Origin of the sequence: Gordonia jinghuaiqii (assembly GCF_014041935.1) — a bacterium.
Classification (GTDB): domain Bacteria; phylum Actinomycetota; class Actinomycetes; order Mycobacteriales; family Mycobacteriaceae; genus Gordonia; species Gordonia jinghuaiqii.
This window is the reverse complement of the sequence record NZ_CP059491.1, coordinates 1,958,622-2,189,307: the sequence shown is the minus strand read 5'-3', so window position 1 is coordinate 2,189,307 and position 230,686 is coordinate 1,958,622. Positions and strand designations below refer to the sequence as shown.

The 230,686-nt window shown below is 67.7% G+C and carries 185 protein-coding genes, 5 tRNA genes, 3 rRNA genes and 5 pseudogenes (2 of these 198 only partly in view); 90 read left to right on the top strand and 108 right to left on the bottom strand.

Going from position 1 to position 230,686, the window contains the following annotated elements; translation table 11 throughout:
- Positions 1-361, bottom strand: partial view of an energy-dependent translational throttle protein EttA gene (ettA, locus tag H1R19_RS09710; protein ID WP_188328955.1) — the start only. Its footprint begins 1,316 nt before the window's first position; only the first 361 of its 1,677 coding nucleotides appear in the window; it begins with the start codon at positions 359-361; its stop codon lies beyond the left edge, outside the window.
- Between the two features lie 949 nt (positions 362-1,310).
- Between ettA and gadC the strand changes: the two genes are divergently transcribed.
- Both gadC and gad read left to right on the top strand, forming a co-directional pair.
- A complete protein-coding gene (gene gadC, locus H1R19_RS09705) occupies positions 1,311-2,981 on the top strand; it encodes a glutamate/gamma-aminobutyrate antiporter (RefSeq protein ID WP_219851298.1) in 1,671 nt (556 codons plus the stop codon).
- Positions 2,982-3,053: 72 nt separating this feature from the next.
- Positions 3,054-4,469 (top strand): glutamate decarboxylase, encoded by a 1,416-nt coding sequence (gene gad, locus H1R19_RS09700; RefSeq protein ID WP_219851297.1) that lies wholly within the window; start codon positions 3,054-3,056, stop codon positions 4,467-4,469.
- A 37-nt stretch (positions 4,470-4,506) separates the two neighbouring features.
- Here the strand turns inward: gad and H1R19_RS09695 are convergent, their stop codons facing one another.
- Positions 4,507-4,917 carry a single-stranded DNA-binding protein gene (locus H1R19_RS09695; protein WP_188328952.1) on the bottom strand — a complete coding sequence of 137 codons (411 nt, stop codon included), beginning with the start codon at positions 4,915-4,917 and terminating at the stop codon, positions 4,507-4,509.
- 117 nt (positions 4,918-5,034) lie between these two features.
- The gene (locus H1R19_RS09690; RefSeq protein WP_219851296.1) at positions 5,035-7,071 is read right to left on the bottom strand and encodes a bifunctional copper resistance protein CopD/cytochrome c oxidase assembly protein; all 2,037 of its coding nucleotides are present in this window, start codon (positions 7,069-7,071) and stop codon (positions 5,035-5,037) included.
- A 290-nt stretch (positions 7,072-7,361) separates the two neighbouring features.
- Here H1R19_RS09690 and H1R19_RS09685 point away from each other — a divergent pair.
- From H1R19_RS09685 to H1R19_RS09675, 3 genes are all read left to right on the top strand, one after another.
- Positions 7,362-7,435, top strand: a tRNA-Arg gene (locus H1R19_RS09685).
- A gap of 211 nt (positions 7,436-7,646) precedes the next feature.
- A complete protein-coding gene (locus H1R19_RS09680; RefSeq protein ID WP_244970931.1) occupies positions 7,647-7,928 on the top strand; it encodes a hypothetical protein in 282 nt (93 codons plus the stop codon).
- Positions 7,928-9,661, top strand: a complete 1,734-nt coding sequence (locus H1R19_RS09675; RefSeq protein WP_219851294.1) for an alpha/beta hydrolase — start codon at positions 7,928-7,930, stop codon at positions 9,659-9,661. Before H1R19_RS09680 ends, H1R19_RS09675 begins: the two co-directional genes overlap by 1 nt.
- A 15-nt stretch (positions 9,662-9,676) precedes the next feature.
- Here the strand turns inward: H1R19_RS09675 and H1R19_RS09670 are convergent, their stop codons facing one another.
- The gene (locus H1R19_RS09670; RefSeq protein WP_219851293.1) at positions 9,677-10,996 is read right to left on the bottom strand and encodes a uracil-xanthine permease family protein; all 1,320 of its coding nucleotides are present in this window, start codon (positions 10,994-10,996) and stop codon (positions 9,677-9,679) included.
- 126 nt (positions 10,997-11,122) lie between these two features.
- Between H1R19_RS09670 and H1R19_RS09665 the strand changes: the two genes are divergently transcribed.
- From H1R19_RS09665 to H1R19_RS09620, 10 genes are all read left to right on the top strand, one after another.
- A complete protein-coding gene (locus H1R19_RS09665) occupies positions 11,123-11,671 on the top strand; it encodes a PadR family transcriptional regulator (protein ID WP_188328947.1) in 549 nt (182 codons plus the stop codon).
- Between the two features lie 73 nt (positions 11,672-11,744).
- Complete coding sequence (locus H1R19_RS09660) at positions 11,745-13,808, top strand: NADPH-dependent 2,4-dienoyl-CoA reductase (protein ID WP_219851292.1); 2,064 nt, start codon at positions 11,745-11,747, stop codon at positions 13,806-13,808.
- A 42-nt stretch (positions 13,809-13,850) separates the two neighbouring features.
- Positions 13,851-14,657, top strand: coding sequence for a mycolate reductase (gene cmrA / locus H1R19_RS09655; RefSeq protein ID WP_188328945.1), 807 nt, complete (start codon positions 13,851-13,853; stop codon positions 14,655-14,657).
- A 104-nt stretch (positions 14,658-14,761) separates the two neighbouring features.
- Positions 14,762-15,361: an oligoribonuclease gene (orn, locus tag H1R19_RS09650; protein WP_188328944.1), complete on the top strand. Its 600-nt coding sequence runs from the start codon at positions 14,762-14,764 to the stop codon at positions 15,359-15,361.
- 102 nt (positions 15,362-15,463) lie between these two features.
- Positions 15,464-15,536, top strand: a tRNA-His gene (locus H1R19_RS09645).
- An 815-nt stretch (positions 15,537-16,351) separates the two neighbouring features.
- The gene (locus H1R19_RS09640) at positions 16,352-17,977 is read left to right on the top strand and encodes an HNH endonuclease signature motif containing protein (RefSeq protein WP_219851291.1); all 1,626 of its coding nucleotides are present in this window, start codon (positions 16,352-16,354) and stop codon (positions 17,975-17,977) included.
- A gap of 220 nt (positions 17,978-18,197) precedes the next feature.
- A complete protein-coding gene (locus tag H1R19_RS09635; RefSeq protein ID WP_219851290.1) occupies positions 18,198-19,496 on the top strand; it encodes a dicarboxylate/amino acid:cation symporter in 1,299 nt (432 codons plus the stop codon).
- A gap of 380 nt (positions 19,497-19,876) precedes the next feature.
- Positions 19,877-21,352 (top strand): flavin monoamine oxidase family protein, encoded by a 1,476-nt coding sequence (locus H1R19_RS09630; RefSeq protein WP_188331808.1) that lies wholly within the window; start codon positions 19,877-19,879, stop codon positions 21,350-21,352.
- 10 nt (positions 21,353-21,362) lie between these two features.
- A complete protein-coding gene (locus tag H1R19_RS09625) occupies positions 21,363-22,028 on the top strand; it encodes a TetR/AcrR family transcriptional regulator (protein ID WP_244970930.1) in 666 nt (221 codons plus the stop codon).
- On the top strand, positions 22,004-24,055 hold the full coding sequence (locus H1R19_RS09620) for a neutral/alkaline ceramidase (RefSeq protein WP_219851289.1): 2,052 nt from the start codon (positions 22,004-22,006) through the stop codon (positions 24,053-24,055). The genes H1R19_RS09625 and H1R19_RS09620 overlap by 25 nt, the downstream gene beginning before the upstream one ends.
- Positions 24,056-24,068: 13 nt before the next feature.
- On the opposite strand, the gene H1R19_RS09615 is transcribed toward H1R19_RS09620, so the two are convergent.
- From H1R19_RS09615 to H1R19_RS09600, 4 genes are all read right to left on the bottom strand, one after another.
- Positions 24,069-25,577 (bottom strand): DUF4185 domain-containing protein, encoded by a 1,509-nt coding sequence (locus H1R19_RS09615; RefSeq protein ID WP_219851288.1) that lies wholly within the window; start codon positions 25,575-25,577, stop codon positions 24,069-24,071.
- Positions 25,578-25,664: 87 nt separating this feature from the next.
- On the bottom strand, positions 25,665-26,855 hold the full coding sequence (locus H1R19_RS09610) for a L,D-transpeptidase (protein WP_188331805.1): 1,191 nt from the start codon (positions 26,853-26,855) through the stop codon (positions 25,665-25,667).
- Between the two features lie 295 nt (positions 26,856-27,150).
- Positions 27,151-27,223: transfer RNA gene (locus H1R19_RS09605), tRNA-Lys, on the bottom strand.
- A gap of 133 nt (positions 27,224-27,356) precedes the next feature.
- Positions 27,357-27,581 (bottom strand): DUF3618 domain-containing protein, encoded by a 225-nt coding sequence (locus H1R19_RS09600; protein WP_188331804.1) that lies wholly within the window; start codon positions 27,579-27,581, stop codon positions 27,357-27,359.
- Between the two features lie 158 nt (positions 27,582-27,739).
- On the opposite strand from H1R19_RS09600, the gene bcp reads away from it, so the two are divergent.
- Positions 27,740-28,276 carry a thioredoxin-dependent thiol peroxidase gene (bcp, locus tag H1R19_RS09595; RefSeq protein ID WP_223205742.1) on the top strand — a complete coding sequence of 179 codons (537 nt, stop codon included), beginning with the start codon at positions 27,740-27,742 and terminating at the stop codon, positions 28,274-28,276.
- 103 nt (positions 28,277-28,379) lie between these two features.
- On the top strand, positions 28,380-29,006 hold the full coding sequence (locus H1R19_RS09590) for a TetR/AcrR family transcriptional regulator (RefSeq protein ID WP_188331803.1): 627 nt from the start codon (positions 28,380-28,382) through the stop codon (positions 29,004-29,006).
- Positions 29,007-29,052: 46 nt separating this feature from the next.
- Here the strand turns inward: H1R19_RS09590 and acpS are convergent, their stop codons facing one another.
- Positions 29,053-29,445: a holo-ACP synthase AcpS gene (acpS, locus tag H1R19_RS09585; RefSeq protein ID WP_188331815.1), complete on the bottom strand. Its 393-nt coding sequence runs from the start codon at positions 29,443-29,445 to the stop codon at positions 29,053-29,055.
- Positions 29,446-29,486: 41 nt separating this feature from the next.
- Complete coding sequence (locus tag H1R19_RS09580; protein ID WP_219851287.1) at positions 29,487-38,771, bottom strand: type I polyketide synthase; 9,285 nt, start codon at positions 38,769-38,771, stop codon at positions 29,487-29,489.
- Between the two features lie 539 nt (positions 38,772-39,310).
- Between H1R19_RS09580 and H1R19_RS09575 the strand changes: the two genes are divergently transcribed.
- Both H1R19_RS09575 and H1R19_RS09570 read left to right on the top strand, forming a co-directional pair.
- Positions 39,311-39,736: an HIT family protein gene (locus H1R19_RS09575; RefSeq protein ID WP_188331801.1), complete on the top strand. Its 426-nt coding sequence runs from the start codon at positions 39,311-39,313 to the stop codon at positions 39,734-39,736.
- Entirely contained in the window at positions 39,733-40,560 is an 828-nt protein-coding gene (locus H1R19_RS09570; protein WP_219851286.1) for an SIR2 family NAD-dependent protein deacylase, read from the top strand. The genes H1R19_RS09575 and H1R19_RS09570 overlap by 4 nt, the downstream gene beginning before the upstream one ends.
- Positions 40,561-40,595: 35 nt before the next feature.
- Here the strand turns inward: H1R19_RS09570 and H1R19_RS09565 are convergent, their stop codons facing one another.
- The 3 genes from H1R19_RS09565 to H1R19_RS09555 form a co-directional block, all read right to left on the bottom strand.
- Positions 40,596-44,831 (bottom strand): AAA domain-containing protein, encoded by a 4,236-nt coding sequence (locus H1R19_RS09565; RefSeq protein WP_219851285.1) that lies wholly within the window; start codon positions 44,829-44,831, stop codon positions 40,596-40,598.
- 126 nt (positions 44,832-44,957) lie between these two features.
- Complete coding sequence (locus H1R19_RS09560) at positions 44,958-45,287, bottom strand: rhodanese-like domain-containing protein (protein WP_188331798.1); 330 nt, start codon at positions 45,285-45,287, stop codon at positions 44,958-44,960.
- A gap of 179 nt (positions 45,288-45,466) precedes the next feature.
- Entirely contained in the window at positions 45,467-47,248 is a 1,782-nt protein-coding gene (locus H1R19_RS09555; RefSeq protein ID WP_188331797.1) for a DEAD/DEAH box helicase, read from the bottom strand.
- 239 nt (positions 47,249-47,487) lie between these two features.
- Here H1R19_RS09555 and H1R19_RS09550 point away from each other — a divergent pair, with 239 nt between their 5' ends.
- The 3 genes from H1R19_RS09550 to H1R19_RS09540 all read left to right on the top strand — a co-directional run bounded on the left by H1R19_RS09550 (position 47,488) and on the right by H1R19_RS09540 (position 51,750).
- The gene (locus H1R19_RS09550) at positions 47,488-49,275 is read left to right on the top strand and encodes an AMP-dependent synthetase/ligase (RefSeq protein ID WP_188331796.1); all 1,788 of its coding nucleotides are present in this window, start codon (positions 47,488-47,490) and stop codon (positions 49,273-49,275) included.
- 91 nt (positions 49,276-49,366) lie between these two features.
- Positions 49,367-50,539 carry an OpgC domain-containing protein gene (gene opgC / locus H1R19_RS09545; protein WP_188331795.1) on the top strand — a complete coding sequence of 391 codons (1,173 nt, stop codon included), beginning with the start codon at positions 49,367-49,369 and terminating at the stop codon, positions 50,537-50,539.
- A gap of 50 nt (positions 50,540-50,589) precedes the next feature.
- Entirely contained in the window at positions 50,590-51,750 is a 1,161-nt protein-coding gene (locus tag H1R19_RS09540; RefSeq protein ID WP_219851573.1) for a trans-sulfuration enzyme family protein, read from the top strand.
- 11 nt (positions 51,751-51,761) lie between these two features.
- Here the strand turns inward: H1R19_RS09540 and H1R19_RS09535 are convergent, their stop codons facing one another.
- The gene (locus H1R19_RS09535) at positions 51,762-53,276 is read right to left on the bottom strand and encodes a DUF7782 domain-containing protein (RefSeq protein WP_219851284.1); all 1,515 of its coding nucleotides are present in this window, start codon (positions 53,274-53,276) and stop codon (positions 51,762-51,764) included.
- A 400-nt stretch (positions 53,277-53,676) separates the two neighbouring features.
- On the opposite strand from H1R19_RS09535, the gene H1R19_RS09530 reads away from it, so the two are divergent.
- The 3 genes from H1R19_RS09530 (at position 53,677) to H1R19_RS23200 (ending at position 56,963) form a co-directional block, all read left to right on the top strand.
- Complete coding sequence (locus H1R19_RS09530) at positions 53,677-55,335, top strand: hypothetical protein (RefSeq protein WP_244970929.1); 1,659 nt, start codon at positions 53,677-53,679, stop codon at positions 55,333-55,335.
- Between the two features lie 126 nt (positions 55,336-55,461).
- Entirely contained in the window at positions 55,462-55,821 is a 360-nt protein-coding gene (locus H1R19_RS09525; protein WP_188331792.1) for a histone-like nucleoid-structuring protein Lsr2, read from the top strand.
- A 569-nt stretch (positions 55,822-56,390) separates the two neighbouring features.
- Entirely contained in the window at positions 56,391-56,963 is a 573-nt protein-coding gene (locus tag H1R19_RS23200; RefSeq protein ID WP_244970928.1) for a hypothetical protein, read from the top strand.
- 9 nt (positions 56,964-56,972) lie between these two features.
- Here H1R19_RS23200 and H1R19_RS09515 read toward each other — a convergent pair.
- Positions 56,973-57,057, bottom strand: a tRNA-Leu gene (locus tag H1R19_RS09515).
- A 67-nt stretch (positions 57,058-57,124) separates the two neighbouring features.
- Between H1R19_RS09515 and H1R19_RS09510 the strand changes: the two genes are divergently transcribed.
- Complete coding sequence (locus H1R19_RS09510; RefSeq protein WP_219851283.1) at positions 57,125-57,589, top strand: transcriptional regulator; 465 nt, start codon at positions 57,125-57,127, stop codon at positions 57,587-57,589.
- The gene (locus H1R19_RS09505; RefSeq protein WP_188331791.1) at positions 57,586-57,936 is read left to right on the top strand and encodes a DUF3817 domain-containing protein; all 351 of its coding nucleotides are present in this window, start codon (positions 57,586-57,588) and stop codon (positions 57,934-57,936) included. Before H1R19_RS09510 ends, H1R19_RS09505 begins: the two co-directional genes overlap by 4 nt.
- Before the next feature lie 106 nt (positions 57,937-58,042).
- Here the strand turns inward: H1R19_RS09505 and rdgB are convergent, their stop codons facing one another.
- From rdgB to clpS, 11 genes are all read right to left on the bottom strand, one after another.
- Positions 58,043-58,657: an RdgB/HAM1 family non-canonical purine NTP pyrophosphatase gene (gene rdgB, locus H1R19_RS09500; RefSeq protein ID WP_219851282.1), complete on the bottom strand. Its 615-nt coding sequence runs from the start codon at positions 58,655-58,657 to the stop codon at positions 58,043-58,045.
- On the bottom strand, positions 58,657-59,412 hold the full coding sequence (gene rph, locus H1R19_RS09495; RefSeq protein ID WP_188331789.1) for a ribonuclease PH: 756 nt from the start codon (positions 59,410-59,412) through the stop codon (positions 58,657-58,659). The genes rdgB and rph overlap by 1 nt, the downstream gene beginning before the upstream one ends.
- A 72-nt stretch (positions 59,413-59,484) precedes the next feature.
- Entirely contained in the window at positions 59,485-60,249 is a 765-nt protein-coding gene (locus tag H1R19_RS09490; protein WP_188331788.1) for a cyclic nucleotide-degrading phosphodiesterase, read from the bottom strand.
- A gap of 79 nt (positions 60,250-60,328) precedes the next feature.
- Complete coding sequence (murI, locus tag H1R19_RS09485) at positions 60,329-61,141, bottom strand: glutamate racemase (protein ID WP_219851281.1); 813 nt, start codon at positions 61,139-61,141, stop codon at positions 60,329-60,331.
- Between the two features lie 17 nt (positions 61,142-61,158).
- Positions 61,159-61,791, bottom strand: coding sequence for a rhomboid family intramembrane serine protease (locus tag H1R19_RS09480; protein WP_188331786.1), 633 nt, complete (start codon positions 61,789-61,791; stop codon positions 61,159-61,161).
- A 73-nt stretch (positions 61,792-61,864) separates the two neighbouring features.
- Positions 61,865-62,836, bottom strand: a complete 972-nt coding sequence (locus H1R19_RS09475; RefSeq protein ID WP_188331785.1) for a PLP-dependent cysteine synthase family protein — start codon at positions 62,834-62,836, stop codon at positions 61,865-61,867.
- Between the two features lie 2 nt (positions 62,837-62,838).
- Complete coding sequence (locus H1R19_RS09470) at positions 62,839-63,126, bottom strand: MoaD/ThiS family protein (protein WP_188331784.1); 288 nt, start codon at positions 63,124-63,126, stop codon at positions 62,839-62,841.
- 2 nt (positions 63,127-63,128) lie between these two features.
- Positions 63,129-63,536, bottom strand: coding sequence for a M67 family metallopeptidase (locus tag H1R19_RS09465; RefSeq protein WP_188331813.1), 408 nt, complete (start codon positions 63,534-63,536; stop codon positions 63,129-63,131).
- A gap of 312 nt (positions 63,537-63,848) precedes the next feature.
- Positions 63,849-64,949 (bottom strand): P1 family peptidase, encoded by a 1,101-nt coding sequence (locus tag H1R19_RS09460; RefSeq protein ID WP_219851280.1) that lies wholly within the window; start codon positions 64,947-64,949, stop codon positions 63,849-63,851.
- Positions 64,950-65,026: 77 nt separating this feature from the next.
- Entirely contained in the window at positions 65,027-65,602 is a 576-nt protein-coding gene (gene aosR, locus H1R19_RS09455) for an oxidative stress transcriptional regulator AosR (RefSeq protein ID WP_219851279.1), read from the bottom strand.
- Between the two features lie 57 nt (positions 65,603-65,659).
- Entirely contained in the window at positions 65,660-65,983 is a 324-nt protein-coding gene (clpS, locus tag H1R19_RS09450) for an ATP-dependent Clp protease adapter ClpS (RefSeq protein WP_188331781.1), read from the bottom strand.
- 19 nt (positions 65,984-66,002) lie between these two features.
- Here clpS and H1R19_RS09445 point away from each other — a divergent pair, with 19 nt between their 5' ends.
- The 5 genes from H1R19_RS09445 to glgB all read left to right on the top strand — a co-directional run bounded on the left by H1R19_RS09445 (position 66,003) and on the right by glgB (position 74,536).
- Complete coding sequence (locus H1R19_RS09445) at positions 66,003-67,307, top strand: nicotinate phosphoribosyltransferase (protein ID WP_188331780.1); 1,305 nt, start codon at positions 66,003-66,005, stop codon at positions 67,305-67,307.
- 44 nt (positions 67,308-67,351) lie between these two features.
- Positions 67,352-67,960 (top strand): isochorismatase family protein, encoded by a 609-nt coding sequence (locus tag H1R19_RS09440; protein WP_188331779.1) that lies wholly within the window; start codon positions 67,352-67,354, stop codon positions 67,958-67,960.
- Between the two features lie 113 nt (positions 67,961-68,073).
- Positions 68,074-70,161 carry an ATP-dependent DNA helicase gene (locus tag H1R19_RS09435; protein ID WP_219851278.1) on the top strand — a complete coding sequence of 696 codons (2,088 nt, stop codon included), beginning with the start codon at positions 68,074-68,076 and terminating at the stop codon, positions 70,159-70,161.
- A 141-nt stretch (positions 70,162-70,302) separates the two neighbouring features.
- Complete coding sequence (locus tag H1R19_RS09430; protein WP_219851277.1) at positions 70,303-72,303, top strand: maltotransferase domain-containing protein; 2,001 nt, start codon at positions 70,303-70,305, stop codon at positions 72,301-72,303.
- Between the two features lie 7 nt (positions 72,304-72,310).
- Positions 72,311-74,536: a 1,4-alpha-glucan branching protein GlgB gene (glgB, locus tag H1R19_RS09425; RefSeq protein WP_219851276.1), complete on the top strand. Its 2,226-nt coding sequence runs from the start codon at positions 72,311-72,313 to the stop codon at positions 74,534-74,536.
- A 54-nt stretch (positions 74,537-74,590) separates the two neighbouring features.
- Here the strand turns inward: glgB and H1R19_RS09420 are convergent, their stop codons facing one another.
- The 4 genes and pseudogenes from H1R19_RS09420 to H1R19_RS09405 form a co-directional block, all read right to left on the bottom strand.
- Complete coding sequence (locus tag H1R19_RS09420; RefSeq protein WP_219851571.1) at positions 74,591-75,571, bottom strand: tetratricopeptide repeat protein; 981 nt, start codon at positions 75,569-75,571, stop codon at positions 74,591-74,593.
- Positions 75,572-75,630: 59 nt separating this feature from the next.
- Positions 75,631-76,870, bottom strand: a pseudogene (locus tag H1R19_RS09415) (MFS transporter).
- 92 nt (positions 76,871-76,962) lie between these two features.
- Positions 76,963-77,358, bottom strand: a complete 396-nt coding sequence (locus tag H1R19_RS09410) for a DUF3817 domain-containing protein (RefSeq protein ID WP_188331776.1) — start codon at positions 77,356-77,358, stop codon at positions 76,963-76,965.
- Positions 77,359-77,418: 60 nt separating this feature from the next.
- The gene (locus tag H1R19_RS09405) at positions 77,419-78,621 is read right to left on the bottom strand and encodes an acetyl-CoA C-acetyltransferase (RefSeq protein ID WP_188331775.1); all 1,203 of its coding nucleotides are present in this window, start codon (positions 78,619-78,621) and stop codon (positions 77,419-77,421) included.
- Between the two features lie 85 nt (positions 78,622-78,706).
- Between H1R19_RS09405 and mce the strand changes: the two genes are divergently transcribed.
- Positions 78,707-79,180 carry a methylmalonyl-CoA epimerase gene (mce, locus tag H1R19_RS09400; RefSeq protein ID WP_188331774.1) on the top strand — a complete coding sequence of 158 codons (474 nt, stop codon included), beginning with the start codon at positions 78,707-78,709 and terminating at the stop codon, positions 79,178-79,180.
- A 147-nt stretch (positions 79,181-79,327) separates the two neighbouring features.
- Positions 79,328-80,281, top strand: coding sequence for a coiled-coil domain-containing protein (locus H1R19_RS09395; RefSeq protein ID WP_188331773.1), 954 nt, complete (start codon positions 79,328-79,330; stop codon positions 80,279-80,281).
- Between the two features lie 55 nt (positions 80,282-80,336).
- On the opposite strand, the gene nucS is transcribed toward H1R19_RS09395, so the two are convergent.
- The gene (gene nucS / locus H1R19_RS09390) at positions 80,337-81,020 is read right to left on the bottom strand and encodes an endonuclease NucS (protein ID WP_188331772.1); all 684 of its coding nucleotides are present in this window, start codon (positions 81,018-81,020) and stop codon (positions 80,337-80,339) included.
- A 56-nt stretch (positions 81,021-81,076) separates the two neighbouring features.
- Positions 81,077-82,510 (bottom strand): glutaminase A, encoded by a 1,434-nt coding sequence (gene glsA, locus H1R19_RS09385; RefSeq protein ID WP_219851275.1) that lies wholly within the window; start codon positions 82,508-82,510, stop codon positions 81,077-81,079.
- 130 nt (positions 82,511-82,640) lie between these two features.
- On the opposite strand from glsA, the gene H1R19_RS09380 reads away from it, so the two are divergent.
- The gene (locus tag H1R19_RS09380; RefSeq protein WP_188331771.1) at positions 82,641-83,522 is read left to right on the top strand and encodes a universal stress protein; all 882 of its coding nucleotides are present in this window, start codon (positions 82,641-82,643) and stop codon (positions 83,520-83,522) included.
- Positions 83,523-83,615: 93 nt separating this feature from the next.
- Here the strand turns inward: H1R19_RS09380 and rrf are convergent.
- The 3 genes from rrf to H1R19_RS09365 all read right to left on the bottom strand — a co-directional run bounded on the left by rrf (position 83,616) and on the right by H1R19_RS09365 (position 88,942).
- Positions 83,616-83,732, bottom strand: a 5S ribosomal RNA gene (gene rrf / locus H1R19_RS09375).
- Between the two features lie 114 nt (positions 83,733-83,846).
- Positions 83,847-86,975, bottom strand: a 23S ribosomal RNA gene (locus tag H1R19_RS09370).
- Between the two features lie 452 nt (positions 86,976-87,427).
- Positions 87,428-88,942, bottom strand: a 16S ribosomal RNA gene (locus H1R19_RS09365).
- The 16S, 23S and 5S rRNA genes sit together here, the layout of an rRNA operon.
- Positions 88,943-89,670: 728 nt before the next feature.
- Here H1R19_RS09365 and mftM point away from each other — a divergent pair.
- Entirely contained in the window at positions 89,671-90,564 is an 894-nt protein-coding gene (gene mftM / locus H1R19_RS09360; RefSeq protein WP_219851274.1) for a mycofactocin oligosaccharide methyltransferase MftM, read from the top strand.
- Here mftM and H1R19_RS09355 read toward each other — a convergent pair.
- From H1R19_RS09355 to murA, 7 genes are all read right to left on the bottom strand, one after another.
- Entirely contained in the window at positions 90,557-91,210 is a 654-nt protein-coding gene (locus H1R19_RS09355; RefSeq protein ID WP_188331446.1) for a MadR family response regulator transcription factor, read from the bottom strand. The two genes, mftM and H1R19_RS09355, sit on opposite strands and share 8 nt — an antisense overlap.
- Positions 91,207-92,571 (bottom strand): MadS family sensor histidine kinase, encoded by a 1,365-nt coding sequence (locus H1R19_RS09350; RefSeq protein WP_280527232.1) that lies wholly within the window; start codon positions 92,569-92,571, stop codon positions 91,207-91,209. The genes H1R19_RS09355 and H1R19_RS09350 overlap by 4 nt, the downstream gene beginning before the upstream one ends.
- Positions 92,571-93,746, bottom strand: coding sequence for an iron-containing alcohol dehydrogenase (locus H1R19_RS09345; protein WP_188331447.1), 1,176 nt, complete (start codon positions 93,744-93,746; stop codon positions 92,571-92,573). Before H1R19_RS09345 ends, H1R19_RS09350 begins: the two co-directional genes overlap by 1 nt.
- Positions 93,747-93,810: 64 nt before the next feature.
- Positions 93,811-95,367: a MadC family VWA domain-containing protein gene (gene madC / locus H1R19_RS09340; RefSeq protein ID WP_219851273.1), complete on the bottom strand. Its 1,557-nt coding sequence runs from the start codon at positions 95,365-95,367 to the stop codon at positions 93,811-93,813.
- Positions 95,364-96,434 carry a MadB family AAA-type ATPase gene (locus tag H1R19_RS09335; protein WP_188331449.1) on the bottom strand — a complete coding sequence of 357 codons (1,071 nt, stop codon included), beginning with the start codon at positions 96,432-96,434 and terminating at the stop codon, positions 95,364-95,366. The genes madC and H1R19_RS09335 overlap by 4 nt, the downstream gene beginning before the upstream one ends.
- A 5-nt stretch (positions 96,435-96,439) precedes the next feature.
- On the bottom strand, positions 96,440-97,711 hold the full coding sequence (gene mdo / locus H1R19_RS09330) for an NDMA-dependent methanol dehydrogenase (RefSeq protein ID WP_188331450.1): 1,272 nt from the start codon (positions 97,709-97,711) through the stop codon (positions 96,440-96,442).
- Between the two features lie 148 nt (positions 97,712-97,859).
- Positions 97,860-99,116: a UDP-N-acetylglucosamine 1-carboxyvinyltransferase gene (gene murA / locus H1R19_RS09325; protein WP_188331451.1), complete on the bottom strand. Its 1,257-nt coding sequence runs from the start codon at positions 99,114-99,116 to the stop codon at positions 97,860-97,862.
- Between the two features lie 56 nt (positions 99,117-99,172).
- Between murA and H1R19_RS09320 the strand changes: the two genes are divergently transcribed.
- Entirely contained in the window at positions 99,173-99,778 is a 606-nt protein-coding gene (locus H1R19_RS09320; protein ID WP_219851272.1) for a cob(I)yrinic acid a,c-diamide adenosyltransferase, read from the top strand.
- Positions 99,779-99,796: 18 nt separating this feature from the next.
- Here H1R19_RS09320 and H1R19_RS09315 read toward each other — a convergent pair whose 3' ends face one another.
- From H1R19_RS09315 to rpmE, 16 genes are all read right to left on the bottom strand, one after another.
- Positions 99,797-100,237 (bottom strand): DUF2550 domain-containing protein, encoded by a 441-nt coding sequence (locus H1R19_RS09315; protein WP_188331453.1) that lies wholly within the window; start codon positions 100,235-100,237, stop codon positions 99,797-99,799.
- A 210-nt stretch (positions 100,238-100,447) separates the two neighbouring features.
- On the bottom strand, positions 100,448-100,828 hold the full coding sequence (locus H1R19_RS09310; protein ID WP_188331454.1) for a F0F1 ATP synthase subunit epsilon: 381 nt from the start codon (positions 100,826-100,828) through the stop codon (positions 100,448-100,450).
- 9 nt (positions 100,829-100,837) lie between these two features.
- Positions 100,838-102,286: a F0F1 ATP synthase subunit beta gene (gene atpD / locus H1R19_RS09305; protein WP_188331455.1), complete on the bottom strand. Its 1,449-nt coding sequence runs from the start codon at positions 102,284-102,286 to the stop codon at positions 100,838-100,840.
- 67 nt (positions 102,287-102,353) lie between these two features.
- Positions 102,354-103,274, bottom strand: a complete 921-nt coding sequence (locus H1R19_RS09300; RefSeq protein ID WP_188331456.1) for a F0F1 ATP synthase subunit gamma — start codon at positions 103,272-103,274, stop codon at positions 102,354-102,356.
- A gap of 45 nt (positions 103,275-103,319) precedes the next feature.
- Positions 103,320-104,948: a F0F1 ATP synthase subunit alpha gene (atpA, locus tag H1R19_RS09295; protein ID WP_188331457.1), complete on the bottom strand. Its 1,629-nt coding sequence runs from the start codon at positions 104,946-104,948 to the stop codon at positions 103,320-103,322.
- Positions 104,949-105,053: 105 nt separating this feature from the next.
- A complete protein-coding gene (locus H1R19_RS09290) occupies positions 105,054-106,478 on the bottom strand; it encodes a F0F1 ATP synthase subunit B/delta (protein WP_219851271.1) in 1,425 nt (474 codons plus the stop codon).
- A gap of 1 nt (position 106,479) precedes the next feature.
- On the bottom strand, positions 106,480-106,968 hold the full coding sequence (locus tag H1R19_RS09285) for a F0F1 ATP synthase subunit B (RefSeq protein ID WP_188331459.1): 489 nt from the start codon (positions 106,966-106,968) through the stop codon (positions 106,480-106,482).
- A 46-nt stretch (positions 106,969-107,014) separates the two neighbouring features.
- On the bottom strand, positions 107,015-107,266 hold the full coding sequence (locus tag H1R19_RS09280) for a F0F1 ATP synthase subunit C (protein WP_006360523.1): 252 nt from the start codon (positions 107,264-107,266) through the stop codon (positions 107,015-107,017).
- 141 nt (positions 107,267-107,407) lie between these two features.
- Entirely contained in the window at positions 107,408-108,157 is a 750-nt protein-coding gene (atpB, locus tag H1R19_RS09275) for a F0F1 ATP synthase subunit A (protein ID WP_219851270.1), read from the bottom strand.
- Complete coding sequence (locus H1R19_RS09270) at positions 108,154-108,567, bottom strand: hypothetical protein (protein WP_188331461.1); 414 nt, start codon at positions 108,565-108,567, stop codon at positions 108,154-108,156. The genes atpB and H1R19_RS09270 overlap by 4 nt, the downstream gene beginning before the upstream one ends.
- 245 nt (positions 108,568-108,812) lie before the next feature.
- Positions 108,813-110,012: a glycosyltransferase family 4 protein gene (locus H1R19_RS09265; protein WP_188331462.1), complete on the bottom strand. Its 1,200-nt coding sequence runs from the start codon at positions 110,010-110,012 to the stop codon at positions 108,813-108,815.
- A 51-nt stretch (positions 110,013-110,063) separates the two neighbouring features.
- A complete protein-coding gene (locus H1R19_RS09260) occupies positions 110,064-111,308 on the bottom strand; it encodes a serine hydroxymethyltransferase (RefSeq protein ID WP_219851269.1) in 1,245 nt (414 codons plus the stop codon).
- Positions 111,305-111,964, bottom strand: coding sequence for an L-threonylcarbamoyladenylate synthase (locus H1R19_RS09255; protein WP_188331464.1), 660 nt, complete (start codon positions 111,962-111,964; stop codon positions 111,305-111,307). Before H1R19_RS09255 ends, H1R19_RS09260 begins: the two co-directional genes overlap by 4 nt.
- A gap of 43 nt (positions 111,965-112,007) precedes the next feature.
- Complete coding sequence (locus H1R19_RS09250; RefSeq protein WP_219851268.1) at positions 112,008-112,913, bottom strand: N5-glutamine methyltransferase family protein; 906 nt, start codon at positions 112,911-112,913, stop codon at positions 112,008-112,010.
- 5 nt (positions 112,914-112,918) lie between these two features.
- A complete protein-coding gene (gene prfA, locus H1R19_RS09245) occupies positions 112,919-113,995 on the bottom strand; it encodes a peptide chain release factor 1 (protein ID WP_188331466.1) in 1,077 nt (358 codons plus the stop codon).
- A 101-nt stretch (positions 113,996-114,096) separates the two neighbouring features.
- Positions 114,097-114,309, bottom strand: coding sequence for a 50S ribosomal protein L31 (gene rpmE / locus H1R19_RS09240; protein ID WP_188331467.1), 213 nt, complete (start codon positions 114,307-114,309; stop codon positions 114,097-114,099).
- A 315-nt stretch (positions 114,310-114,624) separates the two neighbouring features.
- On the opposite strand from rpmE, the gene H1R19_RS09235 reads away from it, so the two are divergent.
- Positions 114,625-115,848, top strand: coding sequence for a sulfite reductase subunit alpha (locus tag H1R19_RS09235; RefSeq protein WP_219851267.1), 1,224 nt, complete (start codon positions 114,625-114,627; stop codon positions 115,846-115,848).
- 116 nt (positions 115,849-115,964) lie between these two features.
- Here H1R19_RS09235 and rho read toward each other — a convergent pair whose 3' ends face one another.
- The 6 genes from rho to argS form a co-directional block, all read right to left on the bottom strand.
- Positions 115,965-118,088: a transcription termination factor Rho gene (rho, locus tag H1R19_RS09230; RefSeq protein WP_219851266.1), complete on the bottom strand. Its 2,124-nt coding sequence runs from the start codon at positions 118,086-118,088 to the stop codon at positions 115,965-115,967.
- Positions 118,089-118,473: 385 nt separating this feature from the next.
- Entirely contained in the window at positions 118,474-119,568 is a 1,095-nt protein-coding gene (thrB, locus tag H1R19_RS09225; RefSeq protein WP_219851265.1) for a homoserine kinase, read from the bottom strand.
- Positions 119,549-120,634 (bottom strand): threonine synthase, encoded by a 1,086-nt coding sequence (gene thrC, locus H1R19_RS09220; RefSeq protein ID WP_188331471.1) that lies wholly within the window; start codon positions 120,632-120,634, stop codon positions 119,549-119,551. The genes thrB and thrC overlap by 20 nt, the downstream gene beginning before the upstream one ends.
- Positions 120,627-121,970 (bottom strand): homoserine dehydrogenase, encoded by a 1,344-nt coding sequence (locus H1R19_RS09215; protein WP_219851264.1) that lies wholly within the window; start codon positions 121,968-121,970, stop codon positions 120,627-120,629. Before H1R19_RS09215 ends, thrC begins: the two co-directional genes overlap by 8 nt.
- Entirely contained in the window at positions 121,967-123,388 is a 1,422-nt protein-coding gene (gene lysA / locus H1R19_RS09210; RefSeq protein ID WP_219851263.1) for a diaminopimelate decarboxylase, read from the bottom strand. The genes H1R19_RS09215 and lysA overlap by 4 nt, the downstream gene beginning before the upstream one ends.
- Complete coding sequence (argS, locus tag H1R19_RS09205) at positions 123,385-125,037, bottom strand: arginine--tRNA ligase (protein WP_219851262.1); 1,653 nt, start codon at positions 125,035-125,037, stop codon at positions 123,385-123,387. The genes lysA and argS overlap by 4 nt, the downstream gene beginning before the upstream one ends.
- A gap of 174 nt (positions 125,038-125,211) precedes the next feature.
- Between argS and H1R19_RS09200 the strand changes: the two genes are divergently transcribed.
- A complete protein-coding gene (locus tag H1R19_RS09200) occupies positions 125,212-126,036 on the top strand; it encodes a thioredoxin-like domain-containing protein (RefSeq protein ID WP_188331475.1) in 825 nt (274 codons plus the stop codon).
- 53 nt (positions 126,037-126,089) lie between these two features.
- Entirely contained in the window at positions 126,090-126,866 is a 777-nt protein-coding gene (locus H1R19_RS09195) for a DUF305 domain-containing protein (protein ID WP_219851261.1), read from the top strand.
- Positions 126,867-127,876: 1,010 nt separating this feature from the next.
- On the opposite strand, the gene H1R19_RS09190 is transcribed toward H1R19_RS09195, so the two are convergent.
- The 4 genes from H1R19_RS09190 to H1R19_RS09175 all read right to left on the bottom strand — a co-directional run bounded on the left by H1R19_RS09190 (position 127,877) and on the right by H1R19_RS09175 (position 133,797).
- Positions 127,877-127,952, bottom strand: a tRNA-Arg gene (locus tag H1R19_RS09190).
- Positions 127,953-128,008: 56 nt separating this feature from the next.
- Complete coding sequence (locus tag H1R19_RS09185; RefSeq protein ID WP_219851260.1) at positions 128,009-131,008, bottom strand: AAA family ATPase; 3,000 nt, start codon at positions 131,006-131,008, stop codon at positions 128,009-128,011.
- Positions 131,005-132,204, bottom strand: a complete 1,200-nt coding sequence (locus tag H1R19_RS09180) for an exonuclease SbcCD subunit D (protein ID WP_219851259.1) — start codon at positions 132,202-132,204, stop codon at positions 131,005-131,007. Before H1R19_RS09180 ends, H1R19_RS09185 begins: the two co-directional genes overlap by 4 nt.
- 45 nt (positions 132,205-132,249) lie before the next feature.
- Positions 132,250-133,797, bottom strand: a complete 1,548-nt coding sequence (locus H1R19_RS09175; RefSeq protein ID WP_188331479.1) for an MFS transporter — start codon at positions 133,795-133,797, stop codon at positions 132,250-132,252.
- A gap of 134 nt (positions 133,798-133,931) precedes the next feature.
- Between H1R19_RS09175 and H1R19_RS09170 the strand changes: the two genes are divergently transcribed.
- The 4 genes from H1R19_RS09170 to H1R19_RS09155 all read left to right on the top strand — a co-directional run bounded on the left by H1R19_RS09170 (position 133,932) and on the right by H1R19_RS09155 (position 143,649).
- The gene (locus H1R19_RS09170) at positions 133,932-135,008 is read left to right on the top strand and encodes a glutathione S-transferase family protein (RefSeq protein ID WP_219851258.1); all 1,077 of its coding nucleotides are present in this window, start codon (positions 133,932-133,934) and stop codon (positions 135,006-135,008) included.
- A complete protein-coding gene (locus H1R19_RS09165) occupies positions 135,005-135,730 on the top strand; it encodes a hypothetical protein (RefSeq protein ID WP_219851257.1) in 726 nt (241 codons plus the stop codon). The genes H1R19_RS09170 and H1R19_RS09165 overlap by 4 nt, the downstream gene beginning before the upstream one ends.
- On the top strand, positions 135,727-139,656 hold the full coding sequence (locus H1R19_RS09160; protein ID WP_219851256.1) for an ABC transporter ATP-binding protein: 3,930 nt from the start codon (positions 135,727-135,729) through the stop codon (positions 139,654-139,656). The genes H1R19_RS09165 and H1R19_RS09160 overlap by 4 nt, the downstream gene beginning before the upstream one ends.
- A 192-nt stretch (positions 139,657-139,848) precedes the next feature.
- Positions 139,849-143,649 carry a multifunctional oxoglutarate decarboxylase/oxoglutarate dehydrogenase thiamine pyrophosphate-binding subunit/dihydrolipoyllysine-residue succinyltransferase subunit gene (locus H1R19_RS09155; protein ID WP_244970970.1) on the top strand — a complete coding sequence of 1,267 codons (3,801 nt, stop codon included), beginning with the start codon at positions 139,849-139,851 and terminating at the stop codon, positions 143,647-143,649.
- Positions 143,650-143,856: 207 nt separating this feature from the next.
- Here the strand turns inward: H1R19_RS09155 and H1R19_RS09150 are convergent, their stop codons facing one another.
- Together H1R19_RS09150 and H1R19_RS09145 are read right to left on the bottom strand one after the other, a co-directional pair.
- Positions 143,857-145,296: a hypothetical protein gene (locus H1R19_RS09150; RefSeq protein ID WP_244970927.1), complete on the bottom strand. Its 1,440-nt coding sequence runs from the start codon at positions 145,294-145,296 to the stop codon at positions 143,857-143,859.
- Between the two features lie 272 nt (positions 145,297-145,568).
- Positions 145,569-146,162 (bottom strand): TetR/AcrR family transcriptional regulator, encoded by a 594-nt coding sequence (locus H1R19_RS09145; RefSeq protein ID WP_188331627.1) that lies wholly within the window; start codon positions 146,160-146,162, stop codon positions 145,569-145,571.
- Between the two features lie 151 nt (positions 146,163-146,313).
- On the opposite strand from H1R19_RS09145, the gene H1R19_RS09140 reads away from it, so the two are divergent.
- Positions 146,314-147,867 carry a flavin-containing monooxygenase gene (locus H1R19_RS09140; RefSeq protein ID WP_219851254.1) on the top strand — a complete coding sequence of 518 codons (1,554 nt, stop codon included), beginning with the start codon at positions 146,314-146,316 and terminating at the stop codon, positions 147,865-147,867.
- A 46-nt stretch (positions 147,868-147,913) separates the two neighbouring features.
- Positions 147,914-148,744, top strand: coding sequence for an SDR family NAD(P)-dependent oxidoreductase (locus H1R19_RS09135; RefSeq protein WP_219851253.1), 831 nt, complete (start codon positions 147,914-147,916; stop codon positions 148,742-148,744).
- A 61-nt stretch (positions 148,745-148,805) separates the two neighbouring features.
- On the opposite strand, the gene H1R19_RS09130 is transcribed toward H1R19_RS09135, so the two are convergent.
- Together H1R19_RS09130 and H1R19_RS09125 are read right to left on the bottom strand one after the other, a co-directional pair.
- Positions 148,806-149,774, bottom strand: a complete 969-nt coding sequence (locus tag H1R19_RS09130; RefSeq protein ID WP_219851252.1) for a type 2 periplasmic-binding domain-containing protein — start codon at positions 149,772-149,774, stop codon at positions 148,806-148,808.
- Between the two features lie 49 nt (positions 149,775-149,823).
- A complete protein-coding gene (locus tag H1R19_RS09125) occupies positions 149,824-150,444 on the bottom strand; it encodes a MarC family protein (RefSeq protein ID WP_188331487.1) in 621 nt (206 codons plus the stop codon).
- 39 nt (positions 150,445-150,483) lie between these two features.
- Between H1R19_RS09125 and H1R19_RS09120 the strand changes: the two genes are divergently transcribed.
- From H1R19_RS09120 to H1R19_RS09110, 3 genes are all read left to right on the top strand, one after another.
- Positions 150,484-151,569 (top strand): magnesium and cobalt transport protein CorA, encoded by a 1,086-nt coding sequence (locus H1R19_RS09120; RefSeq protein WP_219851251.1) that lies wholly within the window; start codon positions 150,484-150,486, stop codon positions 151,567-151,569.
- 73 nt (positions 151,570-151,642) lie between these two features.
- Positions 151,643-152,284: an endonuclease gene (locus H1R19_RS09115; RefSeq protein ID WP_188331489.1), complete on the top strand. Its 642-nt coding sequence runs from the start codon at positions 151,643-151,645 to the stop codon at positions 152,282-152,284.
- Positions 152,285-152,442: 158 nt separating this feature from the next.
- Positions 152,443-153,474, top strand: coding sequence for an iron-containing redox enzyme family protein (locus H1R19_RS09110; protein WP_188331628.1), 1,032 nt, complete (start codon positions 152,443-152,445; stop codon positions 153,472-153,474).
- A 12-nt stretch (positions 153,475-153,486) separates the two neighbouring features.
- Here the strand turns inward: H1R19_RS09110 and H1R19_RS09105 are convergent, their stop codons facing one another.
- The 3 genes from H1R19_RS09105 to H1R19_RS09095 all read right to left on the bottom strand — a co-directional run bounded on the left by H1R19_RS09105 (position 153,487) and on the right by H1R19_RS09095 (position 155,353).
- Positions 153,487-153,720, bottom strand: a complete 234-nt coding sequence (locus tag H1R19_RS09105) for a CDGSH iron-sulfur domain-containing protein (RefSeq protein ID WP_244970926.1) — start codon at positions 153,718-153,720, stop codon at positions 153,487-153,489.
- A gap of 16 nt (positions 153,721-153,736) precedes the next feature.
- On the bottom strand, positions 153,737-154,468 hold the full coding sequence (locus H1R19_RS09100; protein ID WP_188331490.1) for a HemK2/MTQ2 family protein methyltransferase: 732 nt from the start codon (positions 154,466-154,468) through the stop codon (positions 153,737-153,739).
- 201 nt (positions 154,469-154,669) lie between these two features.
- Positions 154,670-155,353 carry a suppressor of fused domain protein gene (locus tag H1R19_RS09095; RefSeq protein ID WP_188331491.1) on the bottom strand — a complete coding sequence of 228 codons (684 nt, stop codon included), beginning with the start codon at positions 155,351-155,353 and terminating at the stop codon, positions 154,670-154,672.
- 13 nt (positions 155,354-155,366) lie between these two features.
- On the opposite strand from H1R19_RS09095, the gene H1R19_RS09090 reads away from it, so the two are divergent.
- Positions 155,367-156,056, top strand: a complete 690-nt coding sequence (locus H1R19_RS09090; protein ID WP_219851250.1) for a metallophosphoesterase family protein — start codon at positions 155,367-155,369, stop codon at positions 156,054-156,056.
- Entirely contained in the window at positions 156,046-156,900 is an 855-nt protein-coding gene (locus H1R19_RS09085; protein WP_188331493.1) for a chromosome partitioning protein ParB, read from the top strand. The genes H1R19_RS09090 and H1R19_RS09085 overlap by 11 nt, the downstream gene beginning before the upstream one ends.
- Positions 156,901-156,910: 10 nt before the next feature.
- Here H1R19_RS09085 and H1R19_RS09080 read toward each other — a convergent pair whose 3' ends face one another.
- The 5 genes from H1R19_RS09080 to H1R19_RS09060 all read right to left on the bottom strand — a co-directional run bounded on the left by H1R19_RS09080 (position 156,911) and on the right by H1R19_RS09060 (position 162,338).
- Positions 156,911-158,086, bottom strand: coding sequence for an ABC transporter ATP-binding protein (locus tag H1R19_RS09080; protein ID WP_219851249.1), 1,176 nt, complete (start codon positions 158,084-158,086; stop codon positions 156,911-156,913).
- A 3-nt stretch (positions 158,087-158,089) separates the two neighbouring features.
- A complete protein-coding gene (locus tag H1R19_RS09075) occupies positions 158,090-158,920 on the bottom strand; it encodes a carbohydrate ABC transporter permease (RefSeq protein WP_188331495.1) in 831 nt (276 codons plus the stop codon).
- A 4-nt stretch (positions 158,921-158,924) separates the two neighbouring features.
- A complete protein-coding gene (locus tag H1R19_RS09070) occupies positions 158,925-160,172 on the bottom strand; it encodes a carbohydrate ABC transporter permease (protein ID WP_280527231.1) in 1,248 nt (415 codons plus the stop codon).
- Positions 160,169-161,527, bottom strand: a complete 1,359-nt coding sequence (locus tag H1R19_RS09065; protein ID WP_219851568.1) for an extracellular solute-binding protein — start codon at positions 161,525-161,527, stop codon at positions 160,169-160,171. The genes H1R19_RS09070 and H1R19_RS09065 overlap by 4 nt, the downstream gene beginning before the upstream one ends.
- A 322-nt stretch (positions 161,528-161,849) precedes the next feature.
- The gene (locus tag H1R19_RS09060; protein WP_188331496.1) at positions 161,850-162,338 is read right to left on the bottom strand and encodes a YflT domain-containing protein; all 489 of its coding nucleotides are present in this window, start codon (positions 162,336-162,338) and stop codon (positions 161,850-161,852) included.
- Positions 162,339-162,420: 82 nt separating this feature from the next.
- Between H1R19_RS09060 and H1R19_RS09055 the strand changes: the two genes are divergently transcribed.
- The 4 genes from H1R19_RS09055 (at position 162,421) to H1R19_RS09040 (ending at position 166,896) form a co-directional block, all read left to right on the top strand.
- Positions 162,421-163,713, top strand: a complete 1,293-nt coding sequence (locus tag H1R19_RS09055) for a magnesium transporter MgtE N-terminal domain-containing protein (protein WP_188331497.1) — start codon at positions 162,421-162,423, stop codon at positions 163,711-163,713.
- A complete protein-coding gene (locus H1R19_RS09050; protein ID WP_219851248.1) occupies positions 163,710-164,237 on the top strand; it encodes a DUF1003 domain-containing protein in 528 nt (175 codons plus the stop codon). Before H1R19_RS09055 ends, H1R19_RS09050 begins: the two co-directional genes overlap by 4 nt.
- 336 nt (positions 164,238-164,573) lie before the next feature.
- Entirely contained in the window at positions 164,574-165,692 is a 1,119-nt protein-coding gene (locus H1R19_RS09045; protein ID WP_219851247.1) for a lytic transglycosylase domain-containing protein, read from the top strand.
- Between the two features lie 58 nt (positions 165,693-165,750).
- Entirely contained in the window at positions 165,751-166,896 is a 1,146-nt protein-coding gene (locus H1R19_RS09040) for an Mrp/NBP35 family ATP-binding protein (protein ID WP_219851246.1), read from the top strand.
- A gap of 46 nt (positions 166,897-166,942) precedes the next feature.
- Here the strand turns inward: H1R19_RS09040 and tatB are convergent, their stop codons facing one another.
- The 4 genes from tatB to sigE all read right to left on the bottom strand — a co-directional run bounded on the left by tatB (position 166,943) and on the right by sigE (position 170,429).
- The gene (gene tatB, locus H1R19_RS09035) at positions 166,943-167,431 is read right to left on the bottom strand and encodes a Sec-independent protein translocase protein TatB (protein WP_188331501.1); all 489 of its coding nucleotides are present in this window, start codon (positions 167,429-167,431) and stop codon (positions 166,943-166,945) included.
- A gap of 32 nt (positions 167,432-167,463) precedes the next feature.
- The gene (locus H1R19_RS09030; RefSeq protein WP_219851245.1) at positions 167,464-169,008 is read right to left on the bottom strand and encodes a S1C family serine protease; all 1,545 of its coding nucleotides are present in this window, start codon (positions 169,006-169,008) and stop codon (positions 167,464-167,466) included.
- 2 nt (positions 169,009-169,010) lie between these two features.
- Positions 169,011-169,577, bottom strand: a complete 567-nt coding sequence (locus H1R19_RS09025) for a hypothetical protein (RefSeq protein WP_219851244.1) — start codon at positions 169,575-169,577, stop codon at positions 169,011-169,013.
- 231 nt (positions 169,578-169,808) lie between these two features.
- On the bottom strand, positions 169,809-170,429 hold the full coding sequence (gene sigE / locus H1R19_RS09020; protein WP_188331504.1) for an RNA polymerase sigma factor SigE: 621 nt from the start codon (positions 170,427-170,429) through the stop codon (positions 169,809-169,811).
- Between the two features lie 310 nt (positions 170,430-170,739).
- Between sigE and H1R19_RS09015 the strand changes: the two genes are divergently transcribed.
- Positions 170,740-171,387 (top strand): O-methyltransferase, encoded by a 648-nt coding sequence (locus tag H1R19_RS09015; RefSeq protein WP_188331505.1) that lies wholly within the window; start codon positions 170,740-170,742, stop codon positions 171,385-171,387.
- 67 nt (positions 171,388-171,454) lie between these two features.
- Here H1R19_RS09015 and manB read toward each other — a convergent pair whose 3' ends face one another.
- From manB to rfbD, 3 genes are read right to left on the bottom strand one after another with little or no spacing between them, the layout of a single operon-like run.
- Positions 171,455-172,588 (bottom strand): mannose-1-phosphate guanylyltransferase, encoded by a 1,134-nt coding sequence (gene manB, locus H1R19_RS09010; RefSeq protein ID WP_188331506.1) that lies wholly within the window; start codon positions 172,586-172,588, stop codon positions 171,455-171,457.
- Positions 172,589-172,635: 47 nt separating this feature from the next.
- A complete protein-coding gene (locus H1R19_RS09005) occupies positions 172,636-173,511 on the bottom strand; it encodes a glycosyltransferase family 2 protein (RefSeq protein WP_244970924.1) in 876 nt (291 codons plus the stop codon).
- Between the two features lie 5 nt (positions 173,512-173,516).
- Complete coding sequence (gene rfbD / locus H1R19_RS09000; protein WP_188331508.1) at positions 173,517-174,479, bottom strand: dTDP-4-dehydrorhamnose reductase; 963 nt, start codon at positions 174,477-174,479, stop codon at positions 173,517-173,519.
- Positions 174,480-175,261: 782 nt separating this feature from the next.
- On the opposite strand from rfbD, the gene H1R19_RS08995 reads away from it, so the two are divergent.
- The 4 genes from H1R19_RS08995 to H1R19_RS08980 all read left to right on the top strand — a co-directional run bounded on the left by H1R19_RS08995 (position 175,262) and on the right by H1R19_RS08980 (position 179,229).
- Positions 175,262-177,127, top strand: a complete 1,866-nt coding sequence (locus tag H1R19_RS08995; protein WP_219851243.1) for an LCP family protein — start codon at positions 175,262-175,264, stop codon at positions 177,125-177,127.
- Positions 177,115-177,840, top strand: coding sequence for a TIGR03089 family protein (locus H1R19_RS08990; protein ID WP_188331510.1), 726 nt, complete (start codon positions 177,115-177,117; stop codon positions 177,838-177,840). The genes H1R19_RS08995 and H1R19_RS08990 overlap by 13 nt, the downstream gene beginning before the upstream one ends.
- 137 nt (positions 177,841-177,977) lie before the next feature.
- Positions 177,978-178,352 (top strand): nitroreductase family deazaflavin-dependent oxidoreductase, encoded by a 375-nt coding sequence (locus H1R19_RS08985; protein WP_188331511.1) that lies wholly within the window; start codon positions 177,978-177,980, stop codon positions 178,350-178,352.
- A 46-nt stretch (positions 178,353-178,398) separates the two neighbouring features.
- Positions 178,399-179,229 (top strand): dienelactone hydrolase family protein, encoded by an 831-nt coding sequence (locus H1R19_RS08980; RefSeq protein ID WP_188331512.1) that lies wholly within the window; start codon positions 178,399-178,401, stop codon positions 179,227-179,229.
- Between the two features lie 18 nt (positions 179,230-179,247).
- Here H1R19_RS08980 and purE read toward each other — a convergent pair whose 3' ends face one another.
- Both purE and H1R19_RS08970 read right to left on the bottom strand, forming a co-directional pair.
- Positions 179,248-179,772 carry a 5-(carboxyamino)imidazole ribonucleotide mutase gene (purE, locus tag H1R19_RS08975; protein ID WP_188331513.1) on the bottom strand — a complete coding sequence of 175 codons (525 nt, stop codon included), beginning with the start codon at positions 179,770-179,772 and terminating at the stop codon, positions 179,248-179,250.
- Positions 179,769-180,965, bottom strand: coding sequence for a 5-(carboxyamino)imidazole ribonucleotide synthase (locus H1R19_RS08970; protein WP_188331514.1), 1,197 nt, complete (start codon positions 180,963-180,965; stop codon positions 179,769-179,771). The genes purE and H1R19_RS08970 overlap by 4 nt, the downstream gene beginning before the upstream one ends.
- A 191-nt stretch (positions 180,966-181,156) precedes the next feature.
- On the opposite strand from H1R19_RS08970, the gene H1R19_RS08965 reads away from it, so the two are divergent.
- Positions 181,157-181,717 (top strand): GtrA family protein, encoded by a 561-nt coding sequence (locus H1R19_RS08965; RefSeq protein WP_188331515.1) that lies wholly within the window; start codon positions 181,157-181,159, stop codon positions 181,715-181,717.
- On the opposite strand, the gene H1R19_RS08960 is transcribed toward H1R19_RS08965, so the two are convergent.
- Genes H1R19_RS08960 through H1R19_RS08950 form a run of 3 tightly spaced genes read right to left on the bottom strand, consistent with a single transcriptional unit; the run spans position 181,689 to position 184,375 of the window.
- The gene (locus H1R19_RS08960; RefSeq protein WP_188331516.1) at positions 181,689-183,077 is read right to left on the bottom strand and encodes an ATP-binding protein; all 1,389 of its coding nucleotides are present in this window, start codon (positions 183,075-183,077) and stop codon (positions 181,689-181,691) included. The genes H1R19_RS08965 and H1R19_RS08960 overlap by 29 nt on opposite strands.
- A 6-nt stretch (positions 183,078-183,083) precedes the next feature.
- Complete coding sequence (locus H1R19_RS08955; protein WP_188331517.1) at positions 183,084-183,758, bottom strand: response regulator transcription factor; 675 nt, start codon at positions 183,756-183,758, stop codon at positions 183,084-183,086.
- Positions 183,755-184,375: a PH domain-containing protein gene (locus H1R19_RS08950; protein WP_244970922.1), complete on the bottom strand. Its 621-nt coding sequence runs from the start codon at positions 184,373-184,375 to the stop codon at positions 183,755-183,757. The genes H1R19_RS08955 and H1R19_RS08950 overlap by 4 nt, the downstream gene beginning before the upstream one ends.
- 203 nt (positions 184,376-184,578) lie before the next feature.
- Between H1R19_RS08950 and H1R19_RS08945 the strand changes: the two genes are divergently transcribed.
- Complete coding sequence (locus tag H1R19_RS08945) at positions 184,579-185,193, top strand: hypothetical protein (RefSeq protein ID WP_219851241.1); 615 nt, start codon at positions 184,579-184,581, stop codon at positions 185,191-185,193.
- A 10-nt stretch (positions 185,194-185,203) separates the two neighbouring features.
- On the opposite strand, the gene H1R19_RS08940 is transcribed toward H1R19_RS08945, so the two are convergent.
- Complete coding sequence (locus H1R19_RS08940) at positions 185,204-185,995, bottom strand: biotin--[acetyl-CoA-carboxylase] ligase (protein WP_219851240.1); 792 nt, start codon at positions 185,993-185,995, stop codon at positions 185,204-185,206.
- A gap of 106 nt (positions 185,996-186,101) precedes the next feature.
- Here H1R19_RS08940 and H1R19_RS08935 point away from each other — a divergent pair, with 106 nt between their 5' ends.
- The 5 genes from H1R19_RS08935 (at position 186,102) to H1R19_RS08915 (ending at position 190,877) form a co-directional block, all read left to right on the top strand.
- A complete protein-coding gene (locus H1R19_RS08935; protein ID WP_188331521.1) occupies positions 186,102-186,893 on the top strand; it encodes a GntR family transcriptional regulator in 792 nt (263 codons plus the stop codon).
- A gap of 190 nt (positions 186,894-187,083) precedes the next feature.
- On the top strand, positions 187,084-188,184 hold the full coding sequence (locus H1R19_RS08930) for an LLM class flavin-dependent oxidoreductase (RefSeq protein WP_219851239.1): 1,101 nt from the start codon (positions 187,084-187,086) through the stop codon (positions 188,182-188,184).
- A gap of 161 nt (positions 188,185-188,345) precedes the next feature.
- On the top strand, positions 188,346-189,974 hold the full coding sequence (locus tag H1R19_RS08925; RefSeq protein ID WP_188331523.1) for an acyl-CoA carboxylase subunit beta: 1,629 nt from the start codon (positions 188,346-188,348) through the stop codon (positions 189,972-189,974).
- Positions 189,971-190,216: an acyl-CoA carboxylase subunit epsilon gene (locus H1R19_RS08920; protein WP_372632506.1), complete on the top strand. Its 246-nt coding sequence runs from the start codon at positions 189,971-189,973 to the stop codon at positions 190,214-190,216. Before H1R19_RS08925 ends, H1R19_RS08920 begins: the two co-directional genes overlap by 4 nt.
- Before the next feature lies 1 nt (position 190,217).
- Positions 190,218-190,877: a Maf family protein gene (locus tag H1R19_RS08915; protein WP_219851238.1), complete on the top strand. Its 660-nt coding sequence runs from the start codon at positions 190,218-190,220 to the stop codon at positions 190,875-190,877.
- Positions 190,878-190,932: 55 nt separating this feature from the next.
- On the opposite strand, the gene H1R19_RS08910 is transcribed toward H1R19_RS08915, so the two are convergent.
- Positions 190,933-191,925 carry a neutral zinc metallopeptidase gene (locus H1R19_RS08910; RefSeq protein WP_244970921.1) on the bottom strand — a complete coding sequence of 331 codons (993 nt, stop codon included), beginning with the start codon at positions 191,923-191,925 and terminating at the stop codon, positions 190,933-190,935.
- Between the two features lie 201 nt (positions 191,926-192,126).
- Here H1R19_RS08910 and H1R19_RS08905 point away from each other — a divergent pair, with 201 nt between their 5' ends.
- The 7 genes from H1R19_RS08905 to H1R19_RS08875 all read left to right on the top strand — a co-directional run bounded on the left by H1R19_RS08905 (position 192,127) and on the right by H1R19_RS08875 (position 198,483).
- Complete coding sequence (locus H1R19_RS08905) at positions 192,127-193,023, top strand: sulfurtransferase (protein ID WP_188331525.1); 897 nt, start codon at positions 192,127-192,129, stop codon at positions 193,021-193,023.
- A gap of 13 nt (positions 193,024-193,036) precedes the next feature.
- The gene (locus H1R19_RS08900) at positions 193,037-193,492 is read left to right on the top strand and encodes a SufE family protein (RefSeq protein ID WP_219851237.1); all 456 of its coding nucleotides are present in this window, start codon (positions 193,037-193,039) and stop codon (positions 193,490-193,492) included.
- Positions 193,489-195,066, top strand: a complete 1,578-nt coding sequence (locus H1R19_RS08895; protein ID WP_219851236.1) for a condensation domain-containing protein — start codon at positions 193,489-193,491, stop codon at positions 195,064-195,066. Before H1R19_RS08900 ends, H1R19_RS08895 begins: the two co-directional genes overlap by 4 nt.
- 210 nt (positions 195,067-195,276) lie before the next feature.
- Positions 195,277-197,076 (top strand): acetyl/propionyl/methylcrotonyl-CoA carboxylase subunit alpha, encoded by a 1,800-nt coding sequence (locus H1R19_RS08890; RefSeq protein WP_188331528.1) that lies wholly within the window; start codon positions 195,277-195,279, stop codon positions 197,074-197,076.
- 79 nt (positions 197,077-197,155) lie between these two features.
- The gene (locus tag H1R19_RS08885; protein WP_219851235.1) at positions 197,156-197,518 is read left to right on the top strand and encodes a hypothetical protein; all 363 of its coding nucleotides are present in this window, start codon (positions 197,156-197,158) and stop codon (positions 197,516-197,518) included.
- 147 nt (positions 197,519-197,665) lie between these two features.
- Positions 197,666-198,082: a MarR family winged helix-turn-helix transcriptional regulator gene (locus H1R19_RS08880; RefSeq protein WP_188331530.1), complete on the top strand. Its 417-nt coding sequence runs from the start codon at positions 197,666-197,668 to the stop codon at positions 198,080-198,082.
- 71 nt (positions 198,083-198,153) lie between these two features.
- Positions 198,154-198,483, top strand: coding sequence for a rhodanese-like domain-containing protein (locus tag H1R19_RS08875; protein ID WP_219851234.1), 330 nt, complete (start codon positions 198,154-198,156; stop codon positions 198,481-198,483).
- 25 nt (positions 198,484-198,508) lie between these two features.
- Here H1R19_RS08875 and H1R19_RS08870 read toward each other — a convergent pair whose 3' ends face one another.
- Complete coding sequence (locus tag H1R19_RS08870) at positions 198,509-199,636, bottom strand: nitronate monooxygenase (protein WP_188331532.1); 1,128 nt, start codon at positions 199,634-199,636, stop codon at positions 198,509-198,511.
- Between the two features lie 278 nt (positions 199,637-199,914).
- On the opposite strand from H1R19_RS08870, the gene H1R19_RS08865 reads away from it, so the two are divergent.
- Both H1R19_RS08865 and H1R19_RS08860 read left to right on the top strand, forming a co-directional pair.
- The gene (locus H1R19_RS08865; RefSeq protein ID WP_219851233.1) at positions 199,915-200,862 is read left to right on the top strand and encodes a TY-Chap domain-containing protein; all 948 of its coding nucleotides are present in this window, start codon (positions 199,915-199,917) and stop codon (positions 200,860-200,862) included.
- Between the two features lie 73 nt (positions 200,863-200,935).
- Positions 200,936-201,373, top strand: a complete 438-nt coding sequence (locus tag H1R19_RS08860) for a 5' nucleotidase, NT5C type (protein ID WP_219851565.1) — start codon at positions 200,936-200,938, stop codon at positions 201,371-201,373.
- Between the two features lie 30 nt (positions 201,374-201,403).
- On the opposite strand, the gene H1R19_RS08855 is transcribed toward H1R19_RS08860, so the two are convergent.
- The gene (locus H1R19_RS08855) at positions 201,404-202,717 is read right to left on the bottom strand and encodes an NAD(P)/FAD-dependent oxidoreductase (protein ID WP_219851232.1); all 1,314 of its coding nucleotides are present in this window, start codon (positions 202,715-202,717) and stop codon (positions 201,404-201,406) included.
- A gap of 63 nt (positions 202,718-202,780) precedes the next feature.
- On the opposite strand from H1R19_RS08855, the gene H1R19_RS08850 reads away from it, so the two are divergent.
- Genes H1R19_RS08850 through H1R19_RS08840 form a run of 3 tightly spaced genes read left to right on the top strand, consistent with a single transcriptional unit; the run spans position 202,781 to position 206,393 of the window.
- On the top strand, positions 202,781-203,326 hold the full coding sequence (locus H1R19_RS08850; RefSeq protein ID WP_188331535.1) for a (2Fe-2S)-binding protein: 546 nt from the start codon (positions 202,781-202,783) through the stop codon (positions 203,324-203,326).
- Positions 203,323-204,306, top strand: coding sequence for an FAD binding domain-containing protein (locus tag H1R19_RS08845; protein ID WP_219851231.1), 984 nt, complete (start codon positions 203,323-203,325; stop codon positions 204,304-204,306). Before H1R19_RS08850 ends, H1R19_RS08845 begins: the two co-directional genes overlap by 4 nt.
- Positions 204,303-206,393 carry a xanthine dehydrogenase family protein molybdopterin-binding subunit gene (locus H1R19_RS08840; protein ID WP_219851230.1) on the top strand — a complete coding sequence of 697 codons (2,091 nt, stop codon included), beginning with the start codon at positions 204,303-204,305 and terminating at the stop codon, positions 206,391-206,393. Before H1R19_RS08845 ends, H1R19_RS08840 begins: the two co-directional genes overlap by 4 nt.
- 83 nt (positions 206,394-206,476) lie before the next feature.
- Here the strand turns inward: H1R19_RS08840 and H1R19_RS08835 are convergent, their stop codons facing one another.
- The 5 genes from H1R19_RS08835 to H1R19_RS08815 form a co-directional block, all read right to left on the bottom strand.
- Positions 206,477-207,244, bottom strand: a complete 768-nt coding sequence (locus H1R19_RS08835) for a hypothetical protein (RefSeq protein WP_244970920.1) — start codon at positions 207,242-207,244, stop codon at positions 206,477-206,479.
- 157 nt (positions 207,245-207,401) lie between these two features.
- Positions 207,402-208,100: a hypothetical protein gene (locus H1R19_RS08830; protein ID WP_219851229.1), complete on the bottom strand. Its 699-nt coding sequence runs from the start codon at positions 208,098-208,100 to the stop codon at positions 207,402-207,404.
- Between the two features lie 29 nt (positions 208,101-208,129).
- Positions 208,130-209,125 carry a hypothetical protein gene (locus H1R19_RS08825; protein ID WP_219851228.1) on the bottom strand — a complete coding sequence of 332 codons (996 nt, stop codon included), beginning with the start codon at positions 209,123-209,125 and terminating at the stop codon, positions 208,130-208,132.
- 346 nt (positions 209,126-209,471) lie between these two features.
- The gene (locus H1R19_RS08820; protein ID WP_188331540.1) at positions 209,472-209,819 is read right to left on the bottom strand and encodes a WXG100 family type VII secretion target; all 348 of its coding nucleotides are present in this window, start codon (positions 209,817-209,819) and stop codon (positions 209,472-209,474) included.
- Between the two features lie 231 nt (positions 209,820-210,050).
- Complete coding sequence (locus H1R19_RS08815; RefSeq protein WP_188331541.1) at positions 210,051-210,629, bottom strand: nucleotidyltransferase family protein; 579 nt, start codon at positions 210,627-210,629, stop codon at positions 210,051-210,053.
- Positions 210,630-210,714: 85 nt separating this feature from the next.
- Here H1R19_RS08815 and uraD point away from each other — a divergent pair, with 85 nt between their 5' ends.
- From uraD to H1R19_RS08795, 4 genes and pseudogenes are all read left to right on the top strand, one after another.
- Positions 210,715-211,260 (top strand): 2-oxo-4-hydroxy-4-carboxy-5-ureidoimidazoline decarboxylase, encoded by a 546-nt coding sequence (gene uraD, locus H1R19_RS08810; protein WP_188331636.1) that lies wholly within the window; start codon positions 210,715-210,717, stop codon positions 211,258-211,260.
- Positions 211,257-211,583: a hydroxyisourate hydrolase gene (gene uraH / locus H1R19_RS08805; RefSeq protein WP_188331542.1), complete on the top strand. Its 327-nt coding sequence runs from the start codon at positions 211,257-211,259 to the stop codon at positions 211,581-211,583. The genes uraD and uraH overlap by 4 nt, the downstream gene beginning before the upstream one ends.
- A gap of 401 nt (positions 211,584-211,984) precedes the next feature.
- Positions 211,985-213,223: pseudogene (locus H1R19_RS08800) on the top strand (HNH endonuclease signature motif containing protein).
- Between the two features lie 355 nt (positions 213,224-213,578).
- Positions 213,579-214,217, top strand: coding sequence for a nucleoside/nucleotide kinase family protein (locus H1R19_RS08795; protein ID WP_219851227.1), 639 nt, complete (start codon positions 213,579-213,581; stop codon positions 214,215-214,217).
- Positions 214,218-214,295: 78 nt separating this feature from the next.
- Here the strand turns inward: H1R19_RS08795 and H1R19_RS08790 are convergent, their stop codons facing one another.
- Positions 214,296-217,685: a pyruvate carboxylase gene (locus tag H1R19_RS08790; RefSeq protein WP_219851226.1), complete on the bottom strand. Its 3,390-nt coding sequence runs from the start codon at positions 217,683-217,685 to the stop codon at positions 214,296-214,298.
- A gap of 552 nt (positions 217,686-218,237) precedes the next feature.
- Here H1R19_RS08790 and H1R19_RS08785 point away from each other — a divergent pair.
- From H1R19_RS08785 to H1R19_RS08760, 6 genes and pseudogenes are all read left to right on the top strand, one after another.
- Entirely contained in the window at positions 218,238-219,101 is an 864-nt protein-coding gene (locus H1R19_RS08785; RefSeq protein WP_188331545.1) for an SGNH/GDSL hydrolase family protein, read from the top strand.
- A 35-nt stretch (positions 219,102-219,136) separates the two neighbouring features.
- Entirely contained in the window at positions 219,137-220,648 is a 1,512-nt protein-coding gene (locus H1R19_RS08780; protein WP_244970919.1) for an MFS transporter, read from the top strand.
- Between the two features lie 270 nt (positions 220,649-220,918).
- A complete protein-coding gene (locus H1R19_RS08775) occupies positions 220,919-221,752 on the top strand; it encodes an FAD binding domain-containing protein (RefSeq protein WP_219851225.1) in 834 nt (277 codons plus the stop codon).
- A 25-nt stretch (positions 221,753-221,777) separates the two neighbouring features.
- Positions 221,778-224,564 carry a molybdopterin-dependent oxidoreductase gene (locus H1R19_RS08770; RefSeq protein ID WP_219851224.1) on the top strand — a complete coding sequence of 929 codons (2,787 nt, stop codon included), beginning with the start codon at positions 221,778-221,780 and terminating at the stop codon, positions 224,562-224,564.
- A 191-nt stretch (positions 224,565-224,755) separates the two neighbouring features.
- Complete coding sequence (locus H1R19_RS08765) at positions 224,756-225,184, top strand: DUF7144 family membrane protein (RefSeq protein WP_188331548.1); 429 nt, start codon at positions 224,756-224,758, stop codon at positions 225,182-225,184.
- Positions 225,185-225,312: 128 nt separating this feature from the next.
- Positions 225,313-225,684: pseudogene (locus tag H1R19_RS08760) on the top strand (diacylglycerol kinase); the annotation flags it as partial.
- Here H1R19_RS08760 and H1R19_RS08755 read toward each other — a convergent pair.
- The 4 genes and pseudogenes from H1R19_RS08755 to H1R19_RS08745 form a co-directional block, all read right to left on the bottom strand.
- Entirely contained in the window at positions 225,664-227,388 is a 1,725-nt protein-coding gene (locus H1R19_RS08755) for a SulP family inorganic anion transporter (RefSeq protein ID WP_219851223.1), read from the bottom strand. The pseudogene H1R19_RS08760 and the gene H1R19_RS08755 sit on opposite strands and share 21 nt — an antisense overlap.
- Positions 227,385-227,654, bottom strand: a pseudogene (locus H1R19_RS08750) (cation transporting ATPase C-terminal domain-containing protein); the annotation flags it as partial. The pseudogene H1R19_RS08750 and the gene H1R19_RS08755, both read right to left, overlap by 4 nt.
- A gap of 109 nt (positions 227,655-227,763) precedes the next feature.
- On the bottom strand, positions 227,764-227,907 hold the full coding sequence (locus H1R19_RS23195) for a hypothetical protein (RefSeq protein ID WP_244970918.1): 144 nt from the start codon (positions 227,905-227,907) through the stop codon (positions 227,764-227,766).
- Positions 227,904-228,480 (bottom strand): annotated as a pseudogene (locus tag H1R19_RS08745) (polyphosphate kinase 2 family protein). The gene H1R19_RS23195 and the pseudogene H1R19_RS08745 overlap by 4 nt, the downstream one beginning before the upstream one ends.
- A gap of 393 nt (positions 228,481-228,873) precedes the next feature.
- Between H1R19_RS08745 and H1R19_RS08740 the strand changes: the two are divergent.
- The gene (locus tag H1R19_RS08740; RefSeq protein WP_219851222.1) at positions 228,874-229,101 is read left to right on the top strand and encodes a three-helix bundle dimerization domain-containing protein; all 228 of its coding nucleotides are present in this window, start codon (positions 228,874-228,876) and stop codon (positions 229,099-229,101) included.
- Between the two features lie 57 nt (positions 229,102-229,158).
- Here H1R19_RS08740 and H1R19_RS08735 read toward each other — a convergent pair whose 3' ends face one another.
- Both H1R19_RS08735 and H1R19_RS08730 read right to left on the bottom strand, forming a co-directional pair.
- Positions 229,159-230,385, bottom strand: coding sequence for an acyl-CoA dehydrogenase family protein (locus tag H1R19_RS08735; protein ID WP_188331551.1), 1,227 nt, complete (start codon positions 230,383-230,385; stop codon positions 229,159-229,161).
- A gap of 87 nt (positions 230,386-230,472) precedes the next feature.
- A protein-coding gene (locus tag H1R19_RS08730) for a histidine phosphatase family protein (RefSeq protein ID WP_219851221.1) crosses the window boundary here: on the bottom strand, positions 230,473-230,686 show its end. Its footprint extends 389 nt past the window's final position; 214 of the gene's 603 nt are visible here — the last part of the coding sequence; its start codon lies beyond the right edge, outside the window — the gene reads right to left on this strand; it ends in the stop codon at positions 230,473-230,475.

The window sequence follows — 230,686 nt, the reverse complement described above, 5'->3', positions numbered from 1 at the left end:
CCATCAGCTCGTCGGAGTAGTCGGTGGCGAGCAGCTCGGCGATCTCGTTGAAGCGGTCGAGCTTGACCTTGATGTCGCCCATGCCCTCTTCGACGTTCTCCTTGACCGTCTTCTCCTCGTTGAGAGGGGGCTCCTGCAGCAGGATGCCGACGGTGGCGCCCGGTTCGAGGAAGGCTTCGCCGTTCGAGGGTTGGTCCAGGCCCGCCATGATCTTCAGAATCGATGACTTACCTGCGCCGTTGGGACCCACGACGCCGATCTTGGCGCCCGGGTAGAAGGACATGGTGACGTCGTCGAGGATGACCTTGTCGCCGTGCGCCTTGCGCACCTTCTTCATCGTGTATATGAACTTTTCGGCCATACGGGCACCTCACTGCATCTCGTGGTTGGCTTGCGCTGGCGGCTCGGCCGAACCTCCCACAAGCCGAGGGAGGTTCCTCCCAGACGGGATGGAGCCGCCACGTGATTCGTCGCCCACCACTCTATCCGGGGACCCGCGACGTCCGGATCAGGGTTCGACGACCGGCGACCGCGGCGGACCCGCGCGCCAGAAGCGCCGATGATCCCCGGACCGGGCCCACCGATTCCCGCCCGAAGAATTGCAAATCGGACGATTCGGACGATGCCGACTCGCGAGAGATTTGTTACAACAAACCACGACTTCCAGCGTTCCATTCGGTTACGCTTCGAAACGGCAAAGAAGTGCACGTCGACACCGGGTCGCCCGTCGAACGATGATCTTCACGGCGGGCGAATCCGAACACCCCAGCGCGCCGCACGAGTCGAGTGTGACCACCCCCCAACAGCTTTCGTTCGCGTCGTTATCGAACTTCCAGCTCGGCGAGACGGACGTGATCGTCAGAGAACATCTTTTCCGGATTTCCGAGGATTAGATTCCGGGAAAGAGGCAATTCACAGAACCAGGGACATACAAGGACCCAGAAAATGCCGGAGAACAGGAAATTTCCGACATACGCGAATTCCGCGCCCGAGCACCGGTACTCCAGGAACTCGGGCGGAATGACGAACCGGGCGACCCAGGCGACTGTTGACCTACAGCGCCGACCACCACGGCGCGAACCCCTACAGCGCCCAAGACCGTGCCGACCGAGACCAGACCGGCCCCCTCTGCCGGGACCCGGTTCACCTGGAACCACCCTGACCTGCGAAATCTCTGACCTGCGGGACGTCAAAACGTCCGCATCGACGGTCTCGAGAATGCTCTGGTCCGGTCCTCGGGACGACATCGCACGTGCTCACACGTATCGAACCCCACCACGGTGGCGAATGACCAAGTCGAGGAGGCCGTAATGACCAGTGGGCCCACATCACCGCGGAAGACCCTGACACTGTTCGGATTCTTCGCGATCACCGCGTCGATGGTGATGACCGTCTACGAGTACCCGACTTTCGCCACGTCCGGACTGAACCTCGTGTTCTTCCTCCTTCTCGGCGGCTTCTGCTGGTTCATCCCGGTCGCACTCTGCGCCGCCGAGATGGCGACGGTGAAGGGCTGGGAAGAGGGCGGGATCTTCAAATGGGTGGGTGCGACACTCGGCGAACGATGGGGGTTCGCCGCGATCTTCTTCCAATGGCTGCAGATCACCGTGGGTTTCGTGACGATGATCTACTTCATTCTCGGAGCAGTCGGATATGTGCTCGACTGGGATTCCCTCGACAACGACCCGTGGATGAAGTTCGCCGGCGTCCTGGTGGTCTTCTGGGTACTCACCCTGAGTCAGCTCGGCGGCACCAAGTACACGGCGCGCATCGCCAAGGCCGGATTCGTCGGCGGAATCCTGATCCCGGGGATCGTCTTGTTCATCCTGGCCATCGCCTACCTCGCCACCGGTGGACATGTCGACATCGACATGAGCGCAAGCAACATCGTTCCCGACTTCTCCCAGGTCGCGACACTCGTCGTGTTCGTCTCGTTCATCCTCGCCTACATGGGCGTCGAGGCAAGCGCCAGTCACGTCAACGAGATGGTCAATCCGCGGCGGGATTATCCACTGGCGATGTTCTTGCTGGTGATCGTCGCGGTGCTCTTCAACACCATCGGCGGGCTGTCGGTGGCCGCGGTCGTCCCAGAGTCCGAACTGTCCCTCAGCGCCGGTGTGGTGCAGACGTTCGCCGGACTTCTCGAACACTTCAGTCACGGCCTGGTCTGGCTGGCCAAGGTGCTCGCGGTGATGATCGCGCTCGGCGTGGCCGGTGAGGTCAGCGCCTGGGTGGTCGGTCCGGCTCGCGGCATGTATGTGACTGCGCAGCAGGGCATTCTGCCGAAGTCGATGCGCAAGGTGAACAAGGCCGACGTCCCGGTCAACTTCGTTGCCGTCCAAGGCGTGATCGTCACCGGGTGGGCGGCGCTGCTCACCTTCGGCGGTGGCAGCGGCAACGTCAGCTTCTTCACCGCCATCGCGCTGACCACGGTCATCTATCTCGTGGGGTATCTGTTGTTCTTCATCGGCTACATGGTGCTCGTCATCAAGAAGAAGAACCTCGAGCGTGCCTACCAGATCCCCGGCGGCACGGTGGTGAAGATGATCGTCGCCGTGGTCGGATTCGTGGTGTCCGGTTTTGCCCTGGTCATCAGCTTCTTCACCCCGTCGAATCTCGCCAAACGGTATGACACCGAGTACACGACGATCCTCGTCTGCGCATTCGTTGTGGCCGTGGCACTTCCGTTCTTGATCTACGCGATGCACGACAAGAAGCTGCACACCCACTTCGTCCTGCCGCGACGCCTGCGTCACGACGAGGTCAACAAGTTCGTACCGCCGATTGCACGGGGCGAGCACGCGATCGTCACCGAGGGCGAGGACGTCATGGACCAGACCGACAACGTCCGAGACCAGGCAACCCCAGGCGGGGCCGCCAGAGACGGGGACACCCCGGACCGCGTACGCCGAGGCGAGCCGGTCCGGCCTGCAGATCCCCGCCACCTGGGAGCCGACGGGGGCACGCCCGACAGGCCGTGAGACCAGCAGAGACCCCACTGTCAGCCCCCAGGAATATCGGCCGGCAGGCAATCACAGAATCCGAGGAGAACGATGCCCGAGAAGAATGCTCGCGACCACGTCCGCGGACGGTCGACCGGAGACAGCGACTCAGTCTCGCTCAACCCGATCTTCGCCCGGCCCGGCGAGGCGACCGACATCCCGAAGCGTCAGGTACCGCAGGCGGAATCGCTACCTGAGACCGCGTACCAGATCGTTCATGACGAGGCCATGCTGGACGGCAACTCCCGACTGAACCTGGCGACCTTCGTCGGCACATGGATGGACGATCATGCGCGGCGGCTCTACACCGAGTCCGCCGACAAGAACATGATCGACAAGGACGAGTACCCGCAAACGGCGGAGATCGAAACCCGTTGCTGGACAATGATTGCCAACCTGTGGAACGCCCCAGACCCCGAGCGCGCTCTCGGCACGTCGACCATCGGCTCCTCCGAGGCCTGCATGCTCGGCGGTCTCGCGCTGAAACGTCGGTGGCAGAAGCGTCGCCGTGATGCCGGGCAGTCGACCGAAAGGCCGAATCTCGTGCTGTCGAGCGCGGTCCAGGTCTGCTGGGAGAAGTTCTGCAACTACTTCGAGGTCGAGGCGCGGTACGTCCCGATCTCCGAGGAGCACAGGACGCTCGACGGACACGGGCTCGACAGATACGTCGATGAGAACACCATCGGCGTGGTCGCCATCATGGGCGTCACCTACACCGGGGCCTATGAGCCGGTGGCCGCCATCGCTCAGGCCCTCGACAAGATCGCGGCCGACAGCGGCGTCGACGTGCCCATCCACGTGGACGGCGCATCGGGTGCGATGATCGCGCCGTTCTGCCAGCCGGACCTGGTGTGGGACTTCCGCATCGAGCGGGTCGCCTCGATCAGCACCTCCGGCCACAAATACGGACTGGTGTATCCGGGACTCGGCTGGGTGGTGTGGCGCGACACCTCCGCCCTCCCCGACGAGCTGATCTTCTACGTCAGCTACCTGGGCGGAAACATGCCGACCTTCGCGCTGAACTTCTCGAGGCCGGGCGCACAGGTCCTGCTTCAGTACTACCTGTTTCTGCGCCTGGGCTTCGACGGTTACCGGCGTGTGCAGCAGGAGTCTCTGAGTGTCGCGCAGTTCCTCGCCCACGAGGTGGAGAAGATCCCCGCGTTCGAGTTGTGGAACGACGGTTCCGACATCCCCGTGTTCGCCTGGCGGCTGGCCAAGGGCCACACCGACAAGTGGACGCTCTACGACCTGTCGGACCGCCTGCGCATGAAGGGCTGGCTGGTGCCGGCCTACCCCATGCCCGACGACCTGAGCGACCTCACAGTTCAGCGTGTCGTCGTGCGCAACGGCTTCAGCCACGACCTGGCCACCGCCTTGCTGGCAGACATCAAGACCGAGGTCGACTACCTCGACCGTCTCGACGGTCCGCTACCGCACGAAGGGCAGACCACGGCCTTCCACCACTGAGCGCGGCCCGGATGGGCCGCACCGCACCGGCCCATGACTATGCCGCCGAGTCCTCGATCTCGACCGCCGGCGTCGACCGGTGCTGTGCCGGTGTCCCACGATAGGTGACCACGCACCTGCTCAGGTCGAGTCCGACGGCCACCGCGGTCATCTCGAGATCGGAGCGGCGCGAACCATCGGCCGCGGGATACTCGTTGGTCTTGATCTGACCGTGCGCGATCACCGGCCGGCCCTTCGCTATCGCGAGCCCGACGCCGGCGAGGAGCCGGCGCCAGCAGCTGACCGTCAGGTACAGCGTCGGCCCGTCGATCCACTCACCGCTGCTCTTGTCGATGCGGCGCGAGGTGCACGCCACCCGGAACGAGATCACGTCCTCGCCGGTGGTCGTCTGACGCCGGCGGGGATCGGACACAACGGTTCCGATGACTGTCGTATACGTCTCAAACATGGTCGCTCCTACTGGTGTCGGCCACGGGAAGTGTGGCCGCATCAGCATCGCCCCGGCACGGACGCGGAAACGACGACGCCGGGCATCTGTGGAGAACCCGGGAGGAGTCCCCACAGATCAGCCGCGCTTGTTGAGCTCCTTGAGCATGTCGTTGTAGCTCTCGAGATCGGCGTCGTGATCGCGGACCGCGTTGCGGTCATAGCGTCGGGCCTGCCGATTGTCGGTGCGGTTCCACTGGACCAGCAGCGCCAGCATGATCACCACCAACGGGATCTCGCCTGCGGCCCATGCGATTCCGCCGCCGACCCGCTGGTCGTCGAACAGGTTGTAGGTCCACGGCAGGTTGAGTCCGCGATAGTAGGTCTCCGCGATGACGGTGGTGGTCGCCATCAGTGCCACACCGAAGAAGGCGTGGAACGGCAGCGAACCCAGCACGATGCCGAGCTTGGCCACCGGCGAGACCTGACGCGGCGCCGGGTCGATGCCGATGACCAGCCAGTAGAACAGGTACCCGCTGAGCAGGAAGTGCAGATTCATCAGCAGGTGCGCGGCGTGATAGCCGACCACGGCCTCGTAGAGTCCGCCGAGGTAGAGGATGTAGAAACTGCCCACGAACATGACCGCCGCGATCAGCGGATGCGTGAGGATTCGTGACGGTGCCGAGTGCACGCCGATCTGAATCCACTCGCGAGGTCCCGGCGGATTGCCGCGCCCCGCGGGCGGGAGGGCGCGGAGCGCGAGGGTCACCGGGCCCCCGAGCACCAGCAGGACGGGAATCATCATCGACATCAGCATGTGGGCGATCATGTGGATGCTGAACATGGCCGGCGCGTAGCGTCCGAGACCGGACGACGTCGCCAGGAGCAGCAACAGACACCCCAGGAGCCACGCGAAGGTGCGCCCGACCGGCCAGGCGTCGCCTCGGCGCTTCAACCGCACGACACCGCGCACGTACACGACCGCCAGCACGATGGCGGCGAGTCCGAAGATCAGGTCGAATCGCCACTCGGTGAGGAACCGGGCGAAGGTGGGCGCGGCGTCGAGGTCGTAGCCGATGGCGTTCTCGACCGGGGAGATCTCCGAGGTGTCCACCAGCGGCGGCGGAGTACGGCTCAGGCCGACGGCGAGGCCGAAGGTGGCCGCGAATACGGCCAGTTCGACCAGACCGAACCGAACGAAGAGCGATGGCCGCGGGTCCCCGTCCTTCGCGGCGTCGAGCTGGGCGATGGTGACACGACGGTGCCATGCGCCGAGACCACCGAGGATGACGAACGCGACCACCTTCGCCACGACGAGGCGGCCGTAGGTGTCGGTGAAGAGGTCGTCGAGCGGGACCCGGACGAGCGCGTTGACGACCCCGCTGACCCCGACGACGAGGATGCACCAGAACGCGACCCGCGAGAAGCGTCGAACCGCGAGGGCCCGCCACTTCCCCGAGGCGAGCGCGTAGACCACGACCGCACTGAGACCGCCCAGCCACAGGGTGGCTCCGAGAATGTGCAGGATGAGGCTGTTGGTGGCGATGTCGTGATTGCCGCCCGAGGACGAGTGCCCGGCGAAGGCCGACGGCAGCAGGCTGAAGACCGAGAACGCGATCACCCCGACCGTCGGTCCCCAGTGCAGCGTCATACGGGCGATGATGGCCGCGACCAGTGCGAACACGGCGGTCCAGAACCAGGTGCGCACCTCGGCGACCTGGCCGTAGGCGGTGATCAGGTTCGACGGCGTGATCGCCTCCGACAACGGGGCCCCGCTCACCTCCGACGCCGACAGCGGCATCAGGAAGACCGCGCAGACCGACCACACCAGGGCGCTCGACGCGGCGATCCGGATGGCGCGGTAGCCCCCGACGTCGAGCACGCCGTTGGTTTGGGGCGGGACGAAGAAGGCGGCGAACACCGCCGAACCGAGAGCGATCGCGGCAGCGAACTCGCCGATCGCGGTCACCGCCGGCAGGCCATAGGTGGTGAGGGCGCCAGGGTCGGGGACGCCGGTCAGCGTCAGCACCGACGCCGCGGACACCGCGGTGACGGCGACTGCGACGATCGCGGCGAGCCAACCCGATGCCCACAGGATCGCGGTGACGACGCCGCGCGGTTCGTTCATCTCGTCGCGATGCTGCTCCGCTGAGGCGGGCGTCGACGTGCGGGTCATTCCTCAACTGTAGGTCCGAGGCCCGACGCCACACCCTTCGACCTGGTACGGCGTGGTCTGCAGCACACCGACGGCCCGGTCCCTCCCGGGTCGGATCACCGAGCCGAAGTCGCGTGCGACATGAGTCCGGAGATACGACCTCGATCGAGGTCGAACTGTCGAAACGAACTCGCGCGCGACCTCATTTCGATCGTCGGGCCGGAGCACGTGCGTGTCTGCGGCGCATCGCCCGGCATGTCGTAGACTCCATGTGCCCGACGCCACGTGCCCGATGTCACGAGCGCCGGTCAGCCTCCGTAGCTCAGGTGGATAGAGCAAGGGCCTTCTAATCCCTAGGTCGCAGGTTCGAGTCCTGCCGGGGGCACTCTCCACAGCGTCGCACGGCTCATGCCGCGCGGCGTCGCGCCCGGGTGACCGAGGGAACCGTCCGGGGTACGCGCTGCGTCATAGGTCCGCACCACCGCTTCGGGTGGGTCGCACACCCCTGGAGGATCATGACTCTCCCGCTTCCCTTTCCACCGTTCTCCTTGCCACTCCCTCGACGTCGCCGCGAAACAGGCTCGCAGGACCACGTTTTGGGCGTTTCACCGGCGGAGGTCGATGCGACGTCCACGGCCTGGCGCGCGAACGGCATCGCGATCCACGCACTCGACGTCGCCGCGATCGGTGAGGTGGCCGCGCCGTCGAGCCGGGTGGCGCGTGCGCTGCACGCCACTGCCGATCCGGCACGCAATGCCATCGAATCCATCGGCGACCGTCTGATCGCGATGAGCGAGGCACTGAAGACGTTCGAGGCCACGACGACGGCGACAGATGCTCGTGCGGGCGCCGAGTTCCACGCGCTCGAGGAACGCTGATGCGACCCACCATCTCCGAGCTGCAGGCGTGGGATCCGCAGTCGTTCATCGACGCCGCGTCTGCCGCGACCAGAGCATGCGAAGACCTCGACGCCGGAATCGACAGCGCCGTACGCGCCTTCGAAGCAGCCGCGTCGTGGCGCGGCCGAACCCATGACGCCGCCCACCTCCGGATGTGGCAGGAACACGACCACGCCGGCGAGGTCCGCAACGTGCTGCAGATGATCGCCGACGAGGCGACCGACGCCGGAGTCGGCATGTCCTATGCACGTGACCACGCGCTGCGCGTCGTCGTGGGAGCTGTGGAGGCCGGCTTCACAGTCAACAGGGACGGATCGGTCACACCTCCCGACACCTACCGGGAGGGTCATGCCGACGCCATCGCAGACTCGATCGCCGGGGCACTCGACACCATCGACATCCTCGACGAACGCCACGGCGCGCGACTCGAGGGCTTCGCCGCTGATCTGGCGGCGATGGTGCGCGGGCAACCCGAGGTCGCCCTCCCGGGCGAGCAGTCACTGGACGCCGACGCCGCGATACGCCTGCTGCAGTCCCTGTCCCCTGACCAGGTCCGCGACATCGTCGGACAGATGAGCCCGGACGACGTACGGCGCCTCGTCCAGGCGAACCCGCACATCATGGGGAACCTGCCGGGGGTTCCCTTCGAGCACCGCATCCCCGCCAACGAGATCAACATCCGCAACGCTCTCGTCGAGGAGGTCCGGTCCGGGCGGGGCGAGGGAAAGCGCGCGCAGACATTGCGTGACCTCCTCGCCCCCAGACCCGATCCGATGGTCACGGGCCGTCGGCCGAGCGACGACGGGAAGGTCGAACGGCAGTTCATCACGTTCGTGAACACACCCAGGGGACGCATGGTCGAGATGATCGGAACCCTCCGACCAGGCACCGCGAACGCGACCACCTACGTTCCCGGCACGGGAACCGACCTCGACACCGTCAGTGGCGACAACCGCACGGCTGCGGCCGAACTCGCGAAACAGACGGACGGACCGGTGTTCCTCTACCTCGACGGCGATCTTCCCCCGGGGCTCGTCGAGGCGGCGAGCCCGAAGTTCGCAGCGGCGATGGCACCGCGGCTCGAGCTCTTCGGGCACGAGCTCGATGCCGAGATCGAACGTCAGACCCCCGGCGCGACAACCACATTCGTGGGCCACTCCTACGGCGGCTCGATCGTCGGCTCGGCCGAACAACTCGGCCTCACCCCGGACCGGGTCATCTACGCGTCGGCCGCCGGCACCGGCGTGTTCGACCTCCCCCATCCCGACGGGGTGGATCGCTACTCACTGACCTTCCCCGGCGACCCGATCCACTACTCGCAGTCGCTACCCGGGAATCCCCATGGCCAGGACCCCGACACCGCCCCCGGGGTGACCCGCCTGGACACCGGCACCGTGACGATCGACGGGCGCGAGTACCTCGGCGGACCCAAAACCCATGGCGGGTACTGGAACGACCCGGACTCGACCGCGTTTCAGAACATGGTCGAGGTCATCACCGGAGGCGACCCCGACCCCTACACTCCGCGACTACCCGACGTCCCGGAACTGCCGCCGCCGGGGGCCCCGGCCCCGATGTGGTGGCTTTACCTGCTCAACGACCGCGTCGACGGCGACATCGACTTGCCGGGGCCCCTCCCCGACATCCCACTGCGCGACATCCCTCTGCGCGACATCCCTCTGCGCGACATCCCTCTGCGGCTACCGCGGTGATCGGCGTCGACGCAGTCAGCCGTGTTTGTCGAGGTCCACCGGGCCGTCGAGATCCACCGTCCCCCGCCACCTCCCGATGACCCGCATCGAGTGGTAGATGACCAGCGCCGCAACCGAGCCCAGAGAGATCCCGGCGAAGACCAGATCACCGACCTTCCAGGTGTAGTCGGCGATACCGATGATCAGCGGGATGGCCGCTGTGAACTGGTTGATCGGTTTGGAGAAATCGACCCTGTTGCTCACCCAGATCTGGATGCCGATGATGCCGACCAGGCCGTACAACGCGGTGGTCACACCTCCGAGGACGCCGGGCGGAATCGCCGCGATCACCGCCCCGACCTTGGGCGACAACCCGAGAAGGATCGCCGCGGCCCCGGCGATCCAGTAGGCCGCGGTCGAGTAGACCTTGGTCGCCGACATGACCCCGATGTTCTCGGCATAGGTGGTCGTCGCCGACCCACCACCACCACCGGCCAGCATGGTCGCCAGTCCGTCGGCGGCCAGCGCACGCCCCATCGAGTCGTCATAGTCTCTGCCGGTCATCATCGCGACCGACTTCACGTGGCCGATGTTCTCCACGACGAGAACCAGCACGACGGGCAGGAACAGCGGAAGGACCCCCAGATCGAAAGTCGGGGTCTGGAAATCGGGTAGCCCGACCCAGGCGGCATCGCCGATCTTGGACGTGTCGATGTAGTCGTTGCTGTCGTCGATCCAGTCGAGAACCAGTGCCAGAAGGTAGCCGACGAGAACGCTCACGAAGATCGCCAGACGACCCAGCAATCCGCGGAACAGCACCGCCGAGGCGACCAGCAACACCAGGACGATGGTCGCGAGAACCGGGTCCTTCACGAAGTTGTCCTTGGCTGCAGGCGCCAGATTGAGGCCGATCAGGGCCACGATCGCGCCGGTCACCACCGGCGGCATCAACGTCTCGATCCACCTGACGCCGGCGAAGTGACTGATCAGGCCGATGATCACCAGCAGCGCACCGACGGCGACGAGGCCACCCAGTGCCGACGACGCCCCGTCGGAGGCCACCGCCGCGGTGACGGGGGCGATGATCGCGAAGCTCGAACCCAGGTAGCTGGGCAGGCGGTTGCGCGTGATGAGGAGGAACAGCAGCGTGCCGACACCGGAGAAGAACAGCGTCGTCGACGGCGGGAAGCCGGTCAGCACCGGCACCAGGAACGTCGCGCCGAACATGGCGACCACGTGTTGCAGACCGATACTGACGGTCCGCGGCCAGGTCAGCCGCTCATCCGGTGCCACCACTGCGTTGTCGGTCAGCTTCCACGACAGAAGATTCTGGGATCTCGTCCCCGGTTCGTTCATGCGCAACAGTTTGCGGTACGTACCGCCGGCCCGCCTCATGGACGCCCCGTCTGCGAGATCCATATGCAACAGCACTCATATACACCTTGTTGCATAGTGCGTAGGTGCAATGTTAGCTTGCTTGCCATGGCGCTCGAACACGCGATTCTGGTGTCGCTGGCGGAGCGACCCGGCACCGGATACGAGATCGGTCAGCAATTCGACCGGTCCATCGGCTATTTCTGGTCGGCGACGCACCAGCAGATCTACCGGACACTCAAGAAACTCCTCGACGACGAACTCGTCAGTGTCGAGTCGATCAGTCAGGACGGCAGGCCGGACAAGAAGGTCTACACGATCTCCGACGCCGGGCGCGACGCGCTGGCGGAGTGGGCGATGAGCCCCACTCCCCTGCAACCACTCCGCAGCGACATCGGCGTGAAGCTGCGCGCAGCCGAGTTCGGCGATCTCGCCGCCATCATCGGCGAGTTGAAGGCACATCGTGACGAGCACCTCGCACAACTCGAGCTCTACAAGGGTTTCCAGGCGGACTACTACCCCGAGCCCGAGACCTTGACCGGCCGCAAGCTGCACCAGTACCTCGTGTTGCGCGGCGGCATCCGCCAGGAACAGGGGTTCATCGACTGGTGCGACGAGGTCATCCCGGCACTCGAACGAGAACTCACCAGCGGCTGAAACCGCTGTCCGACAACAGCACCCGCAGTACTGTCAGCACCCGCAGAAACGACTTCACACGAAAGGTCGCGCCATGTCAGCCCACACGGCACAACCCAACCCGCACTATCCGCATCTGTTCACGCCGTTGCAGATCGGCGGCATGACCATCGAGAACCGTCTGGTGATGGGATCGATGCACACCGGCCTGGAGGACCGGTTCTGGGACACCGACAAGCTGGCCGCCTACTTCGCCGAACGTGCGAAAGGTGGTGCGGGACTGATCATCACCGGAGGGTTCGGCACCAGCCGCACCGGGTTGCTCGCCTTCGCCGGCGGCAAGATGACCAACACCCTCGACATGACCCGGCACAAGCGCGTCACCAAGGCCGTGCACGACGAGGGCGGCAAGATCGCCATGCAGTTGATCCACGCCGGCCGCTACGGCTACACGCCGTTCAAGGTGGCGCCGGGCAAGGAACCGTCGCCGATCCATCCGTTCAAGCACCTCCGGATGACCGAGCCGATCATCCGGCACGTCATCAGGACCTTCGGACAGTCCGCCAAGCTCGCCCGTAAGGCGGGCTATGACGCCATCGAGATCATGGGCGGCGAAGGCTATCTGATCAACCAGTTCCTCTGCCCCCACACCAACGACCGCACCGACAAGTGGGGCGGATCCACCGAGAACCGCCAGCGCTTCCTGGTCGAGGTCATCAAGGAGATCCGCCGGCAGGTCCCGCGCGACTACCCGGTCATCCTGCGTCAGTCGGTCGCCGACCTGATCCGCAAGGGCCAGACGTGGGACGAGATCGCCCTCATGGCGCGCAAGGCCGAGGAGTTCGGCGTCGACGCGATCAACACCGACATCGGTTGGCACGAGGCCCAGGTCCCGACGATCGTGACCTCGGTCCCCCGCGGCGCATTCGTGAAGTTCACCGAACGCCTACGCGACGAGGTGTCGATCCCGCTGATCGCCGCCAACCGCATCAACACCCCCGAGCTGGGTGAGGAGATCCTCGCGAACGGACGCGTCGACGCCATCCAGATGGCACGCCCGTTCCTGGCCGATCCGTTCCTGGCCGACAAGGCCCGCGAAGGCCGCTCCGACGAGATCAACACCTGCATCGGCTGCAACCAGGCGTGCCTCGACCACGCTTTCGTCGGTAAGCACGTGTCCTGCCTGGTGAACCCGAGGGCCGGTCGCGAGACCACCCTGATCCTCGGCCCGACCCGAAAGGCCAAGCGCGTCGCCGTGATCGGCGCCGGCCCGGCCGGCCTGTCCGCGGCGGTCGCCGGCGCCCAGCGCGGCCACAAGGTCACGCTGTTCGAGAGTGGCGACTCCATCGGCGGCCAGTTCACCATCGCCTCCCGCATCCCGGGCAAGGAGGAGTTCAAGGAGACCATCCGGTACTACACCCGCCAGATCGAGGTGCTCGGCATCGATGTCCGTCTCAACACCCGGGCCGACGCCGATTCCATCATCGCCGAGAAGTTCGACGACGTGATCGTCGCGACCGGTGTGGTGCCGCGTATCCCGAACTTCCCCGGCGTCGACCACCCGATGGTGATGTCCTACGCCGACGCCGTCCTCGGCCACCGCGAGATCGGCAAGCGCGTCGCGGTCATCGGCGCGGGCGGGATCGGCTTCGATGTCAGCGAGTTCCTCACCACCGACGAGTCGCCGACGCTGAATCTGAAGGAATGGGAACAGGAATGGGGCGTGACCGAGGATCCGGAGAAACCCGGCTTCGTCACGAAGCCCCGGCCCTTGCCTGCGGTGCGCCAGGTCTACATGGTGCAGCGCAAGTCGGGTAAGCAGGGCAAGTCGCTCGGCAAGACCACCGGCTGGGTGCATCGCGCGACGATGAAGATGAAAGGCGTGGAGCAGATCAGCGGCGCGACCTACGACCGGATCGACGACCAGGGTCTGCATCTGAGCTTCCGCGACGACGAGGGCAAGGTCACCGAGACCCGCGTCCTCGAGGTCGACAACGTGGTGATCTGCGCCGGCCAGGAATCGGTCCGCGAACTCATCGATCCGCTGACTCTCGCGGGGGTCACCACTCACGTCATCGGCGGCGCCGACCACGCCGGCGAACTCGACGCCAAGCGGGCGATCCGGCAGGGCACCGAGGTCGCCGCCGGGATCGACTGAAGCGTTGGGAAGAGCTGAGCCGGCGGCGGTTACCATGGCGACATGCCGGTACCGCCGCCCTCAGCCAACGCCCGCGCCGTCGTCACCGGCGCCTCGTCGGGAATCGGTCGCGAACTCGCTCGTACGCTCGCCGCCCGGGGCCACTCGGTCATTCTCGTCGCCCGTCGCGGTGAGCTCCTGGAAGAGCTCGCCGGGGAGCTGCGCACGGCGCATCAGGTGGCCGTCGAAGTACGCGCGGTGGATCTGTCCGACCCGGCCAAGGTAGAGGTCCTCGCCGCCGAGTTCGCCGGCCGCGAGATCTCCATCCTGTGCAACAACGCCGGTATCGCCACTTTCGGGGCCGTGGCCGAGCTCGACGCCGACTACGAACGCGCCCAGGTACGGCTCAACGTCAATGCCGTCCACGATCTCACCCTCGCGGTACTCCCGCAGATGGTGAAGCGCGGGTCCGGCGGCATCCTCATGGTCGGCTCAGCGGCCGGGAACATGCCGATCCCCAACAACTCCACCTACGCGGCGTCGAAGGCGTTCGTGAACACCTTCAGCGAGTCGCTGCGCGGCGAGGTGTCCGGGCAGGGCGTGCACGTCACGCTGCTCGCGCCCGGCCCGGTGCGTACGCACACCCCCTCGCCCGACGAGGCGTCGATCGTCGACAAGGTGGTACCCGACTTCCTCTGGCACTCGTCGTCGAAGGTCGCCGAGATGAGCCTGGATGCGCTGGCGCACAACAAGATGCGCATCGTCCCCGGAACCCTGTCGAAGGCCATGTCGGTCGCCGGCGGCTACACCCCGCGCGGCGTCGTCGCACCGATCGTCGGCGGTTTCTACCGCAAGTTCAGCGCAGAATAGGGTTGCGAACTCCCCCCTCGGGGGTTTCACGGCGTCGACGAGCACGGCGTCCTTGTCCCACCGGCCCACAAGGGCGACGACGCACAGTTGGCTAAGGTTGACGGGTGCAGGACAAATTGGTGTGGATCGATTGCGAGATGACCGGACTCCGACTCGAGTCGGACAAACTCATCGAGATCGCGGCCCTCGTGACCGACGGTGACCTCAACATTCTCGGCGACGGCGTCGACGTGGTGATCCACGCCGACGACGAGGCTCTCGCGTCGATGCCCGACGTGGTGACCAAGATGCACGCCGCCTCGGGCCTCACCGACGAGGTGCGCGCGTCCACGGTCACCCTCGCCGAGGCGGAGAAGATGGTGCTGGACTACATCCGCAAGCATGTGACCACAGCCGGGGCGGTGCCCCTGGCCGGCAACTCGATCGCCACCGACCGCGGTTTCATCACCCGCGACATGCCGGAACTCGACGCCTACCTGCACTACCGCATGGTCGACGTGAGTTCCATCAAGGAACTGTGCCGTCGGTGGTACCCGAAGGTGTACTTCGGCCAGCCCGACAAGGGCCTGGCCCACCGCGCCCTCGCCGACATCCGCGAATCGATCCGGGAGCTCCGCTACTACCGCGCGGCCGCTTTCGTTCCTGCCCCCGGACCCGACACCGATGCCATCGCAGAGATCGTCAAGGACCTCGGACCTGCCTGAACTCCCTGTTCAGGTAACCGATTGGAGTTCTGAGGCATCAACCCGCTAGAGTGTTCTTGGCTCTGAGGCCCGGCGCGAAAGCCCAGGTTTCCGACGCCAATGGTGGATGTAGTTCAGTTGGTAGAGCACCAGGTTGTGATCCTGGCTGTCGCGGGTTCGAGTCCCGTCATCCACCCCGACGAATGGGAGACCCTGATCCAGGGTCTCCCATTTTTCGTATGTCCGCCCGCACCTGTCGATTCCCCGTCCTCCCGTACGTCACCATGGTGTCGGCCGGTCGGCTCCGCGACAGCGAACTCGAGGAAACATGAAGTACGCACTGCTTCTCATGGGCCATGTCGACGATCCGGCGTGCCGTGAGGACGGGGGCGCGAGCCCCGAGGAGTTCTTCGCGTTCGACAAGGAGATCACCGAGGCGGGCGTCGTCGGCAGCTCGTTCGCCCTCGAGGACGAGCGGGTCATGGTGCACACCGACGCTCCGGCGAACGCGGCGTGGCGTCGTCCGGGCCGTTCGCAGAGGTGCGTGAGTTCGGTGGCGGCGATCGCCCCGATCGCCTCGCCGACATCGACGAGGCGATCGGGGCGTCCTCGGCGCGATCGAGGTCACGGAATCTCCTCGTCAGTGACGCAAGAATGCGGGTTCGGTCATGAGCTCAGTACGGTGCGAGTGGCCGGATCTCGACGTGTCCACCGGGTGCGGAGCCGGGCCCACTCGGAGTGTTCCGCGGAACGCTCCGGGGTTCGTTTTTGGTGCGTGGTCGGGGTCGCCCGGGTCGGATTGATGTCGCGTGCGACGTCGGTTCGACGGTTCGACTTCGATCGAGGTCGCGTCGTCGAAATGAAGTCTCGAGCTCACGCGGGCAAGTGGGCATATCAGATACCACCGACAAGATCCGGCCCACCTTCGATCCGGATAATCGTTGCAGGACAACGAAAGTCGGTGTAGAATCGAACCTACATTCGAACTATCGGCTCCGGGGGGTGACCGTCATGTCCGACGCAACGCAATTACCCGGCGACACTGACACACCACTGTCCCGAGCCTCAGAACTCGCCGCTGAGCTACACCGGATTGTCGACGAGCTGCAGACGGTGGACCTCGCCCCGTGCACCAGCAGCGAGCTCATCGACGTGGCCGCCGCGACCGAGCGCGCCATCGCACGAGTGACATACGCCGGGGACCGGCAGATGGTCGAGATCATCAACCGTGACCTTGCCGGCACCACCGGACACCGCAGTATCACCTCGTTCATGACCCACCGGCTGCGCGTATCTGATCCGTTGCGGCGCAACAAACACCGCAACGCCCTCGCCACCTTCACCAATCATCTCGGCGAACCACTCGAACCCGACCACCCCACACTGGCCGAAGCCTTCGCCGACGGCGCCGTCGGCACCGCACACGTGCGAGCCGTCATCGATGTGCTGGATGACATCCCCTCGGCCGTCGAACATGACGTCAAGGTCGCCGCCGAACGACAGATGACCGAGATCGCCATCGCCCACACCCCCGCCGACATCACCGACCTCGGGGCACGTCTCATCGCCCATCTCGACCCCGACGGCACCCTGGCCGACGACACCGACCGCCAACGACGCCGCAACCTCTGGGTGAATCGGCAGCGTGCCGACGGGACCGCAAAGATGTCGGCCACCCTCACCCCCGAGCTGGTCGCGCGGGTCACGATGCTGCTCGCCGTGTGGGCCAAACCCGGTATGAACAACCCCGAGGACCCGGACAGTCCGCACGGCTCGTTCGAAGACGCCGACCCCGCGGTGGTGAAGGTTGCCGCCGCGCGCGACCTGCGCACACCCGCCCAGATCAACCACGACGCCTTCAACGCGCTGCTGAAAGCCGTGCTCGACGACGGCCTCCTCGGAGAGACTCACCGCGGCCTACCGGTCCAACTCATCATCAAAGCCGACCTCAACGACCTCATCCGCGAAGCCGGCCTCGCCACGACCGTCACCGGAACAGTCATGCCGATCGCCGACGTCATCGAGCTCGCTGCCGACGCCCAGCCCTACCTCGCGATCTTCAAGGACACCACCGCCGTCCCGCTGTACTTCGGACACGGCAAACGCCTCGCCACCCGCGATCAGCGCCTCGTCTCCTTCGCCCGCCCCGACGGCGAAGTCTGCTCCACACCCGGCTGTGGGCAACCCGCCTCCCAGGTCGAGATGCATCACGCCCAACTCGACTGGAGCATGGGCGGACTCACCGACATCACCGACCTGACTCCCGCCTGCCCGCGACACAACCGGATGGTCGGCGACAAACCCGGCCAGTACACCACCCGAATGCAACGCTCCGGCCCCGACGAAGGCCGCTGCGTCTGGCGACTCAACGCCGAGCCAGGAGCACCACCCAACCCCGAACGCATCAACCGGCGGCCCGACGCACCCGACCGGCTGAGCGCCCACCTCGCGCAGGTGCGCCACGAGATCCACGGACCCCAGACGTCCGGCGATACCCCACGCCCGTACACCCCCCGCCTGCACACCCGCCGAATCATCGACCAACGCTTCACCATCGACAGACCGGTCGAGCGGGGCTCCACCGCGACCACCTCAGGCATCGAGTCACAGCTCGAAGAGCTCCTGAGCAGTCACTGACCACGAGCACTGTGGTCGGCGGCCCTTCGCACCTCACCTGATCCTCCTCATCAGGGAGCGGGGGACGATTCGGACGAGATCGGGCCCCCAGCTGCAACGACATCTCATCGTCAAATCCGTGACACATCGGCGTAGCTCGCGAAAACTAGGCTCCCGCCGTATCCGAAGCGCGCCGGGTCACGATCCGTGCCCCTGATCGCGCCTTGCGTGAGGAGCACCCGTGAAGGCACTGAAACACCCAGCACTACAGATCGGTATCGGCGCAATCGCCGGCCTGGTCTTCGGACTGATCGTCGGCGAATGGGCCGCCAACCTGAAGTTCGTCGGCGACATGTTCATCCGCCTGATCCAGATGTCCATCGTGCCTTTGGTTCTCGCGTCGGTGATCGTGGCGACCGCCTCGATGTCGGGGGCCGGCACCGGGCGGATCGCATTCCGCACTTTCAAGTGGATGCTCGGATTCTCGGTTGTCGCAGCGTTTCTGGCCTGGGGGCTCAGCGCGCTCATCAAGCCCGGCGCCGGAATGGTCTTCGACGGGGAACTCGAGCCGACCCTCGAACAGGAAGCCGCCGACACCACCGGCTGGCAGGACACCCTGCTGAACTTCGTGTCCAAGAACGTCTTCGAAGCGATGTCGACGGCCTCGATGGTGCCGATCATCATCTTCGCCCTGCTCTTCGGCGTCGCCCTGCGAATTCACATCAACACCTCCGGCGACGATCGGGTGCTCACGTTCATCGATCAGATCCAACAGATCGTGCTCACCATGATCCGCCTGGTCATGTACATCGCCCCGATCGGCGTCTTCTGCCTGCTGGCCCCGCTGGCCGGCGACGTGGGCCTCTCCGTCGTCTCCACCGCGCTGAAGTACCTCGGCACCACGGCGCTCGGCGTGGCGATCCTGTTCGTGCTGTTCGTCGTCGTGGTCACGGCCCGCACGCGACTGAACCCGTGGAAGCTGCCCGGCAAGCTGGTCGAACAGACCGCCATCGCGGTCACCACCACGAGCTCGGCCGTCACCTTCCCGACCGTCCTCAAGAACACCGTCGAAAAGGTCGGGGTCAGCCAGAAGGTCGCCAACTTCACCCTGTCGATCGGCCTGACCATGGGCTCCTACGGCGCCGTACTCAACTACATGATCGTGGTGATGTTCCTTGCCCAGGCGGGCCGAGTGGAGCTGACCATCGGCGACATCGCCCTGGGAATGGCGCTCGCCATCCTGCTCAACATGGGAACCATCACCGTTCCGGGCGGGTTCCCGGTGGTCGCCACCTTCCTCGCGACCTCCCTCGACCTCCCGCTCGAGGCCATCGGTCTGCTGATCGCCGTCGACTGGTTCGCCGGCATCTTCCGGACCTTCCTCAACGTCAACGGCGACACCTTCGTCGCGATGCTCGTGGCCAACGCCGACGACGAGATCGACCGCGAGGTCTACAACGGCACCAAGGCCGTCGTGTCCGAGGAGATCGACGTCTCCGCCTTCGTCGACGTCATGGCGAAGGCCGACGCCACCGACTGAACCAGCCCGGGCCCTTCGACCTCAATCGTCCCGGACCCGCTGCGGGGGGTCGTCGACCGCAGTAACGTTCACCACATGCCATCCTATTGGGTCATGTTCGCCGTCGCGCTGATCTCCTGCATCATCATCGGGATCGGCTTCATCATCGGTATCCCCGGCAACAAGGACTGATCACCAGCTCCCGACAGGCCGGGTCATACCCCCTTCGGGTGTGACCCGGCCTGCGTGCGTCACCCTGCAGACCCGGGTTGCGTCGTGCCGCACTCCCTCCACTCGAGGTGTCGCACCTCACATTCGCCTGTTACCCTCCCGATACAACAGGTCATCTGACCTGAACGTGTGGTCGATAGCCTCGCACCACCACGAGCTCGGGGGATCACATGACCACAGACCTGTCACGACGCCGCTTCCTGGGTGGCGCCCTGGCCACCGCGGGAGCACTTGCCGGGTCATCGGCGGCAGGTGCGGGACGCGCATCGGCGGCGCCGACGGGAATCGTCGACGTGGTCGTCGTCGGGGCGGGGCTGTCGGGCCTGGCCGCCGCCAAGTCGCTGGTCGCATCCGGCGCGTCGGTGACCGTCCTGGAAGCGCGCGACCGTCCGGGCGGTCGGGTCCACAACATCTCCACGCCCAAGGTGGGCGCCACACTCGACGCCGGAGCCGAGTTCATCGGTCCCACTCAGAATCACATCGCCGCCCTCGCGCGTGAGTACGACGTCGCCACCCTGCGGACGTACAACGCCGGCGACAGCATCTTCGTCGGCGGCGACACCACCACTCGCGTTCCGGCCGCGCTCCCCCTGCCTGCGATTGCCGACATAGGCCAGGCCGGCGCCGCGCTGGCCCGTGCGCAGGCCGATGCCCTTGCCGGATTCCCGGTGGGCGAACCGTGGCGGCACCCCGACGCGGCCCGCCTGGACTCGATCACCTGGGGTGAGTACACCGATCAGATCGCGACCACCCGCATCGCGCGGGAGATGGTGCGGATAGCGATGTCCGCACCGCTGTCGGTACGACCCGACGAGGTGTCGGCGCTGTACTACCTGAACTACATCGCCGCCGCAGGCGACGAACACAATCCCGGCACACTGATCCGGCTGCTGAGCACCGACGGCGGTGCACAGGAGAAGCTGTTCGAGGGCGGCGCCGCACTCATCCCCCTCCGCATGGCCCGCGAACTGCGCAAGCACCTGGTGTACAACGCCCCGGTGCGCTCGATCGCCCACACCGACGGCCTCGCCACCGTGACCAGTGACGCCGGTGTCCACCGCGCACGACGCGTGATCGTCGCCATGTCGCCGGCCATCACCGACCAGATCGACTATCGCCCAGGGCTTTCCGCCGCGCGCCGGGGACTCCAGCGCGGCTACCGGATGGGTGCGGTCGCCAAGTTCGCGGCGGTCTACCGACGCCCCTTCTGGCGGGACAAGGGCCTGTCGGGACAGGTCTACGGTGCCGGCCGGCCGATAGACGTGACCTTCGAGAGCTACGCCGACAACCGGCACATCCTCATGGGATTCATCTCCGCCGATGCGATGCGTCGTCTCGACCACGCACCCGAGAGGCAACTGGTCTCCGAGTGCATCGCGAACTTCGTCGAGTATTTCGGTCCCGAAGCCCGGGACTTCGTCGACCACGGCGTGTTCAAGTGGGACCTCGAACCGTGGTCGCGCGGCGGGCCGGTGGCGGTCAGCGCACCGGGCACACTCACCGCCTTCGGACCGGCGCTCCGCGAACCCGTCGGACCGATCCACTGGGCGGGCACCGAGACCGCCGACTACTGGACGGGCTACATGGACGGCGCGGTCCGTTCGGGGCGGCGCGCGGCCCGCGAGGTCCTCGGGGATCTCACGTGAGGGACGCCCGATGAGGATGCCGGTCGAACGGCGTCGGGAGCTGTTGCTGGACTCTGCCTTCCGCGTCATCGCCCACCACGGCGTCGACGGCGCCACCACGCGCGCGGTGTGCGCCGAGGCAGGCGTGACACTGTCGACCTTCCACTACGTGTTCGCCTCGCGCGAGGATCTGCTCGCCGCTCTCGTCGCGCGGGGAACCGAGATCGAACTCGCCGCGGTGCAGACCGCGCTCGCCGACGGCGCTGCCGAGTTCTCGGCCGGCCGCGCCGGGATCACGTCCATCCTGCAGGCCGCGCTGTCTGCCTACATCGACGGCGTCGAAGCCGACCCCGACCGCGAACAGGCGATGATCTCGCTCAATCAGTATGCGCGGCAGACCGATGGGCTCCGGGACCTCGGCGCCCAGATGTACCACCGCTACTACGCCGCCATCGCCGACGCACTCGACGCCGCCGCCGCAGCCACCGGCACCACCTGGGACCGCCCCACGACCGAACTCGCTCCGCTGGTGATCGCCGCCACCGACGGAATCACCCTGTCCTATCTCAACATCCGCGATCGCTCGGTGTGCGAGACGATCGCCCACGCCACCGCCACCATGCTGTCGGCGCACATCGCCGACGCCGAGACAGCTCCCGAAGGAGACACCACGTGGACGTCACCCGTAGACAACTGATCGCCGGAGCCGCGATGGCCACTGCCGGTGCGAGTCTGGGTCTGGCCGCAGCCACGTCCGGCCGTGCTGGGGCCGCGCCCGCCGATTCGACGGACTACCTGGTCGGATGCGGCATCGCCGACGTCACCGGCGCGGTCGCCGGACAAGGGATGATGGGTTACTCCAATCCCGAGCAGGTTGCCGCGGGGCTGCTGCAGCGCTGTTGGGCGCGGGCCTACATCGTCGTCGACCGATCGACCGGCAAGCGCATCGTCTTCCTCACCGCCGACATCGCGTGCCTGTTCCAGTCCCACCACATGGGCCTGATGGCCAAGCTGCGCAGGCGTTTCGGCTCGCTCTACACCGAGTCGAACGTCAACCTCAACGCCCAGCACTCCCACGCCTCGTGCGGCGGCACGGCGTGGGACTACGCGTACTCACTGGCGGCGTTCGGTTTCAAGAAGAACTCCTACGACGCCGAACTCGACGGGATGTTCGCCGCGATCGTCCGGGCACACGAGAATCTCGCACCGGGCACGATCACCATCGGCCGCGAGGAACTCCACGACGCCAGCGCCAACCGGTCCAAGATCGCCTTCGACGCCAATCCGGCGTCGGACAAGAAACACTTCCCCACCGCCATCGACCCTCAGGTCACCGTGCTGCGGCTGCGCCACACCCGTACGGGTGAGGACGTCGGTGCCATCACCTGGTTCCCCACGCACGGCACGTCCCTCGCCGACCACAATGTGCTGATCGCCGGCGACAACAAGGGCTACGCGAGCCATCTGTGGGAACGCGCCACACCCGGTCTCGTCGCCGCGTTCCCGCAGACCAACTCCGGCGACATGACGCCGAATCTGGCTCTTGCACCGTTCAATCCGAGCGGGCCCACATCGGACAACAAGCGCAACTGCGAACTCATCGGCGAGCGTCAGTACGTCCGCGGCCGACGCGCCTTCGACAGCGCCCGTCCGATGACCCGCGGCGGCGTCGACTCCATCACCCGCTACGTGGACATGTCGTCGGTGCGCATCGCCGGTACCTACACGCCCGACGGACGTCCCGCGTCGACCACTCCGGCGATGATGGGCGCCGGGGCCGCGGCCACCAGCAGCGAGGACAACTACGAACAGCCGTTGCCGTTCCTCGTCGAAGGCATGACCAATCCGCTCGTGACCGCTCTCGGCGGTGATCGCACACCGCCCGTCGCACCCTGGATGCGGGACATGCAGGCGCCCAAGCTGATCGCCTTCCCGCTCGGTCTACTCCCGCCGTCGGGCTGGATTCCGTCCGTGGTCCCGTTGCAGATCATGCGGATCGGCGAGATCGTGCTCGTCGGCGTGCCCGCGGAGGTCACCATCGTGGCCGGCCTGCGGCTGCGGCAGGTGGTCGCCGACGAACTGCGCGTCGATCTGGACAACGTACTCGTCCAGGGCTACGCCAACGCCTACACCCAATACGTCACCACCCCTGAGGAGTACGACCTCCAGCAGTACGAGGGCGGCGAGACGCAGTACGGCCGGTACACGTTGCCTGCGTACATGCAGGAGTTCGCGAAGCTCGCCGCGGCGATGGCCGCGGGCCGCGGTGTCGACCGCGGCCCGGCCCCGGTCGACAAATCCGGTCTGCAACCCGATCTCGTGCCTCCGGTACCGGCCGACCGTCCGATGCCCGGCCGCTCCTACGGCGACGTCCTACGTCAGCCGCTCGCGGCATACCGGCCCGGGTCGACGGTGACCGTCGAGTTCGTCGGTGCACATCCCAACAACGACTTCCGTCACGGCGGAACGTATCTGGAGGTCCAGCAGAAACAGTCCGGCATCTGGAAGACGGTCGCCGACGACAACGCCTGGTCCACCGAGTTCCGCTGGGCGCGGCCTGCCGGCAGCGTCGACGCATCGCGGGTCACGATCACCTGGCGTCCTCCCGCGGGCACCACCGGCACCTACCGGGTCCGGTATCTCGGGAACAGTCGCGACGCCGGCGGCCGCGTCCGGCCGATCAGCGGCACCTCACGCACGTTCCTGGTCGGCCCGACGAGCTGACAGCGGTCAGCGGTCAGCGGATACGGGCCCGCATCAGCGAGACGTTGTACTCGGTCCACGTCGACATCGTGAAGTACAGGTCCTCACCGCTGGACCATGGATGCAGAAATCCCCCGTATAGCTGCGCGAATCGCGAGGAGTGGACCAGCTCGGCCGGTTCGGACCACAGGCCCTGCGGTTCGCGCGCCTTCCGGACCACGATGGACCCGCGGAGTGCGTCGAGGTAGGTCATCTGCCAGCGTTGCGATTCCGCGTCGAAACGTGCCGACACCTCACCGGCGGGTCCCGCGAAGATCACCGACGCCACGTTGCCGTCACCCGCGGGCACCCACCGGCCGTCTCGCCAGTACTGGTAGGCCGTCTTGTTGAGCACGTGGTCGCGGTGGACGCGCGCCAGGCCGACCGAACCAATGCGTGAATTGGGTGTCCCGAACATGTAGACGTGGTCACCGTGCGGGACCATCGAGGACACCTGGAACTGGCTGGTACCGAAGACGTTGTCCCACCGCGCGTATGGGTCTTTGGTCCAGGTGGATCCACCGTCGTCGGAGTAGGCGAGTCCGCCGTGGTTGGTCAGCCACACCCCGGGGATCACACCCCAGGTGCGCACCGACATATATGTCAGGAACTGTCGCTCACCGATGGCGAAGCCCGACGTCGGGATGACGGTGATCTCGTAATGGTCGACGCGGCGTGCGTTGAGGAGTTCGGCGGCGTGGCAACGACTGTCCTGGATCATCGTGTCGATGCCCATGCCGTCGGCGAGGTTCTTGTCGGTGGAGAATCCGAGCACATTGCTGCGCCAGTCCCGCCCGTTGGCGCCCGGCGGTCTGAACCCCTTGCCGAAGGTGTCTCCGAACGCTATCGCGACCTGGCCGGGCCGTGACTCCCACATGATGCCCAGGTCGGTGCCGTGGATCTGCCAGCGCTTGTCCGTACGACTCGTCGAACCCTTGCCGGTCACCGTGCTGACCCGATCGACATCGGTGATGCGCGGCGGTGTCGGTCTGGCCGCGACGGGGCCGGACTCGGTACCGGGCGAGACCGCGGGCGGCGGAGGTGGCACCGACGGCGGATCGGGGTTGGGCACCGGGACCGGGATGTTCTTGGGCGCCGGATCGAAGGTGATCTTGGGAAACTCGATGCTCAGTGCCGGCCCGCCGTCTCCGGGGCGCGGCTTGGGTGGATCGGTGATGTCCGGGCACGGATCCGAACAGGGGTCCTTCGGGGGCTTCTGTGACGGGATGCGGATCACCGGCTTCTCCGGCGCAGGCTCGGGCACCGGCAGGATCCGTGGATACGGCAGCGGGATGCTGATCCGGTCGGGCAGGCGCGGGATGAGGTCACGCGGGTCCGTCGGACCACGACCGGGCTTGGGTGGAAGGTCGACCGCACATCCGGAACTGGGCAGCGGCGTCGCGGGCGCCGCGTGCACGATGGCGGCCGAACCGCCGAGTCCGGTGCCGAGCAGGACAGCGGTGCAGGCCGAAGCAAGCCAGCGGCGTCGGCCGAGACCGGTCACGTGCCCCCCTCGAATCAGGTTCGAAGGGAATGTATCACCGGACCGGCCGGGTCTGGGGTTGCCGACCCGGTCCGCGAGCACCGCCGATCACGCGTTGTCCGCGTTGCCCTTCCGCCACACCGACCACGGGATGTTCCAGTCACCGAGGCCGTCGGTACCCGACAGCGTGCCGCCGGTCGTGTTCTTCACGACGACCGGGTCGCCGCGCAGCGTGTGGTTCATGACCCACAGCGCGTCGTCCGGACTCAGGTTCAGGCAGCCGTGGCTGGTGTTGGTGTTGCCCTGTGCCCACATCGACCAGGGCGCCGAATGGAAGAAGATGCCGCTGTAAGACATCCGCGTCGCATAGTCGACGGGGGTGCGATATCCGTTGGAGGAGTTGATCGGCACACCGTAGGTCGACGAGTCCATGATGATGTGATCGTGCTTGTCGGCGATCAGGTAGATACCGTTGTCGGTCTCGTCGCCGGGCTTGCCCATCGAGGTCGGCATGCTCTTGATGACCTGGCCGTCACGCTCGAATGTGACCTGCTTGGTCTTGTCGTCCGCGGTGATGATCATCGAGCGTCCCACCGTGAAGTTGGTTCGCACGTTCTCCTGGCCGAAAAGGCCGTCGCCGAGGTCGATTCCGTAGGTGTTGACCGCGACCCTCACCTTGGTGCCCGGCGACCAGTACTCCTTGGGTCGCCAACGGACCTCGCTGGGACTGATCCAGTAGAAGGCACCCTCGACCGGCGGATCGGTGACGATCCTGATCGCGCGCTGCGCCGCACGACGATCCGCGATCGGCTCGTCGAACTTCACCGCCACCGGTTGTCCGATGCCCACGGTCTCACCGGGGCTCGGTGTCAGGTAGGCCTGGGTCAGGTTGTTGGGGCTGCTGGTGGTGAACGTGAGCTTCTTCGTGACCGCCCCGCCGATCCCGACGGCGTCGGTCTCCAGCGTGTAGGTGCGGTTGTAACCGAGCGCCTCGTTGCTCACCCAGACCGTGTCGTTGTCCTCGAACCTGCCCTTGAGCGGCGTGCCGTCGGACTTGTGGATCACCACGCGGCTGATGGTGCCCTCAGTGGTCCGCACCTTGATGGGTGCGCCGGGCTGAACGCCGACGGCGTTGTCGTTGAGCGGACGCTCGGCCCACTCGGTGATCTCGAGGCCGGGCTTGAGCAGGTCGTCGAAAAGACTGGAACTGCTGACGTTGTCGGAGTATTTGGGTTCCTGCGAGCAGGACGTCACAAGCGCGACGATTGCGAGCAACACACCACTGATGACCAGTGGCATCCGCCGACTACGACCGATCCCCATATCACTCCCGCCTGTCCCACCGACCCGGAAATGGGCCGGTCCCCGATGCCCGAAGCCGACACCTCGAACCAGTGTACGAGAGATTCGGACCGTCGAATTGCCTGTCATCCGTTCGGGTGGCGCGTCCCGCTCCCGCGACGACGACCGTTCACCTGGCGTTCATCCGGCGACCCATCTCGGTGCACACGGCTCGTACGCATCCGATCCTCGAAACCTCACTGAGATACCACAAAACGCCTCGCATTTCTGCGAGGCGTCTCGTGGGACTCTGTGCGCCATCAGGGACTCGAACCCCGAACCCGCTGATTAAGAGTCAGCTGCTCTGCCAATTGAGCTAATGGCGCTTGCCGGTGCGAGATGGAACATTACAGGACCCGTCCGGCAGAAGTGAAATCGCCTGGTCGGAGTGGGTTCTGGTCCCATTTGACGCCGCGCGTGGCCGTCCGGGCCCCGCACCGGGAAGTCATGGGTGCAGGCTCACCTCGAAGCGACTTTGCGGACCACCAGCAGCAACACGAGGGTGCCCACACCGGCGATCGCGTACTTCACGGCCGGGGTCTGCAGCGTCGCGAGCGCCTTGCTCCTGGCGTCATCGGCGAGTCGCTGCGGATTGGTCCGCTCGGCCAACGCGTCGAGCGTGCTGGCGAGGTCCTCACGAGCCTTGGCGATCTCCTGCTCGATACGTTCGGTGTCTCCGGCCACGTTGCATCCTTCCGGCGCTTCTCGTTTGACTGCTCGCGCAGCGCTCCCTGCACTGACCGTCACTGTTGTGACCGTCCATATCACCTGCCCGATGGCAGCGCTTCGATGCTACGACATCCCGGCATCACCGCATGTGGGCATGCACTAGCCTTGCTCCCATGGCAGCAAGCACTCCCCCCGAGAGCACTCCCCCGGCGAGCACTCCCTCTGCGAGCACTCCCTCTGCGGGGCCACAGCGGTTGTCCGTCGGTGATCGCGCTCCGGCATTCACGTTGCCCGACGCAGACGGCAACGAGGTCTCGTTGTCCGATTACGCCGGCCGGAAAGTGGTCATCTACTTCTACCCCGCGGCGGCGACACCCGGTTGCACCAAGCAGGCCTGCGACTTCCGCGACAATCTCGCGGAGCTGAACGACGCCGGGATCGCCGTGCTCGGCATCTCCCCCGACAAGCCGGCCAAGCTCGCGAAGTTCGTCGAATCCGAGGGTCTGACGTTCCCGCTGCTGAGCGATCCAGAGAAGAAGGTGCTCACCGCGTGGGGCGCCTTCGGGGAGAAGAAGATGTACGGCAAGACGGTCACCGGCGTCATCCGGTCGACGTTCCTCGTCGACACCGACGGCACGATCGCCCTGGCGCAGTACAACGTCCGGGCCACCGGACACGTGGCGAAGCTGCGACGAGACCTCTCGGTCTGAGGCGGGCAGAACCGAGCCCCGACAACCAGGGACACTGACACCCAGGGACACCGACGACCAGGGACACCGACGACCAGGGACACCGACACCAGGGACAACGATGATGACCGAGTCCGCCGAACCGCTGGTTCCGCGCAAGCGGCCGACGCAGGAACGCAGCAAACGCAAGTTCCAGGCGATGCTCGAGGCGGCCCGGGATCTGCTGATCGACGTCGGATTCGAATCGCTGACGTGTGAGGAGATCGCGACGCGCGCGGAGGTACCCATCGGGACGCTCTACCAGTACTTCGCGAACAAGTACGTCATCGTGTGTGAGCTCGACCGGCAGGACACCGTCGACGTCCGGGAAGAACTGACCGCATTCGCCAGCGAGGTGCCCTCGCTCGAGTGGCCGAGTCTGCTGGAGAAGTTCCTCGATCACCTCGCGGCGCTGTGGCGCACCGATCCGTCCCGCCGTGCGGTGTGGCTGGCGGTGCAGTCGACGCCGGCCACACGCGCCACCGCCTCGATGAACGAACGGGTCCTCGCCGAGCAGGTGGCGCGGATCATCGCCCCGCTCACACCATCTCAGCGCGAACGCCGCGAGATGATGTCGCAGGTGCTCGTCCACACCGCGTACTCGTTGTTGAGTTTCTCCGTGCAGGACGGACACGATCACGACGAGACCGTCACCGAACTCAAGCGGATGCTCGCGGGCTACCTGCTCATGGAGGAGTCGACCGCGGTCTGACGCCCTCCGCCACGCCGTGCTCGACGGCACGGCGTGGCGTGGTCGGTCACTTGCCCTCGAGGATGGCGACCGCGGCGGCGGTGTCCCCGTCGTGTGTCAGCGACACATGAACGTTCGTCCCCCGCAGGTGCTCACCGATCTCACCGGAGAGCCGGATGGCCGGCCGTCCCCAGTTGTCGGTGACCACCTCGATGTCGCTGTGCCGGATCAACGGCAGCAGCGGCGATCTCGAGAACCGACTCACCGACCAGGCTTTCACCACGGCTTCCTTGGCCGCCCAGCGTGCCGCGAGATGCCGTGCGTCGTCGCCGGTTCCGGCAGCCGAGTCCCGACGCTCACCGACCGTGAAACGGTCGGCGAACGTCGTACCCGGCTGCCGGAGTTGCTGGTCGAACTCCGGGATCGACACGATGTCGATCCCCACACCGAGCACACTCATCTGGTCTTGACTCGTCTCACCGGTGTCGACGTCGGCGGCCGTCACCGAGCCGCCGGCGCCGCGCCGGAGACGTTCGCGCCGTGGACATCCACACCGTAGACATCCGCGCCGTCGACGCCACCGTCGAGTCGGACCGAAGGATCGAGGAGCATGCCCGCCTCGGCGTCGTGCTCGTCGACCGACTCGTCGAAGCGACGGTTGGCCGGGCGCTGGTAGGCCGGTTCGCCACCGCAGATCGACTGCAGGAAGCGCTGGCTGCCCAGTCGGGCCCGCTCATCGGCGCGCCGGCGGTAGGAGTCGCGGTCCTCGGGTGCCAGCGAGGCGATGAACGCCTCCGGATGGACCACCGCGATCAGCCCGGACACGTGACCGAAGCCGAGGCTCGTCAGCAGGCCGGCCTTGAGCGGGAAGCGCTCACCGAGCTGCAGGGTCTCGCGCGGCCACACCAGATGCGGGTACTCGGCCATCTTCTCGTCGACGCAGTCGAGGCTGCGGTTGGGCGGGATGACGCCGTCGCGCAGCATCTGGCACAGGCCGATCAGCTGGAAGGCGGCGGCGCCGCCCTTGGCGTGACCGGTCAGCGACTTCTGCGAGACCACGAACAGCGGTGCACCCGTGCCGCGCCCGATCGCCGTGGCGAGACGCTCGTGGAGCTCGGACTCGTTGGGGTCGTTGGCCTTTGTCGAGGTGTCGTGCTTGGAGACCACCGCGACATCGTCGGCGCTGACGCCCAGCGCACTGAGTGCACAGGACAGCGGCGAGGACAGTGCACCGCGCGCCGCACCCAGCGCACCGAGCCCCGGGGCGGGGATCGAGGTGTGCACGCCGTCACCGAAGCTCTGCGCCCAGGCCACCACACCGAGGACCGGCAGACCCATCTGCGCCGCCACATCGCCGCGTGCCAGCAGGATCGTGCCGCCGCCGGCCGACTCGACGAAACCGCCGCGTCGACGGTCGTTGGCCCGGGAGAACCGGCGGTCGTCGATGCCACGTGCGGTCATCTTCGCCGAATCCGCGGTCGCCGACATCGCGCCGAAGCCGACGATGCCCTCGATACCGAGGTCGTCGAAGCCGCCGGCCACCGCGAACAGCGCTTTGCCGAGGCGGATCTTGTCGACGCCCTCCTCGACCGACACCGCAGCCGTGGCGCAGGCCGCGACCGGATGGATCATCGCGCCGTAGCTGCCCACATAGGACTGGACCACGTGTGCGGCAACGATGTTCGGCAGTGCCTCCTGCAGGATGTCGTTGGCGTTGGCCTCACCGAGCAGGGTGTTGACGTAGAGATCGCGCATCGAGGTCATCCCGCCCATACCGGTGCCCTGGGTGTTGGCCACCAGACCGGGGTGCACCCACCGCATCAGCTCACTGGGGGTGAATCCCGACGACAGGAACGCGTCGACGGTGGCGACCAGGTTCCACAACGCCACCCGGTCGATCGACTCCGCCATGTCCGGGGTGACTCCCCAGCGGGTCGGGTCGAAGCCGGTCGGGATCTGACCGCCGACGGTCCGGGTCAGCGAGAACTTGCGCGGGACGCGGATCTCGGTGCCCGCCAGCCGGGTCACCTGCCAGTCGCCGTCGGCGTTCTGCGCCACCCGCGTCTTCTCGGGGTTCGCACTCGCGAAGGCACGGGCCTCGGCCTCGGAGTTGACGGTGAAGGTCAGGTCCTCGTCGATGAACACCGAGGTGAGCAGCGGCGAGGTGTTGTCGACCATGGCCCCGTCGTCGGCGTAGCGGCGGATACCGCAGCGCGAGACGACCTCGTCGTGGTAGCGCTCGGCGATCTCACTCTCCGGCACCGGATCACCGGATTCGGTGTCATACCAGCCCGGCTTGGGCGCCGAATCCCAGTTGATCAGACCGGTGTTCCACGCCAGCTCGAGAACGCCTGCCGCCGAGAGCTTCTCGTCGACCTCCATTTCGAAGCGGGTGCGCGCCGATCCGTAGGGTCCGAGCTCGCCGGCCCCGACGATGACAACCAGGTCCTCCGGACGGGCGTCGATTGCCGGCCACTCAGGTCGCATGCTGCGCGGTGCGCGAGCAGGTGCCGGAAGTGCTGCGACGGTAGCGGCCTCGGTTGCCTCGACGTCGTCGGCCTCAGGAGCGGCCGCCGCGTCCGCGGTGAGGGCCTTGAGGTCGATCGAGGAGTCGAGCCCGCCGGTGAAATCGGCCAGGATCGGCGCGTCGGCCGCCGCCGCACGCTGTTCGGGGGTGCACAGCGTCAGCAGGTTGGCTGCCATCTCCTCGGTGCTCCAGGTGCGGACACCCGCGGCCTCGACGGTCTCGACGATGCCGTCGTTGTGACCCATCAGGCCGGTGCCGCGCACCCAACCGATCAGCGCGTGGGCGAGCGTGGTCTTCGAACCCCACGACTCCTCGGCCGACCAGCGACGCACGAGCGCGTCCAGCGCGGCCTTGCTCTCGCCGTAGGCGCCGTCGCCGCCGAACATGCCACGGTTGGGGGAACCGGGCAGGACGACGTGCACACGGGCCGCGATGTCGTGATCGGAGTGGACCTCGGCGAGACCGGCGATGAGCCGCTCCACCGACCAGAGGAGGACCTTCATCTCCAGCTCGGCGCGACCGCCGGCATCGGTGAGGTCACCGGCCACCCGCGGCGCGGCGAACGGGAACAACATGGTCGGCTTCATCGCGGGCTTCACGACCGCCGTCGTGCCACCCAGGTTCTCGGTCTGCTCGGCCGCAATCCACTCGACGAGGTCGTCGACGTCGTTGTAGGACGCCATGTTCGCCGGGGCGATCCACAGCGCGGCACCGGTGCGTGCGTTCTCGCGATAGAGCTTCTTGTAGAACGCGAGCCGCTCGGAGTTCAGGCGTGACGTCGTGGCGATCACCGTTGCACCGCCTGCGAGCAGCCCGGCGACCACACCCGCGGCGATCGACCCCTTGCTGGCGCCGGTCACCACGGCGATCTCGCCGCTGTGGACACCGTTCTCGGGCGCCTCGGCGACATGCGCGATGGCACCGAAAACCTTGGCGTGCACGGCGTTCCCCGCGGCGAGCGCCTTGCCCTGCCACCAGGTGGCGTGCTCGGCGACGGTGTTGCCCGAACCGGCGAAGCCGCGGACCACGCCCTCGAAGTCACCGTCGAGTTCGTGCTCGTCGGTCAGCCAGATGCGGACGAGGTCCTCGCGGCAGGTGGCCCAGCGGTCGTCGATGAGGACGACCTTGGCTGCGTCGAACGCCGGCGCGACGGTGCGGGCCCAGTCCGAGCCCAGTTCGGCGCTGACCAGTTCGGCGAGCTCGGCGTTCGGGTCGGCGGCGGCCTCGGCGAGGTCGGCGACCTCGGACAGCCCCAGCTTGTCCAGCAGGGTGTACGCCGCGGAGGCGAGCGCACCCGAGCGGCCCGTGATCTGCTCGGTGAACTCTCCGAGCGCGGCCGCGTCGACCGTTGCGCCACCGCCGGATTCGGCGGCCGGCTTGCTCACCGGGATGCCCTTGAGCGCACCGACCGCGGTGACCGCCTTGTCGATGAGCGCGTCGAGTGCCTCGGGGTTGGCGAGGGGGCCGTCGAGCAGGTTTCCGAGTGCCTCACCGCGGACAGAGGCGCCGTCGCGGGAGCCCAGCGCCAGGGCCACCGTGGTGTGCAGTCCCCAGCCGGTGCCGAGCTGCCAGGTGCCGGCGACCCGATCGGTGATGTAGTTCTGGCGCTTGCCCAGCGGGCCGAGGACCTTGCGGATCTGGTCGCTCACCGCATCGGTGAGGACCGGGCCCAGCGGACGGTAACCGCGGGCGAGGGTCTCCACCGTCGAGGACAGCGCGACCATGTCGGCCTCGGCCGCCCCGTCGATGGCGCCGAGACCGAGCTCGCCGCCGATGTCGAGGAGGAGCTGGTTGCGGCGTGAGGACACACCGTCGCACAGCGCCTCGATGGTGTCGGCCGGACCGATCTGATCCACGCGCATCTTGGTCCACAGCGCGATCACAGACTTGACCGCGTCGGACGGCGTGAACGTGATGTCGTCGGGGCGAGGCCCACCGGCCGGTGCGACCGGTGCGGCCGGTGCCGGTGCCGCTGCGGCCGGTGCTGCTGCGGACTGGGCGGCGGGAGCCGCCGCGGGCGTCTCGATCTCGTCCTCGTCGGGCTCGTGGCCGGCGTCCTTGGCCAGGATGACGTCGGAGTCGCGTTCGACGTTGACGACCTCGGTGGTGGCACCGGCGTAGTCGTCGAGCTTGAGGGTGTTGGTCGCCAGGCCCGACAGGGTCGGGGCGCCCTTCAGACCGATCTCGACGAAGCGCTGCACGCCGAGCCCATTGCGCTCGGGACCGCTGAACAGCAGCTCCTGGGTCTCGATCCAGCGCACCGGGCTGGCGAACTGCCAGGCGAGCAGCTCGATGAGGATGACGCGGGCCAGCTCGTTCGGCGTGGCCTCCCAGCTCTCCCAGTCGGCCAGCACGGCGTCGAGCGGATCGGACGGCACCAGAGCCGCGATCTCCTCGACGAAGTCACGTCCGAGGTTGAACAGACGCGGCACCAGGTTCGGGATGTAGCGCCCGATCAGGATGTCGATGTCGATGTCGGCGGGCAGCAGCTCGGCGAGCTTGCCGCGGAACTCCGGCACACCGGCGCGCAGGACGCTGGAGTGGAACGGCACGTCGATCCCCGGGATCACGATGAACGCCCGCTTGCCACCGAACTCCGCACGGCGACGATCGATCTCGGTCTCGAGGTACTCGAGTCCGCGGACCGTGCCGGCGATCGCGTACTGCGAACCGAGCAGGTTGAGGTTGACGACCTCGAGGAATTCGCCCGCGGCCTCACCGACCCCGGAGACGAACTCGGTGACCTCCGAGTCGGCCAGGCCGAACTGGCTGGGCCGGATGGCCGCCAGCCGGTAGTCGCTGCGGCCCTGCTCATCTCGCGGGACCAGGTGGTGCATCGCCTCGCCGCGCTGGAAGACGACCTCGAGGACGGCCTCGAGCGGGAGGACACCGGCGCAGGCGGCCAGGGCGTTGTACTCACCGACGGAGTGACCACAGGTGATGGCGTCTTCGACGAACCCGCCGGCCTCCTTGAGTTCGGCGATCTGCGCGACACCGAGCGTCGCCATGGCGACCTGGGTGAACTGCGTCAGGTAGAGCACACCGTCGGGATGGTTGTAGGTGGTGCCGTTCGCGACCAGGGTGGTCGGGTTGTCGCGCACGACGGCCAGGATCGAGAAGCCCAGTGCGGCACGGGTGTGCTTGTCGGCACGGTCCCAGATCTTGCGGGCGGCCTTCGAGCGGGAGCGGGCGTCGAGCCCCATGCCCTTGCTCTGGATGCCCTGACCGGGGAATGCGTAGACGGTGCGCGGCGCGGCCAGCAGTCCGGTGGCGCTCATGACCAGGTCGTCGCCGACCTTGGCGCTGACCTCGACGACCTCGCGGCCGTTGTCGAGGCCCACGCGATCGACGCGCACGGTGATCGTGTCGCCGAGCCGGACCATCCCCAGATACCGGGCGGTCCAGCCGATCAGCGGACGCGGCGACGGTGTCGGGTTCTTCGAGTCGGACGCGGTGACCACCTGCTGGGCGGCGGCCGAGAGCCACATGCCGTGGACGATCGGGTCGCCGAGACCGGCGAGCTTGGCTGCGGCGGCATCGGTGTGGATGGGGTTGCGGTCACCGGAGACCACGGCGAACCCGGTCATGCGATTCGGTGCGGTGATGGTGGCCGAACGCAGCAGCTTGCGGGTGGCCGGCTGCTCGGCGGTGGGCGCGCCGCCGGCCCTGGCCGGGTCGGTGAGCTCGGCGGCGCCGAGCCGGCCGCGGATGGCGAAGCGCTCGTCGAGCGTCGCGATCGGCCCGTCCGGACCGGCGAGGGCCACCGACACCTCGACCACACGGCCGACCTCGGAGTCGCGCACCGCGCCGGTTCGGGCGGTGACGGTCAATTCGACTGCTGTCGTGGGGATCTCACCGGTGAGAACGATGGCGTGATCGAGATGGACGAGGTCGAGCAGACCTTCGACCACCGGGTCGCCGGCATCGGTGCGGGCGGCGCCGATGACGCTGAAGACGCTGGGCCAGCAGGCGCCGACGAGGGTGTCGGGAACGGCGAAGCCGAAGGGTTCGGTCGGTGTCGTGGGGCGCAGGTGCGCGGGCAGCGAGAAGCCCGTGACCGCGGCGTGGTCGGCGACCGAGTCCGGCTGCCAGGTCACGGTCGTGACCGAGACGCCGTCGTCGACATCGGCGAGGCTGCCGCCGGCGGCAACGGTGAGGATCTCGCGCATCGCGGTCGACGCGTCGTCGAGTCCGACCAGCGGCGAGCCGCCGTCGCGGAGGCTGTCACCGGCAAGCAGTGGGATGCGCACCGACGCACCCGAGATCGGGACCACGAGATCGAAACGTGCGGAACCGCCGTCGAGCGGGGTGACCTGCTCGAGCACCGCACCGGTGGGTGCGTGCTCGGCGCGCTCGGGACCGACGACCGTCCAGGCGTCGCGGTCGCCGAGCAGGGCGATCGGGCTGGGCACGATCCGGCCCGTCCAGCTGACGTCGTCGGATTCCAGGACGGCGCTCAGGAGGCCGGCCTCCTCGACGAGGCCGGCGCGGTGACGTGAGGCCACGGCGGTCGAACGCTCCCCCGCGGTCTGCAGATCGGTGACGACGCGAGCCTCGAAGCGGTCGAGGAGTTCACCGACCGGCTCGTCGACGCGGGTGATCCCGGCGACGGCGACCGGGCCGGGGATGACGCAGACCGCGTCGGCGGCATAGCGGGGGTCGTGGGCCTGCCACAGCGAGTCACTGCGCCACCAGCGACGGACGTCCTTGTCGATGACCGGCACGAAGTTGACCGGCTTGCCCGGGGTCCGGCAGAGCTCGAAGAAGAACGAGACGTCGGCGGGATGGAGGATGTCCGAGTCGATCTCGCGGTAGACGCTGCCGAGGGCGTCGATCGCGGCATGCGGATCGACGGTGGCGGCGAGGTCGGCGAACATCGTCGGGATGGGCCCGGAATCCTTGGGATTCATGCGCGCCTCGGTGCGCTGCAGCATCTCGACGAAACGCTGCTGCCAGGTGATGTCGGCCCACGGGACCTGATCGCCCTGGGGGTCGCCGACGGCGAGCGTGGCGTAGCGGTCGAGCCATTCGCGGTAGGTCATGCCCGCGACGTCCCCGAAGTACGGCTTGGCGGTGTCGGCCATCGCCGCGATGATCTCGTCACGGCGCGCGGCCACGGCCTCGGCGTCACCGGCGACCTCGTCGAGCAGCCGGCCGCAACGCGAGGCGGTGTTGTCGACCTCGTGGATGTCGGCACCGAGCTGTGAACGGCCCGAGGCCATTCCGGCGGTCGCGTGTCCGGCACCGATCCACTCGTCGATACCGGCGGTCTCGACCAGGAGCTGCTTGACCGCGGGTGTGGTCGTGGCCTCCTTGGCGGCCATCGCCGCGGTACCGATGAGGATGCCGTCCAGCGGCATGAGCGGATAGCCGTAGCCCTCGGCCCAATTGCCCGTCAGGTACTCGCTGGCGCGTTCCGGGGTTCCGATGCCGCCGCCGACACAGATCACGACATTGGGACGGGCGCGCAGCTCACCGTAGGTCGCCAGCAGCAGGTCGTCGAGGTCTTCCCAGGAGTGGTGGCCACCGGCGCGCCCGCCCTCGATCTGGACGATGATCGGGTGATGCGGAACCTCCGCGGCGATCCGGATCACCGACCGGATCTGCTCCACGGTGCCCGGCTTGAAGGCGACGAAACGCAGTCCGGCGTCGACGAATTCGTCGACGAGGGCGACGGCGTCCTCGAGTTCGGGGATCCCTGCCGAGACGATCACGCCGTCGAGCGGGGCGCCCTGCGCGCGTGCCTTCTGCACGATGCGCTTGCCGCCGAGCTGCAGCTTCCAGAGGTAGGGGTCGAGGAAGAGCGCGTTGAACTGCGCCTCGCGTCCCGGCTCGAGCAGGTCGGTGAGGGTGGCGATGTTGCCCGCGAAGATGTCCTCGGTGACCTGTCCGCCACCGGCCAGCTCGGCCCAGTGTCCGGCGTTGGCCGCGGCGGCGACGATGGCCGGGTCGACGGTGGTCGGGGTCATGCCCGCGAGCAGCATCGGCGAGCGTCCGGTGAGGCGGGTGAACGAGGTCTCGACGACGGTGCGACCGTCGGGCAGCTCGACGAGAGTGGGAGCGAACTGCGACCACGGAGCGGCGACCTCGGGCACGCCGCCCGGGCTGAAGAGGTTGCGCTGTCCGACGCGGAGGGCTGCGGGGACCAGCCCGACGCCCTGGCCGCGCACCAGCGCGGAGGTCAGGCGGGTGGCGATGTCGCCGGGACCGAAATCGAGGATCCACCTGGCCCCGCCCGCGACGACCTCGTCGATGGAGGCGACCCAGTCGACGGGGGCGACGAGGATGTCGTGTGCGTGCCGGGTGGCGATGTCACGGTCGATGCCGCAACGGTCGGCCCACGCCGCGACGAGTTCGACGGCCTCGGCCATCGCCGGGTGGTGGAAGGCCACCGACACCTGCAGCTGATCGAACTTCGGCGCGAACGGGGCGCCGCCGGTCAGCTTGCGCTTGCGTCGGTCGGCCTCGGCGGCGGCGATGCGCTCGCAGAGTGCGGCGAAAGCCGCGAGGTGGCGCGGCGCACCGGACAGGACCAGCGCGTTGCGGCTGTTCTTGATCGAGACGACCGGCGCGGTGGTCCGATCGCTCTCCGGCAGGCCTGCGCGGTACTCGGCGAGGATCTCCTCGACACGGGCCGGGGAGATGTTGCCGACGGCGAGCATCGGGGTGCCGTCGGTGGTGACACCCAGTCCGCGGCGGCGCGCGATCAGCGACCCCGCTGCCCCGATGAGGTGTGCGACGGCGAGCAGCAGGCCCTGACCCGATTCCGCCACCCGGCCTCCGGCACCGACGGCGTCGGTGGCCAGCGAACCCTGAGAGTGTCCGACGACGGCACCGGGCGTCAGTGCCGTCGTGTCCAGGCCCTGCTTGCGGAGGGCCTCGATCGCGGCGAGCTGGGTCAGCAGCACACCCGGGCCCGAGAGGGTGAAGTCGGCGAGGGTGACCTCGGCCGGGACCTCCTCGCCGGCGTCGTGCGCGTGCACCCATGCGAGTGGATGGAAGCCCTCTGCGCGGGCGACGACGAGCTCATCGGCCACCGGATCGACCAGGCGGTCGGCGGACTCCACGATCTTGGCGATGCGATGCTCGAGATCGGCGTCGACGACCAGCTCGGCGAGCGTGGGCAACCAGGCACCGCCCTGACCGCCGAAGCTGATCGCATAGGGCTCGCCGTCGGTGAGTCGTTCGATGAGAGTGGTGGCGGGGCGATCGGCGCCGGCGGCGCCCTGCGAGCCGGTGCGGAACTGGTCGACGGTCAACGGGTACTCCTGTGTGGTGGTCGGTCTCGGTGGTAGGCGGAGTTGTGTTGGTGCGGGTGCCTTGGGGCAGGTGGGGCAGGCCGGCGAGTAGCCCGTTTTCTCGGACTCCCGCACATGCACCCGCGCCGCCTGCCGCGTCGCAGGCACACTGGACCACCGGAGCGGTCCTGCCTGGTTCAACTACCTGGTACAACTGATGAACACGCTTGCCACACAGGGACATTGATAATCCCCGGCTCGTAGCGAGTCGTTGTCGGCGTGAACGTGAGACCCATGATGACACACGAAAGTGAGGGATTCCTCATGTTTCAAGGTGACCTCTCGGTATACCCGTGAGTAACCCCGTCGGTAACTTGGGGCACCTTGTCAACAGGCATGGAGAGGGTCTCGAAACCCCCAGGCCAGGCAACACGCCCGGAGAGGCATAAACCACCGATCAAACGCTCGGCGATCTGTTATCGAACTGTGATGTGATCCGCACCACGTCCGCGAGTCGAATGACGTGCGGGGCGAGACGCGAGGTGTCCTAGAGTCGGCGCATGAGCAGTTGCATCTTCTGCGCCATCGTCGATGGCACCGCACCGGGCCGTGTCGTCTATTCCGACGACGCCGTTCTCGGCTTCCTCGACATCCGTCCCGTGACACGCGGCCACACGCTCCTGGTCCCTCGGATCCACTCGACCGGCCTCGACGATCTCGACCCGGCCGTCGGCGCCTCGCTGTTCCGCGCCGGGCAGCGTCTGGCGGCGGCCATGAAGTCCGGACCGATCGCCGCCGACGGCGTCAATCTCGCGCTCAACGACGGCCGTGCGGCCTTCCAGACCGTGTTCCACACCCATCTCCACGTCGTGCCCCGCCACGACGGCGACAAGCTCAGCTTCGCCAAGGGGTTCCTCATCCGCCGCGACCCGAATCCCGACGAGACCGCGGCGCTCGTCCGGGCCTCCCTCGAGGCGGCCGGATGACCCAGTCCCGGCCCCGGCCCGGGTCCCAGCCCGAGCCCGCCCCGCCCGAGATCCCCGCAGCAGTGGTGGAGCTGATCCGCGACGCCGAATGGATCACGGTGTTCAGCGGTGCCGGGATGTCGGCGGAAAGTGGGATCGCGACCTTTCGCGACGCCCAGACCGGACTGTGGGAGAAATTCGACCCGTCCGAGCTGGCCACCCCGGAGGCATGGGATCGCGACCCGTCACTCGTGTGGGGGTGGTACCGATGGCGCGCCCGCGAGGTGCTCGGCGCCCGGCCCAACGCCGGGCATCGCGCCCTGGCCGACCTCGGCGCCTCACGCACGGTCATGGTGGTGACCCAGAACGTCGACGACCTCCACGAGCGGGCCGGTAGCGATGTCGTGAGCCACCTGCACGGAAGCCTGTTCGCACCGAGGTGCTCGGTGTGCGGGACCCCTTACGACGGCCCCGGCGCAACTCCCCTGCCCGACGAGGCGACCACCGACGAGCCCGGCGAGAACGCCGAACCCCGGATCGCGCCGCCGGCCTGCCCGCGCTGCGGTGGCGCCGTGCGCCCCGGCATCGTGTGGTTCGGCGAAGCACTGCCCGAGGATGAGTGGCGACGCGCCGACGAGGCGTTCCGCGCCTGCGAGGTGGTGATCGTCGTCGGCACCAGCGGCATCGTCTATCCCGCCGCCTCCCTGCCCGAACGTGCTGTGCGCGCGGGCATCCCGGTCATCGAGTTCAATCCCGCGCCGTCGGCGCTGTCCGACATCGCCACCCACAGCCTGCGGATGTCGGCCGCGGTCGGCCTCGCCGCGCTCGTCGACGCCCTCGGCTGAGGTCTCTCACTGCGGGGGGGCTCACTGCGTGGGCGTCATTCCCCCGCGGTGAGGTCGATCGGTGTCCAGACTGGGACATCGCCGAGCGATCGGAACGACTCCGATTGTGTCGAGCCTGCCCCGGCCGCCGCGAGCGAACCCGGCTTGCACCCGCGCGCGTCGAGGGCCGCGGCGACGGAGTCGATGACACCGTCGCGGTCGAACTCGAACTCCGACTCCCGGACGCGGACGAATTCCCATCCGCAGCGGCGCAATTCGCGCTCGCGCTCCAGATCCGAACGTGCCTGCCGGCCGGTCCCCGGGAACCGGTCGGCATCGCATTCGACGGCCATGCGCGCGTCCGCCCCGAGCACGACGAGGTCGACGACACGGTTGTTGACGACGACCTTGGGCGAGACGTGGTATCCCAGCGCCGCGAGTCGATTGAAGACCTGCTGCTCGAGGAGACTGTCGAACGGTTCCACCCGCCGATCGTCGGGGACGTCGGTCGGCATCGGACTGATCACCGGACCCTCGTTGGCGATCACGTAGGACAACAACGAATAGCGAAGGTCGTTGCGGCGCAGCTCATCCGGATCGACCGAATGGAACAGCCACAACTGGTCCATCGCCCGTGTGGCGGCCACGTTGAACCGCCGCTGGGATTCGGCGCGGGTGAGTGCCGAGATCGCCGCGGGATCGGACACGACCATCGACAGGAACATCACGTGCCGTTCGTCGCCCTGGAAGTCCGGCGGCGAACCCACCCGGATGCGACGTTCACGCCAGGTCTCGGCGTCGATCTCGGCCCGGAGCGTGCGCTCGAGCGCTTCGACCTGCCTGGTCCCCTGAAGTGCGATGACCCCGAAATCCATGCCGTCGTAGGCGGGATCGTCGAGACAGTCCCGCAGCGCGGAGAGGATCGCGGTCACCTCGGCCTCATTGGTGACGGCGCCGCCGGTACCGATCGCCTCACCGTCGACCGCGACGGCCCGTAACGGCTCGAGCCGGTCGGAGCCGTACTGCCGCACCGGGATCAGCGGCGAGGTCCCGTAGAACTGTTGCGAGGAGAATCCGATGATCTCCGGCATCGAGCGGAAGTGTTCACGCAGCGCGACGACATTCCCGAATCGGCTGCGCAGCAAGGAGAACAGGCTCGAGCGGGGGGTGAGCCCGTCACGCAGGTAGGTCGGCAGGTCTGGCAACGCGGCGTCGAGTTCGGCGAAGGCGTCGTCGAGGGTGGTGCCGCTCAGACCGACGGGCGCACACTGCTTGTCGTCACCGACGACGATGACCCGCGGCGCCAGCCACAGCAGGAACGAGCTGGTGATGTCGGCCTGCGACGCCTCGTCGACGATGACGACGTCGAAGGAGTTACGCCGTGGCGGTAGTGTCTCGGCCACCTGGTTGATCGACATGATCCATGCCGGGATGGCGTTCTGCGCCTCGTGCATCGCCTCACGCGCGGCCCGGCGGAAACGGTTGGCGTGCTTCCCCGACCCCTTGCCCAGATTGATCATGTGGTCGCGATAGGACTGCAAGGCCTGCATCTCACCGGCGGAGGTGCGGGCCGACAACGCCCGCCAGGCCTGCGCGGAGGCCAGGCGCGTGGTCAGCTGGGCGATGTCGACCTCGAGCGCATCGAGTGCGGCCTGCAGTCGCGACTCCGACAGCGGATCACTGCGATCCTGCACCCAGGAGTGCGCGAACCGCCAGGCCCAGGCCGCCCCCATGTCGCGGGCCCGATCCACCCAGGCCGGGTCGTCGGGCGTCGACCACAGCAGCTTGGCCAATTCTGGTGCACGGCTGCGTAACCGGAGGCCGAGTAGGTCCAGTGCATTCTGCGCCGCGGCATCAGCACCGGCCGTCACGAAGGCCCGACGGGCGCTGCGGATCGCGTCGGCGTCGGCAGCGGCGAGCGCCGCCACCAGCGCGTCCCCCTCCGGCGACGGCCCCCTCTCCAGTTCGGCGGACAACCGGTATGCGAAGTCCGCGAGTTCCTGTTCGGCGAGCACGGCGTCGTTGGCGGCGGCGATGGATCGCGCCTGACGTGCGATCTGGGCCACCTCGGCGACGCTGCGCGGGCGCGGTCCCCCGGGGCTGATGGACTCGAGTTCGCGCACGAGGTGGTCACGACCGGTGACGAGCCGGGAGATCCACGACAGCTGGGTGTCGAGCCGAACGAGGTGATCGAGCTGGGCCGAGCGAGAGCCCGACGCGTCGACCGGGACGTGCAGGTCGGCGAGGATGCGGTGGACCTGCTGGACCGCATCGAGAACGGTGAGATGATCGGCGACCCGGCGCAGCGAAGCCTCGTCGGCGGGAACCCGACCGTCGACGGTCGCCCGCACGGGCGACTCCTCCACCGCCCGCTGCTCGGCCGACCGTCGCAGGCGACCCCGCCATTGACCGCCGCCGCGCAGGAAGTCGGCTGCGGCGTCGAACAGTGCGGCATCCCCGGGCCGGTGGCCGTCGACGACGACCGCGTGGGCGCCCAGATCACGGTCACGGCGCGCGGCTTCGGCGATCACCGGGGACAACGTCGTCACCCGCGACCACAGGTGCGTCGCGCGGCCTGCGAGCAGCCGATCGGCCATGTCCACCATCGGAGCCGGATACGACGACACCTCGGCCGAGGCCACGGCGAGCTGGTCGCAGATGTCCTTGACACGCAGGAGCCGGGCACTGTCCACCCCGTCGAGGACCGACAACAGCGACCCGGCGCCGGTCATCGGCTCGTGCGGACGTGCGGCGATGCGGGCACAGATCGCATCCAACGCGCCCGGTTCGGGCAGATGGTCGTCGAGATCAGGGAAGCGCTGCGACAGACGTGCGGCGGAACCACCGGTGACGCCGAGTAGTTCGACGAGCCGGACGAACTCGCCCGAGTCCAGCGGCGGCACCGAGCCCTGCAACGGCCCCGGCATCCAGTCGAAGCGGTCGGCATCGGCCAGCACCTGCCGCACGACCTGCGCGGGCGTCCCCCGATAGTCGCCGGCGATCCATTCGTGGACCTCGGTCTCCTCCGCTCTCAGGTCCCAGAGCTCACGGAGCACCTCGTCGCGTCGTCGCAGCGCGTGGTCGCGACGAGCGGTCAGATCGGCGATCTCGGCGTCGGCGACGCCGGGTGAGAACGCCGACTTTCGTTCGGCCAGGGCCGCGACCGCCGCCACCACCCCCTCGGACCGGTCCTGCGATACGTCCGCGATCGACACCGCGAGGTCACGGAGCGGCGGCGGCAGCATGTCCCGCAGCACGTGGAGTGCGTGCGCCTTCTCGCTGACCACCAGCACGCGTTGCCCCTTGGCCAGGAGCGCGGAGGTCACATTGGCGATGGTGTGGGTCTTGCCGGTACCGGGAGGGCCTTCCACGACGACACCGCTGTCGACGCCGAGCCGGGCCAGGACGTCACGCTGTTCGACGTTCGACGGCAGCGGGAACAGCGCGTCGGATGTCAGGGCGTCGGGGGCCAGGACCCCCGGGGCGTCGAGGGCGTCCAGCCGGGCGTCCGACTCGATCGGCGCGACAAGCTGGGCGAGTCCGATCGGGACCGGCGAGGTCTCGTCCCGCAGGTCGTCGATGATCGCGTCGTAGAAGGCGAGAGAGGTGTCGACGCCGCGTCGCCGGAGGACGACGGCCGGTCGCATGTCGAGCGTGAGAGTGGCCCGCCCGGTGTCGATGTCGATGGCGTCGAGCCACTCTCCGATCAGATCGGTGACCGTGTTCGACAGCACCGACGCCTGCTCGGACAGCTTGGTCCGGACCTTCACCGCGCCGGCGAGGTCGAGACCGTCGACCGAGGCCAGCAGGTGGGTGTCGTGCATCGTCGGGGCCGAGCCCACGCCGAGCGACAGACGAATGGTGCCGGACTCGTCGCGATCGGCCACGACAGCCTGTGTGAGCAGGTGCTCGCGTACCAGCGGTTCGACGTCGGCGCCCGCCTCGTCACGCACCGTGACGAGGGCGTTGGCCACGACGAGCTCGAGGCTCTCGGGATTGCTCGTCAGCTCGTCGATGAGCCGGGCGAGGTCGGCGTACGCATCGGAGTCCGATGCCGGACCAGCAGAGTCGGAGGGGCCGGAGTCGGGATCCGGCGGGGCGATTTCGAGAACCACCTGCCCGGGCGCGGCATTCGGACGGACCGACACCGGCGTCGACGGCCCGACCCAGACAGAGCCGGGATGATCGTCGATGTCGCGGACGTCGCCGGAGCGGGATCGGACGAGATCCCGCAGGAACGACATCAGTCGGGTGACCTGATCGCGCAGGGTCTCGCGAGCGTCATCCTGCATACCGATGTGTTCCTCTCGTCGCCGGCGGCTTTCACGCTATCAAGGCGCTGGTCAGAGGGACGATGCCGCTGTGCGCGTCACCGGGTGGGCTCTGACGAGTTCGGCGTGCCAGGAAGGTAGGGCCGGTCAGGTGTTGCGCGAGCGCAGCGCACGGTATCCACCGTCCACGTAGCGCACGTTGGTGTAACCGCACTCGGCGATCTGCTCGGCGATGCGCGGGGCCTCCGACTTCACCGACACCACCGCGATCTCGGTGTCCCGGTCACGGATCACCGGGAAGGTGCCGGACGGCGTCGGCGCGAACCTCTTCGGCACCTCGGTGGGATCCACCACGAGCGCGCCGGGAAGGCTGCCCTGATGCCGCATCACCTGCGGCCGCGCATCCACCACGACCGCGTTCCCCTCGCGGCTGTGATCCATTGCCTCTGCTGCTGAAATCGCATTCACCAATGACACTGGTGACTCACCAATCCTGTTGTCACTCGACTTGATGTGGAGCCACGGCGTTCGCCATGGCATCCCCTGGACTACCCCCGCATCCAGGTTACGGAATGATCTCGAATTGACAAGTTTTGTACCAGACCAGTGGTCCCGCGCGGGAGATCAGCAGATCTCCCCCGCGCGGGACCAGAAGGTCAGGAGTGGCGTCCGCGTCCGGCGACCCGCGGCGAGGGGCGCTTACCCCAGTTGCCGCCCTGGCCACCGCCACGCTTGGGCCCGCCGCCGCCACGCGTACGCGGCGCACCCATGTCCTTGCGGATGTCGATGGGGGTCTTGCCGATCTTCGTGTGGCGGAGATTCGACAGCGTCTCGTTGTCGAGGTCATCGGGCAGTTCGACGAGGCTGAAGTCGTCGCGGATGCTGATGTTGCCGAAGTCGCCGCGCGAGAGGCCGCCCTCGTTGGCGATCGCGCCGACGATGGCGCCCGGGGACACCTTGTGCTTGCGGCCGACCGCGATGCGGTAGGTCGCGAAGTTCCCACCCGAACGTCGCGGAGCGCGATCCTGCTCGGGGCGCCGCTCCGACTGCGGCGGATCCGGGGTCATCAGGAATCCGCCGTCGCGGGTCTCCAGCGCCAGCGCCGCGGCGATGTCGGCCATTGCCACATCGTTGTCACGGGCATAGTTCTCGATGAGGCCGCGGAACAGGTCGAGGTTGTCCGACGACAGGTTCTGGGTGATCGAGTCGGCGAACTTCGCGACGCGCTGAGAGTTCACGTCGTCGACGCTGGGCAGCCCGATCTCGGTCAGCGTCTGTCGGGTGGCGCGCTCGATCGCACGCAGGAGGTGACGCTCCCGCGGCGAGACGAACAGCAGCGCATTTCCCGAGCGGCCGGCGCGACCGGTACGGCCGATCCGGTGCACATACGACTCGGTGTCGTGGGGGATGTCGTAGTTGACGACGTGGGAGATGCGGTCGACGTCGAGGCCGCGGGCGGCCACATCCGTTGCCACGAGGATGTCGATCGTGCCGTTCTTGAGCTGGTTGATCGTGCGCTCGCGCTGGGCCTGGGCGAGGTCGCCGTTGATGGCCACCGCGGAGAATCCCCGGGACCGCAGCTTCTCCGCGAGCTCCTCGGTGGCCTGCTTGGTGCGGACGAAGACGATCATCCCGTCGAAGGTCTCGACCTCGAGGAATCGCGTCAGCGCGTCGAGCTTGCGCTGGTGTGAGACCTGCAGATAGCGCTGCGTGATGTTCTGCGCGGTCGCCGTCTTGGACTTGACGGCGATTTCCTGCGGGGAGTTGAGGTAACGCTGCGCGAGGCGGCGGATGGCGCTGGGCATGGTCGCGGAGAACAGTGCGACCTGCTTGGTGTCCGGGGTCTCGGCGAGGATGCGTTCGACATCCTCGGCGAAGCCCATCGTCAGCATCTCGTCGGCCTCGTCGAGCACGAGGAACTCCAGGCCGGAGATGTCGAGCGTCTTGCGGTCGAGGTGATCGATCACGCGACCGGGGGTGCCGACGATGACCTGCGCGCCGCGGCGCAGGCCTGCGAGCTGCACGCCGTACGCCTGGCCACCGTAGATCGGCAGGACCTTGACATCTGGCATGTGCGACGAATACCGGGCGAAGGCCTCGGCCACCTGCAGTGCCAGTTCGCGCGTGGGTGCGAGGATCAGAGCCTGCGGAGTGCGGGCGGAGGTGTCGATCCGGGACAGGATCGGGATCGCGAACGCCGCGGTCTTACCGGTGCCGGTCTGCGCCAGCCCGACCACGTCGCGCCCCGCCATGAGCGGCGGGATCGTGGCCGCCTGGATCGGCGACGGGGTCTCGTACCCGACATCGGTGATCGCGGCCCGCACCTTCGGGTGTATGTCGAGGTCGTCGAAGGAGCCGCCGGCGCTGTCAGCGCCAGAGGGTGCGGTGGCGGCGGGGTCGGCCGGCGTGCTGTGCTCGCCCTGATCTGAAGTACTCATGAGCTACAGGTCTCGTTCATCATCACCCTCAACTCTAAAGGGCACACCCCGGAATGTCGGCATCGTGCCCTGCCCATCTCTCATCGACCCTCGCATCGGGGTGTGCGCCACGAACCCCCGACCCGTGTGATGCATCCCACGAATACTGGTACTGTCAGTGCCACTCATCCGGCATCGACCCCGGTCACGCGGATGTTGATGTCCGAAAAGTCCAGATCTTCTCCCGCTTCAGGAGCGCCATGCAGCAGCAGTACGCCACCCCGTCCGATCTCTCGATCGACGACAAGGCGACGACCGTCGACACGATCCTGCGTTACCGTGCGGACCGGCCAACGATGCCGCTGTTCCGCAAGCGCTCACACAACCAGTGGATCAACGTCACCGCCAAGCACTTCGTCGACGAGGTCGACGCCGTGGCGAAGGGCCTCATCGCCTCGGGCGTGCAGCCCGGTGATCGAGTCGCCATCCTGTCGTCGACCCGCTACGAGTGGACCGTCCTGGACTACGCGATCTGGCGCGCGGGCGCGTGCACCGTCGCCATCTACGAGACCTCGGCACCCGACCAGGTGCAGTGGATCCTCGAGGATTCCGGCGCCACCCTGCTCTTCGTCGAGAACCAGTCGCACTACACCCGCCACCTCCGGGTGATCGACGAGACCGCGACACTCAAGGAAACGCTCGTGATCGACGATCACGCACTTCCGACCGTCACCAAGCGGGGCGCGAAGATCGCCGATGTCGAACTCGACCAGCGTCAGGCCAACGCACTCTCGTCGGACGCGGCGACCCTGATCTACACCTCCGGCACCACCGGCCGGCCCAAGGGCGTCGTCCTCACCCACGCGAACTTCCTCGCCGAGTGCGCGGCCACCCGCGATGCCGTCGGCGCGGGCATGACCGAGGGCAAGTCGACGCTGCTGTTCCTGCCGCTCGCGCACGTCTTCGCCCGCGTCGTGGCGGTCGGTTGCGTGGAGAACGGGGTCATCCTCGGCCACACCAACGACCTCACGACCCTGATCGACGACCTCGGCGTCTTCAAGCCCAACTACGTCCTGTCGGTCCCGCGCGTCTTCGAGAAGGTCTACAACTCGGCCAAGCAGAAGGCCTACGACGGCGGCAAGGGGTCGATCTTCGACAAGGCCACCGACACCGCGATCGAGTACAGCAAGGCCACCGAGGCCGGCAAGATCGGCCTGGGGCTGAAGCTGCGTCACGCCGTGTTCGACAAGCTCGTCTACGGCAAGCTGCGTGCCGCCCTGGGCGGCCAGTGTGAGGGCGCGATCTCCGGTGGCGCCCCGCTGGGTGCCCGTCTCGGCCACTTCTTCCGCGGCGTCGGAATCCCCGTGTACGAGGGCTACGGACTGTCGGAGACCACGGCGGCGGTGACCGCGAACAACGAGAAGCATCAGAAGGTCGGTTCGGTCGGTCGTCCGATCCCCGGCGTGACCGTGGCCATCGCCGAAGACGGCGAGGTCCTGCTGAAGGGACCGGTCGTCTTCGGCGGGTACTGGAAGAACGAGGCCGCGACCGCCGACGCCATCCGCGACGGCTGGTTCCACACCGGGGACATCGGCACCCTGGACGACGGCTACCTGTTCATCACCGGCCGAAAGAAGGAACTCATCGTCACCGCGGGCGGCAAGAACGTCTCGCCCGCGCAGCTCGAGGATTCGATCCGCGCGCACCCGATGGTCAGCCAGTGCCTGGTGGTCGGCGACAACAAGCCGTTCATCGGCGCGCTCATCACCATCGACCCCGAGGCGGTGCCCGGCTGGCTCGAACGTCACAACCTGCCGGCCGACACCCCGATCTCCGCGCTGGTCGACAACGCCGATCTGAAGGCCGAGATCGACGCGGCGGTCAAGGAGGCCAACGCCAAGGTGTCCAGCGCCGAGGCGATCAAGAAGTTCACGATCCTCGACACCGACTTCACCATCGACACCGGTGAGCTCACCCCGACGATGAAGCTCAAGCGCAACGTGATCCACGACGCACACAAGGAAGCGATCGCCGACCTCTACACCTGATCGGTCTCCACCCTGATGTGAGCGACACTGTTCACGACTCGCCGCGGCCCGGGATGACCCCGGGCCGCGGTGCTGTCTAGGGTGCAAGGCAATGAACCGAGATCTTGCCATCGACGCCACCCGGGGGGTGGCGATTTGGAGCATGGTCACCGCGCACTTCGCGCATGAGTCACCGCTGGCGGCGCCCACCCACGCCTTCCCCTATGTCGACGGCATGTCCGCGTTCGTCATGCTGTCCGGGATCGTGCTCGGCCTGGTGTACCAGCGGTGGGTCGGCCGCCACGGTCTGCGGTTCGCCTACTCGCGGCTGGCCAAACGGATCGTCGTGCTCTACCTGTGCCAACTGGCCATCGCGCTGGTCGCGGTGGCTGCCGCGATGGCCGGCCACCGCTGGCTGACGCTGTTGTTGCCGATCGACGGCTGGCTCGACGGCATCTGGCTGGCGGTGACGATGCAGTACCTGCCCAGCGGCGGCAACATCCTGCTGCTCTACATGGTGCTGATGATCTCGGCGTTCGGCCTGTTCCCCGTCCTGAAAAAGGGCTGGTGGTCCTGGGTTCTGGGGGGCTCGGTCGCGCTGTACGCGCTGTCCCTCGTCTACTCCCCCGACTGGTTCTATCTGAGCGCGTACCAGTCGGCGCCGCACATCCAGAACGTCGCCGGCTGGCAGATCATGTTCGTCCCCGCCCTCGTGATCGGCTGGAACTGGTCGCGCTGGCGCATCCCCGAGCTGGTCGACCGGTGGCTCATCGTGATCGTCGCGGTCGCGGTGGGCGTCGCGTTGTTCTTCCACTACGGCATCGACACCGGGCCGTGGGCGCACCTCGAGCCCGAGGTGGCCGACAAGCTGGACTTCCGCCCGGCCAGGGCCATCGGCGCCTACGCCGTCATCCCGGCGATCTACGGGGTCTTCCGGCTGTTGCTGCGCTGGTGGCACCACGACTGGCTGCGCCCGCTCGTCATGACCGGAACCCGCAGCCTCGACTCCTACGTCATCCAGGCGATCGGCCTGGTGGTGGTGCCCATCCACATCGCCCACCGCCCGTGGGACACGGTCACGATGAACGCCGTGGCTCTCCTCGTCTTCGCCACCTGCTGGGGCTGGGCCGAGTTCCGCTACTTCGCCCATGTCGACAAGCTGCACAAGCTACCGGTCCGGATGGTCCGAGCCGTACGACCACACCGCTCCCCCGTCTCCCCCGGACCCGAGCCGGGCGTACCCACCCCCGAGCGAGCCGAACAACCGATGGGAGCCTCGTCGTGACCGGTGAGACGACACCCGTACCCGCAACCGGATCGGGAACGCCGGGTGTGATGACGCGCAGCGTGCACGCCGGGAACGACTCGTCCGGCCCGTCGGTGCGGACGCCGATCACGATGGCGAACTCCTACCATCTCCCGCCGAACCCGGAGGAGATCAGCTGGTCAGGTACCGACCAGCTGTTCTACACCCGCAACACCGGCGCCAACCAGGTCGCTCTGCAGGACAAACTCGCCGCACTCGAGGAGGCCGACGACGCGGTCGTACTCGCCTCCGGCGTCGCCGCACTGCACGCCGTGTTCTTCACGTTCCTCTCCACCGGCGACCACGTCGTGGTCTCGGACACGACCTACGAGGCAACGTGGAAGCTGTGGTCGGAGCTGCTGCCCACCAAGTACGGGATCGAGGCGACCTTCGTCGATGTCGGCGATGCCGCCGCGATCAGGGCGGCGCTGCGCCCGAACACCCGCATGCTCGTCGCCGAGACCATCGCCAACCCGACGACCAAGGTCGCCGACATCGCGGTCCTCGCCGAGATCGCCCACTCCGCCGATGCCTTGCTGCTGATCGATTCGACGTTCACACCGCCGCCGCTGTACCGGCCGTTGTCCGACGGCGCCGATCTGGTGGTGCACTCGCTGACCAAGTACATCAACGGGCACGGCGACGCCATGGGCGGCGCCGTACTCGGCCGCGGTGAGCTGATCGCGCAGATCAAGACGCAGGCGATGGTCGACGTGGGCGGGGTGATCTCACCGTTCAACGCGTGGCTCATCGCCCGCGGCGCGATCACCCTGCCGCTGCGGCTCGCCCAGCACCAGCGCACCGCCGAGCGTGTCGCGGCCTTCCTCGAGAAGGACCCGCGGATCGCCTATGTCCGCTACCCGGGACTGGCCTCGCATCCGGAGCACGACCTGGCGATCCGCCAGTTCGGCGGTCGCGGCTTCGGCGCGATGATGGCATTCGCCGTCCGCGGTGATCCGGCGGCGCAGAACCGCTTTGTCGCGGCGCTGACGACGATCACCTCGGCGGTCTCGCTGGGGCACGACGAATCACTGATCGTGCACGTCGGGTCCGACGGTCCGCGGGTCGCGGCCTACCCCGAAGCGTTCCGCGAATGGGGACATCTGCGCTTCTCCGTGGGCCTCGAAGACGCCGACGACCTCATCGCCGACATCGGCCAGGCGCTGGACGCGACCTTCCCGCCCGTCTGAGCACACCGTCCTCAGGTCGCCTCGTACAGAATCCCCCGACCGATCGCCTCGCGCACCACCGGCAGTGCCGCTTCGGCGAGAGCATCGGCGTCGACGCCGTGGAATCCCGCGAGCAGCTCGATCAGCGCACCGAGAGGTACCTGGCCCCGACAGCCGGCGAGCAGAGCCCGCGACACCTCGTCGACGCCGAGCACGGCGCCCGGGCCGCCGGGGCGTCGAACCGCCGCCGACACCTGTTGCCACCCGTCCTCCCCGGGAAGCGAATGCTCCTCGAGCATGACCGGCGCGATCGACAGCCGCCTGTCCAGCAGCTCCGGGTCAGAGGTCTCGCGGAGGTAGCGTCGACGCGCCAGGAACGCTTGCGCCTCATACCCGGTCACCTCCTCGCCCGCGCCGGTGATCTCCTCGATGACGACGTCGGCTTCGCGCTGCTCGCCCGCCTGCGGTGCCCGGACGGTGATCGAGCCCATCCCGATCGCGATGATGTCCTCGGCGTCGAACCAGGCGAGCCACTCCGCGCCACGCCGCGCGGCCGCCTCCTCGTCTTCGCCCGCATCCGACAGCCACAACGACACGTAGCTGATCGGGTCGGCCGCCTCCCGCTGGACGACCCACGCGTCGAGGCCGGTGCCGTCGAGCCAGCCGCGGACCCGCTCCTGCCAGTCCTGCCCGTCGCGGATGATCCAGTTGGCCAGGATCTGGGCGGTCCCGCCGGGATTGAGATGGGCCGGCAGTTCCCGGACGAGCTGTTCGCACAGACCGTCGCCGACGACGCCGGAGTCCCGATAGATGTAGTCCTGGCTGCCTGTGCCGACGACGAACGGCGGGTTGGACACGATGAGGTCGAAGCGTTCTCCGGCGACGGGATCGAACATGCTGCCCGCCCGCAGATCCCACGACATGCCGTTCAATCGTGCGGTGACCCGCGCCAGTGCGAGGGCACGTTCGTTGGTGTCGGTGGCCACGATCTCCTCGCAGTGCGCGTCGAGGTGCAGCGCCTGTATCCCGCAGCCTGTTCCGATGTCGAGGACACGTCCGACCGGTTCCCGGATGACCGCGCGCGCCAGGGACATCGACGCGCCGCCGATGCCGAGGACGTGGTCGTGCGCGACGGGACCGAACCGCATGGCGGCGTCCTGGTCGGCGACGACGAGGTAGTCGCGCGTGTCGTCGGCGTGCGGACGGATGTCGAGGTTCGCGCGTAATCGCCCGTCGTCGACCCGCATCAGCACTCCGTGCGTGACGAGTGAGTCCGCGCCGACCGATGGGAATGCCTGCGCCACTGCATCTTCGGTCTCGTCGGTGCCCAGCAGGAACAACCTGATGACGGTTGCCAGCCGCCGGGAATCACCGGATGCGGCCGCGGTGACGGACAGTGCGGGCCACCAGACACCGCGGCTCAGCGCGCCATGGACGTCCTCGCCGAGGAGTTCGGTCACCCCGTCCGAGGTGTAGCCCGCCGAGCGGAGGTCCACGCCCAGGGCATCGACGACGGCCTCGTCGCCGAGTGGGTACGGGCCGCTCACGGAAGGTTCCGATCCGGCTGGCGGGTCGTGGTGAGTCGTCCCTGCGGCGCAGTCATCCTGCTGAGGCTACCGACCGCCGGCGGGGCACCGACTCGTCGACCCTCACCCGGTGAGCATTGCGCGACACGCTCCGCATCGCGTCCTGCCCGGCGGCGGTGAGTTCGTCCGGGGCGGGACCCGCCGCGCACTCTGTGCTTCCGTCGACTAACTTTCTGATTCTCGGACTGTTGTGGCCACGCGAATGCGCCGGCCGGTGCCGGGTTCGTGTGGCGGACGACGATCAGGTAGAGGGTGCATGGGTTCAGGTCGGGGTACATCGTCACGGCGCGCGCGACCGCGACTTCGGCGGGGCGTCCTGCGCGGGACCGCGGTACTCACCCTCGCCGCGCTTCTCACCAGCGTGTCCACGTCCCATGGATCGGCGACCGTGATCGGCCGGAGCGTTCCGGTGCACGCCACACCGGTCCACGAGCTCACTCCGACGATCGATCCGGACACCGAGACCTACACCGAACGCATCGAACGGGTGGAAAAGCTGACCCGCCCCGTGCTGCGCACACCCGAATCCACTCGCGACGCCGAAACAAGGTGCGCCAGCGGCGACTTCATCACCCTGTCGGTCGTCTACGACTCGATCTTCGAGGGGGTGTACGACGTCCTGCCGCCCGCGCTCCGGCGACCGGCCCTCGACGCGAAGGCCGTCGCACACCGGGACATGCAGCGCCTGCACATCTCCACGCTGGCCATCACCGAGAATCCACTCGCACAGGGCGCGGACGTCGACGACCCGATCGTGAAGCACCGCAACCCGATCTCGCAGCTGATCGTCACCGACCTGCTCAAGATCCGCGACGGCCGCGACGCCGAGGCGATCCCGCTCGGCAACATCACCGTCGTCCAGGCCGTGGAGACGGTGTGGCTCTACCTGTTCGCCACGGTGCTCGTCCCCGCCAAGTCCCTGATCGGCACCGCACCGGACCTCGGTAGCCCGTTCGACGACACGAGGGCAGACTTCCTGGCCCCGTACCTGACCTACAACTGGCTGCTCTCGGCATTCATTCTCACCTCGGATTTCGGGCTGCGGAACCTCTACCAACGGACCATCGTCTCGCTGCTCAACCAGTGTGTCGCGAGGGTCACCGACGAACAGAAGGCGTTGGCGGGCAAGCCGAGCGACTCCGTGCGTTTCGACATCCCGATTTCGCCGATGGTGCGCGAGCTCTCCCGCCACATCGCCCTGGCCGACACCGAGACCTGCACGCCCATCGCCCGACTCACCCTCGGGCGGGTGCTCGCCTATGTCTCCGAGCAGGCCCAGCTCAACGCTCCTCGCGACGCCGCGAGGATTCGCGCCGAGACGAGCCGGATTCTCCGGATCATGCGTGGTATCCGCATCCACCACAACCTGATCCCGCTCGACCCCGCCGAACAGCGATCGGTCGGCGAACTGAGCGCATCGTTGTTCGGTTCGCTGATCCCCATCTTCGGCGGCGCCCCGCTCGACATCCTCCTCGGCATCGGACACAACATCGGCCACGGCCAGGATCCCTGGGAGACCGTCTCCCTGGACGAGCTCACGGTCAGCAAGCCGATCACCGCCGCCCACCATGCCTACCGACTCGGTCTGCACTTCATCTCCCTCGTCGGCAACATGCTGGAGCCGCGCATCCTCGGCGACAGTCCTCTACGCCCCACCCGGCTTCTGGTCACCGCGCTCGGCCTGCCGATGACCTACGGCTTGGTCACCGCGCACAACGTCCTTCGCACGGTGTGTCTGCGCGTCGACGACGCCTCCGGGACCGGGCTCGGTGCGGAAGTTCATCGCCGGGCGTCCGGCCCGGTCACCACGAAATCCGTCCCGCCGAATTCCGACCCGCCTGAATCCACCTCATCGCGATTCACCCCTCCCCGATCAACTCCACGGCGTTCAACTCCACAGGGTTCAACTCCACAAGGTTCAACTCCACAAGGCTCAATATCAGAAGGGTCGACTCCACAACGATCCCGGGTCACCTCGAGTCCGGCGCCGAAACAATCAACTGTGCCGTTTCCTCGGTGATCTGTCGCACTTCCGGTCGGAGTTGACGGTTTTTCCCGAGTCCGACTATCGAAGACATACGACTCCAGGACTTCTCGAAACGCCGAGGTCCATGATTCCTGCCGGTTGATCGACTACGGTGATGACGTGTCGAAAATCCAGACAGTGACAGTCGTCGACGATCTCGATGGCCGCGAACTCGATCCCCAAGACGCACAGACGGTTTCGTGGTCATGGCTCGGGGTCGACTACGAAATCGATGTGTCCACCGCCAATCTCGAGAAGATCGAGCAGGGCAAGGTGACGGTCGCCAAACTCATCAAGGCATCCACTCGCGTCGGCGGGCGACGACGCTCTGCGTCTCGGAGTAAGGCGGGCGCTTCGGGTTCAACCGATGCGAACGTCAATGCCGCCATTCGAGAATGGGCAGCCGACAATGGATATGAGGTCTCAGCACGGGGCCGCATTCCGAACGACATTGTTGAGGCTTACAACTCCGCTCACTGACCCCGACGCCTGTTTCTCTATCAGGCCCTATCCACTACCGACAATCCGCGGGTACAGCGTTGGCTGTGCCCGCGGATTTCTGTTATCAGCTTTCCTGTTATCAGCCTGTCTGTCATCAGCGGCCGATCGCGTCGTCCGGGGCTTCGAGGTTGCCGTGCACCCGCTTTCGGGTGTCCCCCAGTGCCCGCGTGCTCCGATCCGCCAGGAGAACTCAGCTGACCCTCCAACGTCCACGGTCAGCACATTCCCGAAAGCGCTGCGGCGGTTGCGTTTTCCTCAGGCGGACTCCCCTGGTGCCGCACCCGGAACGACGAGCAGAAGCAGGACCCCGCGGCTGTGGTCGGCCTCCTGCGCGTCCCGGACAGCTCCTGTCTCGGGAGCGGTGAACGGCGATCCGCGCACGGATGCAGCGCGTCGCGGATCAGGTTTTCAGAAAAAGAGGTCTCGGATTGGTTGCCGTTCACGATGTCAATGCACGACTTCGGTAAGATCACGCTGACCATTGGTCTTGATGACACTCCGCTGGGCGCGTCACGATGCCACGCCCTCGACCGGATTGGACACACGCGATGAGCACTGCCGAGAACGACCGGACCGCCGTCGACGCGGAGACGGGCGAGGTGGCCGACACCACGGCCGCCGAGACCCCCGTGGGCACCGTCGAGACCACTCCAGAGGCCCCTGGCAGCGAGGCCCCCGACAGCGTCGAGACCAGCGACAAGGACGAGTCCATCGACGTCGAGGCCATCGACGACGAGGCCACCGACGGCGAGGCCACCGACGGCGAAAGTCCGATCGAGGACGCGGCCGTGGAGACCGACAGCTCGACCGAGGACGTGACCCCGGATGATGTCGACGCCCCGGCCGAGGACGAGCCCGCCGCCGACGCCGCCACAGATGCCGAGACCGCCGATGAGGAGACTGTCTGCGTCGCCGCCCGTGTCCGGGTGACCCTCGACGACGGTTCCACGCGTGAGGGCGAGATCGTCGACGACTTCGCCGACCTGGCGCCGGGCGACACCACGGTCGAGGCCCGCATCGACGCCGAGCACACCGCTCGCCTCCGCCGCTGGGCGATCTCCACCGACGATCACGACATCGTTTTCGCCGACGACGACGCCGTCGAGCTCATCTCGGTCTGACGTCGTCCCTGGTGCGCGAGGGGGGACTTGAACCCCCACGTCCGTAGACACTGGAACCTAAATCCAGCGCGTCTGCCAATTCCGCCACTCGCGCGAGTGCGTGACGGCGACCACCCTACCGGCCGCGTTCTGATCATCGCAGGCCAGGTACCTTCGTAGGTATGTCCTCTACCAGTCGCCGCACTCACCGGCCTGCGCTCGTGGTGCTGACCGTGATCGCCGCGGTGGCCTGCCTGGCGCTGGCGTGGTGGCAATGGTCGCGTTACGAGTCAGCCGCCGGCTCCGGCCAGAACCTCGGCTACGCACTGCAGTGGCCCGCGTTCGCGGCCGCCGTGATCTACGCGTACCGCCGCTTCGTCATCCTCGAGAACAATCCCGAGGAGGCACGCTCGGTCGCCCCGGGAACCCCGGTCGAGATCCCCGAGGGCATCCTCCCCGAACGTCCGTCGACGCCGAGTGCGGCATCGCTGAGCGCCTCCGACCCGGCCAATGACGCCGCCCTCGTCGAGTACAACCGTTACCTCGCCGAACTCAGGGCCACCGATCCCGGACCCACCGAGCCCAGACCCACCGAGCCCAGACCGGCCGACGCACAACACGCACCCTCATCGAAAGGCCCGCAGTGACCGAGACCGAATCCAGCACCCCCGCCCTCACCGCCCCGGCGGAGAAGGTTCGAAGTGCGCTGTTGCGGTATCGCGTCCTCGCCTGGATCACCGGCGTGTGGTTGTTGCTGCTGGTCGTCGAGCTGGTGCTCACGTACGGGTTCGACAACCATGCTCTCGACTTCGTCCCGTTCGTCCACGGGTGGGTCTACTTCCTCTACCTGATCATGGCGATCGACCTGGCCATCAAGGTTCGTTGGAGCGCATCGAAGACGATCATCACCGCGATCGCCGGCACCATCCCGTTCCTGTCCTTCTGGTTCGAGCACAAGCGCACCCAGGAAGTGAAGGCGCAGTTCAACTTCTGATCAGGGCGCTCGTGTCCGATCATCCCGACGACGGCCGGAACACAAGCGAACCCGCCACCCCTCTCAAGGTGGCGGGTCCGTCGAACCGCTGTGATGGCCGGGGTGGTCAGTCTGCGAGCGCACGCAGCGCGGGAACGAGCTGTGCCAACGCTTTTCCGCGATGGCTCAACGCATCCTTCTCCGCCGGAGTGAGTTCCGCCGAGGACCTGCCCGCAGCGAGATCGTCGTCGGGCGCGAACAGCGGGTCGTAACCGAAACCGTGCGGTCCGCGTTCCTCACGCAGGACACGCCCGCGCCACTCGCCGCGCACCACCGTCTCGGTGCCGTCCGGCGTCACGAGGGCGCACGCCGACACGAAAGCCGCACCGCGCCGGTCGTCGGGGGTGTCCGACAACTGCGCCAGCAGCAGTGCGTTGTTGGCGGCGTCGTCCCCGTGACTCCCCGACCACCGCGCCGACAGTACGCCGGGCATACCGTTCAGGGCGTCCACGGCGATACCGGAATCATCTGCGAGACAGACCAATCCGGTGGCACGCGCACCCGAACGCGCCTTGATCAGCGCATTCTCCTCGAAGGTCGCACCGGTCTCGGGTTCCTCCGGGAACTCCGGCACGGCGTCGAGCCCGATGACCTCGACGCCGGTGATCCCCGCGGCGTCGACGACACGCTGCAACTCGGCGAGCTTCTTGCGATTCCGGCTCGCGAGGAGAACCTTCGACATCAGGCTCTGCCGGGCAGGTCGCCGGGATACGGTTCGGTCAGCACGGCGCTCTGTGCCTCGAAGAGCTGGGCGGTGCCGATCGCGGCGACGTCGAGGAGCGCGTCGAGCGTCGACCGTGCGAAGGTCGCACCCTCGCCGGTGCCCTGCACCTCGACGAGCGTCCCGGCGTCGGTGGCGACGACGTTCATGTCCACCTCGGCGCGCGAGTCCTCCTCGTAGGGCAGGTCCAGACGCACCCGGCCGTCGACCACGCCGACGCTCACAGCCGCGATGGCACACGAGAGCGGTTGCGGGTCAGACAGTTTGCCTGCCGCACGCAGATAGGTGACCGCGTCGGCGAGCGCGACATAGGCGCCGGTGATGGCCGCGGTGCGGGTGCCGCCGTCGGCCTGCAACACGTCGCAGTCGAGGGCGATGGTGTTCTCACCGAGCGCCCCGAGATCGATGCACGCGCGCAGCGACCGGCCGACGAGGCGACTGATCTCGTGCGTGCGTCCGCCGACCCGGCCTTTCACCGACTCGCGCGACGACCGGTCGTGCGTGGCGGCCGGCAGCATGGCGTACTCGGCGGTGAGCCATCCCAGTCCGGATCCGCGACGCCACGGCGGTACGCCGTCAGTGACACTCGCGGTGCACATCACCCGGGTCTTGCCGAACTCCACCAGTACCGAACCCGCGGGATGACTGGTGAAGCCACGGGTGAATGAGATGGGACGCAGTTCGTCGTCTGCTCTGCCGTCAGCTCGTGTGGTCACGGGTCTCACTGTAACGACCGGGCACAGCCAGTCGGCACCGGCGTCGCCGGGCCCCAACGGGCCGACACCGGCCTACGTCAGGTCGAAGACCTGACCCTGACGCACCAGATCGATGGGACCGTTGAACGTGCTCCGCGCCTCGGCGAGGATCTCCGCCGAATCCGACCATGGCGCGACATGGGTGAGCGCAAGCGCCCGCACGTTGGCCTTCGTCGCGGCCTCGCCCGCCTCGATCCCCGACATGTGCAGGTCCGGCGGCCGCTCCGACGGCGCGTGCGTCCAGGACGCCTCACACAGGAAGAGGTCGGCGTCGGCGGCGAGATCGATGAGCTCGTCGCACGGTGCCGTGTCCCCGCTGTAGACGATGACCTGCCCCTGCGGACCGGTGATGCGCAGACCGAACGTGGCGGGCGGGTGATTGACGTTCATCGCCTTGATCGTCATGCCGCCCAGCGTCACCTCCTGATCGTCGGTCCACTCGTGGACGTCGAAGGTGTCGGTGATGTCGTCGACCTCCCCGGGGAATTCCGACGACCCGTAGCCGATGCGCATCGCGGTGCCGGGCGGGCCGTAGAGCGGTGCGCGCTCGGCGGCGGGCACGGGCGCGTACCGACGCCAGACGAGCATCGCGGGAAGATCGAGACAGTGATCGGCGTGGAGGTGACTCAGTACGACGGCGACACCGTTGGGATCGGCGACGCGCTGCAACTCGCCGAATACCCCCGGGCCGCAATCCACCAGGACGGGTTGTTCGCCCGGGACGGAGAGCAGATAACCGGAGCATGCCGCCCCCGGCCCGCCCACACTGCCCGAACACCCGAGGACCGTGAGACGCATAGGCCCTACTGTGCCACGACTTCACGCGTCGCCGTCGGCATACGGGTCACAACTGCACGGCGATGGAGCCACGCATGGTTCACAGGTGCTGCACCGATTTGACGGTGGGCCCGAGGAACCTGGTCGACAGCTTCGCGAACATCTCCGGATCGCCGGTCGCCTGGAAGATCCGGCTCGCCTCGCGGTCGGTGTGCGGGTGCAGCAGGTCGGCCTCGGTGAGGACGCGGTAGAGGTCCTTGGCCGTCTCCTCCGCGCTCGACACGAGTGTCACCTCCTCGCCCATCGCGAGTTGGATCACCCCCGACAGCAACGGGTAATGCGTGCACCCGAGGACGACGGTGTCCACCGCCGCCTGCTGCAGCGGCGCGAGGTACCCCTCAGCCAGACCGAGGATCTGCCGTCCACTGGTGATGCCACGCTCCACGAAGTCGACGAACCGCGGGCACGGCACGGCGGTGATGACCGCGTCCCGGGCTGCGGCGAACGAATCCTGGTATGCGCGTGAGGAAATGGTCGCCTCGGTGCCGAGCACGCCGATCCGCCCGGTCTTGGTCGCCACCACCGCTCGCCGGACGGCGGGCAGCACCACCTCGACGACCGGGATCGGTGCATAGCGTTCGCGGGCGTCGCGCAGGCAGGCGGCCGACGCGGTGTTGCAGGCGATGACGATCGCCTTGACCCCACGCTCGGCGAGGTCGTCGCCGATGGCCAACGCATGCTTGCGGATCTCCGGAATGGTCAGTGGCCCATAGGGACCGTTCGCGGTGTCGCCGATGTAGACGATGTCCTCGTCCGGCAGGAGATCGATGATGGCGCGGGCGACGGTCAGCCCGCCGACGCCGGAGTCGAAGATCCCGATGGGGCCGGCAGGATCGAAGCCTCGTCCGGACATGCCGCGGGGTGCGGTGGTTATGACGACACCCCCGGAGTCGCGACATCACGCTTGGTCCGGCGATCCCGCGCGGCGAGCAGCCACGCCGCGAGCACGCCGGCGATCGCGCCGAACAGATGCGCCTGCCAGGAGACGAGCGGATCCGAGGGCAGCACGCCCCACAGGATCGAACCGTAGATCAGGAAGAGTACGACGCCGCCGAGGATCTGCCACAGGTCGCGGTTGAACAGGCCCCGCACGATCAGGAAGGTCAGCCAGCCGAAGATGATGCCCGACGCGCCGACGGTCGGCGAGTACGGTGCCGCGAACAACCAGACGCCCGCACCGGACACCAGCCAGACGATCGCGGTGACGATGAGGAACCGCCGGGTCATCAGGACGAGGAAACACAGCACGGCGCCGGGCATCAGATTGGCGATGAGGTGTTGCCAGTCGGCGTGCAGCATCGGCGCCCACAGGATGCCGTCGAGCCCGTCGACGTCGCGGGCGACGATGCCGTTCTGGTCGAGGTCGTATCGGGTCGCGGCGTCGATCAGTTCGATCACGAAGAGCGCCGCGACGATGCCGACGGTGATGATCAGCGACCGCAGCCACAACGGGCGCGATCGCCGGGCGGGCTCCTGCCCGATCGGGGTGGTGTACGACGTCATGGCCTGCGGTCCTCGGATTCGACTCTGTGGTGGTGGCGGGCCCCGGTCGAGGTGATCTCGCCCGACGTCACCCTCACGCCCAGAGCTGACCTTCGAGGGCCTGCTCTGCGTCGTCAAGACTACCTTCGTAGGCTCCGGTCGACAGATACTTCCACCCCGCGTCGGGCACCACGAAGCCGATGTCGGCGCGCGTACCGGCCTTCATCGCTCGCTTGCCGATCCCCCGGGCGGCCTGCAGGATCGCGCCGGTGGAGATACCCGCGAAGATCCCCTCGAGGTCGATCAGCTCGCGGACGCGTGCCACCGCGTCGGCGCCGGTCACCGAGAAGCGCCGGGTCAGGACCGAGTCGTCGTAGAGCTCCGGGATGAAGCCCTCGTCGATGTTGCGCAGGCCGTACACCTCGTCGCCGTAGCGCGGTTCGGCGGCGACGATCTCGATCTCGGGAATGCGTTCGCGCAGAAAACGTCCGACGCCCATCAGGGTTCCGGTGGTGCCGAGTCCGGCGACGAAGTGGGTGATCTCGGGCAGATCGGCGTACAGCTCCGGCCCGGTGCCCTCGTAGTGCGCGGCGACGTTGGCGGCGTTGCCGTATTGGTAGAGCATCACCCAGTCCGGATTCTCGGCGGCGAGTTTCTTGGCCATCGCGACCGCGGTGTTCGAGCCACCGGCCGCCGGCGAGGAGATCACCTGTGCGCCGAACATCCGCAGCAGCGAACGGCGCTCCTCCGAGGTGTTCTCCGGCATCACGCAGATGAGTTGGTAGCCTTTGAGTTTCGCGGCCATGGCGAGAGAGATGCCGGTGTTGCCGCTGGTCGGTTCAAGAATCGTCGAACCCTCGCCCAGCAGACCGTCGCGTTCGGCCTGCTCGATCATGCGCAGCGCGGGCCGGTCCTTGATGGAGCCGGTCGGGTTGCGGTCCTCGAGCTTGGCCCACAGCCTGACATGGGGGCCGTCGGCGGTGTCGTCCCATCGCGGGGACAGTCGCTGCAGACCGATCAGCGGGGTGTTGCCGACCGAATCGATCAGAGAATCGTAGCGCGCCACGCTCAGCAGCCGCCGGCGACCGCGGGCAGGATGGTCACCTCGTCGCCGTCGTCGATGGAGGTGTCGAGGCCGCCGGAGAAACGCACGTCCTCGTCATTGACGTAGATGTTGACGAAGCGGTGCAGCTTGGCGGCGCCGCCCTCGTCGGCGACGAGACGCTCCTTGAGGCCGGGGTTCCCCGACTCGAGATCGTCGATCAGCGCGGCGAGCGTCGACCCGGCACCCTCGACGCGCTTCGCGCCTCCGGTGTGGGTCCGCAGGATCGTGGGGATGGACACGGTGACGGACATTGTCAACTCCTGATCTCGATCTCTTCTTCGGTGACCGTACCGTCGACGATGCGATAGCTACGGATCTCGGGGGTCTCGGGGTCCCGGGTGGACACCAGCACGTAGTGGGCGTTGGGCTCGCCGGCGTAGGAGATGTCGGTGCGGCTCGGGTAGGCCTCGGTCGCGGTGTGCGAGTGATAGATCACCACCGGTTCCTCGTCCCGGCGATCCATCTCGCGCCAGACGGCGAGGTGTTCGGCGGAGTCGAACCGGTAGAAGGTGGGCGACCGCTCCGCGTTGATCATCGCGATGAAGCGTTGCGGGTCGTCGGTACCCTCAGGACCCGCGATGACACCGCACGCCTCGTCGGGGTGGTCGGCGCGGGCGTGCGCGACCATCTTCTCGACGAGATGCTGATCGATTCTGAGCATCGGTGTCCCGTTCTCCTCACTACTCGGGGTGCCATCGTCCTCGGGTGCCATCGTCTTGGGTGCCATCGTCCGTCTTGGGTGCCATTGTCAACGGGACTCTCCGACGCGACCGCGAGGTGTTCCTCGCCGCCCTCTTCGCCCGTGACTCCCTATTCGCCCGTGACTCCTCTTCGCCCGTGACTCTCTGAGAACCGGCAACGCGGCGTCGGCGACAGCTATTCCGTCAGCCGGTGTGATCGATCTCGCCGGCGGGCACGCCCGGTCCCACCCCTCACCGAGCAGCACCGGTGACACGTCGCCGAAGCGGCGTCGTCAGACCAGAGCCGACGGCGCCGCCTCGGCGTAGGTGGGTATGGCGGCAACCGACTCGGCCGCGAGCACCGCATCGACGATGGCCCGCTGTACGACATCGGCGGCGACGCGGCACACCTCGGCGACCACCGCCACGTCGTGATGCATCCCTGCCGGGGTCGGCACCGCCTCCTCCGGCGACACCTCACAGGTCGCGACGGCGAAGATCGTGTCGCCGTCGAGCGGCGAGTGCGCCGGGCGGATCGCCCTGCCCAGTCCGTCGTGGCCGGCCATCGCGACGCGCTTGGTCATCGCGGCGTCGAGCACCGCGTCGGTGGCGACCACACCGATCGTCGTGTTGAGGACGGTGTGCTTGGCCTCCAGATCCGCCAGGTGTGCGATGTCGGCGGAACCGGGGCGCCGCAACCCGAGGCCGGCCAGATCGGCCTCACCGCAGTCCCACGGCAGTCCGGTCTGCGGATCGATGACCGCGCCGACCGGGTTGGCGACGATCAGCGCCCCGACGGTCACCCCGGCCGCAGGACCCGCCTCGATCGTCGTCGACGCCGTGCCCACGCCGCCCTTGAGCGCGCCCGCCCGCGCACCGGCGCCTGCGCCCACACACCCGACAGCGAAGTCGGGCCGGGCCGCGCGCACCGCGTCCGCGCCGAAGTCGGCGTCGGGGCGTCGGTCCCACGCGCCGACCGGCAGATCGAAGATCACCGCGGCGGGCACGATCGGAACCACGTGGCCGCGGTCGTCGAGTGGCAGTCCGACGCCCTCGTCCTCGAGTGCGCGCATCACCCCGTCTGCTGCCGCGAGGCCGTAGGCGCTGCCTCCGCTGAGCACGAACGCGTGGGCGGTCTGCACCGTGTTCGACGGGTCGAGCAGATCCGTCTCACGTGTTCCCGGGCCTCCGCCCCGCACGTCGACCGCGGCCACCGCGCCCGGCGCCGACACCCGGATCACCGTCGTGCCGGTTGCCCAGCCGTGCCCATCCGGCGCATCCGGCGACCCGGCCACCCTGGCGTCGGCGTCGATGCGATGGTCGTGTCCGACGGTGATCCCGGCGATGTCGGTGATGCGGTCGCCCACTCGGGCCGGTCGTCCGTAGGTACTCACGGCACGCCTGCTCTCCTCGAAGTTCTTGCCGGAGATCCGCGAGCGAAGCCGACAAAGCTCTCGAAGTGAACTCTAGGTCACATCAGGGCCTCGACGAGGAGATCCTGCATCACCGTCAGCCAGTGGTACACGTCGAGATGCGCCGCATGCGGGTGGTCCCTCGGCAGTTGATCGGGGGTGTCCTCGGAGATACCGAGCATCGCTCCGAGCGCGAGACGCACGTCGTTGAGGGCGGTGAGCCATGCCGTCGCCTGCTCCGGGGTCAGTGCGAAGTCGCCGCCGCCCGCGGGCAGGGTGTCGAGCAGGACTTGTGCCGCTGCGAGTTTCGCGTCGATGATCTTCGGCTCGTGCACACTGCGCAACGCCGAGTTCAGATCGCCGTTGACCACTTCCGCCGAGAGTTCCTCGTCCTGATCGGGGCGGTGGAAATCCGGGAGCAGGCGTCCGAGGGTGGCGTCATCGGGAGCCCGCGTGTGTCCGACACGGATGCCCGTCAGTGCGGCGAGCGCGTCCTCCGGCGCGGTCTCCGCGCGCTCGGTGAGCAGCTCGCACATCGACGAGACCATCGACGACAGCAGTTCGGCCTCGTGGGCGTCGAGCTGGGATGCGATGCGCATCGACTCGCCGCGGCCCTTGCGTTTCCAGGTGCGCACGCCTTCAGTGTCCTCCGACCGCTGTGAGGCGCCGCGGCCCGGCCGTGACCCGACCGGTCATGAATCGCGCTGCATGGTGGCCCACAGGCCGGCCGCATGTAATTTGCGGACGTCGTCCTCCACCTTTTCTCGGTCGCCGCTGGAGACCACGGCCTTGCCCTCGGTGTGAACCTGCATCATCAATTCGTTCGCCCGGGACTCCGAGTAACCGAAGATCTTCTGGAACACGAAGGTCACATACCGCATCAGGTTGACGGGGTCATCCCATACGACGGTCATCCAGGGCTTGTCGAGTCCCGCCGCGCCGTCGGCCACCGCGGGTTCGGCAACCGCCGTACCGCCGGGGGTAGCCTCGTGCGCACGAGTTTCGTCAGGCGCCATGAGAACAGGGTAAGCGATAGTGAGCATCGACAACACCGCGCTGTTGACCGATCAGTATGAGCTGACCATGGTCGCAGCGGCCCTCGGACATCCGGTTGCCCACCGGCAGTGCGTGTTCGAGGTGTTCGCCCGTCGCCTCCCGGATGGTCGACGCTACGGCGTCGTCGCCGGCACGGGCCGGGTTCTCACCGAACTCGCCGAGTTCCGATTCGGCGACGAGGAGATCGCGGTGGTGGAGAAATTCCTCGACCCCGACACCGTCGCCTGGCTGCGGGACTACCGGTTCTCCGGGGACATCGACGGTTACCGCGAAGGTGAGCTCTACTTCCCCGGTTCGCCCATCCTGACCGTGCGCGCGAGCTTCGCCGAGGCGGTGCTGCTCGAGACGCTCATCCTGTCGATCCTCAATCACGACAGCGCGATCGCATCGGCCGCGGCACGCATGGTCAGTGCCGCGGGCACGCGACCGATCATCGAGATGGGATCGCGACGCACCCACGAGCGGGCCGCCGTCGCGAGCGCGCGCGCCGCCTACATCGCCGGTGTCGCCGCGACGTCGAATCTCGAGGCCGCCCGACGGTTCGGCGTACCCAGCGCCGGCACCTCCGCCCACGCCTTCACCCTCGGGTTCACCGGGGCCGACGGCCCCGACGAGAAGGCGGCTTTCGCGGCGCAGATCAAGGCGCTCGGTGTGGGCACCACACTGCTGGTCGACACCTACGACATCACCCGGGGCGTCCGCAACGCCATCGAGGTGGCCGGCCCCGAACTCGGCGCCGTGCGCATCGACTCCGGCGACCTCGGCGTGCTGGCCCGTCAGGTGCGCATGCAACTCGACGACCTCGGCGCCACGAAGACCCAGATCGTGGTCTCCGGCGACCTCGACGAGTATGCGATCGCCTCGCTGCGCGCCGAACCGGTCGACACCTACGGCGTCGGGACCGCACTGGTCACCGGCAGCGGTGCGCCGACGGCGGGTATGGTCTACAAGCTCGTCGAGGTCGACGGCCTGCCGGTGGCCAAGCGCTCGAGCCACAAGGAGTCACGCGGAGGCGCCAAGGCCGCGGTGCGCGCCGCCCGCGCGAGTGGCACGATCGTCGAGGAGATCATCTATCGGGCAGGCGCGCCACGGCCGACCGCCGACGGCCTCGGACTGCGGGATCTGCAGATACCGCTGGTCCGTGCCGGCGAACGGGTCGCCTCGTTGCCGGGGCTGGCCGATGCACGTGCCCACCTCGCGGCCGGACTGGTCAGTCTGCCGTGGGAGGGTCTGGGCCTGTCCCACGGCGAACCGGCAGTCCCCACCCGCTACGAGCTCGGCTGAGGACACCGCTCCGCCCGACCACCACCGACCGCCAGGAGGATGCGATGAGCAGCGAACGCACAGACGGCACCAAACCCGCCGACGCGTTGATCGTCGTCGACGTCCAGAACGACTTCTGCGAGGGCGGTTCGCTCGCGGTCAACGGCGGCGCCGCGGTGGCCCGCGCGATCACGAAGATCCTCGAGGAGTACCGGACGATCGTCGCCACGCGCGACCATCACATCGATCCCGGCGATCATTTCTCCGACGATCCCGACTACGTCGACACCTGGCCGCCGCATTGCCGCGTCGGCACCGACGGGGTCGCGTTCCATCCCGAATTCGATTCGGCCGCAGCGCACGAGATCTTCTCCAAGGGCGAGTACAGCGCGGCGTACTCGGGCTTCGAGGGCACCACCGAGGACGGCACGACCCTCGAACAGTGGCTGCGTGACCACAAGATCTCCACCATCGACATCGCCGGTCTGACCGCCGATCACTGCGTCCGGGCCACCGCACTCGACGCCGTGGCCGCCGGTTTCACCACCCGGGTGTTGCTCAACTTCACCGCGGGGGTGGCCGAGGAGACCACCGCCGAGGCGCTGTCCGTCCTGCGGGAGGCGGGGGTCGAACTCGTGGGTGATCTGCTCTACGACGGCTCGTACGGCACCTGAGGACCCCGACGACACGCCCGCCCGGCATCCGGGGGAACCCGCAGGCGCCGTGATCCGTCTGATCTCCACGGACCCCGTATCCCCACCCACCGAAAGCCCGGAACACACATCACATGCCCACGACACCCCCGGTGACCGAACTACTCGACGCCGCGGTCACCGCACTCGGCGGTCGACGCCGCGACGGCCAGGTCGCGATGGCCTCGGCCGTCGCACACGCCATCGACACCGGTGAACACCTCGCCGTCCAGGCCGGCACCGGCACCGGCAAGTCCCTGGCATACCTCGTCCCGGCGATCCGGCATGCCGTGGAGAGCGGCCGGACCGTCGTCGTGTCGACCGCGACGATCGCTCTGCAACGGCAGCTCATCGAACGCGATCTGCCCAGGCTGGCCAAGGCGCTCAAGAAGCCGATCGGCCGCGAGCCCACCTTCGCGATCCTGAAGGGACGCGGAAACTACCTGTGCCTCAACAAGATCCATTCGGGAGCAGCCGACGAGCCCGACACCGAACTGTTCGACGCGTTCGAGTTGTCCCGTACCGGCCGCGAGGTCACGCGCCTGCGCGAGTGGAGCAGTGACACCGAGACCGGCGATCGCGACGACCTGACCCCCGGCGTGTCCGACCGGTCGTGGCGCCAGGTGAGCGTGACGGCACGCGAATGTCTCGGCGCGGCCAACTGTTCCTACGGGGAGGACTGCTTCGCCGAGCAGTCACGCCGCAAGTCGGGCAAGGTCGACGTCGTCGTCACCAACCATGCGTTGCTCGCGATCAACGCCACCAGCCCGGCCAACGTGCTGCCCGAACACGACGTGGTCATCATCGACGAGGCCCACGAACTGGTCGACCGGATGACCTCGGTCGCCACCGACGAGCTGTCGGCGGTCTCCGTGGCGCTCGTCGCCCGCCGCTGCGGCAAACTCGTCGACGAGGAGACCGCCGACGCGCTCCTCGGGGCCGGTGAGCAGTTGGGCGACCTCCTCGAGAACGCTCCGACCCGACAGTGGACGGGCCTGCCCGCCGATGCGATTGCCGTGCTGTCGATGCTGCGGGACCGGTTGTGGCAGACGCGAACCGCCATCGGACCGGCGCGCGTGGCCGGTTCCGACGACGGCGCGGCGGCGTCCCGGTCGGCGGCGCTGACCTCCCTCGAAGACATGCACGACACCGTCGTCCGGGTGCTCGGCGCCTTCGACGAACCCGATGAGGCCAAACGCCGCGACGTGGTGTGGGCATCCCTGGACACCTCACGGCGCGGCGTCGAACCGCGGCCGGTCCTGCACATCGCGCCGCTGTCGGTCGGCGGTCTGCTCCGCGCATCGTTGTTCGCCGACTCCACGGTCGTCCTCACCTCCGCGACCCTGACCATCGGCGGCTCCTTCGACGCCCTCGCCGCGACATGGGGCCTGCCGGCCTCCGGCCGCGGCACCGACCGACCGGTCGCCGACGAACCCGCCCAGGCACCCACCGGCGACGTCACCGCGAACGGTAAGGCGGTGCCGTCGGATTCGGGTACGGCCCGCTGGACCGGACTCGACGCAGGCTCGCCCTTCGACTATCCGCGCTCGGCGATCCTCTATGTCGCCCGGCACCTCCCCCGCCCGGACCGGTCCGGCACCCCGACGCAGACGCTGGACGAGATCGCCGCTCTCGTCGACGCCGCCGGCGGGCGCACCCTCGGCCTGTTCTCCTCGATGCGAGGGGCGCGCGAGGCCGCCGAAGCCCTCCGCGAACGCACCGACCATCCGGTCCTCTGTCAGGGCGACGACACCACGTCGACACTGGTCCGGCGTTTCGCCGAAGATCCGGAGACCTGCCTGTTCGGCACGCTGTCGCTGTGGCAGGGCGTCGACGTCCCCGGCCCCTCCCTGAGTCTGGTCCTCATCGACCGCATCCCGTTCCCCCGGCCCGACGACCCCCTCCTCACCGCTCGCCAGCGGGCGATCGACGCCCGGGGCGGCAACGGGTTCCTGTCGGTGGCGGCCAACCATGCCGCCCTGCTCCTCGCGCAGGGCGCGGGCCGACTGCTGCGCTCGGTCGACGATCGCGGTGTCGTCGCGGTGCTCGACTCGCGGCTCGTGACCGCCGGTTACGGCGGCTACCTGATGGCGTCGCTGCCGCCGATGTGGCGCACGACCGACCCGGCGGTGGTCCGCTCGGCCCTGTCCCGCCTGAACGCCACGCCGCGTCCGGTGGGCTGACCTCGTGACCGGCACACCACCCGTGTCACGACAAGACAATCCCGTGCACGGGGCACTAGGTTGGGTAGCGGTGATACCAACGACGGTGAGACCGACAGCGCACCCAGCCCAGTCGCGGGAGCTGACGACAGGAGGCTTCAAGTGATCGGGCGCATGGGCATCGACGACATCGCACCCCTGGTCGCAGGCGGGCAGCAGCCCGCCAAAGCCGTTGTCGGAGAGCTTCTCCCGGTGAGCACAACGGCCTGGCGAGAGGGCCACGACGCCATCGGGGTCACGCTGCACATCGAGACCCCGCGCCGGGACGTCCTCGACATCCGCATGTCCCCCGCCCCCGAGCCGGACACCTTCAACGCGGCGTTCGTGCCCGACGCGGTCGGCTTCTGGTCGTATCGCATCGAGGCCTGGGGCGATCCGTACTCCACGTGGCGTTCGGCGGTCACCAAGAAGCTCGACGCCGGTCAGGGCGCCGCCGACCTGGAGAACGACCTCGAGAGCGGCGCCCGGGTGCTGACCGCAGCCGCCGAGCTCGTCGCCGACGAGAACCGTGAGCTGCTCCTCGACGCCGCCCGCCTGCTCCGCGCCCGTCGCCGCCGCGTCGAGAACCGGGTCGGGCTCGCGATCTCGACGGAGGTCGCCGAACTGCTCGACGCCCATCCGGTCCGCGAACTGGTCACCAAGAGCCGCACCTATCGCGTGTGGGTGGACCGCACACGTGCCCTGTTCGGTTCGTGGTACGAGCTCTTCCCCCGATCGACCGGCGGCTGGGACGGCGAGGGCAATCCCGTCCACGGGACGTTCCTCACCGCCACGCAGGACCTGCCGCGGATCGCCGACATGGGCTTCGACGTCGTCTACCTGCCACCGATCCATCCGATCGGCGAGATCAACCGCAAGGGCCCGGACAACTCGCTGGTCGCCGGACCCGACGACGTCGGCTCGCCATGGGCCATCGGATCCAAGGACGGCGGCCACGACGCGATCCATCCGCAGCTCGGCACCGAGGAGGACTTCGAGTACTTCGTCGGCCGGGCCGCCGAACTCGGACTCGAGGTCGCCCTCGACCTCGCGCTGCAGTGCGCGCCCGACCACCCGTGGGCCACCGAGCATCCCGAGTGGTTCACGATCCAGCCCGACGGGACCATCGCCTACGCCGAGAATCCCCCGAAGAAGTACCAGGACATCTACCCGCTCAACTTCGACAACGACCGCAACGGCATCTACCGCGGCGTCCTGAAGGTCGTGCTGCACTGGGTGAACCTGGGCGTCAACATCTTCCGCGTCGACAACCCCCACACCAAACCGCCGAACTTCTGGGAATGGCTGATCACCGAGGTCAAGAAGCGGCACCCGGACGTACTCTTCCTGTCCGAGTCGTTCACGCGACCGGCCCGCCTCTACGGTCTCGCCCGCCTCGGGTTCACCCAGTCCTACACCTACTTCACGTGGAAGACGCTGAAGTGGGAGCTCGAGCAGTTCGGGCGCGAGCTGGCCGAGCACGCCGACGAGGCGCGGCCCAACCTCTTCGTGAACACCCCCGACATCCTGCACGCGAGCCTCCAGCACGGCGGTCCGGGGATGTTCGCGCTACGCGCGGCGTTGGCCGCGACCCTCGCGCCCACCTGGGGCGTCTACAGCGGCTACGAACTCTACGAACATGTCGCGGTCGCCGAGGGCAGTGAGGAGTACCTGCACTCGGAGAAGTACGAGCTGCGGCCCCGCGATTACAAGGCGGCCGCGAGCCGCGGCGAGTCGCTCGAACCGTGGATCACCTCGCTCAACGAGATCCGGCGTCGTCACCCGGCGCTGCAGCAGTTGCGCAACATCCACTTCCACCACGTCGACAACCCGTCGCTCATCGCCTATTCCAAGATCGACCCGGTGTCGGGTGACCGCGTCATCGTGGTGATCAACCTGAACCCGTTCGCCGCAGAGGACTCCACGGTCTGGCTCGACCTGCCCAAGCTCGGCTTCGAGTGGTACGACCACTTCACCGTCCGCGACGAGGTGTCCGGTGAGGAGTACTGGTGGGGTCAGGACAACTACGTCCGCCTCGAACCGTGGCGGGCCGTCGCGCACATCCTCGCGTTGCCACCGCTCGACCCAGCCGCCGCCGAGCGGCTCGCCTACCGGATCCAGTGAGGTACCCGTGACCGATCCCACCGATCCCGCACACCTGCCCGATCCCGCTGCCACCGAGCACGACCTGCGCCGCCTGGAGGCGCAGACGCACCCCGACCCGCACGCGTTCCTCGGCGCCCACGATGCCCCGGGCGGAACCACCATCCTGCGCACGCTCCGCCCGGATGCGATCTCGGTCTCGGCGGTGATCGGTGGTGTCGATCACCCGATGAGCCGCCAGACCGACGACCTGTGGGTGGTCACGGTCCCGTTCGCGGACCTGATGGACTACCGCTACCGCGTCACCTACCCCGCTGCCGACTCTTCCGGCGGCACGTCGGAATTCGTGGTCGCCGACGGCTACCGCTTCCTGCCGAGCCTCGGCGACATCGACATCCATCTGTTCAGCGAAGGCCGCCACGAGTCGTTGTGGACGGTGCTCGGCGCCCGCGTGGTCTCCTACACCACCGCCGACGGCGAGGTCCACGGCACCGCCTTCTCGGTGTGGGCGCCGAATGCGCACGGCGTCACCGTGATCGGGGACTTCGACAACTGGTCCGGGCGGATGGCCCCGATGCGCCGGATCGGCGCGAGCGGCGTGTGGGAGGTCTTCCTGCCCGACGTCGGGGACGGCACCCACTACAAGTTCCGGGTGCACGGCGCCGACGGCGTCATCCGGGACAAGGCCGATCCGATGGCGTACCGGACCACCCCGCCGCCGGCGACCGCGTCGATGGTCACCTCCTCGCAGTACATCTGGTCCGACGACGCCTGGATCGCCCGTCGCGAGGCCTGGGCGCCCGAGCGGGAACCGATGAGTGTCTACGAGGTCCACCTGGCGTCGTGGCGGCAGGGCCTGGGATACCGCGAGCTCGCTCACGAACTCGCCGACTACGTCGTCGAGAAGGGCTTCACCCACGTCGAGTTCCTGCCCGTCGCCGAACATCCCTTCGGCGGTTCGTGGGGCTATCAGGTCACGTCCTACTACGCCCCGACGGCCCGCTTCGGGACACCCGACGACTTCCGCTATCTGATCGACCACCTGCACTCGCGCGACATCGCCGTTCTCGTCGACTGGGTGCCTGCCCATTTCCCCAAGGACGAGTGGGCCCTGGCACGCTTCGACGGCACACCGCTCTACGAGCACGCCGACCCGATGCGCGGCGAGCAACTCGACTGGGGCACATACATCTTCGACTTCGGACGACACGAGGTCCGCAACTTCCTGGTCGCCAACGCGCTGTTCTGGTTCAGCGAGTTCCACATCGACGGGCTCCGGGTCGACGCCGTGGCGTCGATGCTCTACCTGGACTACTCACGTCCCGATGGACAGTGGCTGCCCAACATCCACGGCGGCCGGGAGAACCTCGAGGCGGTGCAGTTCCTCCAGGAGACCAATGCCACGGTGCACAAGCACTTCCCGGGTGTCATCACCGTCGCCGAGGAATCCACCGCCTGGCCCGGCGTCACCCGGATGACCGATCTCGGCGGCCTGGGTTTCAGTTTCAAATGGAACATGGGCTGGATGCACGACACCCTCGACTACCTCTCGCGCGACCAGGTGCACCGCAGCTTCCACCACCACGAGATCACCTTCTCGCTGATGTACGCGTGGAGCGAGAACTTCGTGCTGCCCCTCTCCCACGACGAGGTGGTCCACGGCAAGGGCACGCTGTGGACGCGGATGCCCGGGGACTCCTTCACCAAGGCGGCGGGGGTGCGGCTGTACCTGGCGTACATGTGGTCGCATCCGGGCAAGCAGCTGCTGTTCATGGGCCAGGAGTTCGGACAGACCGGCGAGTGGGCCGACAACCGCAGCCTGGACTGGCAGCAGCTGCAGGGGTGGGAGGGTGAGCTGCACTCCGGGATCTCCGCACTGGTCACCGACCTCAACCGGATCTCGCGGTCGCGCCCCGCGCTGTACAGCCAGGACACCGATCCGCTCGGCTATGAGTGGATCGACGCCAATGACACGGCCAACAACGTGATCAGCTTCCTGCGGTTCGGCATCGACGGCTCTGTCGTCGCGTGTCTGTTCAACTTCTCCGGCTCCGACCGCGTCGACTACCGGGTCGGACTCCCCTTCGACGGTGTCTGGGAGGAGATCCTCAACACCGACGCCGACGCCTACAGCGGCGCGGGTAAGGGGAACATGGGCGCGGTCACCGCCGACGGGGCGTCGTACCACGGGCGTCCGGCCTCTGCCCGGCTGATGATCCCGGCCAACTCCGCCATCTGGCTCGCGCCGCGGTGACCGACACACCCACCTCGTCAGGTGGGTGTGCGGTCAGTCAAAGGACGCCAGCCGTCAGTAGAGGGCGCTGGCCAGCTTGCGGCGAGCCGTCACGACGAACGGCTCCGCGGGGTCGAACAGCTCGAACAACTCGAGCAGCCGGGTGCGAGCCCGAGTGCGTTCTTCACCGTGGGTCACCCGCACGACATCGATGATGCGCTCGAACGCGGCTTCGGGCTGCTGCGACAGCAGCAACACGTCGGCCGCGGCCAGCTGCGCATCGACGTCGCGCCGCGAGGCCGTGTCGACGATCGCCGGATCGTGGGCCTGCGCGCGCAGGATGAACTCGAGGTTCCGGGCGGCCGAGGCCGCCTCGATGTTCTCCGGTTCGGCCTCGGCGATGGCCCGGTAGTCGGCGAGCGCACCGTCGAAATCGCCGTCGTTGAGCTTGTCCTCCGCCGCCAGCATCCGCGGATCCGCGGCCTCGGGCTCGGGTGCCGCTCCGGCCGGCGCACCGGGCAGGGCGTCGCCGACCTGGGCGAAGATCTCGTCGAGCCACGTGGTGATCTCGGCCTCGGAACGCACACCGTTGAACGCGGTGACCGGCTGACCCTGGACGATCGCGACGACCATCGGGATCGACTGCGCCCGGAAAGCCTGCGCGATGCGCGGATTCGCGTCGACGTCGACCTTTGCGAGGACCCAGCGCCCACCCGATTCGGCGGCGAGACGTTCCAGGACCGGCGAGAGCTGCTTGCAGGGCCCGCACCACTCCGCCCACAGGTCGACGACCACGAGCTGCTGCATCGACCGATTCAGGACATCGGCTTCGAAGGTTTCCTCGGTGACGTCGAGAACGGCCGCGCCCGGGCTCGCCGGGGGCTGGTTTCCCTGTGCAGGCGGAGTCGAGTGGGCCTGCCCTGCGGGAGGTTGCGCTCCCGGGGTTTGGGCTCCTGAGGCTTGTGCCGCTTGCGCCCGGGCCCGCTGGGCCTGTGCGCGCTCGGCCTCGGCACGTTCCTTGAAGCCTCCGAGATCGACCGCGCCGGTCATGGCCATGGCGGCTGCAGCCTGCTGACGAGCCGCCGCGGCGGCCTGCTGACGATTGTTTGGTCGCGTCACCCCTCTAGTGTGGCACGCCCCCCCCGGCCCGCGATCATGGTGCGTGGGGCCGGTGTCGGCCGGGCGGACCACGCCGGCGAATCCGACGGCCAGCGCCAGCGCCGCCACGGCGGCGAGCAGTCCGGTGTTCAGAGATGTTCGGCTGCTGACGAATCCGACGACCGCGGGTCCGGCCAGCATTCCCAGGTAGCCACAGCCCACCACCGCCGAGATGGTTCGGCCACTCGCGTTCCCAGAAAGATCGCCCCCAGAACGATTGCCCACAGAACGATTGCCCACAGAAGGATTGCCCACAGACAAATTGCCCGCGGCGGTGAAGATCTGCGGGATGAGCCCGGCCAGGCCGAGTCCGAAAACGGCCCATCCCGCGATCGCGATGGCCGGAACCGGCGCGAGTACCGCGACCACGATCCCGATTGTTCCGACGAGCGCGCCGTAGCGGAGGACGGCAACCGGGCCGACGTATGCGACGACCGGGTCGATGACGAATCGGGCGACGGTCATCGTCGCGCTGAAGGCGCCGAAGGCGATGGCACCGGTGGCCTCGGCTGTCCCGAAGGTCTCGACCACGTGCAGTGCACTCCAGTCGTAGGCGGTGCCCTCGGCAAGCATCAGGGCGAAGGCGACGACGGCCAGCAGTACCAGCCGCCGGCGGTCGACCCCGTCCCACCATCGGGTGGGGGCAGCAGACCCCGTGGCTGCGGCGCGCTGGTCCGTCTTCGCACCGCCGGTGGTCCCGTCCGTGCCGCTGTCCGCACCGGCGAGAGAGCCGGCGGCCAGCGAGACCACCACGACGCCGGCGACGGCCGCGCACGCGACGGTCGGCACCACCCCGACGTCGGCCCACAGGGTTGCGGCGACCACGCCCGATCCCACGAGGCTGCCCGCGGAGAAGAACCCGTGGAACGACGACATGATCGGGCGTCCGTAGGCCCGCTCGACCGAGACCGCCTGGGCGTTCATCGACACGTCCAGGCAGCCGTTGGCGAAACCGAACGCCGCCAGTGCAGCGGCCAGGCTCATCGAGTCGACGGCGAGCACCGGTGTGACGATCACCGCCGACAGCAGCAGCGCGGCGCCGATGGTCACCGGGCGGGAACCCCACCGGTCGATCAGGCGGCCACAGATCTGCATACCGACGAACGCCGAGGCGCCCAGGAGCAGCAACAACCCGCCGAGTTCGTCATGCCCGACGCCGGTCCGCGCACTGATGACCGGGATGTGGGCCACCCACATGGCGGCGAGGAACCCGTTGAGGGCGAAGACAGACGCGACGCTGCGCCGTGAACGGCGCAGCGTCGTCGAGATCTGTCGTGCGGGCGAGGCGATCAGGCGGTCGCCTGGCGGGCCGGTGCTGCCGTGGAAAGCTCGGCGAGGTAGCCGTTACGACGCGCCCACCACTCGAACACGATGGTGCCGAACGGCGGGACACTCGAGGCGAGCGCCAGCAAGGTCACGATCGGCACGCCGATCCGGCGCGAACCGACCGACAGCTCCCACGTCACCGCGTTCCACTTGAGCTGGAACGCGGTGACGAGGGCGACGATCACGAAGAGCACGAACACCGCGCCGTGGGTGGCGCCGGGCATCGCGATGGCCTCGGGATCGTCGTTGACGCGCTTGAGGACCATCCCCACCAGCAGCCAGGCCCAGGTGATCGCTTCCGCGACGGCGACGAGGCGAAAGCGTTTGGCGGGGGTCCGGAGGTCGAAGAAAGACAGCATGGTCCCCATTGTGCCCAATCGTTCGGTGAACTACGACAAAGTGTCGTAGACGTCTCGTTGTCAGGCCTTCGGCACGCGGATGATGAGCGCGTCGCCCTGGCCGCCGGCACCACAGAGTGCGGCCGCACCGGTACCGCCGCCACGACGCTTCAGCTCCAGCGCGAGGTGCAGGGCGATGCGGGCGCCCGAGGTCCCGATCGGGTGGCCGACAGCGATCGCGCCGCCGTTGACGTTGACGACGCCGGGATCGATGCCCAGCTGCTTGGTCGACGACAGACCCACGGCGGCGAAGGCCTCGTTGATCTCGACGAGGTCCAGGTCTGCGGGGGCGATACCCTCGCGGTCACATGCCTTGACGATGGCGTTGGCCGGCTGCGCCTGCAGGGTCGAGTCCGGTCCTGCGACGACGCCGTGAGCGCCGATCTCGGCCAACCACTCCACGCCCAGTTCCTCGGCCTTGGCCTTGCTCATCACCACGACGGCGGCCGCACCGTCGGAGATCTGCGAGGAGTTGCCAGCGGTGATCGTGCCGTCCTTGCGGAACGCCGGACGCAGCCCCGACAGCGACTCCGTGGTGGTGTTCGCGCGGATGCCCTCGTCCTCGGTGAACTGGATGGGATCGCCCTTGCGCTGCGGGATCGACACCGGCACGACCTCGTCGTCGAACACGCCGTTCTTCCAGGCCGCGGCCGCGCGCTGGTGACTCTGCGCGGCGAACTCGTCCTGCTGTTCCCGGGTGAACCCGTCGGCGTCGTTGCCCTGCTCGGTCAGCGCCCCCATCGGCTGATCGGTGAAGGCATCGTGCAGGCCGTCGAAGGCGAGGTGGTCGATGAGCTCGGTGTTGCCGTACTTGAAGCCGCTGCGGCTGCCCGCCAGAAGGTGCGGCGCCTGGGTCATCGACTCCTGGCCACCGGCCACGACGCAGTCGAACTCCCCCGCGCGGATGAGCTGATCGGCGAGCGCGATGGCGTCGATGCCCGACAGGCACATCTTGTTGATCGTCAGGGTGGGGACGTCCCAGCCGATGCCGGCCTTGACGGCGGCCTGGCGTGCGGGCATCTGCCCGGCGCCCGCGGTCAGAACCTGCCCCATGATCACGTACTCGACCGCGGAGGCCGGCACCCCGGACTTCTCGAGCGCGCCCTTGATGGCCACCGCCCCCAGATCGACGCCGCTGAAGTCCTTCAGCGAGCCCATCAGGCGACCGAACGGCGTGCGTGCGCCCGCGACGATGACGGTGGTGTTGGCAGGGGTCGAGGACATGGAACGAACCTCCGGGGGCTGTTGTGAGAGGGGGCTACCGAGCGCCTGCTCTGTGCGCTTTACACCTCAACGCTACCGTTGTCTCATGTCTTCCTCTGCAACGGACCCCAGCGCCACCGCCCTCATCTCCGACCTCGTCGTCGCCGTCGACCACGTCGGGATCGCCGTCCCCGACCTCGACGCCGCAAAACAGTGGTACGCCACTCACCTCGGTTTCGAGACGCTGCACCAGGAGACCAACGCCGAGCAGGGTGTCGAAGAGGCGATGATCGGACCCGCCGGCGGCAACGGCGCGGTCATCCAGTTGCTCGCCCCGCTCGACGAGTCGTCGACCATCGCCAAGTTCATCGACCGCAACGGCCCCGGCCTGCAGCAACTGGCCGTGCGCGTGACCGACGTCGACGCCGTCATGGCCCGCCTCACCGAGGCCGGTGTCCGCGTCCTCTACCCCGCGGCCAAGCGTGGAACCGCCAACTCGCGTATCAACTTCGTGCATCCCAAGGACGCGGGCGGGGTGCTGCTCGAACTCGTCGAGCCCGCCGCCGACGCCGCCCACTGACTCCAGCTCGAACATGTTGGGGCCGTTGAGAACACACTCTCGACCGCCCGGACCGTCCACCTGACCGCGCGGACACCGGTGACGGTGTCCGCGCGCCGTCGCTGACGAGATCTCCACCGGTCGGGCTCTGGCGTTACACTGGCCGCCATGCCAGGTCCCGCACGGCAATTGCCCTTCGCGATCGTGATGCGCGGTTATGACCGCGAGCAGGTCGCCGATCATCTCCAGCGACTCGACGCCGAGTTGCGGGTGCTCGCCGCCGATCGCGATGCCGCCACCGCGAACGCCCACGAACTCGCGGCCCACCTCCAGGACGCGCGTGACGAGATCGACGAGCTCCGTCGCGAAATCGACAAGCTCTCGGTCCCGCCGACCACCGCGCAGGGCATGAGTGAACGCCTTTCCCGCATGCTCCAACTGGCATCCGACGAGGCCTCGGAGATGCGGGCCGAGGCATCCGCCGAGGCCGACGAGACACTGTCGATCGCCCGCCAGGAGGCCGCGGACATGCGCGCCAGCGCGTCGGCCGACGCCGAACGCGTCCGCGGCGAGGCGCGCACCGCCGCCAAGAAGCTCGTCGACGAGGCCGCTGCCCGTGCACGACAGGTCAAGGAGACCGCCGCCGCCAACGAGTCGGAATCCGCACGGCTGATCGCCGAGCGCACGGCGGCGATGGAGGCCGAACACACCAAGACGATGACGGCGGCCAACGACGAGGCCCGGCGCATCGTCGACAAGGCCCGATCCGAGATGGCCGAACTCGAGGCGGTCAGTGCCCGCGAGCGCGCGGCCGAACGCGAACGGCACGAGGCCGAATTGGCCGACCAGCGCGAACGCGCCCTCGACGAGGCCGCCCACATCCGCCAGACCGCGCTCGACATCGCTGCCGAGCGGCTGAACCGGTCCCGTGAGATGGCGCAGGCCGCCGACCGCACCCGGCAGGAGATCGCCGCCAACCTCGCGCAGCTCCGCGACAAACTCAGCGAACTGCCCGGCCTCCTCGCCCAGCCGGAGGACTCCGATTACTCGTTGCTCTCCGATGCCGAGGACCTCGACCTGCTCAACCGCAAGCTCTCGCCGCAGGCCCGCACCAACGCCTGAGAGCCCCGGGCCGGCCCGGCCGGCTTTCGACGGCGAGCCGCCAGAACAACCGGACTCAGAACAACCGGAACTCGGTGCTCTCTGCGCCGCGCAGTTCGTCGTAATCCAGGACAAGGCAACGGATTCCGCGATCCTCCGCGAGCGTGCGCGCCTGCGGCTTGATCTGCTGCGCCGCGAACACACCCGCCACCGGTGCCAAGGTCGTGTCCCGGTTGAGGAGTTCGAGGTAGCGCGTGAGTTGCTCCACCCCGTCGATCTCGCCGCGCCGCTTGATCTCGACGGCCACGGTCGAGCCGGAGGCGTCACGGCACAGCAGGTCGACCGGACCGATCGCGGTCATGTACTCCCGGCGGATCAACGTGTGTCCAGGTCCGAGGGTCTCGACGTGTTCGGCGAGGAGTTCCTGCAGATGGGCCTCGACGCCGTCCTTGACCAGGCCGGGATCGACGCCGAGCTCGTGCTGCGAGTCGTGTTCGATCGAGGCGATCGTGATCCGCAGCTCCTCGCCCGCCTTGTTGGTCACCACCCAGTACGCCTGCGCCTGCGTGCCCTCGGGAACCGCGGCCTCGGTCAGCCAGCACGGCGGGCTCATCCAGTTCAGCGGCTTGTAGGCGCGATCGTCGGCGTGCACGCTGACCGATCCGTCGGACTTGACCAGCAGCAGCCGCTTCGCCATGGGTAGATGGGCGGTCAACCGCCCGACGTAATCGACCTGACACTCCGCGATGACGAGACGCACGTGCCCACCCTAGGCCATCGGCTCCCGCCGATCGGGGACCCCTGCCGGAGTACGGGTCACTGATCGTAGTAGTGCTTCAGCAAGAACATCTCGGCGTCGATGATCGCGTCGTCCATCGTCGCGTGGACATGCGGCAACGCCGGGTCGAACCCCTGAAGATCCTGCGGCGCATCGAGATCCGGGACGGCCGTGTCTTCACGGTGACGGGCGACACTCGCCCGTACGACGCCGTCGGGATCGACCAATGTCGCTCGCCGACCACTCTCGTCCAGGAGCCGCTTGATGCTCAACACCATGGTGCGGGCGACCGCATCTATCAGCCCGATGCGCGATATCTCGACGATCACCACGGTGTAGCGGTCCAGATCGGCCTCGAGTCGGCGGTGCACGCTCTCCGCACCCGCGAAAGTCAGGTCCCCCTGCAGTTCGTACACCCGGAGCCGGTCACGACACGTCTGGAGGTAGCTGCGCTCCTGTTCGCTCCACTCGCCGCTCACCGGGGTGTCGGCGAGGTCGTACACCGACCTGATGGTCACCCGGCTCTCCCGGGTGACGTTGAACATGTGCAGGCCCAGATCCTTCGACAGGTGGCGACACGTCTCGACGCCGCGCACGCTGTTGCCGTGCTCGTCGAGTCGCGGGGAGTAGACACCGATTCCCAACTGACCCGGCAACACGGCCAGGATTCCACCGCCCACCCCACTCTTCGCAGGCAGACCGACAGAGGTGACCCAGTCCCCCGCACCGTCGTACATCCCGCAGGTGGTCATGACGCTCAGCACTCGCTGCGCGGTCTCGCCGGAGAACACCGAACGGCCTGTCCGCGGATTCATGCCGCCGTTGGCGATCGTCGCTCCGATCCCGGCCAGGTCGTCGGTCGTCACACGGATCGAGCACTGGCGGTAGTACAGGTCGAGCGCGGCATCCGGACTCGTCTCGAGCGCCCCGAAGCTGTCCAGCATGTACGCGATCGCGCGATTGCGTGAACCGGTCGACGCCTCCGAGGCATACACGTCCTCGTCCATCGCCAAACGCCTGCCCGCACAGCCGGAGTAGAAGTCGAGTAGTTCGTCGAAGGCGTCCTCGACCGCTGCGGGACCGAAGGCGCGCGACGGTGGCAACAGCATCGACGCGGCAAAGATCGCACCGGCGTTGATCATCGGGTTCTTCGGTCGGCGCCGGTCGTCGACGCTGATCTCGTTGAACGCCTCGCCCGACGGTTCGACGCCGATCTTCTCGTCGACCGCCACCACGCCGTGCCTCTTGATCGCCATGGCATAGGTCAGCGGTTTGGACACCGACTGGATGGTGAACGTGGCGGTGGAGTCACCCTGGGAGTACGTGTGCCCGTCGTGCACGCAGACCGACAGACCGTAGCCGTCGGGGTCGACCGCCGCCAGCTGCGGGATGTAGTCGGCGACAACGCCGGACCGATCGGCACTGCACTCATCCATGATGTGACGGAAATAGCCGTCGACGAGGGATTGCATGCCCCAATCTAAGCGTGTGTCGAGAGGATTCGGGGGTCGGCCACGCCCGGTCGGTACGCGCAGAACCGGGACGGCCTGCCGGCGGTGACTAGGCTTGGGTCACCGAGGGACCGACACGTTGGGAGTACCGATGAAGTTGCTCGTCGCATACATCGCCACCTCCGGGGGCGAGGACGCCGTCGCCCTGGGCGCCTGCCTGGCACGCACCTTCGACGCCGAACTCGAGATCTGCATCGTCATCCCACCAGAGCCCGCGAGCGCAGGCGACGCGGCGGAGAGGGCGACGGTCGAGAGACTCTCCGACGCCCTCGACAGTGCGGCCAGGCGCTGGCTCGATGAAGCCGCCGCCAAGCTGCCCGACGACATCGAGACGACGACGACCATCGCCGAGCACGCCAATCCCGCCGAGGGCCTCATCGTGGAGGCCGACAAGACCGGCGCGGACATCCTGGTCATCGGTGGCGCGGGCGGTGGGATCAGTGGACGCCACACCCTGGGCACGGTCGTGAACGACATCCTGCACGCCTCCCCCATTCCCGTGGCCCTGGCTCCTCCCGGCTTCGCCCATCTCGGTGCCGACGAGGTGCGAGAGATCTCGGTGGCGATCGGCGATCGGCCGGGCACCCCGCTGCTGTTCGAGACCGCCCTGCGCAGCGGTGTGCGGGCCCATCGTCCGATCCGGCTGATCTCCCTCGTCGCGGTCGACGACGTTCAGCCGTGGCGCGCTGAGCCCGAGGATCGCGCGGTCGAGAATGCGCGGATCCATGCCCAGCGCTGTCTCGACACGGCGAGAGCCGAACTGCCGTCCGACTTCCCGGTCAGCTCGACGGTCGCACAGGGAACAACGATCGAGGAGGCCGTGGGATCGCTGGAGTGGCACGACGGTGACGTCGTCATGGTCGGTTCCAGCCGCCTGGCCGCCCCCAACAAGCTCTTCCTCGGGACGACGGCCGCCAAGATCCTGCGGGCGGTGGCCGTCCCCATGATCGTCGTACCCAAGGGCTCCGACTAGTCGATGGCGAGGCTGGAATCTGCGCCTGCGGGCATTGTTTGTGACATGGAAAATGCCCCGCAACCTGGTGGTTGCGGGGCATTTTCAAGTTGTGTTCGGCGGTGTCCTACTCTCCCACACTGATTAGGGTGCAGTACCATTGGCGCTGGAGGGCTTAGCTTCCGGGTTCGGAATGGGGCCGGGCGTTTCCCCTCCGCTATAGCCGCCGTAACTTTATAAAACAGCACACATACTGTTTGTTTAAAAACGGTTGTGTGTTGTTTCAGAAGTGTCATAGTGGATGCGAACACACAAACATACTGGTGTATGTGATGTGTGGGTGTTGTTGGTAAGTCCTCGGCCGATTAGTACCAGTCACCTGAACCTATTGCTAGGCGTACAGTTCTGGCCTATCAACCCCATGGTCTGTAGGGGGCCTTAACCACTCAAGGTGGTGAGAAACCTCATCTTGGAACAGGCTTCCCGCTTAGATGCTTTCAGCGGTTATCCCTTCCGAACGTAGCTAACCAGCAGTGCTCCTGGCGGAACAACTGGCACACCAGAGGTTCGTCCGTCCCGGTCCTCTCGTACTAGGGACAGGTTTCCTCAAGTTTCTAACGCGCGCGGCGGATAGAGACCGAACTGTCTCACGACGTTCTAAACCCAGCTCGCGTGCCGCTTTAATGGGCGAACAGCCCAACCCTTGGGACCTACTCCAGCCCCAGGATGCGACGAGCCGACATCGAGGTGCCAAACCATCCCGTCGATATGGACTCTTGGGGAAGATCAGCCTGTTATCCCCGGGGTACCTTTTATCCGTTGAGCGACACCGCTTCCACTTGCCGGTGCCGGATCACTAGTCCCGACTTTCGTCCCTGCTCGACATGTACGTCTCACAGTCAAGCTCCCTTGTGCACTTACACTCAACACCTGATTGCCAACCAGGCTGAGGGAACCTTTGGGCGCCTCCGTTACTTTTTAGGAGGCAACCGCCCCAGTTAAACTACCCACCAGGCACTGTCCCTGAACCCGATCAGGGTCCGAGGTTAGAAGTCCAATACGATCAGAGTGGTATTTCAACAACGACTCCATGAACACTGGCGTGCCCACTTCACAGTCTCCCACCTATCCTACACAAACCGAACCGAACACCAATACCAAGCTATAGTGAAGGTCCCGGGGTCTTTTCGTCCTGCCGCGCGTAACGAGCATCTTTACTCGTACTGCAATTTCGCCGAGTCTGTGGTTGAGACAGCAGAGAAGTCGTTACGCCATTCGTGCAGGTCGGAACTTACCCGACAAGGAATTTCGCTACCTTAGGATGGTTATAGTTACCACCGCCGTTTACTGGGGCTTAAATTCTCAGCTTCGCCACCCGAAAGTGACTAACCGGTCCTCTTAACCTTCCAGCACCGGGCAGGCGTCAGTCCGTATACATCGTCTTACGACTTCGCACGGACCTGTGTTTTTAGTAAACAGTCGCTTCTCTCTGGTCTCTGCGACCCACACCAGCTCAAGCAGTAAATGCCGTCACCAGTCTGGGTCCCCCTTCTCCCGAAGTTACGGGGGCATTTTGCCGAGTTCCTTAACCACAGTTCTCTCGATCGCCTTAGTATTCTCTACCTGACCACCTGTGTCGGTTTGGGGTACGGGCCGTGTACCAACTCACTAGAGGCTTTTCTCGGCAGCATAGGATCATGGAATTCGCCTCAACGGCTACGCATCACCTCTCAGGCTGTATGTGTCCCGGATTTACCTAGAACACGCCCTACAGGCTTACACCAGTACTACCACTCACTGGCCCCACTACCTTCCTGCGTCACCCCATCGCTTGCCTACTACCAGCCGAGGTCCCATGCATCCACCAACTCGAGACCCGAAGGCCTTCTCGTGGTTTCAGGATGGTTAGTACAACTGATTCAGCATGGGCGCGGATACACGGGTACGGGAATATCAACCCGTTGTCCATCGACTACGCCTGTCGGCCTCGCCTTAGGTCCCGACTCACCCTGGGCGGATTAACCTGGCCCAGGAACCCTTGGTCATTCGGCGGCAGAGTTTCTCACTCTGCTTTCGCTACTCATGCCTGCATTCTCACTCCCACACCCTCCACCACTAGATCACTCTGTGGCTTCCACGGATGCAGGACGCTCCCCTACCCACCCACACACCTGGTTGACACTCCGTAGAACGTCAACGGGCTATTGTGTGAGTGCCGCGGCTTCGGCGGTGTACTTGAGCCCCGCTACATTGTCGGCGCAGGATCACTTGACCAGTGAGCTATTACGCACTCTTTCAAGGGTGGCTGCTTCTAAGCCAACCTCCTGGTTGTCTTCGCGACCCCACATCCTTTTCCACTTAGTACACGCTTAGGGGCCTTAGCCGGCGATCTGGGCTGTTTCCCTCTCGACTACGAACCTTATCGCCCGCAGTCTCACTGCCACACTCTCACTTACCGGCATTCGGAGTTTGGCTGACGTCAGTAACCCTGTGGGGCCCATCGGCCATCCAGTAGCTCTACCTCCGGTAAGAAACATGTGACGCTGCACCTAAATGCATTTCGGGAGAACCAGCTATCACGGAGTTTGATTGGCCTTTCACCCCTACCCACAACTCATCCCTCCATTTTCAACTGAAGTGGGTTCGGGCCTCCACGACGTCTTACCGTCGCTTCACCCTGGCCATGGGTAGATCACTCCGCTTCGGGTCTAGACCCGGCGACTCAAACGCCCTATTCAGACTCGCTTTCGCTACGGCTACCCCACACGGGTTAACCTCGCCACCGAGCACTAACTCGCAGGCTCATTCTTCAAAAGGCACGCCATCACCCACCACCACAAGGGTGCACAGGCTCTGACGGATTGTAAGCGTCCGGTTTCAGGTACTATTTCACTCCCCTCCCGGGGTACTTTTCACCTTTCCCTCACGGTACTTGTCCGCTATCGGTCACCAGGAAGTATTCAGGCTTACCGGGTGGTCCGGCAGATTCACAGCAGATTCCACGAGCCCGCTGCTACTTGGGAAAATTCATCACGCAAGACCAATGTTTTCAGCTACCGGACTCTCACCGACTACGGCAGACCATTCCAGGCCACTTCACCTAAACATGGTTTTCTGACTCACGCCCAGACAGGTAGATCTGAGAAGATGAACCCCACAACCCCACACACACAACCCCTACCCGGTTACACATGCGCATGGTTTAGCCTCCTCCGCTTTCGCTCGCCACTACTCACGGAATCACAATTGTTTTCTCTTCCTATGGGTACTGAGATGTTTCACTTCCCCACGTTCCCCCACACAGCCATACATTCAGCTGGTGGTAACACGACATCACTCGTGCTGGGTTTCCCCATTCGGACACCCTCGGATCACAGCTCGTTTGACAACTCCCCGAGGACTATCGCGGCCTACCACGTCCTTCATCGGCTCCTGGTACCAAGGCATCCACCGAACGCCCTTAAACACTTACAACAACACCTACAAACAACCCCCCACCCAACACAACCCGAAGGCCATGCCAGCGAGGGACCAAATGTAGACATCACAAAACATTTTCTGCTAAATCACAGACCAACAAAAATTGTTGATTTGAAATAAAGATGCTCGCATCCACTATGCACTTCTCAAACAACACACACCACCCCAGCTCACGAGCCTCCGCACCCCATCACAGGACACCTCAACAGCACGATCACCAAGACAGCTAGGTCAGAGACAACCCGATACACACCCCAAAAGGCATGCCGCGTGTTCTCTCAGAACCCCGATAGTGTGACAAGAACACACCCACCTCACAGTGAGCGTCGACCGATGACCCCGCATGAGCCGGCACCACCACATGGCCTGTCTGATGTTTCACCCTGAACACACACTCGCCGCAGAACATACGCCCACAGAAACGAGTGTTGTTGTGTGCTCCTTAGAAAGGAGGTGATCCAGCCGCACCTTCCGGTACGGCTACCTTGTTACGACTTCGTCCAATCGCCGATCCCACCTTCGACAGCTCCCTCCCACAAGGGGTTAGGCCACCGGCTTCGGGTGTTACCGACTTCATGACGTGACGGGCGTGTGTACAAGGCCCGGGAACGTATTCACCGCAGCGTTGCTGATCTGCGATTACTAGCGACTCCGACTTCATGGGTCGAGTTGCAGACCCCAATCCGAACTGAGACTGGCTTTAAGGATTCGCTCCACCTCACGGTCTCGCAGCCCTCTGTACCAGCCATTGTAGCATGTGTGAAGCCCTGGACATAAGGGGCATGATGACTTGACGTCATCCCCACCTTCCTCCGAGTTGACCCCGGCAGTCTCCTGCAAGTCCCCGGCATAACCCGCTGGCAATACAGGACAAGGGTTGCGCTCGTTGCGGACTTAACCCAACATCTCACGACACGAGCTGACGACAGCCATGCACCACCTGTACACCAACCACAAGGGGGGCTATATCTCTATAGCTTTCTGGTGTATGTCAAACCCAGGTAAGGTTCTTCGCGTTGCATCGAATTAATCCACATGCTCCGCGCTTGTGCGGGCCCCCGTCAATTCCTTTGAGTTTTAGCCTTGCGGCCGTACTCCCCAGGCGGGGTACTTAATGCGTTAGCTACGGCACGGATTCCGTGAAAAGGAACCCACACCTAGTACCCACCGTTTACGGCGTGGACTACCAGGGATCTAATCCTGTTCGCTACCCACGCTTTCGCTCCTCAGCGTCAGTTACTACCCAGAGACCCGCCTTCGCCACCGGTGTTCCTCCTGATATCTGCGCATTTCACCGCTACACCAGGAATTCCAGTCTCCCCTGTAGTACTCAAGTCTGCCCGTATCGCCTGCACGCCTGCAATTGAGTTGCAGAATTTCACAGACGACGCGACAAACCGCCTACGAGCTCTTTACGCCCAGTAATTCCGGACAACGCTCGCACCCTACGTATTACCGCGGCTGCTGGCACGTAGTTGGCCGGTGCTTCTTCTCCAGGTACCGTCACTTGCGCTTCGTCCCTGGTGAAAGAGGTTTACAACCCGAAGGCCGTCATCCCTCACGCGGCGTCGCTGCATCAGGCTTGCGCCCATTGTGCAATATTCCCCACTGCTGCCTCCCGTAGGAGTCTGGGCCGTGTCTCAGTCCCAGTGTGGCCGATCACCCTCTCAGGTCGGCTACCCGTCGTCGCCTTGGTAGGCCATTACCCCACCAACAAGCTGATAGGCCGCGGGCCCATCCCACACCGCAAAAGCTTTCCACCAACCCCCATGCGAGGGAAGGTCATATCCGGTATTAGACCCAGTTTCCCAGGCTTATCCCAGAGTGCAGGGCAGATCACCCACGTGTTACTCACCCGTTCGCCACTCGAGTACCCAGCAAGCTGGGCCTTTCCGTTCGACTTGCATGTGTTAAGCACGCCGCCAGCGTTCGTCCTGAGCCAGGATCAAACTCTCCATGAAAAAATAGCGAAACAACCAACCCCCAAAAGAGCCGGCATTTCAACACAATCAGGAAAGCAAAACCTGACCAATCCAAAAACTAGCAACACCCACCCCAAAAAGGCAGATGCCACAAAAACAAACAAAAACATCTACATCCATAAAGAATGCACGATGCCAAATTGGCATCAGACAATTCATCATCACACTATCGAGTTCTCAAAGAACACACACCCACCAGCTACCCACCCCACAAAGGAGGCTCTCACCAGCAGACTTCAGTTCTGTCCTACCAGTCAACCCCGTCTCCGAGGCAACTCTTCCAGCCTACCAGACCCGATCCGTGTCCGGAAAATCAAGATTCTCCGGTTCACGGGGTCCAGCCGCCCCGCAGCAACTCCGAGACACCAAAGTGCCTCGGCGAAGTCTTACTGGGGCGTTCAGCGAAAAACCCGGTCTCCACTCCCCGCCTTCAGACCCTCTCAGGCCTTCCGGGGCGGCGCCGTGGCTCGCTGACTTGAAGAAAGTTACGCAACAGGTCTGCCAGGGTCAAATCGCGTGGTGGCGGGCCCCGCCCGTAACTGTTTGCGCAGCTCACAGAGTGGTCGACCAGGACGGATCGGACGTCGCCGCGGGGAATCCCGCGAGAATTCGCGGTGTGACGTGTGCCGCATAACCGTCCTTTCGGACAGGCCGCGGCCCCCTCTCGGCCAGTTACGCGCAGGCCCAGCCGTTTCTACGGTGACACCATGACCCCCACGGCACCGCCCTGTTCGCCTCCCTCCTCGTCCCCGCCGGCGATCGCGCGGGCCGTGGAGGTCAGGCGTGACCCGACGACTGCCGCCCGAACCCCGGTCGAGTGCGCCGATTTCGTCTCCTGCGGCCGCTTCGCGTGGCGTCACGTCGGCGGCGTCGTGCAGATCGCGCATTCCCTCGACGAGCGGACGATCTCCGACACCGCCGTCGTCGAGGGGTTGGTCGCACTCGTCGAGGCCGGGGTCATCTCCGGCCAGGCACAGTTCGAGGAGGCCGCGGTGCGCGTCATCCGGACCTCGGCGGCCACCCCGGCCGACGCATGGGCCGCCTTCTACGACAACTCCCTTCGAGAACTCGCCTCCGGCGCGGCTTCGTTCGCCCCGGTCCACCGGCGCGCCCGATCGCTCGTGGCCGGGCCGACCATCCTCGAGGTCGGGTCGTGCTTCGGGTTCTTCGCGCTCGCGTGCGCGGCAGATGGCCTTCGCGTGGCCGCGTGCGACATCTCGCCGGGCGCGATCTCCAAGCTGTCTCGCGCCGCCCGCCGACGCGGGGTCGACGTGGACGCCGCCGTCGGCGACGCGACAGCGCTCCCCTACCCCGACGACTCCTTCGACACCGTCACCCTCATCCATCTCCTCGAACATCTCGATGCGCCCGCCGCGGTGGATGCTCTCGGCGAGGCACTCCGCGTGGCACGCCGCCGTGTGGTCGTCGGAGTGCCCTTCGAAGATCACCCCAGCGCACACTTCGGCCATCACCTGCGGCTCACCGAACGAGATCTGCACGCGTGGGCGGCCCGGGTGCCGCACGCGGGTGCAGAGGTCCTGATCGATCACGGGGGCTGGTTGGTGCTCACACCCCCGCCTGGATCTCCGTCGTTCAGATGAGTCCGCGTTTGCTGGCGACATACACCGCGTCGGTGCGCTTGGAGACCCCGAGTTTGCGAATGATGTTGCGGATATGGAACTTCACGGTCGACTCGGAGATGAAGAGCGTCTCACCGATACGTCTGTTCGACATCCCGTCGGCCAGCAGGCGCAACACCTCACGTTCACGTTCGCTCAGGGACGCGGGTGTCTCGTTCTCGCCCGACACCGCACGCAGGACCACGGCCGCGCTGCGGGGATCGAAGGCGCTTCCGCCGCCGGACACCGCCTGGATGGCGCGGACGAGTTCGGTGGTGTCGACGTCCTTCACGACGTAGCCTCGTGCGCCGGCACGGACGGCACGGACCACCAGGTCGTCGTCGAGGAATGTCGTGAGCACGAGCGCGGCCACCTCGGGATGCCGCTGCGCCATCTCGCGGATCAGCCGTAATCCCTCGTACTCGGTCCCCGCGGACAGCTTCAGGTCGACCACCACGACGTCCGGGCGGCATGTGTTCACCTCGGCGAGCGCGGCGTCGTACGAGCCGGCCTCACCGACGACCTCGACCACGTCCTCCCGTTCCAGGAGCGAGCGCATCCCCTGGCGGAGCAGGGCGTGGTCATCGACCAGCAAGGTTCTGATCGTACGGATGGTGTTGTCGCTCACAGGAACTCCTTGGTCGCTACCGCGGTCTCGACGGCCGGCGCGACCGAGACGTTCATCCGGGTCGGGAGCACGACGCCAACCCTGATGCCACCGAGGCGCGACCTACGGATGCGGAGGTCACCGCCCAGTTCGGACGCGCGCGAGCCCATGTTCGCCAGTCCCCGGTGCCGGCCGGCCGCGAGGTCACCGAGCGAGGTGGTCCGCATGACCCGGCGCAGATGGTCCGGGTCGCCGATGCCGTCGTCGTCGACCGAGAGCGCCACCCGGTCGGGCGAGTACGTCAGGGTGACCGACACCCGGGTCGCGTGGGCATGGACGGCGGTGTTGAACAGGGCCTCGCCGGCGATACGCAGCAACGCGTGTTGCACGTCGTCGGCGAGTTCACGCGCTCGTCCGCGCACGTGGACCGCGGTGGTCAGGTCCGGTGGCATGTGCAGTGAACACAGCTCGGCGAGGACCTCACGGACGCTCGGCGACGGTGCGCTGGTCGCGTTGTTGAGCGCGTAGATGAACGACCGGAGCTGCTCGACCGCATCCTTGGTGAGCCGTCCCGCCATCTGCAGGCGCTCGAGCGCCGGGCCGTCGACCAGATCACGACACAACTCGATCTGGACCCCGGCGGACAGTACCGATTGAGTGACCGAGTCGTGCAGTTCGCGTGCGATCCGCGACCGCTCCTCGTTGAGGACGGTGGCACGCATCGCCGCGGAGAGTTCTCGTTGTGTGCGTTCGAGTTCGTCATTACGCCGCACCAATTCGGCTGCGTGACTGTTGGTCTCGGAGAACAACTCGGCGTTGAGCAGAGCCACGATCGCCTGGCTGGCCAGGATCCGCAGTACCACCACGTCGGTCGGATCGACCACGCGGTCGGCGGGTGTCCAGGCCGACAACCCGCCCACGACACCGCCGTCGAGCTCGACCGGGACGTGGACGTGGTCTTCTTCCAGGATCGGTCGGTGCAGGATCGTCTCGTGACCGCGCAGGATGTCGTTGAGCCGGTTGAGGACCTGGTCGGGCAGGTCGGCCGGCGTCGATGCGATCTCCGCACCCTCGAAGGCGAACAACCGCCCACTCCCGGACCCGATCAGGTGCCGCGGAGCGGACTGTTCCAACCGGCCGTCGGCGAGCGCGAACACCACCCAGTCGGCCCCGAGATGGTCGCGGGCCGCCTCTACCACCGCGGTCACGAGCGCTTCTGGACCCTCCGCCGTGCGCACCAGCGCACGGGAGATCCGATCGAGCGCACCGACGACACGGTTCAGCCGCGCCTCGACGCCGCGGAGTTGGGCGTAGTGGCTGCCCTTGACACTGCGCAGGCCGACCAGGCTCTCGAGGTCCGACTGCCGCGGATCGGCGCCCATCACAGAGCTTCCGCGTACAGGCCGCGAATTCCGGAGGCGTACGGCCTGCGCGGGTTGGTGGTCATGCACGAGTCGGCCAGAGCGTGCGTGGTCAGCCGGTCCAGATCATCGGGCCGCACCCCGAGCGGCTCCAGCGAACCCGGCATCCCCACACGCGCCCCGAGACCGGCGACCGCATCGGCCAGCCGGTCGGCGACGGTTCTGGCATTGCCGCGGGTGTCGACGCCGATCGCGTCGGCGAGGTCGACGAACCCCTCCGCGCACACTTCGGCGTTGAAGCGGATCACGTGCGGCAACAGCACCGAGTTGATCGCGCCGTGCGGGGCGTCGCAATGCCCGCCGACCGGATGGCTCATCGCATGCGTGGCACCGAGGATCGCGTTGGTGAACGCCATGCCCGCACGCAACGCGGCGAGTGACATCTCATCGGCGGCGACCCGGTCGCGCGGGTCGTCGACCAGGCGCTCGAGGTGGGCCCACACTCCCCGGATCGATTCCAGCGCAAGCGAATCGGTCAATCTTCCGTGTGCCAGCGAGACATACGCCTCGACGCAGTGCGTCAACACGTCCATCCCGACCTGCGCGGTGACCTCCGCGGGCGCGGTCGCCAGCAGCATCGGATCGCTCACCGTCACGTCGGGCACCAGCGATCGACCGATGATTGTCACCTTGGTCCGACGCTCCGCGTCGTTGATGATGCAGAACTGCGAGACGTCGGCTCCGCTGCCCGCGGTGGTGGGCACGGCGATGAGCGGGGGCAGCGGCCTGCGGGCACGGTCGATCCCCTCGTACTCCAGAATGTGTCCACCGTTGGCCGCGAGCACCGCGACCCCCTTGGCCGCGTCGATGACCGATCCGCCGCCCAGCGCGACGAGTCCGTCCGCGTCGTGGGCCTTGTAGGCCAGGAAGGCTGCCGCGACCTCACCCGCACGCGGATTCGGCGAGACATCCAGGTACGACGCGGCGTCGACGCCGACTCCCCGTAGTCCCGCCATCAGCTGTGCGTACCAGGGTGTGCGCTCCAGGCAACGGTCGCTGACCACGAACGGGCGGCGCATCCCCAGTCCGGCGGTGGCCACGGGGGCCTCGCCGAAGGCACCGGCGCCGAGGACGATCTCCGGAGCATGGAACTTGGTGACATGCGCTGACGTGCGCCGGCTCTGGCCACCCTGCATCTGCCGTGCCTCTCATCCACCCACCCGATCCACCTGCCGTACCGGAACTTCGACGCTACTCATCTCACCTCAGCGCCGCACCCAACTCGTCGCAGCGCGCCACCAACTCGTCACCGTCCCGGACACTGACGACGCCCGCACAGTGCTCGGCGTAGTCGGCCATCGCGCATCCGCTCTGCGGCCAGTAGCGGGCCGGTTCGGGCGTGACCCACGCGACCCGATGCGCGCGGCGCGCCACCTCGGCGAACAGATCGACCCGGGGGTCGAAACCGTTGCTGCGCGCGTCGCCGACAACGAGCACCGAGGTGCGCGAGGTGATGAGGTCCCCGAACTCGCCGAGAAGCTCGGCGAGCATGCGCCCGTAGTCACTGGTGCCGGCCAGGTCGAGGCCATCGGCGGCGAGCACCGAGGTCAGCGCCGCATCGGGAGAGCCCGCCCGCAGCGCGGGAGTGACCCGCACCGGCCGATCGACGAACGCGATGACCTCGCAGCGGTTGCCGAACCGGTGCAGCGTCTGCGCGAGCCGCAGGATGAAACCGGCCACCGGGCGCACCGACAGCGAGACGTCGATGAGCACCAGCATCCGCACCGGGCCGGGCCGGTGGCGCCGCCGCCAGAGCTCGGCCGGCACCCCGTCGGTCGCGACCGCGGCCCGCATCGTCGCCCGGATGTCGAGGGTGCCGCGGTCGACCGGACGCACCACCCGGCGGGGCGCACCGCGAATCCGCTGGATCAATCGGTGACAAGCACGGTCGATCTCGGGCTGGTCGGGGTGAGCCGATGCGGGGTGTGTCGGCGCCGTGGCGGACGGATCGGCGACGACCGAAGCCGCCTCGAGCCGGTTCGCGAGTGCGTCGACGAAGGCCGCGAGCGCCCGTTCGAGTTCGCCCCGGCGGGTGTCGTCGAGATCGGCGAGGCCGTCGGATCCGTAGGCCTTGCGCGGGTCGTAGGCGTCGAGCGCCGCGAGGATCGATGCCGCCCCGGCCAGACCGAGCGGCCTGCCGGCGACTCGCGCCGCCGCGCCGGTCAGTTCGCCGACGGTCGACGAATCGGCGGCGTCGACCTCGACGGTGTAGGTAACCCCGCCGCCTGCCGAACCACTATCCGGGTCGACGCCGAGATGTTCGGCACCGGCCGACACGCTGAAGTCGTTCTCCTCCCGATGGGCGCTCTCCGCGCGAGGCTCGGCATCTGGGTCGGCGGCCTCTGGATCGGGGGCCATCAGGTGGCCGATCTCGTCGGTGTGTTCGTCGGCACCGATCCGGCGGGCGGCACCCTCGAACTCCTCGTCCCACTCCACGTCCTGGGGCAGGTCGGCCGCGACGCCGCGGGGCACCGGCAGCTCCTCGGCGTGTCGACCCCGATCGGCCCCGAGGAAGAAGAGGTCAAACGCCTGCTCGAAACCTGCTGTCTCGTAACAGTATTTGACACAGACACTGCGCAATGCGGCCCGCAGCACCGACAGTTCGCCTGCACCGACGATCGACAGTGTCCGGCGGATCTCGATCACCTCCGCGGGCGAGGCCGCCACCCCGACCAGACGGAGCACCCGCCCGAAGGAGACGGCGAGGAGATCGAGGATCTCCGCGCGCGGGGATGTTCCGGCGGAGGTGACCGTCATCGCGTTGCGCGCACACCGGCGCTGCGGGCCCGTCCGGCCCCGAACGCCCGTGCCGTGACCGATCCCGCGGGTGTCGTACCGTCGGCGCCGACCTCGGCGACCGGGGCGACGTGACCACCCGGCCCGTCCGATACCAGTGCCCGCCTGGCGATCTCGCCGTCGGAACCGAACTTGACCAACAACGCCAGCAGTGCGCCGTGGTGTGCCGTCCCGATCGGGGTCCCGAGGTACGACGCGGCGCGAGCCGCATCGATGACCTCCGCGATGGACGGGCTCTTGCGCAGTGGCAGGTCCCGGAGTCGCCGGGCGAGTTCGACGACCTCGCCGATGACCGATTCCTCGACGTCGGGGGCACGGACGGCGACGATCGCGCGCTCGGTGGCGGGATCGGGATACTCGACCTGGAAATGCAGGCATCGCCGCTTGAGCGCGGGCGACAGCTCGCGGGTGTCGTTGGAGGTCAGGATGACCCACGGTGACGACCGCGCGACGATGGTACCCAGTTCGGGCACCGTCACCTGCCGCTCGGCCAGCACCTCGAGCATGACCGCCTCCATCGCCTCGTCGGTGCGGTCGATCTCGTCGACGAGCAGGACCGTCGGCTGCGGCGAGGTGATCGCCGCCATCAGCGGCCGGGCCACCAGGAAGTCCTCGGTGTAGACCCCGACCTCGGCACGCCTCAGCGCCGAACCCGCCGCCGAAAGCGTTGTCTCGGCGGCGAGTTCGGAACTGATCCGATCCCGCAACATCTGCACGTGGAGAAGCTGACGCGCGTAGTCCCATTCGTAGAGGGCGCGTGATTCGTCGAGCCCCTCGTAGCACTGCAACCGGATGAGCTCACGCCCCGACGCCGCGGCGAGCGCCTTGGCCAGCTCGGTCTTGCCGACACCGGCCGGGCCCTCGAGGAGCAACGGCCGGTCGAGGAGCGTCGCGAGATGGACGACCACCGCCAGTTCCGGGCCGATCAGATAACCCTGACCGCTCAGGGCCTCGGTCAGGTCCTCGACCGAACCGAAACCGGTTGTGGTCTCCTCGACGGTCGCCTGCGGGACGGAGATGTGCGTCATCGGATTCAGTAGCTACCCGTGAAGGCGTGGGTGACCATCGGGATCAGCGATTCGACGGTGCTCTCGCGGGGATTGCCCGGCGTGCACCAGTCGTCCATCATGTGCTCCGCGATGGCGCGAATCTGCTTGTCGGAGGTGTCCATCGTCTCGCCGCGACCCTCGTACTTGCCGGTGTTCATCCGGTTCTTGTCATAGCTGGTCGTCGACAACTGCCCGAAGTTGTCCGGGATTCCGAGGTCCTTGGACAACCGGATGGCCTCCTCGACCGCGGCGTCGGCGGCCTGGACCGTGGTCATCTTCGAGGTGTCCACGCCGAGCAACGCGGCGATCTCGGCGTACCGCTCGAACCGTGCCGGCAGGTTGTACTCCCACACCCGGGGCAGGGCGATCGCGTTGTTGAGGCCGTGGTGGCTGTCGTAGAACGCACTCACCGCATGCGAGAGCGAGTGCACCAGCCCCAGACCACCGGAGTTGAACGCCTGCGCGGCGATGTACTGCGCATGCATCATGCCTGCGCGGGCCTCGAGGTTGCGCGGGTCGTACACGGCGGTACGCAGGTGGTCACGGATCAGCTCGATCGAGTACTTCGCGTTGCCCAGGGACGGTGCGAAATCCAGCCGCGAGACATAGGGCTCGCTGGCATGGGCCAGCACGTCGAAGCCGCAGAAGGCGGTGAAGTGCTCCGGGCACGTGTAGTAGAGCAGCGGGTCGTCCATCGCGAGATCGACCAGACAGGTGTCATCGAAGGCGACCCACTTGTGCGGCTTGTTCATGTCCGAGGTGTCGGTGATGACATACGCCCAGGAGGTCTCCGAACCGGTGCCTGCGGTGGTCGAGACGGCGATGTGCTTGGGGTTCTCCTTGTTCGTCGCCTTGGAGAAGCCCTCGAACTCGTTGATGTTGCGGCCGTCGTGCGCGATGACCATGCGGGCGCCCTTGGCGGCGTCGTGGCTCGAGCCGCCACCCACCGAGATGATGCCGTCGCACTTCTCCGACTGATAGAGCGCCGCGGCGTCCATGCAGTTGTAGTCCTTGGGGTTGGACTCCACCTTGTCGTAGAGCACGACGTCGACGCCCTGGTACTCGATCTTGCCGATCAGTTCCTCGATGATCCCCGAACCTCGCAGGCCGGTGGTCATCAGCAGTGCGCGGGTCATGCCGAGATCCTTGGCCTCCACGCCGAGCATGTCGTGTGCGCCGACGCCCAGCTTCGCCTTCGGGAAGGGATGGAACTCCTTGATCGGGAAATCCCAGATCTGGTTCAGCTCAATGGCCATGGCGACTACTCCTTGTGACGGTTTGGTCTGTCACAACGAGCATGTCGCTCAGATCACAACCGCCACAAGGGGTCCTGGCCGTCGGCGGGCAAGTCCGACCAGGCGGCCGGGGTGGGCGCCTGTCCGATCGGACAGGTGCCGGCGCACATCAGTCGCTCACGCGCTCGATCTCGCCGCCGAGGCTGCGGAGGATCTCCACGAAATGTGGGTATCCGCGGTCGATGTGTTCGACGTCGTGGACCTCGGTGACGCCGTCGGCGACGAGCCCGGCGAGAACCAGTCCGGCACCCGCGCGGATGTCCGAACACCAGACCGGCGCACTGGACAGTTGCTCGACCCCGCGGATCACTGCGTGATGGCCGTCGGTGCGCGCATCGGCACCCAGCCGGATCATCTCCTCCACGAAGCGGAACCGGGCCTCGAAGACGTTCTCGGTGATGACCGACATGCCGTCGGAGATCGCCGCGAGCCCGATCGCCATCGGCTGCAGGTCGGTGGGGAAACCGGGGAACGGCAGCGTCGAGACGTTCACGGCCACGGGCCGCGAGTCATGGGTGACCCGGAAACCGTCGTCGTAGGTCTCGACCTTTGCCCCGGTGTCGCCGAGTTTGTTCAGCACCAACTGCAGGTGTTCGGGCCGGACGCCGCGCACCGTGACGTCGCCGCGCGTCATCGCCGCGGCGATGCCCCAGGTGGCCCCGACGATCCGGTCGCCGACGACGCGGTGGGTCGTCGGATGTAGGCGGTCGACGCCGTCGACGGTCAGGGTCGCGGTTCCCGCGCCCTCGATCCGCGCACCCATCTGCACCAGCATCTCGCAGAGGTCGACGATCTCCGGCTCCCGCGCGGCGTTGTCGATGGTGGTCTGCCCCTCGGCGAGGACCGCGGCCATCAGGATGTTCTCGGTGGCCCCCACCGACGGGAATTCCAGGGCAATCGGAGCACCGACGAGCGCGTCCGCCTCGGCGACCACGCACCCGTGTTCGATCGTGCTGGTGGCGCCGAGGGCGCGAAGTCCTGCCTGGTGCATGTCCAGCGGCCGCGATCCGATCGCGTCGCCACCGGGCAGTGCCACCACCGCGCGGCGGCAGCGTGCCATCAGCGGTCCCAGCACGCACACCGACGCCCGGAACTGGCGCACGGCGGCGAAGTCGGCGTGGAACTTGGGCTCGGCCGGCGCGGTGATCGTGACCGTCTCGCCCTGCTGCTCGACGACGGCCCCGAGCCCTCGCAGCACCTCGGCCATCAACGGGACGTCGGCGATCTCCGGCGCATTGGTCAGAGTTGTCGTGCCCTCGGCGAGCAGCGCGGCCGCCATCAGCTTCAGCACACTGTTCTTGGCACCGCCCACCGCCACCTCGCCGGACAGACGCGCACCTCCGGACACCAGAAACCGATCGCTCACGCATGCCACCATAACCGGCACCCTCCGGCCGACATCCGACGCAGTACATTCAACGCATGGCAGTGCATCTGACGAGCATCTACACACGAACCGGCGACGACGGTTCCACCGGGCTCAGCGACTTCTCCCGCGTCCCCAAAACAGATCCCCGGGTCGTGGCCTACGCCGACTGCGACGAGGCCAACGCGACCATCGGCCTGGCACTGGCACTCGGCGGCGACGTCCCCGACGACCTCCGCACGGTGCTCGAAACGATCCAGAACGACCTGTTCGACGCCGGCGCCGACCTCTCGACACCGGTCGTCGAGAACCCGAAGTATCCCCCGCTGCGCATCGCACAGGACTACATCGACGCCCTCGAGGGCTGGTGCGACAGCTACGGCGCCCAACTGCCGCCGTTGGATTCCTTCATCCTGCCCGGCGGGACCCCGCTGGCAGCGTTTCTCCACCAGGCCCGCACCGTGACGCGACGTGCCGAACGATCCGCCTGGGCAGCCGTTCATGCCTTCCCCGACGACACCAGCGTGCTGCCGGCGAAGTACCTCAACCGGCTCTCGGATCTGCTGTTCATCCTGTCCCGCATCGCCAATCGGACGCCGGAGGGCACCCCCGGCGACGTGAAATGGGTTCCCGGCGGAAACCGCGAACGTCCGGCACGCTGAGGCGCGGACGGGAATCGCCTACGCGCTCCGACGGCGCTGCGAGCGGTCGGACTGGCGCGACTCGACCCACGACTGGAAGGCCGTGACCGCCCCCGGGCCCATGGCCAGTTCGTACTCGTCGCCGCCGCGCCCCGCGGTCCGCACCTGAAGAATCTCCAGGCCGTCGAGAATCTCGGTCTCGGTCCCCTCCGGGCGACGACGACCCGAGATCTCCACACCCTGCCGCTCCAAGGTGACGGTCGGACCGGGCCGAAGTGACGCGAGCCGGTAATAACGGAGTGAATTGTCGCTGTAGTGCACGGTCCCGTGGCGCCAGCCCTCGTCGACGGCGGCCGGGATCGGCCGCAGCAGCACCGGAGTGCCCGCCTTGCGCAGTTGGGACACACGAATCGCAAGCAGAACGCACACCACGATGGCGATCGCCAGCAGCACACTGAGTAACACGACCGGCAGCGACATCACCTACTCCTTTGCGCTGTCGCCGCGGTACGCGGGAGACGTCGGCCGGAAGGGCCCGACACGGGGCTGCGTACACGCGAGACTGGGGCTGTAGACAACAGCATGCCAGACCGTGCATACGCAACGCGAAAGACCTCGGCCGGCCATCGGGGACAATCCCGATGGCCGGCCGAGGCCCACCCGCTGGAAGCGGACCGCTCGCGCGGTGTACTACTTCGAAAGGTGTTGTGCCGCAGTCAGACGCGCGTGAGCACGGTGGTACTCGGGCGAATCCGGCTCGGCCTCGTCGAGTGCGGTCTTCTCCGCGTTGACGTCGACATCGTCAGCCCACTCGGCCGACTCCGCCAGCACCGTGACGGCCTCGCCGGTGACGGACAGGAACCCGCCCTCGACTGCTGCGGCACGCCGGTTGCCGTTCTCCTCGACGATGACCACGAAGCCACCCGGGACCAGCTGGCCCAGGAGCGGCTCGTGGTTGGCCAGGACACCCAGCTCGCCGACGGTGGTCTGCGCGATCAGGAACGTTGCCTCTCCCGAGTACAGGTTCCGATCCGCGGAGACAACCTCCACGTGGAAGGACTTCTCAGCCATGGCGAACCGCTACTTTCCGCTGATCTTGGCGGCGGCGGCCTCCACGTCGTCGAGTCCACCGCAGCTGTTGAACGCCTGCTCGGGCAGGTGGTCGAACTCACCCTTGGCGACACGGTCGAATGCCTCGATGGTGTCGGCGAGCGAGACGACCGAGCCCTTCTGACCGGTGAACTTCTCGGCGACGAGGAAGTTCTGGCCGAGGAACTTCTGGATACGGCGAGCACGCTGCACCGTGACCTTGTCCTCTTCGGAGAGCTCGTCCATACCGAGGATGGCGATGATGTCCTGCAGCTCCTTGTACTTCTGCAGGATTCGCTTCACCTCGTTGGCGACGCGGAAGTGCTCGTCGCCCACGATCGAGGCCTCGAGGATGCGCGAGGTCGACGTCAGCGGGTCCACGGCCGGGTAGATACCCAGCTGCGAGATCGGACGCGAGAGCTCGGTGGTCGCATCGAGGTGCGCGAAGGTGGTGGCCGGCGCCGGGTCGGTGTAGTCGTCGGCGGGGACGTAGATCGCCTGCAGCGAGGTGATCGAACGGCCCTTCGTCGAGGTGATGCGCTCCTGGAGCTCACCCATCTCGTCGGCCAGGGTCGGCTGGTAACCGACCGCGGACGGCATACGGCCGAGGAGGGTCGAGACCTCCGAGCCGGCCTGCGTGAAGCGGAAGATGTTGTCGATGAACAGCAGCACGTCCTGGTGCTTCACATCGCGGAAGTACTCCGCCATGGTCAGCGCCGACAGGGCCACGCGCATACGCGTGCCCGGCGGCTCGTCCATCTGACCGAACACCAAGGCGGTGTCCTGGAGAACGCCCATCTCCTCCATCTCGAGGTGGAGGTCGGTGCCCTCACGGGTGCGCTCGCCGACGCCGGCGAACACCGAGGTGCCGGAGAACTCGCGCGCGATACGCGTGATCATCTCCTGGATGAGGACGGTCTTACCGACGCCCGCACCACCGAACAGACCGATCTTGCCACCCTTGACGTACGGGGTGAGCAGGTCGATGACCTTGATGCCGGTCTCGAGGATCTCGGTCTTGCCCTCGAGTTCGTCGAAGGGCGGCGGCTTGCGGTGGATGCTCCACTGCTCCCCGTCGCGGCCGAGGCCGGGGGTGTCGAGGCAGTCGCCGAGGGCGTTGAACACGTGCCCCTTCACGACGTCGCCGACGGGCACGATGATCGACTTGCCGGTGTCGGACACCGGCGCGCCGCGAACCAGACCGTCGGTCGGCTGCATCGAGATGGTGCGCACCAGGTTGTCGCCGAGGTGCTGCGCGACCTCGAGGGTCAGGGTCTTGGCCACCGAGGCGAGCTTGATCTCGGCGTGCAGGGCGTTGAACAGTTCTGGGATCGAGCCACGGGGGAACTCGACGTCGACCACGGGGCCGATGATGCGGACGACCCGCCCGTCGGCGGAACCCGCCGACTGCGCGGAGGGGGTTTCTACTGCTGCGGTCATGGTGCTTGGGTCACTTCCTCTTATCGAAGTATGGGGTCTCGTCGGTCAGGAATCATGCGCGAGCTGGCTACTTGGCCAGCGCGCTCGAACCGCCGACGATCTCGCTGATTTCCTGGGTGATCTGGGCCTGGCGGAGCTGGTTGGCCTCGCGCGACAACGACTTGGACAGATCCTCGGCGTTGTCGGTGGCCGCCTTCATGGCGGTACGCCGAGCCGCCGACTCCGAGGCCGACGAATCAAGCAGTGCCGCATACACCCGCGTTGCCACGTACTTGGGCAGCAGCGCGTCGAGCAGGGTGTCCGCACCCGGCTCGAAGGTGTAGTTGCGCGACGGGGTGTCGTCGGACGAGTCGTCCTCCGACACCACCAGCGGCGCCACCCGGCGGACCTCGGGAACCTGCGCGAGCATCGACTGGAACCTGGTGTAGACCAGGTGCAGCTCGTCGACGCCCTCGAGGGTTCCGTCGCCATCGGGCCGATCGACCTCTTCGCCCGAACCGGCCACGAACAGGTTCACCAGGAACTCGGTGGCGGTCGCGGCGTCGGAGTACTGCGGTGATTCCGAGAAGCCGGTCCACGAGTCCTCGACGGTGAGACCGCGGAAGTTGAAGAAGCCCACGCCCTTCCGACCCATGACGAACAGCACGGCTTCCTTGCCCTCTTCGCGCAGCAGCGCGATGAGTTCACGGGACGCCTTGAGCACGTTGGCGTTGTAACCGCCGCACATGCCGCGATCGCTGGTGACCACCAGGATCGCTGCACGCTTGGGGTTCTCACGCTCGGTCAGCAGCGGGTTGTCCAGTGACCCCGCGTTGCTGGCGAGCTCGGAGAGCACAGCCGTCATCTCTTCCGAGTACGGCTTGGCCGCGGCGACACGGCCCTGGGCCTTGGTGATCCGCGAAGTCGCGATCAGTTCCTGAGCCTTGGTGATCTTCTTGGTCGACTGGACCGACCGGATGCGTGAGCGCAGCTCACGAATGCTGGCCATGAGCCCTCACCCCTTCCTTATCGCAATGTCCGTTGACGTCTGAGATCACTTGCGGATCTTGATCTCTTCGTTCGCGACGTCGTCGGCATCCATCGCCTCGGCCTCGGCCTCGTTGACGACACGACGTCCGTCGTGGGTGAGGTAACCGTTCTTGAACTTGTTGGTCTCGGCGACGAGAGCCTCGGCCTGGTCACCGGAGAGCACCTGGCCGCCGGCGATCGAGTCGTAGACACCCTTGGCGTTGTGATGCAGGTGGCTGAGCAGCTGCGTCTCGAAGTTGCGCACGTCGTCGACCGGGACCGAGTCGTAGTGACCCTCACCGCAGAGGTAGATCGAGACGATCTGGTCCTCGACCGAGAAGGGGGTGTACTGGTCCTGCTTCAGCATCTCCACCCAGCGCGCGCCGCGCTCGAGCTGCGCCTTCGACGCATCGTCGAGGTCGGAGGCGAAGGCCGAGAAGGCTTCCAGCTCACGGAACTGGGCGAGCTCCAGACGCAGCGAACCCGAGACCTTCTTGAGGCCCTTGGTCTGCGCTGCACCGCCGACGCGCGACACCGAGGTGCCGACGTTGATGGCCGGACGGACGCCCTTGTTGAAGAGGTCCGACTCCAGGAAGACCTGGCCGTCGGTGATCGAGATGACGTTGGTCGGGATGAACGCCGAGACGTCGTTGGCCTTGGTCTCGATGATCGGCAGACCGGTCATCGAACCGCCGCCGAGCTCGTCGGAGAGCTTCGCACAACGCTCCAGCAGACGCGAGTGCAAGTAGAAGACGTCACCCGGGTAGGCCTCGCGGCCCGGCGGGCGGCGCAGCAGCAGCGAGATCGCGCGGTAGGCCTCGGCCTGCTTGGTCAGGTCGTCGAACACGATGAGGACGTGCTTGCCCTGGTACATCCAGTGCTGGCCGATGGCCGAACCGGTGTAGGGGGCGAGCCACTTGAAGCCGGCCGAGTCCGACGCGGGTGCCGCGACGATGGTGGTGTAGTCCATCGCGCCGGCCTCTTCGAGCGCCGACTTCACGCCTGCGATCGTCGAGCCCTTCTGGCCGATCGCTACGTAGATGCAGCGGACCTGCTTGGCGGGGTCACCCGACTCCCAGTTGGCCTTCTGGTTCAGGATCGCGTCGATGCAGACCGCGGTCTTGCCGGTCTTGCGGTCGCCGATGATGAGCTGACGCTGTCCGCGGCCGATGGCGGTCATGGCGTCGATGGCCTTGATGCCGGTGGCGAGGGACTCCTCGACGGGCTGACGCTCGAGCACCGAGGCGGCCTGGAGTTCGAGGACGCGCTGCTCGTCGGCCTCGATGTCACCCTGGCCGTCGATCGGAGCACCGAGGGGGTTGACGACGCGTCCGAGGAACGCATCGCCGACGGGCACGGAGAGGACGCCACCGGTGCGGCTGACCGGCTGGCCTTCTTCGAGGGATTCGTAGTCACCCAGGATGACGGCGCCGATCTCGTCCTCGTCGAGGTTCAGCGCAACGCCCAGCACTCCGCCGGGGAACTCGAGGAGCTCGTTGGCCATCGCGCTGGGCAGACCGCTGACGTGCGCGATTCCGTCGGCCGTATCGGTGACCGTGCCGACCTCGTCGCGCGATGCTTCGGCTTCGAACGACGAGACGTACTGCTCGATCGCTCCCTTAATCTCGTCTGGTGAGATCGTCAACTCCGCCATGGGTTCTCGTCTTTCCTTGATTCGGCTCTGAGGCTCTGTGGCTTCGGGCTCTGGGTCTGGGGCCTCAAGGCCCCGGGGTGTTCGGGTGGTCGGTGGTGCTGGTCGTCAGCGCGGCAGCGTCTCCGCGGCCTTCGCCAGTCGCGTGGCGACGTCGGCGTCGATGACCTCTTCGCCGACACTGATCCGGAGTCCGCCGAGCAGTTCCGGAGCGATCTCGGTCTGCACCGAGATGGTGCGGCCGTAGATGCCGCCGAGGACGGTCGAGAGGCGATCGATCTGGGCGTCGCTCAGTTCAGCGGCCGACACCACGTGGGCGACCGACTCTCCGCGGCGTGCGGCGGCCAGCTCGGCGAGCTGATCGACGGCGACGTCGGCTGCCTGCCCGCTCAGCAGACGCACCGTCGAGGACAGCAGCGACCACGTGTGGGCGTTGACCTTGTCCCCGACCAGCTTCTGCAGGAGTTCGACCCGCTTGTCGGCGTCCTTGCTGTGATCGGAGAGCAGTGAAGCGAGCCCGGGGTTGGCCTCGAGAATGCGGCTGACCCGGAACAGTTCGTCCTCGACCTGCTCGATGACCCCGTCGCGCTCGGCGGCGGTCAGCTCGATCAGCGAGTTCTGACGCCGGAGACCGACGACGAAGTCGCTCGACGACGACCAGCGCTGTGTGCTCGCGGTGGCGAGAACCTCGACCACGACCGGTGCGACCTTACCGTCGAAGAGGGTGTGCACCAGAGCGTTCTTGCCTGCGGTGTTCTCCTCGTCCTCGGTGAGCCGCTTACGCAGTACCGGGTTCTCGTTGAGGAAGTTGATGGCCGAAGTCAGGTCACCCGAGGCGGCGGACAGTGCCGACCCGTCGAGATCTGCTGCGGCCGAATCGAATCGATCGGACACGGCCAGTGCCGCATCACGACTGGCCGCACGCATCGCGTGCAGACCGACGAGCGAGGCGCTCGACGCGACGGAGCTCGACGACCCGGAGGACATCTGCTCGAGCTCGTCGATCACCCGGTCGATGCTGGCGGCCTGGGCCGACCCATCGGACAGGTGACTGCGAACCAGCCCGCCGGCCTTGTCGACCGCGGTCAGACCGAGATCGGTACGCAGCTGACGGACCAGGTTCGACCGGACCAGTGCGACCTGGTTGCGGCCGTGCTCGGAGATCCGCTTCACCTCGTGGTCGGCCTGGGCCCGCATGTCGGAGGCGATCGCCGCGGCATCGGCCTCGGCGTCCTTCTTCAACTGCTCGGCCTCGGCCTTGGCCTCGGCGACGGCCTTCTCACGGGCCTTCTTGCCTTCGGCGACCCGCTTGGCGGCGCTCTCTGCCTCGGCGAGTTGCTGACGCACGGTCTCCTGACGCGCGTGCATCATCTTCTGCACGGGCGGGCGGACGTACTTCCAGAGCAGGAAGAGGATGACCGCGAAGCCGAAGAGCTGAGCGATGAAGATCGGCCAGTCCCACGCAGCACCGATGTCATGGAGCCAGGTGCCGATGGGCCCCTGGCCGGATTCGGTCTCAGTGTTGGCAGCCATGTCAGTTCACCGCTCCGCTCGTCGATCGGGTATCGGAAAGAGTGGCCGAGTCGACACCGAGCACACGCGCCGCAAGGGTCTTGGCGAGTGCGTCCACATCAGCTGCAGCCGTCGAGGCGGCCTGCTCACCCTGAGCCGCCAGCTCGGAGCTGGTCGACTGCAGGGCTGCGTCGGCCTCGGCGGTCGCTGCATGCTTCATCTCGTTCAGCTGTTCACGGCCCTGCGCGCGAGCATCGTCGCGTTTCGCGGTGGCCTCACCGCGCGCTTCCTTGAGGAGCGAACGGAACTGCACGTCCGCATCCTCGAATTCGGCGGCGGCAGTGCGATTGTCCGCCGCGGTGCGGTGGATCATCTCGTCCCGCTCCTCGAGGACCTGCTGAATAGGCGGAACCACGAACTTGCGGATGACCAGCAGCAAAATCACGAAGATGAGCAGGACAACGAAGAACGTTCCATTCGGAATCAGGAAGTTCTCTGCAGCAAGCGTCATTGTGGTGAGGTGTCGTTTCTACTCGGCGACAAAAGGGAGAGCGTGATCAGCCGGCGCTGATCGGGGTGGCGAACACGAAGAGCGCCATGAAGGCCAGGTTGATGAAGTACGCGGCTTCGACCAGACCGACGGTGATGAAGAACGGGGTGAACAGACGACCCTGCGCCTCGGGCTGGCGAGCGATGCCGGCGATCAGCTGGCTACCGGCCAGGCCGTTACCGATACCGGCACCGACTGCGCCACCGGCCATGATCAGGCCGCCACCGATGAGTGCGCCGAGGCCAATGTAAGGATCCATTGTGATATTTCCCTTTCGGTTGCTGACATCTGGTGTGTCAGGTCTGAGGTCCTGCGACGACTGGTGTCGGCGCAGATCCGCCATGTGAGGTTGTGGTCGCGGCCGGTGCTCGCACCGCGGGTGAGGCCCTGATCCAGGCGATCAGTGATCCTCGGTTTCCATCGACTGCGAGAAGTACAGGATCGTCAGCAGCGCGAAGATGAAGGCCTGGATCAGACCGACGAAGAGCTCGAAGGACTTCCAGATCGCGTTGGGTGCCCACATGATGTACGGCGGGAACAGTGCGATCAGGGCGACCATCATGCTGCCGGCGAACACGTTGCCGAAGAGTCGCAGCGAGAGCGAGATCGGCTTGGTGAATTCCTCGATCACGTTGATCGGCGCGAGGAACGTCACGTGACCCTTCAGGATTCGCTTCGGGTGGCCGATCAGTCCGCGGGCCTTGAAGCCTGCGGCCTGGTACCAGACGAAGACGAACAGCGCGAGGGCGTAAGCGAAGTTCACGTCCGCAGCCGGCGGCTTGAGGATCTCGTGATGACCCACCTGCAGCGGCAGCACCGAGAGCCAGTTGGAGATCAGGATGAAGGTGAACAGCGAGACCGCGAGAGGAAGGACGTACGGGGCGACCTTCATGCCGATGGCGCTCTCGACCTGGCTACGCATCTGGATCGTGACGGTCTCCCAGAACAGCTGCACACCCGAGGGCACACCGGTGGAGGTGACCTTCGACTTGAGGTAGAAGGCCAGCGCGAGCATGATCACCGCCGCGAGCGCCGTCGCGATGATGGTCTCCAGATTGAAGGTCAGCCCGAACAGCTCGAACTTTGTGTAATGACCCACCTGGATGGATGATTCGCCATCCTCTGCGGCAAGATTGAGGGCGGTCGTCATGGTTGGCTACGAAGTCCTTTCATCACCGGAATGACCGTGTTCAGCACCAAGACCACCTGGCCGATGGCGAGTCCGAACATCGCGCCCAACCCGTCGGGTTGGACCAGAAACGCCGCCAGCAGTGCGAGCGCCGTGATGGCGCCGAGCCGCATGGCGGAGTTGAGAGCTAGTGCGGTTTTGCGGGGGTTCAACTCGGCGGTGACAGCGTCGACCGCCTTCTTCACCAACATCGCGTTGACGAAGATCCCGGCAACACCGAGCAAGAAGAAAACAGCGAAGAGCGGGTGACCGACGGCGATCGAGACCGCCGCGACCACCAGGATGATTGCGCCCGCGATGATCGCGGGGCGACGGAGACCTGTTGGTGCTTGCGGATAGACCGAAGTCGAATCGGGGGCAGATGTAGTCATGTCCCTCTCCTCAGCTTCGAATCCATACAGACGGTACGGGGCACCCGCGTGCGTGCAGCAGCGATGGCCGCCAGCGTCAGCTCGCGTTTGTTGTGACCCTACCAACACCACCCCGACGGTCTCACCGGGGGGTATGCGTCGCAAGGGACGGAACGTGAACTCTGTGTCCGGAACCGGAACCCCCACAACTACTACGGGCGATAGTACACCAGTTTTTACACTCCCCTTACCTCACGTCACCGGGGTCAGCGGAACGCCTTGGTCGACGTACGCAGCTCGGCGAACCGGCGATGCAGGCGAGGAGCCATCGTGACCAGCATCGCGACCACCAGACCCGCACCGAAGGCCGGTGCCACCACCGACAGCGGGAACAACGTGCTCGCGGCCGCGGAAAACGCCAGCACCCCGACCCACAGGTAGATGATGAGCGCCACCCGGCGCTGCGAATGCCCGAGTTCGAGTAGTCGGTGGTGCAGGTGCATCTTGTCCGGGGTGTAGAAACCGACACCGGCACGGGTGCGCCGGATCACCGCCAGCAGCATGTCGAGCATCGGGATGAACACCACGGCTGCGACGAGGATCAACGGCGACAGCAGGGTGAAGATGTCCGCCGGGCCGTAGGCGTTGACCGCGATGCGTCCGGAGGCGCTCGTCGACGCGGCCGCCAGGAGCAGCCCGATCAGCATCGCGCCCGAGTCACCCATGAAGATGCGGGCCGGCGAGAAGTTGTGCGGAAGGAATCCAAGACACGCACCGGCGAGCGACACCGCGATGAGCGCGGGTGGGTAGTAGCTGACGTCTCCCCCCTGGTCACGCAACAGACCGAGGGAGAACATGCAGATGGCCGCCGCCGCGATCAGGCCGAGCCCTGCCGCGAGCCCGTCGAGTCCGTCGACGAAGTTGATCGCGTTGATCGTCGCCACGGTGATCGCGACGGTCAGCAGTCCGGCCTGCAGGGGGTCGAGCACGAGGGTGCCGATGTTCCCGAACGGCACGTACAGCTGCAGCCAGCTGATGCCGAGCAGCACCAGCACCCCGGCGGCGGTCAGCTGACCGACGAACTTGGTCAGCGCGTCGAGACCCCATCGGTCGTCGACGACCCCGACCAGGACGATCACCGTGCCCGCCGCGATCACCGCCGTCATATCGGTGGTGTAGGCGAATCCGCGGTTGAGGGCGGGGAGATTGGCGGCCAAGGCGATTCCGGCGACCACCCCGCCGAACATCCCCAGGCCCCCCAGCCGGGGCGTCGGGATGACGTGGACGTCGCGCACGCGGGGCACCGCGACCGCGCCCGCACGGATCGCGAAGACCCGCACCGCGGAGGTCAGCAGGTAGGTCATGGCGGCGGCGGTCAGTCCGACGAGCATCAGCTCGCGCAGCGGAACGCCGGTCCCTCCCCCGCCCGATGCCGCCGCGAGCAGCACGGGAGCTCCCCCGATCATCGGGTCACCGTCGCGGAGACGACACAGGAGAACTCGGACACCCCGATCACGCTACCCGCATGCCACATCGGTGATCTCGCGGCGGATCCGGTCGTGCGCGGCGTGTTCCGACGTCGACATCGCGCCGATCATCGCGTCCGCGAGGGCCGGGGCCAGCTCCGGCGTCAGGCCGCGCTCGGTGGCGACGGGGGTCCCGATCCGGATCGCCGAGCCGACCGTGACCGGCTGGGTGTCGAACGGCAGGACTGCCTTGTCCACGACGATCCCCGCCGCGCGCAGGCGATACTGCGCCTGCGCCCCGGAGATCCCCAACGCGGACACGTCGATCACCGCGAGGTGGAGGTCGGTGCCGCCGGACACCACGCGCACGCCGCGGGCGGCGAGTTCCGCGCCGAGCGCGCGGGCGTTGTCGATCGACGACCGCACATATCCGGCGAACCCCACGGTGCGCGACTCGGCACACGCGACCGCCTTGGCGGCGATCGTGTGCATCGAGGGCCCCCCCTGCACGAACGGGAACACCGCCTTGCGCAGCGCTTCTCGGTGCTGCTCGCGGGCCAGGATGATCCCGCCACGAGGTCCGCGGATCACCTTGTTGGTCGACAGCGTCACGACGTCGGCGTACGGGACCGGCGAGGGCAACAGCCCCGCCGCGACCACACCGGCGAGGTGCGCGGCGTCGACCCAGAGGATGCACTCGGCCTCGTCGGCGATCTGCCGGAGGAGCGGGTAGTCGAAGGGCCGGGCATACGACGCGGCGCCGGCGACCAGAATTCGCGGCCGGTGCACCAGCGCGAGGTCTCGTACCTGGTCGTAGTCGATGAGTTCGTCCTCGCGCCGCACCTCGTAGTGCAGCGGGGAGAACCAGCGGCCCGAGAAGTTCGCACGCGATCCGTGCGTCTGGTGGCCGCCGTGCTCGAGTTTCAGCGCGAGGACGGGGTCGCCCGGCTGTGCGAATGCCGAGTACACCGCGAGGTTCGCCGCACTCCCCGACAGCGGTTGCACGTTCACATACTCCGCACCGAACAGCTCCCCTGCACGGGCGATGGCGAGCTCTTCGAGGTCATCGGCCACCTCGCAACCGCCGTGGTAGCGCGACCCCGGCATACCCTCGGCGTATTTGGCGTCGAAGACCGACGCCATCGCGGCACGTACCCCGACGGTGGGCTCGGTCTCACTCGCGAGCAACTGCACCGTCGACTGCCGGCGTCGCACCTCGCGCCCGATCAGGGCGTCGACGTCGGCGTCGCCCGTGGGCAGATTCCCCGTCGCGAGGTCGGCAGGGACGGGGCTCATCGCCCCGGACGCAGAGAGGCCGGGTCGACGTCGAGAACCTCGGCGACCGCGTCGGTCGAGACCGCGCCCTCGCGAAGGATTCGCGGGGTGGCGCCGGAGAGGTCGACGATCGTCGAGGCCTGGGCGGCGGGAGCCGGACCACCGTCGAGGTAGACCGAGACATCGTCCGCGAGCTGTTCGCGCGCTTCATCGGCCGTGGTCGCCGGTGGGCGGCCCGACACGTTGGCGCTCGACACGGCCATCGGTCCGACCTCGCGCAGCACCTCGATCGCGACCGGGTGCAACGGCATCCGCAACATGACGGTGCCGTCGGTGTCGCCGAGGTCCCACGCAAGCGAACGCGCCTGTTGGACAACCAGACTCAGACCACCAGGCCAGAATGCCTCGATCAGATCGCGCGCGGCCTGCGGGACGGACAGCACCAGGCCGTCGATCGAGTGCCAGGAACCCACCAGGACGGGTACCGGCATGTCGCGGCCACGGTGCTTGGCGGCCAACAGGGCGCCGACGGCGTCGGAATCGAAGGCGTCGCAACCGATACCGTAGAGAGTGTCGGTGGGCATGACGATCAGGCGTCCGGCCTTCGCCGCCCCGACGGCCGCCCGAATCCCCGCCGAGCGGTTCTGCGGATCGTTGCAGTCGAAAACAATGCTCACCCGACCATCCTTGCACGCCGACGTTCCCGGCCCGGGCGTGCAGTCAGGGAGCGGTGCGGCGCGCCGTCACGAACCGCGGCCGGCCGGTCAGATCGTTCCGCGGTGTCACCTCGTCGAACCCACCGTGCGCGAGCAGACATTCGACCACCGCCTCCGAGGTCGTGTCGTCGTGCTCGATGCCGACGAAACCACCGGGTACGAGCATCGTGGCGATCACCGGGGTCATGGGCACGATCACCGACATCCCGTCGGCACCGCCGAAGACCGCGCGCGCCGGGTCATGGGCCACTTCGGGTCCGATGCCGGCGTCGAGCGGGACGTACGGGGGGTTGCTGACGACCACGGAGACGCCGCCGGGCACGACCTCGGCGATCCGGGCGGCGTCGGTGGCGTCGGCGGCGACCACCTCGACCCGCGCCCCGACGGCGGGCGGTGCGTCTGCGACGTTGCGACGCAGCCACAGCAGGGCATCCTCGTCGGCCTCGACGGCGATGACGCGCGCGTCCGGGATCATCGTCGCGATCGAGATCGCCAGCGCCCCACTGCCGCTGCACAGGTCGGCGATGAGCAACGGACCGGGCGAGGTGTCGGCCTGTGCGAGGGCGCGAGCGCGGGGAACGGCTGTGGTGACCACCCATTCGAGGAGATACTCGGTCTCCGGCCGCGGGATGAAGACGCCCGGGCCTACCGCGAGCTCGATCGGCCCGAACGCCGCGGTGCCGACGATGTGCTGCAGGGGGATGCGCTGTGCACGCCGGGAGACGGCGGCACGGAACGCACGCCGGTGCGAATCGTCGATCTCATCGATGACGACGAGCCGCCCGGGATCGGTGTCGAGCACGTGGGCCATCAGCCACTCCGCGTCACCACGCGCGGAGTCGATGCCCGCCTGCGCCAGTTGCGCAGTGGCACTGCGGAGTTCGTCGACCACCCCGGTCGGAGCGGACATCGGGGTCAGTCGGCTTCCATGCGAGCCTTGCGGTCCGCCGCGACGAGCGCGTCGAGCAGGCTGTCCATGTCGCCGGCGAGGACCGCGTCGAGGTTGTTGGCCTTGTAGCCGATGCGGTGGTCGGTGATGCGGTTCTCGGGGAAGTTGTAGGTACGGATTCGCTCGGAGCGGTCGACCGTACGGATCTGCGCGGCACGTCCCTGCGCCGCGGTGGCCTCGGCCTCCTCCTCGGCGGCGGCCTGCAGGCGGGCGGCCAGCACCTGCATCGCCCGTGCCTTGTTCTGGAGCTGCGAACGCTCGTTCTGGCACGTGACGACGATGCCGGTCGGTAGGTGGGTGAGTCGAACCGCCGAGTCGGTGGTGTTCACGCCCTGCCCGCCTTTGCCGGAGGACCGGTAGACGTCGACGCGCAGGTCGGACTCGTCGATGACGACCTCGGCGACCTCTTCGGGTTCGGGATAGATCAGCACACCGGCCGCCGAGGTGTGGATGCGGCCCTGCGACTCGGTCACCGGGACGCGCTGCACACGGTGGACGCCGCCCTCGAACTTCAGCCGTGACCACACCCCGTCTCGGACGGTCTCCTTCGACTTGATCGAGAAGGTGGCCTCCTTGTAGCCGCCGAGATCGGACTCGGTGGCACCGAGCACCTGCGCCTTCCAGCCGTGGCGCTCACAGTATTTCAGGTACATCCGGGCGAGGTCGGCGGCGAACAGCGCCGACTCCTCGCCGCCTGCACCGGATTTGATCTCGAGTACCACGTCGTCAGCGTCGTGGGGATCACGTGGGGCCAGGAGATCGGTGAGGGTCGCATCGAGTTCGTCGACCGTGGCCTCGAGGGCCGGGATCTCCGAGGCGAACGACGCGTCGTCGGCGGCGAGTTCGCGTGCCGCCTCGAGATCATCGCGGGCGGCCTTGAGCTTCGCGTAGGTCGACATCACCGGGGCGAGTTCGGCAAAGCGCTTCCCCACCCGGCGGGCGGCAGTGGGGTCGTCGTGCAACGCCGGGTCGGCCAGCTGACGTTCGAGTCCCGAGTGCTCGGCCAAGATGTCATCGATGGCCGAGGGGCTCTGCGTACTCACTGGGATGACCTCACTTGTCGACCGGATCTGCGCCGGTGATTACCGATGAAACACAAACGACGCCCGTCCCGACGGTGGTCGGGCGGGCGTCGCAGCGTGGTCTACTTGACGCGCTTGCCGTAGCGCTTCTCGAACCGGGCGACGCGGCCGCCGGTGTCGAGGATCTTCTGCTTGCCCGTGTAGAACGGGTGGCACTGCGAGCAGACTTCGACGTTGATCCGACCGTTGGCAGCGGTGCTGCGGGTCTCGAAGGTGTTGCCGCAGCCGCAGACGACGGTGGTCGCCGCGTACTCGGGGTGGATTCCCTGCTTCATGTCTGGCTGTCCCTTTCTGTGGTCGCCGGGTCACCGTCGCTTGTCGGCGGTGTGAACCGGAACCGGACTCGACCGCTCAGTATGCCATGTGCGGCATCCCCCACAAAAATCGCGGATGCAGCGGTCGCAGGTGGGTCAACAGCGCGAGCACCGGTCGCATTCCCCGGTCACGCCGGCCCTGCGTCGCCGGTGCTCCCACTGGTCAGGGTCGCCTCCCCCGATAAGGGTCGCCTAAGTGTAGTACCGTGGCGTCGCCCACCGCGTCTCACGGCGTCCGGGCCCCTCCGACAGTCGTCGATCACGAAGGATTCAGCGATGTACGACGCCGCATCGGCCGGCACCAGCCTGGCGGCCGGCACCGCAGCGACCACCCCCTCCACCCGTGTCGGCACTGCACGTCCCGGCCGGACGGCGCGCTCGCCCTGGAACCGGCGCAACCCGTACCCCGCGACGATCCTCGCGAACACCGTCCTGTCGGGACCCGGCTCGGCCAAGGAGGTCCGGCATCTCGAATTCGATCTCGTCGACAGCGGGATCACCTACGAGCCGGGCGACGGGATCGGCATCGCGCCGGTCAACGACCCCGCACTCGTCGATCTGATCCTCGAGCGGCTGGGCGCAGCCGGCGACGAGATCATCGCCGACCGAAAGTCCACGTACACGCTGCGTGAGGCTCTGAGCCTGCGCTACGAGATCTCCGTCCCGTCGAAGTACCTGGTCAAGACCATCGCCGAGCGAACCGGCCACCCGGAGCTGTCCCGGTTGCTGACCGCAGGCGACCCGCAGGCGCTCGATGTGTGGCTGAGGGGCCGCGACGTTCTCGACGTCCTCGACATCGATCCGTCACTGACGTTCACCCCGGAGGAACTCCTCGAAGAGCTCGGTCCCCTCACCCACCGCGAGTACTCGATCTCGTCGAGTCCCCTGGTCCACCCCGGCCGCGTGCACATCACCATGGCGACGGTGCGCTACGTCGCCGATGAGCGCGCACGCGGCGGCGTCTGCTCGACGCACCTCGCCGATCGGTGCGCGCCCGGAGATGCCGTGAGCGTCTTCATCGCCCCCAACAAGAACTTCCGCCTGCCCGCCGACGACGTCGCGGCGATCATGATCGGCCCGGGCACCGGGGTCGCGCCCTTCCGCGCGTTCCTGCACGAGCGGGCGGCTCGCGGCGCCGACGGCGCAAACTGGTTGTTCTTCGGTGACCAGCACCGAGACGTCGACTACCTCTATGCCGACGAACTCGACGGTTTCGTCACCGACGGCATTCTGAACCGGCTCGATCTCGCCTTCTCCCGCGACCAGGATCACAAGGTCTACGTGCAGGACCGCATGCGTGAGAGCGGCGCCGACCTGTTCTCGTGGCTCGAGTCCGGTGCCCATCTCTATGTGTGCGGTGACGCCGCGACAATGGCCGACGACGTCGAGGCCGCACTTCACGAGATCGTCGGCGTGCACGGCGGACTCGGCCCCGACGATGCCCGCGAGTACGTCGACCGGCTGCGCTCGGACAAGCGCTACCTGCGCGACGTGTACTGACGCGACGAGCCCGCCGAGAACGCCGGCTGTTGCCGGCCACTCCCCCTCCAACGACACGGCCCCGATCTGCTGATGCGGATCGGGGCCGTGTCGTAGGTGTGCGTCGAGGACCGGGACTAGTCGGAGTTGTTGCCGCCGCCGGGTGCGGTCTTCTGCACCGACATCAGGAACTCGATGTTCGTCTTGGTCTTCTTCAGCTGACTGATCAGCAGGTCGATGGCCTGCTGCGAGTCCAGGCCCGCGAGGAGACGCCGCAGCTTGTGCACGATGGCGAACTCCTCCGGCGACAGCAACAGCTCGTCCTTACGTGTGCTCGACAGGTTCACGTCGACCGCCGGGAACACGCGCCGCTCGGAGATCTTGCGGTCGAGCTTGAGCTCGGCGTTGCCGGTGCCCTTGAACTCCTCGAAGATCACCGTGTCGCCGGTCGAACCGGTCTCGACCAGCGCCGACGCGATGATCGTCAGCGAGCCGCCGTTCTCGATGTTGCGCGCCGCACCGAGGAATCGCTTCGGCGGGTACAGCGCGGTGGAATCGACACCGCCGGACAGGATTCGGCCCGATGCCGGGGACGCGTTGTTGTACGCACGTCCCAGCCGGGTGATCGAATCCAGCAGCACCACAACGTCTTTGCCGCTCTCCACGAGCCGCTTCGCACGCTCGATGGCCAACTCCGACACCGAGGTGTGGTCTGACGGCGGACGGTCGAAGGTCGAGGCGATGACCTCCCCCTTCACCGAACGCTGCATGTCGGTGACCTCCTCGGGCCGCTCGTCGACGAGCACGACCATGAGGTGGCATTCGGGGTTGTTGGTGGCGATCGCGTTGGCGATGTCCTGCAGGATCGTCGTCTTACCGGCCTTCGGCGGCGACACGATCAGCGCACGCTGACCCTTGCCGATCGGCATGATGAGGTCGATGACGCGGGTGTCGAGCCGGTCCGGCGTGGTCTCCAGGCGCAGCCGCTGATTCGGGTACAGCGGGGTGAGCTTGTTGAACTCGGGGCGGCGCTTGGCCGCCTCTACGTCGCCGCCGTTGACGGAGTCGAGGCGGACCAGCGGGTTGAACTTCTGACGCTGGTTCTGCTGCTGATCGCCGCCGTCACGGGGCACCTTGACGGCACCGGTGATCGCGTCGCCGCGCCGGAGCCCGTTCTTGCGGACGAGGTTCATCGAGACGTAGACGTCGTTCGGGCCGGCCAGATACCCGGAGGTCCGCACGAACGCGTAGTTGTCGAGCACGTCGAGGATGCCCGCGACCGGCTGCAACACGTCGTCATCGGAGACCTGCGGCTCGTTCGGTGTGTCGCGGTTCTGGCCACGGCGCCGTTCGCGGAACCTGCGGCCACGGCGACGACCGCCGCCTTCACCGTCGTCGTCACGGTCATCGCGGTTCTGGCCACCATCGCGGTTCTGGCTGCCATCGCGGTTCTGGTTGTCGCGGTTCTGGCCGCCGTCGCGATTCTGATTGTCGCGATTGCGTCCGCCCTCGCGGTTCTGGCCACCCTCGCGGTTCTGGCCACCGTCGCGATTCTGATTGTCGCGGTTCTGGCCGCCCTCGCGATTCTGGTTACGGCTACGACGCGTGCGCTGGTCACCGGCCTCGGTGTCGCCGGACGCGTCGCCCGAGCTGTCGCGTCGACGCCGTTCGCGCCCGCCTGCGGTGTCCCCGGAATCGGTGTCCGACGCGGCGTTGCCACCCTTGGCGGCGTCATCCGAAGCGGGCTCGTTCTGCCCCGAATCGTTCTTGGCCGAGTCGTTCTTGGCCGAGTCGTTCTTGGCCGAGTCGTTCTGCACGCTCTCGTCGTTCGAGGCGTCGCCCTTGGCGGCTTCGGCGTCACCCGAGGCGGCTTTCCTGGTCCCGCTCCGGGTGCCGGCACGCGACGCACTCTTGGGGGCGTCGCTCGTGGCGGTGTCGGTGGAGTCGGCGATGGTCAGCTGCTCCTCGGCGGTGGAGGCCTTGGCCGAGGCGGCCTTTGCCCTGCTGCCGGTGGTCTTGGCGGCGGGCGCCGCAGCGCCGCCGGCCTGGCGCTCCTTGATGGCGGCGATCAGATCGCCCTTGCGCATTCCGGATGTGCCCTTGATGCCGAGTTCACCGGCAACAGTCCTCAGTTCGCTGAGCACCATGCCGGTCAGGCCGGTGCGCGCGCGTGTCTTGGTGGCCGGTTGCCCCGAGTCGGGAGCGGCCGAACCCGCGGAATCCTGCCCGGCAGGTGCGGTGATGAGGTCCGTATCGGTCACGGAAGTCCTTTCGTTCCTCCCGCAGACGAAAACTGCGTGAGGCTTACGTTCCCAGCTGTGTGCGCCAGGGAGTCCGTCCGCGGTGGACGGTCAGAGAGATGTACGGGTCCCCGCTGCGAGCGTGCTCGTGGATTACCTGCGCTTCAGCACCGTCGACAGAGATCCATGACCCCAGACGGAAGGACCGCCGGTTTCTCCGATCGGTGAGAGATGAGAAGCGTGGGGACAAGCCCGCGCGGCTAGACCAGAATATGTTAACCCCGTTCGCATGATACGGGCAACACGCCGAAACCGCCAAACGATCCCACGGGCCCGAAACGCGGCACACCCGGGCGGGCGCGGCGGGATCCGGCGACACGTGTGGCGAGCCGGAGATGGGCGGTGATCAGCCGTGGGTGATGTCGACGCCGCCGGCAATCGCCACCGAACGCGCCGTGAAACCGAGTCCGTGCGCCACCTGACGGATGTCGGCGGGAACCGGAGAGGAACCGAGCACCAGAACCGTCGGACCGGCACCGGACACGGTCGCCGCATGGCCGCGGGCGCGCAGAGTGGTGACCAGTTCGTTCGTCGGCACCATCGCCGACGCCCGATACGGCTGATGCAGCCGGTCCTGGGACGCCGCCATCAGGTGCCGCGGCTCCGAGGTCAGTGCCACCACCGCGAGTGCCGAGCGGCTCAGATTGAAGATCGCATCGGCGCGCGGCACCGAATCCGGCAGCAGGCCGCGGGTATACGACGTCGACGACTCGGTGTCGGGGATGAACACGGTGGCACAGATATCGGGATGCACCGGCAGCCGGTGCGCGCGGTACGACGCCACGCCCTCCGTGGATCCCATGGACTCCGACGCCCCAACCCCGGTGGACTCCGACACCCCAACCCCGGTGGACTCCGACGCCCCAACCCCGGTGGACTCCGTCCAGGTGACGACCGCGGAACCGAGCACACTTGCCGCCGCGTTGTCTGGATGCCCCTCGAACTCGCTGGACATCTGTACCAGCTCGTCGGCGGACAGACCCTCCCCGAAACCCGCAGCCGAGATCAGTCCCGACGCCGCGGCCAGTCCGGAGACGGCCGCCGCAGCCGACGAACCGAGTCCGCGGGAATGTGGGATCTGGTTGACACAGCGCAACCTGAGCCCCGGCGCGCGCACCCCGGCGTGCACCAATCCCCGGGTGAGTGCCCGCACGACGAGATGGGAGGAGTCGCGGGGCACGTCCGCGGCGCCCTCGCCCTCGATCTCCAAAGTGATCCCGGCGGCCACGGTCTCCACGATCACCTCGTCGTAGATTCCCAAAGCGATTCCGAGACAGTCGAATCCCGGGCCGAGGTTGGCACTCGAGGCGGGTACCCGAACGCGAGTCGACAAGCCAACCGGCAGCTCACGGCTCGCCGGTCCCGGCGCCGTCACCTCATCCTCCGTGGTGGATTCGACGCCGACCGGACCGCCGCCCCCGTCAGCCGACACCGAGCGCATTCGCGACTGCGACCGGATCAACCGGGATGGCCTCGACCTCGGGGATACCCGCGAGTGCGGTGTCGGGGTCTTTCAGCCCGTTGCCGGTGACCGTGCAGACCACGGTCGATCCCGGCTTGATCCAGCCGTCGGCGCTGGCCGCGAGCAGACCGGCGACACTGGCCGCCGACGCGGGCTCGACGAAGACGCCTTCCTCGCCCGCGATGAGACGGTAGGCCTCGAGCAGCTTCTCGTCGGTGGCAGCACGGAACTGGCCGTTCGACTCCTCCTTGGCCGCCACCGCCTGGTTCCAGCTCGCCGGCGAGCCGATGCGGATCGCGGTCGCGATCGTCTCGGGCTCCTTCACGGGCGCTCCGTTCACCAGGGGCGCGGCACCGGCAGCCTGCACACCGAGCATCCGCGGCACCGACGACGAGACGCCGTCGGCGTGGTACTCGGTGTAACCCTTCCAGTAGGCGGTGATGTTGCCCGCGTTGCCGACCGGCAGCGCGTGCACATCGGGGGCGCGCCCGAGGACGTCGACGATCTCGAAGGCCGCCGTCTTCTGTCCCTCGATGCGGGCCGGGTTGACCGAGTTCACCAGCTCGATCTCGGTGAACTCCGACGTCGCCTTGCGCGCGAGTTCGAGGCAGTCGTCGAAGTTGCCCTCGACCTGGATGATCTTGGCGCCGTGCATGACCGCCTGGGCGAGCTTGCCCATCGCGATCTTGCCCTGCGGAATCAGTACCGCACAGGTGATCCCGGCGCGGGTGGCGTAGGCGGCCGCCGACGCCGAGGTGTTACCCGTCGATGCGCAGAGGACCGCCGTCTTGCCGTTGTTGACGGCGTTGCTGACCGCCATCGTCATCCCGCGATCCTTGAACGACCCGGTCGGGTTGAGGCCCTCGACCTTGAGGTAGACCTCGCACCCGGTCAGCGACGACAGGTGCGGCGCGCTGATCAGCGGGGTGCCGCCCTCGAGCAGGGTGACCACCTTCCAGTCGTCGGCGACGGGCAACCGCGACCGGTAGGCCTCGATCAGGCCCGGCCACGCACGGTGCACGGGGGTTGAAGTCGCTTCAGTCATCGGTACCTTCCAATCGCAACACACTCGACACCTTGATCACGGCGTCCATGTCTTCAAGCGCCGCAACGCAATCCGATTGCGCACGGTCGGGCGCGCGGTGGGTCACCACGATCAGCCGGGCGTCGTCGCCTGCGCCTTCCTGGCGGACCGCGGCGATGCTGACCGAGCGCTTCGTGAACTCACCCGCGACCTGCGCGAGCACGCCGGGACGATCCTCGACACGCATGGAGATGTAGTACCGCGTGAACACGTCGTCGATCGGCGCGACGGGCAGTGAGGCGTACGTCGACTCCAGAGGTCCCCGACCGCCGTGCACGCGGTTACGCGCGGCCATGACCATGTCGCCGAGCACTGCCGACGCCGTCGGCGCGCCTCCCGCGCCCTGGCCGTAGAACATCAGCCTGCCGGCGTTCTCCGCCTCCACGACCACGGCGTTGAACGCACCGTTGACGGTGGCAAGCGGGTGCGTCAGCGGGATCAGCGCGGGGTACACGCGGGCCGAGATGCGTTGTGCGCCGTCGCCGTCGCGGACCCGTTCGCAGATCGAGAGCAACTTGATGGTGCAGTCGAACTTCTTGGCTGCCGCCAGGTCGGCGGCCGTGACCGCCGAGATGCCCTCGCGGTGGACATCGGCGGCGGTGACGCGGGTATGGAAGGCGATGGAGGCCAGGATAGCCGCCTTCGCCGCGGCGTCGTAGCCCTCGACGTCGGCCGTCGGGTCGGCTTCGGCATATCCCAACCGGCCGGCCTCGGCGAGGGCGTCGGCGTAGTCGGCGCCGGTCTCGTCCATCGCGGAGAGGATGTAGTTGGTGGTGCCGTTGACGATTCCGGCCACGCGTTCCACCGTGTCACCGGCCAGCGACTGCATGAGCGGCCGGATGACCGGGATGGCGCCGGCCACCGCTGCCTCGAAGTACAGGTCGACCTTGGCATCGGCGGCGGCGGTCGCGAGTTCGCCGGTGTACTCGGCGAGCAGCGCCTTGTTGGCGGTGACGACCGACTTGCCGCTCTCGAGGGCCGTGCGGATGAGCGCGCGGGCCGGGTCGATGCCGCCCATGAGCTCGACGACGATGTCGACGTCGTCGCGGGCGATGAGCGCGGCGGGATCGTCGGTCAGCAGTTCCTGACCGATCTTGCGCGGCCGGGAGAGATCACGCACGGCGACGCCGCGGATCTCCACCGGCGCACCGACACGGGCGCGCAGGTCGGTGGCGTTGTCGGTGATGATGCGGACCACTTCGGCGCCGACGTTGCCCATACCGAGCACCGCCACACCGATGGGGCGCGGATCGTTCACTTCGTTTGTGCCGCTTGTGTTCTCGACGGATTCGGTCACGGGTTCACCTCCAGGCTGAGGAAGTCTTCGATGGTCTCCCGGCGCAGCAGCAGCCGGGCGTTGCCGTCGGCCACCGCCACCACCGGCGGTCTCATGGTCATGTTGTACCGGCTCGACATCGAATAGCAGTATGCGCCGGTGGCCGCCACCGCGATCAGGTCACCGGGTCCGAGGTCTTCGGGAAGCCAGCAGTCCTTGATGACGATGTCGCCGCTCTCGCAGTGTTTGCCGACCACGCGGCAGACCACCGCGCGCGCCTGCGACACCCGCGAGACCAGCCGCACGTCGTATTCGGCGTCGTAGAGCACCGTACGGATGTTGTCGCTCATGCCGCCGTCGACGGAGATGTAGCGGCGTACCGCGCCCCCGCCGAGTTCGACGTCCTTGACGGTACCGACGCGGTAGAGCGTCACGGTGCCGGGCCCGGCGATCGCGCGGCCGGGTTCCACGGCGATGGTCGGCATCGGCAGGCCCACCGCCTCCGATTCGCGGCGCACGATGTCGGCAAGTGTCTGCGCAACCTTGTCCACCGGCAGTGGACGCTCCTCGGGGAGGTACGAGATACCCAGTCCCCCACCGAGATCCACGATCGACATCTGCGAGGTCTTCTCGACACCGAACTCGTCGACGACGTCGTGGAGCAGGCCGAGAACGCGGTGCGCGGCGAGCTCGAAACCGTCCATGTCGAAGATCTGCGAGCCGATGTGGCTGTGCAGGCCGACGAGTCGCAGGTTGTCGGTGGCGAACACCCGGCGGATGGCCGCCATCGCGACGCCGCCGGCGAGGGAGAAACCGAACTTCTGGTCCTCGTGCGCGGTCGAGATGAACTCGTGCGTGTGCGCCTCGACGCCCACGGTCACCCGGACCAGGACGTCGGCGACGACGCCCCGTTCACCGGCGACGGCGTCGAGCCGGTCGATCTCGGCCATCGAGTCGAGGACGACGTGCCCGATTCCGGCGTCGACCGCCGCGCGCAGCTCCTCGACGCTCTTGTTGTTGCCGTGCAAGGCGATTCGCTCGGCGGGGAAGCCCGCGCGCAACGCGATGGCGAGTTCGCCGCCGCTGCACACGTCCAGCGAGAGTCCCTCGTCGTCGACCCAGCGCGCGATCTCGCTGCACAGGAACGCCTTTGATGCGTAGTGCACGCGACCGTAGGGGCCGAATGCGGACATCATGTCGCGGCAGCGCGAGCGGAAGTCTGCCTCGTCGACGATGAATGCCGGCGTACCGAACTCGTCGGCGAGCTCGCTCACCGACACTCCGGCGATCTGCAGTTCACCGGCGTCGTTCCGGGATGCGTTGCGCGGCCAGACCTGTGGCGGGATCTCGGCGAGGACGGCCGGGTCATTGGGTCGTTGCGCCAGATGGGGGGCGGCGAGCAACTCGGCGTGCCGCGGGCCGGCGGGATGCGCGCTCACATCTGCTCCGGTGCGGTGACCCCGACGAGCCCGAGACCGTTGGCCAGGACCTGGCGGGTGGCCTCGCACAGGGCGAGTCGTGCGCGGTGGATGTCGGCCACGTCCTCGTCGCCCTGCGGCAGGACCCGGCACTTGGCGTAGAAGCGGTGGTATGTGCCGGCGAGGACCTCGAGGTACCGGCACACGCGGTGCGGTTCGCGCAGGGTCGCCGCGGTGGCCACCACCTCGTCGAAATCGCCGATGGTGCGGATCAATTCACCTTCGGCGGGATCATCGAGCAGGTCCAGGTGATCGAGGGACGACACGACGCCGAGGTCGGCGGCGTTACGCGCCAGCGCACACATCCGCGCGTGGGCGTACTGCACGTAGTAGACGGGGTTGTCGTTGGACTGCTTGGTCAGCAGGTCGAGGTCGATGTCGATGTTGACGTCGACCGACGAGCGGATCAGCGAGTACCGCGCGCCGTCGACGCCCACCGCGTCGACGAGGTCGTCGAGGGTGATGACCGTGCCCGCACGCTTGCTCATCCGGACCGGCTTGCCGTCGCGGACGAGGTTGACCATCTGACCGATCAGGACCTCGACGGTGGCCGGGTCGTCGCCCAGCGCGGCCGCCGCGGCCTTGAGGCGGCTGATGTAGCCGTGGTGGTCTGCCCCGAGCATGTAGATGCACAGGTTGAAGCCCCGGTTGCGCTTGTCGCGGTAGTAGGCGATGTCGCCGGCGATGTAGGCGGCGTTGCCGTCGCTCTTGAGGACGACGCGGTCCTTGTCGTCACCGAAGTCGGTCGACTTCAGCCACCAGGCTCCGTCCTTCTCGTACAGGTTGCCGTTGGCCTTGAGCTCGGCGATGCACTCGTCGACCAGACCGGTCGCGAACATCTTGTCCTCATGGGTGAAGACGTCGAAGTCGGTGCCGAAGTCGTGCAGGCTCTGCTTGATGTGGCCGAACATGAGGTCGACGCCGACGGCGCGGAAGGTCTCGAGACGGTCGGCTTCGGGCTGCGACATCACATCGGGCGCCTTCTCGACGACCTGGGCGGCGATGTCGGCGATGTAGTCGCCGGCGTACCCGTCCTCGGGGGTCGGGTTGCCCAGTGCCGCGGCCTCCAGAGACCGCGCGAACCGGTCGATCTGGGCGCCGTGGTCGTTGAAGTAGTACTCGCGTGTCACCTGGCCGCCCCGGGCCGCCAGCACACGGCCGAGTGCGTCACCGACGGCCGCCCAGCGGGTGCCGCCGAGGTGGATGGGTCCGGTGGGGTTGGCCGAGACGAATTCGAGGTTGATGATCGATCCGGCCAGCTCGTCGCCCCGGCCGTAGCCCACACCCTGATCCAGGACGGCCGCGACGACGGTGTTCTGGGCGGCGGCGCCGAGCCAGATGTTGACGAAGCCCGGTCCGGCGATCTCGGTCTTGTCGATGCCGTCGGCGGCGGCGAAGGCCTCGGCGAGCCAGGTCGCGAGTTCACGGGGGTTGACGCCGAGCCGCTTGCCCATCTGCAGGGCCACGTTGGTGGAGTAATCGCCGTGGTCGGCGTGCCGGGGACGCTCGACGACGATGGAGTCGGGCACCAGGTTCTCGTCCAGACCACGGTCTCGGACCACGGTCAGGGTCACGGCGCGCAGCAGCGCGGCCAGGTCGGCGGGAGTCACAGGAGACCATCCTATTGGCCGGGGGCTGATCACCGATAATCGCACCCTCGCCCGACCTGCCGATCACGTCCCGGCGGTACCGGGCCGGTGTATCAGTAGACTCATGTGCGCCGAGCGCGCGCCGGGCCACAGCCCCGCCCGCACGGCGACCCAGTCGGATGAGGAAAGAAGTCAATGGCGCGCAAACCCGGGGCCAACGTCCCCAAGCCCCGCAAGAAGGCCGGAACCGTCCCTTCTGTCTCCGGACGTCAGATCGACTGGACCCTGATCGCCGCTGTCGTGGTGGTCGTCGGCCTGGTCGCGGGACTCGCGATCTACCTCGTCCCCAAGTTCAACGAGAAGCAGGCCAACGAGAAGGACGACATCGCGGTCGAGTCGGTCTCCGAGTTCGTCCCCTCCCCGCAGAACCCGGATCCGTCGACCGACATCCCGGGCGTCACCAAGATCTACTACGAGGCGGCCAAGCACGTCACCGCCGACCAGCGCGTCGCCTATGACCAGTCGCCGCCCTTCGGTGGCCCGCACGACGAGATCTGGGCGACGTGCACCGGCGTCGTCTACCCGAATCCGCTCCGGTCGGAGAATGCCGTCCATGCGCTGGAGCACGGCTCGGTGTGGATCACCTACAACCCCGACACCGTGTCCCCGGAGGACCTCGACTACCTCAAGCGGCTCGTGCGCGGCGAACAGTACCTGTTCCTGTCCCCCTACCCCGGCCTCGACAAGCCGGTGTCGTTGCAGAGCTGGGGCCATCAGCTCAAGGTCGACTCGGCGACCGACCCGCGGGTCAACCAGTTCATCACCGCGCTGCGCCGCAACATGATGCCCGGCGTCTACCAGGAGAATCCGCAGACCGCGGCCTACCCCGAGACCCAGGCGACCTGTACCGCCATCCCGGGATTCGATCCGTCCAACCCCCCGGCCGCCGATCAGGGCGAGCCCGGCCCCGACGCCGTCCGGATGGACGGCGGCAACGCCAACCCGATGCCCGCGGGCTGATCGAGCCGAGAACTGACCGAGCAGAACCACCCGGCGACGACGAGGACCCCGCGATGACCGACCAGACCGAGACGCCCGACACGACAGGTTCAGAACGAGCGGGTTCACGACGCACCGTCCTGTTCGCTCTGGCCGGTGTGGCGGTGTTGCTCGTCGGCGTCGGACTCGGCCTGCTCATCCAGGCAAGCCTCGCCGACGACTCCGCCGGCGAGGACTCCCCCGCCCTGAACTCCGCCGCCGTCGGGTTCGCGCAGGACATGACCCGCCACCACGAGCAGGGCGTGGAGCTCGCCGCGATCGAACTCGAGCACGGCACCGACCCGGAGGTCCGCAACATGGCCTTCGACATCCTCACCGCGCAGAGCAACGAGATCGGTCAGATGCAGTCCTGGCTGACCCGCTGGGGCCGGCCGGTGATCAATCCCGGCGAGGCGATGGCGTGGATGGGGCACGGTTCATCGGACGACGCCGATTCCAGCGGCGGCGGTCACGAGGGCCACGGCAGCGACGAGGGTGATCAGCACGGCGAGATGTCCATGCCTGCATCCGCCGCCGAGGAACCCGCGATGCCGGGCATGGCGACGCCGACGGAGATGGAGCGTTTCAAGGCGCTGCGCGGCCCCGCCGTCGACACGACGTTCCTGCAACTGATGCTGCGCCACCACGAGGGCGGCCTGCACATGATGGAGTACGCCGCCGATGAGGCCAACGTGGACCAGCCTTACGTCCGCGACCTCGCGTCGAGCATGAAACGTACACAGGACAAGGAGATCGCGATCCTCACGCAGATGCTCGCTCTCCGTGGCGCCCAGCCACTTCCGATGAACTGAGGCGGGCCGTCAGGCCTGTGTCGGTGGACTTCCTCGATAACGCTCCCATCGGGTTGCTGGACGCCGAACCGCGTCGCAGGTCCGCGTCCGTTCTTACTCCGATCGAGGTCGCGTCGTCGACGGTAGTCGCGAGGCCACTTCGGCACCGACACAGACGACTCGTGGCCTTCGCGCCTGCGGGCCTGGCCCACAGATGTGCGCGGATGCAGGGAGCGGGCGATGAACTGACACTGCCGCGGAGTGTTCCGGGGAACGCTCCCGGGGCGTCGTTGGACCGAAACCGGGGTGCCCGAACCGGATCGATGTCGCATGCGATGTCACTTCGACGGGTCGACTTCGATCGAGGTCGCGTCGTCGAAGTGAAGTCTCTAGGTCGCTTCCCCACCGGCACAGACGGACTCGTGACCTTCGCGCTGCGGACCCGGGCCACAGATGCGCCACCTCCACCACATGCACGCATGCTGCGGCAGCGCGTTTGTAGGTGAATTAGTGACCTGTCGGGGACGGCCGGTCGCCCGCACTGACCGAAGACCTCACCGATCACCGGTAGCTCCCCAAGGCCTTGCCACCCGCACCTGCCCATCCGCGTTACGCGACGCAGTCCCCTGCCCCGCCCACGACCGACGCGCATCGAGCTCGGCCACAAGCGACAGGAAGCCGTGATCAACGCGGTGATCACACGGCGTACCCGGCACCCGAGACTCCAGCACCCCATCAGACAACGACGCAGGCTCCACGTCATCGAACGTCGGCGACACGTCCCACCAGAACGCAACACAGCCACGACAACCTCACGACTGGTCGAACAAACTACGACCAACCTGACGGCCCCACCGACCAAACCGCAGGTCGACACCTCGTGCGAGTGTTCCGCGGAACACTTCCGCAACAGGCACGCAACGCAGCCCCCGTGGAGATTCCGAGGTGATGGGCAGCCGCCTCCAGCGGGACGCTGACCACCGGAAAAGAAGAAACCCGCGCACGAGGACGCGGGTGTGGAAACGCTGTGTTGGTGCCCCCGGCAGGATTCGAACCTGCGGCCTTCTGCTCCGGAGGCAGACGCTCTATCCCCTGAGCTACGGGGGCTCATCGGGCGAGATCGAGCCTAGCGCACTGTCACCGGCAGGTCCCAATCGGGCAGCTCACGACACGCCGAGCGGGCTCTGGACCCGCACCGTCGAGCCGTGTTCGCCGCGGAGAACATGCAACTGGGCCGGGATTCGGGCACGTAGCTCGTCGACGTGGCTGACGACCCCGACGACGCGACCGCCGGTGCGCAACTCGTCGAGGACACCCATGACGAGGTCGAGCGCCTCGGGGTCCAGGGTGCCGAAACCCTCGTCGATGAAGATCGTGTCGAGGACCCGTCCGCCGGACTCCGCCGACACGACGTCGGCCAGGCCCAATGCGAGCGCGAGCGAGGCGAAGAAGGTCTCCCCACCGGAGAGGGTCGTCGTCGCGCGCAGCGCCCCGGTGTACTCGTCACGGACCTCGATACCCAGGCCGCCGCGGCGACCCCGGACGCCGACGGCGTCGGAGTGAACGAATTCGTAACGCCCCGAGGACATCTCACGCAACCGGCCCGACGCCGCGACCAGCACCTCGTCCAGACGCGCCGCCAGGACGTAGGAGCGCAACGACATCCGCCGGGAGTTCTGTCCGCGGCCGCTGACGAGCTCGGCGAGTCCCTGTAGCTCGGCGTGACGTGCCTGCAGTGGCGCCAGGGCGTCCAGGGCCACCCAGAAGTCCGCCACATAGCGTTCCAGGCCGGCACGGCGTTCCTCGGCGACGGCGTGCGCAGCAGCCGCCTCGTCGCAGTGTGTACGGGCAGTGCCGAACTCGGCGGCCAGCCGGTCCAGATCCACCTCCGGCGACTCGAGCGCGGCGCGGACATCCGGATCGGCGAGGGTTTCCTCGGATGCGGCACGCAGGTTGGCCGCCTCGGTCAGCATCGACTCCCACTCCGCGATCCGCTGGGCGGGTGCGAACGCCGCCCGGACGTCGGACACCGAGTCGAACTCGGCGTCGGCGCAGGCGGCCGCGAGCCGTTGCGCGACCTCGGTGAGGCGGGTGCGGGCCCGGTCGGCGTCGCCGCGCGCCTCCCGGAGACGCCGCGCCCGCCGGCACAGTTCGGCGAGCTCACGACGGCGTTCGGCGATCCCGATGCGGCCGCCGGTCGCCTCCTCGACGTCGGCGTCGAGCGCGGACAGGTTCTGCCGCAAGCTGTTACGCCGTTCCCGGCGGGCCGATTGGGCGGCCTCGGAATCGGCGAGGACCGCACGGAGGCTGTTGATCTCGGCGTCGATCTTCTCGACGGCGCCCTGCAGCGCGGTCAGTCGAGCGGCGGCGCGTTCGGCGGCGGCGAGCTGCGCATCAACGCGGACGTGTTCGGCTTCGAGGGTGTCGGGGTCGGCGTCGCCGATCACCGCCTCGAGGTTGCTGCGGCGTTCGGAGAGTGCGGCCACCGCAGACGCGGCGATGGCCTTGATCGCGCTCGCACTCTCCTCCGCGGCTGCCGCCTCCTTCTCCTCGACCTCCCGCGAGACGACCGTGGCGCCGGAGTCGGACGGCTCACCGGTAGCCGGCAGGGGATGCTCGGCCGACCCGCACACGACGCAGGGCTCGCCGTCGACCAGTGCGCCGGCGAGTTCGACGGCCATCCCGCTGAGCCTCCGCTCGCGTACGTCGAGCTGATGTTCCCGTGCGGCGGTGTGCTTGTCGCGCGCGTCGAGCAGTCCTTTCTCGGCGTGTGCGAGCTGCTCGAGTACCTCGGCGTGGTCGGCCAGCGCCCGGAGAACACGACGAAGCTGATCGCGCTCGCCTCGCAGTCTGGGCGCCTGGACTCTGAGCTCCTCGGCCTCACGCAGCGCCGCCAGGGCCTCCTCCCGGCGGGCAGGCGCCGCGTCGAGGAGGTTCCGTGTGTGCGCGGCCTGGGCGTCGGCCGTGGCGATCGCGGCCTCGAGGTCCTCGATCTCGGCGACCAGCGCCGGGCGCCGCGCAACGCGTTTGGCCAGCGGCTCCCATCGCCCGGACTCCTCGGACCAACGGTCCATGGCGGCGTCGAGTGCCGAATCCAGTTCCGTCTCCGTCGCGGACTCGCAGAGTGATCTGCCCTCCTCGAGCGCCACCATCTCCACGCGTGCGCGTTCGGCGGTCTCCGCGGCACGGCGCACGTCGAGCGCGGTCCGGTCGTGATCGTCGGCGAGCGGGACGATGGGTGCCGCGCGTAACGCCGACCGGCGTGCGCGGTCCGCAGCGGCCAGTTCCGATGCGCCCGCCGCCAACCCGGCCAGCCGTTCGGTGGCGTGACGGCCCCGTCGACGGAGTTCGGCGAGGCGTCGGGCGTGGTCGAAGGCGGCCTGTGCCTGCTCGACGGCCGCGGCTGCCGTGGTCCGCTCCGCGAGAGCGCGGTCGGCGGCGGCGCGAGCGGAGTCGAGGCGCTCCTGTGCCCAGTCGAGGTCGGGTTCGGCAGGTGCCGCGGTCCCACCGACCGCGACGATCTGCCCGGCGATCCGATCGAGCACGGCGGAGTGTTCGGTCAGGGCCGTAGCGCTCTCGCGCGCCTTGTCCCGCAGCCACTCCTCCAGATCGCCGAAGCGCTCGGTGTCGAAGAGTCTCTCCAACAACGCTTCCCGCTCGTCGGAATGCGCGCGGAGGAAACGGGCGAAGTCGCCCTGGGGCAGCAGCACCACCTGGAAGAACTGATCGGCGCTCATCCCCAGCAGCCGGACCACCGCGTCGCCGATCTCGGGGATGCGGGTGAGGTCGGGTCCTGACCCGTCGACCCACACCAGAGTCGCCTTGGCGTTGACCTTGCGCGTGCCCTCGCCACGCTTCTTGGGTCGCTCGTGCTCGGGTGAGCGGGTGATGCGCAATCGGCGGGACCCGACGGTCGCCTCCAGCTCCACCTCCGGGACATCCTCGGGCGCAGCGTGATCGGAGTGCAACCGGCGGGCGGTGTCGCGCACGCCGGGGACGCGCCCGAACAGCGCGAAGGCGACGGCGTCGAGGACTGTCGTCTTACCCGCGCCGGTCTGTCCGTGCAGCAGGAACAGTCCGTCGCCGCCGAGATCGTCGAAGTCGACGGTGATCTCGTCGGCGAACGGACCGAAGGCGCGGATGCGGAGCCGGTGGAGTCTCACGCGGACTCCGCGATGATCGCCTCGAGGTCGAACAGGGCCAGCTCGGAACCGTCCGACGCATCCGACTCGGGTTCACCGACGACGGCACGCAACGCACGCTCGACGAGAACGCGCTCCCCCTTGGTCGGGGCGTCACGGACGTCCTCGATGAACGAGGCGATGATCTCGGCGTCGGAACGGCCCCGCACCCGCGAGCGATAGTCCACGCCTGCACCGGAATGCGGGCGGTCCCACTGCACATGGACCGCAAAGGGAAAACGCTGACGCAGACGCCGCATGGCGTCCGTCGGACGGAGCGGGTCGGTCAGTGTCACCTCGACGTAGTGATCCTCTGCCACCGCGAACTGTTCGCCGGTGAGCAGGTCGTCGAGGGTTCCGGTCAGCGAACTCAACGCGCGGACGACGGGGAGTTCGTGTGACCGGACCTCGGCGACTCCGGCGGCATCGAGGTCGACGACCAGAACCGCCTTGCGGTGACTCCGCTCGCCGAAGGAGTACGGCAGCAACGATCCGCTGTAGCGCACGGTGTCGGTGACCCGCTGCGGCGAGTGCAGGTGCCCGAGCGCGACGTAGTCGACGCCGGAAAAGACCTCGGCGGGAACGGTTTCCACTCCACCGACGCTGATGGAGCGTTCCGATCCGGACGCCGCGGCGCCACTGACGAAGGCATGTGCCACGACCACCGAGCGCCCGCCTCGCGCGGAGAGGTCGGCACGTACCCGGTCCATCGCCGCATCGAGGACGGCGGTGTGACCGCCGGGCGTCTGAACCCCGAGATGGCGTCGGGCGGTGTCCGGCTCGAGGTACGGGATGCCGTAGAACGCGACCTCACCGTGCGTGTCGGTGAGGATCACCGGATCGGCGATGGCATCGATCGAGGTCCGCAGATGGAGTCCGCCGGCGGCCGCGAAACCCGATCCGGCCCCGAGGCGGGTCGGTGAGTCGTGATTGCCCGAGGTCACCACGATCTGCGCACCGGCGGCGGCGATCTCGGCCAGTCCCTCGTCGTAGACGCGCACGGCGTCGGCGGAGGGAACGGACCGGTCGTAGACGTCACCGGCGACGATGACGACGTCGGCCGACTCGGCCGCCACCAGATCCGCGAGGTGGGACAGCGCGCGGCGCTGGTCGGCGAGCAGCTCGACACCATGGAACGTCCGGCCCAGGTGCCAGTCGGAAGTGTGCACGATCCGCATGGGCAGAACCTTACGGTCGGGCGCCGACAGATCGGGGACGCGCGCTCAGGCCCCCGGCACCACGGCGGTGTGAGTCGGGCTACCCGGCGTCTGCGGGCCGACGGCTTTCGGCGCCACGATCTGGTGTGCGGGTCGCACGAAGAAGAACGTCGCCACGACACCCACCAGCAGCGCGGCCGCCGGCAGGTACAGCGACTGCCCCATCGCGGTCGCGAAACCCTCGCGGAGGAACTCCGGCAGCTGTTCGGACCCGCCCTCCCGGGCGGCACCGGCGTCGACGCCCGGCAGTTCGGCGGCCAGCCGCGTCTGCAGCAGTGCGCCGATCATCGCCGAACCGAGCACCGAACCGATGACCCGCAGGGTGTTGTAGACGCCGGCACCGGCACCCGCCTGATGCCACGGCAGGTTGCGCGTGGCGGTGGCCGCGAGCGGCGCCCAGATACCCGCCGACGCCACACCCATCAGGCACAGGGGCGCCACGATCATCCAGACCGGCGTCTCGGGACGGCTGACGACGCCGAGCCAGCCGATGGCAATACCGTTCAGCAGCAACGACGTCGACACGATCGTGCGCGGGTGCACGCGGTCGACCATCCGGCCCACGATGGGTGCGAGCACACCGGTCAGCACCGCCATCGGCACGAGGACCACCGCCGACTCCGTCGGCGACATCCCGCCGACGAGCTGCAGGAAGAACGTCAGCGGGATCATCATCGCCGACACCGCGAAACCCATCGAGGCGATACCGACGGTGGCCAGCGAGAAGTTGCGGTCGCGGAACAGTGAGAGCGGCAGCAGCGGCTCGGTGCGGATCCGCGACTGCCACCAGACGAACACCGCCAGGGACGCGAGACCTCCGAAGATCAGCACCCAGATCCAGGCCGCCCAGTCGAAGCTCTCGCCCTCCTGGATGCCGAAGACGAGCGCGGACAGACCGACCGCGGAGAGTCCGACACCGATCCAGTCGAACTGGTGGTCGTTGGTGTCCACGCGGGGCACCAGCATCGCGGCCAGCACGAGCCCGACGATGCCGACCGGCAGATTGATGAAGAAGATCCATTCCCAGCCGAACGCGTCGGTGAGGATGCCGCCGAGCAGCGGACCGACGAGGGTGGCGACGCCGGCGACGGTGCCCCAGATGCCCATCGCCGCACCGCGCTTCTCCGGCGGGAAGATCCGGGTGATCAGGGACATCGTCTGCGGGGTGATCAGCGCGGCGCCGACGCCCTGCAGGGCGCGCGCGGCGATGAGTTCACCGATCGACGACGACAGTCCGCACCACACGCTCGCGATGGTGAAGACGATCAGACCCAGCTGATACATCGTCTTCGGCCCGTACTTGTCGCCCAGCCGGCCGGTGATGAGCAGCGGCACGGCATAGGTCAGCAGGTAGGCGCTGGTCACCCAGACGACACCGTTGACATCGGTGTCGAGATCGGACTGGATGCGCGGCTGGGCGACCGCGACGATCGTCATGTCGACCAGGATCATGAAGAATCCCACGCACAGGGCCATCAGCGCGGCCCATGGCCGTGCGGTGACGAGGCCGTCCTGGGACCCGGATTCGCCTGTGGCGGCATCGCTGGAGCGCATTTCCCCGATGCTAGACCTGTGCCGACGGTCGGCCCGTGCCCGACTCACGCCGAAAATCGGCCGTGCGCCGGTGATGTCCGATTCGCACCGGCGATCCGGTATGACCGTCGGAGCGAATCATTACTGTGGAGCCCATGAGCACCGAGTCCGGCACCGCGTCGACATCCCGGGACGCACCAGAGACCTCCGAGGACGAACAGGGTTCGTACGTGATGACCGGCCAGGAGTTCGTGCGGGACACCAAGTACATCGAGACCCGCATCACCCGGGACGGCCGCGACGGCTATCCGGTGGAGGCCGGCCGCTATCGGCTCATCGCCGCGCGTGCGTGCCCGTGGGCCAATCGCACCCTCATCGTCCGACGGCTCCTCGGTCTCGAAGATGCCATCTCCCTCGGACTCTGCGGGCCCACCCACGACAAGAACTCGTGGACCTTCGATCTCGATCCGGGCGGCGTCGACCCCGTCCTGCAGATACCTCGGCTCAAGGACGCCTACGAGAAGCGGTTCCCCGGCTATCCGAAGGGGATCACGGTGCCCGCCGTCGTCGACGTCCCGACCGGCCAGGTGGTCACCAACGACTTCCCCCAGATCACGATCGACTTCTCCCTCGAGTGGACCGAGTTCCACCGCGACGGCGCTCCCGAGCTCTATCCGGCGCACCTGCGTGACGAGATCGACGAGGTCAGCCACGGCATCTACACCGAGGTCAACAACGGCGTCTACCGTTGCGGCTTCGCCGGCAGTCAAGAGTCCTACGAGTCCGCCTACGACCGCCTGTTCACCAAACTCGACGAGTTGTCCGACCGGCTCGCCACGCAGCGCTTCCTGGTGGGCGACACGATCACCGAGGCCGACGTCCGGTTGTTCACCACGCTGGCCCGCTTCGACGCCGTCTACCACGGGCACTTCAAGTGCAACCGCAGCAAGCTGAGCGAGATGCCGGTGCTGTGGGCCTACGCCCGCGACCTGTTCCAGACCCCGGGGTTCGGCGACACCACCGACTTCACCCAGATCAAGCAGCACTACTACATCGTCCACACCGACGTGAACCCGACGCAGATCGTGCCGAAGGGCCCCGATCTGCGCGGATGGCTCGCCCCGCACCACCGTGAGGAGCTCGGCGGTCGCCCCTTCGGCGACGGCACACCCCCGGGCCCCCCGCCGCCGGCCGAGGTCGTCCCCGCCGCGGATTGGGTGCCGGCGTCATGAGCGAGAAGAAGGCTCCCGGCAAGGCCGTCGAGGTCACCGGCGGCATCCTCGACCGCGCCCAGCGGCTGCAGGCACCCGCCGTCAAGAAGTACGTGGACTCGTTGCGCCGCAAACATCCCGACGACTCCCCCGCCCAGATCATCGAGCGGTTGGAGAAGCGATACCTCAACGCGGTCACCGGGTCCGGCGGCGCGGTCGGCGCCGCCGCCGCGATACCCGGCGTCGGTACGATGACCGCCTTCGGTGCGATGACCGGAGACACCGCCTTCTTCCTCGAGGCGTCGGCGCTGCTGGCCCTGTCGATCGCCGAGGTGCACGGTATCCCGGTCCACGAATCCGACCGCCGCAAGGCGCTGGTCATGGCCGTCGCCCTGGGTGAGGAGGGTGTTCTGGCGCTCGGGCGGGTCGTCGGCACCGGCGGCGGCACGCTGCGGCGGCTCGGCGGGGCCGCCCTGCCGTCGGGCGCCGTCACCAAGCTCAACAAGACGCTGGTCAACAAACTCGTCCGCAAGTACGCGATCCGCCGCGCGCCCCTCATCTTCGGCAAGCTCATGCCCGCCGGTATCGGCGCGGTCATCGGCGGTGTGGGCAGTCGTGCACTCGGCCGCAAGGTGGTGCACAACGCGCGCGAGGCATTCGGCCCGGCACCCCGGAACTGGCTGATCGACGTCGACTTCGTCGAGGTGACCGACCCGGATCCGCTGCCACCCGGTTCGTGGTGACCTCGGCACCCACTCCGCCGCCCGCCGACGGGACCTCTCCGGCCGAACCCGGCTGGATTCGAAAGCTGTTACGCGAGTCGTGGCGATACCGCCGGCTCGTCGTGGTGACGATGACGGTGACGATGGTCGCCGTCGCCGTGGACGTCACGATGCCGCTGCTGGCCAAGGCCGCCATCGACCATGCCACCGGGGTGGTCGACGACGGTCTCACGCTCGGCGAGATCATCGCGGCTCTGATCGTCGCGGCCGTGATCCGCTACGCCTGCCACTTCGGGCGGCGGGTGTTCGCCGGCCGGCTGGCGGTCAACGTGCAGAACCGCCTCCGCCTATGCCTTCTCGACACCCTGCTGCATCTCGACGGCCGCAGCCAGCACCAGATCCGGACCGGCCAGATCGTCTCCCGCTCCATCTCCGACATCCAGGTGGTGCAGAGCCTGCTCGCCATGGCACCGCTGTCGGCGGGCGCCGCGGTGCAGATGGTGGTCGCGCTCGGGATCATGGCCTATCTGTCCCCGCTGTTGACCGCGGTCGCACTGGTCATCGCCCCGCTGATAGCCCTCGAGGTGTGGCGCACCAGACGCAGGCTGTTCGCCGCGAACTGGTCGGCCCAGCAGTCCGCGGCCGATGTCGCCCAGCACGTCGAGGAAACCGTGACCGGCGTCCGGGTGGTCAAGGGCTTCGGGCAGGAGGACCGGGCCGTCGACGGCCTCATCGCCCGATGCCGGACCGTCTTCGCCCGCCGCCTGCGGGCGGCGCGCATCAACTCGCGTTTCGCGCCGACGCTGGCCGCGATCCCTCAGCTCGGCATGGTCGGGGTGATCGTGATCGGCGGATATCTGACGATGATCGGCACGATCACGGCGGGCACCTTCCTCGCCTTCAGCACCTACGTCGCCACCATGACCGGCATCGCCCGTCTGCTCACCAACCTCATCGTCAACGCCCAGCTCGCCCGCGCCGCCGTCGAACGCGTCTACGACGTCATCGATCACCCCCGCGACCCAGGCGACACCGCATCCGGGACACTGCCCGACGGACCCCTCGGGGTGGAGCTCACAGACGTCGGCTTCGCCCATCACACCCATGCCGCCGACGACCCGCCCGCGGTCCTCGCCGGTATCGACCTGCGGGTCGAGCCGGGCGAATGCGTGGCCGTGGTCGGCCCGCCGGGGTCGGGCAAATCCACGATCGCCGACCTCGTCAGCCGGTTCGAGCGTCCCGACTCGGGCACGATCTCACTCATCGACGACGGTGGCCGGTCCTATCCGCTCGCCGACCTCGCGCCGGCGTCACTGCACCGGGCGGTCGCCGTCGTCTTCGACGAACCGTTCCTGTTCTCCGACACCATCACCGCGAACATCGCCATGGGCCCGGCCGCCGACCGGCCCGACGGCCCAGAAGAGAACGACACCGACGAGATCGACACCGACGCGGACGTCGCCGCCCGTGTCCGTGCGGCAGCCGTCGCCGCCGATGCCGACGAGTTCGTCCGGGCACTGCCCGACGGCTACGACACCGTCATCGGCGAACGGGGCCTCACCCTGTCCGGCGGCCAGCGTCAGCGCATCGCGCTGGCCCGCGCGTTGTTCGCCGATCCGGCCGTCCTCGTGCTCGACGACGCCACCTCCGCGGTCGATGCGAGCACCGAATCCCGCATCCTGGGCCGTCTGCGCAGGCAGGGTGCCACGATGCTGGTCCTCGCCCACCGCCGGTCGACGCTCGTCCTCGCCGACCGGATCGCGGTTCTCGACGACGGGCGCATCACGGCCCTCGGGACCCTCGACGAGCTCGAGGCGACTTCCCCGCGATTCCGTGAGCTGATGACGAGCACGGCTTCGGACCCCGATGCCGAGAGCACGCAGCCGCCACCCGTCGCCACGATCGGCGCGGAACAGCTCGAGAGCCTCTGGCCCGCAGCCGGTTCCGCGCAGGCCCCGACGACGGGCGGGCCCCGAGTCCTGGCCGGAGCGGGCACCAGGACCGGAGGACGCGGCGGCGGGGTGGCCAGCGCCCTCGGCTCGATGCCGGCCACCCCCGAGCTGCAGGCGAGTGTGGACGCACTCCCCCCGGCCATCGAGGATCCCGAGGTCGACGTCGAGGCCGCCCGGCGCGAGAACCCCGAGTTCACCCTGCGCGGCCTGCTCGCCCCGGTCCGCTGGCTGCTGGCTGCCGCCCTCGTCGCGATCGCCGTCGAGACCCTCGTCGGACTCGCGTTTCCGAGCATCGCCCGTGCGGTGATCGACGCGACCGGATCCACCGACCGGTCCACGCTCTGGTGGGCGGCCGTAGGCGGCATCGTGCTGGTCGCGATCGGCTGGGTCGCGGCGTCGTCGATGACCATGACGTCGACGCGTGCCGGCGAACGCGTGCTGTTCGGTTTGCGCATCCGCAGCTATGCGCACATCCAGCGACTGGGTCTGGACTACTACGAGCGGGAACTGTCCGGCCGCATCATGACGCGGATGACCACCGACATCGACGCGCTGTCGACCTTCCTGCAGGCGGGTCTGACATCGGCCATCGTGGCGATGCTCACGCTCGTCGGGGTCATCATCGCGCTGCTGATCACCGGGCCACTGCTCGGACTCCTCGTCCTTCCGGTGTTCCCGCTGCTCATCGCCGCGACGGTGGTCTTCCGGCGGGTCGCATCGCGCGCCTACACCCGTTCCCGCGAGCTGATCAGCACCGTCAACGCCGACTTCCAGGAGAACATCGCCGGCATCAAGACGACCCAGACCTACCTGCGCACCCGGAGCGCGCAGACACGCTTCGCGCAGCGGTCGGCAGCCTGGGTCGAGGCACGGATGGTGTCCCAGCGCGCGATCGCCGCCTACTTCCCGTTGATCCAGCTCATGTCGGATGTCGCGACGGCCATCGCGCTCGGCGTCGGCGCGGGACAGGTCGCATCGGGATCGCTCTCGGCGGGCACCCTCGTCGCATTCGTCCTCTACCTCACGATGCTGTTCGGCCCCGTCCAGCAGCTGTCGCAGGTCTTCGACGGCTACCAGCAGGCCGCCGTCGGTCTCCGACGCATCGGCGACCTGCTCCAGACCCCGAGTTCCCTGCGCACACCTCCCGACGCCCGTCCGGCCCCCGCCGCCGGGTTCGAGGGCGAGGTCGACTTCGAACGCGTCGGGTTCCGCTACCAGGGGGCCGCCTCGGATGCGCTCGACGACGTCGACCTGCACATCCCGCCCGGGACCTCGCTCGCGATCGTCGGCCGGACGGGTGCGGGCAAGTCGACGATCGTCAAGCTCCTCGCCAGGTTCTACGACCCCACCTCCGGCCGGGTCCTCGTCGACCACACGAACATCGCCGACATCGTGCTCTCCGGATATCGACGCCGGCTGGGACTCGTTCCGCAGGAACCACACCTGTTCACCGGCACCGTCGCCGACAACATCGCCTACGGCCGGCCCGACGCCGGGCGCGCGGAGATCGCTGCCGCGGCTGCCGCCGTCGGCGCGCTGGGGATGATCGCGTCCTTGCCGGGCCGGATGAACCACCCCATCGGCGAACGCGGCCACGGACTGAGCTCCGGCCAGCGCCAGCTCATCGCGCTGGCCCGCGCCGAGCTCGTCGACCCCGACCTGCTGCTCCTCGACGAGGCGACCGCAACCCTCGACCAGGCCACCGAAGCCCAGGTTCTCGCCGCCGGGCGTGCGGTGACCCGGCGCCGCACCTCGGTGATCGTCGCCCACCGCCTCGCCACCGCCGCGCGCGCGGACATGATCGCGGTGGTCGACGGCGGCCACATCGTCGAACTCGGAACACACGAGGAGCTGCTGACGTTGGGACAGAGGTACCGCGGGTTCTGGGATGCAGGTGTCGATCCCGACAACTCGCCGGCGCCCGGGCCCGACGGCCCGATGACCGGACGTGCAACGGGGCACGTCGAACATCAAGAACCGGCCCACACGAACTGACTCGGTAGTAGCAGGTCGGTAGGTGTGATCGACTCGACGACGCGTAGCATCGTCAGTTGATTCACGGATAGTCTCCACAAGAGACGACAGCGTGGCAGAGAACCCGGCACCTTCAGGGAATTGAGGCGAGATACCGCTGTGAGCAGCAGTTCGATTTCTGATTTCGGACAGAACACGTGGCTGGTCGAGGAAATGTACCAGCAGTTCAAAGAAGACCCGAGCTCGGTGGACCCGAGTTGGCATGAGCTTCTGAAGAATTACCAACCCGGCGAGAACGGCGGCTCCCCGTCGACCGAGGCGACCACGTCGAAGTCCGCAAAGTCTTCCGCCCCGGATTCTTCCGCCAAGGAACCTTCTGCCAAGGGATCTTCCGCCCCCAAGTCGTCGGCGGGTTCGGCCACCAACGGCAGTGCCCCCACGCGCAAGCAGGTCACGCTCGACCAGGAGCCTGCGCGCACCGTGCCCGCGCGCAAGCCCTCGCCCGCCAAGGAGTCCACCGCGACCAAGGCCGCATCCGGCCACAGTGTCGCCAGCCGGGACGGCTCCGCCCGCTCGCAGCCGAAATCCGCCGCCAAGCCCGATGCGGGCAAGCCCGCCGAGGCAGCCGACTCGAACAAGGTGCTTCGCGGTCCCGCGGCAGCCATCGCGAAGAACATGGCCCTGTCGTTGGAGATCCCGACGGCCACCAGTGTTCGCGCCGTTCCGGCCAAGGCGATGATCGACAACCGCATCGTCGTCAACAACCACCTCGCCCGTACCCGCGGCGGCAAGATCAGCTTCACCCACATCCTGGGTTACGCGATCGTCCAGGCCATCAAGTCCTTCCCGAACATGAACCGGCACTTCGCCGAGATCGACGGGAAGCCGAACGTCGTCACCCCGGCGCACACCAACCTCGGGCTGGCCATCGACCTGGTCGGCAAGGACGGCAACCGCACGCTCGTCGTCGCAGCGATCAAGCACTGCGAGACGATGGGCTTCGCCGAGTTCTACACCGCCTACCAGGACATCGTCCGACGCGCGCGTGACGGCAAGCTCGGCGCCGACGACTTCTCCGGCGTCACCATCTCGCTGACCAACCCGGGCACCATCGGCACCGTGCACTCGGTACCGCGCCTGATGAAGGGCCAGGGTGCCATCATCGGCGCCGGCGCCATGGAGTACCCGGCCGAGTTCCAGGGCGCCAGCGAGGAGCAGATCGCCGAGCTCGGCGTCGGCAAGCTGATGACCCTCACCTCGACCTACGATCACCGGATCATCCAGGGCGCCGAGTCGGGCGACTTCCTGCGCACCGTCCACCAGCTCCTCATCGACGATGCGTTCTACGACGAGATCTTCACCGCGTTCCATGTCCCCTACGAGCCGGTCCGCTGGCGTCGCGACCTGCCGACCGGCCTGGTCGACAAGTCCACCCGCGTTCTCGAGCTGATCGCGGCATACCGCAGTCGAGGCCACCTGATGGCCGACATCGATCCGCTGATGATGGACAGCGACGCGCGCAGCAGCCATCCGGATCTCGACATCCAGAATTACGGTCTGACCCTCTGGGATCTCGACCGCAGCTTCAAGGTCGGTGGTTTCCACGGCCAGGAGAAGATGAAGCTGCGCGACGTGCTGTCGATCCTGCGCGACGCGTACTGCCGTCACGTCGGCGTGGAGTACACCCACATCCTCGAACCCGAGCAGCAGAAGTGGCTGCAGGAGCGGGTCGAGATCAAGCATGTGAAGCCGCCGGTCGGCGAGCAGAAGTACATCCTGAGCAAGCTGAACGCCGCCGAGGCCTTCGAGACGTTCCTCCAGACCAAGTACGTCGGCCAGAAGCGTTTCTCGCTCGAGGGTGCCGAGTCGGTCATCCCGATGATGGACGCGGTCATCGACCAGAGCGCCGAGCACAACCTGACCGAGGTCGTCATCGGTATGCCGCACCGCGGCCGTCTGAACGTGCTCGCCAACATCGTCGGCAAGCCGTACTCGAAGATCTTCAGCGAGTTCGAGGGCAACCTGAACCCGTCGCAGGCGCACGGTTCGGGTGACGTCAAGTACCACCTCGGCGCGGAGGGCAAGTACTACCAGATGTTCGGCGACAACGAGATCAACGTCTCGCTGACCGCCAATCCGAGCCACCTCGAGGCCGTCGACCCGGTCCTCGAAGGTCTGGTCCGCGCCAAGCAGGACCTCATGGACGAGGACGATCGTTTCCCGATCCTGCCGCTCATGCTGCACGGCGATGCCGCATTCGCCGGCCAGGGCGTGGTCGCCGAAACCCTCAACATGGCCATGCTGCCCGGTTACCGCACCGGCGGCACCGTGCACATCGTCGTCAACAACCAGGTCGGCTTCACCACCGCACCCGAGCACTCGCGTTCCACGGAGTACTGCACCGACGTGGCGAAGATGATCGGCGCGCCGATCTTCCACGTGAACGGTGACGACCCCGAGGCCTGCGTCTGGGCTGCCAAGCTGGCCGTCGACTACCGCCAGACCTACCACAAGGACGTCGTCATCGACCTCGTCTGTTTCCGTCGCCGCGGCCACAACGAGGGTGACGACCCCTCGATGACGCAGCCGGCGATGTACGAGGTCATCGACACCAAGCGCGGCGTCCGCAAGAGCTACACCGAGGCCCTGATCGGTCGCGGTGACATCTCGACCAAGGAGGCCGAGGACGCCCTACGCGACTACCAGGGTCAGCTCGAACGGGTCTTCAACGAGGTCAAGGAACTCGAGAAGTTCAGCGTCGAGCCGTCCCCGTCGATCCAGGCCGACCAGACGTTGCCGACCAAGCTGGTGACCGCCGTCGACAACAAGACCCTGGAGCTCATCGGCGACGCGTTCGTCAACGTCCCCGAGGGTTTCACCCCGCATCCGCGCGTCAAGCCGGTGCTGGAGCGTCGTGCCGAGGCCGCCCGCAAGGGCAACATCGACTGGGCGTTCGCCGAGTTGCTGGCGTTCGGTTCGCTGGTCATGGAGGGGCGCACCGTCCGGCTGTCCGGCCAGGACTCGCGTCGCGGCACGTTCACGCAGCGTCACTCGGTACTCATCGACCGGTCGACCGGTAAGGAGTACACGCCGCTCAACAATCTGCAGCCCGTGGGTGAGGAGAACGGCGCCGAGAACAACGGCGGCCGGTTCATGGTCTACGACTCGCCTCTCTCCGAGTTCGCGATCGTCGGCTTCGAGTACGGCTACTCCGTGGGCAACCCCGACGCCCTCGTGGTGTGGGAGGGTCAGTTCGGCGACTTCGTCAACGGCGCGCAGTCCATCATCGATGAGTTCATCTCCTCCGGTGAGGCCAAGTGGGGCCAGCTCTCCGACGTCGTGCTGCTCCTGCCGCACGGACACGAGGGCCAGGGCCCGGACCACACCTCGGGTCGTATCGAGCGCTTCCTGCAGCTGTGCGCCGAGGGTTCGATGACGGTGGCGCTGCCGTCGACACCGGCCAGCTACTTCCACCTGCTTCGTCGCCACGTACTCGACGGCATCAGCCGCCCGCTCATCGTCTTCACCCCGAAGTCGATGCTGCGCAACAAGGCTGCGGTCAGCCCGGTCGAGGACTTCACCGAGGACAAGTTCCGTTCGGTGATCGACGACCCGCATTTCGTGAAGGACGACGACGCCGATCGCGGCAAGGTCAAGCGAGTGCTGCTGGTGAGCGGCAAGCTCTACTACGAGCTCGCCGCGCGCCGGGACAAGGAGGGTCGCGAGGACATCGCCATCGTCCGTATCGAGCAGCTCTACCCGGTGCCCCACCGTCGTCTGCGCAACACCCTCGAGCAGTACCCGAACGCGACCGAGTTCCGCTGGGTCCAGGAGGAACCGGCCAACCAGGGTCCGTGGCCGTTCCTCGGCCTGTGGCTGCCGGAGGTGCTGCCCGACCTCCTCGGCGGGCTCCGCCGGGTGTCGCGCCGCGCGATGTCTGCGCCGTCGTCGGGCTCGAGCAAGGTACACGCAGTCGAGCAGCAGGAGATCCTCGACGAGGCCTTCGGCGAGTAGGACTACAAGCAGATCACAGCAGGCGGCCCCTGCCGGACTCTCCGGCAGGGGCCGCCTGCTGTCTCGATCGGGGGTTCGCGCTCCGGGCGCAGCTGAGACTCGCACACGCCGGCCGCAGCGGCGACAGCTGTCCGGTGAGGTCATGAGTAGCGGTGGCTCACCTCCGCGCGTGCCCTATTCCCGTGGATTGCGCCACCACATCGCACCTCACCAGATCTCGTGTGGCAGCCCCCAGGCCGTCAGTTCGCGGTGCAGGAGATCTGCGAGGACGGCATCGGAACCGAAACTGTTCTCGTCGCATCCCAGGACGGTGAACGTGACCTGATCCCTGGTGCGGATCAGCCAGGACTGCACACCGTCGCCGAACCGGTGGCCCGCCGCGGCGTCGACGCCCTGGGCCATCCCGCGAAACGCCAGCTTTCGCACCGGCCGGCCGCCGATCAGGGTCGCCTCCGGCGGAACGTCGCCGAGGTTGGAGATCACCGCGTCCGGCATCCCGGTGCCCGCGCTGACGATCTTGATGATCACCGAGGCGGGGATGAACCAGACCAGCGGGCGCAGGTAAACCTGTGGCGCGCGCCGTCCTTCGGACAGTCGCACGAACGCCGCCTTGCAGGCCGCGCGGATGCCGCCGAGGTCGCCACCGGCCACCGGCTCGTCGGTGAGGAACACCGACACTCCCGCAATGGCATTCGAGCGGGTGTCGTTCTCGCCCTCGCGGCGGTCGACCGGCACACCCACCTTGATCGGGTGCCCGAGCGGTGCGTGGCCGCTGGACCGGAGGAGCCCGCTCACCGCGGCGATGAACAGGGTATTCGACGAACCCTCGTGTTCGCGCGCGACGCGGTCCCACTCGGCGGCGGGGACAGTCGCGGTGGCCCAGGCGAACTCGGCAGCAGGTGATCGCTCGGCGATGGGGGCGCGCGCGGGACGCGGATCGGACTCGAAACCCGCGCTCTTGCGCCGGGCGAGCGCGGCACGGACGATGCCGGTGGCCGCCGCGCCCGCCTGGACACAGGCGTCGGCGACGTCGGCGATCTGCTGGCGTCGCCGGATCGCAGTGGGCGACTTCGGGTTCGGGGCCGCAGCGGGTGCCTCGGTGTCCGGGATCAACGGCACCGCCGACGCCGCGGCGGCCTCGGCCGCCGCGGCCAGCATGCCGCGACCGTCGGTGAGCACATGCAACGTGCACAGCGACACCACTGTGCCGCCGGACTCGGTGGGAGCACTGCGAAGCCGCCAGCACCGGCCGCCCTCCGCGTCGAGGGGGACCGTGGACATCTCCGCGGTCGCCCAGGCGTCGATGTCGGCCTCCGCCACCGGCTCGGTGTCGGCGGCCAGGCCGGGACTGTCGGGCGCGTCGACCCAGCGCGGGCGCGCTCCGTACACCGTCGACGGCACGAGCATGCGGTGCAGTCGTCCACGCGCCAGGGCGGCGTTCATCGCGGTCAGCGCCTCGAGGGAGACCTCGTCGTCGAGGACCCACACCATCTGCAATACCACCGACCAGCCCAGTGCCGGCGTGACGAACCAGAACGGCGCGTCGTCAGAGGCCAGTCGCTCGGCGCCGCCGAACACCTTGCGGATCCTGGCCCCTGTGCCCTGTGCGTCAGCGTTCATCCCAGGGCGGGATTCGGTCGTCGTCATGCGTCCACCTTCACGTCGGTCAGCAGTTCTCCGCCCCCATCGTTCGACTCCCCTGCCCACGAGCTTGTCATCTGATGTTCGATCGCGCGCACCGCGTACCCCGATCGCGGTGTCGGTGTCGGTGTCGGTGTCGGTGTTGAGGAGAACCGGTGCGAGTCCCCGCGCGTACCCGACGCGGGGATACCGACGGGTACCCGCGCGCAATGTCGCCGCGCTCACCCCCAAGGCCGATGGCGCTCTGGGGACGCCGACATACCGCGGGCCGTCGGACTCTAGGGGCCGGGCGACGGCTCCGGGTCGGCGGGAACCGCCGCCGCCAGCGCCGGCAGCGCCGCGGTGATCAAGGCCAGGAGCTCGGTCCGGCTCACCGTCGACGAGGTCAGCCAGCGGATCGTCGTCTCCTCGACGAAGGCGACCCACCCGTGCACGCTCATCACCACGGTCGGGGTGACCTCCACCCCGAAAGCGGGTGCGTGGTCGAGGACGCGCCGCACCATCACCTCCCGGGTGCGGTCGATGACCTCACGCATGGCCGGGTCGGAGCTCGACGCACCGCGGATCAGGGCCGTGTAGGCGGTGCGGTTCTCGCTGACATAGTCGACGAAGGCCGCCATCGACGCCGACAGCATCGCGATCGGGTCGCCGAGCGAGTCGTCGGGTGCGGTACACGCCAGCATCTGGTCGGCCTGCGCCTGCGCGATCGCGACGTGGAACTCCTGCTTGGAGGCGAAGTAGTGGAACAGCAGTGCGCGTGACACCCCCGCCGCGTCGGCGATGGCGTCGATCGTGATCTCTTCGAGCGGCCGTTCCCGCACCATGGCGAGACCGAACTCGATGAGTTGATCGCGGCGGGCCTCCGGGGTCATCCGGGTGCGCTTGCGATCATCCCTGATCCGGCCTTCTCTGAGCACCGACACTGTGGATGTTCCTCTCCTGGTGGTCTCGGGCCAGACTACCCCTATTGATTGACGTTCAATAGCTATTGACACGTGTTCAGTACCACTTTAGGGTGGCACCATGACAACGAACGATGTAGAGATCGCCATCATCGGTGCAGGCTTCTCGGGTCTCGGTGCGGCAGTCCGCCTCAAGCAGAACGGCTTCGACGACTTCGTCCTCCTCGATCGCGGTCGCGATTTCGGCGGCACCTGGCGCGACAACACCTACCCCGGCGCCGCCTGCGACGTACCGTCGCAGCTCTACTCCTATTCGTTCGCCAAGAACCCGACCTGGTCGAGGTCCTACTCGCATCAGCCCGAGATCCACGACTACATCAACGGGGTCGCCGACAAATACGACATCGCCTCGCGGTCCCGCTTCGGCACCGAGGTCACCAACGCCCGCTGGAACGAGGACGAGGCCCGCTGGATCATCGACACCGAGCGGGACGGCGAGACCCAACAGGTACGCGCCCGGGTGCTGATCGGCGGCGTCGGCCCGCTGTGCGAGCCCAACCTCCCCGACATCGCGGGCATCGACTCCTTCGAGGGCAAGATCGTGCACTCCGCCCGCTGGGACAACGACCACGACTTCTCCGGTCAGCGCGTCGCGGTGATCGGCACCGGCGCCTCGGCTATCCAGCTGGTTCCCGAAGTCGCCAAGGTCGCCGGCCGTCTGGACGTCTACCAGCGCACCGCGCCGTGGATCGTCCCCCGCACCGAGCGGCCCTACAGCAAGACCGAACACTGGGCCTTCAAGAACGTGCCCGGCTACCAGTCGGCCGTCCGGGGCGGCATCTACGCCGCCAACGAGGTGGTCGCCTTCGGCCTGACCTACTCCCCCAAGGCACTCAAGCCGGTCGAGCTGCTGTGTCGCGCGAACATCCTGCGCGGCATCGGCCGGGACGCCGAGCTGCGCCGCAAGGCCACCCCGACCTTCCAGGTCGGCTGCAAGCGCATCCTGCGCTCCAACGACTGGTACCCGGCGCTCGCCCGGCCCAACGTCGACCTCGTCACCGACGGGATCGACCGGATCACCCCGACCGGGATCGTGGCCAAGGACGGCACCACCCGTGAGGTCGACGTCATCGTGGTCGCGACCGGATTCCACGTCACCGACTCGCCGGTGTTCGAGAAGATCGTCGGCAAGGACGACCGCAGCCTCGCGCAGGTGTGGGGCGACATCGGCATGCAGGGATACAAGGGATCGTTCGTGCACGGCTTCCCGAACATGATGCTGATGGTCGGACCGTCGACCGGACTCGGCCACACCTCGATGGTGTACATGATCGAGTCGCAACTGAACTACCTGGTGGACTATCTGAAAACGGTACGGGCGCAGGGCATCACTCGCACGGAGGTGAAGCTCACCGCACAACAGGAGTTCAACGCGGGCATCCAGCACAAGCTACGCAACAGCGTCTGGGTCAACGGCGGCTGCGCCTCCTGGTACAAGGACGCCAACGGCAACATCACCACGCTGTGGCCGGGCTTCACCTTCGCGTACCGACAGACGACCCGGCACTTCGACGTCGCCGCCTACGACGTGACCCGCGGAGCACGGCCCCATCTCGTCTCGACGCCGGGACAGAACGCTTCGGCCGCCGGTGAACCCACCGCAGTGAACGCCTGACCGCGACACGACCTCCCCGCCTCAACGATCCCGTAGGAGACAACACATGAAGGACTTTTCCGGCAAGGTCGTCGTCATCACCGGCGCCGGCTCGGGCATGGGCCGTGACCTGGCGATCAAACTCGCCCGCAGAGGTGCCCGCCTGGCCATCTCCGACGTCACCCCCGATGGACTGGCGGTGACCGAGCAGCTGGTCAAAGAGACCGGCGCAGAAGTTCATTCGCAACTGCTCAACGTCGCCGAGCGCGAAGCCGTCCTGACCTACGCAGACACCGTCAAGGACCATTTCGGCGTGGTCAACGTGGTCTTCAACAACGCGGGCATCGCCCATCACGGCGAGATCGAACGCACCGAGTTCAAGGACATCGAGCGGGTGATGGACGTCGACTACTGGGGCGTCGTCAACGGCACCAAGGCGTTCCTGCCGCACGTGATCGCCTCCGGGGACGGTCACATCGTGAACACCTCCTCCCTCTTCGGATTGCTCGCCGAGCCCGGACAGGCCGCCTACAACTCCGCGAAGTTCGCGGTCCGGGGCTTCACCGAGGCGCTCCGCCAGGAGATGATCATCGCCAAGCACCCGGTGAAGGTGACCTGCGTGCATCCCGGCGGCATCAAGACCGCGATCGCCCGCAACGCCACCGTCTCCGGCGACCACGACCAGAAGTCCACCGCCGCGTTCTTCGACCGCTACCTCGCCCGCATGACCAGCGAGGACGCCGCCGACGTCATCATCGACGGCGTACGCAAGAACAAGGCACGCATCCTGGTCGGCACCGATGCCAAGATCCTCGACCTGTCGGTTCGCATCGTCGCCTCGAAGTACCAGTGGGTCTCCGCCAAGCTCACCGGATGGGCCCTGTCGAAGGCCCAGTGACGTCGAAGGCCCAGTGACGTCGAAAGTCAGTGGCGACTCTGGTCGCGGGCTCGGCGACTCCCTAGAGTCCGTGCTCCCCGAGCCACTTCAGGGCCACGTCCCGTGGGTCCGCACCCGCCTCGACGCGGCTGGCCATGGTGGCCAGGTCGGCGGTGGTGATCTCGCCGGCGACCTTGTTCATCGTCTTGACCTGTTCGCGGCCGAACGCCGCGGACCGGAACACCGGGACGAGAACCTCGGCGCGCGGGCCCGACCGGTCCGCCGGCCGTACGGCTTCAGTGGCCGGCGCACCGGTGGGCGGGTTGTCGGCCGAAGCGCCACCCCCGGCCGAGTTGCGCAGGGCCTGAACCTCTGACGACGCGCCTTCGGCGTCCTCGCCGGCAAGGTCGAGCGGGGTGAGCAGACCGACCGCGGCACCTCCGGATGCGCGACGGAGAACGTCCTCGGTGCTCGCGACCGTCTCGACCGGACCGAAAGCGCAACCCGCGGCGGCGAATGCACGCAGCGTCGACTCCGCAGGGGTGTCGACCGCGACGACCGGCAGGCCCGCCGGCAGGCGGGAACAGTCCTCGAGGTCGGTGGCGTCGACGCTCCCGGCCAGTGACGTCGCGACGAAGATCTGCGGGGCCGCCGATACCGGGGTTTCATCGCCGACCGAAACCCCCTGGGGCAGAGAACGGTTCAGGTCGTGGTAGACGTCGGTGGCGGTGACCGCGGTCGACGACGGCGCCAGCAGCGACAGCAGGTCGCCGGTGAAGGCCGGGAACAGGTCGAGCGCGGCGCGGTCCATCTCGTCGAGGAGTTCGGCGTCGTCCCCCCTGAGCTGGTCGGCGAAGACGAGTGTGCCCGAGTTCCGTAGCGCGCCGGCGTACACCTCGGCCATCACCCGCATTGCGGGCTGTTCGGACGAACCGATCACGATCCCCCGGGGCGCCGGGGTGTCGTCGGTGCAACCGGCGATCACCACCGCCAGCACGAGGAGCAGTCCGGCCACCGCGACAAGTCGTTTGCCGACGAGACGTTTTCGCACCCTGCCACCGTAGCCGCCCCTCGACCGACAGTGCCCGGCACTCGAGGGCTCACGCGCCCTCGGCGACGAAGCCCATCACGGAGTCGGCGATGAGCTGCACCGCGATCGCGGCGAGCAACAGACCGGCGATCTTCGCCAGCAGGGTGATGCCGCCGACACCGAGAACGCGGATCAGGGCCGTCGCATACCGCAGCACCAGCATCACCACCAGATGCACGCTGATGATCGCCGCGGCGATGGCCAGATAACCGCCTGCCCCGCCGTCGACGGCACTGACCTGCACGATGACCGCCGCGATGGCGCCCGGCCCCGCGAGCAGCGGGGTACCCAGCGGGACGAGTGCGACGTTGACGTCGTCGGAGGCCTTGGGATCGCCGACATTGCCCAGGCCGGTCAGCAACTGCAGCGCCACGAGCAACAGCAGCAGTCCGCCCGCGCCCTGGAGGGCGGGGATGCCGATGTGCAGATAGCTCAGGATCGCCTTGCCGCCGATCGCGAACACGCTGATCACCAGCAGACTCACCATGGGCGCCTGCCACGCCGCACGGCGGCGGTACTCGGGTGATCGCTGACCGACCAGGCTGAGGAACATCGGGATCTGACCGGGCGGGTCCATGATGACGATCAGCGTGATCAACGTGGTCGTGTACACGGTGACGTCGAAGGACACCTCGGGATTGTACGAGGGCCGCGGGTACGATCGGCAACCGTGTCCTCGATCCCCCGGCCCGGTCCACGCGGCCTCCCCCCGCGCCGCGAGCGGCGCCCGCTGCCTCAACTCCGTGTGCCCGTGGCCCGGGCGGTCGTGGACTCCGCGATCTATGTCAACGGCCACCGAGAACCCGGACGTGTCGGCTACGCCGAGGGGCTCGAGCGGGTCCGCGAGACCGGTGAGGGTTTCGTGTGGGTCGGACTGCACGCCCCCGACGACGCGCAGATGGCCGATGTTGGCGCGACATTCGGTCTCCACGAACTCGTCGTCGAAGACGCCGTGCACGCTCATCAGCGGCCGAAGCTCGAGGTGTACGACGACACCCAGTTCCTGGTGCTGCGCACGGTGGCCTATGTCGAGCACGACTCGATGGTCAAGGCCAGCGAGGTGGTCGAGACCGGCGAGATCATGATCTTCGTCGGCCCCGACTTCGTCCTGACGGTGCGTCATGGCGAGCACACCGAGCTGTCGGAGCTGCGGCGTCGCCTCGAGAGCATGCCCGACCGACTCGCGCTCGGTCCCACCGCGGTGTTGCACGCCATCGCCGACAAGGTCGTCGACAGCTACCTCGCGGTGACCGACCGGATGGACGTCGACGTCGCCGCGATCGAGGAGGCCGTCTTCGGCAGGCAGAGTCACTCGCTCGACATCGACCCGGTCTATGTCCTGCGTCGCGAGGTGCTCGAGCTCCGCCGTGCGGTCACCCCGCTGACAGCCCCGTTACAGAGCCTCACCGCCAGCGGTAACCCCTTGGTGCCCAAAGAGATCCGCCGTCACTTCCGCGATGTCGCCGACCATCTCACCACCGTCATCGACCGGGTACTGGAATACGACGACCTGCTCATCTCACTGCTGCAGGCGGCCGCGGCGAAGGTCGGTATCCAGCAGTCCACCGACATGCGCAAGATCTCTGCATGGGTGGCGATCGCCGCGGTGCCGACCATGGTCGCCGGCATCTACGGCATGAATTTCGACCACATGCCCGAGCTGCACCAGCCCTGGGGTTACCCCGTGGTCCTCGGCGTCCTGGTCTCCTTGTGCACCCTGTTGTTCGTGGTCTTCCGCCGCAGCCACTGGCTGTGAGGCCGGCCTGCGACAACCCGCGACCGCGACGCCCCTGACCCGACGACCTGACCCGCGACGAGAAGGGCTTTCGATGACCCGCGACCACGACGCGACGCAGATCGTCTCGACGTTGCTGGACCGCGCCGGACGCACCTATGCCGACGAAGCCGGGATCGCGCTGAAGGACACCCCGGCACCGTTGTTCGAACTCCTCGTACTGGCGCTGTTGCTGAGTACCCGGATCTCGGCCGGCATCGCGGTGGCCGCCGCCCGTGAGCTGTTCGCCGCCGGTTTCCGCACCCCGGAGAAGATGGCCCACGCCCACCGGCAGAGCCTGGTCGCGGCCCTGGGCCGCGGGCGTTACGTCCGCTACGACGAGAGCACCGCCACCCGGCTCGTGCAGGCCGGGCGAAAAGTCCTCGACGACTACCACGGCGACCTCCGCGAACTGGCGCGTGCGGCCGACTCCGACGCCACCCGCGCGGCGAAGTCGTTGCAGGAGTTCACCGGCATCGGCCCGGTCGGCGCCGACATCTTCCTGCGCGAGGTCCAGTCGGTGTGGAACTGGGTGGCGCCGCATTTCGACAAGCGCGCGCTGTCCGCGGCACGGGACCTCGGACTCCCCGACGATCCGGACGAACTCGCCGGTCTCGCCGGCGGACGGCCCGAGGTGCTCGCCGCCGCACTCGTCCGCGCCTCGCTCGACGACGAGCTGCGGGCCGGGCTCGGCTGAGTTCCGCAGACCTGCCATATCCTGGGAGGACGATCACACCTTCGGGGTGGTGCGTTTGCCCGCCGCCGGTTTCGGCTACCCGGGGGACACAGCCGCGGACGATTCAGCACGAGAACGATCCGCGGAAAGCGACAGGAGGACACCTGGTGTCAGCAGAGATGATCGTCGACCACACGCCGACGCGCGGCGCGGTGCTGCGGCGACCGGATCTTCCGGGTGCGCGCGGCCCGTTGTCGCAGGCCGTGATCGAACTGCTCCGATCCGACCCCGACGCCCCGGCCCGGTCCGAGATCACCGGCCACGTGTCCGAGGCCGACCCCTACGGCGACGACCTGCAATTGGCGCTCTACGTCTGTTACGAGATGCACTACGTGGGATTCGCCGACGCGGACGTCACCTGGGAATGGCATCCGGCGTTGCTGGCGGTGCGCGCCGAACTCGAACGCCGTTTCCTCGCCGCGCTGGACCGAGACGTCCCCGCGGCCGGCGAGGAGGACACCGCCGGGCACGAGATGGACGAGTTGTGCATCGAGAACCCCGACGGCGAGGGCGCCTCGTACCATCTCCGGGACACGGGGACGTGGGAGCAGTACCGGCAGATGTTCGCCCTGCGATCCCTCTATCACCTCAAGGAGGCCGATCCGCACGCGTGGGCGATCCCGCGCCTGCGCGGACACGCGAAGGCCGCCTTCGTGGCAGTGGAGTTCGACGAGTTCGGCGGCGGTCGCGGAGATGCGGTGCACCAGGAACTCTTCGCCGACCTGCTGCGCGCGTCGGACCTCTCCGCCGACTACCTCGGCTACCTCGACACCGTGCCCGGGGTGGCATTGACGCCGGTCAACCTCATGTCGCTGTTCGGCCTGCACCGTCGGTACCGCGGTGCCGCGGTCGGTCACCTCGCGGCCACCGAGATCACCTCGTCACCCGGGTCGCAACGCTTGCTGGCCGGCCTGGAACGGCTCGACGCTCCCGAGGAGTGCCGCCACTTCTACCGCGAGCACGTCGAGGCCGACGCCGTCCACGAGCAGATCCTGCGCACCGACGTCGTCGGCGACCTGATCCGGTCCGAGCCGGACACCGAGGTCGACGTGATCTTCGGCATCCGCGCGTTCCTGTTCGTCGAAGACGCCCTGGAACGGCACGTGATGGCGGCCTGGGAGCGCGGCGAGAGCGCCTTCCCGGGTATCTGAGGGCGCCCGGAGCTAGTCGGCCGGGCGCCGCCTGCGTCTGCGGTGGCTGGTATCGCACAGCGGATAGGTCTTGCTGCGGCCGCAGGCGCAGACCGCGACCATGAAGCGGTCGGACTGCACGCGGGTGCCGTCGGGCAGCTCGATGTCGACCGGCCCCTCGACGAGTACCGGCCCTCCGCGGACCACGCGCACCCCGGTCCGCTTCCCGGTCGGCGGCTCCTGCGCGATCGATTCTCCGGTCGTCACCTGCGTCCTCCCCGCGTCACCGGAGGTTCCCGTCGGTGCCGCTGCCTGCGCTGGGCGCGACAGCGGCGATCGCCACCAGCCGCTCGACCCGTCGTCCCGGCTCCAGCAGTCCGAGCCCTTCGAGCCATTCCGCGCGTGCGCTCAGCACCGGACCGAACGGGATGAACTTCTCCGCGACGACCTCGGCCGTCAGCCCGCCGTCGCGCAACGCCTGCAGCGAGGCCTCCGCGTCGGCGAACTCCGAGTGCACCAGCAGCAGCACACCGCCGGGGACGAGCAGCTCCGGGACGTGCGCGCACAGCGGGTCGAGCACCGCGCGTCCGTCGACGCCGGCGTCCCACGCATGCGAGGGTCCCGCCGGATGAAGGTCGGCGTCGGTGACCGGCGGGGTGGGGACATAGGGGGGATTGCAGGTGACGACGTCGTAGCGACCCACATGCATGGCCAGATCGCCCTGCCGGACGTTCACCGAGACCCCGGCGTCGGCGGCCGCGCGGCGCGCGTAGGCGACCGCGTCCGCCGAGGCGTCGACGGCGGTGACCTCGGCGGCACCCATTCCGGCCGCGGCGATCGCGATCGCTCCGCTACCGGTACACAGATCCACGACACGTGAGCCGGCGACTCCCTGCGCACGCACCACGTCGATCAGCAGCTCCGTGTCCTGCTGCGGGAGGTAGACGTCGAGGTCGGAACCGGTGATCGTCGACGATCCCGACACCGGGGTCCGCGACTCCGAGATCAGCGTCACGCCCACCACCGCCGGACCGTCGAACCGATGCTTGCCGCTGCGAGTGAAATCATGCGCCCTACCCTTCCCAGACCACTGGAGTCTCCTGGGAAGCCGCGCTTCCCCGTGCTCAATCGTTCCCTCGGGGCTTCGTTCCGAAACCTCTGCGCATCGGTGTCGCCTACATCTGTGCCTCTACATCTGTGTCGCTACACGTCGACATCAGCTCGGGGTGGCGGCAGCCCGATCCGGCCGGGTCACGTCGATACCGGCCTCGCGCCACGCGTCGCGCAGCGCGTCCGCCCCTTTCAGCCGTACCCAGGCCGCCTCGTTGGCGGTGATGGGTACCGCGCGCAGCATCCGGACCGGGTCCATCGGCTCGGGCAACACGATCTCGCCGAGATCGTCCGCCTCGAGCAACACGGCCGTGAACGCGGCCCCGTCCCACAGCGGCTCACCGAGATCCACGAGGGCATCGGCGGCGAGGATGAGGCCCTCGACGGCGGGCGCCGCGGCCATCGTCGCCATCCTCTTGTGCAGACCGGGCAGCGGGACGCCCGCGCGCATACGGACCACGAGTTCGGCTCGCGGGCCCCGCACCGGATCGGCGTGCAGATCGGTCGGGTCGGCCATCGGGTGCCGGGCGCACCCCGACGTCACATAGAGCACCTGGCCGGCGGGCAGGGCATCGACGGCGGGGATCTCGCCTGCGGGGGTATCGACGGCGGGGGTCTCGACGGCGGCGAAACGCAGGACATCGATCGGTTCGACCCCCAGGAACGTCACCGACGCCCGTTGCGGATCGACTCCCAGCCGTTCCTTCAGGTACCGCCCGACGACCTCGGTCACCACGTCACTCACCCCTGCCAGGCTAGTCGACCCGCTGCGCCTGCCTCGCAGGCTCATCTAGCCTGGTCTGATGGTTCGGGTTCTCGCGGTCGCCGATGAGGTGGTGGACTCTCTCACCTACGGAGTCGGGATCGACGCCCGGCCAGACCTCATCCTCGGCGCCGGCGACCTGCCGTTCGACTACCTGGAGATCCTCTCGTCGCTGTGCGATGCGCCGTGCGTCTTCGTGCCGGGCAACCACGACCGCGACCTGCGCGGGTACCGGCGCGGACGCACCGGCTGGACCCGCGCCGGACTCCCCAGCGCCGACCCCGGACCGCGCGGCGCGATCAACGCGGACGGACGGACGGTGACCGTCGCGGGTCTGCGCATCAGCGGTCTCGGCGGTTCCCGCCGCTACAACGACGGCACCAACCAGTACACCGACACCCAGCAGCGGCTCCGATCGATGCGGTTGCGCTGCACCGCCGCGCTGCGCAACACCGCGCGCCCGCACATACTCCTGACGCACAGCCCGGCACGCGGGGTCGGCGACGGTGACGACGCCCCCCACCGCGGTTTCGACTGTTTCCACCCGCTGGTGCGGTCACTGAAACCGGCGGTGCTCGTACACGGCCACGTCCATCCGTACGGCACCCGGCCCGAGGATCTGCCGATCGGTGAGTCGACGACGTCGATGAACGTGGTCGGGTACTGCCAGTTCGACATCGATCCGGCGACCCGGGACATAGACATCGTGAGGCGGAGACATGGCGCGTGACACCGGCTTTCCCGACGCCGACGCCGAGAACGATTTCGCCCGGCTGCGGCGTCAGGCCGAACGCGCCCGTCTCGCACAGTGGTTCATGCGGCAACCCGCCGACGTCAACACGATCCTGCCGTTCGACGAGGTGGTCGCCGCGCTCGGCCGCACCGGTGAGACCTTCCTGGGGCTCCAGGTGGTCGAGGTGGCCTCGATCGTCGGAAGTGTCGACCGCACCAAGGATTTCGACCGCTACTTCCGGCCCAAGTCCTCACGTGTCCGCGAACGCTGGCAGCGTCTCGCCGCCGCACAGCGACGCGGCGAATCGGTGCCGCCGGTCCAGCTGTACCGCATCGGCTCCATGCACTTCGTCATCGACGGCCATCACCGGGTGTCGATAGCCATCGCCCGCAACCACGTCACCATCGACGCCTACGTCACCGAGATCCACACCCGGATCTCCCCCGAGGGCATCAACGCGCCGTCGGACCTGATCCTCAAGGACCATCGACGCCTGTTCCTGTCGCGGGTGCCGCTGACCGGTTCGCAGGCCGAGGCGATCCGGCTCGTCGATCCCTTCGACTACGCCGAACTCGCCGAGAACGTCGAGGCGTGGGGATTCCGGCTGAGTCAGGAGATCGGCGAATTCCTCAGCCGCACCGAGGTGGGCCGCCGGTGGTTCGGCGAGGAGTTCCTGCCCGTGGTGCGCATGGCACGCCGGGCCGGCATCCGGCCCGACCTCGACAGCGACGCCGAACTCTACCTGTGGGTCGCGTGCGAACGATACCGGCTGGTGCGCAGGCACATCTGGGACGAGCACGTCTTCGACGAACTCCTCGACCACTCCCGGCGGCGGCGCTGACCCGCGCGAATCAGCGGACGCGCAGCGAGGCCCCCGAGCTCTGGTCGAACACTGCGATCTTCGACGCGTCGTAGAACAGCTCGGCCGTCGTCCCGCGGGTGACCTTGGAGTCCGGGGACAGACGCGCGATGAGCTGGTTGCCGCCGAGGTCGGTGCCGGAATCCGCGGACAGCTCGGTGAGCGCATCGCTCGTCGCCCGGGAGGACCCGATGTTGAAGTAGGCGTAGATGTCCGAGCCCATCGACTCCAGCACGTCGATGTTCGCCGTGAACGTGGCACCGTGGCCGCGCGTCGTCGGGTCGACGAGCGAGGCGTCCTCGAGGTGTTCGGGACGGATTCCGATCAGCACGTCGCCGCCGCTGCCGACGTCACCCGCGCGTGAGACCACCGCACGGTGGTCGTCGAGGGCGATGGTCCCGATCGCGGTCTCGATGCCGTCGGTCCCGAGCCGGCCGGCGAGGAAGTTCATCGACGGCGAGCCGATGAAACCCGCGACGAAGACGTTGGTGGGATTGTTGTACAGCTCCTGCGGTGTACCGATCTGCTGCACGTATCCGCCGCGCAGCACCACGACGCGGTCACCGAGGGTCATGGCCTCGGTCTGGTCGTGGGTGACGTAGACCGTGGTGGTACCGAGACGTTGCTGCAACTGGGAGATCTCGGTGCGCATCTGCACACGCAGCTTGGCGTCGAGGTTGGACAGGGGCTCGTCCATCAGGAATGCCTTGGGCGACCGCACGATCGCGCGTCCCATCGCGACGCGTTGACGCTGACCACCGGAGAGGTTGGCCGGCTTGCGGTCGAGGTACGGCCCGAGGTCGAGGATGCGGGCGGCCTCGTCGACCTTCGCCGCGATCTGGTCCTTCGACATCTTCGCCAGGGTCAGCGGGAACGCGATGTTCTCCCGCACCGACATGTGCGGATAGAGCGCATAGCTCTGGAACACCATGGCGATGTCGCGGTCCTTGGGCGCACGCTCGTTGACCCGTTCCCCGGCGATCCGCAGCTCTCCCGAGGTGATGTCCTCGAGGCCGGCGATCATGTTGAGGGTGGTCGACTTTCCGCAACCCGACGGACCGACGAGGATCACGAACTCGCCGTCGGCGATCTCGATGTCCACTCCGTGCACCGCGGTGGAGCCGTCGGGATATTTCTTGGTGACGTTGTCAAGAACGATGTCTGCCATGGGTTATCCCTTCACGGCGCCGGAGGTGAGACCGGCCACGATTCGACGTTGGAAGAAGAGCACGAAGATGATGATGGGGATGGTGATGACCACCGCGGCCGCCGAGATCGAGCCGGTGGGTTCGGTGAACTGAGAGCTACCGGTGAAGTTCGCGATGGCCACCGGGGCGGTGATCGCGCGTTCGGTCGATGTCAGCGACAGGGCCAGGAGCAGGTCGTTCCAGGCGAAGATGAACACCAGGATGGCCGCTGTCACGACGCCGGGAGCGGCGAGCGGCGCGATGACCTTGCGGAAGGCCTGCCACGGGGTGGCGCCGTCCATCTTGGCCGCCTTCTCCAGCTCCCACGGGATCTCGCGGAAGAAGGCCGACAACGTGTAGATCGCGAGCGGGAGGGCGAAGGTGATGTACGGCAGGATCAGGCCGGGCCACGTGTCGAACAGCCCGAGACGCCGCTCGATGTTGAACAGCGGGGTCACCAGCGAGATCTGGGGGAACATCGCGATCAGCAACGCGGCCCCGATCAGGACCTTCTTGCCGGGGAACTCCAGGCGGGCCACCGCATAGGCGGCCATGGTGCCCAGGAGCACCGCGATGACGGTGGTGATGAGACCGACGCCGATCGAGTTGATGAGCGCCGAGGTGAAGGCGCTGGTCTCGAAGATGCTCTTGTAGTTGTCGAGAGTGAACTCGGTCGGGATGAAGTTGCCGTCGGTCACGCTGCTGGCCGGCTTGAACGACAAGCTGATGATCCAGAGCAGCGGGATGAGCGCGTACAGGATCACCAGGATGTTGGCGATCGACCACCACGCCTTGGACTTTCCGCTCGTATTCAACGGCTTACCTCCCCTCGGTGTCGGAACCCGGTGCGGCGGTGCCGAACCCCTTGATGAACACGAACGCGATGATGGCCACACACACGAAGATCAGGATCGAGATCGCCGATCCGACGCCCAGGTTGAAGGCCCCGAACAGGTTGTCGTAACCCAACATCGACACCGAGTAGGTGCTGTTGGAGCCGCTGGTCAGCACGTAGATGTTGTCGAACACGCGGAACGCGTCGAGCGTGCGGAACAGCACCGCGACCAGGATGGCCGGCTTCATCAGCGGAAGGATGATGCGCCACAGCCTCGTCCAGGCTCCGGCACCGTCGACCTGGGCGGCCTTGAGCAGGTCGTCGGGGACGAGCGCGAGACCCGCCAGCAACAGCAACGCCATGAACGGTGTCGTCTTCCACACCTCGGCCAGGACGATGATCGCCAGCGACGGCCATTGCTCGGTGAGCGGTGCGCTGCCGTCGGGCAACAGGTTCGCGAGGTATCCGGTGCCCGGTGTCCACGCGTAGTACCAGGAGAACGCCGCCGCCACCGTCACGATGCCGTACGGGATGAGGACCGTGGTGCGGATCGTGCCGCGGCCGAAGATCGTCCGATGCATGACGAGTGCTATCGCCATGCCCAGGATGAGTTCGATGATCACCGACACCACCGTGATGCCGACCGTCACGCTGAAGGCCGTCCACCAGTAGTTGTCGGTGAGGACCGTCGCGTAGTTGGCGAACCAGACGAACTCGCGTTCACCCGGCGCCGAGAGGCTCATCTTGTTCAGCGACAACCAGACCGCGTAGAGGATCGGGTAGCCGGTGACCAGCAGCATCATCAGCGCGGCGGGCGCGACGAGCCAGAACGCCAGCCGACGCTCCGCAGACTTGCCCTCGCTGCGCTTGCGCGGCTTGGCCGGTGCCGGATCGGTGCGCGGCCGGTCGATCACCGCGGTGGCACCGGCAGCCGTGGGGGCCGACGAACCGGAAACGGCCGGCGAGGCACCCTTCGACATTCCCACGGGCGTGGCGGGCGCCGCGCCCGCATCGGCCTCGTGGCGTCCGCCGGGCGGCGGTGTCCAGACCTGATCGGATTGCACCGGCGGCGTGTTCCCGACGATCGGGATCGGTCCGGTCTGGGCGGGGGCGTCATCGGGCAGCGCATGGCGGCCCGAGCGGAACGCGGCCTCGTCGGAGGCGTCGGGGCCGGTGGTCCGGCCGGGATCCTGCTCGTCCGGTGCGCCGCCCGGTGTGTTGTTCTCGCTCAAGGGATCAGCCCTTCCCCGTCGATGGCCGTCTGGACCGCCTCGGCGAGCTCGTCGACCAAGGCCTGCGGCTCCCACGCCCCGACCGGACTCAGCTTGGCCTGGAGCAGTGTCGAGATCGCTTGGTAATCAGGCGATTTGGGACGCAGTGCCGCATGGTCGGGCTGCAGTTGCCGCTTGATGTCCTCGGCCATCGGATACGCGATACGGAAATCGGCGTCGTCGTAGATGGATTCGATGACCGGCGGCGGTCCCGCACCGAAGGAGAACGCCTTCTGCGACGCCTCGTCGGTGATGCACTCGGCCGCACGGTAAGCCAGCTCCTGCTGCTTGGAGGTGCTCGCGACCGCGATGTTGATGCCGCCGAGCGTCGTCTTCGTCGGCAACCCCTCGAAACCCGGATACGGCGCGAAGTCGAAGACCTTCTGCATGTCCCGGTTGACCGGTACCAGCTTCGCATCCGAAGGCGGGTTGTTCTTGTCGGCGAAAAGTGACGAGTACTGCGAGAGGTCAAGGTAGGGAACGCTTCCCGCGACCGCATTCTCCCGCATGCCGGCGAAGACGAACGGCCAGTTGACCTGATACAGCGCCTTACCGCTCTCCATGCCCAGACGCGACGCGCTCTCGTCGGAGTTGGTCAACGAGGGATCGGCGCCGGGCGCCGTCGCCACCTTCTTGAGGGTTTCGAGTGCGCGAACGGTGGCCGCGCGGTGTTCGGGGGTGTCATTGAGGGTGACCTTGTCCGGGTTCTCCGGGTCGACGATCTGGCCGCCGGCGCTGGCGAGCACCGAGTTGAACCACACCATCAGGCCCTCATATTGCCTGCCCTGCACCATGATGTAGGTCGGCCCGCCGTTGCGGCCGCTGATCAGCGCGTCTTCGAGCATGCCGTCCCAGGTCGACGCCGGGCGCCGGGTGTCGACCTTGTCGATCAGCACGTCCTTGCGGTACCAGAGCAACTGGGTGTTGGTGGAGAACGGGATGGCGTAGAGACGTTCGCGCTCATCGTCGGCGGTCTTCCACACGGCCGTGTCCAGCGGCCCGCCGAGCGTGCGTGCGGAGACCTCCGCGGCCATCGCGTCGGGCACCGGGACCATCCAGCCCGCGTCGGCGAATTCGGCCGTCCACACCACGTCCATGCCCATGAGGTCGAGACCGGAGTCGTTGCCCGCGAGACGACGGGCGAGCTGCAGTCGCTGGTCGTCGGCGCCCTTGGGCAGCGGCGTCGTCAGGACCTTGAAGGCACCACCGGAGTCCGCCGAACACTTGTCGGCGATCTCGGCGAAGGTGTCGGCGCCGTCGGCCGGCGGGTAGAAGTTGAGCACGCCCGCTTCATATCCCGAGCTGCACGCCGACATCACCGGTAGCACGGCCGCGGCCGCCACCGCCGCGGCGAGGACTTTTCGTCTTATCCGCCTTGGGGTTCGGGAACCCGACCGCCGCGCGCGCGGCCCATCCCTTCCGTCCGATCTCTCGGTGCTGCCCAATCCGTCAGTGCTGACCCTGCTCCGCACGCAGCCTCCTCGATGTCGTACGCGGCGAAACACGCAAGGTGCTCCACCGTGAGCGTCCGAACAGCCACGCTATACGTCGCGATTCGTGACATGCAACACATTCGGCATGGGCGTGCCACTCCGCCCGGGATTGTGATCCCGCCGTGTCCGGACGCGGGACCGGATCTCAGAAGCTCAGGCGGGCGAGCATGTCACGCGCTTTCTCTGCGCTTTTGGGGTCGCACAGCACGTCATAGCGTCCGGCGACCAACTGCATCGTCGAGGCGAAGTCGCGCTGACCGCGCGTCGCCGCGTACGGAATCGTCGCGGAGATCACACCGAACACCATGCCGCCGACGATGCCGACGAGGATCGGCGCGATGGGCGACCCGGTGAACACCAGCGCCACGAGACAGCCGAAGAAGAAGCCGAGCCACGCGCCCGACACCAGCCCGCCCCCGATGACCTTGCCCCACGTCAGCCGCCCGATGACGCGCTCGACCTGCATGAGGTCGACGCCCACGATGGTGACGTCCTGGACGGTGAAGTTCTCGTCGGACAGGTAGTCGACCGCACGCTGGGCTTCGGCATAGGTCCCGTATGAACCGATCGGCCAGCCCTTGGGCGGGGTCGGCAAGCCCGGCGTCTCCCGGCTCGGGCGCATGGGATTCGTCATGTCGGGCCTTTCTGGTCGATGTCGACATCCGGCGTTGCCGTCGTTGAAGGGTGTCGCTGCCCTTGGCACTACCCTTACTCCCATGTCGTCGGTGAGCAAGGTGTTCGTGGCCAGATTAGTCGGATTGGCCGTCCTTGGTCCCGATGGCGAGTCCATCGGCCGGGTCCGCGACGTGGTGATCTCGATCCGATTGTCCGGGCAACAACCACGAGCTCTGGGACTGGCCGTCGAGTTGACAACGCGCCGAAGGATTTTCGTGCCGATGCTGCGGGTGACCGCGATCGAGCCGCAGGCGGTGGCGCTCAACACCGGCACCGTGAGCCTGCGCAGGCTGCACCTGCGCCCCGGTGAGGCGCTGGCGATCGGTCAGGTCCTCGACACCCGCGTGCGGGTCGTCGATCCCGACCACCCCGAGCTCGCCGACGCCGATGTCACGGTGATCGATCTCGGTATCGAACGCACCCGTACGCGCGACTGGGTGGTCTCCCGCGTCGCCGTGCGCGCGGGGCGCCGCGGGCTGCGTCGCAGGCATGAGACGGCCGTCGTGGAATGGTCCAGCGTGCACGGCATCACGCAGAGCGCGCTGAACCTTCCCGGCCAGGGGGTCGCCCAGGCGCTGCTGCAGTTCGAGGGGATGCGGGCCGCCGACGTCGCCAACGCGCTGCGGGAGCTACCCGCCAAGCGGCGCTACGAGATCGCCACCGCACTCGACGACGAACGCCTCGCCGACGTCCTGCAGGAACTACCGCCCGACGACCAGACCGAGATGCTGGCCGCCTTCGGTCGCGATCGCGCCGTCGACATCCTCGAGGCGATGGACCCCGACGATGCGGCCGACCTCCTCGGCGAACTGCCCGACACCGAGGCCGAGGCGTTGCTCGAGGAGATGGACCCCGAGGAATCCGAACCGGTCCGTCGGCTCCTGTTGCACTCCCCCGACACCGCAGGCGGTGTGATGACATCGGAGCCGATCGTCGTCACCCCGTCCACCACGATCGCCGAGGCGCTCGCCCGCGTCCGCAATCCCGACCTCACCCCGGCAGCGGCGAGCATCGTGTTCGTCGTCCGGCCGCCGACGGCGACGCCCACCGGCAAGTACCTCGGCTGCGTGCACCTGCAGGCGCTGCTCCGGGAACCGCCGGCCCACCTCGTCGGCGGGATTCTCGACACCGATCTGGCCCAATTGCACCCCGAGGACTCACTGGAGACGATGACGCGGTACTTCGCGACCTACAACCTGGTCTGCGGCCCCGTCGTGGACGAGGCCGGCCACCTGCTCGGCGCGGTGAGCGTCGACGATCTCCTCGACGAGATCCTGCCGCGCGACTGGCGTGAGACCGAGCCCGAGGACGGCCCACAGGTGCCGGTCCGATGAGCGAACACGGACGCAAGCTCGACACGCCCAGCACGCGGCGCACGATCTCGTTCAACCTCGATTCCGACGTCGTCGGGATGTACAGCGAACGAGTGGCCCGCTTCCTCGGGACCGGACGCTATCTGGCGATCCAGACCGTCATCGTGATCGTGTGGATCGCGCTGAACCTCGTCGCGGTGAGCATCCGATGGGACCCGTACCCCTTCATCCTGCTCAACCTGGCGTTCTCCACCCAGGCGGCCTACGCGGCGCCGCTGATCCTGCTCGCGCAGAACCGGCAGGAGAACCGCGACCGGGTCTCGCTCGAGGAGGACCGGCTCCGCGCCGCCCAGACCAAGGCCGACACCGAGTTCCTGGCGCGCGAACTCGCCGCGGTCCGGCTGGCCGTCGGCGACACGGTGACCCGCGACTACCTGCGCAAAGAGCTCGACGACCTGCTCGACGAACTGACCGCGCGCCTCGGCGCGCGCGAGGACGAGACGAAGTCCGCCGAGGACCGTCCACGCCGCGACCGGTCCCGCTGAGTCCCCAGCCGGTGTAACTTACGTCACCGTCGAGACGATGGACTCCGAGAAGAAGGCCGGGGTTCGCAAATGTGGAGTTCGTACTGGGTCGCCAGACCCAATATGTATGGTGGGTCACAGTTCATTCCGGATCGCCGGTGGCGCCTGCGCCGCCCGCGAGTCCGGCCGGTGCACCCACTGTGCGAGCTCTCGACCTGGGCGGCAAGTGGATGACGAGGCATCGTCGGGGGCAAAAGTGCGTGGTGACAGTGTTGACAACGGAGTACATGTGATCGGGCAGTCGGTATCGGGCGAGAATCTGGTGGCACGCCACCGCGGACCCCGTGGTGGGCAGCGGTGAGCCCGCTGCGCCTCGTGGGACGCAGACGGGGTCCCAGGCGTCGGATTTCCTTCCCGCGGCGCACGGCCACCGTCGTGGTCGGCGGCGCACTTGTCGGCGCGATGGTGCTGGGAACGGCGACCTCGAGTGCACACGGCGGAGGTCTCGCCTCCCCCACTCCCGAACCCGAGGCACCGGTGATCGTCGCCGACGTCGTCCGCGGCGCGCCGGTGGCACTCCTCGGCTTCGCCCCGCCGCCGGAGAAACCCGCCGCGCGCCTGCCCGCGCCGCAGTTCCGGCTCGCGAGCGATCTGCCGTCGGGTCCCCTCGGCATCCCCGGCATGGTCCTGCAGGCATACAAGCTCGCCGCGAATCGGGTGGCGGCCGAGAGTCCGCAGTGCAAGCTGCCCTGGTTCCTGCTGGCCGGTATCGGCCGCATCGAGTCCAACCACGCGAGCAACGGTTCGGTCGACCAGTACGGCACGACGATCAACCCGATCGCCGGGCCGGTTCTCGACGGCTCCCTCGCAGGCAACGCGGTGATCAAGGACACCGACGGTGGCCGCATCGACGGCGACCCCGGACACGACCGCGCGATGGGCCCGATGCAGTTCATCCCCAGCACCTGGGCCGGATGGGGTTCCGACGCCAACGGCGACGGAAAGCCCGACCCCAACAACATCTTCGACGCGACCTACTCGGCCGGGCGCTACCTCTGCGCCGGCGTCACCGACATCATGAACGAGCGCACGCGGGTCTCGGCGGTACTCCGCTACAACCGGTCCATGGAGTACGTGTCGAACGTCCTCGGGTGGGCAGGCGCCTACGCCACCGGCGTGATGCCGACCAACCCCATCCCCGAGATGAAGCGCAAGGCCTCGCGCAGCAGTCCCAGCAAACCGAGCAAGCCCTCCACGCCGCCCTCGGGATCCTCGTCGTCCTCGTCCTCGTCGACGAGCAGGCCCGCACCACCCACCCAGACCTGCGTCATCATCTGTTTCCCGTCGATCCCGCTGCCCGGTCAGCCGGCGCCGCCCCCGACCAAGAAGCAGGCGCCGGGTCCGAAACAGACGCCGCCGGCGCAAGCCGCCCCGAACCGCCCCGGGTCGACGACCACGCCGGTGCCCGTGCGCTGATCGCGCGAGCCCGGGACCACCACCGGAGTCTTTCTGCGCCGTCGGTAGTCTGGATCGAATGACAACAGGAGTCGCGCCCACGGAATCGGCAGTTCGCGCCGCTCTGGGCAAGGTCAAGGATCCGGAGATCGGCAAACCCATCACCGACATCGGGATGGTCAAGTCGGTCACGGTCAACGACGACGCGAGCGTCGACGTCGGGGTGTACCTGACGACGTCGAGCTGCCCCATGCGCACCGAGATCGCCCAACGGGTGGAGACCGCTGTCGCCGATGTCGCCGGGGTCGGCGCAGTACGCGTCGAGCTCGACGTCATGGACGACGAGCAGCGCACCGAGCTGCGCAAGAAGCTCCGCGGCGACAAGGCCGAGCCGGTGATCCCGTTCGCGCAGCCGGGATCGCTGACCCGCGTGTACGCGGTCGCCTCCGGCAAGGGCGGCGTGGGCAAGTCGAGTGTGACGGTCAACCTGGCCACCGCGCTCGCCGAACGCGGACTCGCCGTCGGCGTCCTCGACGCCGACATCTACGGACATTCGATTCCACGGATGCTCGGCAGCGATGCCAAGCCCACCCAGGTCGAGCGGATGATCATGCCGCCCAGCAACCACGGGGTGCGCTTCATCTCGATCGGCCAGTTCACCGACGGCAACACCCCGGTGACCTGGCGCGGGCCGATGCTGCACCGCGCGCTGCAGCAGTTCCTCGCCGACGTCTACTGGGGTGACCTCGACGTCCTGCTCCTCGACCTGCCGCCCGGCACCGGCGACGTGGCGATCTCCATCGCCCAGCTGATCCCCGGCGCCGAGATCCTGGTCGTCACCACCCCGCAGCAGGCGGCCGCCGAGGTCGCCGAACGTGCCGGTGCGATCGCCCTGCAGACACGGCAGAAGATCCTGGGCGTCGTGGAGAACATGTCGTGGCTCGAGCTCCCCGACGGCAGCCGGATGGAACCGTTCGGTTCCGGCGGCGGTCAGGTGGTCGCCGAGCGCCTGACCCGCGCCGTCGGCGCGCCCGTCGAACTGCTCGGTCAGGTACCGCTGGAGACCGCGCTGCGTGAAGGCGGCGACGCCGGTGTGCCGGTGGTCCTGTCGGCTCCCGAATCACCTGCGGGGTCGGCGCTGCGGGCGATCGCGGCGAAACTCGCCGTGCGCAAACGCGGACTCGCCGGGATGAGCCTCGGACTCGACACCGTCCGGCACTCCTGACCTGACCGCTCGGTATCCGGCCCGCGCAGTATCCGCTGCAGCGACGTCAGGTCGCATCCCAGTCGGCGGCGCTCGGCCGGCGCCCCGCGCCCCGCGCGCCGTCGACCGACCCCGCTGCCGATGCGGGCGTGGACGATCCGGACGCGGACGGGGTGGTACCCGGTTTGTCGAAGGAGAGCGGCGCCGACACCGGCTTGATCTCGGGGGCCGCAGGTGTGGTGCTGCGGTCCACGGTCGTCGCGTTCTCCCCCAGGCGGAACAGCGAGTCGTCGCCGTCCAGCAGGTGTTTGGTGACGATCGACCGCGGCGTCATCCCGCGGAGTTCGTTGAGGTCGGAGAGCGGCTTGCGCAGGTCCTCGAAATCCGGGCCGAGTTCGTCCTTGAGCTGATTGGTGGCACCGGTCGCGTAGTCACGGGCCTTACGGACCGACTGCATGGTCCACGACACGGCACCCGGTAGACGGTCGGGACCGAGGATGACCAGGGCCGCGACCACCAGGATCGCGATCTCGCCCCATCCGATGCTGCTGAACATCCTGCTCTCGTCCCGATCTGTAGGTGGGAGACTCAGTCGCTCGCCGGCGTGATGGTGCCGGAGAACGTACGGCCCGCCCGCCAGTACTGGAACGGGACCTCTTCACCGATCTTGGCGGTCCGGATCGCGACATTCAACTCGTCGGCGCTCTCGATGGTGCGCTTGTTGAACGAGGTGATCACATCGTTCTCCCGGATCCCGGCCCGTTCGGCCGGGCTGCCGGCCACCACGTTGCGCACCTGGGCGCCGAGGACCTTCTCGTTGCGCACCGAGCTCGCGTTCACACCGATCTGTGCATGGTTGACCTTGCCGTTGCGGATCAGCGACTCCACGACGGGCTTGGCCTCGTCGATCGGGATCGCGAAGCCCAGGCCGATGGAACCGCCCCCGGCACCGAGCCTGCCGGCGGTGTTGATGCCGACGACCTTGGCCTCGGCGTTGACCAGGGGTCCGCCCGAATTGCCCGGGTTGATCGCGGCGTCGGTCTGGATGGCGTCGATGACCGCGTCGGTGTCGGACTCGGCGTCCGGCGTGAGCGCGACGGCCCGGTCGGTGGCGCTGACGATGCCGCTGGTGACGGTGCGGTTCAGGCCCAGGGGCGAACCGAACGCGATGACCTCCTCGCCGATCTGCAGATCACCGGAGCTGCCGAGGACCGACACGGTCGGATTCTTGACGTTGTCGACCTTGAGTACGGCGAGGTCGGTCTTGGGGTCACGTCCGACGATCCGCGCCGGCACCCGCTGTCGGTCGAAGAAGACGACCTCGAGTTTGGCGTTCTTGTCGTTGGCCGCCATCGAGATCACGTGGTTGTTGGTGAGGATGTAGCCCGCTTTGTCGATGATGAATCCCGACCCCGTCGCGTACGCGCCGGCGGCGCGTACGTCGATGGCCACGACCGACTTCTCGACCGTACGGGCCACCTCTGCGACCGACGAGCGCGGACCGGTGTCCCCGGCGGTGTCGTCGGTGGACAACTCGACGGTGTCGCTGGTGAGCGGCGCGGCGACCTCGGCGGTGTAGCGCCCCATCAGTCCGCCGACGAGGGCGATGAGCAGCGCGATCACCGCGAGGGTGGCCAGCGCCGCCCAGCTGATGCGGTTGCCCAACAAGATGTCTCGGACCCCGAGCTTGCCTCCCGGCTGGGTCGGCGCGGCTGCCGATGGGGTGGTCAGTGCCGGCTCGACGAGCCTGGCGGGACTCTCGGGGTCGCGCCACGGGTCGGCCGGGCGGGCAGGCTCCTCGGCCTGCCCGTAGGTCGCGAGCGGGTCGCGCTGCAGGGTGTCGGTGGAACCCTCCGGGCGGCCGAAGGCCTCGGCCAGCACCGGATCCGGGTCGGCGATGAGTGGTTCGGGCGCACGGTGACTGCTCGCGGTGGTCGCGAACGAACCGCGCACGCCCGACGGCCGGCCGAAGACCTGCGCGGTCGACGGCGACACGGGCGAGTGCGACCGGCCCTGGCCGGGGGTGAGTCGTTCTGTCTGTGGGGGTTCGGCGCGGTGCGCGAACTGCGCGTCGGCGCCTTCGGGATTCCGCGCGGTGGAGTTCTCGTCGCGCGACCGGGGATCGTCGGTCACGTTCACCGGCCCCGACGACGGAAGGTGCGGCCACGTCCCGAATCCCGGTCGAGCGGGTTGCGGGGCGGGCGCATCGCGTCGCGCGCGCCGGGGATGCCATCGGTGGGTGTGTCCGACCCCGGTTCACGAGCGTGCGGGTCACGGGCACCCGGGGTGTCGGCCCCGAGATCGATCTCGCGGGTGGGGATCTGGGAGAGCTGACCGAGCAACGACGCGGGGATGGACACACAACCCGACTCGCGCAGGCGGGTTCGGGCGAGGGTCTGCGCGTCGACCGCGGCCACACACTCCGGGCACAGCGCCAGGTGGTGGGAGGCGCGGGCGTGCGCTGACATGCCGAGTTCACCGTCGACGAATGCGGCCACCGCTTCCGGGGCCAGGTGCTCGGTGGGTGCGAAACCGCGTCCACCGGCGGTTCCCGGTGCGCGATAGCTGCGGTTGGTGAGAAATGACGACGGCGCCGGACTCCACGTGTTCGGATTCCACGAGGACCGTCGGCGACGAAGGTTGGGAGTCGGGGGCTCGATACCGCCGCCCCGGGTCGGACGCCCGCGATCGCCGTCCATCATCGTCGTTCACCCCTCTCCACGACGTGGCCGTCGCACGATGTCATCGCCAGTAGTCGGTCATCGCCAGTAGTTGCGCCTGCCACGTTACCCATCGGCCGCGTGTGCTGCCGCCGCCCGATCCGCGATGCGCACGTCGATTCGTGGCCTTCGGGGATCTCCGGTGGTTGACGACGCAACGACTCAGCTTATCCGAGATCGACAACGAAGAGCGTCGGCGCAGGGTTCCCGACGTCAGGCGTCGGCGCCGATGGCGACCGACCGGACGCTGGTGTGCCCCTGGGCAGCCAGTGCGTCACGGATGCTCTGCCTGCCCCGGTGGATACGGCTGCGCACCGTACCCAACTTGACGCCGAGTGTCGCGGAGATCTCTTCGTAGGACAGTCCTTCGATGTCGCACAGGACGACGGCGGCACGGAAGTCCGGCGCCAGCGACCCGAGCGCGCGCTGCAGATCGGGGTCGAGGTTGGTGGCGTCGAAGATCTGCTGGGGATCCGGGGTGTCGGACGGGACGCGGTCGTACTCCTCGGGAAGGGCCTCCATGCGGATCTTGCTGCGGCGGCGGACCATGTCGAGGAACAGGTTGGTGGTGATGCGGTGCAACCAGCCCTCGAAGGTGCCGGGCCGGTAGTTCGACAGCGACCGGAAGACACGGATGAAGGTCTCCTGGGTGAGGTCCTCGGCGTCGTGCTGATTCCCCGACAGGCGATAGGCCAGGCGGTAGACGCGGTCGGCGTGCTCGCGCACCAGTTCATCCCAGGACGGCATGAGCAGTTCGTCGCCGGTGGCGTCAAAACCTGCGGTGCCCGCCGGAACGGCGGGCACGGCGTCGGTGGAATCGTGGGAATCGGTCATGGTCGGTGGTCGGTTCCTCTCGTGGAAAACACAGCCCGGTGACCCAGAGCACTCACCGAAACGAACAGCTCATTCCGGGTGGGTATTCCCGATCGGCCGGGCATCCACACCGACCTACCGGAAACACTCCCGACCGGACAGCACCAACCCTCTCCTATCGGAGTGTGGCCGCCGTATGAGACGCCTGAGTGTTGCCTGAGGATGCAGTGGCGTTGCGTGGGACGAACGTTTCCCCTTCGGCGCCCCACGGATCCACGCAGGTCGGCGTGCCGGGGCCGCCATCGCGTTGGCCGCGGACTAACCTCGACGCGTGACCGAGTCAACCCCGTCCGGCAGCCCCGACCTGATCGCCTACGCCGAAGCGGCCATCGTGGAGGACGACGCCGTCCTCGCCGCCCGGGCCCGCGCCGAGGAGCTGGGCACCGAGCCAGTCAGTCCCGCAGTGGGTGCGCTGCTGGCACTGCTCGCCCGCACCGCCGATGCCCGTGCCGTCGCCGAGATCGGCACCGGCACCGGTGTCAGTGGTCTGTGGTTGCTCAACGGGATGGCCGCCGACGGCGTCCTGACCACCATCGATCCCGAGCCCGAACACCATCGGGCCGCGCGCGCGTCGTTCGCCGGGGCCGAGATCGCGCCGGGTCGGGCCCGACTCATCAACGGCACCCCCATCGACGTCCTCCCCCGTCTCTCGGACTCGTCCTACGACCTGGTGTTCATCGACGGCCCGCTGCTCGACCTCCCGCGGTTCGTCACCGAGGCCGTCCGCATGCTGCGCCCGGGCGGAGTGGTGATCGTGCACAACGCCACCGCGGACGGCACGGTGGGCGACCCGTCGAGGACCGAACCGCCGACGGCCGCCGCCCGGGAGGCGGCGTTGCTCATCGCCGATGACGAGCGTCTGCTGCCGGTCATGATCCCGCTGGGTCCCGGGGTGCTCGCCGCCGCCAAGGTCCGCTGACGCTCCCGGGGTTGAGCCCGTCGTCTTACCGGTCGACCCGGACGTTCGCCGGTTGACCCCGCCGACCTCAGACGTCGGTGGAGAAGCGGATCCCGTTGTCGGGGATCTCGATGCCCGGCCAGACACGGGCGCCGCGCAGCAGTTCGCAGCGGGCCCCGATGTCGGCGCCGTCTCCGATCACGGTGTCCCGGATGAGGGCGCGGGGTCCGATGCGGGCACCGAACCCGATGATGGAGCGTTCGACCACGGCACCCGCCTCGATCACGGCGCCGTCGAAGACCACTGCGCCGTCGAGTCGCGCGCGGGGTCCGACCTCTGCGCCGCGGCCGACGACGGTGCCGCCGATCAGCAGCGCACCCGGGCCCACACCGGCACCCTCGTGGACCAGCGACTCGCCGCGACGGTCGCCGAGCGCCGGTGACGGGGCGATCCCGCGCACGAGGTCGGCGGACCCACGGACGAAGTCCTCCGGGGTGCCCATGTCGCGCCAGTAGGCGTGGTCGACGTGCCCGTGCACATGTTTGCCCTCGACGAGCAGGCGCGGGAACACCTCGCGTTCCACCGAGACGGGCATGCCCGCCGGGATGGACTCGATGATCTCGCGTTTGAACACGTAGGTGCCGGCGTTGATCTGGTCGGTCGGCGGATCCTGGGTCTTCTCCAGGAAGGCGGTGACCCGGCCGTCGCCGTCGGTCGGCACACAACCGAATGCGCGCGGGTCGCTGACGCGCACCAGGTGGATGGTGACGTCGGCGTCGGCGGCGCGGTGTGCGTTGACGACGTCGCGCACGTCGGTGCCGCCGAGTACGTCGCCGTTGAACACCACGACCGTGTCGGCGGTCAGTCCGTCGAGGACGTTGCGGATACCGCCGCCGGTACCCAGCGGCTCGTCCTCGGTCACGTACCGCATCCGCAAGCCCAGCTTGGAGCCGTCGCCGTAGTACTCGCTGAACACCTCGGCCTTGAAGGACGTGCTCAGGGTGATGTCGCGGATACCGGCGGCGCGGATCCGGGAGAGCAGATGGGTGAGGAAGGGCAGGCCCGCAGTCGGCAGCATCGGCTTGGGCGCCGACAGTGTGAGCGGACGTAACCGGGTGCCCTTGCCACCGACGAGGATGACGGCCTCGACGCCCTCCTGGATGTCGTCCGATCCCCCGACAGACTCTGTCCCCACCGACTCTCGCACGGTGTAGTGATCCACTAGATCGGTCCCTTTCCTCAAATGACTGGTACTCACTTCAGCACTCATCAGGGGTTTCCGCTCGCCGACGCCCGGCGCGCGGCACGGACCGCGAGTCGGGAACGCACGGCCAACCCGACACGCAACGCCACACGCAGTGGCGCGCGCCATATTCCGGGGTTGCGGTCGGCCTGGAACCGGTAGGCGCTGCGGTGGTGCGCGGGCAGCATCTTCTCCGGATGACGGCCGGCGCTGTGTCCCTTGGTGTGGACGACCTCCGCGGAGGGCACGTAGATGTTCTGCCACCCGGCCTTGCCGAGGCGGTCACCGAGGTCGACGTCCTCCATGTACATGAAGTACCGGGCGTCGAATCCGCCGACCGCGTCGAACGCCTCGCGCCGGACCAGCAGGCACGATCCGGACAGCCAACCGACGGGCCGTTCCGACGGCGCCTGGTCGTCGGCGCGGTATGCGGCGGTCCACGGGTTGGACTTCCACACCGTGCCGAGGATGGCGTGGCCGGTGCCCGAGATCAGGTCGGGAACCCGCCGCGCGGACGGATAGACCGAGCCGTCGGGTTCACGGATCAGCGGGCCGAGGGAGCCCGCTCGCGGCCAGCGCTGCGCGGCGGCCAGCAACTCCTCGATCGCGCCCGGCTTCCACTCCACGTCGGGGTTGGAGATGAGAACGAATTCGACGTCGGGATCCACTTCGGCGACACCGCGATTCATCGCACCGCCGTAGCCGATGTTGCCGCCCGTGCGGACGAGCGTCACGGCGTCGTACTGCTGTTCGGCCAGTTCCGGCGCGCCGTCCTCCGACCCGTTGTCGGCGATGATGACCTGCGGCATGACGTCGGTGACCTCGGCGAGGCTCCGCAGGAAGGTCGCGAGGTGCTCACCGGAGAAATACGTCACCGTCACGACGGCTGGCTGAACAGACACGCCGCTCAGGGTAACGAACCGTCCTGGGCGTCCGACGCGGCGATCGCCGCATGCAGCGCGGGGCGCCATCCGCGCAACGGGGTGAGGCCCGCGGCCGCCCAGGATCGTCCGGACAACACCGAGTACGCCGGTCGGGGCGCCGGGCGCGGGAACTGCGCCGTCGTGGTGGGCAGGACTCGCCCGGGGTCGGCACCGACCTCCTCGAAGACCCCGCGCGCGACGTCGAACCAGGTGGCGCTGCCCGCGTTGGTTGCGTGCAGGACCGCGCCGGTCACCTCGGGCCGCGGACCCGCGCCGATCAGTTCCCACAGTCCGTCGGCGAGATCGTGGCAGTAGGTGGGTGATCCGAGCTGGTCGTCGACGACCGACACCGTCTCCCGCGACTGCTCGAGGCGCCGCATCGTCCCCACGAAGTCGCGACTGTCGGGACCGCCGGTGTAGACCCAGGCCGTCCGCACGACGGTGGTGCGCGGGTCGGTGGCCAGCGCGACGCGCTCGCCCTCGAGTTTGGTGGCGCCGTAGACGGTCGCCGGTTCACCGCTCACATCGTCGGGTTGGTACCCGGCGTCGTCGCCGGAGGTGTCGGCGTCACGCGAGTCTTCGGGCGTGCCCGGGAACACATAGTCGGTGGAGATGTGGATCAGCCAGGCCCCGGCGGCGGCGGTGTGCGCCGCGAGGACGGCGGGACCGGTGACGTTGACCCGATGCGCACCTTCGGCGTCGGTCTCGGCGCCGTCGACGTCGGTGTAGGCGGCACAGTTGACGACGATGTCGTCGGCGTCGAGGTCGCCGAGTGCGGCGGCCACCGAGGTCGCGTCGGCGATGTCGACGTCGGCCGAGGTCAGCGGGCGCCCGACGAGGGAGTCCGGTGCCTGCTCCGATCTCGCCTGCAGTGCGGTGCCGAGCTGACCGCCGGCGCCGACGATGTACACGGTGGGGGTGTTGGGCGTGACACGCATGGGGTCCATCGTGCCGCAGCACCGTCCGGCCCACGAGTCCATACCGGTCCATACCGGGCGCCACCGCCGCTTCGGCGCCGAAGACACGTGATGATGACGACCCGTGTCCCCGGCGTTGCGTTCTCGAATTCGGGAATCACTTCAGTAGCCTGGCGACAGCGAACATCAACTGACCCGGCTTTCACATCTGCACCGGCATCAACAGGCGTTCCCCCTGGGGCGTGCCTGCGTCGGGGCGACGTGACGACAACCTTGAAAGGGACCGCTCACCAGTGGATTCACCATCCGACGGCGCGCGCGGACGCCCGCACCCACGGCGAGCGGTACCGCCGGGGGCGGACGGCCGGCACCCGGCGCCGGGTGCGCGCCGTGGTCAGGAGCCCGACGCTCGACGGCGTCAGGCGGACCCCGAGCGTGATGGTGGACCCGATCCCCGCGGTCGGCGCCCCTGGGGACCCAACCCCGCACCGGGCGATCCGGGCGCTCCCCCGCCGAGGCGGCGAGCACCGCGACCGGAAGCGGACGAACGCCGTGCCCGTGGTGCCGAGGCCGAACGCCGTGCCCGTGGTGCCGAGGCCGAACGCCGTGGTGACGAGCCGCCGCGCACCCGTCGCCGGGCCTCGCCGGAACCGTCACGACGGGTACCGCCGCCGCACACCGGACGCCGCGACCCGAGCCGCCAGATCCCGGATCGCCGAACCCGTGACTCCCTGAACCCAGACCGCAGGAACCCAGACCGCAGAAACCCGGACCTCCGAGATCCCGACCGCCGTCGTGCGACACCGGAGTCGGTGGAACCCATCCCCGCGCGACCGCGCCGCGGGGGCGAGCCGCGCCCGGTCCGGCGCTCCTCGGGTGAGATCCACACCCGGTCGGTGCCCGAGGACCGTGCCCGCAAGCGTTCGGGCGATCCGGCTCCGCGCCGGTCCAGGCCTGTCGCCGGCGACGCCGGTGAACCCACGACCCCCGCGCCCTCCCCCGGGTCCGCCCCGAAGAAGAAAGCCCCGAAGGCTGCGCAGCCCCCGAACGCCGCGCAGTCCCCGAAGGCACCGCGACCACCGAAGCCCGGCTCACCGAAGGCCGGCTCATCGAAGAACAGCTCATCGAAGACCGGGCGACCGAAGGCCGCTGCGGCCGGGCCGGTGTCCGCCGTCGGTGATGTCACGCCGGAGGTGTCGTCCTCACCCGTCACGCCGCCGCCGGCCACCGGTGCGCGGGGCAGGCTCGGTTGGGCGCAGAACGCCGGGTGGGGTCGTGCGCTCGTCGCCGTCGCGTCGGTGGCGGTCCTGCTGTGCACGGGCTACGCGTGGAACACGATGTCCGACCTCGAGAACCGCATCACCCAGCTCGGCGGACTCGGTCTGGGCGGCGCCGGGGACGGTGCCGTGGACATCCTCCTGGTGGGCACCGACTCGCGTACCGACGCCAAGGGCAAGCCGTTGTCCCCGAAGGAGCTCAAGCTCCTGCGGTCCGGCGAGGAGGTCGCGACCAACACCGACACGATCCTGCTGATCCGCATCCCCGACGACGGATCGTCGGCGACGGCGATCTCGATTCCCCGCGACTCCTACGTCGACGTGCCGGGGATCGGCATGAGCAAGATCAACGCCGCCTACGGCACCACCCGCGAAGGGGTCCGCGCCGCAGCGGTGGAGTCCGGCGAGTCCGAGGAACAGGCGGAGAAGGAAGGCACGCTCGCCGGCCGGAAGGCGTTGGTGGACACCGTCGCACGACTGACCGGTGTCGATGTCGACCACTACGCCGAGGTCGGTCTGTTGGGCTTCGTGTTGCTGACCGACGCGGTCGGCGGCATCGACGTCTGCCTCAACAATCCCGTCCGTGATCCCTACAGCGGTGCGCGGTTCCGGGCCGGATCGCAGACTCTCGACGGCCCCAAGGCCCTCAGCTTCGTCCGCCAGCGTCACGGCCTCCCCCGCGGCGACCTCGACCGCATCACCCGCCAGCAGGCGTTCATGGCGTCGTTGACCCAGAAGATCCTCTCCGCCAACACCCTTGCCGATCCCGGCAAGTTGTCGGAGTTGCAGGATGCGGTGTCGCGTTCGGTGGTCATCGACGACAACTGGGATGTGATCAACTTCGCCGGCCAGCTCAAGGATCTCAGCGGCGGACGGGTGAAATTCGCCACCATCCCGATCGTCACCGAGCAGGGCTGGAGCGAAGACGGCCTGCAGAGCGTCGTCGAGGTGGAACCCCGTGCGGTGCAGGCGTTCACCAATGATCTGCTGGCGCCCAAGAAGTCCGAGGGCGTGCAGCGTGGCGATTACAAGGTGGACGTCGTCAATGCGGGCACCATCGACGGCCTGGCGTCGAATGTGGCGAACATCCTGACCAACAAGGGTTTCCAGATCGACGCCACGTCGAGCGGCAAGGCCGACACCAAGGATTCCATCGTGTACGCCAAGGAGATCGGCGACGCCGCACGACTTCTCGCCAAGGACCTCGGCGGCGCGGAGATCGTCGCCGATCCGGCGCTCGCCGACGACCAGCTCAAGGTGGTCCTCACCAACACCTACTCGGGAGCGGGTTCGATCAGCGACACCGGCGACCAGACCGACAACACCCCGGCCAGCGAACGCGTGGGCAACAAGCGACCGCCGATCACCGCGGGTACCAAGGGGCCGATGTGCGTGAACTGAACAACCCGAACACCGTCACCGACGCGGTCTTCGCCGCGGTGGCCGACCATTCGCGGCCACTGCTCACCTACTACGACGACGGAACCGGTGAACGCACCGAGCTGTCGGGGGCCACGCTCGGCAACTGGGCGGCCAAGACCGGCAACTACCTGATCGACGAGATCGGTGTGACCGGCGGCGACGTCGTCGTCGTGGACCTGCCCGAGCACTGGCAGACGGCGGGCATCCTGCTCGGCGCGCTGTGGGCGGGCGCCGACGTCCATCTCGATGCCGGCGGCGACGCCGACCCCGGTGTCGTCTTCACGACCCGCGAGCGTCTCGACGACCACGCCGACGCCGACGAGGTCGTGGTGGCCTCGCTGGATCCGTTCGCGCTGCCGTTGCGTGACCTGCCGCCCGGTGTCGGCGACTACGGGAGCGTCGTGCGCGTCCACGGCGATCAGTTCGTGTCCCGCGCCCGCGCCGCCGACGCGCTCGCGGGTCAGCCGACGGCGTCGGTGATCTCGGCGGCCCGTGCGGCGGCCGAGCGCGACGGGATCGCGCCGGGCGCACGGGTGGTGTCGACACGTCCCTGGCGGACCGCCGACGGCGTGATCGCACATCTGCTCGCACCACTCATCGTCGGCGGCAGCCTCGTGCACGTCACCGGCGCGACGCCCGAGCGGGTGGCCGCACTCGCCGAGGTGGAGAAGGCCGGCCTCGTCCTCTCCTGAACCCGTCCTCTCGTGAGCCCGTCCTCTCCTGAGTCCGTCCTCTCGTGAGCCCGTCCTCTTGTCGGCGTTGTCGTCGCCCGCTCGTGCAATCCCGGGCATGACCTGCACGATCGGGTTCGATCGGGCACAGTGGGGACATGCGACTGCCCGACGCACTGGCCCGTTTCAACAAGGTCGTCACCAACCCGATCCAGCGAACGTGGGCGCCTCATCTGGCCCCCTTCGCGATCGTCGAACATGTCGGCCGCAAGTCCGGCAAGGCCTATCGGATCCCGGTGTTCGCCTGGGTCGACGGTGACCGGCTCACCATCATCCTCACCTATGGCCGGAACACCGACTGGGTCCGTAACGTGCAGGCCGCAGGCCACTTCGGGCTGATCCGCAAGAACCAGCACTACCGCGTGACCGGTCCCCGCGTCGTACCGTCGGACTCCCCCGACCTGGCGCCCGGTGCCAAGATCCCGGCGCGGCTGTTCGAATCCGCACTGCTCGGCACGCTCCGCAAGGACTAGTCGCCGCCCACACGACACCGACGATCTCACCCCGAAGGACCACACCATGGCCGACGATCCGCTCGACGACTTCACCGCCGAGGACGTGACCCTGTGCGGTCGGACGCGGCGCGTCCACCGCACGGGCACCGGCCCCGCCGTCATCGTCATCGCCGAGATGCCCGGCATCAGCCCGAAGGTCGCCGACGTGGCGCGGCGCGTCGCGAGTATCGGGGCCACCGCGGTGATGCCGTCGCTGTTCGGTGTCGACGGCCGGGATCCGCGGCCGGACAATCTCGGGAACCTGGGCGCGGTCACCAACATGCTCGGAACCATCGCCAAGACCTGCATCACCCGCGAGTTCACCATTCTCGCAACGGGAAAGACCTCGCCGGTCGCATCGTGGCTGCGCGCCCTGGCGGCGCACGAACACGACCGATGCGGCGGCCCGGGGGTGGGTGCGGTGGGCATGTGCTTCACCGGCGGGTTCGCTCTGGCGATGGCCACCGACGAGCGGATGCTGGCGCCGGTGCTGTCGCAGCCGTCACTGCCCTTCGCCGTGCTGCCCGGCCGCGCACGTTCCATCGACGTCAGCAAGCCCGACCTCGCTCTGGTCCAGGCGCGCTGCGCCCGCGGCCTGCAGGTGATGGGCCTGCGTTTCCAGGGCGATCGGCTGGCCCCTGCCTCCCGATTCGCCTATCTCGCCGACCTTCTCGGCGACGCGTTCATCGGGATCGAGCTCCCCGACGACACGGCCAATCCGGATTCGATGTTCCCGCAGCCGCATTCGGTGCTGACCGAGGACCTTCGCGACGAGCCCGGCCAGCCCACCCGCGAGGCCTACGATCAGGTACTCGCGTTCTTCGCCGAGAAACTCGGGCTGGCACCGGTCGTCTGAATCACCGGCGGGGGCGGGTTATTCGCCGAGCAGTTCCTGCTGGAGCGCCGAATCCTTGTCCAGGACCATCTGTTCGAGCCCCTTCTGGAACTCGACCATGCGCGCCCGCAGTGCCGGGTCCGACGATGCGAGGATGCGTACGGCGAGCAGTCCCGCGTTGCGGGCACCGCCGACCGACACGGTCGCGACGGGCACGCCCGCGGGCATCTGCACGATCGACAGCAGCGAATCGAGACCGTCGAGGTGCCGCAGCGGTACCGGCACACCGATGACAGGCAGCGGCGTCGCAGAAGCCACCATGCCCGGAAGATGTGCTGCGCCACCGGCTCCCGCGATGATCACCTCGATACCGTGGCCGGCAGCCCCGGACGCGTAGTCGAGCATTCGCTGTGGGGTGCGGTGTGCCGAGACGACGCCCACCTGGAACGGGACGTCGAACTCGGCGAGCGCCTCGGCGGCCGCCTTCATCGTCGGCCAGTCGGAATCGCTGCCCATGATCAGGCCGACACGCGGCCCCTTGATCTCGGTGCCGGTCTCACTCATGAGTGTTCGTCCCATCCGTCGGTCCAGTTCGCCTGCGACATCCACTGCGCGGCCCGTTCGGCACGCTCGCGCACCGTCTCGACCGAATCACCTTCGCGGCCGACGACATTGACGTGCCCGATCTTGCGGTCACGACGTTCGCCCTTGCCGTACAGATGCACCTTGGCGTCGGGCATGCGCGCCATCAGATGATGCAGCCGTTCGTCCATCGACATCTCCGGGGCATCCGGAGCGCCAAGGATGTTGGCCATCACCGTCAGCGGTGCAGTCGGCGCGGTGCTGCCGAGGGGGTAGTCGAGGACTGCGCGCAGGTGTTGCTCGAACTGGGAGGTGACGGCGCCGTTCATCGTCCAGTGCCCGCTGTTGTGCGGGCGCATCGCGAGTTCGTTGACGACAAGCTCGCCGTCGACGGTCTCGAAGAGTTCCATCGCCATCACACCGACGACGCCCAGCTCGTCGGCCAGTCGCAACGCCATCTGCTGGGCACGCTCGGCCACCTCGGCGTCGAGGCCGGGCGCCGGCGCCAGGACCACGGCGCACTGGCCGTTGCGCTGGACGGTCTCGACCACGGGCCACGCAGCGCCCTGGCCGAACGGTGACCGCGCCACCATCGCCGAGAGTTCACGACGCATCGGCACCTTCTGCTCGGCGAGCAGCGCCGGGGCGTCGACGGGGTAGGCGTCGAAGACGGTCAGGGCCTCGTCGGCGCCGTCGACCAGCCACACACCGCGTCCGTCGTAGCCGCCGCGCACCGCCTTGATGACGATGTGCCAGTCGTTGGCCTCACCGAACGCGACGAGACGCTCGCGGGCCGCGCCACGATCACCGGCGAGGTCGGCGAAGTCGGGCACCGGCAGACCCAGCTCGCCCAGCCGCGTCCGCATCGCGAACTTGTCCTGCGCGAAACGCAGGGCCCGGGAAGGCGGGAGCACCGCCACACCCTCCGCCTCGAGCGCCTGGAGATGGTGCAGTGGCACGCCTTCGTGGTCGAAGGTCAGTGCGGCCGAACCCGCCGCCGCGCGACGCAGATCGTCGAGGTCGTCGTGGGAACCCAGGACGATGTCGGCGCTGACCTGCGCGGCCGGGTCCGACTCCGACGCCGCCAGTACCCGCAGACCCTGTCCGAGTGCGATCGCGGCCTGGTGCGTCATCCGCGCCAGCTGACCGCCGCCGATCATGGTGACGGTCGGCATACCCGACGACCGACCCGCCCGCCCCGCCTCGGGTACCGGCGGCACTCCGGAACCGGGCTCAGGCGTGGCGGGACCAGCGCCTCCGGCCTGCTCGCTTGGATTCACGCGAACCATCGTGGCATGCCCCCGGCGTCATCCGCACAACCGCCCGGGAAGTGACTCCGGCGCTGTGTTTCGTACACTCGGATCTTGTGCCGATGATCGACGAGCTGATCGCTCGCCTCCCAGCGCCGATGACCCGGCTCGTGATGCGGCACCACGAACTGATCAAGTTCGCGATGGTGGGCGGCACCACGTTCATCTTCGACCTCGCGATTTTCTACAGTCTGAGCCTCACCGTCCTCGAGCCGAAGCCGGTGATCGCCAAGATCATCGCCGGCGTGCTGGCCACGATCCTGAGTTACATCCTCAACCGGGAGTGGGCCTTCAAGAACCGGGGCGGCCGGGAACGCCATCACGAGGCGCTGTTGTTCTTCCTCATCAGCGGGTTCGGCGTCATCCTGCAGGCCGCGCCGCTGTTCGTGGGCAACAACATCTTCGACATGCGGTCCAACCTGACGGTGTCCGAGGTCGTCGTCGTCGACTTCGTCCTCGGCTACGTCATCGGAAACCTGATGCAGATGGCCTTCCGGTTCTGGGCGCTGCGCAAGTTCGCGTTCCCCGAGCAACAGCTCCGCGGGGGCGACGCCGGGTCCACCGACCTGCATCCCTCGCTCGCCGAGCTCAACGATGAGGAACTCGGTCACGCCTGATCTCGGGGTTCGGGCCGGTGTCGTCGTCGGCCCCGGGTTCCAGTGAACCGGGATCGCTCCCCGCGAAGCTCCCACCACCGCTGACCAGGCGTGCCGGCACCACGATCGCGAACACCGGGGGCCTGCGGTGCGTGAGCTCCAGACGGCCGCCGTCGGACTCGATGAGCGCCCGCGCCAGCGACAACCCGACTCCGCTCCGGCCGGTGCCGGACCGCAGGCTCGCCGAGAATCCCCGTCGGAAGATGTGTGCCGCGATCTCGTCGGCGACCCCGTCACCCTCGTCGGAGACCGTGATGCGCACCAGGTCGCCGGCCGGCAGGGTGCCGACCTGGATCCGGCAGGTCCCCCGGCCGTGGTGCAGCGCGTTGTCGACGAGCACGCTGACCGCTTCCCGCAGCCGGCCCGGCTTCGAGGTGAGGGCATGCGGCGCACCGTCGAAGGACACGCTCAGCTCCCGCCCCTGCGCCTCGAAGGCGTGCCGGAAGTCGCCGACCAGAGTGGTCAGCATCTCGGTGACGTCGATGAACTCCGGGGAGGCCTCGTCGGCGCGCGCTGCCGCGACCAGCTCGTCGAGTTCGGTCGAGAGGCGCTCGACCTGGTCGAGCGCGGCCTCGGCTTCGGTGACCACCGCCGGGTCGTCGTGCAGGGTCAGCTCCTCGAGGCGCAACTGTATGGCGGTGAGTCGGCTGCGCAGTTGATGCGACGCGTCGCCGGCCACCTCCCGTTCGCGTTCGAGTCGCAAAGCGAGCTCGGTGTTGGCATCGGCGAGCGCTCGCGAGACCCGGTCGAGTTCGGTGATGCCGTACATCTTCCACTTGGTACGGAAGTCGCCCCTGCCCATCGTCGCGGCACGGTCGGCGAGGTCGGTGAGGGGATCGACGATGCGGCCCGCGGACACCGTCGCCACCACCGCCCCACCGATGATCGACGCCATGACGACGCTGGCGACGATGGCGGCGGCGGTCGCCTGGTCGTTTCGGACCCCTTCCCGCGGTATCGACAGGGTCAGGGTGCCCGCTCCGCCCAGCGCGATGGATTCCGAGACCCTGGGACCGCCGATCTCGGCCCCGACCACCGTGCGGTGCTCGAAGCCGGTGAGGTCGGGGTAGGTCACGGTGAGACGTCCGTCCGGGGGCAGCAGCAGCTCGAACGCAGCGCGGTCGAGGGCCTCGGGCGGTATACGTCCGTCAGCACCTTCCTGACGGATGAGTTGATCGGCGATCACCTTCAGCCGGTTGTCGAGGTCTTGATGCGCGTTGTCGGCGACCCACCACCAGGCGATGACACTGAGCGGGATGCCGAGCAGGGCCCCGACCGCCAGCAGAACGGTGATCATCGTGAGGAGCAGGCGTTGACGCATGGCTGCCTACGGGTCGAACCGGAAACCGACGCCGCGCACCGTCACGATGTGGCGCGCGCGGTCGTGACGGTCGTCGCCGATCTTGCGGCGCAACCAGGAGATGTGCATGTCGAGGGTCTTCGAGGACCGCAGGTCGGCCGATCCCCACACCTCGGTGAGGATCTCCTCGCGCGAGACGACCTCACCGGCCCGCTCCATCAAGAACCTCAGGAGGTCGAACTCCCGGTTCGCCAGGGTGAGATCACGGCCGCTGACGAGCACCCGGCGGGCCCGGGCGTCGAGACGCAGCGAACCGCCTTCGAGGACGACGTCGCCGGGCTGGCGACGGCGCAGCAGCGCGCGCACCCGCGCCAGGAGTTCGGCGAGACGGAACGGTTTGCCGACGTAGTCATCGGCTCCCGCGTCCAGTCCGACGACGAAGTCGACCTCGTCGGTGCGCGCCGTCAGCATCAGCACCGCCAGCGCCGGACGCTGGGCACGCACCCGCCGGCACACCTCCAGACCGTCGAGCACCGGCAGTCCCAGGTCCAGGATCAGCAGCTCGTAGCGGGTGTCGAGCGCTTTCTCGAGCGCCTCGGCGCCCGTCGTCACGACCTCGCACCCGTAGCCCTCACGCGACAGTGCCCGCGCCAGCGGTTCGGCGATCGCGGCGTCGTCTTCGGCAAGCAGGACCCTGGTCATCGCTCACGCGCCCCGCGCACCTCGTGACGGTCGCCATCACGCGCGCCACCTGCGGTTTCCCCGTAACCGTCGCGCGGGTCGCGCTCGCGCGGGTAGGGATCGTGGAGACGGTCCTCGTCGTCGTGGATGTCGAGCACCTCGTGGTACAGCAACGCGTGCACCTTCTCCACCTGGGGGATGTCGTCGAAGGACAGCGGCTCGTCCGATGCCGATTCGATGACCAGCGTGCCGGTGCGCAACATCCGGTCGATGGGGCCGTGCCGGAACTCCACGGTGTTGATCCGGCGGATCGGGATGTCGATTCCCGAGCGGGTCAGAATTCCGTTGCGGAACATCACCCGACGGTCCGTGAGAACGAAATGCGTTGTCTTCCACGACATCAGAGGCCTCACGAAGTACCAGCAGAAGCCCGCCGCCCAGACCACGCCCACGACGACGAGCAACACCGTCCGCGGTGTGGCGTCCACCGAGGACGAGGTGATCACACCGATCAGGACGCCGGCCGCGGCGGTGATGATGCCGAACAACAGGAAGGGACCGAGCAGGCATTTCCAGTGGGGATGCCGGTGGAGGACGACACGCTCCCCTGCTGCCAGATTCTCCCGCGGGTAAGCCATGCGGCTCAGCATAATCGGCACCGGCCCCACCGGGGTCGACCCGCGAAAACGCGCCCGGCCGACATCGCAGGCGAGCCGTGCACGCTGAGTAGACTGCCAAGCACAGGACCGATCGACCGTCGTCCGTGCACTGCGAGCACGTCAGCGCACCGACATCAGATCCGACCACAAGGCTCGATGACCCGGTCGGCGAGGAGAACGCCATGAGCTACCAGGATCCCCGTGACCCGCGGACCGCCCGCTACGAGTCCGGTTACAACCCCGACTCCCGGGCCTACAGCCAGCACAACGACCCCTATCAGGCAGACCCGTACGCAGCAGACCCCTATGCGGCCGACCCGTACGCACAGAACGCGCACGGCGCGTACGAGCAGCCACGCCCGCCCAAGCCCCGCCGCGGCCCCGACATCAATCCGGTCATGTTCGCCGGCGGCGTCGTGATGACCGGCGTGGTCACCGGCCTGGCCGCCTGGCTCGTCGCCTGGATCATCGCCGCGTTCATCGAGAAGGTGAACGAGTCGGGCAAGCTCGGTGTGTGGAACCCGGTCGCGGCCAGCGAGATCTGGTTCGGTGTCGTCGGATTCGTGTGTGCACTGGCTGCCGGCGCCCTCTGGTACGTGCTGCAGCTGATCACGCCGTCGCCGAACCAGTTCTATCGCTGGATCGTGGCACTGCTGCTGGTGGCGGCGGTGCTGATCCCGATCCTCACCTATCAGCAGACCTCGGTGGGCATCGAGACCGCGATCCTGCACCTGGTGATCGGTCTGCCGCCACTGACGATCATCCCCGCCATGGGCATGAAGAGCCTGCAGCACTGAGTCAGGCGCGCTACTCCGCGCGCAGGTGCGTCACGTCGCCGGCCGCGGCGACCACCTGACGCCCGTCGGCGTCGATGATGATCCGGCCCGCAGGATCGAAGCCGGTTGCCGTGCCGACGACCTCGGAGTCGCCGGGCAGGACCAGGCGCACGCGGCGGCCGATGGTGTCGCTGCTCTCCCGGTAACGCGCGGCGAGTCCGTCGAGGTCGTGGGGCCACAGGTCGAGCAGGTCCGACAGCGCCCGGAGATACGACGCCGCGAGGTCGGTCAGCGGCACGTCGCGGCCGGTGGCCACACGGAGCGACGTCGCCGTCGGGACGGGCAGCTGATCCTGGGGGATCGTCGTGTTGAGTCCCGTTCCGATGACGGCGATGCCCCCGGACCTCTTCTGCGTGTGGTCGGTGCGCGTGTACTCCGACAGGATGCCCGCGACCTTCTTGCCGCCGACGAGAACGTCGTTGGGCCACTTGAGCGTCGGCCGCAATCCCATCGCCTCGCCGATGCCCTGCACGGCGGCCAGACCTGCGAGCAGCGACAGCCACCCGAGGTCCTCGGTGTGGTCACCGACGTCGACGGCCGCCGACATCGCGAGTTGGGTGCCCGCCGGCGCCGTCCACGTCCGCGCATGACGCCCCCGCCCGGCGGTCTGGTCGGTGGTGATCCGCACCGTCCCGCCGACCGGCTCGGTGGCGGCACGCTCGACGAGATCGGCATTGGTCGATCCGGTGGCCTCGACCACCTCGATCCGGTGCCACCGGGTGTCGGCGAGTCGGGTCCGCAGCTGATCGGCATCGAGCGTCATGTCTGAAGAACCTACTGGCCACCCGCGCGGCACTCCCGGCAGACCGGCGAAGCGTCGCAAACCAACTGAAACGTTTGCGTAGCAAACAGCTCCTAGGGTCTCCCGCATGGCCACCCCCGCTGAGATCTCCCGCCATCCCCGCATGCACGGCGGGTCGGCGAACGGCCGGCATTCCTCGGTCAGGTGGGTCCGCGACATGCTCGCCGCATCGATCCGGGCGGGTCACCTGCCCGAATCGGCCCAACTCGCCGAAGATGCCCTCGTCAGCGAACTCGGCGCGAGCCGCGGAACCGTCCGCCTCGCACTTCGTTCGCTCGCCGACGAGGGCCTGCTGGTCCGTAGGCCTCGGCTGGGCACGATCGTTCACGCCCGCCACGCGCGGCTCGAGATCGCCGACACCGTCGACAGGTCCTGGCAGGGTCCCGAGATCTCGCTCCAGATCATCGATCAGCGCACCGTGCCCGCGACCGCCTTCCTCCGATCCCGCCTCGAGACCGAGGACCGGTCCGTCCGGCTTCTCGACGTGCTGTTCCGGCGCCGCGGCGAGGTGATCGGGATACGGACCGCATATTTCTCCCGGGACGTCACCTACGACTTCGGCGAGTACACCGGCCCGATCAGCATGGCTTCGTTGTCGGCGTCGCACTTCCGGACCCCGATGACCACGGTGGTGACCGAGGTGACAGCCGCTGCGGCCGACGCACGGACGAGCGTGCTCCTCGGGATCACCGAGAACTCACCGGTGCTGTGCCGCACCCAGGTGTTCGCCGGCGCCGACGGCCATCCGCTGCAGGTGTCCTTCGACCAGTACCGTTCGGACCGCGCCTCGTTCGTGACCGAGCCGCTCGGCCTGGCCTCCGACCCGCCGGTGGTCGCCGACCGAACCGCCACCCGTTAGCCGCACCTGCTCGGCAGGCAGATCCTCGTTCCTCACGAGACAGGATTGCACACCTGAGCAGGTCAACAAGGGTATCGACCGGCGCAAAACACGTTTACCTCGTCGAGACACCCGACGAAACACCGCGTTCCTACCGTCTTCCCAGACCGCTCGAGCGATCTCTTCGACGTCCCGCACCCTGGAGTTGCAGATGAAATACGGCGTCTTCCTGCCCACCGTCAACAACGGCTACATCCTGTCCAAGGCCTCGCCGCAGTACATGCCGAGCTACGAGTTGAACCGCACGATTGCGACAGAGGCCGAGCGCACCGGCTATGAGTTCGTCCTGTCCATGTCGAAGTTCCGCGGGTACGGCTCCGAAGGGACCGGGTTCTGGGATTACGCCCAGGATCCGCTCGCGGTCATCGGCCCCCTGATCGGCGCGACCTCCACGATCAAGGTCTGGGGTTCGGTCGGCGCGCCGTCGGTCCATCCCGCGATGACCGCTCGGATCGCCGCCACCTACGACGACGCCAGCAACGGCCGATTCGGCATCAACATCGTCGCCGGCTGGAATCGCAGCGAATACGCGCAGATGGGCCTGTGGCCGGGCGACGACTACCCCAGCAAGCGCTACGGCTACGTCGACGAGTACGTGCACATTCTGCGATCCCTGTGGGAGACAGGACGATTGACCTATCACAGCGAACACTTCGCGCTCGACGACTGTCTGGTGCAACCGACGCCTCGCCACGGGGTGACGGTGATCATCCCTGGCCAGTCACCGCGTTCCATCGAGGCCGCCGCCAATCGCGCCGATGTGAACTTCGTGCTCGGCGACTTCGATCAGGTCGCGAAGGCCCGCACCGACCTGGTCACCGTGGCATCGAGGGCGGGCCGGACCGTCGGCACCGCCGCCCTCTACGGGATCATCACCGCGCCCACCGACGCCGAGGCGGTCGCGATGGTGCAGTCGTTCGCCAACGACACCGACGTCGAAGCAGCCGAAGGGCTGCGGAGTGCCGCGGCCGGCGATCCGACCGGGATGTCGGCGAAGATCCAGACCCAGGAGCGCAACCAGACACTCGACGTCGCGTTCGACCACCCGACGCGGGCCGCGGTCGTCACCGGTTCCTGCCTGTTCCATCCGCATCTCGTGGGCTCCTACGACCGGGTCGCGGCGTACCTGCACGATCTCGAGCGCGAGGCCGACGTCGACCGCAGCGTGTTGTCCTTCCCCGACTACACCACCGGCGTCGCCGACTTCATGGAGACCGTCGCACCGCGGGTCCGGGCCCTGGCGGCGGTGTAGCGACCGGGACAGGCGCCGCCGGAGGGGGTGGATTCAGGTGCCGACGGGCCCTGGCGATCGTCCTCCGGCGCCGCCACCGACCGATCGCTCGGAAACCTGAGGCATATCTCACGTTGATCCGGTTGACGTGGCTCACACCCGGGTAGTTAGCATCGACAGTCATGACCACTGCTTCACGCGACGAGGCCGACGCCCCCGACATCCACACCACGGCGGGAAAGCTCGCCGATCTGCGTAATCGTCTCGAGGAGACGAAGCATCCGGTGGGCGAGGCCGCCGTCGAGAAGACCCACGCCAAGGGCAAGCTGACCGCCCGTGAGCGGATCACGCATCTGCTCGACGACGGTTCGTTCGTCGAACTCGACGCACTGGCCCGCCACCGCAGCACCAACTTCGGCCTCGCCGAGCGTCGCCCCCTCGGCGACGGCGTCGTCTCCGGCTACGGCACCATCGACGGCCGTGAGGTCTGCGTGTTCTCGCAGGACTCCACCGTCTTCGGCGGCAGCCTCGGTGAGGTCTACGGCGAGAAAATCGTCAAGGTCATGGACCTCGCGATCAAGACCGGTCGTCCCCTCATCGGCATCAACGACGGTGCAGGCGCCCGCATCCAGGAAGGCGTCGTCTCGCTCGGCCTGTACGGCGAGATCTTCCACCGCAACGTCCGCGCCTCCGGCGTGATCCCGCAGATCTCGCTGATCATGGGTGCCGCAGCAGGCGGTCACGTGTACTCCCCCGCGCTCACCGACTTCGTGGTCATGGTCGATCAGACCAGCCAGATGTTCATCACCGGCCCGGATGTCATCAAGACCGTCACCGGTGAGGAGGTCACGATGGAGGAGCTGGGCGGTGCACACACGCACATGTCCAAATCCGGTACCGCCCACTACGTCGCCTCCGACGAAGAGGACGCCCTCGAGTACGTCAAGGAACTCCTGAGCTACCTGCCCAGCAACAACCGCGCCGACGCCCCGCGTCTGCCGGTCGCGCAGCCGGCCGCCGGTTCCATCGAGGACACCCTCACCGACGAGGACCTCGAACTCGACACCCTCATCCCGGATTCGCCGAACCAGCCCTACGACATGCACGAGGTCATCCGTCGCATTCTCGACGACGACGAGTTCCTCGAGGTGCAGGCCGGGTACGCGACGAACATCCTCGTGGGCTTCGGCCGCGTCGACGGTCGCAGCGTCGGCATCGTCGCCAACCAGCCGACCCAGTTCGCCGGCTGCCTCGACATCGACGCCTCGGAGAAGGCCGCCCGGTTCGTCCGCACCTGCGACGCCTTCAACGTCCCGATCGTGACCCTCGTCGACGTCCCCGGCTTCCTGCCGGGCACCGATCAGGAGTACCGGGGCATCATCCGTCGCGGCGCCAAGCTGCTCTACGCCTACGGCGAGGCCACGGTCGGCAAGATCACCGTCATCACCCGCAAGGCCTACGGCGGCGCCTACGACGTCATGGGCTCCAAGCACATGGGTGCCGACGTGAACCTCGCGTGGCCCACCGCCCAGATCGCCGTCATGGGCGCCTCCGGCGCGGTCGGCTTCGTCTACCGCAGCCAGCTCAAGGACGCCGCGGCCAAGGGTGAGGACGTCGACGCCCTGCGCCTCGAGCTCCAGGCGGAGTACGAGGACACCCTCGTCAACCCGTACGTCGCGGCCGCGCGCGGCTACGTCGACGCGGTCATCCCGCCGAGTCACACCCGCGGCCAGATCGCGACCGCGCTGAAGCTCCTCGAGCGCAAGGTGGTCAACATGCCGCCGAAGAAGCACGGGAACATCCCGCTGTGACCGAGAGCGAGAACAACACCGTGAGCGAGACTGCCGACAAGGCGGGCGAGCGCCCGTTCCTCAAGGTCGTGAACGGCAACCCCACCGATGAGGACATCGCCGTGCTGGTGACCGTCCTGGCCGGTTCGGGTGCCGGTGACGGCGATCCGACACCGCAGACCCGCAACGAGTGGGGTCGTCCCGTCGATCGGCTCCGCCCGCAGTGGGGAGCCCCGTCGAGCTTCACCAACCTGCGCCACTGACGTGCCGGAAACGACCGACCCGGTCTTCGTACTCGGGTCTGCCTCTCCTGCCCGTCTCCGGGTGTTGCGCACCGCCGGCGTCGAGCCGGTGGTGCGTGTCTCGGACGTGGACGAGGACGCGCTTCTCGCGCAGCTGCCCCCGTCCACACCCGCCGACGTCGTCGTGGCCGCACTCGCACGTGCCAAGGCCGAGGCGGTCGCCGCGTTACCGGAGATCGCCGAACTCGCCACCGGCGGACGCGTCGTCGCGGTGATCGGGTGCGATTCGATGCTCCATCTCGGCGGTCGGCTTCTGGGTAAACCCCACACGCCCGACCGCGCACTCGCCCAGTGGTCGGAGATGCGCGGTGCCAGCGCCGACCTGCTGACCGGGCATCACCTCATCAGGCTGGGCGGCGGCCCGGGGGCACCCGCGGGCGAGGCCACCGGAACCAGTTCGACGACCATCCATTTCGCCGACGCCGACGATGCGGTGGTCGAGCGGTACGTCGCCAGCGGCGAACCCCTCCAGGTGGCGGGTGCGTTCACCCTCGACGGTCTCGGCGGATGGCTGGTCGAGCGCATCGAAGGTGACCCCTCGTCGGTCATCGGCATCGGCCTACCCCTGGTCCGCACACTCCTGCACGACGTGGGACTCTCGGTCACCGACTTCTGGGCCTGAGCCTCGGTCGCCGGGTTCCCGGCCGTGAGGCCTCGATCTCCGGCGCTCGTCGAGGTCACTCCCCTTCGAAGAACTCCGGCCAGTACCGCTGGAGGCAGTCCACCGGCTGGCCCTGGCGGTTGAACCGCGGTCCGGTGAGTCCGACCGTCAGCGCGGTCGCACGTTCCCGCGCCGAGCCGTGTCCCATGGCTCCGCCGGTGTCGCCGATGATCGGCAGCAGGCTCGCGACCTGCAGGATCTCCTTGGCGCCGAGGGCATCGCGCTGGTAGGCCGTGGCACCCCAGTTGGCGGCGAGACAGTCCGCGACGAGCTCGCTGTTCTTCCCGGCGGGCAGGCGACTGTCCGGGATGTCGAACAGTTCGGCCATCCGGAACACCACGTTGTGGCCGTATTCGTGGGCGACGACGATCGCCGCGGTGAAGTCACCGACGATCGGCGACGGCACCCCGAAGACGTTGCCGTCCCAGATCGCGGCGAAGGTGTCGACCGGCAGGACCACGCTGCCCTCGGTGGGACGACCCTGGCCGTCCGGCTCGGTGTCCACGCCGCAGAAGAAGGCGTTCGCCTCGTCGGACGGGATGGGACTGGGACCCGAGTTGCCCTCGCCCACAATGCATTCGGTGGTGAACGTGGTGCCTGACGCGATGAGCGCACGCCCCGGCGCCACCTCACCCCAGCCGAGATCGTCGAACCATCCGCCCCAGGTGCCGTCGAGGTCGTCGAGCAACGTGGTGAGGTACTCCGGCACCGCGGTGTCGACGTTGGACGAGTTCACCCCGCTGGTCATGAGTTCCGCGCTCGGCGTCGGCAGTTTCGGGCAGGAGTCGGGTAGACACTGCGCCGCATCGGCGTCGGGCGGCGGGGTCGAGGTGGTCGGCGAACCGGGGGTCGAACCCGGGGATGTGGTCGTCGAGGTGGTCGACCGCGATGCCGCCGATCCCGACTCCTCGGTTCCGAGGAGGGAACACCCACTCGTGACCGCCAGGGTCACCACGGCCGCCAGCGCGACCCACCAGCGCACGAGGCGGCCATCACGTCCATCGATCATTGCGCGAACCTAGCAGGGAATCCCCAGTTCACCTGGGGTTTGTCGTCCGTCTGAATCACTGTCGCACCCGCGCGCACAAGCCGTGGGAGATCGGCACCCACGAGGTCTCGCCGTCGATGCCCTACCCTTTATCAGCGGGGACCGGCGATGGGTCCGCGTGAGAAATACGAGATGACCGAAGAGCGAGCTGGAGAACAGACCGTGACCGTTGAAACCGACCCGAATCCGGCCTTCGCCGAATACGCCCATCCCGAGCGGTTGGTGTCCACCCAGTGGCTGTCGGCGCATCTGGGCGCCAAGGGGCTCAAGATCATCGAATCCGATGAGGACGTGTTGCTCTACGACATCGGCCACATCCCCACCGCGCAGAAGATCGACTGGCACCTGCATCTCAACGATCCGGTCACCCGCGACTACATCAACGGCGAGCAGTTCGCAGAACTGATGCGCAGCAAGGGAATCGAGCGGGACGACACCGTCGTCATCTACGGCGACAAGAGCAACTGGTGGGCCGCCTACGCACTGTGGGTGTTCACGTTGTTCGGTCATGAGGACGTCCGCCTGCTCGACGGCGGCCGCGACGCGTGGATGGCCGAGGACCGGGACACCTCCTTCGACGTCCCGGACTACCCGCGGTCGGACTACCCGGTCGTCGAGCGCGACGACACCAAGATCCGCGCGTTCGCCCCGCAGGTCCTCGAGGCCCTGGGCACCGAGCCGCTCATCGACGTCCGTTCTCCGCAGGAGTACACCGGCGAGCGCACCCACATGCCGGACTACCCGGAGGAGGGTGCGCTGCGTGGCGGGCACATCCCCACCGCCGTGTCCATCCCGTGGGCCAAGTCGGCCGCGCCGGACGGACGGTTCCGTTCGCGCGCCGAACTCGACGAGATCTACGCCGGCCTCGACCCCGAGACCCCGACGATCGCCTACTGCCGCATCGGCGAACGCTCGAGCCACACCTGGTTCGTGCTGACCTACCTGTTGGGCCACACCGCCGTCCGCAATTACGACGGCTCGTGGACCGAGTGGGGCAACGCGGTGCGCGTACCCATCGCAGTCGGTGACGAGCCGGGCGCCGCGCCCGGCTCCAAGTGAGCTCCCGCCGCCGATGACTCTGCCACCGGCCCTGGCCGAGATCGTCGACGATTTCGGCGCACTCGGCGATTCGGACAAGATCACGCTGCTGCTCGAGTTCGCGGGTGAACTGCCCGGTCTGCCCGAGTATCTCGAGCAGGACGCGATGGAACCGGTACCGGAGTGCCAGTCCCCGGTGTTCCTGTCCGTCGATGCCACCGACGCGTCGTCGGTGCGCCTGTATTTCAGCGCACCCCGGGAAGCACCCACCACGCGCGGGTTCGCCGCGATCCTGCATCAGGGTCTCGACACCGCGTCGGCGCAGGAGATCCTCGACGTGCCGTCGGACTTCTACTACGACCTCGGCCTCGGCGGTGCGGTCAGCCCGCTACGGCTGCGGGGCATGGCGGGCATGCTCGCCCGGATCAAGGCGCAGGTGCGCGCGCAGGCCGCCGACGCCGGAACCGGAACAGACACAGCGGGGGCATGAAGTTCATCCAGATCCGCGACGAACCGATCGCACCCGGCGGTCTCGTCGAGTGGACACCGTATGTGCCAGGCGGCCTGGGCACCTGGGAGTACGATTCCCGGCTCACCTCGCACAATCACGAACAGCACCTGCGTGCCGCCTTCGACTACCGCGTCCGCACCCAGCGTGAGGGCGGTCGCGAGGCCTGGTTGGGTCTGAGCATCGAGTTCGACGAACCGTTGTCGATCCCGGCCATCAGGTCGGTTCTGACGCAGTGGATCGACCGGCACGAGGTCCTGCGCAGTCATGTGGTCATCAAGGGCACCGGTCTGCAGCGACTCACCACCGAACCCGGCACCGTGAAGCTCAAGATGGGCCGCATCGGCTGGTATCCCGAATCCGGGCCTCTCGTCGAACAGCTGGCGGGGTCCTTCGACCGTGCCACCGCGCCGCTGCACTGGCCGGCGTACCTGTTCGCGACCGTGGGCCGCGAGCGGTCCTTCACCCTGCTCTTCGCCGCCGATCACTCACTCGTCGACGGCTATTCGTTGATCATGGCCCAGCAGGAGCTGGTGTCGATGTACCGCGCCGCGCGCGAGCACCGCCACGCCAACCTGCCGGAGGTGGGCAGCTATGTGGACTTCAGCGCCGAGGAACGACGCCTGGCCGACCAGACCGGCGCCGACCATCCCGCGGTGGCCCTGTGGTCGGAGTTCCTGGAGGCGGGCGACGGTGACATGCCCCGACTGCTCTCCCCCACGGCTCCGGGCTCGGCACCGGTGACCGACACCCGCACCGACGCCGAGCGGGCCGACATGGAGGAGACGACGATCCCGCAGGAGTCGCTGTGGGGTGTCATCGCCGACGACGAGACCGCCAATCGGTTCACCGCGGTCTGTTCCGAGGCCGGCGGCACGCTGACAGCGGGTGTGCTCGCCGCCTTCGCCGTCGTCCACCACGAGATGACCGGCGATCAGGTCTTCCGCTGTGTCCTGCCACGGCACACGCGCAACGATGCCCGCTGGTTGACCTCGCTCGGCTGGTTCGTGGGCGTCGCGCCGTTCTGGCTCGACATGTCCGACTCCCCGACCTTCGATCAGGCCGTGGCGAGGTCGACGCGTATGCTCAAGCGTGGCAGGCAGGGATCGGCGTTGCCGTTCCTGCGGGTGGCCGAACTGATCGGCCACCTCGCGGAGCCCCGGTTCGTCATCTCGTTCATCGACACGCGGTACGCACCGGGCGCCGGTGCGGCAGATGCCGGACGCGCGAAGGTGATCCGCAGCCACAGCTACTCTCCGCACGAGGTCTACATCTGGATCAACCGGACGCCCTCCGGGTTGCGGTATTCGGCCAGGTTCCCCCGCGAGTCGCCGCTCCGCGATCTGGGGGTCGCCAGTTCGGCGACCGACGTCCCGAACAGGCCGCCCACCCGTGATCAACATGAGGGAAGCGTCACATTCGGTGAGGACCGAATCCATGCCGAGGCAGGCTGGGACATCGATCCCGACGTCGGCCCCGTGCACGCCTACCTGCACGGTTTCGCCGAACTCGTCCGGCAGCTCGGTGATGCGAGCACATTCTCTTCGGCGATGTGACCCACGGCGCCACCGAACGATTGCTCGGTGGGCTAGGGTATTGCCCGGAAGGTCGCGACGCCGGCACCTGTCGGTGTCGTGCATCGCCCGAACCGGCCGCTTCCCGGTCGAGGAGGGTGGACCCCCAGACTTGACCGTTGTCCGACAACCGTGCCGCGCGCCATTCCCAGCGCCGTGACACCTGAGTACGAGTAAGGCCCAGGAGAACAAGTGCCCAGTACCTCTGCGAACACTCCGTCCGCAATCAGCAAGGTCCTCATCGCCAACCGCGGCGAGATCGCTGTCCGCGTGATCCGCGCCGCTCGGGATGCAGGCATCGAGAGCGTCGCCGTCTATGCCGAGCCCGACGCGAACGCGCTGTTCGTCAAGCTCGCGGACGAGGCGTTCGCGCTGGGTGGTCAGACCTCGGCGGAGTCCTACCTGGTGTTCGACAAGATCCTCGACGCGGCCAAGAAGTCCGGCGCCGACGCGATCCATCCCGGTTACGGCTTCCTGTCGGAGAACGGCGACTTCGCCCAGGCCGTCATCGACGCCGGGCTGATCTGGATCGGACCGTCACCGCAGTCGATCCGCGATCTCGGCGACAAGGTCACCGCGCGCCACATCGCCCTGAAGGCCGACGCCCCGATGGCCCCCGGCACCAAGGACCCGGTCAAGAACGCCGACGAGGTCGTGGAGTTCGCGAAGGAGTACGGCGTCCCGGTCGCCATCAAGGCGGCGTTCGGCGGCGGTGGGCGCGGCATGAAGGTCGCCTACACCATCGAGGAGATCCCCGACCTGTTCGAGTCGGCGACCCGTGAGGCCGTCGCCGCCTTCGGTCGCGGCGAGTGCTTCGTGGAGCGCTACCTCGACAAGGCACGCCACGTCGAGGCCCAGGTCATCGCCGACCAGCACGGCAACGTCATCGTCGCCGGCACCCGCGACTGCTCGCTGCAGCGTCGTTTCCAGAAGCTCGTCGAAGAGGCCCCCGCGCCGTTCCTGACCGACAAGCAGCGCAAGAAGATCCACGAGTCGGCCAAGGCGATCTGCCGCGAGGCCGGCTACTACGGCGCCGGGACCGTCGAGTTCCTCGTCGGCAACGACGGCCTCGTCTCCTTCCTCGAGGTCAACACCCGTCTGCAGGTGGAGCATCCGGTCACCGAGGAGACCGCGGGCATCGACCTCGTGCGCCAGCAGTTCCGCATCGCCAACGGCGAGAAGCTCGAGCTCACCGAGGACCCGACCCCGCGCGGACACTCCTTCGAGTTCCGCATCAACGGCGAGGACGCGGGCCGCAACTTCCTGCCCGCCCCCGGACCGATCTCGGTCTACAAGGAGCCGACCGGCCCCGGTGTGCGTGTCGACTCCGGTGTCGTCGAAGGAGACGTCATCGGCGGCCAGTTCGACTCGATGCTGGCCAAGCTGATCGTCACCGGCGAGACCCGCGAGCAGGCCCTCGAACGCTCGCGTCGCGCGCTGGCCGAGTTCCAGGTCGAAGGTCTGGCCACGGTCATCCCGTTCCACCGCCACATCGTGTCCAACCCGGCCTTCATCGGCGACGGTGAGAAGTTCGACATCTACACCAAGTGGATCGAGACCGATTGGGACAACCCGATCGAGCCGTACACCGGTGGCGAGCCCATCGAAGAGGACGACGCCGCACCGCGCCAGAACGTCGTGGTCGAGGTCGGCGGGCGCCGCGTCGAGGTGTCGCTGCCCGGCGATCTCGCACTCGGTGGCGGCGGCTCTGCCAACGGTGTCGTGCGCAAGAAGCCGAAGGCACGCTCGCGCAAGAAGGGTGGCGGCTCAGCGGTTTCCGGTGACGCCGTGGCCGCACCGATGCAGGGCACCGTCGTCAAGGTCGCCGTGGCGGAGGGCCAGGAGGTCGCCGCAGGCGAGCTGGTGGTCGTCCTCGAGGCGATGAAGATGGAGAACCCGGTCACCGCCCACAAGGACGGCGTGGTCACCGGCCTCACCATCGAGGCCGGCGCCGCGGTCACCCAGGGCACCGTGCTGCTCGAGCTGAAGTAAGCCCCCTGCTCCCTGAGTAGCGAGCTAGCCGGCCCCCTGCTCCCTGAGTAGCGAGCCTGCGAGCGTATCGAAGGGACCTGTGCAACCAGTCGAGATCAACGCCGGGACGTGGTATCTGCGTTCGCTTCGTGCGGACGAGCGGATCACCGACGTCCCGGCGTTGTCTCGTCTCGGGGTCGACGACCCGGCCGCGTATGTTGCTGCGGCCGACGCCGATTGGGAGGCCGAGACGCGCTTCGTGTGGGCCGTCTGCATCCCCACCACCGGTGAGCTCGTCGCGTTGATCGGTGTCACCCCCGACGGTTCCACAGCACGACTCTGGGGGCAGGCCCGCGACGGCTATGACGAGGCACTCGACGCCGCGGTCGGCCCGGTCACCCGCTTCGTCGAAGGCGCGCTGGATCTGGTTGTGAGCGAGCCCTTCTCGCGCGGGATCAACTAGGTCCCCGCGTCGGGGATCTCGTTCCCGCTGGATGGCTTCCCTCCCGCTTATTGGATCCAATAGGCGGGAGGGAAGCCATCCAGCGGGAAGGACGAGGCCCACCCGCCGCGCTGCTGTGGGGCACCAGTTGGCTGTTAGCCTGCCTGCATGTCCGAGCCACCGCCGTTCAGCCCGACGATCATGCTGCTCACCCTGAGCCGCGTGTGGGAGGCGGAACTCGCCGCAGCCCTCAAACCTCTCGGACTGACGACGCGAAAGTACGGCCTGCTCGGCCATATTCGAGGCACACCGGGCATCTCGTTCAGCGAGCTCGCTCGACGCTCCCGGATCACGGTGCAGAGCGCCCACGCGGCTGTCTCCGGTTTCGTCGAAGCCGGGCTCGTCGATGACGGCACCGCCCACGCCGGTTCGGCGTCGAGCCTACGGATGACCGCCGCGGGTGAGGAGATCCTGATCCGGGCGGCCGCAGAGGTCGCCCGACTCGACGCCGAGCTGACGGCGCACGATCCGGAACTCGCGACCGCGCTTCACGACCACATGAGACGGTCGTTTCCGAAGCCTTGATCGTCGCCGGAGCATCCTTCAGTTAGACTGAAGCTCGTGAACGAGCCTCTTTCCCCCATGGCGGAGTACCGATGAAGGTCCGCCACTACCTCCGACGGCCGCCCACCGTCCCCGCAGCCGACGCGGTCCGCCTGGTCGCCGATGGTGCGCTGATCGTCGACGTACGACGCGACTTCGAATGGAACCGGGTACACATCCCCGGCGCGGTGCACATGCCGCTCGAAGTTCTTCCGGAGCGGTGCCTCGAACTCCCCGAGGACACCCTCCTGATAGCCTTCTGCACCGGCGGAATCCGATCCGCCGGTGCAGCAAACCTCCTCGTGGAGAACGGCTTCGAGGCCGCAAACATGAGCGGAGGACTCATCGGATGGCGGGCGGCCGGCGGCGACCTCACCGGGTGAGTGCCCACCGCCGGCCGAGAGCCCGCTAGGTCGTGGCGTTGGCGAACGACTCCAGGCTGCTCGTCGCGTCGATGTACTCGGTCACCCAGCGCTCGATCACCGCGGAGGTCTTCTCGACCTTGCGGAACTGGCCGACAACCTGGCCCACCGGATTGAACGCGACGTCGATGCTCTCGTCGGGATGCTTGTGCGTGGCGGCGACAGCCATACCGGAGACCATGTACTGCAACGGCATTCCGAGGGGGTCGGGGTTCTTGGGGTCCTCCCACGCCTCGGTCCAGTCGTTCTTCAGCATGCGGCACGGCTTACCCGTGAACGACCGGCTGCGGACCGTGTCACGGCTCGACGCGTCGATGTAGGTCTGCTGCTGGACGGGGGTGTTCTCGGCCTCCTCGACCATCAGCCACTGCGAACCACTCCACGCCCCCTGGGCGCCCAGCGCGAGAGCGGCCGCGATTTGTTCACCGCTGCCGATGCCACCGGCGGCCAGAACCGGCACCGGGGCAACCTCTTTGACCACCTGCGGCCACAGCACGATCGAGCCGACCTCGCCGCAGTGTCCGCCACCCTCGCCGCCCTGCGCGATGATGATGTCCACGCCGGCGTCGGCATGCTTGCGCGCCTGCTTCGGCGACCCGCAGAGCGCGGCCACCTTACGGCCCGCGGCCTGGATCTTCTCGATCATGTCCACCGGCGGAGTGCCGAGCGCGTTCGCGATGAGCGTGACCTTCGGGTGCTGCAGCGCGAGTTCGACCTGGGGCGTCGCGGTGGTCTCCGTCCACCCGAGCAGCTGCAGGGAGTTGTCACTGTCCTCGTCGAGCGGCACCCCGTGGTCGCGCAACAGCTTGCGGCCGAAATCCAGCGTCTCCGCCGGGACCATCGACTGGAGCATCTTGGTGAGCTCCTCGGCGGACATGTTCGCGTCCATGCCCTCGTACTTGTTGGGGATGACGATGTCGACGCCGTAGGGGTGATCGCCGATGTGCTCGTCGATCCAGTTCAGCTCCACCTCGAGCTGTTCGGGCGTGAAACCCACCGCGCCGAGCACACCGAAGCCACCCGCCTTGCTGACCGCCACGACGACGTCGCGGCAGTGGGTGAACGCGAAGATGGGGAACTCGATACCGAGTTCGTCGCAGATCGGGGTGTGCATGGCTTGTCTCCTCGACGCCTGGCAGAATTAGAACGTGTTCTAATCTGGATACCAGGCCGAGGGGTGACGGACAAGCGTTCCGCGGAACACTCCCCCGACTGCGCGGTGGCCGGCGGACACGAATCCGCGCCGATCGTCGCCCGGATTGTCACAGGCCGGACCTATCCTGCGGGTGTCAGGTGAATCCCCCCGTTCTCGCCAGGAGGGCACCCATTGCAGTGACACCCGGTACACGGCCGCACCTCCCGCGGTACACGAGTGTCCGGAAAGGAGATGTCATGTCCGCCGCCGCCTTCGACGCCACCTTCGACTCCACGGTCCACGATGCCTGGCAGGAGTTCAGTGCGCTGCTCGGCCGACGCATGTCATCGATGAGTCCGTACGACACCGCCTTCATCACCCCGTCGCGCGAACTCGCAGCCGACCGCTGGTTCGCCCTTCGCCTCAGGCGCTCTCGCCGATTGCGCTGCGCCGTCGCCGGCGGCACCGCCGGTCACGCGGAATCACTCGTGAGTCTGGGCTGGCGCAGAGTCCGTGACGGACGGCTTGAGGTCACGACGACGCCCGGACACGGCGATGACGCCGTCGTCGACCTGGCGGTGCGGACTCTGCGACAGGTGTGGTCGGTTCCCGACCCGTCCTTTCTCGCCCCTCTCGGACACCCGTTGCCCGAGCGCTGCCCGATCCTCGACGCCGAAACACTCGGCCCCGACGGACTCCGCGCTCTCGTGCGCGACGAGCTGGAGACCTACGCGGGCGGCACCTTCACCATCCGGCCCGACGCCACCATCGCCCTGCCGACGGCGCACATCGATTCCGCGATCGGGATCAGCCTCGACGAACCGAGGATCGACATCTTCGGCAAGGTCCTCGTCGACGCCCATCCCCGGTTCACCGACACCCTGATCGCAGATCTCGCCACGCGTTGTCCGACCATCGAGCTCGTGCTCGACGACGCCCATCTCTGGGCCGTGCGCTCGATCAGCGCCGTCGCGTTCCATCGGCACCGCCTGTTCCTCGGACTCTCCGACTGGCTCGACTTCATCGACCGCGAACTGCCCCGGATGGGGCCGACCGAACGGGAACCCCTCAGCACGCGGGTGATCCGCCCGGCGACTCGCGGTCGAGACAAGCCGGTGAACCGGCAGCCGCTGCTACGGCCCCGGACCCGCTCAGGAGAACAACGCTCGTCCCGTGGACAGGAGGCCCGACATGGCCAAAGGTAAAGCTGCACAACAAAACAAGACCACGAACGGCAAGAAAGGAAAGAAGAGCAAGAAGAAGATCCTCTACGTCGACATGGACAACACCCTGGTCGATTTCCAATCCGGGATCGACAAGCTCAGCGACGCCGAGCGCGACCGTTTCGACGGGAACCTCGACGACGTCCCGGGGATCTTCTCACTGATGGACCCGATGCCCGGCGCCGTCGAGGCCTACCACGAGCTGGCCCGCCGGTTCGACACCTACATCCTCTCGACCGCACCCTGGGACAACCCACTGGCGTGGACCGAGAAGCTGCTGTGGGTGAAGATGCACCTCGGGCGCGGTGCGGAATCACCCGCGTACAAGCGAGTCATCCTCTCCCATCACAAGAATCTCAACCGCGGACACTTCATCATCGACGACCGCGATGCGCGGGGCGTCAAGGACTTCAAGGGCACCCACATCCACTTCGGCCAACCCGGCTACGAGACGTGGGAGAAGGTCCTCGAGCACATGCGCGGCCTGGCGTAGGCAACGGCCGCACCACCGCCCGGGTGTCGCTCAGCGCCGACCGTACGGTTTGCGCGCGGTCTCGGTATCCCCGTAGATGATCGCCCTTTCTCGCCGGGTGTCGGTGAGAAGTGTTGCTCCCCAGGTCATCATGGTTCCCATCCGATTGCGGATCCCCGCGAGGAAGGCGATGTGGATGACACCCCACGCCACCCATCCCGGGAACCCCGACAACTGGAAGCGTCCCGACTGAACGATCGCCTTGCGTCGTGCGATGTAGGCGGCGGTCCCGAGGTCCCGATACTTGAAGGGCGTCCGTTCAGGCTGCCCCGCAACGGTTTCGGCGATCACCGTGCCCGCATGCCGTCCGCTCTGCATGGCCACCTCGGCGACGCCGGCCAGGTCCTGGAATGCCATCATGTCGCCACACACGAAGACCTCGGGGTGGCCGGGGACCGACAGGTCCGCCTCGACCGGTATCCGGCCCGAACGATCCTGTTCGACACCGAGAGCCGACGCCAGCGTGGTCGCGAACGGTACGGCCTCGACGCCGGTCGTCCACAGCGTCGTGCGGGCCGGATAGATCTCTTTGTGCTTGTCGCTCTTGCGGGTGGTCTCCACGAAGTCTTCTCCGACGTCGGTCACGTGAACCCCCAGGTGCGTCTCGACGCCGAGTTTGTCCAGGGTGCGCTGCGCGCTCGCCGACAGCCGCGGCTCGAACGAGGGCAGGACACGGTCGCCACCGTGCAGCAGCAGAACCCGGGCCGCGGCCGGATCGATCGCGTCGTATTCGCGCTCGAGCGCGAGGGTCGCCAGCTCGCGGATCTGGCCCGCCAGTTCGACGCCGGTGGGTCCGCCGCCCGCCACCGCGAACGTCAGCCAGGACCGCTGCTCCGCGGGATCGGTGACCGTCTCGGCCATCTCGAACGCCGCCATGATCTTGCGCCGTATCGTCAGGGCGTCGTCGAGGCTCTTCATGCCCGGCGCATGCAGGGCGAAGGCGTCGTTGCCCCGGTAGGCGGTGCGCATCCCGGCCCCCACCACCAGATAGTCATAGGGAACACGGAACTTCGATCGGTCGAGGCGGTCCACGGTCACCTCCCGGGCTTCGGCGTCGATGGCCGACGCCTCCCCGAGGACGACGTCGAGGTTGCGCTGCCGTCGGGTCAGGTGCCGAATCGGACTGGAGATCGCGCCTTCGGAGAGCAGCCCCGTCGCGCACTGGTAGAGCAGCGGCTGAAACAGGTGGCTGGTGCTGCGGTCCACGACGGTGATGTCCACCGGCGCCTTCTTGAGACGGCGGAGGCAATGCATGCCCGCGAATCCTGCACCGATGACGACGACTCTGGGTCTCGAGGGGGCCATTGCGCCGATTGTTCCAGACATTCGGCGCGGTTTACCGCCGACCGGTGAGGGTAAGCGCCGTTCGTGGAAACCAAGGTGTCCCTCTCGGTCGACGGCGTGACACATGATGTCCTCGTCGACACCCGCACGACCCTGCTGGACGGTCTGCGTGACCGGCTCGGCAACTTCTCCCCCAAGAAGGGGTGCGATCACGGCCAGTGCGGATCGTGCACCGTGCTCGTCGACGGCCGCCGGGTCGTCAGCTGCCTGTCGTTCGCCGTCTCCTATGAGGGCACCGAGATCGTCACCGCCGACGGCCTCGCCGACGGCGACGACCTCCATCCGATGCAGCAGGCATTCATCGATCAGGACGGTTTCCAGTGCGGCTTCTGCACCCCGGGGCAGATCTGCTCGGCGGTCGGCATGCTCGAGGAGGCCGACCGCGGATTCCCCAGTTCCGTCACCGACAGCACCGATCCCGGCGAGCAGGCCGGCGAACCGGACGCGACCGAGTTGTCCGCCGCCGAGTTGTCCGACGACGAGATCCGGGAACGGATGAGCGGCAATCTGTGCCGGTGTGCGGCCTACCCCAACATCCTCGCGGCGATCCGACAGGCGGCCGACCGATGATCCCCTTCACCTACGAACGTGCCACCGATGTGGCCGGCGCCCTGGAATTCCTGCGCGAGCACCCGGACGCGAAGCTCCTTGCCGGCGGCACCAATCTGGTCGACCACATGAAGCTCGGGGTCGCCACTCCCCCTGCGCTGGTCGACATCTCACGCCTGCCGCTGGACGAGATCAGCGACAATCCCGACGGTTCACTCCGACTCGGGGCCACCGTGCGCAACTCCGACCTGGCCGCCCATCCGACCGTTCGGCGGCGGTATCCGATGCTGTCGGCGGCACTGCTGTCGGGGGCCTCACCGCAACTGCGCAACCTGGCCACCACCGGCGGTAACCTGCTGCAGCGCACCCGGTGCGTCTATTTCCAGGACGTCACCACGCCGTGCAACAAGCGCGAGCCGGGCACCGGATGTTCGGCGATCGGCGGGTACACCCGACATCACGCGATCCTGGGCGCCTCCGAGAGCTGCGTGGCCACTCACCCGTCCGACCTGGCTGTCGCCCTGGCCGCACTCGACGCGCGGGTCGTCGTCGAAGGGCACGACGGCCAACGCGACGTCGACGTCAACGCCTTGTACCGGCTGCCCGGTGACACCCCCGACCGCGACACCGAACTGGACCCGCAGGACCTGATCGTCGCCGTCGATGTACCTGCACCACTACCCGATTCGGTGTCGATGTATCGAAAGGTGCGCGACCGCGCGTCGTACGCCTTCGCCCTGGTGTCCGTCGGTGCCGAACTCAGCCTGGACAACGGCGTCGTCCGCGACGCGCGCATCGCGCTCGGCGGCGTCGCGCACAAACCCTGGCGGGCGCACCGCGCCGAAGCCGTACTCACCGGAAACCCGATCTCGCCCGAACTGTTCGCCGAGGCAGCCGATTCCGAGCTCGCCGAGGCCGTGGCGCTCGACGGCAACGCGTTCAAGATCCCCCTCGCTCGCCGGACGCTGATCGCGGTTCTGACCGAGTTGGCGTCGCGATGAGCGCCATCGGAACCTCGTGGGCCCGGATCGACGGAGCCGAGAAGGTCCGCGGCAGCGCGCCTTACGCCTACGAACACGTCACCGACGCGGTGTACCTGTGGCCGATCACCGCCACGGTCGCACGTGGCCGCGTGTCGGCGATGGACACCGCGGCCGCCGAGTCCGCCGACGGGGTGCTGCTGGTCCTGACCATCGAGAACGCACCGCGGCTGGCCGACACCTCCGACGGTGATCTCACGATCCTGCAGTCGCCGGAGATCACCTACCGCGGCCAGCTCATCGGCGCCGTCGTCGCCGAGCATCCCGAAGTCGCCCGGCAGGCGGCGGCGATGGTGGAGGTGACCTACGACCAAGCGCCTCATGACACCGAGTTCCGTGTCGATCACCCCGACAGCTACCGGCCCGAGCAGGTGAACGGCGGGTTCGAGCCCAACTCCGAGCAGGGCGAACCCGACCGGGTCCTGGCGTCTCCGCCGACGGGCACCACACAGATCGACCAGTGGTATTCGACGCCCGAGGAACACAACAATCCGATGGAGCCGCACACCGTGGTGGCTACGTGGGACCCCGACGCCCCACTTCTCACCCTGTACGACTCGACCCAGTCGACGCAGGGGGTGGTGTCCACGCTGGCGCCGGTACTGGGTATCGAACCGGAACACATGCGGGTGATCGCGCCACACGTCGGGGGCGGCTTCGGTTCCAAGGGTTCACCGCATTCGCACGACGTGCTCGCGGCCATGGCGGCGATGCGGTTGCCGGGTCGTGCGGTGAAGTTCGCGGTGCCGCGCCAGCACATGTTCCTGTATGTCGGTCACCGCGCGCCCACGAGCTCCCGCCTGCGGATCGCTGCTGACAGCGACGGCAACATCACCGCGCTGGTACACGAGGCCCACACCCACAGTGCGCACGCCAAAGAGTTCGCCGAGCAGGCGGCGGTGTCGTCGCGCATGATGTACACCGCGCCGCATCGTCGAACCGACCATCACCTGGTGCCGTTGGACGTCCCGCCACCCTTCTGGATGCGGGCACCCGGGGAAGCACCCGGCATGTTCGCCGGCGAGGTCGCGATGGACGAACTCGCCCACGCCGTCGGCATCGACCCGATCGATCTACGTATCCGCAACGAGCCCGCCGAGGACCCGGAGACGGGAAAGCCCTGGTCGTCGCGGCAGCTGGTGGACTGCCTTCGTGAAGGTGCCGAGCGGTTCGGTTGGGACCGGCGACGGGCCGAGCCCGGTACCCACCGCGAGGGTCGATACCTGGTCGGGTTCGGTGTCGCCGCATCGACCTATCCGCACATGGTGAACCCCGGCAACGAGGCCCTGATCCGGTATCAGGACGGCCGGTACACGGTGCGGATCGCGGCCACCGACATCGGGACCGGGGCGTGGACGACACTGACCCTCATCGCCGCCGACGCCCTCGGAATCCCGCCCGAACAGGTGCATCTGGAGATCGGCGACAGCGCCCTCCCCAGCGCCACCGTCGCGGGCGGATCGTCGGGCACGTCGTCCTGGGGTTCGGCGATTGTCACCGCGGCACACCAATTCCGGGCACGCTTCGGGAACGATCCTGCCGACGGCGCCGAGCTGTCGGCGGAGGCCGCCGACAATCCGGACCTCGAGAAGTTCACCGCCGCATCGTTCGGCGCGCACTTCGTCGAAGCGCATGTCGACGTCGACACCGGCGAGATCCGTATTCCCCGGATGCTCGGGGTGTTCTCCATCGGACGTGCCATCAACCCGCGCACCGTGCGGTCCCAACTCATCGGCGGCATGGCCTTCGGCATCTCGATGGCTCTGCACGAGGAGAGCGTCCGGGACCCGCGCTTCGGGCACGTCGTCACCCAGGACCTCGCCGAATACCACATCCCGGTGCACGCCGACATCGCCGACGTCGACGCGATCTGGCTCGACGACCCCGATGAACACGCGACACCGATGGGTTCACGCGGGGCCGGCGAGATCGGGATCGTCGGGAGCGCAGCGGCAGTGGTCAACGCCGTCTTCAACGCCACCGGCGTCCGGGTTCGCGATCTGCCGGTCCGGCTCGACGACCTGCTCGACGGGCTTCCCGCCCAATAGGTTCAAGCCCAGAAGGTTCAAGCCCAATAGGTTCGAGCCCAGAAGGTTCAAGCCCAGTAGGTTTCAGCGGCAAGAGTGCGCTGTCAGCCGACACCCGGGTACATCGACCATCCGGGTGCCGGCGGCATCGTCGGCCACGGATCGTCGCTCGCCATCGGCAGCCAGTGCGGAATCCCGGCCGGTCTCGTTGCCGCGCAGTCCTTCTGATCGGCCGTCGGTGTCGGATACAGAGCCGCGAAGTCGTAGCGCGGGGCGAACCAGCCGCCGAAGACATCGGATTCCGGTGCGCGTCGGCCACCGAGCGGACCCGTCGCCGGTTGGTCACCCGCCCGGCGGATGTCGATCTCCACCGGCCGTGGCATATCGAAACCGACGGTCCACTCCCCATCCCGTTCGATGGAACGATAGCCGTCGCGGCACAAGACGATTCGGGTCCATTCCCCCTCGTCGGTCCGGCGGAGTCCGCGGTAGAACGCGGTTCCCACCTGGCGTCGTACCGAGGACGCCTCCGCTGGATACGCGGTCACCATCTGGTCGATGTTCGACGGTGCGGCGTCGGCGAATCCGGGATAACCCCAGTCGGCCGACCGGCCGGCGTTGGCGAGTTCGAAGGATTCGGCGAAGGCCCGCACGAAAGTGCCCTCCGCGGAGTGCGGGTCCAGGACGCCGGTGGCAGTCCAGCGGAACGTGGTGTCGAAACCGGGTGGTGTGTGCGCATCTTCGAGTGCGGGCGCGCGAGCAGCGGGTTCTGCCGCTTCCGGTGCGGCGCACGCGGCGAGACCGGCGCCGGCGATCAGAGCGGCGAGGATCGCGGTGAGGCGTCGACGACGAGCGTGCGCCACGGCGATCACCCCGCTCGAGGAGTTTCGATCCGTTACCCGGCTATGTCTGCACCCTAGACACGGACGGTTGTCCCACGTGGGAATCGCGTGCACCGGAACGGCGTCGAGAAGGTCTCGAAATGGGCACGCCCGGCAGGCGCCCCCTGACGGCGGACCCCTTGCTCAGCTAACCGGCGAAAAGTGCGACGCCGACGATGAACAGGACGTACCCCACCCAGAAGAGCGCGATGAACGCCGCCCCACCGACCAGCGTCAGCACGATGGCCATGGGTACGACGCGGCGGTGTCGACGAAACACGAGTGCCACCAACAGCAGTACACCGACCACGATCCACGCGACCTGCCCGAGCATGAACGCCGCCACCAAGGCAGCCGCGACCACGGGGCCCATCGGCGAGAACCACCGCGGCCGTGAAGGTCCTGCCCCCGCCGCGCCGTCCCCGGCGTCGCTTGGGTCGTGGACATCTCGACCGCGCGCCGCGCCGAACGGTGCGGCCGAAGCGGCCAGCGCGCCCAGTGCTCCGGGGTCACCGGAACGAATCACCCACAACGGGTCGGTGACGACCGACAGCACGGTGAGTGCGGTTGAGTACAGGCTCGCCAGGAAGAGCATCCGCGCCCAGTACCACCACCAGGAAGCGACACCCATGAGCACGATTCCGGCTATCACACACCCGATCAGGATCGCAGCGTCACCGAAGCCCACCGGTTCGGCCGACGCGCCGCGATAGACACCCGACTCAAAGGCCTCGATGTCGAGATCGTCATAAGCACCGAGGACCCCCTGAACAACGAGTCCGGACACCAACCAGAGGACGGGAATCAACAGCGTGACTCCCGCCCACCAACCATCGGAGCCGAACACGGGCCGCCATCGTCGAGTCACCACGGCACCTAGTAAACCCTGACGTCGGGCGGGTCGTGTGGCGCGCCGAGCTCTGTCCCGAAGGGTTCGCGCGCGCGACCGGTATGCCGCTCAGTGTCGGGAACCGGGCCCACGTGCGGCACGTCCTCGCTTCCGATGTGTTCGGTCGCGCGCCGAAGAAGCTGTGTCATCGGCCCGTAAGGACTCCCGTTCACGTTGCGTTCGAAGAGTTCGGTCGTGGTCCCCTCGGGTGAGTGGTGATAGATCTCGATGGCAGGGTAGGGCGTCACCTGTCCGCCAACCGAGGGGATCCCTGTCGACGGATCGACAGTGATAACGCCCTGGACGCCGATGTCGATCTGGTCGGCGAGCGCCGGCTGAAACGAGTCCTTGGCGTTGTAGACGATCTTGACCGCACCGTTCCTGTCCTGACCGACGCGGACCTCCGGAATGCCCGCGCGGGGTCGTCGGTCGGTCTCCCGCTCCACCGTCGGGTTCTGGCGCACAAAGACAATCCCGGTCTCGTAGTCCACATACACCGAGACCCGGGAATCCTCGGCGTCCGCGGAGGCTGATGGCCCACGGTGGTCACCGGCGTTGGGAACTCTTCCCGGGATGCCGGACGTCTCGACGTTCACGACCTCCTCAGCCGGAATGTACAGATTCATCCGGACCACTCCCGCTCCGGGAACAGGTCGTATTCGACCGACCCGGACCACCGCTGGCGACCCTTTGCTCTCGCCGTCGTAGGTATGGGTATCTAGACCTTCGGCCAGACGCCAATCGTTCTCGGACACGGGATCTCGCTTGTACACTCGTCGAAACGCCTTCCGCTGGTTGGTCCGACGTTCGACGCTTCGACCGTCTCCGCGGATCGAAAGGTCACCATCGGCCGCGTCGATTGCGGCGGCGAGGTCGTCGTCGATCCTCTCTGCGCGGGACAGCAGGGCGCCGGCACGTCGAATCAGCGGACCGACGACGTCCCCAGCTGTTTCAGCGCCGGGACTGATCCGGAAGTCGGTCACCGAACCGTCGTCTTCCAGCACCAGCCGATGGGCGGCGATGTCGGTGCGTAGGCTCGCGAGATCGGCCTTCAGCGCGACGACGTCCGCATGTGCCTGACGCACGGCCCGCGCGACGCCGGCAATCTCGTGACCGTGCGCGTCGAGGTCCCGACGGATCTTGTCAGCACTGTTCTCCGCGGCCGCCGCCGCGTCGCCGCCCCACGCGGAGAACAGCGCCGGACTCTTCAACGGGCGTGCGACGTCGTCGCATGCAGCACGGTGCCCGGTACAGATCCGAAAGACCTCCGATATCTGATCGGGATCCCACCTGTCCACGTCGGCGAAAGTCAGGGTCATGGCAACTCGATCAGAGGTTGAGCAGCTTGGTAGCCGACGCACCGCCGACAGCGCTGTGGTCCGCTGTCAGCATGGACGCCGAAGACTCATCGGCACTGTTGTAGTGGCCGGCAGCCGCGGACAACTGGAGGCCATGTGAGTCCACCGCGACGACCAGCGAACGCACGCGTTCGTCCCACATCGAGGAGCGTCGTGCCAGGGCCACCGAACTTCTCCCGACCCATCCGGACAGGGCACCTTCCATCCTGGCCACGTCGCGCGCAAATCCCGTTCGGGCGACGTCCGCGCCGGTGACGATGTCACGTGCGACCGCCGCAAGGACCGCGATATCCGCGCTGACGCCAGCTCCTCCGATCATCAACTACCTCCACGTTCACGCGGCGGATTCCATGGGAACCGGAGCCGCAACGGATTCGAATGAGGTGACCGTAGCCCCGAATTCACGTTCTCCTGCGAAACCATCCACACGACCACAGCACCTACCGCGTCACTGGTCGCACGTGGCACATCCACGACGACTCGGCGGAGGGCACTTCGGGGTGTGCCGACCGACGTGACGCCGCCTTCGGCGTGTCGGCCTCAGCGGCCCTCACTCGCGAACGTCGATGTCCTCACCTGATGCCAAATCCCCGCACTCCACCAGGGACACAGCGCGTCCGCGCAGGTAGACCTGAGCGCCGACGTCCCCACCGATGACGTCGAGTGCAGGACCGAAGTGATCGGCGCCCAGGTACACCGGGTGCCCGGGTCGACCGTCGAACACCGCTCGCACCAGGGCATCTCGCCGTGCCCCGGCGGCGTCGACCACGCGGGCCACCGCGCCGGCACCGACGTCGGGGGTGTCGACGACCTGCAGCACCAACCCCGCCGCGTGCCGCTGTCTTCGCGCCCACCGGAGAACCGCCGAGACCGTGGCGCCGATTCCGGCTTCCCACTCCTCGACCAGGAGAACTTCGGCGCCCGCGGGTGGAACGACCTTCGCAGCACCCATGGCGACCACCACGCGGTCGCAGCCGCCGTCGCGTAACGCGGTGACCGCGGAGTCGAGCCAGGCACCCTCGTGCGCCAGGATCTTGGGCATTCCGTAGCGGGTTCCCGCACCGGCGGCGAGCACCACTCCGACGACGTCGGATGAGTCCGGAATCGATGTCCGCGCGACGTCGCTCATCGCTCCATCTTCTCCCGCCACCCACCGGTTGCGTGCGCGACATGGACTTCGCCGAGACCGTCGGGCCCGCCGCTCCTACCCTGTAGTGGTGCCAGAAGACGTAGTGGTGCCAGAAGACGACAGTGTCCGCCGATTCAATCGACTGGACGAGGTGCGGGCCGTCGCCGTTCTCCAGGAGTGCTGCAACTCCCCTGCCTGGGCATCACGCGTGGCGCGAGCGCGGCCCTTCGCCGACAGCGCGGCCCTGCTCGAGCACGCCGACCGTGCGCTGGCGGAGATCTCCGAGGCCGACGTCGACGACGCGCTGGCCGGACACCCGCGCATCGGCGAACGGCCCGACAACGCATCGTCGGCTCGGGAACAGTCGGGCGTCACCGGATCGGACGCGTCGGTGATCGCCGAACTCAGGGACTGCAACGCGGCGTACGAAGACAGGTTCGGACACGTCTACCTGGTATTCGCGAACGGCCGACCCGCCGAGGAGCTCCTCGGAATCCTCAAGCAGCGGATGCACAACGACGCCGAGACCGAACGACGGGTGCTTCGCGAGGAGCTGTCGAAGATCAACCGCGCCCGGTTGCTCCGTATGCTGGCGTCAGAACCAGAGGCCGGCAAAGGAGCCATGACATGACAGGTCTGTCCACACACGTACTCGATGCGGTGTCGGGGTCGCCGGCCGTCGGCGTCGAGGTCTCGCTACAGGACGCGTCGGGTACCGAGTTGTCCTCTGGGCGGACCGATTCCGATGGTCGCATCACCCGAGTGAACGACGACGCGCTGGTGCCCGGCACATACCACCTGGTGTTCGACACCGGAAACTGGTTTGCCGACAACAACATCAGAGGTTTCTATCCGGAGGTCGACATCTGCTTCGAGATCTCCGACGCGGACGCACACCACCACGTACCGCTGCTGCTGAGCCCGTTCGCCTATTCGACGTATCGGGGCAGCTGAAGCCGGCCGTTCAGGGGGCGATGTGCAGCCGGGCGATCTTGCCGCCTGCAGGGCGAAGACGTACCGAAGGGTGGCCGTGCCGCAGGGGAAGTCTCCGTCGATCCGCACGACGACCTGGGCTTCGGATGAGTTGACGAGCTGACCCTGCCTGCTGCTCGTGTAGGTCCATTCCGTGGACGAGCCCTGTATCCCCCGGACGATCTCCGCGGGACGACCGGGACGCCCTGCGTTCAGCATCGGGTCCAGAATCGGCGTGTGACTGGTGAGACTCGTGTTCACCACGGTCTACCACGGTTGACGAACGGGGAGGATGTGAAAGCGACTGCCGTATAACTGAATTCGGTCGACGAAGGCTGTGGAATTTCCTGACAGTCGAATGTATGGGCGAGTACAGTGGAAGCATGACCTCGATCACCGATGCGCGACACCCTGATCGCACTCGAGCCATCCACCGACCCCACCGGACGCGAGGCGCTCGAGCGATTGGATGAACTCCGCCTGCTGCGCAACGTAGTCGATCACCAGATCGCCGCACACGCAGCCGCATTCGACGCCACCGGTGCCGCCTCGAAAGCCGGCGCCACCACCCGAGGGATACTGATCGAGATCGGATTCGCGCCGACGGTTGCCCACCGCAGCATGCGAATCGGAGAGAACCTGGACACGCTACCCAAACTGGCCGACTGTGCCGCCGACGGCTACCTCTCCGCCGAATGTGTCGATGCAGTCGTCCGCGGCATCGGAGTCATCGAAAAGCGCTCCCCGCAGAACTGTCCGATGACGAACGCGCGGTGTACGAGTCGGAGTTGCTCACTCAGGCCTTCTCCGGCGCCACCCCTCCCGAGATCAACGAACACGCCCGCACCATCGGCAACCGGATCGCCGACACAGCCGACAGTGGTGTGCCCGCCGCCGAGGACGCGTCGCTGAATGCGGTGAAGTCGCGTCAGACCGACGACGGCCGCGTCGAGATCACCGCCGACGTGACGGCCGTGATCGGCGAGAAGTTCTTGACAATGATCGATGAACGTTCCTGCCCACGACCAGAACCCGACGGCGCCGACGACCGCCGTAGCCGCGAACAACGATGGGCCGACGGCTTCGAGCTACTGCTCGACCAAGCCGCTGTCGGCGCAACCCTCACCACCTCCGGCGCACCCCGCACACAGTTGCTGCTCACAATCCCGGCCGACGCCACAGACCCGGCTCGGCTGCCGTGGGTCGGACCGGTCTCCCAAGCCACCGCCAGACAGTTGTCGTGCGACGCCACGCTGAACGAGATCGTCCTCGACGGTGAAGGTGTGCCCCTGCGAATGGGTGCCACACAGCGTCTCTTCCCGCCGCATATTCGCAAAGCCGTCATCGTGCGAGACGTGTGTTGCATCAAATGCGGTGCGCCGGCATCACATACGCAGGTGCACCACATAGTCCACTGGGCCGACGAAGGCCCCACCGACCTCGACAACGGGTGCCTGCTCTGCCAGCGGTGCCACACTCAGGTCCACCACCACGACTGGGACGTCGTCATGGGACCCGACCGCCACCCCTGGCTCATCCCACCCCCCGACATCGACCCCAAACGACTCCCGCTCCCCGCCTACAACCGTCGCACCATGCGACTCGACGGCGTGCTCACGTGAGTCCTGCTCGCTGAACCGCCTGTGCGCGTACCCAGCTCGACCGTCGGTCGGGTGAGTGTCGTTCCGGGCACGGAACTCACAAGATGTTCTTTGAGAACTCAACAGTGTGAACGGCCGAGGGGCTCGGTTCGCTCAGGCGTGAACCACGCCTGAGCGAACCGATGCCCGACTTCTCAGTGGGCGCAAATTGCAGCCGATCCAGAGAACTTGCGTGGCCGGAGAGGACATGTCGGTGGTGTCCGCGCCGGTGCCGATGCGGGATGCGCCGCAGGGCACCGACCGCTTGCCGGCGGAACCGTATGCTGCATGCCAAGCAGCGACACAGACACAGACACAGACACACAGGAGCGCAGGCATGACCGGTCCACACGTCGTGCCCCTCCGCGACGACATCGCCGCCCTGCTGGACAAGTCGCGCAGGGCCCTCGTCGGCATCACCGGGCCGCCGGGCGCCGGCAAAACCACCCTCGCCCGAAAACTGCACGGGCACTTCATGTCACGCCTGGGCGGGTCGAAGGTCGGCTATCTCCCGATGGACGGCTTCCATTTGTCCGACGCCGTTCTCGAACGCCTCGGGCGCCGCAATCGTAAGGGCGCCCCGGACACGTTCGACGTCGCAGGGTTCGTCGCCACGCTTCGCCGCATCGCCGAGGGAACCGATGATGTCTACGCGCCCGACTTCGATCACACCGTCGGCGAGCCCGTCGCCGCGTCGATCTGCATCCCGTCGGACGCACGCCTCGTCATCGTCGAGGGCAACTACCTCGCGGTCGACGACGGCCGCTGGATCGAGGTGTCCCGTTTGCTGGACCGCCTCTATTACGTCGACGCCGACGACGCGGTCCGTCGGGAGCGACTGCTCGCCAGGCACATTCGCGCCGGAAAGTCCCCGACCGAGGCCCAGGCCTGGGTGACGACCGTCGACGACGCCAACGCCTCGCTGATCGCCGGCACCCGCCACCACGCCGACCTCATCGTCGACGGCAACCACTGACGAACCGGCCTTCGGCGGTGCGCACCCGGCGGCGGGACACCCTGCCCCGCCGCCGGACGAACCACATCAGCTGTCAGGTCAGCGAATCTCGATCAGCAGATCCCCGGGCCCCACCTGGGTGACCGATCCGATGGCGAGTCGTGCGACCTTGCCTCCGACGGGAGCTGTGATCGCCGCTTCCATCTTCATGGCCTCGATCGTGCCGATGGTGGCACCCACGGCAACTTCGTCGCCGACGTCCACCGACAGCGACACCACCCCGGCGAACGGTGCGCCGATGTGCTTCGGGTTGGCACGGTCGGCCTTCTCCGCGCTCGGCACCGCTGAGTCGATGCTGCGGTCGCGCACCGCGATCGGCCGCAACTGACCGTTGAGGACACACATCACCGTGCGCATGCCGCGATCATCGGGTTCGCTGACGGCCTCGAGACCGATCATCAACTCGACGCCCGGCTCGAGTTCCACACGGTGCTCATCGCCATAACGCAGTCCGTAGAAGAACTGGTTGGCCGACAGCCGGGACGTGTCGCCGTAGATCTCGAAGTGCTCCTCGAATTCCTTTGTGGGACCGGGGAACAGCAGGTGGTTGAGTCGTACCTGGCGATCTCTGCCCGGCTTGTCGAGAATGGCCTCGTCATCGGCGGAGAGCTCCACCGTCTCCGGCGCAGGCGCACGCCCCTCCAGCGCGAGGGTGCGCAACGGCTCCGGCCACCCACCGGGCGGGTCGCCGAGTTCGCCGCGCAGGAACCCGATCACCGAGTCCGGGATGTCGTAGGAACCCGGGTCGGCAGCGAAGTCCGACGCGGTGATACCGCCGCCGACCAGCGCCAGTGCCAGGTCACCGACCACCTTCGACGACGGGGTCACCTTCACCAGACGACCCAGCATCGAATCAGCCGCGGCATAGGCCTGCTCGACGGCCTCGAACCGGTTACCCAGGCCCAACGAGATGGCCTGCTGCCGCAGATTCGACAGCTGACCACCCGGGATCTCATGCGAGTACACCCGACCGGTCGGTGCCGGCAGCCCGGACTCGAACGGTGCGTACACCTTTCGCAGCGCCTCCCAGTACGGCTCCAGATCACACACGCGCGCCAGATCGATGCCGCTGTCGCGCTCGGTGTGTGCGGTCGCGGCCACGATCGCCGACAACGGCGGCTGACTCGTCGTACCCGCCAGCGGCGCCGACGCACCGTCCACCGCGTCGGCACCCGCCTCCCACGCGGCCAGGTAGGTCGCGAGCTGACCGCCGGGGGTGTCGTGGGTGTGCACGTGGATCGGCAGGTCGAAGTTGGCGCGCAACGCCGACACCAGCGTGGTCGCCGCCGGCGCGCGCAGCAGGCCCGCCATGTCCTTGATGGCGATGACGTGCGCACCCGCCTCCACGATCTGCTCGGCCAGACGCAGGTAGTAGTCGAGGGTGTAGAGATCCTCGGCCGGGTTCGACAGATCACCGGTGTAGCTCATTGCCACCTCGGCGACCGCAGTGCCCGTCTCGCGCACCGCGTCGATCGCCGGGCGCATCGCGTCGATGTTGTTGAGCGCGTCGAAGATCCGGAAGATGTCGATACCGGTCGCCGCAGCTTCCTCGACAAACGCCGTCGTCACCTTGGTGGGATACGGGGTGTACCCGACGGTGTTGGCGCCGCGAAGCAGCATCTGCAGACAGATGTTGGGGATGGCTTCGCGCAACTGCGCCAGCCGATCCCACGGGTCTTCCTTCAGGAAGCGCAGTGCCACGTCGTAGGTCGCGCCGCCCCAGCACTCGACCGACAGCAACTCCGGGGTCAGTGCCGCCACATAGGGAGCGATGTTGAGCAGTCCCGTGGTCCGCACCCGCGTCGCCAGCAACGACTGATGCGCATCGCGGAATGTGGTGTCGGTGATCCCCAGGCGCGGGCTCTCCCGCAGGTCGCGGGCGAATCCTTCCGGTCCGAGCTGCAGGAGCCGCTGGCGCGAGCCGTCCGGAGGCGAGGACAACACCGCACGCTCGACGAGGGGCAGCTTGTCGCGCGGGTACACCGTGGTCGGGCGCTCACCGTGCGGCTTGTTGACCGTGACCTCGGCCAGGTACGCGAGGATCTTGCTGCCGCGGTCCGCCGACGACCGCGAGGTCAGCAACTCCGGACGTTCGTCGATGAACGACGTGGTGACGCGGCCCGCGCGGAAATCGGGGTCGTCGAGCACGGCCTGCAGGAACGGGATGTTGGTGGCGACGCCGCGGATCCGGAACTCGGCCACCGCGCGCCGGGATCGACGCACCGCGGTCGCGAAATCCCTTCCACGGCAGGTCAACTTGACGAGCATCGAGTCGAAGTGGCCGCTCACCTCGGCACCCAGGTTGGCGCCGCCGTCGAGGCGGACGCCGGCACCTCCCGGGCTGCGGTACGCGGTGATCCGGCCGACGTCGGGCCGGAAACCGTTGGACGGGTCCTCGGTGGTGATGCGGCACTGCATGGCGGCACCGCGGATTCGGATGGCGTCCTGGCGCAGTCCCAGGTCCTCCAGCGATTCACCCGCGGCGATCCGCAGCTGCGAACTGACCAGGTCGACGTCGGTGATCTCCTCGGTCACCGTGTGCTCGACCTGGATCCGAGGGTTCATCTCGATGAACACGTGACGACCCTGCTCGTCGAGCAGGAACTCGACGGTGCCCGCACACGAGTAGCCGATGTGACGGGCGAACGCGACGGCGTCGGCGCAGATCTGCTCGCGCAACTCGTCGGACAGGTTGGGGGCGGGTGCCAGCTCGATCACCTTCTGGTGACGACGCTGCAGGCTGCAGTCGCGCTCGTAGAGGTGGATGACGTTGCCGTAGGTGTCTGCCAGGATCTGCACCTCGATGTGGCGCGGGTTGACCACGGCCTGCTCGAGGAACACCGTCGCGTCGCCGAAGGCCGCCTCGGCCTCGCGTGAAGCCGCCGCGATCGCCTCGGCGAGATCGGCACGTTCCCCGACGCGTCGCATACCGCGGCCGCCACCGCCGGCGACCGCCTTCACGAACACCGGGAACTGCATGTCCTCGGCGGCGGCGATCAACTCGTCGGGATCCGACGACGGCGCCGAGCTCGCCAGCACGGGGATACCCGCTGCGCGCGCGGCCGCCACAGCTGTGGCCTTGTTGCCCGTCATCTCCAGGATGTCAGCACTCGGCCCGACGAAGGTGATGCCGGCCTCGGCACACGCCGCGGCCAGCCCCTGATTCTCCGACAGGAACCCGTAGCCGGGGTAGATCGCATCGGCACCACACCGGACTGCCGCACTGACGACTTCGTCGACCGAGAGGTATGCCCGCACCGGATGCCCCGGCAGACCGATCTGGTACGACTCGTCGGCCTTGAGCCGGTGCACCGAGTTGCGGTCCTCGTACGGGAACACTGCCACCGTCCGCGCGCCGAGCTCATAGGCGGCGCGGAACGCGCGGATGGCGATCTCGCCGCGGTTGGCGACCAGAACCTTGTCGAACATCGTGGTGTTCTCTTTTCTCTCACGCCTGCGCCGGTCCGGCGCGTGCTCGCCTCATTCGCACAATCGCGGTGGAGACCGTGCGAACAATCCGCCCAACAACTCTGATGAGCTCATTTCCCGGATGCCGATGACGTATTCGTCACGAACACCTCAAGTCGTGATCCTACCCACCCTCTCCGGGCGCCCCGCACCCCCCTCGTACCGGTCTTCACAGGTTCGAACATCAAGTTTCCGACCGCAATTCGACGCGCCGCGACACACTCGCCCGCGGTCACCCTCCCCTCGATTCCGTGGTCCAATTCCGTTGCAGAACAATCGAAACGAAAGCCGTTGCAGAGGAGCCGAGAAACGCTCTCATTCGTGTTCACACAATGTGAGATCAAAGGTGCGCAGAATGCCGGAAGCCGATCGATCGCTCCGTCGGATTACCGACCGAACGCTCCGTATCGGCTACAGTCTTTCGCCGATCCCGGGCCCGCCGCACGCTTTTGGTCGCGCACCGTCACGCGGCTAGCGTCGTCGGCACCATCACGATCAGGGAGGGCCATCACCGTGGGCTTCACACGCTTCGTCGCCGTGGGCGATTCATTCACCGAGGGCGTCGGCGATCCCGACCCGACCCGGCCCAACGGCCTGCGTGGCTGGGCCGACCGCGTCGCCGAGCAACTCGCCGCGGCGCACGACGGCTCCGGCGGTGAGTTCACCTACGCCAACCTCGCCATCCGCGGACGGCTGCTCGACGAGGTCATCGCCGAGCAGGTCGACGCCGCGGTCGCCCTGGAACCCGACCTCATCACCGTCTACGCCGGCGGCAACGACCTCATGCGCCCCACCCTCGACCTCGACGCACTCATCGCCCGGTACGACGCGATGCTGGGCGAGCTGGTGGCCACCGGCGCAACAGTCGTCGTCTTCACCGCCTACGACACCGGGTGGGCTCCGGTGTTCCGCATGTTGCGCGGGCGAATCGCGATCTACAACGAGCTTCTCCGCGCGGTCGCCGAGCGCCACGGCGCGCTCGTCTGCGACTTCTGGCGGATGCGGGGCTACGACGACTACCGCATGTGGGACACCGACCGCCTGCACATGTCGACGCTCGGACACACCCGCATGGCAGCGCAGGTCCTCGACGTCCTCGGCGTCGACCACGACATCACCACCGAGGTCCTCGCCGAGGCAGCCGCAGCGACCCGCAGGCAGCAGCGACGGCAGAACGCCGAGTGGGCGCGCACGTTCCTCGGGCCCTGGGTGATGCGCCGCGTCCGCGGGGTGTCCTCGGGTGACGGGCTCACCCCGCGGTGGCCGGAACCGATCGCCGCAGCCGACCTGCGTCAGCGCGCGTTCGCGGCCGCGGGCCCCGATGCGAACGTTCTCACCGAAGCCCCGCGCGATACGCTCGGGGTTCGACCTGTGTGAGGAACGTAGATGATCGTGACCAGCCGGATGACGGCGTGACCAGCCGGACCGATGCCGGCGGAATGACCGACGACACCCCGGATCTCCCGCCGCCCGACGTCTCGCGCCCCGATCCCCCGGCCGAGAAGCCGCACCCGCGCGCCGCCGTCGCCGTGCTCTGCCTCGCGGGCATCGTGGTGGCGCTGATGCAGACGATCATCGTGCCGCTGATCCCCCAGCTTCCGGCGCTGCTGGATGCCGACGCCTCGGACACCACCTGGGCGATCACCATCACACTTCTGGTCGGCGCGGTGGCCACGCCGATCGGCGGCCGCATCGGCGACATGTACGGCAAACGGCTCGCGATCCTGGCGAGTCTCGGATTCGTCGCGATCGGGTCGGTCGCCTGCGCGGTGTCCACCTCACTGCCGTTGTTCATCGTCGGACGCGGATTGCAGGGCCTCGGCTTCGGCATCATCGCTCTGGGGATCAGCGTCATGCGCGACATCGTCCCGCCGCGCCATCTCGCCTCATCGGTGGGCACGATGAGTGCCTCACTCGGTATCGGCGGCGCGCTGGGCCTACCGTTCGCCGCGGTCATCGCCCAGCACGTCAGCTGGCACGCGCTGTTCTGGTCGTGCGCGGGCGCGGCCGCGCTGGCCGCCGTGGGTGTCGCGCTGACCGTCCGGTCGTCCGCGACACCGTCGCGCGGGCGTTTCGATGCGCTCGGCGCCATCGGCCTCGCCGCCGTCCTGGTCTGCCTACTGCTGCCCCTGTCGAAGGGCGCCCACTGGGGTTGGGCCAGCCCGCTCACACTCGGCATGCTGGGCGGTTTCGTGGTGCTTCTTGCCCTGTGGATCATGGTGGAACTCCGGCGGAAGAACCCGTTGATCGACATCCGCATACTCGGTAGGCGCCCGCTACTGCTCACCAACCTGGCCTCGATCGCCACCGGCTTCGCCTTCTACGCCATGCAACTCATCCCCATCCAGTTGCTCATGGCGCCGACGAGCAGCCCCGACGGGTTCGGATACGACATGGTCCACGCCAGCCTCATCCTGGCTCCGAGCGGCCTGATCATGTTCGCGTTCTCCCACATCAGCGGACGGATCAACGCCGCCTTCGGCGCGCGCATCTCCCTCGCACTCGGCGGGGTCATCATCGGCGCAGGCTACGTCGTGTTCATCATCGGACTCGCCGGACCGTGGGATCTGACGTGGATCCACATGCTCGTCATCGCCTGCTGCATCGGCGCTGGCCTGGGTATCGCCTACTCGGCGATGCCCGCACTCATCATGCAGTCGGTGAGCGTGGAGCAGACCGGTGAATCGAACGGCGTCAACGCGTTGATGCGGATCATCGGTACGTCCACCTCCGCCGCGGTCGTCGGCATGCTGCTGACGTGGTCGATGATCTCGGTGACCGATGCCGACGGCGAGGTCGTCGCGGTACCGATGGCCGACGGGTATCTCTGGGCGTCGGGCATCGCCCTGGTGATGTGTGTGGTCGCCTCGGCGGTCGCGCTCGCGATCCCGTCGCGCCGCGATTTCACCGAAACCTCCGTCTGACACCGGACCTCACGCGCGGACACCCACCTCTCCATGACCCGGGGCACATCGAGATGCGCACGTGCCCCGATGCACGTAGCGTGACGCCGTGGCTTGCCGAACGATCAACGAGAACCCATGCATCCGCACACCTGCGATCGGTTCGATCGAGCCCGGCGAGCCAGCCGACCTCGTACTGTGGGACACCTCCGCCGTCGCACACCGCGACGCCGAACAGACAACGACCGCCGTCGCGCCGCAGCACCGACGCCTTCTCGACAAGGCACGATGATGGATCTCACCGCCGTCTCCCATTACCGCTTCGCGCGGACCCGCGACGAGGTGTTCCCCGCCCCCGGTGAGCAACTCGTCGCCGGCGGCACCTGGGTGTTCTCCGAACCGCAACCGGCCACCACCGGCCTCGTCGACCTCAGCGAGATGGGTTGGGCGCCCATCGAAGAACTCGCCGACGGCGGGCTCCGCGTCGCCTCGACCTGTACGATCGCCGACCTCGTCGCACTCCCCCCACGACCCGGTTTCACCGCGCACCCGCTCTTCGCCCAGTGCGCAAATGCGCTCCTCGCGTCGTTCAAGATCTGGAACATGGCGACTGTCGGCGGCAACATCTGCCGGTCGTTCGCGGCCGCCTCCATGGTGTCACTGGCCGTCGCGCTCGACGCGACCGCACACGTCTGGAATCCCGACGGCGCCGACCGCGATCTGCTCGTGTCCGACCTGGTCATCGGCAACGGCATCAACATCCTCGGACCCGGGGAAGTGTTGCGTGCCATCGACTTCCCGGCCCACGCACTCCGCGCGCGCACCGGTTTCCGCAAGATCGCGCTGGCCGAGCTGGGCCGATCGGGAGCGGTCGTGACCGGACGCATCGACCTCGACGGTTCCACCACCTACGGGATCACCGCCGCCACCGAGTGGCCCACGGTCCTGCGCTATCCCGCACCACCCACCGCCGATCAGTTGCGCAACGACATCACCGCGGCGAGCGGCTATTACACCGACCCATTGGGTTCGGCCGACTGGCGGCGCGGGGTGTCGGCGGTCCTCGCCGAGGAGATCCGCGCCGACTTGTCCGGTGCGACACAATCGACGACACAGGGGTCGTGATCAGCATGGGGATCGAGTTCAGCGCATGAGGTTGGAGATCAACGGCGAGACTGTCGACGCCGAACCCGCTGCCGGGCAATGCCTTCGGATGCTGCTGAGGGAGCACGCCCACTACGAGGTGAAGAAGGGGTGCGACGCCGGCGATTGCGGCGCGTGCTCGGTACTCGTCGACGGACAACCCGTCCACTCCTGCATCTATCCCGCCCGGCGTGCGAGCGGGAAGTCGGTGACCACGGTCGCCGGACTCGGCACACCCGACGATCTGCATCCGGTGCAGCAGTCCTTCGTCGACAACTTCGGCTTCCAGTGCGGGTTCTGCACCGCGGGGATGATCGTGACCGCCTCGACGGTCACCCCCGAACAGCTCGGCGACCTCCCCCGCAGGATGAAGGGGAACATCTGCCGCTGCACCGGTTACCGGGCCATCCGCGACTCGATCTGCGCGGCCGTGGCGCCTGCGCCGACACCGCCGGCCACGCACACGCCCGCCCCGCCCGCCCCACTGGTGGGCACGTCCGTCAACCCCCTGGCCGCGCGACGCGTGGTGACCGGCACCGAGCCGTACACCTTCGACGTCCCCACCGCCGGTTCACTGCACATCCACGTGCTGGGGTCACCCCACCCGCATGCGCGGATCACCGCCATCGACTCCGCCGACGCCGCGGCACTGCCGGGCGTCGAGGTCATCCTGACGCACGAGAATGTGACCACCGCAAGGTTTTCCACCGGGCGGCACGAGAGCAGGCTCGAGGATCCGGACGACACCCTCATCTTCGACCCGGTCGTGCGGTTCGTCGGCCAGCGGGTCGCGGCGGTGGTCGCATCGTCGCCTGCTGTCGCCGCCCAGGCACTGCAGCTGATCGACGTCACCTACGAGCTGCTGCCCGCTGTCTTCGATCCGGAGGAGGCCCGCACCCCCGGCGCCCCGCTCGTCCACCCCGATCGCACCCCCGCCGACCGCGTCGCCGAGGCCGACCGCAACGTGGTCGCCGCCTTCCACGAGGGTTTCGGCGGAGACGCCGACGCCGCTCTGTCCACGTCGGCCGCCACCGTGCGCGGTACCTGGAGCAGCGGCCGGGTCTCCCACGCACAGTTGGAGACCCACGGCTCCATCGGCTGGATCGACGAACAGGGACGCCTGGTCATCCGGACCAGCACGCAGGTCCCGTTTCTCGTACGCAACGAGCTGGCGTTTCTCTTCGATCTGCCGGCCGAGCGGGTGCGGGTGTTCAGCGCACGGGTCGGCGGCGGCTTCGGCGGAAAACAGGAGATGCTCACCGAGGATCTCGTCGCGCTCGCCGTCCTCCGCACCGGCAGACCCTGCGTCTATGAGATGACCCGCACCGACGAACTGACCCGCACAACCTACCGACATCCGATGAAAGTCACCATCGATGTCGGCGCCGACGCCGACGGTCGGCTCACCGCCCTGAAGGTGGATGTGTTGTCCGACACCGGGGCCTACGGCAATCACGCGATCGGCGTGATGTTCCACGCCTGCGCGGAATCGGTCTCGGTGTACAACTGCCCGGTCAAGCGGATTGATGCGGAGGTCGTCTACACCAACAACCCGCCCTCCGGCGCCTTCCGCGGATACGGGCTCGGCCAGGTCGTCTTCGCCGTGGAGAGTGCGATGGACGAGCTCGCCATCCGACTCGGGATCGACCCCTTCGAGTTCCGGCGACGCAATGCCGTCGCCGACGGCGATCCGCTCCTCATCGCCCGAGCCGAACCCGAGGTGGACCTGGTGTACGGGAGCTATGGCCTCGACCAGTGCCTCGATCTCGCCGAGCAGGCCCTCTCCCGCGGCAACGGCGTCGCGCCGCCGGCGGGCGACCGCTGGCGGATCGGTGAGGGCATGGCCATCTCCGCGATCGCCACGATGGCGCCGCGCGGGCACCTGTCGAGCGTCACCGTCGCGGTCGACGCCGCCGGGACCTATCACGTGGGCGTCGGGACCGCGGAGTTCGGCAACGGCACCACGACGGTGCACGCCCAGATCGTCGCCACCGCCCTGTCCACCCGGTTGGACCGCATCTCGCTGTGGCACGGCGACACCGACGCCGCGACCCACGACACCGGCGCCTTCGCCTCGGCCGGCACGACGGTCGCGGGCAAGGCCGTCCACGGCGCGTGCCTGGCCTTGCGCGACACACTGATCGCCGCCGCGAGCCGGCTGACCGGCGTCGCCCCCGACCAGATCTCCCTGGGTGCCGACGGCGCACTCGTCTCCGGTGGCGTGGTGGGTTTCGCGGACCTGATCGCCGCTGTCGACGACCGCCACCGGGTGGATCACCCTGCCGGGCAACGAGCCATCGCAGCCGGCGAGGAACGCGGCGAGATGCGGTCCATCGCTTTCAACGTCCAGGCGTTCCGCGTCGCGGTCGACGTCGCGACCGGCACCGTCGCCATTCTGCAGTCGGTCCACGCGGCGGACGCGGGCACCGTCATGAATCCGGCTCAATGCCGGGGTCAGGTGGAAGGTGGCGTCGCGCAAGGCATCGGCACCGCACTGTACGAAGAGATCATGCTCGACGACAACGGCGCACCGCTGACCAAGGTGTTGCGCACCTATCGCGTTCCCCAGATGGCCGACGTCCCGTTCACCGAGGTCTACTTCGCCGACACCGCCGACGAACTCGGCCCGTTCGGGGCCAAATCGATGTCGGAGTCCCCCTACAATCCTGTTGCGCCCGCGCTCGCCAACGCCATCCGACGCGCCCTCGACGTCCGTCCGTACGAGACGCCGATGTCGCGAGACCGGATCTGGCGGCTCACACACCCCGAATCGGCAGACGAACGATTCACATAAAGCCTCGGTAAATAGACATTCAATAGCTCGTAAATGATTCTTTGAATACTTGGTAATCACACGCGATCAACGAATCAAAATTTGAGAACACAATTGGGACCCAACGTCCAGTGGTTTCGGCGGAAATCCTGCGAAATCGCCTCGACAAGACGCACACTCCTCATTATCCGAGAAGTCCAGAGGAGGGCATCATGACACACACTGCACCCGTAGACGAGGGCGGAACCCTGTCTGCCAAGCAGGGAATCGCCGCGGGGACGTCCATCGGCGCGGCGATCATCCTGATAGTCGTCGGTGTCGTCCAACTCGCACAGGGCATCGCGGCGGTCGCCGAAGACGAGGTCTTCATCCGCGGCGTCGATTACGTCTACAAGTTCGACTTCACGACCTGGGGCTGGATCCACATCGTGTTGGGCGCCATCGCGATCATCGTCGGCGCCGGACTCACCAGCGGTGCCGGCTGGGCCAGATTCACCGCCATCGTGATCGCCGGCCTGTCCATCATCGCCAACTTCCTGTGGCTGCCGTACTACCCGTGGTGGTCGATCCTGATCATCGCACTCGATGTCGTCGTCATCTGGGCAGTGTCGACCTGGAACCCCACGGCCGACTACCGCTGACTCCGAACAGCGCCATCGGGAGCACGGAAACCCGCTGAGGGCGACCAGAATCCGACAAGGGGTTCCTCGATCACACCTCCGAACGCGCCGAACTCGAGCAGCTGCGCGCGGAGGTGGCCGCCGTGGCCGAGGCGATCCTGGTGAGCAACGATCTCTACGCCACCAACGACCTCGCCGGGCTGGGACGCCGTAATCGCATCGACTCCGGGCTGCTCGGCGTGGTCACCGGTTCGGTCGCCGACACCCGCCAGGCCGTGGGCTTGCTCCGGCGCGGCCACGGGCAAGGACTCGAACCGCGCATGGCGACAGAGGTCGTCGTCCATGCCGACGCCGCCGAGATCCCGGTCGGCATCGACGGCGAGTCGGTGCGACTCCGGACCCCGCTGCGCTGCACCATCACCCCGGGTGCGTTGCGGGTTCGTGTGCCTCGGGAGCGTCCCGAGATCCGCGTCGCGCCGGCGCAACTCGACTGGGTCCGGCTACGGGATCTGCTCCGGTAGCGGATCGGCGCCGGTGGAACCACGGTTCCGGTACGCCTCGACGGCCGACTCGACCGAGGGGTAGAACCGTGATTCGTCGAACCGGTCGTCGACTTCGAACAGGATGAGTTTGTCCTTGATCGGACCCTTGAGCTCCGCGAACACCAGACGGACCGACGACGACTCGAGCGACCGGTCGAGATCGACGAGTTCGTCGACGGCGGTCGTGTCCAGGCCGGTGATGGGTTCCGCCGCGACGATGACCCAGTCGACCGGCGACTCGCGCCGCGCCACCGTCTCCCGGATGTGCCCGGCGAAGATCTTGCCGTTGGCGAAGAAGAGCGGCGCGTCGAAGCGGACCAGCACCAGCCCGGGAATACGGTGCCCCTCCGGATGCCGATCGACATCGTGGAACCCGCTGTCCCCCAGGTCCACCAGCTCGGTACGGTACGGCTGCCAGGCGTGCGCCACCACTGCGACGAAGGACAGTCCGATCGCGACCAGGATGCCCTGGAGAACACCCACGAGCGCGACGCCGACGAATGCCGCCGCCGCCAGGCCGAATTCGATCTTGCTCAGCCTCCACACCCGGACCACTCCGGGTATGTCGATGAGCGCGGTCGCCGCGACGATGACGACCGCCGCCAGCGTCGCATCGGGCAGATAGGCGGTCACGCCGGGAGCCACCAGCACGAACACCAGCACCGCGACCGCACCCACGACGCCCGCGAGTTGGGTACGCGCACCGGCCTGTTCGGCGACCGGTGTTCGGGAACCGCTCGCCGAGATGGGGAATCCGCCGAACAGCCCACTGGCGATGTTGGCCGTGCCGATCGCCTTCATCTCCGTGCTGCCGTCGACATCCTCGCCGTGCCGGGCGGCGAAGGTCCGCGACAGCACCCCGGAGTCGGCGAAAGCGATCAGCGCGATTCCCGCGGCAGGTCCGACGAGGGACAGCACGTCGTCCCAGTCGATGTTGCCGTACTGCGGCAGGGGTAGTCCCGCCGGCAGGGCGCCGACCATCCCGATGTCGTCGTCGAGTCCGACCAGGGCCGTCACCACGATCGAACCCACCACCGCGACAAGAACTCCCGGTATCCGCGGGAGCCAGCGCTGGAAGGCCATGATGACGACGAGACAGGCGATCCCCATCGCGGCAGCGACCGTCTCGACGTCACCGCTCACCACGGACGTGACGATCTCACCGAACTCCTCGAACAAACCCGGGGCGTCGACCGAGAAACCGAGCAGCTTCGGCAACTGGCCCACGATGACGATGAGCGCTATCGCGTTCAAGTAGCCGAGTCGCAGCGGCTTGGACAGGAGCTCGGTGACGAAACCGAGCCGGAGAAAGCCGCCCAGGACGAGAATGGCACCGACGAGCACGGCGAGGATCCCGGCGAGGGCGAGTGCATCCTCCGGGTCACCGACCGCGGCCAGCGGCAGCACCGCCGCGGCGATCAGCGGCGCGAGCGACGAATCCGGGCCGAGCACAAGGATCTTCGACGGTCCGACCAAGGCATATGCAAGCAGCGGCACGATCGTCGCCCACAGGCCCGCATACGCCGGCAGCCCTGCGGCCTCGGCGTATCCCATCCCGGCGGGGATGAGCAGCGCAGTGAGCACCAGCCCGGCGGTGACGTCGGTACGAAGCCATTCGCGCTTGTATCCCCGGGCCGTCGCGAGACCCGGAAGGCGCCAGAGCGCCGACCCGCCGCCGCTCATGCGAGTGCTCGCCGAGGTGCGACAGCAGACACCGCGGGCGCCCCTGCGGCGCGCCTCCGCCGACGGATCACCTTCTCTGCCTCCACGACCGCCGGGATGATCAGCGACCAGCCTAGGCAGGCCAGCCACTGACCACCGGTCAACGACGTGGTCTGCAGGACGTCCTGCAGAAAGCCGAGTTCGACGGAGAAGACGGTGACGACCACCGGGATCGACAAGATCTTCAGTGCACCCAGGATGGGCGGCGACAGCCCCTGTTGCCGGTCGGAACCCAGCGCCGCGATGACGGCCTCGGCGTCGAGGCAGTGCCACGCCGCTTCGTCGGCGTCGCTCGTCGGGTGCGCCGATCGCGGCACGGGTTGGATGGTGGCCACCTCACCGCTCCTGGTAGGGAGTGGGGATCCAATTCAGCGGCCGGTCCGGCTGCCGGTAGCCGAGCGCCTTCTGTCGCTTGGGCAACGTGACGTCGGGACGTTCGAGCGGCAGGCAGGGCACCTGACTCAGCAGATGGCTGATCACGTTGAGCCGGCCCCGCTTCTAGTCGTCAGTGGATGCGACAAACCAAGGCTCCCAACCGGTGACGGGGTAGCGGAACATGTCGTCGCGCGCCCGGGAGAAGTCGTACCAGCGCTGTAGGACTCGAGGCCGGTCTCTGACAGCTTCCAGATCTTGCGCGGATCGTCGATGCGACTCTGAAGGCGCAGCGTCTGCTGTTCCTGACTGACCTCGAGCCAGTACTTCACAAGGATGATCCCCGATTCTACCGTCGCCCGCTCGACGGTCGGCGTCTGCTCCAGGAACCGCCGGGCCTGCTCCTCGGTACAGAACCCGAGGACGCGTTCGATTCCGGCACGGTTGTACCAGCTCCGGTCGAAGATGACGACCTCTCCGGCAGCCGGCAGATGCGGCACATACCGCTGGAGACATCCGCGACCGTTCTCGTTCCGATGGTGCGGGCAGCGCGACGACCCGGAAGACCCGCGGGCTGACCCGCGAAGTGACCGCCTTGATGACACCGCCCTTGCCCGCCGTGTCCCGACCTTCGACGACCACGCAGACCTTGGCTCCCGACGACCTGACCCGTTCCTGCATAGCCACCGGTTCGGCATGCAGGAGTTTGAGCGCTTTCCGGTATGCCTTGTCCGACATCGGGCCGGAGGTCACGCCCGGCCGGCCGCCGACCAGTTCATCGGTCGCGGACATGCCGGAAGGACCAGTGTCCGAATTCAGGATTCGGTCAGAGGAGAATTCCGCCGTTGCGGGGCCGCGGTGTCGAGCGTCGGACATTGCCGCCCCTTTCCTCCGAGGGCATCGGCGAATCAAGTCGTATTGTCGACGGCCAGGGCTCATCTCACTCGCGAATGCGCCGAAAAGGGCTCGGATTTGTGGCGTCGCACGCCGGCCGGACGTCGGGGATTCCTGTTGTTTCCGACATGATCTCGCATCGTTACCCGGAACGGGCGGACGGGTCTTCATGCTGGGTTTGTGGCTCGAGTTGAGGAGATGCTCGAAGCCGAACAGGTGATGGTCCGCCTGATCGCACGTTATCCGGCAGCCCAGGCGGGCGACATCGAAGAGCGCGTCCGCGTCATCCACAAGCGATTCACCTCATGCAAGGTGCGGAACTTCGTCCCACTGCTGGTCGAGAAGGCAGCGGTTCAGGAGATCACCGATTCGGCGGCCGCTCCTGTTTCTCGATTGGCCGGACCGTGACGAACGACGGCCCCGGCAGAATTCTGCCGGGGCCGTCGTTCGATGCGGTTCGATGGGTCAGCCGCGCAGCAGCCCCTTGGCGACGTGGGTCACCTGGATCTCGTTGCTGCCGGCGTAGATCATGAGCGACTTCGCATCTCGCGCGAGCTGCTCGACCCGGTACTCGGCCATGTAACCGTTTCCGCCGAAGAGCTGCACGGCCTCCATCGCCACGTCGGTGGCGGCCTTGGATGAGTACAGCTTCATCGCCGAGGCCTCCGACAGGCTGAGCGGCTTACCCGCCTTGCTGCGTTCGATGGCACTGAACAGCATGTTCTGCACGTTGATCCGTGCGACCTCCATCTCCGCGAGCTTGAGCTGGATGAGCTGGAACTGCCCGATCTCCTGGCCCCAGAGCTTGCGGTTCTTGGCGTAGTCGATCGACAGGCGCTGGGCCTCGTTGATGATCCCCAGCGAGAGCGCGGCGATGCCGACCCGTTCGGCGGTGAAGCCCGCCTTGGCGCCCTCGGAACCGCGTGAATCCGTTCCGGTGTCCTCGGTCTCACCGAGCAGGCGGTCCTTGCCCAATCGGACGTTGTCGAAGAAGAGTTCACCGGTGGGCGAGCTCATCATGCCCATCTTCTTGAACGGCTTGCCCTGCGTCAGCCCCGGCATGCCCTTGTCGAGCACGAACGAGAGCACCTTGCGGTCGCGCATCGGCGTGCCGCTGCCGTCGTCGAGCTTGGCGAAGACCACGATCGTGTCGGCGTACGGACCGTTGGTGATGAAGGTCTTCTGGCCGTTGAGGAGGTAGTCGTCGCCGTCACGGCGGACCGTTGTCTTCATGCCGCCCAAGGCATCCGATCCGGAATCGGGTTCGGTGATGGCCCACGCGCCGACCTTCTCCATGGTGACCAGTTCGGGCAACCACCGCTTCTTCTGGGCCAGGGTGCCCTTGCCGCGGATGGTCGAGGCGGTCAGGCCCATGCTCACACCCAGCGACGCCACGAGACCCAGGCACACACCCGCGAGTTCGATGTTGACCATCATGAACATCGAGCCGCCCATGGCACCGCCGTCGCCGGCGGACTTCTTCTTCTCCCCGTTGGCTTCGGCCTCGAGTTCCTTCTCGAGCGACTCCTTGGCCATCGCGTCGACTCCGAAGCCCGACAACAGCTTACGGGTGATGTCGTACGGGGGCAGTACGCCGGACTCGAGCTCATCGAGGTGGGGCCGGATCTCCTTGTCGATGAACGCGCGCAGCGCGTCCCGCACCATCAGATCTTCATCGGACCACTCGAACATCGTCACTCTCCCAGACCGGTGCTCGCCCAGAGGCGAACACGTTTCAGTTTCTCCGATCCCAACTGTGTCAGTAGTCACTCGCGATGTCTAGGTACGTCGAGTCGATTTTGTTTCTTCCCGCTGTGTGTCCTCTGCGGACCGGCGGCAACGCTGGGGCGCCGAGTACACCGCCGCCGGACGCACCTCGACCTCGAAGTACCCATGGGCATCGACGCACAACAGCGCCTGCGCGACGGGCATCGCCACCACCGCGAGTGCCGTGTCCCCTGCCGATCGGCGCCAGGCGTGCACGCGACGTACG

What these genes read in the sequence shown, in the direction of transcription:
- gadC (WP_219851298.1), top strand. Translation starts at nt 1,311, where the DNA reads ATGACCAGTGGGCCCACATCACCGCGGAAGACCCTGACACTGTTCGGA.
- gad (WP_219851297.1), top strand. Translation starts at nt 3,054, where the DNA reads ATGCCCGAGAAGAATGCTCGCGACCACGTCCGCGGACGGTCGACCGGA.
- H1R19_RS09695 (WP_188328952.1), bottom strand. Translation starts at nt 4,917, where the DNA reads ATGTTTGAGACGTATACGACAGTCATCGGAACCGTTGTGTCCGATCCC.
- H1R19_RS09690 (WP_219851296.1), bottom strand. Translation starts at nt 7,071, where the DNA reads ATGACCCGCACGTCGACGCCCGCCTCAGCGGAGCAGCATCGCGACGAG.
- H1R19_RS09675 (WP_219851294.1), top strand. Translation starts at nt 7,928, where the DNA reads ATGCGACCCACCATCTCCGAGCTGCAGGCGTGGGATCCGCAGTCGTTC.
- H1R19_RS09670 (WP_219851293.1), bottom strand. Translation starts at nt 10,996, where the DNA reads ATGAACGAACCGGGGACGAGATCCCAGAATCTTCTGTCGTGGAAGCTG.
- H1R19_RS09665 (WP_188328947.1), top strand. Translation starts at nt 11,123, where the DNA reads ATGGCGCTCGAACACGCGATTCTGGTGTCGCTGGCGGAGCGACCCGGC.
- H1R19_RS09660 (WP_219851292.1), top strand. Translation starts at nt 11,745, where the DNA reads ATGTCAGCCCACACGGCACAACCCAACCCGCACTATCCGCATCTGTTC.
- cmrA (WP_188328945.1), top strand. Translation starts at nt 13,851, where the DNA reads ATGCCGGTACCGCCGCCCTCAGCCAACGCCCGCGCCGTCGTCACCGGC.
- H1R19_RS09640 (WP_219851291.1), top strand. Translation starts at nt 16,352, where the DNA reads ATGTCCGACGCAACGCAATTACCCGGCGACACTGACACACCACTGTCC.
- H1R19_RS09630 (WP_188331808.1), top strand. Translation starts at nt 19,877, where the DNA reads ATGACCACAGACCTGTCACGACGCCGCTTCCTGGGTGGCGCCCTGGCC.
- H1R19_RS09625 (WP_244970930.1), top strand. Translation starts at nt 21,363, where the DNA reads ATGAGGATGCCGGTCGAACGGCGTCGGGAGCTGTTGCTGGACTCTGCC.
- H1R19_RS09610 (WP_188331805.1), bottom strand. Translation starts at nt 26,855, where the DNA reads ATGCCACTGGTCATCAGTGGTGTGTTGCTCGCAATCGTCGCGCTTGTG.
- bcp (WP_223205742.1), top strand. Translation starts at nt 27,740, where the DNA reads ATGGCAGCAAGCACTCCCCCCGAGAGCACTCCCCCGGCGAGCACTCCC.
- H1R19_RS09590 (WP_188331803.1), top strand. Translation starts at nt 28,380, where the DNA reads ATGACCGAGTCCGCCGAACCGCTGGTTCCGCGCAAGCGGCCGACGCAG.
- acpS (WP_188331815.1), bottom strand. Translation starts at nt 29,445, where the DNA reads ATGAGTGTGCTCGGTGTGGGGATCGACATCGTGTCGATCCCGGAGTTC.
- H1R19_RS09575 (WP_188331801.1), top strand. Translation starts at nt 39,311, where the DNA reads ATGAGCAGTTGCATCTTCTGCGCCATCGTCGATGGCACCGCACCGGGC.
- H1R19_RS09570 (WP_219851286.1), top strand. Translation starts at nt 39,733, where the DNA reads ATGACCCAGTCCCGGCCCCGGCCCGGGTCCCAGCCCGAGCCCGCCCCG.
- H1R19_RS09565 (WP_219851285.1), bottom strand. Translation starts at nt 44,831, where the DNA reads ATGCAGGATGACGCTCGCGAGACCCTGCGCGATCAGGTCACCCGACTG.
- H1R19_RS09555 (WP_188331797.1), bottom strand. Translation starts at nt 47,248, where the DNA reads ATGAGTACTTCAGATCAGGGCGAGCACAGCACGCCGGCCGACCCCGCC.
- H1R19_RS09550 (WP_188331796.1), top strand. Translation starts at nt 47,488, where the DNA reads ATGCAGCAGCAGTACGCCACCCCGTCCGATCTCTCGATCGACGACAAG.
- opgC (WP_188331795.1), top strand. Translation starts at nt 49,367, where the DNA reads ATGAACCGAGATCTTGCCATCGACGCCACCCGGGGGGTGGCGATTTGG.
- H1R19_RS09540 (WP_219851573.1), top strand. Translation starts at nt 50,590, where the DNA reads ATGACGCGCAGCGTGCACGCCGGGAACGACTCGTCCGGCCCGTCGGTG.
- H1R19_RS23200 (WP_244970928.1), top strand. Translation starts at nt 56,391, where the DNA reads ATGAGCACTGCCGAGAACGACCGGACCGCCGTCGACGCGGAGACGGGC.
- H1R19_RS09510 (WP_219851283.1), top strand. Translation starts at nt 57,125, where the DNA reads ATGTCCTCTACCAGTCGCCGCACTCACCGGCCTGCGCTCGTGGTGCTG.
- rdgB (WP_219851282.1), bottom strand. Translation starts at nt 58,657, where the DNA reads ATGTCGAAGGTTCTCCTCGCGAGCCGGAATCGCAAGAAGCTCGCCGAG.
- H1R19_RS09490 (WP_188331788.1), bottom strand. Translation starts at nt 60,249, where the DNA reads ATGCGTCTCACGGTCCTCGGGTGTTCGGGCAGTGTGGGCGGGCCGGGG.
- murI (WP_219851281.1), bottom strand. Translation starts at nt 61,141, where the DNA reads ATGTCCGGACGAGGCTTCGATCCTGCCGGCCCCATCGGGATCTTCGAC.
- H1R19_RS09480 (WP_188331786.1), bottom strand. Translation starts at nt 61,791, where the DNA reads ATGACGTCGTACACCACCCCGATCGGGCAGGAGCCCGCCCGGCGATCG.
- H1R19_RS09470 (WP_188331784.1), bottom strand. Translation starts at nt 63,126, where the DNA reads ATGTCCGTCACCGTGTCCATCCCCACGATCCTGCGGACCCACACCGGA.
- H1R19_RS09465 (WP_188331813.1), bottom strand. Translation starts at nt 63,536, where the DNA reads ATGCTCAGAATCGATCAGCATCTCGTCGAGAAGATGGTCGCGCACGCC.
- clpS (WP_188331781.1), bottom strand. Translation starts at nt 65,983, where the DNA reads ATGGCGCCTGACGAAACTCGTGCGCACGAGGCTACCCCCGGCGGTACG.
- H1R19_RS09440 (WP_188331779.1), top strand. Translation starts at nt 67,352, where the DNA reads ATGAGCAGCGAACGCACAGACGGCACCAAACCCGCCGACGCGTTGATC.
- H1R19_RS09435 (WP_219851278.1), top strand. Translation starts at nt 68,074, where the DNA reads ATGCCCACGACACCCCCGGTGACCGAACTACTCGACGCCGCGGTCACC.
- H1R19_RS09420 (WP_219851571.1), bottom strand. Translation starts at nt 75,571, where the DNA reads ATGGCCATGACCGGCGCGGTCGATCTCGGAGGCTTCAAGGAACGTGCC.
- H1R19_RS09410 (WP_188331776.1), bottom strand. Translation starts at nt 77,358, where the DNA reads ATGCTGTCTTTCTTCGACCTCCGGACCCCCGCCAAACGCTTTCGCCTC.
- H1R19_RS09405 (WP_188331775.1), bottom strand. Translation starts at nt 78,621, where the DNA reads ATGTCCTCGACCCCTGCCAACACCACCGTCATCGTCGCGGGCGCACGC.
- mce (WP_188331774.1), top strand. Translation starts at nt 78,707, where the DNA reads ATGTCTTCCTCTGCAACGGACCCCAGCGCCACCGCCCTCATCTCCGAC.
- H1R19_RS09395 (WP_188331773.1), top strand. Translation starts at nt 79,328, where the DNA reads ATGCCAGGTCCCGCACGGCAATTGCCCTTCGCGATCGTGATGCGCGGT.
- glsA (WP_219851275.1), bottom strand. Translation starts at nt 82,510, where the DNA reads ATGCAATCCCTCGTCGACGGCTATTTCCGTCACATCATGGATGAGTGC.
- H1R19_RS09380 (WP_188331771.1), top strand. Translation starts at nt 82,641, where the DNA reads ATGAAGTTGCTCGTCGCATACATCGCCACCTCCGGGGGCGAGGACGCC.
- mftM (WP_219851274.1), top strand. Translation starts at nt 89,671, where the DNA reads ATGACCCCCACGGCACCGCCCTGTTCGCCTCCCTCCTCGTCCCCGCCG.
- H1R19_RS09350 (WP_280527232.1), bottom strand. Translation starts at nt 92,571, where the DNA reads ATGGGCGCCGATCCGCGGCAGTCGGACCTCGAGAGCCTGGTCGGCCTG.
- H1R19_RS09345 (WP_188331447.1), bottom strand. Translation starts at nt 93,746, where the DNA reads ATGCAGGGTGGCCAGAGCCGGCGCACGTCAGCGCATGTCACCAAGTTC.
- madC (WP_219851273.1), bottom strand. Translation starts at nt 95,367, where the DNA reads ATGACGGTCACCTCCGCCGGAACATCCCCGCGCGCGGAGATCCTCGAT.
- H1R19_RS09335 (WP_188331449.1), bottom strand. Translation starts at nt 96,434, where the DNA reads ATGACGCACATCTCCGTCCCGCAGGCGACCGTCGAGGAGACCACAACC.
- mdo (WP_188331450.1), bottom strand. Translation starts at nt 97,711, where the DNA reads ATGGCCATTGAGCTGAACCAGATCTGGGATTTCCCGATCAAGGAGTTC.
- H1R19_RS09320 (WP_219851272.1), top strand. Translation starts at nt 99,173, where the DNA reads ATGGCAGTGCATCTGACGAGCATCTACACACGAACCGGCGACGACGGT.
- H1R19_RS09315 (WP_188331453.1), bottom strand. Translation starts at nt 100,237, where the DNA reads ATGTCGCTGCCGGTCGTGTTACTCAGTGTGCTGCTGGCGATCGCCATC.
- H1R19_RS09310 (WP_188331454.1), bottom strand. Translation starts at nt 100,828, where the DNA reads ATGGCTGAGAAGTCCTTCCACGTGGAGGTTGTCTCCGCGGATCGGAAC.
- atpD (WP_188331455.1), bottom strand. Translation starts at nt 102,286, where the DNA reads ATGACCGCAGCAGTAGAAACCCCCTCCGCGCAGTCGGCGGGTTCCGCC.
- H1R19_RS09300 (WP_188331456.1), bottom strand. Translation starts at nt 103,274, where the DNA reads ATGGCCAGCATTCGTGAGCTGCGCTCACGCATCCGGTCGGTCCAGTCG.
- atpA (WP_188331457.1), bottom strand. Translation starts at nt 104,948, where the DNA reads ATGGCGGAGTTGACGATCTCACCAGACGAGATTAAGGGAGCGATCGAG.
- H1R19_RS09290 (WP_219851271.1), bottom strand. Translation starts at nt 106,478, where the DNA reads ATGGCTGCCAACACTGAGACCGAATCCGGCCAGGGGCCCATCGGCACC.
- H1R19_RS09285 (WP_188331459.1), bottom strand. Translation starts at nt 106,968, where the DNA reads ATGACGCTTGCTGCAGAGAACTTCCTGATTCCGAATGGAACGTTCTTC.
- H1R19_RS09280 (WP_006360523.1), bottom strand. Translation starts at nt 107,266, where the DNA reads ATGGATCCTTACATTGGCCTCGGCGCACTCATCGGTGGCGGCCTGATC.
- atpB (WP_219851270.1), bottom strand. Translation starts at nt 108,157, where the DNA reads ATGACGACCGCCCTCAATCTTGCCGCAGAGGATGGCGAATCATCCATC.
- H1R19_RS09270 (WP_188331461.1), bottom strand. Translation starts at nt 108,567, where the DNA reads ATGACTACATCTGCCCCCGATTCGACTTCGGTCTATCCGCAAGCACCA.
- H1R19_RS09265 (WP_188331462.1), bottom strand. Translation starts at nt 110,012, where the DNA reads ATGATCGGGGGAGCTCCCGTGCTGCTCGCGGCGGCATCGGGCGGGGGA.
- H1R19_RS09260 (WP_219851269.1), bottom strand. Translation starts at nt 111,308, where the DNA reads ATGAGCCCCGTCCCTGCCGACCTCGCGACGGGGAATCTGCCCACGGGC.
- H1R19_RS09250 (WP_219851268.1), bottom strand. Translation starts at nt 112,913, where the DNA reads ATGTCCGCTCCGACCGGGGTGGTCGACGAACTCCGCAGTGCCACTGCG.
- rpmE (WP_188331467.1), bottom strand. Translation starts at nt 114,309, where the DNA reads ATGAAGCAGGGAATCCACCCCGAGTACGCGGCGACCACCGTCGTCTGC.
- H1R19_RS09235 (WP_219851267.1), top strand. Translation starts at nt 114,625, where the DNA reads ATGTACGACGCCGCATCGGCCGGCACCAGCCTGGCGGCCGGCACCGCA.
- thrB (WP_219851265.1), bottom strand. Translation starts at nt 119,568, where the DNA reads ATGCGCTCGGTGTCGGCTGACGGGGGCGGCGGTCCGGTCGGCGTCGAA.
- thrC (WP_188331471.1), bottom strand. Translation starts at nt 120,634, where the DNA reads ATGACTGAAGCGACTTCAACCCCCGTGCACCGTGCGTGGCCGGGCCTG.
- H1R19_RS09200 (WP_188331475.1), top strand. Translation starts at nt 125,212, where the DNA reads ATGGCGCGCAAACCCGGGGCCAACGTCCCCAAGCCCCGCAAGAAGGCC.
- H1R19_RS09195 (WP_219851261.1), top strand. Translation starts at nt 126,090, where the DNA reads ATGACCGACCAGACCGAGACGCCCGACACGACAGGTTCAGAACGAGCG.
- H1R19_RS09180 (WP_219851259.1), bottom strand. Translation starts at nt 132,204, where the DNA reads ATGCGGATCGTGCACACTTCCGACTGGCACCTGGGCCGGACGTTCCAT.
- H1R19_RS09175 (WP_188331479.1), bottom strand. Translation starts at nt 133,797, where the DNA reads ATGCGCTCCAGCGATGCCGCCACAGGCGAATCCGGGTCCCAGGACGGC.
- H1R19_RS09170 (WP_219851258.1), top strand. Translation starts at nt 133,932, where the DNA reads ATGAGCACCGAGTCCGGCACCGCGTCGACATCCCGGGACGCACCAGAG.
- H1R19_RS09165 (WP_219851257.1), top strand. Translation starts at nt 135,005, where the DNA reads ATGAGCGAGAAGAAGGCTCCCGGCAAGGCCGTCGAGGTCACCGGCGGC.
- H1R19_RS09155 (WP_244970970.1), top strand. Translation starts at nt 139,849, where the DNA reads ATGTACCAGCAGTTCAAAGAAGACCCGAGCTCGGTGGACCCGAGTTGG.
- H1R19_RS09150 (WP_244970927.1), bottom strand. Translation starts at nt 145,296, where the DNA reads ATGACGACGACCGAATCCCGCCCTGGGATGAACGCTGACGCACAGGGC.
- H1R19_RS09145 (WP_188331627.1), bottom strand. Translation starts at nt 146,162, where the DNA reads ATGACCCCGGAGGCCCGCCGCGATCAACTCATCGAGTTCGGTCTCGCC.
- H1R19_RS09140 (WP_219851254.1), top strand. Translation starts at nt 146,314, where the DNA reads ATGACAACGAACGATGTAGAGATCGCCATCATCGGTGCAGGCTTCTCG.
- H1R19_RS09135 (WP_219851253.1), top strand. Translation starts at nt 147,914, where the DNA reads ATGAAGGACTTTTCCGGCAAGGTCGTCGTCATCACCGGCGCCGGCTCG.
- H1R19_RS09115 (WP_188331489.1), top strand. Translation starts at nt 151,643, where the DNA reads ATGACCCGCGACCACGACGCGACGCAGATCGTCTCGACGTTGCTGGAC.
- H1R19_RS09110 (WP_188331628.1), top strand. Translation starts at nt 152,443, where the DNA reads ATGATCGTCGACCACACGCCGACGCGCGGCGCGGTGCTGCGGCGACCG.
- H1R19_RS09095 (WP_188331491.1), bottom strand. Translation starts at nt 155,353, where the DNA reads ATGAGCCTGCGAGGCAGGCGCAGCGGGTCGACTAGCCTGGCAGGGGTG.
- H1R19_RS09090 (WP_219851250.1), top strand. Translation starts at nt 155,367, where the DNA reads ATGGTTCGGGTTCTCGCGGTCGCCGATGAGGTGGTGGACTCTCTCACC.
- H1R19_RS09085 (WP_188331493.1), top strand. Translation starts at nt 156,046, where the DNA reads ATGGCGCGTGACACCGGCTTTCCCGACGCCGACGCCGAGAACGATTTC.
- H1R19_RS09080 (WP_219851249.1), bottom strand. Translation starts at nt 158,086, where the DNA reads ATGGCAGACATCGTTCTTGACAACGTCACCAAGAAATATCCCGACGGC.
- H1R19_RS09065 (WP_219851568.1), bottom strand. Translation starts at nt 161,527, where the DNA reads ATGTCGGCGTGCAGCTCGGGATATGAAGCGGGCGTGCTCAACTTCTAC.
- H1R19_RS09060 (WP_188331496.1), bottom strand. Translation starts at nt 162,338, where the DNA reads ATGACGAATCCCATGCGCCCGAGCCGGGAGACGCCGGGCTTGCCGACC.
- H1R19_RS09055 (WP_188331497.1), top strand. Translation starts at nt 162,421, where the DNA reads ATGTCGTCGGTGAGCAAGGTGTTCGTGGCCAGATTAGTCGGATTGGCC.
- H1R19_RS09050 (WP_219851248.1), top strand. Translation starts at nt 163,710, where the DNA reads ATGAGCGAACACGGACGCAAGCTCGACACGCCCAGCACGCGGCGCACG.
- H1R19_RS09040 (WP_219851246.1), top strand. Translation starts at nt 165,751, where the DNA reads ATGACAACAGGAGTCGCGCCCACGGAATCGGCAGTTCGCGCCGCTCTG.
- tatB (WP_188331501.1), bottom strand. Translation starts at nt 167,431, where the DNA reads ATGTTCAGCAGCATCGGATGGGGCGAGATCGCGATCCTGGTGGTCGCG.
- H1R19_RS09025 (WP_219851244.1), bottom strand. Translation starts at nt 169,577, where the DNA reads ATGATGGACGGCGATCGCGGGCGTCCGACCCGGGGCGGCGGTATCGAG.
- sigE (WP_188331504.1), bottom strand. Translation starts at nt 170,429, where the DNA reads ATGACCGATTCCCACGATTCCACCGACGCCGTGCCCGCCGTTCCGGCG.
- rfbD (WP_188331508.1), bottom strand. Translation starts at nt 174,479, where the DNA reads ATGGACCCCATGCGTGTCACGCCCAACACCCCCACCGTGTACATCGTC.
- H1R19_RS08985 (WP_188331511.1), top strand. Translation starts at nt 177,978, where the DNA reads ATGCGACTGCCCGACGCACTGGCCCGTTTCAACAAGGTCGTCACCAAC.
- H1R19_RS08980 (WP_188331512.1), top strand. Translation starts at nt 178,399, where the DNA reads ATGGCCGACGATCCGCTCGACGACTTCACCGCCGAGGACGTGACCCTG.
- purE (WP_188331513.1), bottom strand. Translation starts at nt 179,772, where the DNA reads ATGAGTGAGACCGGCACCGAGATCAAGGGGCCGCGTGTCGGCCTGATC.
- H1R19_RS08970 (WP_188331514.1), bottom strand. Translation starts at nt 180,965, where the DNA reads ATGCCGACCGTCACCATGATCGGCGGCGGTCAGCTGGCGCGGATGACG.
- H1R19_RS08960 (WP_188331516.1), bottom strand. Translation starts at nt 183,077, where the DNA reads ATGCGTCAACGCCTGCTCCTCACGATGATCACCGTTCTGCTGGCGGTC.
- H1R19_RS08955 (WP_188331517.1), bottom strand. Translation starts at nt 183,758, where the DNA reads ATGACCAGGGTCCTGCTTGCCGAAGACGACGCCGCGATCGCCGAACCG.
- H1R19_RS08950 (WP_244970922.1), bottom strand. Translation starts at nt 184,375, where the DNA reads ATGGCTTACCCGCGGGAGAATCTGGCAGCAGGGGAGCGTGTCGTCCTC.
- H1R19_RS08945 (WP_219851241.1), top strand. Translation starts at nt 184,579, where the DNA reads ATGAGCTACCAGGATCCCCGTGACCCGCGGACCGCCCGCTACGAGTCC.
- H1R19_RS08940 (WP_219851240.1), bottom strand. Translation starts at nt 185,995, where the DNA reads ATGACGCTCGATGCCGATCAGCTGCGGACCCGACTCGCCGACACCCGG.
- H1R19_RS08935 (WP_188331521.1), top strand. Translation starts at nt 186,102, where the DNA reads ATGGCCACCCCCGCTGAGATCTCCCGCCATCCCCGCATGCACGGCGGG.
- H1R19_RS08930 (WP_219851239.1), top strand. Translation starts at nt 187,084, where the DNA reads ATGAAATACGGCGTCTTCCTGCCCACCGTCAACAACGGCTACATCCTG.
- H1R19_RS08925 (WP_188331523.1), top strand. Translation starts at nt 188,346, where the DNA reads ATGACCACTGCTTCACGCGACGAGGCCGACGCCCCCGACATCCACACC.
- H1R19_RS08910 (WP_244970921.1), bottom strand. Translation starts at nt 191,925, where the DNA reads ATGATCGATGGACGTGATGGCCGCCTCGTGCGCTGGTGGGTCGCGCTG.
- H1R19_RS08900 (WP_219851237.1), top strand. Translation starts at nt 193,037, where the DNA reads ATGACTCTGCCACCGGCCCTGGCCGAGATCGTCGACGATTTCGGCGCA.
- H1R19_RS08895 (WP_219851236.1), top strand. Translation starts at nt 193,489, where the DNA reads ATGAAGTTCATCCAGATCCGCGACGAACCGATCGCACCCGGCGGTCTC.
- H1R19_RS08880 (WP_188331530.1), top strand. Translation starts at nt 197,666, where the DNA reads ATGTCCGAGCCACCGCCGTTCAGCCCGACGATCATGCTGCTCACCCTG.
- H1R19_RS08875 (WP_219851234.1), top strand. Translation starts at nt 198,154, where the DNA reads ATGAAGGTCCGCCACTACCTCCGACGGCCGCCCACCGTCCCCGCAGCC.
- H1R19_RS08870 (WP_188331532.1), bottom strand. Translation starts at nt 199,636, where the DNA reads ATGCACACCCCGATCTGCGACGAACTCGGTATCGAGTTCCCCATCTTC.
- H1R19_RS08865 (WP_219851233.1), top strand. Translation starts at nt 199,915, where the DNA reads ATGTCCGCCGCCGCCTTCGACGCCACCTTCGACTCCACGGTCCACGAT.
- H1R19_RS08860 (WP_219851565.1), top strand. Translation starts at nt 200,936, where the DNA reads ATGGACAACACCCTGGTCGATTTCCAATCCGGGATCGACAAGCTCAGC.
- H1R19_RS08855 (WP_219851232.1), bottom strand. Translation starts at nt 202,717, where the DNA reads ATGGCCCCCTCGAGACCCAGAGTCGTCGTCATCGGTGCAGGATTCGCG.
- H1R19_RS08845 (WP_219851231.1), top strand. Translation starts at nt 203,323, where the DNA reads ATGATCCCCTTCACCTACGAACGTGCCACCGATGTGGCCGGCGCCCTG.
- H1R19_RS08840 (WP_219851230.1), top strand. Translation starts at nt 204,303, where the DNA reads ATGAGCGCCATCGGAACCTCGTGGGCCCGGATCGACGGAGCCGAGAAG.
- H1R19_RS08820 (WP_188331540.1), bottom strand. Translation starts at nt 209,819, where the DNA reads ATGATCGGAGGAGCTGGCGTCAGCGCGGATATCGCGGTCCTTGCGGCG.
- H1R19_RS08815 (WP_188331541.1), bottom strand. Translation starts at nt 210,629, where the DNA reads ATGAGCGACGTCGCGCGGACATCGATTCCGGACTCATCCGACGTCGTC.
- uraH (WP_188331542.1), top strand. Translation starts at nt 211,257, where the DNA reads ATGACAGGTCTGTCCACACACGTACTCGATGCGGTGTCGGGGTCGCCG.
- H1R19_RS08795 (WP_219851227.1), top strand. Translation starts at nt 213,579, where the DNA reads ATGACCGGTCCACACGTCGTGCCCCTCCGCGACGACATCGCCGCCCTG.
- H1R19_RS08790 (WP_219851226.1), bottom strand. Translation starts at nt 217,685, where the DNA reads ATGTTCGACAAGGTTCTGGTCGCCAACCGCGGCGAGATCGCCATCCGC.
- H1R19_RS08775 (WP_219851225.1), top strand. Translation starts at nt 220,919, where the DNA reads ATGGATCTCACCGCCGTCTCCCATTACCGCTTCGCGCGGACCCGCGAC.
- H1R19_RS08770 (WP_219851224.1), top strand. Translation starts at nt 221,778, where the DNA reads ATGAGGTTGGAGATCAACGGCGAGACTGTCGACGCCGAACCCGCTGCC.
- H1R19_RS08765 (WP_188331548.1), top strand. Translation starts at nt 224,756, where the DNA reads ATGACACACACTGCACCCGTAGACGAGGGCGGAACCCTGTCTGCCAAG.
- H1R19_RS08755 (WP_219851223.1), bottom strand. Translation starts at nt 227,388, where the DNA reads ATGAGCGGCGGCGGGTCGGCGCTCTGGCGCCTTCCGGGTCTCGCGACG.
- H1R19_RS08735 (WP_188331551.1), bottom strand. Translation starts at nt 230,385, where the DNA reads ATGTTCGAGTGGTCCGATGAAGATCTGATGGTGCGGGACGCGCTGCGC.